Origin of the sequence: Stenotrophomonas sp. MYb57 (genome assembly GCF_002966815.1) — a bacterium.
Lineage (GTDB): Bacteria > Pseudomonadota > Gammaproteobacteria > Xanthomonadales > Xanthomonadaceae > Stenotrophomonas > Stenotrophomonas indicatrix.
Genome location: NZ_CP023271.1, coordinates 2,581,758 through 2,808,748 on the forward strand (window position 1 = coordinate 2,581,758; position 226,991 = coordinate 2,808,748).

General features: G+C 66.9%; 202 protein-coding genes and 1 pseudogene (1 of these 203 only partly in view). 82 read left to right on the forward strand and 121 right to left on the reverse strand.

The features are described 5' to 3' along the window. The 7 genes from CLM74_RS11860 to CLM74_RS11890 all read right to left on the reverse strand — a co-directional run. On the reverse strand, positions 1 to 147 hold the 5' portion of the coding sequence (locus CLM74_RS11860; RefSeq protein WP_105164153.1) for an MFS transporter. The gene continues 1,386 nt to the left of window position 1, outside the view; only the first 147 of its 1,533 coding nucleotides appear in the window; the start codon lies at positions 145 to 147; its stop codon lies beyond the left edge, outside the window. Between the two features lie 125 nt (positions 148 to 272). Beyond that, entirely contained in the window at positions 273 to 995 is a 723-nt protein-coding gene (locus CLM74_RS11865; protein ID WP_105165006.1) for a hypothetical protein, read from the reverse strand. Between the two features lie 46 nt (positions 996 to 1,041). Further along, entirely contained in the window at positions 1,042 to 1,671 is a 630-nt protein-coding gene (locus CLM74_RS11870) for a DUF3299 domain-containing protein (protein ID WP_105164154.1), read from the reverse strand. Then, positions 1,661 to 2,203, reverse strand: coding sequence for a DUF3299 domain-containing protein (locus CLM74_RS11875; protein ID WP_105165007.1), 543 nt, complete (start codon positions 2,201 to 2,203; stop codon positions 1,661 to 1,663). The genes CLM74_RS11870 and CLM74_RS11875 overlap by 11 nt, the downstream gene beginning before the upstream one ends. An 8-nt stretch (positions 2,204 to 2,211) precedes the next feature. Further along, positions 2,212 to 3,465: an ABC transporter permease gene (locus CLM74_RS11880; RefSeq protein WP_105164155.1), complete on the reverse strand. Its 1,254-nt coding sequence runs from the start codon at positions 3,463 to 3,465 to the stop codon at positions 2,212 to 2,214. After that, positions 3,458 to 4,153 carry an ATP-binding cassette domain-containing protein gene (locus CLM74_RS11885; protein WP_105164156.1) on the reverse strand — a complete coding sequence of 232 codons (696 nt, stop codon included), beginning with the start codon at positions 4,151 to 4,153 and terminating at the stop codon, positions 3,458 to 3,460. The genes CLM74_RS11880 and CLM74_RS11885 overlap by 8 nt, the downstream gene beginning before the upstream one ends. Continuing rightward, positions 4,150 to 4,683 carry a DUF2796 domain-containing protein gene (locus tag CLM74_RS11890; protein WP_105164157.1) on the reverse strand — a complete coding sequence of 178 codons (534 nt, stop codon included), beginning with the start codon at positions 4,681 to 4,683 and terminating at the stop codon, positions 4,150 to 4,152. The genes CLM74_RS11885 and CLM74_RS11890 overlap by 4 nt, the downstream gene beginning before the upstream one ends. 32 nt (positions 4,684 to 4,715) lie before the next feature. On the opposite strand from CLM74_RS11890, the gene CLM74_RS11895 reads away from it, so the two are divergent. Next, the gene (locus tag CLM74_RS11895; protein ID WP_105164158.1) at positions 4,716 to 5,192 is read left to right on the forward strand and encodes a MerC domain-containing protein; all 477 of its coding nucleotides are present in this window, start codon (positions 4,716 to 4,718) and stop codon (positions 5,190 to 5,192) included. Positions 5,193 to 5,199: 7 nt separating this feature from the next. On the opposite strand, the gene CLM74_RS11900 is transcribed toward CLM74_RS11895, so the two are convergent. After that, positions 5,200 to 7,389, reverse strand: coding sequence for a TonB-dependent receptor (locus tag CLM74_RS11900; RefSeq protein WP_105164159.1), 2,190 nt, complete (start codon positions 7,387 to 7,389; stop codon positions 5,200 to 5,202). A gap of 123 nt (positions 7,390 to 7,512) precedes the next feature. Between CLM74_RS11900 and CLM74_RS11905 the strand changes: the two genes are divergently transcribed. After that, positions 7,513 to 8,430 (forward strand): AraC family transcriptional regulator, encoded by a 918-nt coding sequence (locus CLM74_RS11905; protein ID WP_080277612.1) that lies wholly within the window; start codon positions 7,513 to 7,515, stop codon positions 8,428 to 8,430. On the opposite strand, the gene CLM74_RS11910 is transcribed toward CLM74_RS11905, so the two are convergent. Continuing rightward, complete coding sequence (locus CLM74_RS11910) at positions 8,372 to 9,274, reverse strand: LysR substrate-binding domain-containing protein (RefSeq protein ID WP_105164160.1); 903 nt, start codon at positions 9,272 to 9,274, stop codon at positions 8,372 to 8,374. The two genes, CLM74_RS11905 and CLM74_RS11910, sit on opposite strands and share 59 nt — an antisense overlap. Before the next feature lie 112 nt (positions 9,275 to 9,386). On the opposite strand from CLM74_RS11910, the gene dkgB reads away from it, so the two are divergent. Genes dkgB through CLM74_RS11935 form a run of 5 tightly spaced genes read left to right on the forward strand, consistent with a single transcriptional unit; the run spans position 9,387 to position 13,443 of the window. Then, the gene (gene dkgB, locus CLM74_RS11915; protein WP_105164161.1) at positions 9,387 to 10,190 is read left to right on the forward strand and encodes a 2,5-didehydrogluconate reductase DkgB; all 804 of its coding nucleotides are present in this window, start codon (positions 9,387 to 9,389) and stop codon (positions 10,188 to 10,190) included. Between the two features lie 13 nt (positions 10,191 to 10,203). Further along, complete coding sequence (locus CLM74_RS11920; protein WP_105164162.1) at positions 10,204 to 11,133, forward strand: TIGR03571 family LLM class oxidoreductase; 930 nt, start codon at positions 10,204 to 10,206, stop codon at positions 11,131 to 11,133. A gap of 19 nt (positions 11,134 to 11,152) precedes the next feature. Continuing rightward, on the forward strand, positions 11,153 to 12,091 hold the full coding sequence (locus tag CLM74_RS11925; RefSeq protein ID WP_105164163.1) for a cyclase family protein: 939 nt from the start codon (positions 11,153 to 11,155) through the stop codon (positions 12,089 to 12,091). Next, on the forward strand, positions 12,088 to 12,417 hold the full coding sequence (locus tag CLM74_RS11930) for an adenylate cyclase (RefSeq protein ID WP_105164164.1): 330 nt from the start codon (positions 12,088 to 12,090) through the stop codon (positions 12,415 to 12,417). The genes CLM74_RS11925 and CLM74_RS11930 overlap by 4 nt, the downstream gene beginning before the upstream one ends. A gap of 24 nt (positions 12,418 to 12,441) precedes the next feature. Then, complete coding sequence (locus CLM74_RS11935; RefSeq protein ID WP_105164165.1) at positions 12,442 to 13,443, forward strand: aldo/keto reductase; 1,002 nt, start codon at positions 12,442 to 12,444, stop codon at positions 13,441 to 13,443. A 14-nt stretch (positions 13,444 to 13,457) separates the two neighbouring features. Here CLM74_RS11935 and CLM74_RS11940 read toward each other — a convergent pair whose 3' ends face one another. Next, complete coding sequence (locus CLM74_RS11940; RefSeq protein ID WP_105164166.1) at positions 13,458 to 14,351, reverse strand: LysR family transcriptional regulator; 894 nt, start codon at positions 14,349 to 14,351, stop codon at positions 13,458 to 13,460. A 106-nt stretch (positions 14,352 to 14,457) separates the two neighbouring features. Between CLM74_RS11940 and CLM74_RS11945 the strand changes: the two genes are divergently transcribed. Further along, positions 14,458 to 15,201, forward strand: a complete 744-nt coding sequence (locus CLM74_RS11945; protein WP_105164167.1) for an SDR family oxidoreductase — start codon at positions 14,458 to 14,460, stop codon at positions 15,199 to 15,201. Positions 15,202 to 15,467: 266 nt separating this feature from the next. Here the strand turns inward: CLM74_RS11945 and CLM74_RS11950 are convergent, their stop codons facing one another. Beyond that, positions 15,468 to 17,819, reverse strand: a complete 2,352-nt coding sequence (locus CLM74_RS11950) for a GH92 family glycosyl hydrolase (protein WP_105164168.1) — start codon at positions 17,817 to 17,819, stop codon at positions 15,468 to 15,470. Between the two features lie 125 nt (positions 17,820 to 17,944). Next, positions 17,945 to 19,156: a hypothetical protein gene (locus CLM74_RS11955; protein ID WP_152543193.1), complete on the reverse strand. Its 1,212-nt coding sequence runs from the start codon at positions 19,154 to 19,156 to the stop codon at positions 17,945 to 17,947. Positions 19,157 to 19,763: 607 nt separating this feature from the next. Here CLM74_RS11955 and CLM74_RS11960 point away from each other — a divergent pair. Further along, positions 19,764 to 20,012, forward strand: coding sequence for a hypothetical protein (locus CLM74_RS11960; protein ID WP_025874402.1), 249 nt, complete (start codon positions 19,764 to 19,766; stop codon positions 20,010 to 20,012). Positions 20,013 to 20,078: 66 nt separating this feature from the next. Here CLM74_RS11960 and CLM74_RS11965 read toward each other — a convergent pair whose 3' ends face one another. Together CLM74_RS11965 and CLM74_RS11970 are read right to left on the reverse strand one after the other, a co-directional pair. Beyond that, on the reverse strand, positions 20,079 to 20,402 hold the full coding sequence (locus CLM74_RS11965) for a thioredoxin family protein (protein ID WP_105164169.1): 324 nt from the start codon (positions 20,400 to 20,402) through the stop codon (positions 20,079 to 20,081). Positions 20,403 to 20,407: 5 nt separating this feature from the next. Further along, entirely contained in the window at positions 20,408 to 20,824 is a 417-nt protein-coding gene (locus CLM74_RS11970; protein WP_025874400.1) for a host attachment family protein, read from the reverse strand. A 587-nt stretch (positions 20,825 to 21,411) separates the two neighbouring features. On the opposite strand from CLM74_RS11970, the gene proP reads away from it, so the two are divergent. Beyond that, positions 21,412 to 22,899 (forward strand): glycine betaine/L-proline transporter ProP, encoded by a 1,488-nt coding sequence (gene proP / locus CLM74_RS11975; protein ID WP_025874399.1) that lies wholly within the window; start codon positions 21,412 to 21,414, stop codon positions 22,897 to 22,899. Positions 22,900 to 22,948: 49 nt separating this feature from the next. On the opposite strand, the gene CLM74_RS11980 is transcribed toward proP, so the two are convergent. The 9 genes from CLM74_RS11980 to CLM74_RS12020 all read right to left on the reverse strand — a co-directional run bounded on the left by CLM74_RS11980 (position 22,949) and on the right by CLM74_RS12020 (position 33,006). Then, positions 22,949 to 23,569 (reverse strand): hypothetical protein, encoded by a 621-nt coding sequence (locus CLM74_RS11980; protein WP_105164170.1) that lies wholly within the window; start codon positions 23,567 to 23,569, stop codon positions 22,949 to 22,951. A 35-nt stretch (positions 23,570 to 23,604) separates the two neighbouring features. Beyond that, positions 23,605 to 24,258: a hypothetical protein gene (locus CLM74_RS11985; protein WP_025874397.1), complete on the reverse strand. Its 654-nt coding sequence runs from the start codon at positions 24,256 to 24,258 to the stop codon at positions 23,605 to 23,607. A 3-nt stretch (positions 24,259 to 24,261) separates the two neighbouring features. After that, positions 24,262 to 24,603: a type II toxin-antitoxin system prevent-host-death family antitoxin gene (locus CLM74_RS11990; RefSeq protein WP_105164171.1), complete on the reverse strand. Its 342-nt coding sequence runs from the start codon at positions 24,601 to 24,603 to the stop codon at positions 24,262 to 24,264. Positions 24,604 to 24,701: 98 nt separating this feature from the next. Next, positions 24,702 to 26,162 carry a porin family protein gene (locus CLM74_RS11995; protein ID WP_059064308.1) on the reverse strand — a complete coding sequence of 487 codons (1,461 nt, stop codon included), beginning with the start codon at positions 26,160 to 26,162 and terminating at the stop codon, positions 24,702 to 24,704. 90 nt (positions 26,163 to 26,252) lie between these two features. Beyond that, positions 26,253 to 27,017 carry a Slam-dependent surface lipoprotein gene (locus CLM74_RS12000; protein WP_025874394.1) on the reverse strand — a complete coding sequence of 255 codons (765 nt, stop codon included), beginning with the start codon at positions 27,015 to 27,017 and terminating at the stop codon, positions 26,253 to 26,255. Positions 27,018 to 27,073: 56 nt separating this feature from the next. Then, positions 27,074 to 30,184: a TonB-dependent receptor gene (locus CLM74_RS12005; protein ID WP_105164172.1), complete on the reverse strand. Its 3,111-nt coding sequence runs from the start codon at positions 30,182 to 30,184 to the stop codon at positions 27,074 to 27,076. A gap of 233 nt (positions 30,185 to 30,417) precedes the next feature. Next, positions 30,418 to 31,371, reverse strand: a complete 954-nt coding sequence (locus CLM74_RS12010) for a FecR domain-containing protein (RefSeq protein WP_105165008.1) — start codon at positions 31,369 to 31,371, stop codon at positions 30,418 to 30,420. 82 nt (positions 31,372 to 31,453) lie between these two features. Further along, the gene (locus tag CLM74_RS12015; protein ID WP_025874391.1) at positions 31,454 to 31,957 is read right to left on the reverse strand and encodes an RNA polymerase sigma factor; all 504 of its coding nucleotides are present in this window, start codon (positions 31,955 to 31,957) and stop codon (positions 31,454 to 31,456) included. 122 nt (positions 31,958 to 32,079) lie between these two features. Continuing rightward, positions 32,080 to 33,006 (reverse strand): LysR family transcriptional regulator, encoded by a 927-nt coding sequence (locus tag CLM74_RS12020; protein ID WP_025874390.1) that lies wholly within the window; start codon positions 33,004 to 33,006, stop codon positions 32,080 to 32,082. 150 nt (positions 33,007 to 33,156) lie between these two features. Between CLM74_RS12020 and CLM74_RS12025 the strand changes: the two genes are divergently transcribed. The 4 genes from CLM74_RS12025 (at position 33,157) to CLM74_RS12040 (ending at position 35,974) form a co-directional block, all read left to right on the forward strand. After that, on the forward strand, positions 33,157 to 34,023 hold the full coding sequence (locus tag CLM74_RS12025) for a pirin family protein (protein ID WP_105164173.1): 867 nt from the start codon (positions 33,157 to 33,159) through the stop codon (positions 34,021 to 34,023). Positions 34,024 to 34,093: 70 nt separating this feature from the next. Further along, on the forward strand, positions 34,094 to 34,774 hold the full coding sequence (locus tag CLM74_RS12030) for a hydrolase (RefSeq protein ID WP_025874388.1): 681 nt from the start codon (positions 34,094 to 34,096) through the stop codon (positions 34,772 to 34,774). A 79-nt stretch (positions 34,775 to 34,853) separates the two neighbouring features. Beyond that, on the forward strand, positions 34,854 to 35,495 hold the full coding sequence (locus tag CLM74_RS12035) for a hydrolase (RefSeq protein WP_099784337.1): 642 nt from the start codon (positions 34,854 to 34,856) through the stop codon (positions 35,493 to 35,495). Between the two features lie 80 nt (positions 35,496 to 35,575). Further along, positions 35,576 to 35,974, forward strand: a complete 399-nt coding sequence (locus tag CLM74_RS12040) for an OsmC family protein (protein WP_025874386.1) — start codon at positions 35,576 to 35,578, stop codon at positions 35,972 to 35,974. 78 nt (positions 35,975 to 36,052) lie between these two features. Here the strand turns inward: CLM74_RS12040 and CLM74_RS12045 are convergent, their stop codons facing one another. The 6 genes from CLM74_RS12045 to CLM74_RS12070 all read right to left on the reverse strand — a co-directional run bounded on the left by CLM74_RS12045 (position 36,053) and on the right by CLM74_RS12070 (position 42,834). Further along, entirely contained in the window at positions 36,053 to 36,382 is a 330-nt protein-coding gene (locus tag CLM74_RS12045) for a hypothetical protein (RefSeq protein WP_025874385.1), read from the reverse strand. 96 nt (positions 36,383 to 36,478) lie between these two features. Then, entirely contained in the window at positions 36,479 to 38,218 is a 1,740-nt protein-coding gene (locus CLM74_RS12050; RefSeq protein ID WP_105164174.1) for a putative porin, read from the reverse strand. Positions 38,219 to 38,260: 42 nt separating this feature from the next. Next, positions 38,261 to 38,962, reverse strand: coding sequence for a cell envelope integrity protein TolA (locus CLM74_RS12055; RefSeq protein ID WP_051501606.1), 702 nt, complete (start codon positions 38,960 to 38,962; stop codon positions 38,261 to 38,263). Positions 38,963 to 38,965: 3 nt separating this feature from the next. Next, on the reverse strand, positions 38,966 to 39,379 hold the full coding sequence (locus CLM74_RS12060; RefSeq protein WP_025874382.1) for a biopolymer transporter ExbD: 414 nt from the start codon (positions 39,377 to 39,379) through the stop codon (positions 38,966 to 38,968). A gap of 10 nt (positions 39,380 to 39,389) precedes the next feature. After that, on the reverse strand, positions 39,390 to 41,174 hold the full coding sequence (locus CLM74_RS12065; protein WP_105164175.1) for a MotA/TolQ/ExbB proton channel family protein: 1,785 nt from the start codon (positions 41,172 to 41,174) through the stop codon (positions 39,390 to 39,392). 37 nt (positions 41,175 to 41,211) lie between these two features. Further along, positions 41,212 to 42,834, reverse strand: coding sequence for a ShlB/FhaC/HecB family hemolysin secretion/activation protein (locus CLM74_RS12070; RefSeq protein WP_105164176.1), 1,623 nt, complete (start codon positions 42,832 to 42,834; stop codon positions 41,212 to 41,214). Between the two features lie 201 nt (positions 42,835 to 43,035). Here CLM74_RS12070 and CLM74_RS12075 point away from each other — a divergent pair, with 201 nt between their 5' ends. Next, positions 43,036 to 43,377, forward strand: a complete 342-nt coding sequence (locus CLM74_RS12075) for a hypothetical protein (protein WP_105164177.1) — start codon at positions 43,036 to 43,038, stop codon at positions 43,375 to 43,377. A 7-nt stretch (positions 43,378 to 43,384) separates the two neighbouring features. On the opposite strand, the gene CLM74_RS12080 is transcribed toward CLM74_RS12075, so the two are convergent. Then, on the reverse strand, positions 43,385 to 43,843 hold the full coding sequence (locus CLM74_RS12080; RefSeq protein ID WP_105164178.1) for a general secretion pathway protein: 459 nt from the start codon (positions 43,841 to 43,843) through the stop codon (positions 43,385 to 43,387). 116 nt (positions 43,844 to 43,959) lie between these two features. Between CLM74_RS12080 and gspH the strand changes: the two genes are divergently transcribed. Genes gspH through CLM74_RS12095 form a run of 3 tightly spaced genes read left to right on the forward strand, consistent with a single transcriptional unit; the run spans position 43,960 to position 45,376 of the window. After that, positions 43,960 to 44,406 carry a type II secretion system minor pseudopilin GspH gene (gene gspH / locus CLM74_RS12085; protein WP_105164179.1) on the forward strand — a complete coding sequence of 149 codons (447 nt, stop codon included), beginning with the start codon at positions 43,960 to 43,962 and terminating at the stop codon, positions 44,404 to 44,406. Further along, complete coding sequence (gene gspI, locus CLM74_RS12090; RefSeq protein WP_032974570.1) at positions 44,403 to 44,765, forward strand: type II secretion system minor pseudopilin GspI; 363 nt, start codon at positions 44,403 to 44,405, stop codon at positions 44,763 to 44,765. Before gspH ends, gspI begins: the two co-directional genes overlap by 4 nt. Continuing rightward, on the forward strand, positions 44,762 to 45,376 hold the full coding sequence (locus CLM74_RS12095) for a prepilin-type N-terminal cleavage/methylation domain-containing protein (protein WP_105165009.1): 615 nt from the start codon (positions 44,762 to 44,764) through the stop codon (positions 45,374 to 45,376). The genes gspI and CLM74_RS12095 overlap by 4 nt, the downstream gene beginning before the upstream one ends. Positions 45,377 to 45,895: 519 nt before the next feature. Here the strand turns inward: CLM74_RS12095 and CLM74_RS12100 are convergent. From CLM74_RS12100 to CLM74_RS12170, 15 genes are all read right to left on the reverse strand, one after another. Next, positions 45,896 to 58,303, reverse strand: a complete 12,408-nt coding sequence (locus tag CLM74_RS12100; RefSeq protein WP_105164180.1) for a filamentous haemagglutinin family protein — start codon at positions 58,301 to 58,303, stop codon at positions 45,896 to 45,898. 197 nt (positions 58,304 to 58,500) lie between these two features. After that, positions 58,501 to 59,694 carry a substrate-binding domain-containing protein gene (locus CLM74_RS12105; protein WP_025874374.1) on the reverse strand — a complete coding sequence of 398 codons (1,194 nt, stop codon included), beginning with the start codon at positions 59,692 to 59,694 and terminating at the stop codon, positions 58,501 to 58,503. A gap of 255 nt (positions 59,695 to 59,949) precedes the next feature. Continuing rightward, complete coding sequence (gene gspF, locus CLM74_RS12110; protein WP_105164181.1) at positions 59,950 to 61,149, reverse strand: type II secretion system inner membrane protein GspF; 1,200 nt, start codon at positions 61,147 to 61,149, stop codon at positions 59,950 to 59,952. Between the two features lie 7 nt (positions 61,150 to 61,156). Beyond that, on the reverse strand, positions 61,157 to 62,599 hold the full coding sequence (gene gspE, locus CLM74_RS12115) for a type II secretion system ATPase GspE (RefSeq protein ID WP_105164182.1): 1,443 nt from the start codon (positions 62,597 to 62,599) through the stop codon (positions 61,157 to 61,159). Further along, on the reverse strand, positions 62,596 to 64,971 hold the full coding sequence (gene gspD / locus CLM74_RS12120) for a type II secretion system secretin GspD (protein WP_105164183.1): 2,376 nt from the start codon (positions 64,969 to 64,971) through the stop codon (positions 62,596 to 62,598). The genes gspE and gspD overlap by 4 nt, the downstream gene beginning before the upstream one ends. Then, positions 64,968 to 65,492 carry a type II secretion system protein GspM gene (gene gspM / locus CLM74_RS12125; protein ID WP_234003340.1) on the reverse strand — a complete coding sequence of 175 codons (525 nt, stop codon included), beginning with the start codon at positions 65,490 to 65,492 and terminating at the stop codon, positions 64,968 to 64,970. Before gspM ends, gspD begins: the two co-directional genes overlap by 4 nt. Beyond that, positions 65,489 to 66,655: a type II secretion system protein GspL gene (gene gspL, locus CLM74_RS12130; RefSeq protein WP_105164184.1), complete on the reverse strand. Its 1,167-nt coding sequence runs from the start codon at positions 66,653 to 66,655 to the stop codon at positions 65,489 to 65,491. The genes gspM and gspL overlap by 4 nt, the downstream gene beginning before the upstream one ends. After that, complete coding sequence (gene gspK, locus CLM74_RS12135; RefSeq protein WP_105165011.1) at positions 66,652 to 67,512, reverse strand: type II secretion system minor pseudopilin GspK; 861 nt, start codon at positions 67,510 to 67,512, stop codon at positions 66,652 to 66,654. Before gspK ends, gspL begins: the two co-directional genes overlap by 4 nt. 54 nt (positions 67,513 to 67,566) lie before the next feature. Then, positions 67,567 to 68,004 carry a type II secretion system major pseudopilin GspG gene (gspG, locus tag CLM74_RS12140; protein ID WP_033831258.1) on the reverse strand — a complete coding sequence of 146 codons (438 nt, stop codon included), beginning with the start codon at positions 68,002 to 68,004 and terminating at the stop codon, positions 67,567 to 67,569. A gap of 57 nt (positions 68,005 to 68,061) precedes the next feature. Further along, a complete protein-coding gene (locus CLM74_RS12145) occupies positions 68,062 to 68,646 on the reverse strand; it encodes a hypothetical protein (protein WP_105164185.1) in 585 nt (194 codons plus the stop codon). A 119-nt stretch (positions 68,647 to 68,765) separates the two neighbouring features. Then, the gene (locus tag CLM74_RS12150; protein ID WP_059064332.1) at positions 68,766 to 69,317 is read right to left on the reverse strand and encodes a hypothetical protein; all 552 of its coding nucleotides are present in this window, start codon (positions 69,315 to 69,317) and stop codon (positions 68,766 to 68,768) included. Between the two features lie 53 nt (positions 69,318 to 69,370). Continuing rightward, positions 69,371 to 70,351, reverse strand: a complete 981-nt coding sequence (locus CLM74_RS12155) for a DUF4880 domain-containing protein (RefSeq protein ID WP_105164186.1) — start codon at positions 70,349 to 70,351, stop codon at positions 69,371 to 69,373. Positions 70,352 to 70,420: 69 nt separating this feature from the next. Next, positions 70,421 to 70,951 carry a sigma-70 family RNA polymerase sigma factor gene (locus CLM74_RS12160; protein ID WP_105165012.1) on the reverse strand — a complete coding sequence of 177 codons (531 nt, stop codon included), beginning with the start codon at positions 70,949 to 70,951 and terminating at the stop codon, positions 70,421 to 70,423. Between the two features lie 16 nt (positions 70,952 to 70,967). Next, positions 70,968 to 71,648 (reverse strand): STN domain-containing protein, encoded by a 681-nt coding sequence (locus CLM74_RS12165; protein ID WP_032974850.1) that lies wholly within the window; start codon positions 71,646 to 71,648, stop codon positions 70,968 to 70,970. A 148-nt stretch (positions 71,649 to 71,796) separates the two neighbouring features. Beyond that, a complete protein-coding gene (locus tag CLM74_RS12170) occupies positions 71,797 to 72,261 on the reverse strand; it encodes an Lrp/AsnC family transcriptional regulator (protein WP_025874361.1) in 465 nt (154 codons plus the stop codon). A 124-nt stretch (positions 72,262 to 72,385) separates the two neighbouring features. On the opposite strand from CLM74_RS12170, the gene CLM74_RS12175 reads away from it, so the two are divergent. The 5 genes from CLM74_RS12175 to CLM74_RS12195 all read left to right on the forward strand — a co-directional run bounded on the left by CLM74_RS12175 (position 72,386) and on the right by CLM74_RS12195 (position 76,477). Further along, a complete protein-coding gene (locus CLM74_RS12175; protein WP_033831262.1) occupies positions 72,386 to 73,120 on the forward strand; it encodes an AzlC family ABC transporter permease in 735 nt (244 codons plus the stop codon). After that, complete coding sequence (locus tag CLM74_RS12180) at positions 73,117 to 73,431, forward strand: AzlD family protein (RefSeq protein ID WP_033831264.1); 315 nt, start codon at positions 73,117 to 73,119, stop codon at positions 73,429 to 73,431. The genes CLM74_RS12175 and CLM74_RS12180 overlap by 4 nt, the downstream gene beginning before the upstream one ends. Before the next feature lie 81 nt (positions 73,432 to 73,512). Further along, the gene (locus CLM74_RS12185; RefSeq protein WP_158684145.1) at positions 73,513 to 74,376 is read left to right on the forward strand and encodes a hypothetical protein; all 864 of its coding nucleotides are present in this window, start codon (positions 73,513 to 73,515) and stop codon (positions 74,374 to 74,376) included. Between the two features lie 140 nt (positions 74,377 to 74,516). Then, positions 74,517 to 74,945, forward strand: a complete 429-nt coding sequence (locus CLM74_RS12190; RefSeq protein ID WP_005409905.1) for a PAS sensor domain-containing protein — start codon at positions 74,517 to 74,519, stop codon at positions 74,943 to 74,945. Further along, a complete protein-coding gene (locus CLM74_RS12195) occupies positions 74,942 to 76,477 on the forward strand; it encodes a sulfite reductase flavoprotein subunit alpha (RefSeq protein ID WP_105164188.1) in 1,536 nt (511 codons plus the stop codon). Before CLM74_RS12190 ends, CLM74_RS12195 begins: the two co-directional genes overlap by 4 nt. Positions 76,478 to 77,612: 1,135 nt before the next feature. Here CLM74_RS12195 and CLM74_RS12200 read toward each other — a convergent pair. The 19 genes from CLM74_RS12200 to moaA form a co-directional block, all read right to left on the reverse strand. Further along, positions 77,613 to 78,281, reverse strand: a complete 669-nt coding sequence (locus CLM74_RS12200) for an ATP-binding cassette domain-containing protein (protein WP_105164189.1) — start codon at positions 78,279 to 78,281, stop codon at positions 77,613 to 77,615. Further along, complete coding sequence (gene modB / locus CLM74_RS12205) at positions 78,271 to 78,954, reverse strand: molybdate ABC transporter permease subunit (protein ID WP_025874355.1); 684 nt, start codon at positions 78,952 to 78,954, stop codon at positions 78,271 to 78,273. The genes CLM74_RS12200 and modB overlap by 11 nt, the downstream gene beginning before the upstream one ends. 3 nt (positions 78,955 to 78,957) lie before the next feature. Then, positions 78,958 to 79,701: a molybdate ABC transporter substrate-binding protein gene (modA, locus tag CLM74_RS12210; RefSeq protein WP_105164190.1), complete on the reverse strand. Its 744-nt coding sequence runs from the start codon at positions 79,699 to 79,701 to the stop codon at positions 78,958 to 78,960. Between the two features lie 20 nt (positions 79,702 to 79,721). After that, the gene (locus tag CLM74_RS12215) at positions 79,722 to 80,498 is read right to left on the reverse strand and encodes a helix-turn-helix domain-containing protein (protein WP_105164191.1); all 777 of its coding nucleotides are present in this window, start codon (positions 80,496 to 80,498) and stop codon (positions 79,722 to 79,724) included. A gap of 11 nt (positions 80,499 to 80,509) precedes the next feature. Then, positions 80,510 to 81,724, reverse strand: a complete 1,215-nt coding sequence (locus tag CLM74_RS12220; protein WP_105164192.1) for a coproporphyrinogen III oxidase — start codon at positions 81,722 to 81,724, stop codon at positions 80,510 to 80,512. Positions 81,725 to 81,820: 96 nt separating this feature from the next. Further along, positions 81,821 to 83,152, reverse strand: a complete 1,332-nt coding sequence (locus CLM74_RS12225; protein ID WP_025874351.1) for a nitrate/nitrite transporter — start codon at positions 83,150 to 83,152, stop codon at positions 81,821 to 81,823. A 24-nt stretch (positions 83,153 to 83,176) separates the two neighbouring features. Further along, a complete protein-coding gene (locus CLM74_RS12230) occupies positions 83,177 to 84,076 on the reverse strand; it encodes a peptidylprolyl isomerase (protein ID WP_105164193.1) in 900 nt (299 codons plus the stop codon). 3 nt (positions 84,077 to 84,079) lie between these two features. Then, complete coding sequence (narI, locus tag CLM74_RS12235; RefSeq protein WP_105164194.1) at positions 84,080 to 84,787, reverse strand: respiratory nitrate reductase subunit gamma; 708 nt, start codon at positions 84,785 to 84,787, stop codon at positions 84,080 to 84,082. After that, entirely contained in the window at positions 84,784 to 85,464 is a 681-nt protein-coding gene (gene narJ, locus CLM74_RS12240; protein ID WP_105164195.1) for a nitrate reductase molybdenum cofactor assembly chaperone, read from the reverse strand. Before narJ ends, narI begins: the two co-directional genes overlap by 4 nt. Continuing rightward, positions 85,464 to 87,008 carry a nitrate reductase subunit beta gene (narH, locus tag CLM74_RS12245; protein ID WP_105164196.1) on the reverse strand — a complete coding sequence of 515 codons (1,545 nt, stop codon included), beginning with the start codon at positions 87,006 to 87,008 and terminating at the stop codon, positions 85,464 to 85,466. The genes narJ and narH overlap by 1 nt, the downstream gene beginning before the upstream one ends. Continuing rightward, the gene (locus CLM74_RS12250) at positions 87,008 to 90,802 is read right to left on the reverse strand and encodes a nitrate reductase subunit alpha (RefSeq protein ID WP_105164197.1); all 3,795 of its coding nucleotides are present in this window, start codon (positions 90,800 to 90,802) and stop codon (positions 87,008 to 87,010) included. The genes narH and CLM74_RS12250 overlap by 1 nt, the downstream gene beginning before the upstream one ends. A 69-nt stretch (positions 90,803 to 90,871) precedes the next feature. Next, complete coding sequence (locus CLM74_RS12255; RefSeq protein ID WP_033831277.1) at positions 90,872 to 92,290, reverse strand: NarK family nitrate/nitrite MFS transporter; 1,419 nt, start codon at positions 92,288 to 92,290, stop codon at positions 90,872 to 90,874. A gap of 144 nt (positions 92,291 to 92,434) precedes the next feature. Continuing rightward, entirely contained in the window at positions 92,435 to 92,800 is a 366-nt protein-coding gene (locus tag CLM74_RS12260) for a hypothetical protein (RefSeq protein ID WP_059064361.1), read from the reverse strand. Beyond that, a complete protein-coding gene (locus tag CLM74_RS12265) occupies positions 92,797 to 93,294 on the reverse strand; it encodes a molybdenum cofactor guanylyltransferase (RefSeq protein WP_234003478.1) in 498 nt (165 codons plus the stop codon). Before CLM74_RS12265 ends, CLM74_RS12260 begins: the two co-directional genes overlap by 4 nt. 225 nt (positions 93,295 to 93,519) lie before the next feature. After that, positions 93,520 to 93,999, reverse strand: a complete 480-nt coding sequence (locus tag CLM74_RS12270) for a molybdenum cofactor biosynthesis protein MoaE (RefSeq protein WP_032974540.1) — start codon at positions 93,997 to 93,999, stop codon at positions 93,520 to 93,522. A gap of 3 nt (positions 94,000 to 94,002) precedes the next feature. After that, positions 94,003 to 94,263 carry a MoaD/ThiS family protein gene (locus tag CLM74_RS12275; RefSeq protein WP_025874341.1) on the reverse strand — a complete coding sequence of 87 codons (261 nt, stop codon included), beginning with the start codon at positions 94,261 to 94,263 and terminating at the stop codon, positions 94,003 to 94,005. Beyond that, on the reverse strand, positions 94,263 to 95,516 hold the full coding sequence (gene glp, locus CLM74_RS12280) for a gephyrin-like molybdotransferase Glp (protein ID WP_105164199.1): 1,254 nt from the start codon (positions 95,514 to 95,516) through the stop codon (positions 94,263 to 94,265). Before glp ends, CLM74_RS12275 begins: the two co-directional genes overlap by 1 nt. Next, positions 95,513 to 96,511 (reverse strand): bifunctional molybdenum cofactor biosynthesis protein MoaC/MoaB, encoded by a 999-nt coding sequence (gene moaCB / locus CLM74_RS12285; protein WP_105164200.1) that lies wholly within the window; start codon positions 96,509 to 96,511, stop codon positions 95,513 to 95,515. Before moaCB ends, glp begins: the two co-directional genes overlap by 4 nt. 8 nt (positions 96,512 to 96,519) lie before the next feature. Further along, positions 96,520 to 97,500 (reverse strand): GTP 3',8-cyclase MoaA, encoded by a 981-nt coding sequence (gene moaA, locus CLM74_RS12290; protein ID WP_105164201.1) that lies wholly within the window; start codon positions 97,498 to 97,500, stop codon positions 96,520 to 96,522. A 194-nt stretch (positions 97,501 to 97,694) separates the two neighbouring features. On the opposite strand from moaA, the gene CLM74_RS12295 reads away from it, so the two are divergent. Beyond that, positions 97,695 to 98,099 carry a hypothetical protein gene (locus tag CLM74_RS12295; RefSeq protein WP_025874337.1) on the forward strand — a complete coding sequence of 135 codons (405 nt, stop codon included), beginning with the start codon at positions 97,695 to 97,697 and terminating at the stop codon, positions 98,097 to 98,099. Here CLM74_RS12295 and CLM74_RS12300 read toward each other — a convergent pair. Next, entirely contained in the window at positions 98,093 to 98,422 is a 330-nt protein-coding gene (locus tag CLM74_RS12300) for a hypothetical protein (RefSeq protein ID WP_025874336.1), read from the reverse strand. The genes CLM74_RS12295 and CLM74_RS12300 overlap by 7 nt on opposite strands. A 596-nt stretch (positions 98,423 to 99,018) precedes the next feature. On the opposite strand from CLM74_RS12300, the gene CLM74_RS12305 reads away from it, so the two are divergent. Beyond that, entirely contained in the window at positions 99,019 to 99,393 is a 375-nt protein-coding gene (locus CLM74_RS12305; RefSeq protein ID WP_105164202.1) for a hypothetical protein, read from the forward strand. 130 nt (positions 99,394 to 99,523) lie between these two features. Here CLM74_RS12305 and CLM74_RS12310 read toward each other — a convergent pair whose 3' ends face one another. From CLM74_RS12310 to CLM74_RS12325, 4 genes and pseudogenes are all read right to left on the reverse strand, one after another. After that, positions 99,524 to 99,835: a hypothetical protein gene (locus CLM74_RS12310; RefSeq protein WP_105164203.1), complete on the reverse strand. Its 312-nt coding sequence runs from the start codon at positions 99,833 to 99,835 to the stop codon at positions 99,524 to 99,526. 415 nt (positions 99,836 to 100,250) lie between these two features. Continuing rightward, positions 100,251 to 100,896 (reverse strand): annotated as a pseudogene (locus tag CLM74_RS12315) (RHS repeat-associated core domain-containing protein); the annotation flags it as partial. Between the two features lie 14 nt (positions 100,897 to 100,910). Further along, entirely contained in the window at positions 100,911 to 101,483 is a 573-nt protein-coding gene (locus CLM74_RS12320) for a hypothetical protein (protein ID WP_105164204.1), read from the reverse strand. A 43-nt stretch (positions 101,484 to 101,526) separates the two neighbouring features. Next, positions 101,527 to 101,772 carry a hypothetical protein gene (locus tag CLM74_RS12325; protein WP_105164205.1) on the reverse strand — a complete coding sequence of 82 codons (246 nt, stop codon included), beginning with the start codon at positions 101,770 to 101,772 and terminating at the stop codon, positions 101,527 to 101,529. Between the two features lie 336 nt (positions 101,773 to 102,108). On the opposite strand from CLM74_RS12325, the gene CLM74_RS12330 reads away from it, so the two are divergent. Both CLM74_RS12330 and CLM74_RS12335 read left to right on the forward strand, forming a co-directional pair. Beyond that, positions 102,109 to 102,534 (forward strand): hypothetical protein, encoded by a 426-nt coding sequence (locus CLM74_RS12330; protein WP_033831290.1) that lies wholly within the window; start codon positions 102,109 to 102,111, stop codon positions 102,532 to 102,534. A 5-nt stretch (positions 102,535 to 102,539) separates the two neighbouring features. Further along, complete coding sequence (locus CLM74_RS12335) at positions 102,540 to 103,103, forward strand: nuclear transport factor 2 family protein (RefSeq protein WP_234003479.1); 564 nt, start codon at positions 102,540 to 102,542, stop codon at positions 103,101 to 103,103. A gap of 37 nt (positions 103,104 to 103,140) precedes the next feature. On the opposite strand, the gene CLM74_RS12340 is transcribed toward CLM74_RS12335, so the two are convergent. Beyond that, positions 103,141 to 103,956, reverse strand: coding sequence for a helix-turn-helix transcriptional regulator (locus CLM74_RS12340; protein WP_059064369.1), 816 nt, complete (start codon positions 103,954 to 103,956; stop codon positions 103,141 to 103,143). Between the two features lie 77 nt (positions 103,957 to 104,033). Between CLM74_RS12340 and CLM74_RS12345 the strand changes: the two genes are divergently transcribed. The 5 genes from CLM74_RS12345 (at position 104,034) to CLM74_RS12365 (ending at position 109,234) form a co-directional block, all read left to right on the forward strand. After that, on the forward strand, positions 104,034 to 105,992 hold the full coding sequence (locus CLM74_RS12345; protein WP_105164206.1) for an FUSC family protein: 1,959 nt from the start codon (positions 104,034 to 104,036) through the stop codon (positions 105,990 to 105,992). Between the two features lie 4 nt (positions 105,993 to 105,996). Beyond that, positions 105,997 to 106,212 carry a DUF1656 domain-containing protein gene (locus tag CLM74_RS12350; RefSeq protein WP_032975345.1) on the forward strand — a complete coding sequence of 72 codons (216 nt, stop codon included), beginning with the start codon at positions 105,997 to 105,999 and terminating at the stop codon, positions 106,210 to 106,212. Beyond that, the gene (locus CLM74_RS12355; RefSeq protein WP_105164207.1) at positions 106,209 to 107,093 is read left to right on the forward strand and encodes a biotin/lipoyl-binding protein; all 885 of its coding nucleotides are present in this window, start codon (positions 106,209 to 106,211) and stop codon (positions 107,091 to 107,093) included. The genes CLM74_RS12350 and CLM74_RS12355 overlap by 4 nt, the downstream gene beginning before the upstream one ends. Next, a complete protein-coding gene (locus CLM74_RS12360) occupies positions 107,090 to 108,538 on the forward strand; it encodes an efflux transporter outer membrane subunit (RefSeq protein WP_234003342.1) in 1,449 nt (482 codons plus the stop codon). Before CLM74_RS12355 ends, CLM74_RS12360 begins: the two co-directional genes overlap by 4 nt. 81 nt (positions 108,539 to 108,619) lie before the next feature. Further along, positions 108,620 to 109,234, forward strand: coding sequence for a hypothetical protein (locus CLM74_RS12365; RefSeq protein ID WP_105164208.1), 615 nt, complete (start codon positions 108,620 to 108,622; stop codon positions 109,232 to 109,234). Positions 109,235 to 109,512: 278 nt separating this feature from the next. Here the strand turns inward: CLM74_RS12365 and CLM74_RS12370 are convergent, their stop codons facing one another. Beyond that, on the reverse strand, positions 109,513 to 110,076 hold the full coding sequence (locus CLM74_RS12370) for a fasciclin domain-containing protein (protein WP_025874323.1): 564 nt from the start codon (positions 110,074 to 110,076) through the stop codon (positions 109,513 to 109,515). 369 nt (positions 110,077 to 110,445) lie between these two features. On the opposite strand from CLM74_RS12370, the gene CLM74_RS12375 reads away from it, so the two are divergent. Continuing rightward, complete coding sequence (locus CLM74_RS12375) at positions 110,446 to 110,742, forward strand: hypothetical protein (RefSeq protein WP_088100127.1); 297 nt, start codon at positions 110,446 to 110,448, stop codon at positions 110,740 to 110,742. A 44-nt stretch (positions 110,743 to 110,786) separates the two neighbouring features. Here CLM74_RS12375 and CLM74_RS12380 read toward each other — a convergent pair whose 3' ends face one another. From CLM74_RS12380 to CLM74_RS12395, 4 genes are read right to left on the reverse strand one after another with little or no spacing between them, the layout of a single operon-like run. Beyond that, positions 110,787 to 111,335 carry a GNAT family N-acetyltransferase gene (locus CLM74_RS12380; protein WP_105164209.1) on the reverse strand — a complete coding sequence of 183 codons (549 nt, stop codon included), beginning with the start codon at positions 111,333 to 111,335 and terminating at the stop codon, positions 110,787 to 110,789. A gap of 4 nt (positions 111,336 to 111,339) precedes the next feature. Next, positions 111,340 to 111,873, reverse strand: coding sequence for a tail fiber protein (locus CLM74_RS12385; protein WP_059064375.1), 534 nt, complete (start codon positions 111,871 to 111,873; stop codon positions 111,340 to 111,342). 37 nt (positions 111,874 to 111,910) lie between these two features. Further along, positions 111,911 to 112,441: a tail fiber protein gene (locus CLM74_RS12390; RefSeq protein WP_025874319.1), complete on the reverse strand. Its 531-nt coding sequence runs from the start codon at positions 112,439 to 112,441 to the stop codon at positions 111,911 to 111,913. 30 nt (positions 112,442 to 112,471) lie between these two features. Continuing rightward, a complete protein-coding gene (locus CLM74_RS12395) occupies positions 112,472 to 112,996 on the reverse strand; it encodes a tail fiber protein (RefSeq protein ID WP_025874318.1) in 525 nt (174 codons plus the stop codon). Between the two features lie 382 nt (positions 112,997 to 113,378). Between CLM74_RS12395 and CLM74_RS12400 the strand changes: the two genes are divergently transcribed. Together CLM74_RS12400 and CLM74_RS12405 are read left to right on the forward strand one after the other, a co-directional pair. Then, positions 113,379 to 118,361: a putative Ig domain-containing protein gene (locus CLM74_RS12400; protein ID WP_158684146.1), complete on the forward strand. Its 4,983-nt coding sequence runs from the start codon at positions 113,379 to 113,381 to the stop codon at positions 118,359 to 118,361. A 109-nt stretch (positions 118,362 to 118,470) separates the two neighbouring features. Continuing rightward, positions 118,471 to 118,821 carry a hypothetical protein gene (locus tag CLM74_RS12405; RefSeq protein WP_059064377.1) on the forward strand — a complete coding sequence of 117 codons (351 nt, stop codon included), beginning with the start codon at positions 118,471 to 118,473 and terminating at the stop codon, positions 118,819 to 118,821. A gap of 53 nt (positions 118,822 to 118,874) precedes the next feature. On the opposite strand, the gene CLM74_RS12410 is transcribed toward CLM74_RS12405, so the two are convergent. Further along, positions 118,875 to 119,792: a M14 family metallocarboxypeptidase gene (locus tag CLM74_RS12410; RefSeq protein ID WP_105164211.1), complete on the reverse strand. Its 918-nt coding sequence runs from the start codon at positions 119,790 to 119,792 to the stop codon at positions 118,875 to 118,877. A 143-nt stretch (positions 119,793 to 119,935) separates the two neighbouring features. On the opposite strand from CLM74_RS12410, the gene CLM74_RS12415 reads away from it, so the two are divergent. From CLM74_RS12415 to CLM74_RS12430, 4 genes are read left to right on the forward strand one after another with little or no spacing between them, the layout of a single operon-like run. Further along, entirely contained in the window at positions 119,936 to 120,589 is a 654-nt protein-coding gene (locus CLM74_RS12415; protein ID WP_105164212.1) for a DUF3348 family protein, read from the forward strand. A 10-nt stretch (positions 120,590 to 120,599) separates the two neighbouring features. After that, a complete protein-coding gene (locus CLM74_RS12420; protein ID WP_105164213.1) occupies positions 120,600 to 122,864 on the forward strand; it encodes a DUF802 domain-containing protein in 2,265 nt (754 codons plus the stop codon). Continuing rightward, on the forward strand, positions 122,861 to 123,520 hold the full coding sequence (locus CLM74_RS12425; RefSeq protein WP_025874313.1) for an OmpA family protein: 660 nt from the start codon (positions 122,861 to 122,863) through the stop codon (positions 123,518 to 123,520). The genes CLM74_RS12420 and CLM74_RS12425 overlap by 4 nt, the downstream gene beginning before the upstream one ends. Then, on the forward strand, positions 123,510 to 123,887 hold the full coding sequence (locus CLM74_RS12430; protein ID WP_105164214.1) for a DUF2894 domain-containing protein: 378 nt from the start codon (positions 123,510 to 123,512) through the stop codon (positions 123,885 to 123,887). The genes CLM74_RS12425 and CLM74_RS12430 overlap by 11 nt, the downstream gene beginning before the upstream one ends. 235 nt (positions 123,888 to 124,122) lie before the next feature. Here CLM74_RS12430 and CLM74_RS12435 read toward each other — a convergent pair whose 3' ends face one another. Next, on the reverse strand, positions 124,123 to 124,386 hold the full coding sequence (locus tag CLM74_RS12435; RefSeq protein WP_158684147.1) for a hypothetical protein: 264 nt from the start codon (positions 124,384 to 124,386) through the stop codon (positions 124,123 to 124,125). Positions 124,387 to 124,873: 487 nt separating this feature from the next. Between CLM74_RS12435 and CLM74_RS12440 the strand changes: the two genes are divergently transcribed. From CLM74_RS12440 to CLM74_RS12450, 3 genes are all read left to right on the forward strand, one after another. Continuing rightward, the gene (locus CLM74_RS12440; protein WP_234003344.1) at positions 124,874 to 125,338 is read left to right on the forward strand and encodes a YrhA family protein; all 465 of its coding nucleotides are present in this window, start codon (positions 124,874 to 124,876) and stop codon (positions 125,336 to 125,338) included. Positions 125,339 to 125,641: 303 nt separating this feature from the next. Continuing rightward, the gene (locus tag CLM74_RS12445) at positions 125,642 to 127,960 is read left to right on the forward strand and encodes a TonB-dependent receptor (protein ID WP_105164216.1); all 2,319 of its coding nucleotides are present in this window, start codon (positions 125,642 to 125,644) and stop codon (positions 127,958 to 127,960) included. A 22-nt stretch (positions 127,961 to 127,982) separates the two neighbouring features. Further along, on the forward strand, positions 127,983 to 129,443 hold the full coding sequence (locus CLM74_RS12450) for an esterase-like activity of phytase family protein (RefSeq protein WP_105164217.1): 1,461 nt from the start codon (positions 127,983 to 127,985) through the stop codon (positions 129,441 to 129,443). A 223-nt stretch (positions 129,444 to 129,666) separates the two neighbouring features. Here CLM74_RS12450 and CLM74_RS12455 read toward each other — a convergent pair whose 3' ends face one another. The 10 genes from CLM74_RS12455 to CLM74_RS12500 form a co-directional block, all read right to left on the reverse strand. Then, complete coding sequence (locus CLM74_RS12455) at positions 129,667 to 130,110, reverse strand: transposase (protein WP_025878591.1); 444 nt, start codon at positions 130,108 to 130,110, stop codon at positions 129,667 to 129,669. A gap of 260 nt (positions 130,111 to 130,370) precedes the next feature. Next, positions 130,371 to 131,135: a 2,3-dihydro-2,3-dihydroxybenzoate dehydrogenase gene (locus CLM74_RS12460; protein WP_105164218.1), complete on the reverse strand. Its 765-nt coding sequence runs from the start codon at positions 131,133 to 131,135 to the stop codon at positions 130,371 to 130,373. Continuing rightward, a complete protein-coding gene (locus CLM74_RS12465; RefSeq protein ID WP_105164219.1) occupies positions 131,126 to 135,004 on the reverse strand; it encodes a non-ribosomal peptide synthetase in 3,879 nt (1,292 codons plus the stop codon). Before CLM74_RS12465 ends, CLM74_RS12460 begins: the two co-directional genes overlap by 10 nt. Beyond that, on the reverse strand, positions 135,001 to 135,258 hold the full coding sequence (locus tag CLM74_RS12470) for a phosphopantetheine-binding protein (RefSeq protein ID WP_105164220.1): 258 nt from the start codon (positions 135,256 to 135,258) through the stop codon (positions 135,001 to 135,003). Before CLM74_RS12470 ends, CLM74_RS12465 begins: the two co-directional genes overlap by 4 nt. Then, complete coding sequence (locus tag CLM74_RS12475) at positions 135,258 to 135,890, reverse strand: isochorismatase family protein (RefSeq protein WP_100436433.1); 633 nt, start codon at positions 135,888 to 135,890, stop codon at positions 135,258 to 135,260. Before CLM74_RS12475 ends, CLM74_RS12470 begins: the two co-directional genes overlap by 1 nt. Then, a complete protein-coding gene (locus tag CLM74_RS12480; RefSeq protein ID WP_105164221.1) occupies positions 135,890 to 137,542 on the reverse strand; it encodes an AMP-binding protein in 1,653 nt (550 codons plus the stop codon). The genes CLM74_RS12475 and CLM74_RS12480 overlap by 1 nt, the downstream gene beginning before the upstream one ends. Next, positions 137,539 to 138,732: an isochorismate synthase gene (locus tag CLM74_RS12485; RefSeq protein ID WP_025878585.1), complete on the reverse strand. Its 1,194-nt coding sequence runs from the start codon at positions 138,730 to 138,732 to the stop codon at positions 137,539 to 137,541. The genes CLM74_RS12480 and CLM74_RS12485 overlap by 4 nt, the downstream gene beginning before the upstream one ends. Then, positions 138,729 to 139,925 carry an MFS transporter gene (locus tag CLM74_RS12490; protein ID WP_105164222.1) on the reverse strand — a complete coding sequence of 399 codons (1,197 nt, stop codon included), beginning with the start codon at positions 139,923 to 139,925 and terminating at the stop codon, positions 138,729 to 138,731. The genes CLM74_RS12485 and CLM74_RS12490 overlap by 4 nt, the downstream gene beginning before the upstream one ends. A gap of 152 nt (positions 139,926 to 140,077) precedes the next feature. Further along, a complete protein-coding gene (locus CLM74_RS12495) occupies positions 140,078 to 140,407 on the reverse strand; it encodes a DUF3817 domain-containing protein (RefSeq protein ID WP_234003346.1) in 330 nt (109 codons plus the stop codon). Positions 140,408 to 140,495: 88 nt separating this feature from the next. Continuing rightward, positions 140,496 to 141,431 carry a TIGR03571 family LLM class oxidoreductase gene (locus tag CLM74_RS12500; protein WP_105164223.1) on the reverse strand — a complete coding sequence of 312 codons (936 nt, stop codon included), beginning with the start codon at positions 141,429 to 141,431 and terminating at the stop codon, positions 140,496 to 140,498. A 54-nt stretch (positions 141,432 to 141,485) separates the two neighbouring features. On the opposite strand from CLM74_RS12500, the gene CLM74_RS12505 reads away from it, so the two are divergent. The 5 genes from CLM74_RS12505 to CLM74_RS12525 all read left to right on the forward strand — a co-directional run bounded on the left by CLM74_RS12505 (position 141,486) and on the right by CLM74_RS12525 (position 145,515). Then, positions 141,486 to 141,965 carry a GNAT family N-acetyltransferase gene (locus tag CLM74_RS12505; protein WP_105164224.1) on the forward strand — a complete coding sequence of 160 codons (480 nt, stop codon included), beginning with the start codon at positions 141,486 to 141,488 and terminating at the stop codon, positions 141,963 to 141,965. A 99-nt stretch (positions 141,966 to 142,064) separates the two neighbouring features. Next, positions 142,065 to 143,588 carry a thioredoxin family protein gene (locus CLM74_RS12510; protein ID WP_105164225.1) on the forward strand — a complete coding sequence of 508 codons (1,524 nt, stop codon included), beginning with the start codon at positions 142,065 to 142,067 and terminating at the stop codon, positions 143,586 to 143,588. Between the two features lie 387 nt (positions 143,589 to 143,975). Next, positions 143,976 to 144,605, forward strand: a complete 630-nt coding sequence (locus CLM74_RS12515; protein ID WP_105164226.1) for a Fe-Mn family superoxide dismutase — start codon at positions 143,976 to 143,978, stop codon at positions 144,603 to 144,605. After that, a complete protein-coding gene (locus CLM74_RS12520) occupies positions 144,602 to 145,177 on the forward strand; it encodes a flavin reductase family protein (RefSeq protein ID WP_025878578.1) in 576 nt (191 codons plus the stop codon). The genes CLM74_RS12515 and CLM74_RS12520 overlap by 4 nt, the downstream gene beginning before the upstream one ends. Continuing rightward, entirely contained in the window at positions 145,177 to 145,515 is a 339-nt protein-coding gene (locus tag CLM74_RS12525; RefSeq protein WP_033831318.1) for a tetratricopeptide repeat protein, read from the forward strand. The genes CLM74_RS12520 and CLM74_RS12525 overlap by 1 nt, the downstream gene beginning before the upstream one ends. A 4-nt stretch (positions 145,516 to 145,519) precedes the next feature. Here the strand turns inward: CLM74_RS12525 and CLM74_RS12530 are convergent, their stop codons facing one another. Both CLM74_RS12530 and CLM74_RS12535 read right to left on the reverse strand, forming a co-directional pair. After that, positions 145,520 to 146,668 carry an acyl-CoA desaturase gene (locus CLM74_RS12530; protein WP_025878576.1) on the reverse strand — a complete coding sequence of 383 codons (1,149 nt, stop codon included), beginning with the start codon at positions 146,666 to 146,668 and terminating at the stop codon, positions 145,520 to 145,522. Between the two features lie 13 nt (positions 146,669 to 146,681). Continuing rightward, positions 146,682 to 147,752 (reverse strand): ferredoxin reductase, encoded by a 1,071-nt coding sequence (locus tag CLM74_RS12535; RefSeq protein WP_234003348.1) that lies wholly within the window; start codon positions 147,750 to 147,752, stop codon positions 146,682 to 146,684. Positions 147,753 to 147,844: 92 nt separating this feature from the next. Here CLM74_RS12535 and fabR point away from each other — a divergent pair, with 92 nt between their 5' ends. The 3 genes from fabR (at position 147,845) to CLM74_RS12550 (ending at position 151,395) form a co-directional block, all read left to right on the forward strand. Continuing rightward, positions 147,845 to 148,501, forward strand: coding sequence for an HTH-type transcriptional repressor FabR (gene fabR / locus CLM74_RS12540; RefSeq protein WP_025878574.1), 657 nt, complete (start codon positions 147,845 to 147,847; stop codon positions 148,499 to 148,501). Positions 148,502 to 148,697: 196 nt separating this feature from the next. Beyond that, positions 148,698 to 150,857, forward strand: a complete 2,160-nt coding sequence (locus tag CLM74_RS12545) for a TonB-dependent receptor (protein ID WP_105164228.1) — start codon at positions 148,698 to 148,700, stop codon at positions 150,855 to 150,857. Next, entirely contained in the window at positions 150,847 to 151,395 is a 549-nt protein-coding gene (locus CLM74_RS12550; RefSeq protein WP_105164229.1) for a thioredoxin-like domain-containing protein, read from the forward strand. Before CLM74_RS12545 ends, CLM74_RS12550 begins: the two co-directional genes overlap by 11 nt. Positions 151,396 to 151,457: 62 nt before the next feature. On the opposite strand, the gene mntR is transcribed toward CLM74_RS12550, so the two are convergent. Then, positions 151,458 to 151,934: a manganese-binding transcriptional regulator MntR gene (mntR, locus tag CLM74_RS12555; protein ID WP_025878571.1), complete on the reverse strand. Its 477-nt coding sequence runs from the start codon at positions 151,932 to 151,934 to the stop codon at positions 151,458 to 151,460. 117 nt (positions 151,935 to 152,051) lie between these two features. On the opposite strand from mntR, the gene CLM74_RS12560 reads away from it, so the two are divergent. Beyond that, positions 152,052 to 153,383 (forward strand): Nramp family divalent metal transporter, encoded by a 1,332-nt coding sequence (locus CLM74_RS12560; protein ID WP_025878570.1) that lies wholly within the window; start codon positions 152,052 to 152,054, stop codon positions 153,381 to 153,383. Between the two features lie 93 nt (positions 153,384 to 153,476). On the opposite strand, the gene CLM74_RS12565 is transcribed toward CLM74_RS12560, so the two are convergent. The 4 genes from CLM74_RS12565 to CLM74_RS12580 form a co-directional block, all read right to left on the reverse strand. Then, positions 153,477 to 153,803 carry a thioredoxin family protein gene (locus tag CLM74_RS12565; RefSeq protein WP_032975313.1) on the reverse strand — a complete coding sequence of 109 codons (327 nt, stop codon included), beginning with the start codon at positions 153,801 to 153,803 and terminating at the stop codon, positions 153,477 to 153,479. Beyond that, entirely contained in the window at positions 153,775 to 154,254 is a 480-nt protein-coding gene (locus tag CLM74_RS12570; RefSeq protein ID WP_234003480.1) for a flavodoxin, read from the reverse strand. Before CLM74_RS12570 ends, CLM74_RS12565 begins: the two co-directional genes overlap by 29 nt. Positions 154,255 to 154,267: 13 nt before the next feature. Next, positions 154,268 to 155,308, reverse strand: coding sequence for a ribonucleotide-diphosphate reductase subunit beta (locus tag CLM74_RS12575; protein WP_025878567.1), 1,041 nt, complete (start codon positions 155,306 to 155,308; stop codon positions 154,268 to 154,270). Positions 155,309 to 155,382: 74 nt separating this feature from the next. After that, positions 155,383 to 157,761, reverse strand: coding sequence for a ribonucleoside-diphosphate reductase subunit alpha (locus CLM74_RS12580; RefSeq protein ID WP_105164231.1), 2,379 nt, complete (start codon positions 157,759 to 157,761; stop codon positions 155,383 to 155,385). 431 nt (positions 157,762 to 158,192) lie between these two features. Here CLM74_RS12580 and CLM74_RS12585 point away from each other — a divergent pair, with 431 nt between their 5' ends. Then, a complete protein-coding gene (locus CLM74_RS12585; RefSeq protein WP_105164232.1) occupies positions 158,193 to 159,170 on the forward strand; it encodes a zinc-binding dehydrogenase in 978 nt (325 codons plus the stop codon). A 220-nt stretch (positions 159,171 to 159,390) separates the two neighbouring features. After that, a complete protein-coding gene (locus tag CLM74_RS12590; RefSeq protein WP_105164233.1) occupies positions 159,391 to 162,012 on the forward strand; it encodes a TonB-dependent receptor in 2,622 nt (873 codons plus the stop codon). Between the two features lie 69 nt (positions 162,013 to 162,081). Here CLM74_RS12590 and betT read toward each other — a convergent pair whose 3' ends face one another. Together betT and CLM74_RS12600 are read right to left on the reverse strand one after the other, a co-directional pair. Further along, positions 162,082 to 164,061 (reverse strand): choline BCCT transporter BetT, encoded by a 1,980-nt coding sequence (gene betT, locus CLM74_RS12595; protein WP_025878562.1) that lies wholly within the window; start codon positions 164,059 to 164,061, stop codon positions 162,082 to 162,084. Between the two features lie 201 nt (positions 164,062 to 164,262). After that, positions 164,263 to 164,643, reverse strand: coding sequence for a VOC family protein (locus CLM74_RS12600; protein ID WP_025878561.1), 381 nt, complete (start codon positions 164,641 to 164,643; stop codon positions 164,263 to 164,265). A gap of 138 nt (positions 164,644 to 164,781) precedes the next feature. Between CLM74_RS12600 and CLM74_RS12605 the strand changes: the two genes are divergently transcribed. The 3 genes from CLM74_RS12605 to CLM74_RS12615 all read left to right on the forward strand — a co-directional run bounded on the left by CLM74_RS12605 (position 164,782) and on the right by CLM74_RS12615 (position 169,271). Continuing rightward, positions 164,782 to 165,300, forward strand: a complete 519-nt coding sequence (locus tag CLM74_RS12605) for a sigma-70 family RNA polymerase sigma factor (RefSeq protein WP_105164234.1) — start codon at positions 164,782 to 164,784, stop codon at positions 165,298 to 165,300. After that, entirely contained in the window at positions 165,297 to 166,244 is a 948-nt protein-coding gene (locus tag CLM74_RS12610; RefSeq protein WP_105164235.1) for a FecR domain-containing protein, read from the forward strand. Before CLM74_RS12605 ends, CLM74_RS12610 begins: the two co-directional genes overlap by 4 nt. 66 nt (positions 166,245 to 166,310) lie before the next feature. Next, positions 166,311 to 169,271, forward strand: coding sequence for a TonB-dependent receptor (locus CLM74_RS12615; RefSeq protein WP_105164236.1), 2,961 nt, complete (start codon positions 166,311 to 166,313; stop codon positions 169,269 to 169,271). Positions 169,272 to 169,366: 95 nt separating this feature from the next. Here the strand turns inward: CLM74_RS12615 and CLM74_RS12620 are convergent, their stop codons facing one another. Next, the gene (locus CLM74_RS12620; protein ID WP_105164237.1) at positions 169,367 to 169,690 is read right to left on the reverse strand and encodes a multidrug efflux SMR transporter; all 324 of its coding nucleotides are present in this window, start codon (positions 169,688 to 169,690) and stop codon (positions 169,367 to 169,369) included. Next, on the reverse strand, positions 169,690 to 170,043 hold the full coding sequence (locus CLM74_RS12625) for an SMR family transporter (RefSeq protein WP_099784469.1): 354 nt from the start codon (positions 170,041 to 170,043) through the stop codon (positions 169,690 to 169,692). The genes CLM74_RS12620 and CLM74_RS12625 overlap by 1 nt, the downstream gene beginning before the upstream one ends. A 161-nt stretch (positions 170,044 to 170,204) precedes the next feature. Here CLM74_RS12625 and CLM74_RS12630 point away from each other — a divergent pair, with 161 nt between their 5' ends. Then, positions 170,205 to 171,056 carry a LysR family transcriptional regulator gene (locus CLM74_RS12630; RefSeq protein ID WP_033831329.1) on the forward strand — a complete coding sequence of 284 codons (852 nt, stop codon included), beginning with the start codon at positions 170,205 to 170,207 and terminating at the stop codon, positions 171,054 to 171,056. Positions 171,057 to 171,123: 67 nt separating this feature from the next. Here CLM74_RS12630 and CLM74_RS12635 read toward each other — a convergent pair whose 3' ends face one another. Beyond that, a complete protein-coding gene (locus CLM74_RS12635) occupies positions 171,124 to 172,044 on the reverse strand; it encodes a M14 family metallocarboxypeptidase (RefSeq protein WP_025878557.1) in 921 nt (306 codons plus the stop codon). Between the two features lie 131 nt (positions 172,045 to 172,175). Between CLM74_RS12635 and CLM74_RS12640 the strand changes: the two genes are divergently transcribed. From CLM74_RS12640 to CLM74_RS12650, 3 genes are all read left to right on the forward strand, one after another. Beyond that, positions 172,176 to 174,257 carry a TonB-dependent siderophore receptor gene (locus CLM74_RS12640; protein WP_105164238.1) on the forward strand — a complete coding sequence of 694 codons (2,082 nt, stop codon included), beginning with the start codon at positions 172,176 to 172,178 and terminating at the stop codon, positions 174,255 to 174,257. A gap of 63 nt (positions 174,258 to 174,320) precedes the next feature. Next, entirely contained in the window at positions 174,321 to 176,087 is a 1,767-nt protein-coding gene (locus CLM74_RS12645) for a chloride channel protein (RefSeq protein WP_051562466.1), read from the forward strand. 92 nt (positions 176,088 to 176,179) lie between these two features. Further along, positions 176,180 to 176,896 (forward strand): MgtC/SapB family protein, encoded by a 717-nt coding sequence (locus tag CLM74_RS12650; RefSeq protein WP_105164239.1) that lies wholly within the window; start codon positions 176,180 to 176,182, stop codon positions 176,894 to 176,896. A gap of 15 nt (positions 176,897 to 176,911) precedes the next feature. On the opposite strand, the gene CLM74_RS12655 is transcribed toward CLM74_RS12650, so the two are convergent. Next, a complete protein-coding gene (locus CLM74_RS12655; RefSeq protein WP_025878553.1) occupies positions 176,912 to 177,316 on the reverse strand; it encodes a MerR family transcriptional regulator in 405 nt (134 codons plus the stop codon). A 64-nt stretch (positions 177,317 to 177,380) separates the two neighbouring features. On the opposite strand from CLM74_RS12655, the gene CLM74_RS12660 reads away from it, so the two are divergent. Beyond that, positions 177,381 to 178,208: a class I SAM-dependent methyltransferase gene (locus tag CLM74_RS12660; protein ID WP_105164240.1), complete on the forward strand. Its 828-nt coding sequence runs from the start codon at positions 177,381 to 177,383 to the stop codon at positions 178,206 to 178,208. Between the two features lie 85 nt (positions 178,209 to 178,293). On the opposite strand, the gene CLM74_RS12665 is transcribed toward CLM74_RS12660, so the two are convergent. The 4 genes from CLM74_RS12665 to CLM74_RS12680 all read right to left on the reverse strand — a co-directional run bounded on the left by CLM74_RS12665 (position 178,294) and on the right by CLM74_RS12680 (position 185,882). After that, entirely contained in the window at positions 178,294 to 178,584 is a 291-nt protein-coding gene (locus CLM74_RS12665) for a hypothetical protein (protein ID WP_170929478.1), read from the reverse strand. A gap of 121 nt (positions 178,585 to 178,705) precedes the next feature. Continuing rightward, a complete protein-coding gene (locus CLM74_RS12670; RefSeq protein WP_033831336.1) occupies positions 178,706 to 179,542 on the reverse strand; it encodes an OmpA family protein in 837 nt (278 codons plus the stop codon). 62 nt (positions 179,543 to 179,604) lie between these two features. After that, positions 179,605 to 184,176 (reverse strand): YadA-like family protein, encoded by a 4,572-nt coding sequence (locus CLM74_RS12675; protein ID WP_105164241.1) that lies wholly within the window; start codon positions 184,174 to 184,176, stop codon positions 179,605 to 179,607. Between the two features lie 725 nt (positions 184,177 to 184,901). Then, positions 184,902 to 185,882 (reverse strand): helix-turn-helix domain-containing protein, encoded by a 981-nt coding sequence (locus CLM74_RS12680; protein WP_025878548.1) that lies wholly within the window; start codon positions 185,880 to 185,882, stop codon positions 184,902 to 184,904. A 691-nt stretch (positions 185,883 to 186,573) separates the two neighbouring features. On the opposite strand from CLM74_RS12680, the gene CLM74_RS12685 reads away from it, so the two are divergent. The 13 genes from CLM74_RS12685 to CLM74_RS12745 all read left to right on the forward strand — a co-directional run bounded on the left by CLM74_RS12685 (position 186,574) and on the right by CLM74_RS12745 (position 199,159). Then, positions 186,574 to 186,756 carry a Flp family type IVb pilin gene (locus tag CLM74_RS12685; RefSeq protein WP_025878547.1) on the forward strand — a complete coding sequence of 61 codons (183 nt, stop codon included), beginning with the start codon at positions 186,574 to 186,576 and terminating at the stop codon, positions 186,754 to 186,756. Positions 186,757 to 186,856: 100 nt separating this feature from the next. Beyond that, a complete protein-coding gene (locus CLM74_RS12690; protein ID WP_033831339.1) occupies positions 186,857 to 187,402 on the forward strand; it encodes an A24 family peptidase in 546 nt (181 codons plus the stop codon). Further along, a complete protein-coding gene (locus CLM74_RS12695) occupies positions 187,399 to 187,872 on the forward strand; it encodes a TadE/TadG family type IV pilus assembly protein (RefSeq protein ID WP_025878545.1) in 474 nt (157 codons plus the stop codon). Before CLM74_RS12690 ends, CLM74_RS12695 begins: the two co-directional genes overlap by 4 nt. Positions 187,873 to 187,896: 24 nt before the next feature. Then, positions 187,897 to 188,946, forward strand: a complete 1,050-nt coding sequence (gene cpaB / locus CLM74_RS12700; protein ID WP_025878544.1) for a Flp pilus assembly protein CpaB — start codon at positions 187,897 to 187,899, stop codon at positions 188,944 to 188,946. A gap of 18 nt (positions 188,947 to 188,964) precedes the next feature. Continuing rightward, positions 188,965 to 190,323: a type II and III secretion system protein family protein gene (locus CLM74_RS12705; RefSeq protein WP_025878543.1), complete on the forward strand. Its 1,359-nt coding sequence runs from the start codon at positions 188,965 to 188,967 to the stop codon at positions 190,321 to 190,323. Between the two features lie 28 nt (positions 190,324 to 190,351). Next, positions 190,352 to 191,608, forward strand: a complete 1,257-nt coding sequence (locus CLM74_RS12710; protein WP_033831342.1) for a fimbrial protein — start codon at positions 190,352 to 190,354, stop codon at positions 191,606 to 191,608. Continuing rightward, positions 191,593 to 192,942: a CpaF family protein gene (locus tag CLM74_RS12715; protein WP_025878541.1), complete on the forward strand. Its 1,350-nt coding sequence runs from the start codon at positions 191,593 to 191,595 to the stop codon at positions 192,940 to 192,942. The genes CLM74_RS12710 and CLM74_RS12715 overlap by 16 nt, the downstream gene beginning before the upstream one ends. A 2-nt stretch (positions 192,943 to 192,944) precedes the next feature. Then, positions 192,945 to 193,886, forward strand: coding sequence for a type II secretion system F family protein (locus CLM74_RS12720; protein WP_059064414.1), 942 nt, complete (start codon positions 192,945 to 192,947; stop codon positions 193,884 to 193,886). A 28-nt stretch (positions 193,887 to 193,914) separates the two neighbouring features. Continuing rightward, the gene (locus tag CLM74_RS12725; protein ID WP_033831344.1) at positions 193,915 to 194,844 is read left to right on the forward strand and encodes a type II secretion system F family protein; all 930 of its coding nucleotides are present in this window, start codon (positions 193,915 to 193,917) and stop codon (positions 194,842 to 194,844) included. A 5-nt stretch (positions 194,845 to 194,849) separates the two neighbouring features. Further along, the gene (locus tag CLM74_RS12730) at positions 194,850 to 195,734 is read left to right on the forward strand and encodes a tetratricopeptide repeat protein (protein ID WP_105165017.1); all 885 of its coding nucleotides are present in this window, start codon (positions 194,850 to 194,852) and stop codon (positions 195,732 to 195,734) included. Beyond that, complete coding sequence (locus CLM74_RS12735) at positions 195,731 to 196,195, forward strand: DUF3613 domain-containing protein (protein WP_025878537.1); 465 nt, start codon at positions 195,731 to 195,733, stop codon at positions 196,193 to 196,195. The genes CLM74_RS12730 and CLM74_RS12735 overlap by 4 nt, the downstream gene beginning before the upstream one ends. An 8-nt stretch (positions 196,196 to 196,203) precedes the next feature. Beyond that, positions 196,204 to 198,354, forward strand: a complete 2,151-nt coding sequence (locus tag CLM74_RS12740) for a TadG family pilus assembly protein (RefSeq protein ID WP_025878536.1) — start codon at positions 196,204 to 196,206, stop codon at positions 198,352 to 198,354. Between the two features lie 100 nt (positions 198,355 to 198,454). Continuing rightward, positions 198,455 to 199,159 (forward strand): DUF2968 domain-containing protein, encoded by a 705-nt coding sequence (locus CLM74_RS12745; protein WP_025878535.1) that lies wholly within the window; start codon positions 198,455 to 198,457, stop codon positions 199,157 to 199,159. Positions 199,160 to 199,215: 56 nt separating this feature from the next. Here the strand turns inward: CLM74_RS12745 and CLM74_RS12750 are convergent, their stop codons facing one another. After that, on the reverse strand, positions 199,216 to 199,599 hold the full coding sequence (locus tag CLM74_RS12750) for a hypothetical protein (protein ID WP_105165018.1): 384 nt from the start codon (positions 199,597 to 199,599) through the stop codon (positions 199,216 to 199,218). A 198-nt stretch (positions 199,600 to 199,797) separates the two neighbouring features. Between CLM74_RS12750 and CLM74_RS12755 the strand changes: the two genes are divergently transcribed. Further along, the gene (locus CLM74_RS12755) at positions 199,798 to 200,622 is read left to right on the forward strand and encodes an alpha/beta hydrolase (protein WP_105164242.1); all 825 of its coding nucleotides are present in this window, start codon (positions 199,798 to 199,800) and stop codon (positions 200,620 to 200,622) included. A 74-nt stretch (positions 200,623 to 200,696) separates the two neighbouring features. On the opposite strand, the gene CLM74_RS12760 is transcribed toward CLM74_RS12755, so the two are convergent. The 7 genes from CLM74_RS12760 to CLM74_RS12790 all read right to left on the reverse strand — a co-directional run bounded on the left by CLM74_RS12760 (position 200,697) and on the right by CLM74_RS12790 (position 207,477). Next, the gene (locus CLM74_RS12760) at positions 200,697 to 202,343 is read right to left on the reverse strand and encodes an MFS transporter (protein WP_105164243.1); all 1,647 of its coding nucleotides are present in this window, start codon (positions 202,341 to 202,343) and stop codon (positions 200,697 to 200,699) included. Further along, positions 202,337 to 203,620 carry an alginate export family protein gene (locus CLM74_RS12765; RefSeq protein WP_105164244.1) on the reverse strand — a complete coding sequence of 428 codons (1,284 nt, stop codon included), beginning with the start codon at positions 203,618 to 203,620 and terminating at the stop codon, positions 202,337 to 202,339. Before CLM74_RS12765 ends, CLM74_RS12760 begins: the two co-directional genes overlap by 7 nt. Continuing rightward, on the reverse strand, positions 203,599 to 205,449 hold the full coding sequence (locus CLM74_RS12770) for an amidohydrolase (RefSeq protein ID WP_199776100.1): 1,851 nt from the start codon (positions 205,447 to 205,449) through the stop codon (positions 203,599 to 203,601). The genes CLM74_RS12765 and CLM74_RS12770 overlap by 22 nt, the downstream gene beginning before the upstream one ends. A 119-nt stretch (positions 205,450 to 205,568) precedes the next feature. Then, on the reverse strand, positions 205,569 to 205,994 hold the full coding sequence (locus tag CLM74_RS12775) for a DoxX family membrane protein (protein ID WP_025878529.1): 426 nt from the start codon (positions 205,992 to 205,994) through the stop codon (positions 205,569 to 205,571). Between the two features lie 2 nt (positions 205,995 to 205,996). Then, positions 205,997 to 206,653, reverse strand: a complete 657-nt coding sequence (locus CLM74_RS12780) for a hydrolase (protein WP_032975283.1) — start codon at positions 206,651 to 206,653, stop codon at positions 205,997 to 205,999. Further along, entirely contained in the window at positions 206,650 to 207,066 is a 417-nt protein-coding gene (locus CLM74_RS12785; RefSeq protein ID WP_025878527.1) for an AraC family transcriptional regulator, read from the reverse strand. Before CLM74_RS12785 ends, CLM74_RS12780 begins: the two co-directional genes overlap by 4 nt. 78 nt (positions 207,067 to 207,144) lie before the next feature. Further along, entirely contained in the window at positions 207,145 to 207,477 is a 333-nt protein-coding gene (locus CLM74_RS12790; protein WP_088100172.1) for a hypothetical protein, read from the reverse strand. 104 nt (positions 207,478 to 207,581) lie between these two features. Between CLM74_RS12790 and CLM74_RS12795 the strand changes: the two genes are divergently transcribed. Both CLM74_RS12795 and CLM74_RS12800 read left to right on the forward strand, forming a co-directional pair. Next, positions 207,582 to 210,605 (forward strand): sensor histidine kinase, encoded by a 3,024-nt coding sequence (locus CLM74_RS12795; RefSeq protein WP_105164246.1) that lies wholly within the window; start codon positions 207,582 to 207,584, stop codon positions 210,603 to 210,605. Continuing rightward, positions 210,598 to 211,251: a response regulator transcription factor gene (locus CLM74_RS12800; RefSeq protein WP_025878524.1), complete on the forward strand. Its 654-nt coding sequence runs from the start codon at positions 210,598 to 210,600 to the stop codon at positions 211,249 to 211,251. Before CLM74_RS12795 ends, CLM74_RS12800 begins: the two co-directional genes overlap by 8 nt. A gap of 612 nt (positions 211,252 to 211,863) precedes the next feature. On the opposite strand, the gene CLM74_RS12810 is transcribed toward CLM74_RS12800, so the two are convergent. Continuing rightward, entirely contained in the window at positions 211,864 to 213,060 is a 1,197-nt protein-coding gene (locus tag CLM74_RS12810) for an MFS transporter (RefSeq protein WP_105164248.1), read from the reverse strand. A gap of 94 nt (positions 213,061 to 213,154) precedes the next feature. On the opposite strand from CLM74_RS12810, the gene CLM74_RS12815 reads away from it, so the two are divergent. Then, positions 213,155 to 214,084 carry a LysR family transcriptional regulator gene (locus CLM74_RS12815; protein WP_105164249.1) on the forward strand — a complete coding sequence of 310 codons (930 nt, stop codon included), beginning with the start codon at positions 213,155 to 213,157 and terminating at the stop codon, positions 214,082 to 214,084. Positions 214,085 to 214,117: 33 nt separating this feature from the next. Here CLM74_RS12815 and CLM74_RS12820 read toward each other — a convergent pair whose 3' ends face one another. Together CLM74_RS12820 and CLM74_RS12825 are read right to left on the reverse strand one after the other, a co-directional pair. Then, complete coding sequence (locus CLM74_RS12820; protein WP_105164250.1) at positions 214,118 to 215,566, reverse strand: amidohydrolase family protein; 1,449 nt, start codon at positions 215,564 to 215,566, stop codon at positions 214,118 to 214,120. Between the two features lie 49 nt (positions 215,567 to 215,615). Beyond that, positions 215,616 to 216,317 carry an ankyrin repeat domain-containing protein gene (locus CLM74_RS12825; protein ID WP_032975275.1) on the reverse strand — a complete coding sequence of 234 codons (702 nt, stop codon included), beginning with the start codon at positions 216,315 to 216,317 and terminating at the stop codon, positions 215,616 to 215,618. 94 nt (positions 216,318 to 216,411) lie between these two features. Between CLM74_RS12825 and CLM74_RS12830 the strand changes: the two genes are divergently transcribed. Further along, a complete protein-coding gene (locus CLM74_RS12830) occupies positions 216,412 to 217,293 on the forward strand; it encodes a LysR substrate-binding domain-containing protein (protein WP_032975274.1) in 882 nt (293 codons plus the stop codon). A 456-nt stretch (positions 217,294 to 217,749) separates the two neighbouring features. Here CLM74_RS12830 and CLM74_RS12835 read toward each other — a convergent pair whose 3' ends face one another. Continuing rightward, positions 217,750 to 218,910 carry an amidohydrolase family protein gene (locus CLM74_RS12835; protein ID WP_105164251.1) on the reverse strand — a complete coding sequence of 387 codons (1,161 nt, stop codon included), beginning with the start codon at positions 218,908 to 218,910 and terminating at the stop codon, positions 217,750 to 217,752. A gap of 184 nt (positions 218,911 to 219,094) precedes the next feature. On the opposite strand from CLM74_RS12835, the gene CLM74_RS12840 reads away from it, so the two are divergent. After that, entirely contained in the window at positions 219,095 to 219,736 is a 642-nt protein-coding gene (locus tag CLM74_RS12840; protein WP_025878517.1) for a hypothetical protein, read from the forward strand. 27 nt (positions 219,737 to 219,763) lie between these two features. On the opposite strand, the gene CLM74_RS12845 is transcribed toward CLM74_RS12840, so the two are convergent. Both CLM74_RS12845 and CLM74_RS12850 read right to left on the reverse strand, forming a co-directional pair. Then, on the reverse strand, positions 219,764 to 220,429 hold the full coding sequence (locus CLM74_RS12845; protein WP_234003354.1) for a hypothetical protein: 666 nt from the start codon (positions 220,427 to 220,429) through the stop codon (positions 219,764 to 219,766). Between the two features lie 76 nt (positions 220,430 to 220,505). Next, positions 220,506 to 223,232: a TonB-dependent receptor gene (locus tag CLM74_RS12850; RefSeq protein ID WP_105164252.1), complete on the reverse strand. Its 2,727-nt coding sequence runs from the start codon at positions 223,230 to 223,232 to the stop codon at positions 220,506 to 220,508. Positions 223,233 to 223,547: 315 nt separating this feature from the next. Here CLM74_RS12850 and CLM74_RS12855 point away from each other — a divergent pair, with 315 nt between their 5' ends. After that, positions 223,548 to 224,057 carry a GNAT family protein gene (locus CLM74_RS12855; RefSeq protein ID WP_325051169.1) on the forward strand — a complete coding sequence of 170 codons (510 nt, stop codon included), beginning with the start codon at positions 223,548 to 223,550 and terminating at the stop codon, positions 224,055 to 224,057. Here CLM74_RS12855 and CLM74_RS12860 read toward each other — a convergent pair. Both CLM74_RS12860 and CLM74_RS12865 read right to left on the reverse strand, forming a co-directional pair. Then, a complete protein-coding gene (locus tag CLM74_RS12860) occupies positions 224,054 to 224,818 on the reverse strand; it encodes a CDP-diacylglycerol diphosphatase (protein WP_199776101.1) in 765 nt (254 codons plus the stop codon). The two genes, CLM74_RS12855 and CLM74_RS12860, sit on opposite strands and share 4 nt — an antisense overlap. A gap of 77 nt (positions 224,819 to 224,895) precedes the next feature. Next, positions 224,896 to 225,558 (reverse strand): decarboxylase, encoded by a 663-nt coding sequence (locus tag CLM74_RS12865; protein WP_099784523.1) that lies wholly within the window; start codon positions 225,556 to 225,558, stop codon positions 224,896 to 224,898. A 168-nt stretch (positions 225,559 to 225,726) separates the two neighbouring features. Between CLM74_RS12865 and CLM74_RS12870 the strand changes: the two genes are divergently transcribed. Continuing rightward, positions 225,727 to 226,020, forward strand: coding sequence for a hypothetical protein (locus CLM74_RS12870; RefSeq protein WP_025878511.1), 294 nt, complete (start codon positions 225,727 to 225,729; stop codon positions 226,018 to 226,020). A gap of 49 nt (positions 226,021 to 226,069) precedes the next feature. On the opposite strand, the gene CLM74_RS12875 is transcribed toward CLM74_RS12870, so the two are convergent. Next, the gene (locus CLM74_RS12875) at positions 226,070 to 226,942 is read right to left on the reverse strand and encodes a hypothetical protein (protein ID WP_234003356.1); all 873 of its coding nucleotides are present in this window, start codon (positions 226,940 to 226,942) and stop codon (positions 226,070 to 226,072) included. Positions 226,943 to 226,991 lie beyond the last annotated feature (49 nt).

The following is a 226,991-nucleotide window of genomic DNA, read 5'->3' on the forward strand; positions in this document are numbered from 1 at the left end:
CTCCTCGGTCAGGGTCGGCAGCGCGGTATACAGCACCGAGTTGTCCAGCGTGACCAGCAGCAGGCCGGCGGCAACGGTGAACAGCAGCGACCAGCGTCGGGCGCGCGACAGGGACGGAGCACCGTCCAAGGGCTGGGAGAGAGCCATGGGAACCTGGATGGGGAAGGAGTACATCCATAACTATACAGGACATCCTGTATAGTTATGGGGCTACCAGTCAGATCCATTCAGCTGCCGGGAGGTGCAATGCTCCCTGCCTCATGACCCGGGGCCTACCTGCACTCCGCAGGCAAGGCAGCGACCGCCTGCACGATCGGGTCCTGCATGGCGCGTCCCACTGCGGCATCCAGCTCTCCCCGCAGATGGCCGTGCTGCCGTTGCATCTGGTCTTCGCACAGCGCACGCACCCGCGCGCGGGCGTTGCTGCGCAGCGTGCTGCAGCGCCAATCGCCCCCTCCCAGCGGCAGCACCGAATAGACCACGCTGTTGCAGGCGTTGCCGGCGCGTTCCGCCAGCGGACGCGCGCCGAAGTCACGCGGCACACTGCTGCGCTGCGGATCGAAGTAGCTGTCCGGGAAGGTGCGCGCGTACTGTTCGATGTCCACCTCGATAGTGCCGCCTTCGCCTGCCGGCACGCGCAGTGGCTGACCGCAGCCGGTGGCGTCGGCGCGGTGTTGGATGTACTGGTAGATGGGTCGGTCCAGGCTCGCATCCTGCGCGGTCACGGCGCTGACCGCCGCCAGCACCGGCAGCGACGCACGGTTGGCCATGCGCGCCAGCACTCCCGCCTGCGCGGGTTCGCAGCGGTCGCGCAGCGTCGCCACCAGCAGGAACAGCAGGTCATCACGAAAGGCCTTGTCGGCCGCCAGGTGATGTTCGATGCGTGCCTGCGCTTCCGCCACTGGTGCGGGAAATGCAACGGCCGGTGGCGAGGGCGCGTGCGTTGCGTTCCACAGCAGCGCCACCCCGGTGCCTGCCAGCAGCAACACCGCCATCAGCAGCGCGACGGTGCGTGCGCGGCGCCTCGTCATCGGGTGCTCGTCATCGGTTGATCGCGGAAAGCGTCGCTGCAGCAGCGTCATAGGACGCGCTGGCGATATCCGCCTCGAAGTGCTTCACCTGCAGGCGCCCTGACAGCCGGTAGGGATCCCACAGCGCGCCCATCGTGATGGGGCTGGCCAGGGTGACATGGATGATCTGGTTCGGCGGTGGCGGCGGCACGTGGATGCACGCGCCATAGAACGGCACGAACAGCAGTTCGTCCACCTGCCCGGCGTCGTTCATCGCCAGCGGCACCACATAGCCATCCAGGTCCAGCGCCCGTCCATCCACGCCATCGACCACCGCCGACGAGCCGAACTGCTGCGCGCGTAGCGGGCTGGAGTGATCGATGGCCTGCCCAGGCAGCGAGCCCGAACCCGTATCGTCGATCAAGCCCCCCACCCCGTCCATGCCATTGCCACGCGACAACCCGATCTGCGGCGGTGGACGCTGGAAGCTGTCCTCTTCGGGCATCAGCGCGTCCCAGCGGTCGATCACTGCAGACGCCGCCACCGGCGACGCAGCAGCATTGTTGGCCTGTGGCGGTGGGGCGTCCACGGCGGGCCGGCCACAACTGCCCAGCAGTACAGCGGCAAGCACACCGCCAAGCAGCTTCGCGCTACGGTTCATAAGGCCTCAGTTCGGCGTCGGCCATGCTGTAGGCGGAGCCGGCAAGATCATCGTCCACCCGCTCGGCGCGCAGCACGCCTGCCAGGAAGAACGGCGAGTACATGTCGGGCATGGCGATCGGCCGCGGCAGCAGCACATGCACGATCTGGTTCGGTGGCGGCGGTGGCACGTGGATGCACGCGCCGTAGTACGGCACGAACAGGAATTCGACCAGTCGGCCATCTGCCGCGTTGGCCAAAGGCACCACGTAGCCCGGCAACCGCACTGCGCGATCCAGTACCGCGTCCACCGTACGGAACGTACCGAACTGGGCCATGCGCCGGTTGCCGTTGTGCTGCACCTCCGGCCCCTCACCGCGCTCGAGTGCTGCCAGTTCATCGCTGGGCAGCATCTGCAGCCAGTCCAGTTCCTGCTCGCTTTGCGTGCCAGCATTGCTCTGTACCGGCGACGGCGGCAGTGCCTGCACACCGGTATCGGTCGGCCGCGTGCAGGCAACCAGCAGCATTGCCGCAGCCAGCAGCAGCCAGCGCACGCCCGCGCTCACGACGCAGGCGCCAGGCCATCGGCCAGGGTGCGCCGGTAGGCCAGCAGCGCAGGCAGCAGGCCGGCAACCGCGCTGATCAGCAGCACACCGCCCACCCAGGCCAGTTCGCGCGCGTCCGGCCAGACGTGGGTGATCGACAGACCGAAATTGGCCAGCGCCCAGCTGCGCCCGGCCGCGCTGGCACAGGTCAGCACCGCCAGCGCCAACGCGCAGGCCATTGCTGCAGTGGCCACGGCCTCAACGACCAGCAGGCAGGCCACATAGGCCGGACGCGCACCGGTGGCGCGCAGCACCGCCATCTCACGGCGGCGTTCCTGCAGCGTCGATACCAGCAGCGCCATCAGTGACACCATGCCCAGCAGCACCACCATCGCACTGATCAGCTGCAGCGCGCGCTCGGCAGTGCCCAGCGACTGCCACAGCTGTTGCAACGTCACGCCGGGCAGGATCGCCTGCAGTGCTTCGTCTGGATACTCGTTGATGCTGCGCTGCACGCCGAAGGTGGCGATCCGCGAGTTCAGCCCGAGCATGAAGGCGGTGATGCTGGTCGGGGTCAGGTCAAGCTGCCGTGCCTGTTCTGCGCTGACATGCTGGCTGCGCAACTGCGCGCCGGAGCGCCAATCGACATGGATCGCTTCGATCGCCGGCAATGACACCAGCACGGACGAATCCACCGGCGTGCCGGTACGCTGCAGGATGCCGACCACGCGGAACGGCTTGTCGGCATGCGTGGCCAGCGTTACCGCACCAGTGCCATGGGCCAGCACGATCTCAGAGCCCAGGCCGATGTGCGCGGCCTGCGCGACTTCAGCGCCGACCACCGCGTCATACAGGTCGTCGAACGGCTGGCCCTGCGCGAATGCCAGCGCATGCCCTGCGCCATGCCGGTAATGTTCGAAATAGCCGGCGGTGGTGCCGATCACCCGATAGCCACGCCAGGAATCGCCCAGCGACAGCGGCACCGCCCATTTCACCTGCGGCAGCGTGGACAGTTCCTGGTAGGACTGCCAGGACACGTTGTTGGTCGGGTCGCCGATGTGGAAGACCGAGTACAGCAGCAGGTTCACCGGCCCCGAGCGTGCGCCCACGATCAGGTCCGTACCCGAGACGGTGCTGGCAAAGCCTTCGTGGGCCTGCGTGCGGATGCGCTCCACGCCCAGCAGCAGGACCACGCTCAGGGTGATGACCAGCACGGTCAGGCTCACGCTCAAGGCGCGGCTGCGCAGGCTGGCCCAGGCCAACTCAAACATGTGCACCCCCTGCCCGGTTCAGATCACCCAGCGACAACACCTGGTCGAACAACGGCTGCAGGCGGTCATCGTGGCTGACCACCAGCGCGGTGGTGCCAGCGGCGCGGCACTGCGCGGACATCAGCTGCACGAACGCCGTGGCCGCTTCGGGGTCCAGCGCCGAGGTCGGTTCGTCGGCCAGCAGTATCGCCGGGCGACCGATCAGGGCACGGGCAGCGGCAACGCGCTGCTGCTGGCCGACGCTGAGCGTGCCTGCCGCGCGCGGCATCAGTGCCGGATCGAGCTGCAGCGCGCGCAGCAGGCGCGCGATTTCCGCGTCCAGCCCACCTTCGATGCGCGCGTTGCGCAATGGCGAAAAGCGCACGCCCAGGGCGATGTTGTTGCGCACGCTCAGGAATGGCAGCAGGTTGAACTGCTGGAAGATCACGCCCAGCTGGTCGGCACGGAAACGATCGCGCGCGGCGGCACCGAGCGTGTTCACCCGATGGCCGGCAACCCGGATGCTGCCGCTGGCCGGCAGCAGAATGCCCGCCAGCAGGCCCAGCAGCGTGCTCTTGCCCGAGCCGCTGGTCCCGCGCAGCAGCACGCTGCTGCCTGCGCGCACCTGCAGCTGTGCGATGTCCAGCACCGCACGGCCCGCGTAGCCGAACTGCACGCCCTGCAGGTCGATGATGGCATCGTCGTTCATGGCGCCAGCGGCACCCGCAGGCTGTCAGCAGTAACTACGCTGCGGCCTTGCCCGGTCGACGTTGCGGTGTTGACGATCACCTCGTGCAGCGCCGGAAACAGCGTAGGCAGCGGCAATGCCAGCCCGCGCAGTGCTGCCGGGTTGGCGCAGTGGTAGCGCAGTGCGGCGGTGAATCCAGCGTGCGTGTGCTGGCCTGGCTGTGCTCCCACAGCCACTGGCGCAAAGCCCTCCGCCGTCGCTTCGGCATGGTCCAACCGGCACTGCGCAGCGGTCGGCAACGTGACCCAGCTGCCGCTCTGCAGGATCGATCGCGCCCGCGCCAATGCGGCCTGTTCGCGGCTGTCGGCCGGCGGTCGCTCGAAATCGAGGATGCCGATGCCGGGCGCACGCAGTGCCAGTTCCAGCGTTCCCTGGTCCACGGCCAGATCGACATCGGCCTGGCCATGGACATGAGCACCGTGATGGCGCACGTCGTGGGCGTTCGCAGAATGGGCAGCAAGCAGCAGCAGAAGGGCGGCAGAACGTTTCATCGGGCGGCTCCGTATTGTTACTATGTAACATTATGGACCACATCCCGATCTCGCCCGCAAGGGCCCGCACCCAACCGCCAGCTTCGGCACGCTGGCATCCCCGTTTCGATCTGGCAGGCGCATGGCTGTCGCTGGCCTGTGCCGCGCATTGCGTGGCCCTGCCCCTGCTGCTGGCCTTCACGCCGGCGGCGATGATGGCGCTGCGCTCGTTCCAGCACCCTGGCCATGGCGCGATGACCGCACTGCTGGTGATGTCGCGCTGGGAATGGCTGTTCGCGCTGCTGGCCTCGTCGATCGCCCTGCTCAGCACCGCCGCCGGCCAGCGCCGCCATCGACGCGCCCTGCCGCTGTGCGTGGCCCTGGCAGGCGCGATCCTGTTGCTGTCCGCCTCGCTGTACCTGCCGTTGAAGGAATCGCTGCTCTGGCACGGCGCTGCCACCGCCTGCGGCGGGGTGATGCTGGCCACCGCACATCTGCGCAACCGGCGGGCCCTGCGGCCCGCCGGCTGATGCCCGCTCAGAACCGGTAGCCGACCTCGGCGCCGACAATGCGCGGGCTGTCCACCGGCCCGTAGTAGTTGCCGTCGCGGCCGAAGGCCAGGTTGTCGAAGATCAGGCCATTGATGCGGCGCTTGTCGGTCAGGTTCTGCACGAACACGCGCGTGCTCCACGGCCCGCGCTCATAGCCCAGTTGCACGCCGAGCACAGCCACGGCCGGCTGGAACGCGCGGTTGCGCTCGTCCAGCGCGCTGGAGCCGGTGAACTGCGATTCCACCCGGGCATAGATGCCGGAGTCGAATTGATACCGCGCTGCCAGGTAGCCTGTGTAGTGCGGCGTCAGCTTGACCCGCTTGCCGTGGAGGTTCTCCTGCGGGCTTACCCAGAGCTTGGTGTACGTCGCATCGACATAGCCGACGTTGGCCATCACCGTAAACCCCGGCGCGACTTCAAACACACCTTCCAGTTCTGCACCGCGCGACCGTATCGAGGCATCCGAGCCCACGTAGTCGGACGAGATCGGCCGGCCGTTGGCATCGGTGGCCACCTGGATTTCCTGCCAGTTGTCCGAGCTGATGTGGAACAGGGCACCACCGATATGGCCACGACCGCCAGCCAGGTTCATCTTGAAACCCACCTCATGGCTCCACATGCGTTCGGATTCGTAACGCAGCACCTTGTCGTTGATCACATCGCTCTGCGCGGCGGCCAGGTTGAAGCCGCCGGGGATGTAGCCCTTGGCCGAGGCCGCATAGAACGACAGATCATCGCTGGCGTCATAGCGCAGCGAGACGCGGGGCAACGTGGCCGAGAACGTATGCGCCAGGGCTGCGTCGCGGTAGCGCACCAGGCCTCCCGCGCCCAGGTCGAGGAATCCGGCACGCTGCTCGGTGGAACGGCGGGCCTGTTCATGGCGAATGCCGAGGCCGGCGGTCAATTTCGGCAATGCCGGCAGCGTGTAGCTGGCGGTCGCGAAAACACTGTAGTCCTCACCCTTGGAGGTCTGCCGCGGCGCCAGGTTGTAACTGTCCAGGCCCCGCAGCGCCGGGCCGACGAAGGTGCCCTGGATCGAATCCTTGTCGATGCGGTACGTCGATACACCGGCCATCCAGGTCAACGCCTGGTCGCTGGGCGAGCTGAAGCGCGCCTCGGCATTCCAGGCATTCTTCTTGTCATGTATGTACCCGGCCAGCGCGGAGCTGGCGGTCATGTCGAAGTCGTAGCCGGCCGAGCTGGCTTCCTCGCTGCGGTACGAGGCGGCCACATCCAGGGTGCCGGCCTGCAGTTGCCACTGCGCGCTCAGGCCTGCAACGGTCTCGTCCTTTTCGGTGCGCTTTGGCGCATCGTTGATGTAGGTGAAGTCACCTGCATGGCGGCCACCATTGAGGCGGTCGCCATAGGTGCGGTTGTACAGGCCGGTATCCAGCGGCAGGTACTCGTACTCGAACATGCCCGGTGCGCGCGTGCGCAGGTGATAGGCCAAGGCGTTGGCGGTCACGTAATCGCTGGGACGCCAGCGCAGCTTGCCCTGCAGGTAGCCCTCTTTCACTTCGCCGCGCGCACCGTACGGGGTCAGGTTCTTCAAATAGGCATCCTCGTCGGAGCCCATGAATGCCACCGAGCCCGACAGCGTGCCGCCCTTGCCCAGCGGGCCAGCCAGGAAACCATCCACGGCCGTACCGTTGCCGTTGCCGAACCAGGTGTTGCGCACGTTCACCTCACCCTCGCGGGTATCGGCCGGGCCGCGCGTGCGCACCAGCACCAGCCCGGATTCGCTGTTGGCGCCGTACAGGGTTCCCTGCGGCCCCCGCAGCACCTCAACCGATTCAACCTGGTTGAGTACTGCGTTGCTCAGCTCACGGAACGGAATGCCATCTATGTACACCGACGCGCGGTTGACCAGGAAGGGATTGGATTCGATGCCACGGATGGAAATGAACATGTTGCTCAGCTGGCCCATCACGTTGAACTTCACGTTGGGCGCCAGCTTGTCCAGGTCGCGGAACTCGGTGACACCGGCTTCCTTCAGTGCCTGCCGATCAAGCACGGTCACCGACAGGTCACTCTTCAGGTAGGGCGTGTCGCGCTTGGAGCCTGTGACCACCACCCCATCAAGGGTGGTGGCATCGGCGGACTGCGCGTGGGCAGGAACAACAGGAACCAGCAACGACGCTGCGACAAGGGCAACGGAGGAAACGGGGGATTTCAAGGTAGACCTCATGAGGAACGGAAACGCGCTTGGCGGGCCAGCTGGCGCAAACTGTTATCCTGTAACATTCCGTGCTCGCCGCCACTCCATTGCAGTCAGCGCTGCTCCATTCCTGGACCTGCCATGCCCGCCCTCGCCGACCAGTTGCACCGGGAAGCCACCCTGCCCAGTGATGGCACCGTGACCAGCGAGGACGGCGCGATCGTTCTGCTGCGCCATGGCTTCCAGGCCAGCGAAGGCCCCATGGGGAACCCGCACCAGCTGCGGCTGGGCCTGGCGCTGGCCGGTGGCGGCAACCTGTATCAACGCACCACTGCCGGGGTACTGCAGGCGCCTTGGCATCCGGGCCAGTTCAACGTGGTACTGCCCGGCGATCGTGGACACTACGCCAGCCCAGCCGTGGAGCTGCTGGGAATGGCCATCGATACCGCGCAGTGGCGTGATGCGCCTGGCGGCTTCCCGGACATCCATGCCCTTTCCCTGCGGCTGCATCGCGACCCGGTCATCGCTGCCGTACTGCACGCGCTGTGGTCCAGCGCGCAGGCTGACGCCAGCGTGCCCGGCTTCCTGCAGTACGGCGCAGAAGTCGTGGTGCGGCGGTTGGCGCAGCTTGCCGGCCAACCGCCCGCCCGGCCGCGGATGGCTGCACCGCTGTCATCGCGGCAACTGCGCCAGCTGCAGGACTTCATCGATGAACACCGTTCCCAGTCGCTGGATGTCGCAGCGCTGGCAGACGTACTCGGCATGGAACCGACCACGTTTAGCCGCGCCCTGCGCGCCGCTACCGGCATGCCACCGTATGCCTACCTGACCCAGCGCCGGATGCACTGGGCGCAGTACGCACTGTCCAAGGGGCAGCGCGTCACCGAGGTCGCGCTGGCCTGCGGCTACGCCAATCCCAGCAAGTTCGCGGCGGCCTTCCAGCGCGTGGCCGGTTGCACGCCCAGCATCTGGGCCGCGCAAGGCACCGGCCGCCAGGACGCTATTCGTCGAACGGACGTTGACCCAGCGTCTGCGTCACGTGGTCGACGAAACAGGTGATGCGCGCGGCCAGCGCGGTGTTGCGGTAGTACACCGCGTTGATCGGCTGGCGGACCTCCTGGGTCTGCTTGGCGAACAGCTGTACCAGGCGCCCTTCGCGCCGGTCCTGGCGGGTCAGGAAATCGGACAGGCAGGCGATGCCCAGCCCGTTCACCGCCATCTGCCGCAGCGTTTCTCCGCTGGAAGATGCAATGGCCGGCTGGATCACCAATGGACCGCCATCGGCATCGGTCAGCGGCCACTCGTTGAGTGAACCCGGATGGGTGAAACCCAGCAGCGTGTGCGCGCGCAGCTGCGCGATGCGGGTGGGCGTACCGTACTGCCGCAGGTACTCCGGGCTGGCGACCACGCGGATGCGGCTGTGGCCGATCGGCCGCGCATGCAGGGTGGAATCGCGCAGCACGCCGATGCGGAACGCCACGTCGGTGCGCTTCTCGATCAGGTCGGTGATGCCCTCGTTGGAGTTCAGCTCCAACTGCACCTGTGGATAGCGCTCGCGGAAGCCGGCCAGCAGCGGCACGATCACGTGCAGCATGAACGGCGTGGCTGCATCCACCCGCAACCGCCCTACCGGTTGCTGCCGGCGCGCCGCCATCTGTTCCTCGGCTTCGTCCACCGTGGACAAGATCGTACGCGCGTATTCCAGGAACGCCGCGCCCTCTTCGGTCAGCTCCAGCCGTCGCGTGGTCCGCCGCAGCAGCGTGGTCTGCAGCTTGTCCTCCAAGCGCGCCAGGGTGCGGCTGGTGGCCGAGATGGTCAGTCCCAGCACCTCGGCGGCGGCGGTGATCGAGCCGCTGTCGACCACGGCGACAAACGCCTTCAGCTCATCCAGGGTGGTTTTCATTCTTTACCTCGGCGCAAAAGCATTTCCCGTATACACGGCTTAATCTGCAAATGTAAAGCGACCAGACTGGCCCCCATCGGAGCACACCGCTCCCTACCCAGCTGGAGTTCCCATGAGCCTTCCTTCCTTTGGCGTCGGCACGTTCCGCCTGACCGGCCAGACCGTCATCGATTCAGTGCGCAACGCCCTCGAGCTCGGCTATCGCGCCATCGACACCGCGCAGATCTACGGCAATGAAGCCGAGGTCGGCCAGGCAATCGCCGAATCCGATGTACCGCGCGACGGACTGTTCATCACCACCAAGATCTGGGTCGACAACCATGCCGCCGACAGACTGCTGCCGAGCCTGCGCGAGAGCCTGGCCAAGCTGCGCACCGACCATGTCGACCTGCTGCTGATCCACTGGCCGGCACCGGGCAGCGCGGTCGCGCTGCGCGAGTACATGACCGCACTGGCCGAAGCAAAGACGCTGGGCCTGACCCGGCAGATCGGCGTATCCAACTTCAACATCGAACTGACCCGCCAGGCCATCGCCGTAGTTGGCCAGGGCCAGATCGCCACCAACCAGATCGAGCTCAGCCCCTATCTGCAGAACCCGGCATTGACCGCTTTCCTGCAGGAACAGGGCATCGCGGTGACCTCCTACATGACCCTGGCCTACGGCAAGGTACTGAAGGACCCGGTGCTGGCCGCCATCGCCGACAAGCACCAGGCCACGGTGGCCCAGGTCGCACTGGCCTGGGCGCTGCAGCTGGGTTACGCCGTCATTCCTTCCTCGACCAAGCGCGAAAACCTGGCCAGCAACCTGCTTGCCCGCGAGCTGCAGCTGGATGCCGAAGACATGGCTGCGATCGCCGCACTTGAACGCAACGGCCGCGAAGTCGACCCGCCGGGCCTGGCGCCTGCCTGGGACTGAGGAGCACGCGCTGATGGCTACTGCGTTGACACGACTGCAGGCGGGCGGCTTCAGCATTGGCATTGAAGCGCCGCTGGACAACGACTGGACGCCGCTGGGCGAACAGGCACGACGCATTGCGCGCCGCCTGCCGGGCGAACCGGACCTGCAGCAGCACGCCGACCTTGCCAGGCTGGCCGACCGCCTCGGCTTCCGTGCGCTGTGGGTGCGCGACGTGCCGGTGTACGACCCGGCATTCGGCGATGCCGCGCAGGTGTTCGAAGTGTTCACCTATCTCGGCTACCTGGCCGGCATCACCGAAGAGATCCTGCTGGGGACCGGCGCGGTGGTGCTGCCGATCCGCGAACCTCTGCTGACGTTGAAGTCGGCACGCAGCGTACAGCAGCTCAGTGGCGATCGCCTGCTGCTGGGCGTTGCCAGCGGCGACCGGCCGGTGGAGTACCCGCTGTTCGGCCGCGACTTCGACACCCGTGGCACGCGCTTCCGCGAGCAGATCGGGCTGCTGCGCGAAGGCACCGCTGCACGGCTGCCGCAGGGGTTGGAAGTACTGCCTGCCGATGGTCGGGCGCTGCCGCTGCTGGTGGCCGGCCTGGCGCAGCAGCAGCCGGCCTGGATCGGCGCACATATGGACGGCTGCCTGGCTTACCCCGGCACGCCCCAGGAACATGCCCACCGCGTGGCGGCGTGGCGCGCGGTAGCCGGCAACAAACCCTATGCAAGCTTCATCCACCTGGATCTGCTGGAACGGGCCGAGGCACCGCTGCAGCGTTGGCGCTTCGGCCTGCGCGGCGGCCGCAATGCGCTGCTGGCCGAACTGCAGGCGATGCAGGCCGCCGGCGTCGACCACATCGGCCTGCAGTTCCGCCGCAACGAACGGCCTTTGGCCGACACCTTCCACGAAATCGCCGAGTACGTGCTGCCGCAGTTCGCGGCGCATGCGTGACCGGCACTGGAGCCCCGCAATGAACATCACCTCCCTGGCCCTGCTTGCACTGGCCTCGCTCCCGCTGCCCTCCGCCGCTCTCGCTGCGGACTGGTATCCCTCGGTATACGGCGCCAACGATGAGATCGGCGCGGCCAACCTGCTCACCGCCGATGTGGTCAAGCAGGCGGTGTCGCTGGTGAAGACAGGAAAGACCTATCCGCTGGCGGTACCGGTGGACAAGAACCTGCCCGCCTTTCGCCATCGCAGCTTCCGCCTGTACAACGTGCAGGTCGGGCAACAGGCCGGCAAGTCATTGGGCCCGAACAGATTCACCTTCAACGATGAACTGGTGAACGCCTGGACCGGTGTCGGCACCCAGCTCAACGGCATTGGCCACATCGGCATCGACAACGTCTACTACAACGGCAACAAGGCCGCCGACTTCGTCAGCGTCGATGGCGTGCGCAGGCTGGGCGTGGAGAAGGTGCCGCCGCTGGTCACACGCGGCGTGGTGCTGGACATGACCGCGTACTACGGCAAGGCCATCGTGCCCGGCGGCACCGAGTTCAGCGTCGCCGACATCCAGGCCGTGCTGAAGCAGCAGCACCTGACCCTGCGCAAGGGCGATGTGGTGCTGTTCAACACCGGCTGGCTGGAGCTGATCGGCAAGGACAACACGCAGTTCCTGGAGGTCGAGCCGGGCATCGGCATGGACGCGGCGAAGTGGCTGGCCGACCAGGGCATCGTCGCCTTCGGCGGTGACACCTGGGCCTCGGAGGTCTACCCCAATCCGTACGGCTCCGACGAGTTCCCAGTGAACCAGTACATGCTGGCCAAACGCGGCATCTACAACCTGGAACTGATCGACAGCCGCGCGCTGGTGCGCGACAAGGCCTGGGAATTCCTGTTCGTGCTCGGCCAGCCGCTGTACGTCGGTTCCACCCAGGTCAACATCAACCCGGTGGCGATCCGATGAGCGACGCCCCGCCGATGTTTGCCGGTCGCCGGTTCCGGGTCAGCTATGACGGCCTGGCTGCCGACAACCGCTACAGCGCTGATGGCCATCGCGTGCACTACGCCATCGTCTCCGGTGCCTATGCCGGTGCCTACGGCGAAGCCAGCTGCGAGTGGCGGCAGGTTGCCGAGGGCATCTATGCCATTTCCTGGCAGGAAGCCGACGGTGCCACCGTGGTGCACGTCGATGACTTCCTGCACGGCCATTCGCTGGCGTGGTTCACCGCCACCGACGGCCGCTTCCACCGCATCCAGGGCACGCTGCAGGCACTGCCCCCGCACGACTGAATGTCCCTTCCCCACGAGATTCCCATGCGACTTTCCATTCCCTCGCCCATCGGCTTCGGCACCGCACCGTTGGGCAACATGTACCGCAACATCCCCCAGCAGGAGGCGCTGGATACCGTCGAGGCAGCCTGGCAGCAGGGCATCCGCTACTTCGACGCCGCACCGCTGTACGGCGCTGGCCTGGCCGAACTGCGCCTGGGCGAGGCCCTGCAGCATCACGACCGTGATGCCTATGTACTGAGCAGCAAGGTCGGCCGCCGTGTGCTGGACGAGGTGGAAGACACCACCCGGCGTGACCTTGGTGAGAAAGGCGGCCTGTTCGAGCATGGCCTGCCCAACCGCATCGTCTACGACTACAGCGCTGACGGCACCCTGCGCGCGATCGAGGAGAGCCTGCAGCGCCTGCGTACCGATCGCCTGGACATCGTCTGGATCCACGATCCGGCGCGTGACTTCCATGGCGATGTCTGGAAGGAGGTCTTCCAGCAGGCGATGGACGGCGCCGCCGTGGCGCTCACCCGCCTGCGCGAGGAAGGTGTCATCAGGGCCTGGGGCTTGGGCGTCAACCGCGTGCAGCCCTGCGAGATGGCGCTGCAGCAGGCCGACCCGGATGGCTTCCTGATTGCCGGGCGCTACACCCTGCTCGACCACGAAGAGGCCCTGCAGCGGTTGATGCCGGACAGCGTTGCACGTGGCGTCGGCATCGTGGTCGGCGGGCCGTACAACTCCGGCATCCTTGCCGGCGGCGCGCATTACGAATACCAGACCGCCACGCCAGAGGTGCTGGCCCGCGTGCAGGCATTGCGCGACGTTGCGGCAGAACACCAGGTGGACCTGCGCGCCGCCGCGCTGCAGTTCTCGCTGGCGCACCCGGCAGTGGCAGCGGCGATTCCCGGTGCAAGCCGTCCCGAGCGCATCGCCGAGAACCTGGCGTTGGCCGGGGCGACGATTCCCACCGCGTTCTGGCAGGCATTGCGCGACCGCCAGCTGGTGTCATCGCACGCGCCGCTGCCCGGCCTGGGTTGAGCGGCAGGTCGGCGTCAGCCTGCGTGCTCGAACACAGCCGCCACCCAGTCGATGAACACCCGCAGCCGCGGCGATGGCGTACGGTTGCGCAGATAGACCAGGCTGACCGGGCTCGGTGTGGGTGGCATCCCGGGCAACAGCTCCAGCAACTGCCCGCGCGCGATGTAAGGGTCCATCCGGTAACGCGGTGCCTGGATGATGCCCAACCCGGCCAGCGCGGCACCGAGGAAGGCGTCCGCACCGGACACCCGCACGCGTGCCGGCAGCGGCACGTGGCGAACCTGCCCACCCTGCTGGAACTCCAGCGGAATCAGCTGGCCGGTGGCGCTGGAACGGTAGCCGACCATCTGGTGTCCCGCCGCCAGCGACGCGATGCTCTCCGGCCGCCCGTGTGCCTGTACGTAAGCGGGCGACGCCACCGTGACCTCGCGCAGCAACGCCAGGCGCCGCGCGGCCAGATCGCTGTCGGCCAGGGTGCCCACGCGGATGGCCCCGTCCACCCCCTCGCGCAGCAGGTCGACATAGCGGTCGCCCTCGCTGACCTCCAGTTCGATGTCCGGGTACCGCTGCAGGAAATCCGGCAGATGCGGAAACAACAGGTGGCGCCCCAGCGTACCGTGCACCTCGATGCGCAGCGGCCCGCGTGGCGGCACGTCACGGAACGCGGCTTCGGCATCGTCCATGTCCGCGATCAGGCGCAGACAGCGGCCGTAGAAGGCCTCGCCTTCCAGCGTCGGCACCACCACGCGCGTGGTCCGGTGCAGCAGGCGCACACCCAGATGCTGCTCCAGTGCTTTGATCGCGTCGGTCACCGTGGCCCGCGGCAGCCCCAGGTCTTCGGCGGCACGGCTGAAGCTGCGGCGCTCGACGATCCGCACGAACGCACGCAGGGCGGTGAATCTGTCCATTGTTCGGGCGGCCGGATGATGTTTCCGGATTATCCATGATTATCCGCGACGGCGGAGAGACCAAGATGGCCGTGCGCCATGCCGGCGCGCACTTCTGGAATCTGCCATGACCTCCTCTGCTTCCCGCTCTGTCGCCCTGGTCACCGGGGGCTCCCGTGGCATCGGCGCGGCCATCTCGCGCCGTCTGGCCGCCGACGGCCATGCCGTGGTGATCAACTATGCCGGGCGCCGTGATGAGGCCGAAACACTGGCTGCCGAATTGACCGCCAGCGGAGGGCACGCCATCGCCCTGCAGGCCGATGTCGCCGACCCGCAGGCCGTGCACGCGCTGTTCGACGCCATCGAGGCACGCTTCGGTGGCATCGATGTGGTGGTCAACAGTGCCGGCGTGCTGCAGCTGGCCGCACTGGCCGACAGCGATGATGCCCTGTTCGACCGTGTGATCGGCATCAACCTCAAGGGTGCATTCAATGTGCTGCGCGAGGCCGCGCGGCGCGTGCGCGATGGTGGCCGCATCGTCACCCTGTCCACCAGCGTGGTTGGCATCAAGCTGGAAAACTACAGCGTGTATGCCGCCAGCAAGGCCGCGGTGGAGACCATGGGCGCGATTCTCAGCAAGGAACTGCGTGGGCGCGGCATCACCGTGAACGCGGTGGCGCCCGGGCCGACCGCCACCGATCTGTTCCTGGACGGGAAGTCGCCGGAACTGATTGATCGGCTGGCGAAGATGAATCCGTTGGAGCGGCTGGGTACGCCGGAAGACATCGCCGGCGCGGTGGCGTTCCTGGCCGGTGCCGATGGCGGCTGGATCAATGGCCAGGTGCTGCGGGCCAATGGTGGGATGGTGTAGCAGCGTGCCAACCAAGGTTGGCACCTACCAGATCACGCCGCATCGGTAGTCGCCCACCTTGGGGCGCGCGCGGCGTGCCAACCAAGGTTGGCATCTACCAGATCACGCCACATCGGTAGTCGCCCACCTTGGTGGGCGCGCGGCAGCCAACCAAGGTTGGCATCTACCAAGGGCGCCTCAATGCGGTGTGCGCGGTTCCGGTAGACGCCAACCTTGGTTGGCGCCGCCCCTCAACCGCCGGGCATGGCCCGGCGCTACCGTGGGTGTTACCGGCTCATCGAATACGGTGCCTGCGCGCCCTGCCCCGGCCAGTCCTTGTTCGGTTCGGCCTGCATGATGAAGTGCAGCTCGCCACCGGCCAGTATCTCATCGTGGCGCAGGAAGGTGCGCTGCAACGGCTTGCCGTTGAGGGTCACGCTGCCGACATAGGTGTGCTTGTCGTCCAGCCCTTCGGCCACGATGGTGAAGGTCTTGCCGTTGGGCAGCCGCATTGCGGTCTTCGGCAGGAACGGGCGGCCGAGGATGTACTCGCCCGAGCCCGGCGCTACCGGGTAGAAACCCAGCGCGGTGAACACGTACCACGCCGACATCTGGCCCACGTCATCGTTGCCGGCCAGGCCATCGGGACGATCGGCATACTGCGTGTCCATGATCTGCTTCAGGCGTGCCTGCGTGCGCCACGGCTGGCCGGCATGCGAGTACAGGTAGGCCACGTGGTGGCTGGGCTCGTTGCCATGCGCATACCAGCCGATCAGGCCGGTGATGTCTTCCATGTGCTCGAAGATGGCCGGATCGACCTTCGCGTTGAACACTTCATCCAGGCGCGCCAGCAGTTTGTCACTACCACCATGCGCTGCGGCAAGGCCGGCCACATCCTGCGGCACGTACCATGAGTACTGCCAGGCATTGCCTTCGGTGTAGTCGGTGCCGTAGCCACTGGCGCTGGGGTCGAACGGCGTACGGAAGCTGCCATCGCGCTTGCGCGCACGCATGAAGCCGGTGTCCTTGTCGAAGGCGTTGCGCCAGTTGCCCGCGCGCTTGTCGAAGGTTGCGGCCACATCGGCCTTGCCCATCGCCTGCGCCATGCGCGCGATGGTCCAGTCATCGAACGCGTATTCCAGCGTCTTGCTGGCTGCTTCCCCTTCCTCGTCGATCGGCACGTAGCCCAGCTCACGGTACTGGGCGATGCCATCGTAAGGGCCGTAGTTGGCAGTCTGCACCATCGCCTTCAGGGCCTTGTCCGCGTCGAAGCCGCGAATACCCTTCACGTAGGCATCGGCGATCACCGGCACCGCGTGGTAGCCGATCATGCACCAGTCTTCCAGGCCATGGAACGACCACACCGGCAGCATGCCGTAGGGACTGTGCTCATGATGGGCCAGCATGGAATTGACGAAATCGCTGTTGCGCTTCTCCGGCTGCACCAGGGTCAGCAGCGGGTGCAGCGCCCGGTAGGTATCCCACAGCGAGAACGTCGAATAGTTCGTGTAGCCCTTGGCCTGGTGCACGGCGTTGTCCGCGCCGCGGTACTGGCCGTCGGCATCCATGAACAGCGTCGGCCCCAGCAGCGTGTGGTACAGCGCGGTGTACGCGCTGCGACGCGCGTGTTCGGGTGCATCGATATCCAGCACCGACAACGCCTGCGTCCATTCCTGCCGCGCCTGCGCGCGCACACGGTCGAAATCGAAGTCGGCCACTTCGGCATCGAGGTTGGCGATGGCGCCCGCCTCGCTGACCGGCGAAATGGCCACCTTCACCACCAGCGGTGCATCCAGCTTGCCGAAGTCGAAGGTGCCCACCAGCTGCCGCCCCTCGATCTGCGCGCGCTGCGCCGGGTCCTTCTCGCCCGGGGGCGCGAAGCCCTTGTAGACGATGTCCTGTTCGGTGTTGTGCAGCGCGTGGCTGGCCAGCGGCCGCGAGAAGCGCATCGCGAAATACAGCTGGCGGCCGGCGGCCCAGCCACGCGTCTCGCGGAAGCCGGTGATGGTGCCATCGCCACGCACGCGTACCCGCGACCACAGGATCTTGCCCGGGTAGTCATACATGCTGGTACGCATGTCCAGCAGCACCTTGGCTTCGCTGCCCTTCGGGAACGCATAGCGATGCACGCCCACGCGGGCGCTGGTGGTCAGCTCGGCGCGCACCTTGTAGTCGTCCAGGGTGACCGCGTAATAGCCCGGTTCGGCCTTCTCGTCATCGTGGCGGAAACGCGAGGCGTAACCGCTGCGTGGCTTTTCGGGGTCGCCGCGCTCCAGGCCAGGGTTGCCGGTGAACGGCATCAGCAGGATGTCGCCCAAATCGGAATGACCGGTGCCGGAAAAGTGCGTGTGCGAGAAACCGACGATGCTGCTGTCGTCGTAACGGTAGCCCGCCGCCCAGCCGTAAGCCTTCTCGCGCGGCTGGATGCGCGTGTCCGGGCTGAGCTGGACCATGCCGAACGGCACCGTCGCGCCGGGGTAGGTATGCCCCTCACCGCCGGTGCCAATGAAGGGATCGACCGAGGCATAGGCCTTGTCGGCGGCGGTCTTGGCCGGGGCGGCCGCAGCCAGGCCGGAGGCGAACATCGCCGTGGCGGCGACAGCGATCAGGAGACGACGGTCCAGCGTGGGCATCGGCATTTGGATCGATTCAGATGGTGGTCAGATCCTAGCACCGGGGTGACGGTGTCGCATGTTGCGCTGCGGTCATGCATGACGACCCGCCCTGCCGGGCCAAGGATGCGGCGACAGGGCGGGCCGAATCATCAGCGGGCTGCCAGCTCCTTTCCATCGCTGGCCTGGCACCAGGTCTTGCCGCTCGCCGGGCATCCACTGGCATCGCCCAACAACTGGCCGAGCAGTGCCTGCCATTGCTCCCGGTCCTCCATGTACCACTCCACGCCGTGCTCATGGTGGCCTGTCGCCGGCGCCGGGAAGCCGATCACCATCAGTTGCCCGGCCTGCGGTGCGAGCGCCTTGCGTGACCATTGGAATGCTTCGGCGGTGCGCACGGCCATGCAGGTGTTCCCGCCGATCGCGCATGACACACCCAGTTTGGTGGCCGCTTTGTCACGTGGGCTGGTGCCGAGGATCAAGCGCGTCGGCACTACGCCTTTCGTGCCCTGGGCGAAGCCATCGAAGGCGCTCAGTGGCTGCGCCGGAATCAACATGGCCACTCGCAGGTCCGTGATGTTCCTCGGCACGGCGTAGGCTCCATCAAGCGCCCCGGCACGCTCCTTCAGCTGTACCGACCCCTCGAAGCCGCGATAGCTGTGACTGCCATCGCCCAACGCGTTGGTCACCACGTAGGCCCCGGAGCTGTGGGTGAATATCCTCACCCGCAGGTCTGCATCCAGCTGATTCAGCACACGGCGCAATTGCTGTCCCACGCGCGGGCCGTTGTACTGGGCCTCGCCCCAGATGCCGATGCCGGCGTCGTTTCCCAGCAGCCCATCCCAATATACGCGAGTGCTGCGCACTTGCGGATAAGCCTCCAACACCGCCTTTTCGAAGGGCACGAGCCACTTGTTGGCACCGCGGAAATCGTTGTTGAACCCGTGCACCACCAGCAGCACGTCCGTGCCCTTCTGTGCATTCAACTGCTTCACAACCATCCTTCGCAGCGCGTCCTGCACCGCCTCCCAATCACGGTCGAAATCGCTGCTGCCTTCAACCTGCGCATGCGCGAGCAGCTTCTTCCATCCGGGCTCGCCGGTACTGGCCTGCCATCGGTACATGCCACGCAGCGTCACCACTTCCAGTGGCGCTACGGCACCCACGTCCGGGTCGAGGGTCAGCATCGCCGCGGTATCAACCGGCACACCGAACGGCGGATACAGATCGCCGGCGCGGTCGAGGAAGATGGCATCGGGCGCCTGCTGCCTCTCTCCGTCCGGGTACACCACGTTGGCGGCGTGTGCCGTGCTGACCACGAGCGTCGCGGCGAGCATCACCATGGTGCTCAGAAACCTGTTCATCGTTACCCCCTGTTCGTCCAATGATCGACAAATGGGCGCGGCAAGCCGCCCATCGATGCAGTTGCAACGGCAGACAACGGTCCTGCGGGTTCGGTACCGACGCCTTCCCCGGCGCCGGCCCCGCCGTTATACCGCATCACGCCACGGCCTGCCCGTGCCCGGGAGGACGTCGTCCAGGGCATGCCTCTGACGCATATGGCCTTGCAGAAGTACAAGCCGTTGCAGGGAAACCACGCGGCTCGCCTGAGATCCTTTTCGAACCATTGGCGACAACGGGAAGGTCTTTGATGACGCTGCATATCGCGATTGAAGCCACACAGATGAAATCAGGCCAGGGCCGACGCTACCGGTGGCGAGCACGCGAATGCGGCAAGGGTTCTACAGGTTGGCAATCCGGCCCGCGACCTGCGCACGATGGCACCGCAGCGCACACACGCTGCCGGGTGTGGAACCCCGAAACGGGCTTTGGGAGCTGCTTGCCGTGACTACGGCGGGCGGTGCGCGGCGGCCGCATGGCCCTCCGGCTTTTCCCAGAGCTCAGCCGAAGTTCCAACCCCGCACCGCCCGCCACCCTTGCGGTGGCCACGTCCCCTCAAGGAGCCATCGCATGTCGCATGAACCGCCCATCCTTACCCCGGAAATGGAATCCCTGTTCTTCCGCATCGAGCACGCTCTGAACACCGCCGAGGGCATGGCGATGATGATCGGCGAGAACGAACCGGCCGACCCGCAGGCGCATCTGCGCCCGGGCTACAGCCTGCAGAAGATCACTGTTGCGATGATGGCGTTGAGCCAGCATGGCCGGCGATTGCTGCATGAACTGCGCGAGCAGCATGTGCGGGTGACGCTGCATTGAAGCGGACACCGCCAGGAAAATGAGCCGAGCGTGGCTCGGCTCCATGGAGGCCACTCAAGAGGCCACTCAATCGGGCAGCGCGCTCTGCAGTGCGGCAAGATCCGCCGCATCCACCGGCCGCACCACGCGCGCAACTTCCGTGCCATCACGCAGCAGGATCACGGTCGGCCACAGTTTCACCTGGAACGAGCGGCCCAGCGGCTTGCCCTTACCGTCTTCGATCTTCCAGTGAGGCAGATCATGTGCCTCGACGAAGGCCTGCAGTGCCGGTTGTGCAGCCTGGCAATGGCCGCACCACGGCGCACCGAATTCCAGCAACAGCCAACCGGCCTGCGCATCCACCTCCGCGCGGGCCGGCTCGGCTGCCACATGGTCACGCATGAAGGGCATGCCGGCTACGCCTGCAGCGTGCGCTGGATGTCTTCCAGCGGCGCGTTGGTAAGATCCTTGGCGATGTCGGCCAGCAAGCGCGCCTGCGTCTCCTTGTGCAGCAACGGACGGATGCGGCCCAGCGTGGTGGGATCGGCAATCAGCACCAGATGCGCATAACGGTTGTTGAGCGCGTCTTCATTGAGCTGCTCGGCCACCTGCTTGGCGAAGGTCGCCTCGTTGAGCTGCGAGATCGACATGTCCTTGGGCACCGCACCGGATGGCCCCTGACCGGACACACCCTGTTCGCTGATGTCCTGCAGGCGCAGCTCGCCTTCCTGTTTCAGGGTGAGCTTGTGCTCGTTGCCGACGTTGGTGAACACGCGGGCCGAGCCACCATCGGCGACGATAACCAGGGTGCCTTCGGGAATGCGACGGGTCATGCGTTACTCCTTGCGTTGGTTCGTGACCACCGTAAAAGCCGTGGCGTGAGCGAGGCGAGCACAACATGTTCATTCGATGTGCGTGGGTCATGTGCATGAACAGGCATCATGGAACGCTGCGTTCGTACTGGCGCGATTCTCGGCACGCTCACACTGTAACCGTTATCATGAACGCATGATCGACACGACCCACTGCACGCCAGCACCTGTTGCTGGCCTGCGGGAAGCACTGCCGACCGGCGCTTCGCTTTCCATCATTGCCTCTCCCTCGCCTTTCCATCGCCTCGCGCTGGATCCCGGCGGATGACGCCTGCGGGCCCTGCCCCGCCTGTTCCCTGCGCCTGCCCCACCCGCGCGTGCACTGACACGTAATCGGACCCATCCGTTCGTCCCGCATGTCGCTCTGCGTTCTGGCAGCGGGCAATGCGTGTTGCGTGCGCGGCGTTTCATCGCACACGCCTTTCGCCCCCTTCCGGGTCTTTCATCCGATGCCCCTGCGCCTGCTGCGCCAGCATCGCCGTTTCCGAATTCCGGGACATTCGTACCGCCCATTCCAACGCCATTTCCATTCTTCCAAGGGAGTCCCCATGCAGGACAACTCCGATGCCCATGCCCATTTCGGCTGGTTCAAACGCCGCCGCCATCTGAAGGTCGACGAGATCACCGTTGTCGACAAACCCATGCTCAAGCGCGCCGTCGGCGCCGCTGCACTGGGCAATGCGATGGAATGGTTCGACTTCGGTGTCTATGGCTATCTTGCCGTCACCATCGGCCAGGTGTTCTTCCCGTCCAGCAACCCCACCGCGCAGGTGATCGCCGCGTTCGCTACGTTCACGGTGGCCTTCCTGGTACGCCCGCTGGGCGGCATGGTCTTCGGGCCCCTGGGCGACCGCTACGGGCGCCAGAAGGTACTGGCCTTCACCATGATCATGATGGCACTGGGTACGTTCGCCATCGGCCTGATTCCCTCCTATGAACGCATCGGCATCTGGGCGCCGGTGCTGTTGCTGCTCGCCCGCGTGGTGCAGGGCTTTTCCACCGGCGGCGAGTACGGCGGCGCGGCGACCTTCATCGCCGAGTACTCCACCGACCGCAACCGCGGCCTGATGGGCAGCTGGCTGGAGTTTGGCACGCTGGGCGGCTATATCGCCGGTGCCGGTACGGTGACTGCACTGCACATGCTGTTGAGCAGCGAGCAGATGCTGGACTGGGGCTGGCGCATTCCGTTCCTGGTGGCCGGCCCACTCGGCCTGCTGGGCCTGTACATGCGCATGCGGCTGGAGGAAACGCCAGCGTTCCGCGCGTTCGCCGAAGAGGCCGAGAAGCGCGACCATGAGCGCCCCGGCCTGGTCGACCTGTTCCGCGTGCACGGCCGCCAGCTGATCGTCTGCATGGGCCTGGTGCTGGTGTTCAACGTGACCGACTACATGCTGCTGACCTACATGCCCAGCTACCTGAGCGTCACCATGGGATATGCGGAGAGCAAGGGCCTGCTGCTGATCATCATCGTGATGCTGGTGATGATGCCGTTGAACATCGTCGGCGGCCTTTTCAGCGACAAGCTGGGCCGGCGGCCGATGATCATCGGCGCCTGCATCGCGCTGCTGGTGCTGGCGGTACCGAGCCTGCTGCTGGTGGGCAGCGGCAACGACGGGCTGATCTTCCTTGGCCTGATGCTGCTGGGCCTGGCGCTGGTGTGCTTCACCAGTTCGATGCCGTCCACGCTGCCGGCGCTGTTCTATACGCCGGTGCGCTACAGCGCGCTGTCCATTGCGTTCAACGTGTCGGTGTCGCTGTTTGGTGGCACCACGCCGCTGGTCACCGCCTGGCTGGTGGAACGCACGGGCGATCCGCTGGTACCGGCCTACTACCTGATGGGCGCGGCGGTGATCGGCCTGATCACGATGATCTTCGTGAAGGAAACCGCCGGCCTGCCGCTGCGTGGTTCGCCGCCGGCCGTGGGCTGCGACAAGGAGGCGGCTGCGCTGTTGAAGAGCGACGCACCGGTCACGGTGGACCGCGCCCTCCCGCCGTTGCCGGACGTGGCCGAGCCGGAACAGGTGACCCCGGCCTGAGTGGCTGCGGTGGCGCCAGGCGTTGCCTGGCGCTGCCGTCAGCACAGGGCTAGTCGGCGCGGGTCAGCTTGCCCGGGGTCCAGCGGTACACCCAGGCATGCTGACCTTCCGGCGGGCAGGCCACCTTGCCTCGCACGCACAGCTTCGAACTGCGGGTGCTGTTGAAAGTCACGCGGATGCGGTCACCGTCCATGGTGATCGTTTCCATTTCGCCGGGGATATGCACGCTGGCGTCATCGGCGTAGCCGGAAGCGCGGATCAACGCGTAGGTTTCATCGTCATAGGCGGATTTGCCGGGTGACGTGGCCTGGCCTCGTGCATCGCGTTCGGCCAGCGGGGTCATCACCACCAGCTCGTTGAGCTGCATCGCGCTGCCGGTCTGGGTCGCGGTGTAGAGATAGATGATCTCCGGGCGGCCGTCGCCATCGAGGTCGGCATTGCCGGCCCACAGCGGGCGGTAGTCGTACTGGCTGTCGGTGCCCGGGTGCAGGCGCAGCGATGCCTCGGCGGTGCGGCGTGCCTTGTCGTAGCTCATCGGCTCGTTCGGCGCCTCGACCTTTGCATCGGCCGGCGTTGCATCCTGGGCCAGCAGCGGCGCCGCCACCGTCAATGCCATGGCCGCCACCAGCGCGCGCAGGCCAGTGGCCTGCCAGTGCTTCCGCTCGTACATCCGTGTTCCTCGATCAATGAATCTGCGGGCTCGGATCATCGCACAGGCGGGCCGGCAAGCGGCGTACTGTCGGCATGCAGTTCCATCGCGCGCATGACGATGGGCTTGGCCCAGTCCGGGGTGTGCAGCAGCTCCACCACCGACACCGGATACTGCAGGCCCTGGCGATCCAGCGCCAGCACCGGCAAGGGGGCAACACGTCCGTAGCGATCGGCCGGCGCGCTGTTGTCATACACATGCAGTTCGGCCAGGTGCGGCATCAACGCCAACAGGTTCTCGCGTGCGGAATCGAAGCGTGCGCGGATCTTGTCCTGCGGGATGTCGTGGCCACCGCCAGCAACGCGGGCCGCCACGCGGGCAACATGCAGTTCGACGGTGGCCAACCCGCAGAACCAGATCGCCACGTCATGCTGGCTGCAGGCCTCGCGCAACAGGCGCGGAATGGTGTTGCCGCCCAGGGTGGTTTCAAAGGCGAAGTCACTGCCGTCGGCGATCGCCTGGCGCAGTCGTCGTGCGCCCTCCTGCCACGCTTCGGCGTTGGCGTCGGCCAACGGCCAGCCCGCCTCCACCAGGCGCCGGGTGAAGCTGTCCGGGTTGTACCAGCCCAGGCCGTCGGCCTCCAGCCAGGTGCCGAGCAGCGAACTCTTGCCGGCGCCATTGACGCCGGCCAACGCCAGGATCCGCCCCATGATTCAGAGCGGACGGCCGAGCGCGACCTTGTGGCCGCGGCGGATCGGCTTGCCCATCACCTTGCCCAGCCCCTCACCCTGCTGCAGCCCGGCCAGCGCCTTGTCGAACTCGCTGCGCAGGCGCGAGAGCACGTCGCTGCGCTCCTCGCTGTCGCTGCCGCTGGCCCTGGCCAACAGCTCCTGGTAGGTCTTGATGTCCACGATCACCGCCTCGGGGTGATTGTGGTTGGTGATGACCAGCGCCTGCTTCTCGCGCACGGTACGCATCAGGCTGGGCCAGCCACGGGTCTTGACCGAGGATGCCGGGGCCTTGTCCAGGCCGGGCAGGTCGAGCGGGAGGGTCATGGCACGGCTCCAGCGGAAGGATATGTGGCCACTATACCCAATTTGGCCAAATTGGGGATTAATGGACTGCCCCCCCCCTTTGCGCCGCGCCCGACGGCTCAGAACGCCCGTTCCCATTTCAGGCTCAGCAGACTGCGGTCGTGGCTGTACAGCCAGTCCACGTTGCTGTCGATGCGTGCGTAACGCAGGCTCAGGCTGGGGACCAGCCCAGCCACGGCCAGGCGCTCGCTGCGCACGATGGCGATCAGGTTCTGCTCGCTGTCCTGCCGACGCGCCTCCAGCAACGGGCTCCAGGCATCGTAGTCACGCTCACGCAGCGACACGAACACCGTGGCCGTGGTGCCGCTCCACTGGCGCGCTGCGCCCAGGCGCAGGCCGCGTTGCCGATAGCCATTGGCGGGATCGGCGGCGCTGCTGTCACTCAGGTCGACCCCGGCAAACACCGTCCAGCGCGGGTTGAGCGCGCGGAACCAGGTGGCATAGATCGCCGCCAGTTCACCGTCGTAGTTGCTGGCCACGCCCTGCTGTCGATAGCGCTGGCGTTTCCAGTCGGCTTCCAGCTTCAGCAGGCTGCGCGGATCTGCGGCGAACTGCCATTCGCCATGCATGCCGGCACCGCCCTGCAGCGCGTGGTTGCCGAGTCCCTGGTAATCGTAGCTGGGCGCCAGCAGCAAGGTATGCCGTGCGCTGCGCCAGCTGTAGCCGGCCTGCACGCTGGCATTGAGCTCGTTGTAGTCGCTGTGCCCACGCCACGCCTGGCCGAACGCCAGCCCGCGCAGGTACAGCCCATGGTGGCCGGCCAACGGCAGGCGCCGTTCCAGGCTGGCGTCGTAGTCCAGGCCGAACGCTGCCTGTGCATCGGGCAACCGGCGTTCGATGAAGCAGGTGGTGCCGTCACCAAACAGGCAGGTGCGGCTGGCCGAACTGCGGTTGACGTTGTCGCTCCAGGCGGGGCCGGCGGCGATGCCACCCTTCCAGCGCTGGCGTGCATGCAGGGCCTGCAGGTAGCCGTCCACCCGCGTACGCACGCCCGCCGTTGCAGGGTCGCCGCCATCGATGCCGGCTGCGATCGCCTCGAACAGGGCGATGGCATCGCGGTCGCGCTGGTCTTCGGCATACACACGCGCCAGTTCCAGCCGCGCCGGCAGGAAGTCCGGCTGCGCGGCGAGCACGGCCTCGTATTCGGCCGCGGCCTTGCCGTGCTGGCCACCCACGCGCGCCAGCGCACCCTGCGCGTAGTGGCGCAGCAGCGGATCGTGGCCAGGCAGTTCGATGTACTCGGCAAGGAAGGCGGCCGCGGCCTGCCATTGCTGGTGCTGCAGCGCGAGATAGAGCGCCTGGCCGAGGTCGTCGACAGTGCGCTCCACGCGGTACTGCTGGCCGTCGAGGGTGATGGTCGGTCGCTCGTGCTCGGCCTGGCGCAGGCGCTGCTGGTCCTGCTGCTGATGACGCAGCTCGCTGCCCTGTTCGAGCACACGGCGCAGGTCATCCTGCTGCGCGTGGGCATTGTTGAGCGGCCAGGCCAGCAGCAGGACGACAAGAAAGAGAAGGTGGCGCATGTTCGATCCGGTTGAAGCACTATCGCGGGCCGAAGCAGGGACTGGCGGATCGCGGCTTGTCCCTGCCCTGCCCCGTCAGGGGCGTGGCGATCAGTTCTTGCTGCCGCCGAAGGCGGTGTCGTACTGGCTGTTGCCGGCGAAGGTGGCGATGCCGGCCAGGGTGGCGGCGTTGGCACCGAAGAACTGGCCCTGGGTGCTGCCCGACACCGAGCCGTTGGCCACGGCCGTGCCTGCGAAGGACGCATTGGCGCTGTTGATGGCAGCGTTGACGCCCACGGTCAGGCCGCCACCGGCGATCTGGCCACGCAGGGTACCGGCACCGAAGTCGGCGCGGAACGCACCGGTCAGCAGGTTGCTGCCGTTGAACTTGTTCAGGCCCGCCACGCTGTAGGTGGCCACGCCTGCCGGCAACGTGGTGCCTGCACGGTCACCAGCGAAATAGACCTGGCGGTTGTTGAAGCCACCGGCGGCGCCATCCTTGGACCATTCACCAAACCAGACATCGCCGCTGCCCACCTTGACGAAGTTGAAGTGGCCCATGCCGGCGTGGTTGCCCGGGGTGCCGGTGATCGGCATGGCCAGGGTGCGCACGGTGGTGCCGTTGACGGTGGTGGGTGCCGAATAGGCGCTCAGGCCCTGGAAGTCCACGCGGGTGCCACCGGACACGGTGCCGACGCCGATGCCGGCCTTGCCAGCGACGTGCGGGCCACCATTGACCTGCGATTCGCCGACATTGACGTTCAACTGCGGATCGGTGACGGCGCTGGCGGCGCCGACGATATCGGCAGCGTGGGCGGCACCGGCCAGGGCCAGGCTGGCGGCCACGGTGAGCAGGGAGCGGGAGAACATTTTCATGGAAAAACTCCTTGGATTGAGGGAACTACAGGTACAACGCTTGAATCGGTGAGGCGTCAGAAGCGCGCGGTGACTGCGAGCTTGAGGGTGCGACCGGGCGCCGGCAGCGTGGAGCGCGTGGCCGGGTCGACGTAGTAGCGGTTGCCGAGATTGCTGCCGACCAGTTCCACGCTGGCGTGGTCGTTGAAGCGCCAGCGCGCATAGGCATCCACCGTGGTGATGTTTCCCCAGGTGAACGGCACGTTCTGCCACAGCAGGCTGCTGCCGCCGGCCAGCAAGCGGTCGCGGTAGGCCTGCAGGTCCGGGTTGTGGTGACGCCGGTAGTGCACGATGCGGCTGCCCAGTTCCAGCCGCTCGTCGAACAGGCGGGTGCCCAGCGACAGGTTCACCGACAGCTTCGGCACGGCCTGGGTCAGCAGATAGCCACCGACGAAACCGTCCTGCACGCAGTTGGGCACCAGGCCACGGTTGGCATCCAGCTGTACTGCGGTGCTTTCGTCGCACACTTCGTTTTCAAGGGTGCGAGCGATGCCCAGGTCGCTGAAGAAGCGGCGGTTGTCGAAGCGCGCCTGCAGCTCAATGCCGCGCAGGGTCTGCTTGTCGATGTTGTCGAACAGGAAGTACGCATCGCGCTCGATCACATCGCGGGTTTTCTGTACGTAGTAGCTGAGCTTTACGTCCGCATCGGCGGTGCCGTCGAACAGCGCAGAGAGGTTGTGCACATAACCCAGCTCGTAGTTGTAAGCGTGTTCGGGCTTGAGCGGATACAGCGGATTGAGGCTGCTGGAAAACGCGATGGTGCTTTCGAACATGCTGGGGAAGCGCTTGGCCTCGGTGTAGCGGACATACAGGCGCGCAGCAGGCGAGAAATGCACGGTGGCCGAGAACGTGGGCAGCCAGGCATGGTCGCGGCGGCGGCTGTTGTGCGCCTGCACCGCCTGCCCCTGCACGGCGTTCTGCACCCGGCAGGTCTGGTCGGTACCGAGCACCATCGGCAGCAGCCCGGGGATGGCGGCCACCTGGCCGTTGAGGCAGGGGTTGCTGGCTCGCGTGTAATTGCCATCGGCATCCGCTGCCCAGGCGATGCTGTGCTCCACCGGCACCGGCGTTTCGTACTTGCCCAGCAGGTTCTTCAGCAGGTCGTCGACCAGCGAGCCCATGCCGATGCTTTCCCAGAACTCACGCTCAGATTCGATCGCATCGATCTCTCCCTGCAGGCTGGCGGGGCGTGGTGGCAGCTCGTTGACCCGGTAGCGCGCCTCCTTGCTGCCGACACTGCGGGTCAGCAGCTCCGGATGCGCCTGCAGGAAATCGTCGAACGCCCAGTAGCGGCTGTAGCGCACACCGGCGTTGAGGGTAAGGAACTCGACCGGCCGCCATTCCAGGCTCAGGTAGCCCTCGCCTTCCTGGCGCCGACCGGCGCGTGGGTACATGCGCCAGCCGTCGGTTACGCCGAAGTACGGATCGCCCGAGCGCAGTGTTTCGTACTGCCAGTTGCCACCCACGGTCAGGTCAAGCGTGGAATGCAGGCCGAAGCGGTTGCTCAGGGTCAGCCCGGTACGGTCGTTGCGGGCATTGGCCAGCGCGGTGTTGCGCAGGATCGGGCTGCGGCTGGGATCCCAATCGGGGTTGCCCGAGGCGAAGTTGGGGAAGCCACCAGCGGTGTAGGTATCGCTGTTGGTTTCAGTTCGCCACAGGTTGGCGCGCAGGTCGAGCCAACGACTGCCGGCCGGCTGCCAGCGGTATTCCAGGTTCCAGGCATCGGAATCGACCCGGCTGAGCGGCCACTGGATGCGCCCGTAATCCGGTGCGGACAGGATGCGCGAGGGCATGATCTCGCCATAGTGCGAAAGCGTGTGCCGCCAGGTGGCCTTGAGCTGCTGGTCGTCGGTGATCTGCCAGGTGGCCTTCAGCAGCCACGACTCCTGTTCGCTGGACGTGTTGGGCACTTCATCACCCGGCTTGAAGTAGCGCGCCAGCGTGGTGATGTAGTCGATGCCCTGGTATTCGTACTGCTCGCGCGGGTCCTGGTCGTAGTACGCACTGCCCTTGCTGCCGGAGAAATAGTTGCCGCGCTTGCGCCACGCGTAGGCGGCCATCACGTCCACCCGCTCACCGCGCCAGCCCAGCGCCAGGCGCCAGGCCTGGTCATCGCCATCGAACGGGTTGTCACCACTGCGCGATTTCACTGGCACCACCAGGGTGCGGTCAGCATAGGGCGAGGCCGGCGACGACTGCGGGAACCCCTCCACCGTGCGGTAGTCCTCGCCGGTGTGCAGCCGTGGCAGGCGCGGCGAGACCGCATTGCTGCTGCCTTCGATCTTCAGCTCCCCGCCGAAGCGCTCGCCGGCCGGCACGATGTCGTCGACGTCGAGGGTCTTGATGACCATCGCTCCGCCGATACCGCTGTGTACATCGCGCACCAACGCTGGCCCCTTGATGACCTGGATGCCACCAATCAGGTTGGGATCGATGTAGTTGCGGTTGCTGACGCCGTTGTAGCCCCGCCATACGGTCAGTGCCTGCTCGCCGCCGTCGATGCTGACCGGCACCCGCCCCGGCCCCTGGATGCCGCGGATGTTGAGGTCCAGTGCGCCGCTGTTGCGGGCGTCGCCGCTGAACACACCGACCAGGTCCTTGACCACGTCGGCCGGGTTGGCGCCGCGATAGCGCTCCACCCGGTCGCGACCGGAATAGGCCGTGCTCAGGTCGAGCGCGAACACGTCGTCGTATCCCCAACGATCACGTGTTTCGCCGCCGTCGGCCTGCAGGCGTCCGCCCACCTTCAGCGTGTCGGTGACCACCACCCCGCCGTCATCGGCGGCGGCCTGCAGGGTCCAGGTACCGCCCGGCTCCTGCTGCGCGCGCAGGCCACTGCCCTGCAGCAACTGGTCCAGTGCCTCGGCGGGGCTGTACTGGCCCTGCACTGCGCGCGAGCGCCGCCCTTCCACCAGATCGCTGCGGAACACCACCTGCACCTGCGACTGGCGACCGAAGCTGCGCACTGCGTCGGCCAGGGCTTGTTCGGGGATGGCATACGCGCGCACGGAGGCGGTAGCGGCCTGGGCGCGGGCGGTCGGCGCCCAAGCGAAGGGAACCAGTGCCGTGGCGATGGCCAGGGCGAGGATGGTGGCGCGGCGATGACGGGCGGATGCCGGGAACGGCATGAACGGTGACTCCTCAAGGTGGCGGGACCGTGCGCACGTCGGGTGCACGCGGTTCGGTTGGCTTGAGAAGAAACGCGGTTTCGCTCTGGCTATACCATTAGAGACAACGTGGGGCCGGAACTGCCCACGGTTTTTTGTTGATCGTCAGATCATCCACGCATGGCGTGGATCTACCATGCGCCCCAGTAGATCCACGCCATGCGTGGATGAACCCACCCGCTACCCCCGTGGCATCACCACAGCAACAACGCGCCGCCCGGCAGGCGCTGGCTGCGCAGACCGGCCTGCTGGGCCACCGCGGCGATGGCTGCATCCGGCTGCTGCAGGTGGAACAACCCACTCACCGCCACCTGCGCGCCCTGACCGTGCAGAACCCAGACCGGCGCACGCCGATAGCGGGCAAGGCGCTCGATCGCCTGTTGCGCAGGCAGATCATCAATGACGACCTCGCCGCGTCGCCACGGTGCGATGGCCTCCACATCGGCCAGCTGCAACGGCTGCAGCCAGCGGCCATCACGGAACGCGCGTGCCTGCCCCGCCTGCAGCCGCTGCGCGGCGACATGACCCGGCCTGATCTCCACTTCGCCCTGGCTGACCTCGGTGGTCACCACGGCATCCTGCAGTGCAACGCTGAACGCCGTGCCGATGTCACGGATCTCGCCACCGCCGGCCTCCACCCGGAACGGTCGTGCTTCGTGCGCCACCTGGAACCAGACCCTGCCACGCAGCAACTGCAGGCGGCGCTGGCCGGCGCTGAAATCAAGCGCCAGCGCGCTGCCTGCATCCAATATGGCAGTGCTGCCATCCTGCAGCTGCACCGTGCGCGGCGCGTTGTCGCTGCGCACGTCGCTGCGGACCAGCAGCCACGCGTGCGGCGCCGCTGTTACCGAAAGCAGCAGCACCGCCGCACTGGCCAGCAGCCAAGGCAGTCGACGACGCGGCTGCAGCGGCCGCAGCGCGGGTTCGGCTGTCAGCTCCGGAAGCGCAGCCAGGACATCCGGGCCGGCGGCATCCAGGCCTTGCCAGAAGGCCTGCTGCTGGCGCCAGGCATCGGCATGCCGGGGATCGGCCTGCAGCCAGCGTTGCAGGGCGCGTTGCTGGCGCTCCGGCAACCGGCCCGCATTGCACCGTATCACCCAGCGCAACGCCTGCCTGGCCTGACGCGGCGAGGGTATGGACGTAGTCATGATTGTGGCCTGCGGCACCACCAACGGGTGCGCCTTACAGTTGAGACAACGGCGAGCGGCATCTGCCCACGGCACATGCCGGTCATGCGCGGCTTCCCCGCTGGTGCTGCTGGATGAGCAGGGCCGCGCGCATCACGTACTTGCCCACCACGCTCTTGGAAATACCCAGGCGCTCGGCGATCTCGCGTTCGCTCAGCCCCAGGTAGCGGTTGAGCACGAAGCACTCGCGCACCTGCGGCGGCAGCGCCAGGATGGTCTGGCTGATCTCGCGCAGCTGGGCCTGGTCCAGCGCCTGCGCCTGGCCATCAGTGCTGGCATCGGCCAGGTCGCTGGCGTACTCCGCCATCGCCCGCCGTTCGCGTGCGTCGGCCTGGCTGCGGTTGAGCGCGTGGTGGTAGGCCATGCGGTACAGGTACCCGCGCGGTTCCAGGATCGGCGGATCGCCGGGCACGCTGCTGGCCTTCAGATAAAGGTTCTGCAGGGTGTCCTCGGTACTGGCCGGGTCGAGGTAGCGGGCAATGAAGCGGGACAACGCACGGCGCTCGCGGATCAACAGCTCGATCAGCGCCAGGGCATTGGGAGACATAAGTGCCAAGGCCGGACCGGGGAATGATGGGCGTGATGGCGACGGTCCGGACCGGGAGTGTAGGCGGCAACCGCCGATCCTGCACCCCCGGTCATCCGCCACGCTGCACGCACGGCCTGGATCTACGGCTCTTCCAGCGCCTCGAAACGCTCGGCCAGATAGTCGATCAACGCGCGTACCGCCGGCAGCAGGCCGCGCCGCGACGGGAACACCGCATGCACGATGCCGTGCCTGGGCTGCCACTGCGGCAGGATCGGCACCAGCGCGCCGCTGGCCAGTTCGTCGGTGATCATCATCCGCGGCAGCATCAGCACGCCGACACCCGCCACCGCCGCACTGCGCAGGGCGATCATGTCATCGCTGACCAGCCGCGGGCGGTGGTGCACGCTGGCCTGCACCTGCTCAGGCCCGGCGTATTCCCAGGCATGCACCTGGGCAGGCGATGCCAGGTCCACGGTCGGCATCATCGCCAGATCAGCCGGCACTTTCGGCGTACCCATGCGCTTGAGCAAGGCCGGGCTGGCAGCGGTGCACCAGATGCGGCGGGCCAGCACGCGCACCACCAGATCGCTGTCCTCCAGCGGTGGCGGGCGCACGCGGATGGCCACATCCACGCCCTCGCCCACCACGTCCACGCGCCGGTTGGTGGCATCCAGCTGCAGGGTCACCTGCGGATGCAGGGCCAGGAAGTCAGCCAGCATGGCGCCAACGCGCGCGTGCAGCAGTGCGATCGGACAGGCCAGCCGCAGGGTGCCCCGTGGCTCGGCACGCGACAGCGCGATGGCCTCCTCGGCCGCTTCTGCCTCCACCAGCATCGCCTTGCAGTGCCGGTAGTAGTCCTGGCCGATCTCGGTGACCGAGAAGCGGCGGGTGGAACGTTGGATCAGGCGGACACCCAGCCGTTCCTCCAGCAGGGCGATGCGGCGGCTGAGCTTGGACTTGGGCATCGCCAGCGCGCGCCCGGCCTGCGAGAAGCCGCCATGCTCGACCACCATGGCGAAGTAGAACAGGTCGTTCAGATCGCAGCGGCGGATGTCGGCGATGAACACGGGACGATCTCCTGCGGCCCTTGCTGGGCCTCCATCGTTCACGAAGTAGGACTATGACGGCAAATTCTGCCGACTACCGGGGCCATTGTCACGTCGATATCGTCTCCGCAACGAAAAACAGCGACCGGTTGCCCCGGTCAGGAGATCGCCATGAAGCGTGTCACCGGTACCTACAGCGCCCCCCGCCCGCACTGGGTGGGCGACGGCTTCCCCGCCCGTTCGATGTTCTCCTACAACACCCACGGCCAACACCTGAGCCCGTTCCTGCTGCTGGACTACGCCGGGCCGTACAGTTTCCCGCCCAGCGAGACCCCGCGCGGGGTCGGCCAGCATCCGCATCGCGGCTTCGAGACGGTCACCATCGTCTACGAAGGCGAAGTGGCCCATCGCGACTCGACTGGTGCCGGCGGCACCATCGGCCCGGGTGACGTGCAGTGGATGACCGCTGCCTCCGGCATCCTCCACGAGGAATTCCACACGCCGGAATTCAGCAAGCGCGGCGGCACCCTGGACATGGTGCAGCTGTGGGTGAACCTGCCGGCCAAGGACAAGATGGGCGCACCGGGCTACCAGACCCTGCTCGATGCGCAGATTCCTTCAGTGGCCTTGCCCGACGGTGCCGGCCGCGTACGCGTCATCGCCGGGACATTCGATGGCCATGCCGGTCCGGCCCGCACGCATACCCCGATGGACGTGTGGGACATCCGCCTGATGCAGGGCCAGCACGCCGAGCTGCCGGTGGCCGACGGCCGCACCCTGGCGCTGGTGGTGTTGAAGGGCACGGTGCGGATCAACGGTGGGCAGGCAGTCGGCGAAGCACAGCTGGTGACCTTCGACCGCAGCGGCGAAGACGTGTTCATCGACGCCGACAGCGACGCCACCGTGCTGCTGCTCAGCGGCGAACCCATCGACGAGCCGGTGGTGGGCTATGGCCCGTTCGTGATGAACACCCAGGCCGAGATCAGCCAGGCCGTCAACGATTTCAACGGCGGCCGCTTCGGCCAGATCGCGCACTGATCCACTGCATTGCGGCGGGCAACCGCCCGCCGCATTCCGGGCCTTCGCCCCCCTCCCCAGGAGACTGACAATGAGTACCCCCGCCAACTTCAACGGCGCCCGCCCGGTGATCGACCCGGACAACGCCGCGATGCTGCTGATCGACCACCAGAGTGGCCTGTTCCAGACCATCGGTGACATGCCGTTCACTTCGGTGCGCGCGCACGCCACCGCCCTGGCGAAAATGGCCACGCTGGCGAAGATGCCGGTGATCACCACCGCGTCGGTACCGCAGGGGCCGAACGGCCCGCTGATCCCGGAGATCCATGACGCCGCACCGCATGCGCAATACGTAGCGCGACGCGGCGAGATCAACGCCTGGGACAACCCCGAATTCGTCGCCGCGGTGAAGGCCACCGGCCGCAGCCAGCTGATCATTGCCGGCACCATCACCAGCGTCTGCATGGCCTTCCCCTCGATTGCCGCCGTCGCCGACGGCTACCAGGTGTTCGCGGTGGTCGATGCCTCCGGCACCTATTCGAAGATGGCCGAGGAAATCACCCTGGCGCGCGTGGTGCAGGCCGGTGTGGTGCCGATGGATACCGCTGCGGTCGCCTCGGAAATCCAGCGCACCTGGAACCGCGAGGACGCCCAGCAGTGGGCCGCGATCTACACGCAGATCTTCCCCAACTACCAGCTGCTGATCGAGAGCTACCAGAAAGCGCAGGACGTGCAGAAGAACCACGAGCAGCTGGATTCGCAGCGTAGCTGAGCCGCTGCATCCACGGCGATTTCCGCCTGCCGGCACGCCGCCGGCACTACCGCAAGCCAACCCCGACCAGGACACCCCCATGGCCAGTGAACCGATCCGTGACCCCGTCAGCGACCACCTGCTGACCCCGCAGAATTCCGCCTTCATCATCATCGACTACCAGCCGGTACAGGTGAACTCCATCGCCTCGATGGACCGCCAGCTGCTGGTCAACAACATCGTCGGCACTGCCAAGGCGGCGGTCGCCTACGGCCTGCCGATCGTGCATTCGACCGTGAACGTGCAGACCGGCCTGAACAAGCCGCCGATCGCGCAGCTGCGCAAGGTGCTGGGCGACTACCCGACCTACGACCGCACCACCATCAACTCCTGGGAAGATGTCGAGTTCCGCAAGGCGGTGGAGGCCACCGGCCGCAGGAAACTGATCATGACCGCGCTGTGGACCGAAGCCTGCCTGACCTTCCCCGCGCTGGATGCGCTGAAGGAAGGCTATGAGGTCTACGTGGTGGTCGACGCGGTGGGCGGCACGTCGCTGGCCGCGCATGATGCCGCGCTGCGCCGCATCGAACAGGCCGGCGGCCAGTTGATCAGCGTGACGCAGCTGTTCTGCGAACTGCAGCGCGACTGGGTACGGGCGGAGACCGTGCCGGCCTTCATGAATCTCTTCATCGAAACCGGTGGCACGGCCGGCATCCAGTTCTCGTACGATCGTACCGAGTGATTCCTTGGCGGCTCCGGCTCCGGCTGGCGCCGCCTTTTCCTGCAACCGAGCATGGCTCGGCCCTACCACCGGGGATTCCCATGGCCTACGCACGCATTGTTTCGACCGCCGACAACTACCTGCACCACATCAGCAACGGCCACTTCGATGTCGCGGCCGATGAACCCGCTTCGCTCGGCGGCCAGGGCAAGGGCTTCGCCCCGTTCGACCTGTACCTGGCCTCGCTGGCCGCGTGTACCGCCATCACCCTGCGCATGTACGCGCAGCGCAAGGGCTGGGAGCTGGGCGAGTTCCACGCCGAGCTGCGTTCCGAACGTGATGCGGATGGACGCTTCCATGTGCACCGCGTGCTGCATGCCACCGCCGAGCTGAGCGATGCGCAGTGGCAGCGCTTGCTGGAGGTGGTGGAAAAGACCCCGGTGACGCTGGTGATGCGCGAAGGTGCACGGATCACCAGCGAGCGCGGGGCTGCTGCCTGATCGCCGGGCATGGCCCGGCGCTACCGGAGGAGCCTGGCGCCATCAGGTAGCGCCGGGCCATGCCCGGCGGCCCTGGTTTCAACGCCGCGAATGCAGCACGGTGCGCTGGCGCATGGCGTTGAATTCCTGTTCGACCTGCTGGATGTCTTCGACCTGGAAGCCGGCGGCATCGAGCAGCTGATCGGCCGCGGCGGCAGCCAGCGGATCATCCTCGCGCTGGCGCCAGCAGCGTGCCGGCAGGAAATAGCCGACCTCGCTGCGCCCGCGCATGATGACGACCGGCCGTCCTGCATACAGCAGGAATTCGGCCAGATGCTGGCGCAATCCCTCCACCGAGACATAGGCCGGCCCGATGCCCAGTGCCTGCGCGGCGGGCTCGGAACTCTCGAACAGTTTGCGACGGCTCATCCACTCCTCCTTTGTGCAACGCGTGGTCTCCTTTCCTAGACGGGCGCATTGCCGCACCCCCGCCACGCGTGTCGTGACTGTGGTCACGCTGTCCGATCAGAAACCGGTATTGAGCTCCAGCTGGAACACGTCGATCGACAACGGCGGGCCCGACACCTCCTTGGCCGCCATCCACTTGCCGCTGATCCAGCTGCGCGCGTCCAGCGCATAGGCGCCGCCCACGTAGTAGCCGCGCGCATTGGTGCCGCCCAGGTGGAAGTTCGGATCGTTGTAGGCATCGGGCAGTGCATCGGCCTCGATCCGCTTGTAGCCCAGCAGGGCCTGCCACTGGCCCTTCTCCTTCAGCTCGGTGGCGCCGAAGGTGGCTTGCAGCATCCAGGCGGTGTCGCCACTGCGGAAGGTGTCGATGCTGGCACTGCCACCGGCACCGTAGTTGTTGACGATGCCGTTGTTGGCCCGCGCGAACATGGCCTGCTTGTCATAGGCCAGGTTGCGGATGTAGTCCGCCTCCAGGCGCATGCCGATGTCCTGCGCAAGCTGTGTATCCCAGCGCAGGTTGAAGGTCGCAAGGCGGAAGGCAGAAGCCAGGCCCACGTACTGCGGCGTGGGCGTGTTGGCCGGATCCAACGGGTTGCGGGCGATGTCGCGGATCAGCATCAGGGTGTTGCCCTTCTGCATGAACGCCGGCCGCGACCAGTCGGTATCGCAACCGACCGCACCGGCGTACAGCGCGCAGGGAGACGACAGGCGACCACTGATGTTCTTGAAATCGTAGTAGCCCAGCGCCGCACGCAGGCTGTTGTCATCGTTGAAGCGCCAGTTCACCCCCACCTGCGCACCGGACAGCCACTTGTTCTCGTTGGGCGTCTTCACCCGGCTCTGGCTGGGCGTGCTGTCGGAGGTGTACTCCAACGGCACCACCGCCAGGTTGCCGAACAGGCCGACGTCCTCGGCGAGGTCGTAGCTGAGATTGGCCGCCAGGCCGTCGAAGTTCAGATCGTTGGAGAACAGCGTGTCACTGGTCCAGAACGGATTGCCGAAGCGTCCGCCGCGCACCGTCACCCAGTCGGCCGGGCTGTACGCCAGCCATGCCTGGTCCAGCCACACGTCCTTCTTGCCCAGGCCACCGCCAAGCTGTTCGGTGGTGGACACCGGCCCGTTGCTGCTGCCGCTGGCCAGGCGCACGCCTGCGGTGGTGTGCTGGCCGATCGTCGCTTCGATGCCCAGCCGTGCGCGGATGCGCCACAGATTGCGGCGGTCCTGGCGGGTGTTGAGCAGCGGCGGCAGCTGCAGGTTGGTGTTGTTGTTGGTATCGAAGCCGTTGCCGGCGTTCACCGAGGCCCAGTTGGTCTCGATGTCACTGTTGCGCTCGGAGTAGAAGCGCGATTCGCTGCGCACACGCATGTCACCGCTGACCTTGATGCGCTTGGTCCACTCGGCCACCTCGTTCGGCGCGGCCCAGCCCTCGGCTTTGGCCTGCGCCATCACGTCCTGGCGTACCTCATCACGGATGCCATCGCGCACGCTCTGCGGCACGTACGGCACACGCACATCACCGGCTTCCAGCGCCACCCCACCGCTGCTGGCTGTGCTGACCGCGGTGCCGCGTTGCGCAGCCGCCGCTTCTGCTTCGGCCTGCACCAACAGGGCCTGGCCGTCTTCGGGCTTGAGCGCGCCGCTGGCGATCAGCCCCTTGATCAACTTGACCATGGTGGTTTCGGCAGCCATCGCACTGGCCGGCACGGCCAGGCTGAGCAGTACGGCGCAGCACAGCAACGCCCGTCGGGCCGGCCGTGGGCGGCGGGATGCGGTTCGAGCGCGGTCGTGGTCGTTCATCACGGTTCTCATCGAAAGAAGGGAAATCACGGAAGTCATCGGTCACGCGCCGGGACGGCGCCCCTGGATCAGCACGCGCGCGGGGAAATCCAGCGACGCTGGTGGCATCTGGTCGACCTTGCCGATCTGTCGCAGTGCTTCAAGCACGGCCACGTCGGCCTCTTCGTTGCCGCTGCCACGCACCAGCTCCACCTTCTCCAGCCGGCCATCGGGCGCCAGCCAGACATTCACCTGCAGCTGGAACGCCAGGCGCTTGACCCGCGCATCGCGCGAAATCGCCTGCTGCATCAGATAGCCCAGGTAGCGGCCATAGCTGGCGTTGCCGGCACCGCCGCGGCCAACGCCGGACGAGCCACCGCCGCTGCCCGACTGGATGCCGAAGTTGTCTCCACCGGCCTGTGCATCAGCGTCCATGGTCACCGGGTCGGCGTTGTCCGGCGTCGGCGTCGGTTCTTCGGCCGGCGTTGGCTGTTCCAGCGGCTCCGGCTCGGGCACGGTCTCTTCCGGCGGCGTCTCCGGCTCAGGCGGCTTTTCCGGTGGTGGTGGTGGAGGCGGCGGCGGTGGTGGCAACGCCAGCATCGGCGGCTGCACCACCGGCCGGCGGGTGCTGGCGGTGTCCTTGAACAGCAGCCACCACACGGCAACACCCAGTACCAGCAGCGCCGCCAGCACCAGCGCGATCGTCACCAGCAACTGGCGTCCGCGCGTACCGGGCTCCTGCAGGGGTGGTCGATGACCGGCCATGCCTCAGCCCTGCGCCTTGCCGGTGACCAGGCCGACCTGGGCCAGCTCCAGCCGGCGCAGCAGATCCAGCACCTCGACCACACGCGCGTACTGCACCTGCGCATCGCCGCGCACGATCACCGGGAAATCCGGCGAGGTTGCCCGTTCGGTACGCAGGCGGTCCTCCAGCTCGGTCATCGTCACCGGGTAGGCATCCAGGAACACCTGGCCGCTGGGGTCGATGGTGATCGCCTTGGTCTTGGGCTTCTCCAGTGCGGTGCTGTTGCTGGCCTTCGGCAGGTTGACCTCGATGCCGGGAATGGAGGCGTTGCTGGTCAGGATGAAGATCACCAACACCACCAGCAGCACGTCGACGAAGGGCGTCACGTTGATGCCCTTCTCGCGCTTCTTGATGCCGAACTTCGCCTTGTAGCCCATGGCCGGCCCCTCAGCCCTGGACCACGGCCGGGCCGCGCCCGTCCTGCTCTTCGGCCAGGCGTGCGGCGAACTCGTCGATGAACACCGCCATGTCGGCGCCGATCGCTTCGGCGCGTGCCCCCAGCCAGTTGTAGCCGAACAGCGCAGGAATCGCGACGCCCAGGCCGGCGGCGGTACACAGCAGCGCTGCCGCCATGCCCGGGGCCACCGAGTTGATGTCCACCGCACCGGCCATCGCCGCCACAACGAACACCAGCATGATGCCGATCACGGTGCCGAACAGACCGACATACGGTGCGCCCTCGATGGTGGTCGACAGCCAGTTCATGCGCCTCGCCATCGCTTCCTGTTCGCGCACCATCACCGCATCCATCGACGCGCGGATGGCGGCGATGGTGGCCGCACTCAGGTAGCCGGAGTTGCCATCGCGCTGATGACGCTGCTGCATCTCATCGATGGCCACCTGGTAGATGCGCCACAGCGAGCCGTCGTGCATCGCCGTCGGCACCTTGCCCTGCCGGTCCATCTCGGACAACGTGCGCAGCGGCACGCCGGAGAGCTTGCTGAAGCTCTCGGTGAACACCGCATTGGCCTTGCTGGTGCGGCCGAAATGACGGCTCTTGGCGATCATGATCGCCCAGGACAACAGCATCATCAGGCCGAGGATGGCGACCACCACCCAGGCATCGAACGGCATCGCCTTGAGGATGAAGGCGAAGTGGCTCTGCCCGGCCGACTGCTCGTCGGCGCCGTAGCTGATCAGGCGCGAATCGGCGCCCTGCGCGGTGGCATCGGCCAGCAGCAGCGCCGCCGGGCGTGCTACGCGTGAGATGCGCAGTTCATCCAGCGCGCCATCGAAGTTGGCCAGCGGTTGCGCCGCGCCCGGCGCATCGGCACCCACCACCGCTGCGGTGGTCAGTGCCGGCAGCTCACCACTGAGCTGGGCCACCACGCGACCGTTCAGATACAGCTGCAGCGCCCCCTTCTCGGCGGTAAGCGCAACATGCGCCCACTGCCCTTCCGGAATCGGCTGCGCCGGCGTGCTGCGTTGACCGTTGAGCTGCACGAACGGCACCCGGTTGTCGATGCCCACCACCAGCTCGGCGCTGCCATCGCGGCGCGCATAGATCGCCTGCGCGGTGGTCAACGCGCCCGGTTTGATCCAGGCAGAAACGGTAAGCGGCGCACCCGCTTCCTGTGCCAGCGAAGCACTGGCCGGCAGCGACAGTGGACCAGCGCCCAGCTGCACGCCACGCCCGATCACCGTGCTTTCCGCCGCAGGCACTACCGCACTGGCCGTGTTGCCGTAGGCCGTGGTATCACGCGCCGGCGCATTGGCTTCGGCAAAGTGGTAGACCAGCGTGTAGTCCGGATCGAACACCTGCTGGCCATTGCCGCTGGCCGGTGCCTTCGCGTTGCCGTAGTACATCCAGATCGTCTGCGGTGCGCTGGCGGTCAGTGCCGGAACGTCCACCCAGACCAGGGCCAGGCCCAGGTTCGGGTCGAACTGCTCGATCTGATGGGCCAGCACCGTACGCCCGTCGGCAGAAACGAAACGCAGGTCGTTGCCACCCTCCTGGGTGCCATCAAAACCGAAGTTGCCGGTATGCAGGCGCAGCAGCAGCGGCGTACGCCCGGGGTTGCCGGCCAACCCCGCGCCCTGTGGGCCTGCGTCGACGGTGATCGGCTTGCGGTACTTCCATTCGGCCTGCCACCAGTTGGCATCGGCCGCGGCCGCGGGCAGCGCGATCAGCGCAGCCAACAGCAGCAACATTCGGGAAAGCAGACGGTCCATGCAAAAGGTCTCCGGAGAACGCATCTCAAGGGAAGGGTCAGTAGCTGGTGCTGATGTTGAAATGCAGCCGCGGGTCGTCCTTGCGCGTAACCGGGCCATCGGCGTAGGGCCAGGCGTAGTCCAGGCGCAGCTGCAGGTGTTCGCCCAGGCGCAGCTGCGCGCCCAGCCCGACCGACGCCAGGTTGTACTTGTCGCGCTGTTCCGGCAGCGGCTGACGCAGGCGCAGGTAGGCCGCGTCGGCGAAGCTGTACAGCCGCAGGTCGGTACCGCTCCACAGCGACCACGCCGGGGTGCGCCATTCCAGGTTGGCCAGGCCACCGTAGTCGCCGATCGCTTCGGCCGACAGGTAGCCGCGCACGGTGTACATGCCGCCGGCGGCGAACTGTTCGGCCGAGACCAGCGGTGCATCGGTCGCCTGCAGCGAGCCACGCGCAGACCACTGCCAGTCGTTGCCGAAGGTGTGCGTGTTGGAGACATCGGCCTTGAACGCCACGAAACTCGGATCGGCCCAGTAGCGCTTCTGACCGAAATCGGTGGCGTTGCTGCCGTAACCGAACAGACGCCGGGTTCCCGCCACCAGCTGCGTGTTGATGCTCAGCTGATCGTGCTCGCCCTGGCGCACGCCGACGAAGGCCAGCGTGACCGGTGCGTACTTCAAGGGCGTCTTCAGGCTGTCCTTGCCCATCTGCGTGTCTTCTTCGGTGTCCTTGAAGTCCACGCCGAGGCTGAGCTGGCGCCACCAAGCGCCGCTGCCCGGCAGGCGGTAGTTGAGCTTGAGACCAATGGAATGACCGTTGCCGATCACGTTGGTGCCGGTGCCCGTGCCTGCGCCGCCTTGTCCGCCGGCATTGAGTACGCGGCTGTCGGACGTGTAGCCCGATGCCTCAAGACTCCACGGCGTGCCCTCGAAGGGAACGGTGTAGGAGGCGGAGAACACCTTTGCCTGGTGGGTGTCTTCCGGCGCGATGAACACGCCGATGCTCGCACTGTGGCCGCGCCGCCACAGGTTGTCGTGGGCCAGCGATGCACTCAGGCGCAGCTTCTCGGTATCGGCGCTGTGGTCGTTGTTGAGCGCCGCACTGGCACGCCAGGGTGACTTTTCTTCCACCTGCAGGTCCACATCCATGGTGCCCGGCACCTGACCTTCGCGCACCAATGGCATCACCTGACGGCGGCCCCCTTCGTTCAGCGCCGTCAGTTCCTTCTGTGCCTGGTCGAAATCGGGCACGCGCCCTTCAGCCAACGACGGCACCCGCTCACGGATGCGCTCGGGTGAGTCATGGTGGGCACCAACCACGCGCAGCTGGCCAATGGGCGTCTGCTGCACCTTCAGCAGCACCACGCCCGCGTTGACCTGCTGCTCGGGCAGCTCCACATAGACCGATTGGTAGCCGGCCTGCTGGTACAGCGCGTTGACTGCATCGCGCGCCTTCTCGACATCGGCGAGCGTTTTGCCGGGGCCGAGGAACGGTTCGACCGCGCGTTCGATCTGGCGCGCATCGAGCACGGTGTTGCCGCGCACGATGTACTCGTTGATGTTCACCGTGGGCGCTGGCGCGGCGTCCTGCGCGAACGCTGGAGACGGCAGCGACGCCAGGGCCAGCAGCAAGGGATGCAGGCGCAGCGGAAGGCGAACGGCACGGCACGGAACGGGAGTCATCGAAGGCATCGCGTCGTATCGAAGGGAATCGCCAGGGAGCGGCGCGTGGGTCTATCAACAGGACGTGCAGGCCGCGTCAAAACCGCCAACAGTTTTGTGACAGCACTGTCATCTGTTGACGATGCTGAAACAGGCGCAGGCGGACACTTCGCCTGGCACACGTCTTCATTGCAAAGCGCTTGCTGCCTCGGGAGATTCAGGATGCACGCCACTCTGCTTACGCCAAACCGCCCTGCCCTCTGCCTGACGTTGGTTCTGGCTCTGGCTTCGCCCTGGGCGCGGGCCGAGCAGGCTGCCAAACAGGCAGATGCAGCGCCATGCATCGAAGTACAGGTCAATGGCGAGCGCATCCCCGCCTGGGACTGCCTGCAACGCAAGCTGGCGCCGGCAGCAGGCACGGCCGCCCGCCCCGACCTTCCCGAAGCCGAACGCCTGATGCGCAAGCCCGGCAACCAGTTGCTGCAGTACAACCTGGAGGGCACGCGGCAGCGCATGGGCGATGCGTTCGGGCGTTCGGTGGTGCCGCAGCGTCCAGCGCGCTGAGCCGTGTTCAGTGCCGCCCCAGCGCGGCGGGAACGATGCCATCGGTGGGCAGCGGCGGCAGTTCGGGCACGGGCAGCGAGCGCGGTTGTCCTGCCTGCTGCAGTTCAACCGCGTTCGCGCTGATTGCTGCCAGTACCGTGGATGGGCCGAGACGCTGGCCCGGTGCATAGGCCTGTGCAGGCGCCCCATCCACCGACAGCAGCGCCAGCGGCGCCTGCTGCCCGGCCATTACGCCCAGCACGGTCACGTCGGTCTGCACCGCGCCGGGCGAGAGCAGCCGCACCAGCGGTGCGCTCGCAGCGTCGTCGAAGCCCGGGGCAGCGGGTACGGCGACCTGCACCGTGGCGGCGCCAATGCGAACCGGCGCCATGAACAGGGTCATGCCCCAGTATCCCGCCACGGTCAGCAGCAGCATGGCCGCCAGCAGGGTCAACGTGCGATTGCGATCCCAACGCCTGCCGTCCATGTTCCGCACCTTCGCCAGGTTCCTGTGCGGCCACGCTAGCAGCTGACGCTGACGCTTTTGTTTCATCATCCGCGCCTACGCTGGCAGGTATCGGCAAGGACGGGAAGCGATGTGCGATGCAACGCAGGCCACGCGGTTTCACGCTGATCGAACTGATGGTGGTGCTGGTCATCATCGGCATCTGCACGGCGGGTATCGGCCTCGGCCTGGGCAGCCTGCTCGACCCTGCGCGGCAGCTGCGCCAGGAATCGGAACGGCTGGCGCAGCGCCTGCAGGTCGCTCGCGATGAAGCACGCATCGATGGTCGGCCCATCCGCTGGCAGGCCAGCGCAGAAGGCTATCGCTTCAGCCGCCGCGACAGCCAGGGCTGGGTCGAGCTGCGGCGCGACGACCTGCTGCGGCCCCAGCAGTGGCAGACCCGTGGCATCACCGTGCAACCCACGGCTGCCATCGAGCTGAGCCCCGAATGGATTGGTGTGCCGTGGGAGCTGGCGTTGTCGCTGGACGGGCGTCGACTGCGTCTTCGTGATGATGGCAGCGGACAATTGCAGGTCCTGCAGTGAAACGGCAGCAACACGGATTCACGTTGATCGAGGTGCTGATCGCGTTGGCCATCGTGGCCATCGCATTGGCGGCGGTGATGCGCTCGGTGGCGGTGGCGACCGATGACCAGTCGCGTCTGCGTGACCGTCGGCTGGCCCTGTTGTGCGCGCAGGACCGCTGGCAGGAGCTGCGTCTGTCCGCACAGCCTCCCGGCGATGCGCGCCTGCTGTGCCTGCAGGGGCGCACCCGCTTCCTGGTGCAGCAGCACCTGGGCAGTGGCGCCGACGGGCAACCGCAACTGGAGCTGAGCGTGGTGGCCGAAGATGCACCGGAACAATCGCTGACGCGCCTGCAGTTGCCTTGGACGCCGGCGCCATGAAACGCGCGGCGGGCGGCTTCACCCTGATCGAAGTGATGATCGCCATCACCATCATGGGCGTGCTGGCGGTGATCTGCTGGCGCGCACTGGACAGCGTGGCCAACAGTGACCAGCGCCTGCGCCAGGCCGATGCCGAGACCAGCACGGCGATGCGGGTGCTGCAGCAGTTCCAACGTGATATCGAGATGCGCGCTGACGATGCGCTGATGAACGGCGCGGTGCGACCGGCCGATCAGCCTGCGCGGCTGTTGCCGCCGTCGTTGACCAGTGAGCGCCACCCCGATGGTGGCTTCACGCTGGAGATCACCCGCAGCGTCGGCAGTGATGGGCTGCAGTGGCAGCGCGTTCGCTGGTGGCGGCAAGGCAGCACGTTGTGGCGTGCCAGCGGTGCGCCTTCCGATCACTATCCGCTGCCGGCGCCCGAGCCGACACGCGGGCTGCTGGTGGCACGTGATGTGCAGCGTTTCGAGGTGCGGGCGTGGCAGCCAGGGGTGGGTTGGGCGATGCTGCCGAGCCAGGGGGAGGTTTTGCCGGCTACCGGCCTGGAGTTGCGGTTGGGGTTGCGTGATGGGCGCGGGCCGTTGAATTACCGGCGGGTGTTGGCGCTCTGAGGCGCATCCACGCATGGCGTGGATCTACTGCCAGGCCGGCATCTGCTGCCAAGCCTGTTCTGGTGGGTGCCGACCGTTGGTCGGCACTGAAGCTGACCCAGCCATCCACCTATGGCGTGGATCTACTGGACGACATCCACGCATGGCGTGGATCTACTGGACTGCATCCACGCATGGCGTGGATCTACTGCCGGGCCTGCTTCTGCTGCCAAGCCTGCTCTGGTGGGTGCCGACCGTTGGTCGGCACTGAAAGCTGACCCAGCCATCCACGCGTGGCGTGGATCTACTGAGAGGCGTCCACGCATGGCGCGGATCTACCGCCCTCCTGCCGCCGGGCGCTGTCCCGCGCCCGGCGGCGCCGTGTCGGTGGTCCTCACCGCTGATGGCTGCTCCCTGCCCTCGGTGCCGTCCTGGCTGGGGCCGCCACCGTTCCCTGGCAGCTGGCCCGATCCTGTGTTCTGCGCGTGGTGGGTGCGGTCCTTGGCCCGCACCGTTCCTCCATCCACGCATGGCGTGGATCTACTGCACCTGCTGCTTGCCCGCGTCTGCCCGGGCCTGCGGGAACTGGAAGGCGCTGTTGACGTCGTAGCCCGTGGCGGCGGCCGTGTTTCCGCGCGTTGGCGGATCGATACTGCTGCTGGCATTGCCGAAGCCCAGGATCTGCACGCTGATCACCGACGGCTGGTTGCGCCGCGCATCGTCCTGGCTCTTGCGCATCACGTCCTGTGCGGCCTGGCTGGCGCTGTTGGCCGCAGCGCTTGCCGACGCGAGCGCGTTGACGTTCACCGAGGCCAGTACCGGCAGGCCCTTGCTGTCGCCCTGCACCTGGATATTGGCGGCGTTGAGCACCTGCAGTGCCGCCAGGTTGATGTTGCCCGACACGCGGATACCTGCCTCGCCTGCATCAATGGTGCCCAGCGGCGCGATCAGGTCGACATCGCCTGGCGCCACTTCGGCGATCGGGTTCAGCGTTGCAATGCCGGCGCCGCTGGCCGGTGCCTGCGGCGACAGGATCACGTTGCCCCAGGTGTCGTAGACCCGACGCGGCGGGGTGTACAGCAGCGTGGTCTGCGAGCCACGGCCGGCGTTGATGTCGCCCTGCTCGGACCACGCCAGGATGTCACCACCAAAGGTGGTCATCACCCGCGACAGGCCCAGCAGCACGCTGTCCTGGCTGAACAGACGGATGTCACCGTGCCCCTGGGTGACCAGGCCCGCACTTGCGGGAGGCACCACGCCCTGCACGCCCACCACGATCTGCCCGCCTGGCGCCATCAGCTCGATGTTGCCACCCGCTTCGGTGCGAACACCGGAGCCGCCATACATCACGATATCGCCAGTACGGTTGATCGTTGCGCCATTGGCATCCTTGTCCGGCATCAGCGTGGCGATCGCTTCGCGCCCGCGCAGGTAGGAACCGAAGCGCGGCCCTTCTGCATTGGTGTACTCACGACCACCTTCGCGCAGTTCAGCGTAGTAGACCTGGCGCAGGAAGATGCGCTGCTGCTCCTTCGGCAATGCGTCGAACACGGCCAGCGCATCCAAGCCTTCGCTGGATGTACCGAAGCGCTGCTGCAGCCACTGCTTCAGTTCCTTGTCATAGATCTTCACCGCCTTGCCGGGCTGCGAAGCCAGCGATTGCGCCGGGTCGGCGAGCGCGGCCGGATCCAGATAGCGTGCGCGCAGTGCATCGAAATCAAGATGCTGGTTGCCTGCGGTCACCGCAATGCTCGCACCCGGCCGGGTGTCACCCTGCACGATACCGCCGAGGCTGACGATGCTTCCCGCCTCTTCCTGGCGCAGCTGGCGGCCGGCGCTGACCTCGACATTGCCGGGGCCGGCCACCGTCAGATTGCTGCGGATGATGTCGCGGCCCGCGTCGATCCCGCTGATATCGGTACTGCTGGTGTTGAGCGCGGTAACGTTTGCATTGATGACATCGCGACCGGCGCGCAGCTGTACTGCCGAGCCCGCTTCGTACCAGTCGAACACGGTGCGCCCGTTGTTCCCCGTATCGCGCGACAACTGCCGCCTGCTGCCGCTGCCCAGCCCGATGATGTCGCCGGCCACGGCATAGAATCTGCTGGCTAAAGTTGGGGTAGTTGGTAGCAGCGCGCCGAGCGCTGTATTGGGACCGAACGCGAAATACGGCAGCACGGCCTCAGGGTCGGCCCTGCCCCCGTCCACAGATACGTTGCTGCGCACGGTTCCGGCATTTCCCGGCCCCCGCGCGATGAAGCCCGGATCGAACGGGCCCGGAACGCGGGCATCACTGCTGGAGCGCACAATCTGGGTGGCCTGTTCGGCAGCCAGGATGGATCCTCCTGCCAGCACCTCCAGTCGACCCGACGCCGAGGGCGCCAGCAGGATGACATCCTGGGCACCGAGGGTGGCGCCGCTCGCCCGCAGACTGGCGAGATTGATGTTGCCGGAGGCCGCCAAGGCGCTGAACCGGGACGGATACAACCAGTAGTTGAGGATGACGTCACCATCGCTGGGGCTGATGTCTATCACCTCCCTGCCCTGGTTGCTTCCGCTGGCATGCTGCGTGCCGACCAGGCCCGGCGAAAGGTTCCCGCCTGCCGAGAACAGGTCCAGTGCGGTGCGTTGTGTCCACAGCGAGAACCAGCTCGAGCCCGACGCGTGGCTGCCATCGTCCAGCAGGATATCGTTGAAATTGGCCACCGGCACCCGCCCGGGGTCGGCCGCACTGCCCAGCACCACATCGCCGCGCGCCTGCACCAGTGAGGTGGAATCACCCAGGATGAGCACCGGCCCCGCCATCGCCACCAGGGCGTCGGCCACGAACGGATTCTTCAGCCCCAACGTTCCGTAGCTGCTCTGTATCGCACTGACACCACCAATGTGCGCCGCCTGCAGCAGTGTGCTGCCGCGTAGATTGGTCACGGCGCCATTGAGATCCAGATCCTGCAGGAAACCTTCGGGCTGCTGCGCGCTCGCGCGCAGGCCGGGGTTGAGCGCTCCGCCGCTTCGCAGCGTCAGGTCGCCGCCCCCCGTCAGATGCAGCTCACCGTCGCTGACGCGTCCGGTCGACCCGACCGCAGCGACGATCGCGCTGGAATGGGGCGCCGTCAACAAGCCCAGGGCATTGCCCATCGGCGAGATCACGCCCGAGTGGCGGCCGGCTTCCAGGGACAGATTGCCCCCACCCAACGTGCCGAAGCCGGTGAAGCCGACCATGCGGGGCGTCGCGTCCAGTTCGGCGCCGACGGTGCTGTAGGTGCCGAAGTTGATCCACCAGCTGGTTGCTGTGGTCTGCACACCTTCCGTCGTGCCCGAACCCTGCCGCCACAGCCAGCTTCCCACCGCGGCACTGGAATGCCCGGCCTGGTCACGTTGCGCCGTGCCCGATTCGGAGCGGCCGGTCCAGACATCGCCGATGATGTCGCGCCCCGCTTCAACACGCAGATTGCCGCCCTGGTCCGGGTACCACGCCTGGTAGCCGGCGATGGCCGCGTCATAGGATCCGGAGGCCTGCGTCGCGCCGAGCAGCGCGGTGTTCATCGGTTTCGGCGCACGTGCCGCGTTGAAGCGCGCGTCGTTGCCATCGCCCAACAACGTCGGCGCACCTGCGGTGTACACGCCGAAGCCGGACTTCATGCGAACGTCCTGCGCGGCCAGCAGTGCCAGATCACCCTTGCCGGTACGCAGCACGCTCCAGGCCGGTGCCCCCAGCCGCTTGCCATAGGTCGTGACTTCCGTCAGCGTGCCGCCGCCATAGCAGTAGCCCATTGCCGCGCAGATCTCTTCCTCCGACATGCCCATCTCGGCACCCAGTTCCGAAGCCGGGCGGCCGACCCAGGATTCATCGCCCCACCATGCCAGCGAGCCTTCCTTGTCCACCAGGCGCGGCGCGGGGCCGCAGAAGGAGCCTGCACCACAGATCTCCGCCTCGGTGGTCCCGATGATCTCGGCCACCTCGGCAGGTGACTTTCCGGCCAGACTCTCATCGCCCCACCAGTACAGAGAACCCTCCAGATTGACGATGCGATCACCCTTCCATTCTGTCGTCGTGGTTACTGTCCCGATGGTGCTGTAGTGGCTGTCGGCCAGCACGATGCTGCCGTCACTTCCCCAGCGGCGAGTACGCGGATCGGCGGCGGTCGTATCGGCACCGGCCACTGCGGTCAGATCCCACGACGTGGTGCCGTCGGGCAGCATCGCCGCCAGCGCCCAGTTGCGCCCCTGGCGCCCGCTGGCATCGGCCGTTCGCAGCTTCACCGGCGCATCGCCGGCCAGCTCCACCTTGGTCATCGACGGGATGATCGCACCGGCATGCAGGTCCAGTGCGCCGGAGAGCTTCATTGCCATGGGCAGGGCGACACCGGCCGGCCACACCTGTGCGGCCACCGGCGCCGGCGTGCGCAGGCGGAAGCCGGCACCCAGGCGGGCACCGGACTGCAAAGCCAGCGCCTGGGCCAGCACGGTTCCAGCCGCAACCACCTCGCCACCCGCCGTCGTCACTGCTGCGCCCAGCACGGTACCGGCCGGCAGCAGCAACGGTCCCGACAGCCGCATCTCCGTAGGCAGCACGGTTCCGGCCGGCAGGGTCACGGCCTCGAAGGGCAGTGCATAGTTCAGCGTGGCGCCGGCACGGAATTCGGTGCCGCGCTGCAACTGGACACCCTCACCGGGCACGATCAGGTCGCCGCCGAACGCAGTGTTGGGCGTACCGCTACTGCGCCCTTCCAGCAACACCCAGCCGTCCTCATCGGGATTGGCGGGCGGCGGCGCGAAGCCGTCGTTGATGCTGCCATAGACATTGATATCGCCCTCGGCACGCAGCACCAGCGCGGCCGATTCACCGAAGCCGCGGCGCGCAGGATCGAGCCGGTTCGACTGCGGGCCGTAGCGGTAGCCGGACAGATCGATATCGCCGGCCACGACCAGATCGCCACGCGGATTGTCGCTGCTGGTCCGCGCCACGATCTGCACGCCGGGGCGAAGGCGGTAGCTGCCCAGGGCAGCAGTGCGCTGCTGCAATCCTGCATTGGCCAGCGCAGCGTTCATCCATTGGCTGTTGTCCGGGTCCACCACCGTATCCAGCCATTGCTGGTTGATCACCTGCGGACGATGGCCGTGCACGTCCGGAGCGCTGGCCAGCGGCGCCGAATCATAGCTGCGGAAGGCGTTGACCTGGAGGTCGCCGGCACCGGCGATGCGGAGTCCGCTGGTCACGTCGATCGCGGCGTCGTTGCTGCCCACGCGTGGCACGTTGAGCTTGATGCTGCCGCGTGCGCGGCCATCGTTCTGGCCCGGGCCGCTACCCGCGGCCACCGAGGTGCCGGCGCGCAGGTCCATCGAGGCGGTCGCGCCCAGCTGCAGGCCGCCACTGGCCGAGGTCAGTTCGATCATCGCCCGGTTCGGGCTGTCGATGATCTTGCCGTAACTATCGACGCGCAAGGCGCTGCCATGCGCGTCCAATGTTCCGTCGATACGCAGCACATCGCGGGCGGACAGGCGGATGCTGCCAACCTGTTCACCGCTGGCATCGATGCGACCATTGACCTGCAGGCTGCCGCCATCGACGCTGACATCAACGTTGCGGGCCTTCACTTCATCGCCGATCAGCAGGTCGCCTTCACTCAACTGAAAAGTCCGGCCACCGGTAATGCCACCGGCGGTAAGCCGGGTGTTCAGGCCGGAGAAGTCCTGCAACTGGCGGGCACGCACTACCATCTCGCCGCCGTCGTAGGGCACTTCAGTGCCACCGGCGTCGTAGCGGCCGCTGGCTCCGCCAAGCAACGTGCCTGCCAGATCCACACGGCCGCCCTGCGCGCCCAGCGCAGCGACCGTCAAGCGGCCGCCGCGGTTGTTGCGGGCGGAAAGATCGATGCGCGACGCCGCGTCGGCAACGATGTCACCGTCACGGCTCGACAGCGCTACGTCGCCGCCCCAACTGTACTTGTCCACGTCGAACAGGCTGACCTTCCGCCCCGCCATGTCCAGCACTGCATTGCTGCCAAGCGCCACGCCCTGGCGGGCATTGGCTTCGAACCGGCCGGACGCCAGCGCCACCCGGCTGTCGATCACAACGCGTTCGGTCGTGATGGACAACTCCGCACCCAACGCATCGCTGCCCGCGGTTGCCGCAGCACCGCGCAACTGCACCGTACCGCCATTGCGGATTGCCAGCTGCGCGCCCGCACTGCCGGTCAGCAGCGGGGTAACGATATCCAGCGCGCCGCCGCTGAACTGCCATCCGCTGCCTGCCACGTAATCGCCCTGCCGCTGGAAGACATCCAGACTGCCCTTGCCGGAGAACAACATGCGATCCGATGCTGCCAGGGTAACGCCGGCGAAGCCGAGCACCTGGCGATCCGCGGCCACCGACGAGCTGGGCCGGGTGAGGGGCGCACGTCCCAACTCCAGCACCCGTGTATTGATTTCCAGCTGTCCTTGGCCAAGCCGGCCCAGCATCGCCTCGCCGGCCGGCTGGGTCTGCTCTCCGCCGGGCAATGTGGTGCCGGCCAGCGTACCGTCCCAGACCAGCGTATCGGCGAAGATGCGCGCGCGATCGGTCGCGGTGCCGTAACCGTGAATGGCCGGTGCGCCCAGCACCAGGCTGCGCAGGCTGCTGCGTCCGGTTGCGCCCTCACGGGTATCCAGGTCCACGCTGCCGAACACGTTGATGGCATCGCGCGCGGTCAGGTTGAGGGCTTCCAGCGCCGGCGCGCCGGTAGCGGTGTTTCCGCGCAGCAATCGCTGCAACACCTCCTGGTTCATGGTCATGCCGACCGGCAGGCCGCCGGCCGCCGATGCCGCCGCAATGGCCTCGGCGCTGCCGAGATTGAGCGCCGACATGCCCAGGCCGAGCTGGCGCGTGCCGTAGCTCACCGAATCACCAATGTTCAGGGCGCCGTCGGTGACCACATTGATGCTGCCTGCCGACAGCAACCGGGTCTGGCCATTGCAGTCCACCACGCATCCGCCGATGTCGATCGCCACCGGACCTGCGGCGCCTCCGCCCTGTGCACTGAGCGCCGTCAGGCGCTGGTTGGACACGGCAAGCAGGCCGCCCGACACCAGGTAGGGCGCCGTGGGCTGCGCAACTCGCAACGGATCGGCCCCGGTCAAGGTGTCGATCGCAGCGCCCTGCTCGATCAGGATCCCCTTGCCTCCGAAGGCGGCCGACAGCAGCACCTCCTGCGCCGTCAGGGTGACGCCGTTGCGCACCACGATGTGCTGCGCGCTGCCTTCCAGCGAATAGGTCGTCGCGTCACGTCGCAGCACGCCGCCAATCAACATCGTTTCCGGGCGGAACGCATTGAGCGCGGAGTCGAAGATGGTTGCACCGCTGCCGCTGCCGCTGCCGGCGCTGTCGCCTTCGGTGGCAATCTCCAGCACCGCGCCATCGGAGGTGCGCAGGTTGACCGAAAGCGTGCCGCCGCGCCCGTCATTGCTGCCGGCGTTGAAATGGGACAGGCCCTGGAAGATCGCGGCCGGCACGGCCGAACGTCCTGCGCCGTCGCCAAACACCAGGTTGAGGTTGCCGGCGTCGGTCGGCCGCCAGCGCAGCGCTTCGCCACGCCGCTCGGCCACGCCCTGCACGAACGCGCTGTAGGAGGTCTCGTTGTAGCTGGCATGGCGGCGCACCACCTCCGCCGGCGTCAGCACCAGATCGGTGAGCAGCGGTGAGACACCACCGCCCAGGCTCTGCGCCTGGTGTCCACTGACGCGCCAGGAGCCAGTGCCGGTCGCCACTGGCTGGCGGCTGCCGACGGCGCTTTCGGCGCCAACTTCGACGCGGAATGCGCCCTTCTGCAGGGCGTAGCTGGCCGGCAGCAATGTGTAGGTTCCCGCCGGAAGGCCGGGAACGCCGGCGGTTATGACGATCTGTTGGCCAACGCGCGGATCGGCACTGCCGTCAGCGGTGCCCAGCGGCGCCTGCGTGCCCGAGCGTCCCGGCATGATCGCGTAGACCGCATTGTCACTGCCGCTGAAGCGGTAGCGCGGGTTCGCATCCGCCAGCGCATGCCGCAGGATGTCCACCGAGCCACCGCGCCCTGCCACGAACGCGGCACCGGACAGCTCGCCTCCGCCGGACACATCCAGCACGCTGCCCGCCGCGCCACTGAAGGCATTGGCCACGATGTCGATACCGATCGGGATGCTGATCGAGCCGGGGCCCAGTACATCGAAGTCGGCACCGTTGCGGCGCCAGCTCACACCGTCCACGGTGCCGCCAAAGGGCAGCGCCAGCCCGGCGCCACTGATGGAGGTCACGCTGCCGGCAAGCAGATCGACACGGCTGGCACGATTCGAGTTGAACTCGTTGCCGCCCAGCTGCACGCGGCCCCACGGCGCCTGCACCGTGCCGCCCTGCATCACCGTTGCCGCCACCAGCTCCAGGCTGCCGAACGCAGAATCCGGTGCCGGCTGCGCGCCGCCCGCAATGCCATGGATGCGCAGCACGGCGTCGGGGTTCTGCCAGGACGGCACGCCCGAGGGACCGATGTCGGGAACGCCGGCCACGATGCGTCCCTGGGCCCTGGCCGCAGGGTACAGGCGTGCGGCGCTGATATCGATCGAACCCGGGCTTGCCAGCGTGGAGATTCGTGAAGTGCTGGCGACTGGCGCCAGCATGCGGATGTCGCCGCTGCTGCGCAGCCCGACCTGATCAAAGCCGGCCAGCCAGGTGACGTCGCGCAGGTCGATCAGATCGGCGTCCACCTCCAGGCGATGCTGCCGACCGGTATCGAACGGTGCCTCCAGCGGGCGCAGCGTGCCTTCCCCGGCCGGCTGCCACCAGCGCCCCTGCGCAAGGCGGACATACGGCGCGGCCAGTTGCAGGCGGCTGCCCGCGCTGTTGCCCGGGACGAAGCCTAGGTAACGCTCGTTCACGCCCTGCAGGCGCAGGCTCTGGTCCATGCGCAGATTGACATCTCCCTGGGCGCGGATATCGCCAAACAGGGCCAGATGATCGAAACCACCGGCCTCGACCTGCTCCACCGACAGTGCCGCATGGCCGTATTCAAGGCGTGCAGGCAGGCTCGCCGTCTGCGCGGCGTGCTGGGTCAGCGAGATCACCCGCGGCGCCAGCACCTCCTTACCGTCTGCCGTTCTGCCGTAGGTGCCGCCACCGAAGGCAACACCAAGGGTGCCACCGCGCGCACCGTCGCCGCCCGCCGCTGCATCCAGTTCGCCGTGCAGGTACAGGGCATTGCCCGCACGCAGCACGATGCTGCCGCCATCGCTGTCGACCCGGGTACGCCCGCTGCCATCGATATCGAGCAGCGCCGAAGCACCGGACGCATCCAGCCGTGCACCGCGCTCCACCACCACGAAGGTATCGGGCGGCAGGTGGCGCACGTTGTCCTGGTCTTCCCAGTCCAGCGCCCCCCCGATCTCGATGGTTCCGCCCTTGCGCACCTGCCCGCGCAACGCCCTGCGCGCGTCGGGCAGGGAAGCGGTATCGCCACTCACGTCAAGCAGTGCGCCATCGGCGATCGTCCACTGGCGCTCGCGGCGTGCATCGCCGCGTACGCCCGACGGATCGAATGCCTCGTCCAGACGGATGCGCCCGCCGGCCGCCTTCAGACTACCGGCCACAGTCAGGTTGCCGGCGCTGAACAGTTCGATCGACTGGCCCGGGTCGACCTCGATCCTGGCCCCCTTGCCAACGCGCAGGTCGGCCGTGGACAACAGATGCCCGGCGCGCAGCGTCAGGCTGGCGCCGCCACGCTGCGACACGCGTCCGCTGGCTGGATCGGCCTCATACAACGATGGCGTCCAGGCCTGCACACCCTGCTCGCGGGCCAGTGCCTGCTGTGCGCCCTCGGCCAGCCGCAGCGCCGGTCGTTCCACCTGCAGCTGGGTACCCTCTTCAACCGTCAAGCCGTTGTGGCCGGCGATGTCATAGCCGGCAAAGCCACTCTTGAACAGCGCTTCCTGCAAGTGCAGCGACGCCGCCGATGCATCCGTGCCACGCGCGCCGATGGCCACCGCACCGCCTGTTGCCAAAGTGAAGTTGCCGCTGCCATTGCCGAGCGCGCTGAAGCGTGCGTCCTTGCCGATACGCAGCCGGCCACTGCCGTCGGTGGCGACCTCGGTGCTGGCCGCGAGCAGGCTGACACTGCCCCCCTTGCCCACGCGCCCCTTGCCATTGGCATCGATGACACCACCGGCATCCACCGAAATCCGTGCACCCTCGCCCACGTTGATGTCGTGGCTGCCGTTGAAGCGCAGCTGTCCACCGTCGATCCACGCCTGTGCGGCACCGCCTTCCGGCGCGGCAAGCGCGTTGCTCCAGCCGCCGCCAAGATCGATCCGCGCGCCCGCCGCAACATCGAGCGCGCCGCGCCCGGAGGACAGCAGGGCCGTCGGCCTGCCGAGCACCAGAAGCAGGTTGCCGGCCTCCACCTGGCCGCCGGCAATCTGCACCGTTCCGCCGAGGCTGACGCGACTTGCGGCAAGGCCAAGCCGGCCGCCCTCCTGCAACCTGAGCGTGCCGTTCAGATCGATGCGGCCGGCCGAAGCGAGGTCCACCTGCCCCCAACGCTGGGCGCTCAGGACCTCACTGTCCAACCACACGGTATTGCGCTGTGCCTCCCCGATCGGCGCCTGCAGCGTCCACGGCCGGGTGTCGGCCTGGAGCTCTCCGATGCGGACCTGCGAATCGAACACTGCACTGCGCCCGGTGTTGTCGAAACGCCCAAGCCAAAGCTGGCCGTTGCGGGCCGCCGCCGTCTGCGCCTGCGCGTACCCGTCCTGCCCCTGGTCTGGGCGGCGCGCCTGCTGCACGCCCTGGAAGGCCACCGTATCCACCTGGCCCTGCAGGACGGCCGTGGGCGCCGAGATCAACAGGCGGCCGGCGTCGCGTCCCACGGTGTAGCCATTGTCGAAGCGCTGGCCAGGGGCAACCAGTGGATTGCGGAAGGATTCGGTGACCCCCCAACGCTCCTGCTTCAGTTCGTAGCCCTGGTACAGACCGTCGTACAGCATCTCCGCCGGCGCATCGTCAAGCCGGTACAACTGGCCATCGCGCCCACGCAGCCAGCTCTGCTGGACCACGCCGGACTGCACATCCAGGCTGCCACCGGCCAGATTGATGCGCGAACCGGCGTGGCTGACCACTTCCCTGCCTGCCAGCTGGACGGTGCCGCCCTGCGCCGCCCATTCGCTGATCGAATGCCCCTGATTGTCCAGGTAGCCACCCACTTCCAGCAGGCCGCCGCCGGCATACCAGCGCGTACCTTCATAGCCACCGGTACCGGCGGCAACTTCGATCAACTGGCGGCGGTCGATCCACACCTCGCTGCTGATCAGCTTGCCGCTGTCACGGTTGTCCGGCGAATCGCGCAGCTCGTTGCCCTGCACCTTCACCTTGACGTTGTTGCTCTCCATCGCCACCTGCACGCCCACCGCACCGGAGACGTCCACGCGCGCGCCATCATCCAGGTAGCTGCGCCGGCTGGCCTCGGCGATCACCTGGCCGCCGGTGGCCACCGCCAGCGAGCCGGCCTGGAAGTTCACATCGCCGCCGGAGACGACTTCGATGCGTGATTGCTCCCGGCGGTCCTGCAGCCGCGAGAGATTGTCGAAGGTGCCACTGTTGCTGGCGGCACGAAGCTTGTCCTGCTCGGCCGATTCCCTGATGAGGGCGTCGCGCTGGCTGTCAAGCGCGGTGCTCTTGCCATCATCTTCGATCAGCACTGCCGTCGTCGAACCCGTGGCCAGGGTCACGCTGCCCTTGCTGTCGGAGGACGAACTCAGCAGATGCACGGTGCCGCGCTGGTTCAACGTCGTTGTGGCCACCGCCACGCCGGCCTGTTCGACCGTGCGGCCGGCAAGAGTGACGTCGCCCTCGCGCGCCTGGATCAGACCGCTGTTGCGAACGCTGCCGGCCGTGCTGTCGGTGGCGAAGCGCGGCGCGATCTCATTGCCCCGCGTGGTCGAAGCCGTGTTCTGCGCCGTGCCCACGCCGCGGCGGATCACGAAGCTGTCGCCGGCCGCCAGCTGGGTCTGGCCCCTCCGGGTTTCGATCTGGCCCGCATTCTCCACGCTGTGGCCGGCCAGCAGCACATAGCCTCCGCCGCGCGTTGCGCTGGTGGGCTCATGCGTGGTGATGCGCGCACCACGTTCAACCATGATCTTGCCCACCGCATCGGTCAGGGCGGACGTGTTCGCATCAACGCTGTACAGACCGTTGTCACGGAACTGCGCGTCGCTGATACGTGCTGCAGCAGCCACCAGGTTGCGGACGTTGACCTGGCTGTTGTTGCCGAACACCACGCCATTGCGGTTGGCAACGAACACCGTGCCATTGGCCTTCAGCTGGCCGAGAATCTGACTGGGCCTTGCGGCCGGATCATTGACCCGGTTCAACACGGCCCAGTCAGCGTTCTGCAGGAAGTTCAGCGTGGTGTTGCCACCGATGTTGAAGGTTTCCCAGTTCAGGATCGCGTGGTCGGCGGTCTGCTCGATGCTGACCTGCACCCGGCCGTCGGCGCCCAGCGACTGGGTCGCTTCGCGGGCATTGATCCAGCCACGGGTCAGCGGATTCTCGTCCACCTTCAGGCCATCCTTGCCCAGCCCATCGGCCACCACGAAGCCCGCCTCCCGTCGCGCCTGCCGGGCCTGCTCCTGCATGCGCTGCTGCAATGCGATGGCCTGCGCGGCCGTGCCGAGGTTGTCGATCGACTGCTGCAGCTTCTGTCGCGCCGCATCCTGCTGTTGTGCAGGCAGCTGGAACTGGATCGGCGCGCCATTGGGCATACGGCCACTCTGCGCTGCCGCACCTTGGGCGGCGCCGCGGTCGGCGAACCAGCCGGGGCTGAAGGCCTGCTGCGCCTGGCTGGCAGGAGCGACCACGCTGCCCAGCGCCACGGCCACGGCCCAGGCCATCGGGTGGCTGCGCCAGAGGGAGGCGGAGAAACGGGCGGCGGGCGAATGCGGGTGCGACATCGGGGACCTCGTCAACCTGATGGGCCGCGTCGGCCGCGGCGAGTACGAAGGGGGGCCTGCGTAACGCATGCCCTGCACCTGATAGACGGTGGCCGCGGCGTGAAGACGACAGCTCAGCGCGGATGCGGTGCCACCACGAAGGAAAGCGCCGGCATTTCGGCCGGCGCTTCGATCAGCAGGTGTCGCCTTGCAGACAGTTACAGCGGACGGCCGATGCTGGCGCAGGTGCTCGGGTTGTTCACGGCGCCAGCATTGCTGGCAGTCGCGAAGCGGGCACGGACCGCATCACGCCAGGCCTTGGTCAGCGGGATGAACTTGTGCGCGCGGATGGCCGCATCGTTCGGGCCCTGCTCGACGCCGGCGACCACGACACTGCCGTAATGGCGGGTCAGGAAGCCACGGACGTTGGCGCCGACAGTGGCGTTCTTGTAGCACTGGCCGAACACGAAGTTGGTGTAGCCAGCGATCGGGTAGCCCGCGCTCGGGTTGCCGAACACCGGCACCCAGTTGGCGGGATTTTCAGCAGCGGCGCCGGTCGGCGGAGCGGCGGTTTCCAGGGTCGCCTGCACGCTCACTTCATCCGGCGAGAAGGACTTGACCTTGGCCACCTTGGTGGCATCGGTCAGGCTCGGGATGACGTCCGGGCCAACGTAGCCGATGCGGCCGTCAACGGCGTACACCGCGTTGTACAGCGAGGTGCCACCGGTGGCCGGCGCGGCGATGAAGTTCGACGGCACGGTGGTGAACAGGTTGGCGAAGGTCGACTGCACCGAGAACGCCGGCACGCCGTTGGTCAGCTTCAGGGTGGTGCCGGAGACGTCCGCCGGCTGGCAGGCGCTGGTCAGGAAGCGGGCCAGCAGCTCGCTGGTACCGCTGCTCTCGCCACGGTAGACAACCTGCAGGGCACCGGTACGGCCCGAACCAGCCAGCTGGCTCCAGTCATTGATCTTGCCGGAGAAGATGCCGCAGATCTGGGTAACCGACAGATCAACCGCCGAACCGGCCTTGTTGAACGGGATGGTGACCGAGGTGGCGACCGACGGGATCTGCACCAGCGCGCCGAAGCGGTTGGCATCGCCAGCCACGTTGTAGGTGCTGTTGTAGGTGCTCAGCTCGGTGCTGCTCAGCACCGAGTCGCTGCCGGCGAAATGCACGGTACCGGTGGTCGAGAACAGCGCCGAGTTGTTTTCCAGGAAGGCCTTCTTGCCGGTGCCCGAACCGGTCACGGCGTAGCTGAAGTTGGCCGGCAGGATGCTGTCGGCCTGGCCCTTGTAGAGGTCGGCCGGCAGCGAAGCGCCGCCGCCGGTGACAGCGGTCTGGGCCGACGCGGCACCAGCAGTGGCGAGCAGCGCGGTAGCAACCAGCGCGGCCAGGGTCTTGTACTTGGTCATGATCTTCTCCTGAAGGGTTTACTGCGAAGGTGAAACACCAAGGGAGGAACGGTCACTACACGCCTGCTGCCGCCGAGGGCCTCCCAGCCCACTCTGCGGCGACAGGGACATGCTGGTCGCCGCCGATGACAGGCCGCTTAAGAAACCTGTGGAAGATCGAGAAAAGGTGTGGAGGATTGTGTGGAGAATCGAACGCCTGCCGCGCTGCGCGCTCGCCGGGCATGGCCCGTCGCTACCCGTGATGCGCTTCGCGCATCACTGCACCAGCTGGTTCATTTCCATGATCGGCATCAGCACGGCCAGCACGATGGTCAGCACCACGCCCCCCATCACCAGGATCATCGTGGGCTCCAGCAATGCAGTGAGTGCCATCGCGCGGCGTTCGATCTCGCGCGAGATGGTCTGTGCAGCGCGGTCGAGCAACGATGCCAATGAACCGGTCTTCTCGCCACTGGCCACCAGATGCACCAGGATCGGCGGATACACTTTCTGCACCTTCAGCGCAGCGCCAAGCGAAGTACCTTCGCGCACGCGTGCGGCCACATCATCGGCACAGCGCGCCAGCAGCGCGTTGCCCAGTGTCTGTCGTGCGGCGTCCAGTGCACGCAGCAAGGGCACACCGGCATCAAGCAGGATCGCCAGTGTCGATGCGAAGCGTGCGCTGTTCACGCCCAGCACGAAGCGGCCCACCATCGGTACGCGCAGCAGCAGGCTGTCCCAGCGCAGGCGCAGCTCCGGCCGCCGCAGGGCCAGCCGCCAGCCGACCACCAGCGCGCCGATACCGATCCCCGTCCATGCACCCCACGCGCGCACGAACGCACTGGCCGCCAGCATCACCTGGGTCAGCATCGGCAACGTCTGCCGCGCCTGCACGAACGCAGTCACTACCTGGGGTACCACGTAGCTGAGCAGGAAGATCACGATCGCCACCGACACCAGGCTGATCGCCGCCGGGTAGATGAACGCCGTCAGCACCTTCGCCTGCAGCGCGTTGCGCTCTTCGATGTAGTCGGCCAGGCGCTCCATCACCCGCGCCAGATCGCCGGAATCCTCGCCGGCACCCACCAGGGCACGATAGATCGCGGGAAAGTCGCGCGGCCGCGCCGCCAGCGCCACGGTCAAACGTTGGCCGGCGCGCACATCGGCACGCACCGCAGTGAGTGCCTGCGCAACGTGCGGGCGTTCGGCCTGTTCGATCACGGCGCTCAATGCGCTTTCCAGCGGCAGGCTGGCGGCCAGCAGGCTGGCAAGTTGCCGCGTGGCCCAGGCCAGTTCGCTGGCCGATAGTCTGCGCGTGCCCCAGCCACTGCCGGAACTTCGTGCGGCTGATACCTGTACCGGTGTCAGCCCACGCCCGCGCAGTTGCTGGCGCACGCCGCGCGCGTTGTCGGCGTCCAGCTGCCCCTTCTCGATGCGCCCCTGTGCGTTGGCGGCCTGGTAGTCGAACAGTGCCATGCGCGCCTCAGTCGTCGCCGGTCACGCGCAGGATCTCCTCCAGCGTAGTCACCCCGCTGTCGACCCAGCGCTGCCCGTCCTGGCGCAGGGTGCGCATGCCGGCGCGCCGCGCGGCCTCGCGCAGCGCAGGTTCGCCCTGCCCTTCATGGATCAGTGCCCGCACGCGCTCATCCACCACGAACAGTTCGTGGATACCGGTGCGCCCGCGGTAGCCGCTGTTCGCACAGGCGGGGCAGCCTACGGCCCGCCACACGGTGCGGCCCTCGGCATCCACTTCGGCACGCCGGCACTGCAGGCACAGCCTGCGCACCAGCCGCTGCGCCAGCACGCCACGCAACGATGAGGCCAGCAGGAAAGGTTCCACGCCCATGTCCGCCAGTCGGGTCACCGCCGAAATCGCATCGTTGGTATGCAGCGATGCCAGCACGCCGTGACCGGTCAGCGACGACTGCACCGCGATCTGCGCCGTTTCCAGGTCACGGATCTCACCGATCATGATGGTGTCCGGATCCTGGCGCAGGATCGCACGCAACGCGGTACCGAAACTCATGCCGATGCGCGCGTTGACCTGGATCTGGCCGATACCGGCAAAGTCGTACTCCACCGGGTCTTCCACCGTGAGGATGTTGCTGGTGCTGCTGTCGAGCTGCCCCAGTGCCGCATACAGCGATGTGGTCTTGCCACTGCCGGTCGGCCCGGTCACCAGCACGATGCCATGCGGCTGGCGGATCAATCCGGTGAAGGTGGCCAGCGTATCGTCGGCCATGCCGAGGCGTTGCAGCTGCAACCGCCCGGCATCCTTTTCCAGCAGGCGCAGCACCGCCCGTTCGCCGTGCCCGGTGGGCACGGTGGAGACGCGGATATCCAGCGGCCGGCCCCCCACGCGGATCGCAATGCGCCCATCCTGCGGCAGGCGCTTCTCGGCGATATCCAGGTGGGCCATGATCTTGATGCGCGAGACCAGCGCCGCGTGCAACGCACGTCGTGGCTGCACCATGTCACGCAGGGTGCCATCGACGCGGTAGCGCACCACCGAATGGGTTTCGAAAGGTTCGATGTGCAGATCGCTTGCACCGTCACGCGCGGCCTGTGCCAGCAGGGCGTTGATCATGCGGATCACCGGCGCGTCGTCCTGTGCATCCAGCAGATCGGTCACCTCGGGCATGTCCTGCATCAGCCGGTCGAGATCGACTTCACTTTCGGCCGCGCCGACCAGTGCAGCGGCATCGCCACCGTCACGATACTGCTCGCCCAACCGCTGCTGCCAGGCCGCCGCATCCAGCACCTGGAACGGCAGCGGCCCGTGCCGGCGGCGCAGTTCGGCCACCGCCCAGGCGGCGGTCTCGGCAGTTCCCAGCAGGACCGGCGCGCCGCCTGCTTCGGCCAGCATCACGCCGTGGTTGCGCACCCAGGCATACGGCAGCGCTGGCGGCGGCGTGGCCATGCTCATGGGCCGATGACCAGTTCCGGGGTGTAGCCCAGCCCGCGCAGCTGCTGCAGCGCCGGGTCGAGCGTGGCCGGGTCGCGTGCTACCCGCACCCGCAGTCGCTGTCCGGTTTCGCCCGGCGTGGTTTCGGCATAGGCCTGCAGGCCAAGCGCGCGCACCTGTGCCACGGCCTGCGTGGCACGCGCTGCATCCAGCCCCTGCGCGAACTGCACCACCTGCACAGTGCCCTCGCTGGCCGGATACAACGCCGCAAGGCTGCCGTTCTGCGGCGGCTGGCCCTGGCCATCGCGTGCATTGCCCTGGCCCAGCACCGACAGGTCCTGCGGCGGCAGCTGCGGTGCCGACAGTGCCGGCAACGCCCAGCTCTGTACCGGCTGTGCAGCGGCCTGGGCGTTGCGCATGTAGTCGTAGCGGTCGCGGGTCAGGCGCTGTCCGGCGGCCGGGTCGCGCACCACGTGCGGGCGCAGGAACACCATCAGGTTGGTCTTGGCCCGCTTGCGCGTATCGCTGCGGAACAGTGCGCCCAGCACTGGAATCTTGCCCAGGCCCGGCACCGCATCACGGCCATGACTGACGCTGTCTTCCAGCAGCCCACCGAGCACCATGATCTGGCCATCGTCCAGCAGCACGCTGGTATCCAGGGCGCGTTTGTTGGTGATGATGCCGGCGCTGCCCGAGCTCTGCGCATCGATGCTGCTGACTTCCTGGTAGATGTCCAGCTTCACCGTGCCGCCCTCGGAAATCTGCGGGCGCACCCGCAGCTTCAGGCCCACGTCCTCGCGTTCGATGGTCTGGAACGGGTTGTTGCTGCCACCACCGCCATCGGTCACATAGCGGCCACTGACGAAGGGTACGGTCTGCCCGACCATGATGCTGGCCGCCTCGTTGTCCAGCGTCATCAGGTTCGGCGTGGAGAGGATGTTGGCGCCGCCTTTGCTCTGCAGTGCGTTGGCCAGCGCCTTCATGTTGAGGATCTGGCCCACGCCCGGCAGGTTGATCGTGCCGTCGATCACGCCGATGTTCAGCCCGTCCTTCGGCAGCACGTCGAGCGTGGTGCGCGCGGTGGTGTTCAGCCCACTACCACCGGTGGTGCCGCCGAAATGGGTGCCACCGAAGCTGCGGCCGTTGCCCAGCATCCATTGCACGCCCAGCTCGGCGGCGTCGGTCTGGTTGATCTCCACGATCAGGCTCTCCACCAGCACCTGCGCCCGACGCTGGTCCAGCTGGTCGATCACCCGCCGCAGGTTGCGGTACACCGGCTCCGGGGCAGAGATCAGCAAGGTGTTGGTGGCGATGTCGGCCTGCACCGAAATGCCGTTCTGGCTGAAGCCGGTGCTGCCGGCATCGGTCGGTTCGCGACGGCCGGGATCAAGCCGCGGCGATTCCAGCGCATTCCCTTTGTTCTTGCCCTGTGCAGGCTGCGCCGGCGGGCTGGCATTGCGGCTGGTCTCGCCCGGCAATGCAGTGATGCCGTCGCTGCTGCCCATTGCCGGCGCATCGCTCTGCCCTGCCACCACGCCCCGCAGCACCCCGGCCAGCTGGGTGGCCTGGGCGTTGCGCAGGTACACCACATGCAGGTTGCCGGACTCGTCCTGGGCCTTGTCCAGCTTCTCCACCAGCTGCCGCGCCAGGCGCGTGCGGCCCGGGCTGCTGGAACGCAGCAGCACGCTGTTGCTGCGCGGGTCGGCCATCACCACCACCTTCTGCGCCGGCTCCGCGCCCTGCGCATCCAGCAGCGGTGCGACCATCGCCGCCACGTCCACGGCAATGCCCTGCTGCAGCTTCACCACGTCGGTGTCCATGCCGGCCGGTGTATCCACGCTGGCGATGACCCGCGCGATGCGCTCCAGGTTGTCGGCGTAGTCGGTGATGACCAGCGTGTTGTTGCCGGGGTTGGCGGTGATCGGATTGTCCGCGGTGATCATCGGCCGCAGCACCGCCACCAGCGCCGCGGCACTCTCGTAGCGCAGGGAAAACGTGCGCGTGGCTATTTCGCCGCCCGCGCCACCGGCACCAACGCGGCCGCCCAGCAGCTTGGCATCGGCCTGCGGCACCACCCGGCTGACGCCCCCGCTTTCAACCACGGCAAAACCGCGCATGCGCAATGCACCCAGCAGCAGCTGGTAAGCCTGCACGCGGCTGACCGGCCCATCGGAGACCACGGTCATCTTGCCGCTCACCCGGGGGTCGACCAGGAACTGGCGGCCGGTGAAGCGTGCCGCCATGCGCAGCACCCCACCGATATCGGTGTCCACCAGGTTCAGCTGCACCGGTTCGCCATTGGCGTCCTGCGCCTGCACCGGCGCCGGAAGATGGGCTAGGCCCACCACCAGTGCCAATGCCGCGCTGCAGCCCAGGCTGCGCATCGCCTTCATGGATGGCCACCGCCATGGGCGACCATCACGATGTTTCCGGAAATCCGTGCCGCCGGCATGTTCGCGTCCCCTGTTCGTTGCAGTTGCAGTTGCTGCAGTTCGATGGCCGGGTCGGCCAGCAAGGGCAGCAGCCAGTTCCAGAGCGCATCGGCGGGCACACTGCGCACCTGCAGGTGCCAGCGCCCGTCGCGCGTTTCGATATGCAGGCTGCCCGCCAGGCCGGCAGCGGTGATCTGTTGGCGCAGGCCTGCAAGTGTCGGCCGCCGGCCTTGCGCCTGCTGCTGTTCACGGGCGCGCAGCAGCGGTGCAAGTGCAGCCGCCTGCGCCTGCAGCCGTGGAAGCTCAGCCTGCCAATGGCTGCGCTGCTTAAGCAGCGGCTGCAGCCAGCCCAGCCACAGTGCGGCCGCCGCTATCGCCACAGCCATCAACAGCAGCATCGCGCGCTCGCGCGCCGCCAGCCGCTGCCAACGCTGCGACAGTCCGCGCACGAAGCCCGCCGGCCGTAGTTCCGATGCGGTCACGGAGCAGTCCCGCGGCTGATCCGCAAGCGGCCACCGGCTTCGTGCGCAAGCTGCAGCCCTTGTGCCTGCATCGCCTGCTGCCAGCGCTCCAGCCGTTGCGCGTCCTCGGCCAACACCTGCGCGTCAGCGTCCAGTTCCAATTCCATCTGGCCCGGTTGATAGCGCAGGCTGCGGACCTGGCCAGCCAACTCGGGGATGGCCTGCAGCACGCCGGCAACCTGCTGCTGCACGGCAGGAAGTGCCCGTGGCGCTGCCGGCGCCGCCAGTGCCCGCCGTGCCTGCACCACCGGATCGACCACATCGTCGATCTCGGGGAAGTGCGTGCTGAACTGCCGCGCCATGTCATGCTGCAGGGCTTCACCCTCGCTGTGCCAGCGCGACACCTGCAGTTGCAGGCCCAGTGCAGCCAGCACCGCCGCCGCCAGCGCAAGACCGATGGCCACGCGTGGCGCACCCGCACCCGAGGCCGGCAACGGCAGTGACCAGCCAGGCAGCGGACCGCTGCACTGCACCGCCTGCGTCAGCACGCTGGCCGGCAGACGCTCGGCCCAAGCGGGCGGCACGGCATCGATCCACTGCACTGCCTGCACCCCGGCCTGCTGCAGGCGCACGGCCAGCACCTGCATCACCGAGGCCAGGTCACGCCCACCGCACCACTGCACGAAGCCACGATCACGGCCACAGCGGACCAGTACCTGCTCACCACACAGCTGCAGGGTGGCCTGCCCGACCGCCCACGGCAGCAGCAAGGGCGTTGGGTGCAGCGCCTGCAACTGCAGCCCGCACTCGTGCAACTGCTGCTGTACGCGCGCAATCGCCTGCAGGCCAAGCCACGCCACCGCCACCGTGCCATCGGCCGCCTGGGTGCCATGGCCCAGCGCCACCTCCTGCAGATCATCCAGCAGCATCGCTTCCACTTCACCCTGCAGGGCCGCCTGCAGGCGTCGCCCGGGCAGCGGCGGCAGCTGCAGCTCAAGCAGGATCAGGTCCTGCGGGTCAAGGCTCGCATGCACCCTCGCCTGCGGAAAGCGCTGGCCCAGCGTCGACAGAGGGTCGCTGCCCGTGGCCAGCACGCGGTCCTTGTGCAGCTGCGCCCACTCAACCGCGCTGTCCCCATCCAATCGTTCCAGCGCCGGCAGGCGCACTCTCAGCTGCAGGCTCATGCACCGATCCTTGTCCATACCCGTTGCACACGCACGCTGTCGTCGCGGAACTCGCGCCAGATCAACGCGCGGAAATCCACCGATGCGCCGTCTGCCTGTACCTGCCCAACCGCCAGGAACCACTCGCTGTGGATACCCAGCGGCATCAGCGCCATCTGTTCGTTGCTCAGCTGCAGCCGGTTGGCGATGTCACCGCGGTTGAGCAGCCAGTGGCCACGATCGCGCTCGCCCAGCAGCGCCTGCAGGCGCCCGGCATCCACCCCCGGTGCAACCGCCTGCAGTACGGCGATATCACCTGTATTGGCGTTGACCAGGGTCTGCGCTGGCAGCACCACCGTACGCCGCGCCAGTGCCTGTATCGCCACCGGATCGGCGCCTGCCAGCACCTGCTCGATCAGCGACTCACGCGGCAACGGTGCCCGCGCCTGCCGATCGCCATCGCGCAGGCGCGACTGGACCTGCGTTGCGGCGCTGGCACAGGCCGCGCGGGGCAGCCCCTGCCCCACACACAGCGAAGTGAACGCACGCAGTGCCTCTGCGGCAGGCTGGCCGTCAGCCAGCAGCGTGCGCAGGTTGAACCTCGACTGCGCGTCCACCAGCTGCAGGTGCACCGGCAGCGGCGCCTGCAGCTGCACCGGCAGCGCCCAGCGCCCGTTGCCAACGGTAGTCAACTGCTCGCGCGCGTCGTCACGCAACTGCTGCGCCGCGCGTTCCAGCGTGGCGTCCACCGCCATGCGTACCTGCATGCGCAGCTGGTCGCTGCGTACCGCACGCAGCTGTGCCGACTGGCGGGTCAGCAGCGCAGTGGCGATCACCGCCACCAGTGCCACCACCAGCATCGCCACGATCACCGCCATGCCCTGCTGGCGGGCAAACGCACCTGGAATGTTCCGGCGTGCCATTGTCCGGCCTCACAGCTGCCAGGAACCGATGTCCGCGTTGCCGGCCTCACCGCCGGGCTTGCTGTCGGCCCCCAGCGAGAACACGTCGATATCGCCGTGCGTGCCGGGGTTCTGGTACTGGTAGGGGTGCCCCCACGGGTCATCCGGCAGGCGGTCGAGGTACGGCGTGACCGGCATCGCGCCGCTGCCCTGCGGCGGTTTCAGCAGCGCCTGCAGCCCCTGCCCGGCACTGGGGTAACGCCCATTGTCCAGCCGGTACAGCTTCATGGCCTGCATCAGTGCGGCGATGTCCTGGCGTGCCGCCACCACGCGGGCCTGGTCGGGGCGATCCATCAGCCGGGGCACGATCAGTGCAGCCAGAATGCCGATGATGACCACCACCACCATGATCTCGATCAGGCTGAAGCCCTGCTGCCGAGCCCTGCGACCACCCATCTGCATTGCCATTGTTCCGCCCTCATCATCCTGGAAGAGACCGCCGCCCCATGGTCAGCGGCGCATGTGTCAGTACGATAAACATCCTGCGGAAATCGGCCGTTCCTGCAGCCGATCACCCACACGGCGCGCATTCCCCACGCAGGCAGCGTCCAGCAGCGACGACGGAACGCGCGCAAGCGTTTCCTCCACGCAGCGCTGCAGCAGTGGCGCGGCACACGCCTGCAGCAGGCGCATGCACTGCAGGGGCGACCAGGCCATGCCATGATCGAAGCCGATGAATTGCCGGTACACCTGGTGATAGCGAAGATCGTCGTGCAGGCGCTGCACGCTGCCAGGGGCGCACAGCGCGATCAGCAGCACCGCACGCTGCACCATGCGCACCTCCGCGCTCTCCTGCGCAAGCGTGGCCAAGGCCGCTTCAGGCCACGGCTGCAGGCATGCGTCCAGCGCCTGCCGCAGCAGCATCAACGGATGGCCGCTGACATCCAGCGCTGACCACCTTGCCGCATCGGCCCAGGCATCGCTGGACAGCATCCACACCCACGGCTGCCCATAGCGCTGCACATTCACTGGGGCGTGCCGCGCCTGCTCCAGCGACTGGCTCAGGTGGCGGTCCAGCTCCAGCATGCTGATCCTGCGACTGTCGTTCATCGGCGTCGCCTGCGCTCCGCGACGCGGGAGCGTCGTACTCTGCAGAAGACGTCAGCAAGGCAGCCGAAGCGACAGCACGAATGCGATGTTGAGCAGTGCGTGGCAGCATCGCGGGAATGTCACCGCAACGTCATCCGCCTGCAGGCTTGCAGGTCCAGGCGCGGCGCCTCTCCGCCACACCGCCGGGCCAGCACGGCAACGTCGCTGCGCTGCGCGAATGCCGCCAGCGCGTGCATCGCGTCCGCGTCATCCAGCAGCGCCGCCGTCGTCGCCTGCAGCAGTGGCAGCTGCCATCCCTCCATCTGCGCATCGCTGGCGGCCACGAACCAGTGCCACAACCGGTGGTAGCGCACGTGATCGTGAAGTGCCGCCAGACCCTCGATGCCGTGCATGGCCATCAGCAACAAGGCACGTGCCAATGCAGCAGCAGGCAGCATTCCCGATTCCGAAAGTGGCAGCGCCTGCCGCTGCAACCGCAGCAGCATCGCCAACGGATGGTCCTGTGGCTCGAACTCCAGCAGCACCGCCTGCTGCCGCCACTGCGGGTCGGACACCACGCATACCCACGGCGCGCCATAGCGGTGCACCATCAACGGCCGCCGCTGGGTGGTTTCCAGCAGCGCCGACAGATTGCGGCGCAGATCCAACACACCGATGGTCTCGTTGCGCATCCTTGGCCTCTCCATGCATGCAGCGGGCGTGCGCGTCGCGCGCAGCCAGGGTCTTACCCCAAGACGGCAATTCCACCGGGAAAGCGACGCAGGCCGAGTGACAGCGTCTGCCCGAGCTGCTCCAGTGCGGCATCCGGATCATCAATGCGGAAGCGACCGCTGACCGGCGCCCGCGCCAATGCGGATTCGCCCAGCAGCACCTTGCCGCGCCGGTAGCGGTTGATCTCGGCCACCACCTCACGCAGTGGCGCGCGGCGGAACACCAGCATGCCTTCTGTCCAGGCGCTGACTTCGGCCGCCACGGCTTCGGCCACCACGCCACTGAGGCGCTCGTCATACACCGTCTGCTGGCCGGCCTGCAGCTGCAGGCGACCTTGCGGATGCTCGATGCGCACGCTGCCGCGCAGGCAGGTCACGCGCACCTGGCCATCGGTATTGCGCACATCCAGGCGTGCTGCGCCCTCGTCGGCCACCAGGCAACCCGGCCCGGCGAACAGCGCCAGGCGCGCTCCCGCCGCGGCCTCGATCGCCGCCTGTCCCTGCACCAGTTCGAAGCCTTCCCCCTGGGCATCACTGCGCCGGCGCAGGCTGCTCTGCGTATCCAGTTCGATCTTCAGGTGCGGCGTCGGCGCAATCTGCAGCCGCTCGCCGGTACCGGTATGGAAATCGGCGGTCATCGCCGTCACCGAAGGCCACAGGCCCAGCGGTGGGTGCAGCGCGGCCACCACGGCCAGGCTCGCCGGCGCTGCCACAGCCGCACCCAGGAATGCACGCCGGCTCCAGCGTTGTGCCGGGGTTGCAGGCTGCGGCTGGCGCGCAGCGGCAGGCAGCTGCTCACCGGCCAGGCGTACCTGCTCCCATTGCCGCTTCGCGCGCGCAAAGGCGTGCCGATGGCCGGGATCGGCCTCGCACCATTGGCGGAATTTCCTGGCATCGGCCGCAGTGGCTTCGCCCGAGGTCAACCGTACCACCCACGCGTGGGCCTGGTGCTCCACGGCGTCGAGCGGGCGGTGCGGTTGGTCGTCAGCGTCCATGAGGGCTCTTGCCGTCCCCGCACGCTGCGGGGTTCTGCTCGGCGTCAAAGTGTAGACGGATGCCGTGCCTCAGAACCGCACCTGCCGTCCCTGCCCGCTGCGTTCGGCCAGGTAATCCTGTGCGGCTTTCAGCTCACGCTGCACCAGCCGCAACGACACGCCCAGGTGCTCGGCCACATCGCGCTGCTGCAGGCCGTCCACGCGGATCGCCAGCAGTATCCGGCGGCGGCGCTCGGGCATCCGCTGCAGCAGGCCGGCCATGTCTTCCAGCGCCATCTCCTGCTCGGCCGCCTGTGCCGGCCCCGGGCCGGGATCGGCCATGTCCATCAACGTATCCACTTCTTCCAGGCTCAGCAGGCGATGGTCGGCGCGCTGGCGGTCGATCACGGTGTTCATCGCCATGCGCAGCAGGTACGCCGCTGGGTTCTGTACCGGGTCCAGGCGATCGCGACGCGTGCTCAGGCGCATCCAGGTGTCCTGCAGCGCGTCGCCGGCCAGCTCTTCCGAGCCCAGCTTGCGCACCAGGCGGCGCTTCAGTTCGTCGTACGCGCCCAGCAGATGGTCCATCAGGTCTACCGCCCCAGCCGTGCTGTTGCTCATGTTCGATTCCTTGACGTCATGGTTGGGGCGGGCGCCGGCCACAGTCGTGGCCCGCGCTGGAAGGACGGATCTGCAGGGTCACCGGCTGCGGCAGCGCGGCAGCATCGGCGTCCAGCCGCAGCGCCTGCATCGCCTGCAGAAGACGCGCATCGCGGCGGGTGCTGCCGCTGCCGGCAAGCAGTTCGGGTTCCTGCACCTGGCCGTCGTTGGCAATGCGGAAGCGCAGCGTCGCCGCATAGGCGCCCGGTGCAAGGTCAGGGTCGCCACAGAACGCAGTGCGCAGCCGCTGCTGCAGGTCACCGAAGCGGCGACGCTGCCCGAGGTCGTTGGCCACACCGGTCGCAGAGGCCTCGGCAGCGGCGCGTGCGGCGCGGCGCAGGACCACGCGCTGCGCGCCGATCAGCTCGGCCTCGACACCGGTATCCTGCAGCACCACCTGCAGCGCCTGCAGTGGCGGCAGGCTGGCCTGCAGCGGATGGCTGCTGCGGCCCGTGCCGAGGTCGCCGGGATACATCACCGACCAGCCGCTGACGACGCTGAAGCGCTCGACCGCCTGTTCCAGCGGCTGCGCGGGAATGTCATAGGCGCGGATGTCGTCCTGTGCGGCGGCAGCGAAGGCGAACAGCAACCCGGCGGCGGCCGCCACCCTCCAACGTCTGATCGCATGCTGTCCATTCAGCCCCCTGACGTAGAACACATGACCCTCGGCAGCGACATCAGCTGCAGCGGCAAAGCGCGGTGCGACCAGGCGGGTCGACCTGCGCACGGCCGGCAAGCGGGTCAAACCGTAGCGGCGTCACGTGTCATTGCGATGACGGCGGCGCGCAGGGGACGCGCCGGGCCGTTCAGACCGGCAGTTCAGTGGTCTGCTTGATCCGCTGCATGGGGATTTCGGTCTTGGTGTTCTGCACCCCGGCGATCCGGTTGAGGTGCTGTATCTGGAACTGCCGGTACGCATCAAGGTCGGCCACCGCCACCCGCAGCAGGAAGTCGCAGTCGCCCGCCATCAGATGGCATTCAAGCACTTCCGGGAAGGACTTGATGCTGTTGATGAAGTGGTTGGTGGTGTCTTCGTCCTGGCCGCGCAGCCATACGCGGACGAACACCGTGAACCCACGCCCGATCCTCGCCGCGTTGAGCAGGGCCACGTAGCGATCGATGTAGCCGCCCTCTTCCAGCAGGCGGACCCGGCGCAGGCAGGCGGACGGCGACAGCCCCACCTGTCGCGAAAGCTCCAGGTTCTGCAGGCGACCATCGCGCTGCAGGGCGTCGAGGATGCGGCGATCCAGGTTGTCGAGCTGGTACTGCATGAAATTTCACCCATCAGGCTGATGACCGCATGATATTCCACATTCCGTCGACTCAATGGCATCAACGCAACCCGATTTCGTGATCGGACCGTTAGCATGGGCCACCCCCACCCGTTGTTGATCCATGGACGCCCGAACCACCCTGCCCCTGCCTGATCCCGCGTGCGACACCGCACCGCGCGCCGAATTCCTGCGCGGCCTGCGCGCCGCCGTGCCGGTGATGATCGGCTTCATTCCTTTCGCCCTGGTGCTCGGTGCCCAGGCCGCCCAGAAGGGCCTGTCGGCGCTGGAAGTGCCGCTGATGACCGGCCTCAACTTTGCCGGTGGCTCTGAATTCGCCGCGGTCGAACTGTGGACTTCGCCGCCACACATCGCGCTGATCGTAGCGATCACCGCGCTGGTCAACAGCCGCCACCTGTTGATGGGTGCCAGCCTGGCGCCGTTGCTGCAGCACCTGCCGCGCCGTCGCGTGCTGCCGGCGCTGTTCTTCATGTGCGATGAAAGCTGGGCACTGGGCGTGGCCGATGCGCGCCGGCGCGCACTGGGCTTCAGCCTGTCCTACTACCTCGGCGTGTCGGCCGGCCTGTACACCGTGTGGGTGCTGTGCACCGCGCTGGGCGCGATCGTCGGCCCACTGCTCGGTGACATCCACGCCTACGGCTTCGACATGGCCTTCCCCGCCGTGTTCCTGGTGTTGCTGCGCGGCATGTGGCAAGGCATGCGCGCCGCCCGGCCATGGCTGGTCAGCCTGGTGGTGGCAGCGGGCACCTACCTGCTGGTGCCCGGCGCCTGGTACGTCGCCAGCGGCGCGCTGGCCGGTCTGGCCGCTGCGTGGCTGCTGGCCGAGGACGCCGCATGATCTTCAACGGACTGATCCACTGGACCTCGGTGCTGACCATCATCCTGATGGCCGCCGCCACCTATCTCACCCGCATCATCGGTTTCCTCGCGCTGCGCAACCGCACCCTGAGCAAGCGCGCGGTGACGGTGATGGAAGCCGCCCCGGGCTGCGTGCTGATCTCGGTGATCGCCCCGGATTTCGTGGCCGACAAGCCGGCCGATCTGGCCGCACTGGCGATCACGTTGCTTGCGGCCACGCGGCTGTCGATGCTGCCAACGGTGCTGATCGGCGTGGTATCGGCGGGTGTACTGCGGTATGTGATGGGGTGAGCGCCAGAGGACAACCGGCGCCGACCGTCGGCTTCCCTATGCAACACGTCTGATTGTGCGTGCGCCGGAGCGTCTGCAAGGATGCATCCACCGCTTTGGAAGGGTGATCTCCTGCAGATGGAATCCTGGTTGCGGCACGCCACGGGCGCAGCAGCGCTGCTGCTCTGCGCCAATGCGTGCAATACCCTCGATATTCCCCCGCGCGATAGTGTCGGCGCGGACGGAGCGTTTGCCACGCGCCTGCGCGGAGCGCCCTCGCAGCTGAGCGTTGGCACCGCATCGGTACTGCGCGGCCAGGAGAGTTCCGAGCAGACGACGCACTCGCACACTTGCCAACGGGAAACAATCGACGTGATGGTGCGCTGGGTCGAACCCAGCCTATCCACTGACCAGGCAGTGATTCTATGCACTGCCGCCGCGCACGCCGCGAGGCAACCGCTCCATGCCGCAGGCCTGAACGATACACCGGTCCGCTACCAGGTCACGATCGTCAGCGACGGCGGCGGCATCTGGCAACAACCTGCCAGGCCAGTCCGACCAGAACTGGTGGTGGCGTTCTGGTTTCCCGCCGGCGACGACGCTGCTGCACTGCGTGCGCGCGTAATCTCCACCACCGCACACGAGTTCCACCATATCGCCACGGCGATGACAGGCCAGCGTCGATGGGGCGCGCACCGGGAACCGGAGGCCTACCTCGCCGGAGCATGTGCGCTGCTGGCGATTGAAGGTCAGCTTCGGCGCGAGCAGCTACCCGGCCGCCATGATCCCCGCGCTGACAGCCTGCTGCCGGCGGCTGCACGGCGCTCTGGAAATGCCGGCAACGCGATGGGCCAGTCGTTGCAGGCATTCTTCCGCGGGGATCGTATCCAACGCGATGGCGAAGAAGGGCGCGCACTGCTACGGCACTGCCACCACACCATCGGGTTCCCCGCCATCGCCCACTAGCGCCGCCCCTCCCTGCGACAGCCGGTCGCAGCCCCCTCCGGGCACACGCTTGACCTATATCAATCCGCCCCACGCCACGGGCGCGTATCTCTATGCAGGAACCCAATACGCCGGCGTCACCGGCATCCAAAGGACCTGCGATGAGCTACACCCCTGACAACGCCCAGCTGCTCAACGCCATGCAGAACGTGATGGTGATTTCCACCACCGACCTGCAGGGCAACATCACCTATGCCAACGACCTGTTCTGCACGCTCACCGGGTTCGCGCGCGAGGAACTGATCGGCCAGCCGCACAGCATCGTCCGCCATCCGGACGTACCCAAGGCCGTCTACAAGGACATGTGGGACACCATCAAGGCCGGCAAGACCTGGACCGGCATCGTCCCCAACCTTGGCAAGGGCGGCGTGCTCTACGTGGTCGACACCACCGTGCAGCCACTGTTCGACGCCGATGGCAACATCACCTCGTACATCAGCATCCGCCGCGTGGTGAACGACCTGATGCAGAACTATGACCTTGTCGAGTTCAGCAAGGAAAAGTTCGACGACTTCTACGAGGCTGCGTGAACGCCATCCCCACACGCAGGCCCATCAGCCGGCTGCTGGTGGGTTTCGCCTCCGAGTCGGGCAACGCCCGCGCCCTGGCCCAACGCCTGGGTGCGGACCCGGAACTGCAGCCGCATGGACCGCAGGTCCTGCCGTTCAATGACATCGATGTGGCCGGCCTCGGCCACGGCGATGTGCTGCTGGCCATCTCCAGCTCGTTCGGCGACGGCGAGCCGCCTGCCAATGGCGAGCGCTTCTTCGAGTCGCTGCGACAGGCGCCCGCCCTGCCCGGACTGCGCTACGCGGTGTTCGGCCTGGGGGATACCGGCTACCCCAGCTTCTGCGGTTTCACCAAGGCGCTGGATGCAGCGTTGAGTGATCGTCAGGCGCAGCCATTACTGCACCGTGTCGACGCCGACCTCGGCTACGAACAGTTCTTCCAGCAGTGGCGGCCGGTGCTGGGCCAGGTACTGGACGGTGATGCGACCGCCGGCCAGGATCTGCGCCTGCAAGTGACGGCCTACGGCGAAGACAACGCGTTCGCCGCCGGCATTGTCGAACGGCGCCGACTGAATCACAGCACCCCCGCTGCCTGGCACCTGCAGCTGGACATCGCGGGCAGCGGCATGGCCTACCGGGCCGGCGACACCCTGCATCTGGTTGCAGAAAACGATCCTGCGCTGCTGCAGGCCCTGACCAGCTGGTATGGCGATTCCAGCGCCGTCGACGCGCTGCGCGACCGCGAACTGCGCCTGCTCAGCAAGGGCGTACTGCGCGAACTGGCCAGGCTGGGGGGTAGCGACGTACTGAAAAGCCTGCTGAAGATCAGCCAGAAACGCGAACTGGACGCCTACCTGCATGGCCTGGACCTGCTGGACGTGCTGCAGGACCACGCCACCCCGCAGTCGGTTCCGCTGGCGCGATTGCGCGAGCTGCTATCACCCTGCCTGCCGCGCGCCTACTCGATTGCCTCGCATCCGCGCGATGACCAGCTGAGCCTGTGTGTACGCGAAGTGCGCTACACCCTGCGTGGCCGCGAACGCTTCGGCACCGCCACCGGCAGCCTGCTGCACGGCGGCGACACGGCGCGCGTGTACTGCCGCTCCAATCCGGGCTTCCACCTGCCCGAAGGCGGCAACGCACCTCTGCTGCTGGTGGGCACCGGTACCGGCATCGCGCCGCTGATGGGCCTGATGCAGGAACTGCAGGCCACCGGCGATGCACGGGAGGTCCATCTGGTGTTCGGCGAGAAGCACCGCGAGCATGACTTCCTGTACCGCGAGCAGCTGCAGGACTGGCAGGCGCGTGGCGTACTGGCCAGCCTGCACACAGCGTTCTCGCGCGATGCGGCGCAGAAGGTCTATGTGCAGCATGTGTTGCAGCAGCAGGCCACGCAGATGCGGGATGTGCTGGCCCGTGGCGGCCACATCTACCTGTGTGGCAACAAGAGCCATCTGGAAGGTGCGATGCGCGAAGCCATCGACGCGATCGGCGGCGAAGGCCATTGGGATGCCCTGCGCGGTGAGGGCCGCACCCACTGCGAGCTGTATTGAACTGTCCTTCGGGTAGAGCCGGCCGCTGGCCGGCTGCTGTTGGCGCTACGACGCTGCCGGCCAGCGGCCGGCACTACCCGCGTGGATACACAGCGTGCCAGTGTCCGCCGGGCATGGCTCGGCACAGACGCCGCGCGTCATCCGCCGACGATGCGCCCGTCCACCACGCGCGCCACCTGCTGGCCGAACACTGCCACATCCTGATTTGAACCGTCCCTCGGGTAGAGCCGGCCGCTGGCCGGCTGCTGTTGGCGCTACGACGCTGCCAGCCAGCGGCCGGCACTACCCGCGTGGATACACGGCGCGCCAGAATATGGCCCGGCACAAACGCCGCGTGTCATCCGCCGACGATGCGCCCGTCCACCACCCGCGCCACCTGCTGGCCGAACACCGTCACATCCTGATTGAACTGTCCTTCGGGTAGAGCCGGCCGCTGGCCGGCTGCTCTTCGCACTACGACGCTGCCGGCCAGCGGCCGGCACTACCTGCGTGGATACACGGCGCGCCAGGATATGGCCCGGTACGACCGCCGCGCGTCATCCGCCGACGATGCGCCCGTCCACCACGCGCGCCACCTGCTGGCCGAACACTGCCACATCCTGATTTGAACCGTCCCTCGGGTAGAGCCGGCCGCTGGCCGGCTGCTGTTGGCGCTACGACGCTGCCAGCCAGCGGCCGGCACTACCCGCGTGGATACACGGCGCGCCAGAATATGGCCCGGCACAAACGCCGCGTGTCATCCGCCGACGATGCGCCCGTCCACCACCCGCGCCACCTGCTGGCCGAACACCGTCACATCCTGATTGAACTGTCCTTCGGGTAGAGCCGGCCGCTGGCCGGCTGCTCTTCGCACTACGACGCTGCCGGCCAGCGGCCGGCACTACCTGCGTGGATACACGGCGCGCCAGGATATGGCCCGGTACGACCGCCGCGCGTCATCCACCGACGATGCGCCCGTCCACCACACGCGCCACCTGCTGGCCGAACACCGCCACATCCTGATTTGAACCGTCCTTCGGGTAGAGCCGGCCGCTGGCCGGCTGCTGTTGGCGCTACGACGCTGCCGGCCAGCGGCCGGCACTACCCGCGTCGATACACGGCGCGCCAGGATATGGCCCTGCACAAACGCCCCGCGTCATCCATCGACGACGCGCCCGTCCACCACACGCGCCACCTGCTGGCCGAACACCGCCACATCCTGCGGGTCGTGGCTGATCAGCAGCAGCGGAATACCGGTTTCATCCAGCACGGTTTCCAGCTCCTGGCGCAGGTGCTGGCGCAGATCGTGGTCGAGCGCTGCGAACGGTTCGTCCAGCAGCAACGCCTGTGGCCGCGTCACCAGTGCACGCGCCAACGCCGTGCGCTGGCGCTGTCCGCCCGATACCTGCGACGGCAGCAGATCCGCCACGTGCTCGATCCGGAATGCCTGCAGCCACTGCTCCACTGCCTCGATACGGGTGCCGCGCGGTGGATTCAACCAGCCCCGCTGCAGCCCGAACGCCACGTTCTGGCGCACGCTCAGGTGCGGAAACAGCGCGTAGTCCTGGAACACGTAACCGAGTCGACGACGCTGCGGCGGCAGATCAACCCCCGCTCCCGCATCGAACAGTGCCTGCCCGTGCAGGCGCACATGCCCTTGCTCCGGGCGCAGCAGGCCGGCCACCGCTTTCAGCGTCAGGCTCTTGCCGGCGCCCGAGGGCCCGAACAGCACCACCTGCCGCTGCGTGCACTGCAGTGCAACGTCCAGCTCGAACGTCTGGCCGGACGCCTGCAATCGCCGCTGCACCTGCAGGTCAAGCCACATCGCGCAGCTCCCGGCGGCGCCCACCCACCAGCCGCGCGGCCAGCAGCAGGATCACGATGCACACCACCGACGTCAGGATCACCAGCGCATTGGCCTTGCCATCCTGCCCCGCCTGCACCGCTTCATAGATGGCGATCGACAAGGTCTGCGTGCGGCCCGGAATGCTGCCGGCCACCATCAGCGTGGCGCCGAACTCGCCCATCGCCCGTGCGAACGCCAGCAGCAGGCCCGCCAGAATCCCGCGCCATGCCAGCGGCAGGGTGATGCGGAAGAACACCGCCGCTTCGGACACGCCCAGCGTGCGCGCGGCCTGCTCCAACTGGCCGTCCACTTCCTCGAATGCAGCGCGTGCCGGTTTGAACACCAGCGGAAACGACGCCACCGCAGCAGCGATCACCGCCGCCTGCCAGGTAAACACCAGGTTGATGCCGAACCACGACTGCAACCAGGCGCCGATCGGGCCATTGCGCCCGATCAGCACCAGCAGGTAATAGCCTAGCACCGTCGGCGGCAGCACCATCGGCAGGGTCAGTATCGAATCCAGCAGTTCCCGACCGGGAAAGCGCCGTCGCGCCAGCAGCGCGCCAAGCGCCACGCCGGCAACAAGATTGATCGCCGTGGCCCAGCCGGCCACCTTCAACGACAATCCCAGTGCGCTCCAGTCCAGGTCCATCCGTCAGGGCTTGCCGAACCCGTGCTTGTGCAGGATCGCTTGGCCCTGCGCCGAGCGCACGAACGCCGCGAAGCGCCTGGCTTCCACCGGCTGCGTGCTGGCCTGCACCACCGCCAGCGGATAGGCGATGCGTCCGGCAACCGGAACCTGGAACGCGCGCCGCACCCGATCAGGCATTGCCTGCGCGTCGGTGGCGTAGACAAACCCCGCATCCACCTCGCCCCGCGCCACGTAATCCAGCGACTGCCGCACGTTCTGCGTACTGATCACCTTGGCCTGCACGGCCGGCCACAGCTTGGCGGCCCGCAGCGCGCCCTGCGCGTAGCGGCCCACCGGCACGCTGTCCGGGTTGCCCACTGCGATGCGCTGCACGCCGGCACCCGCCAGATCGGCCAGTGCGCGCGGCGGCGCCTTCGCCTGCGGCGGCACGACCACCCACAACGCGTTCACCGCGAAGACCTCACGCGTACCGGCCGCCAGCAGCTTCTGCTGCGCAGCCTGGTCCATCGTTGCTTCATCGGCCGAAGCGAACACATCCACCGGTGCGCCGCGCGCGATCTGCTGCAGCAGTACGCCGGAAGCGGCAAAGTTGAAGTCGACCCTGCTGCCCGGGTTCGCCTTCTCATAGGCTGCGCCCAGCTCGCGGAAGCTTTCGGTAAGGCTGGATGCCGCCGACACGGTGAGGTTGCCAGCCCACGCAGGCAACGTGGCCAGCAGACCCAGAAACACCATTGCCCATCGCTTCATCGTCGGCTCCCTGGCCAGGTTCAATCGGGCTCGTTTTCATCGGCCACGGCCAGTGCCGCCAGCCGGTCGGGTTGCAGCAGCAGGATTTCGCGCTGCTTCACCGCAATCACACCATCATCGCTCAACCGCCGCAGCACGCGACTGGCCGTCTCCGGCGCCATCCGCAGATAATTGGCGATCTCGGTGCGGGCCATGGTCAGGTTGAAGCGGGTCGCGGAAAAACCACGCCGCGCGTAACGCGCCGACATATCCAGCAGGAACGCTGCCATCCGCTCCTCGGTGCGGTGATTGGCCGCCAGCGTGGCGACCTTGCCGATCTCCGCGCTGAGCAGGCTGAACAGCTTGGCCTGCAGCCCTGGCATGCGGGTGGCCAGCAGGCTCAGCTTGGGGAACGAAATGCGGCACAGGTGCACCGTATCCAGTGCCACCGCATTGCAGGGGAAGCGCGAACCGTGAATCGCATTGAGCCCGATCACCTCGCCCGGCAGAGCAAAGCCCAGCACCTGCTCGTTGCCCTGGCTGTCGTCGACGAAGGTCTTGACCATGCCTGCGCGCACAGCGGCGATGGAATCGAAGGCCTCACCCGCACGGAAGATGTAATCACCCGCATGGAACGGCCCCACGTGGTCGACCAGGACATGCAGTTCGCCCAGCGCCGTCTTGTCATAGCCCTGCGACATGCATGCATCGGAGAAGGCACAGGTGCTGCAGAAATGCAGCGAGTCGCCATCATCGGCGGCGGCAGGATTCGGCGTGGTCCGGCCGGGCCGGGCCTGTGAGGGCGGAGTTGAAGACATCGGGACAGCACTCAAGCGATGGCGGCCGCCGGCCGGAAACATGCGGCCATCATACGCCACAGCAACCGCCCTTCCTCGGCCAGGCGAAGCACGCGGCCGTCCCAGCGCGCCCAGCCCCGCGCGAGCAGCGGTGCGAGTGCAGGCAGGGTCTCGGCAAAGCATTCATCGAACGGAACATCATTGCGCCATTCGAAGGCAGCAGCATCCAGCGCATGATCGCAGGCGATGCTCTGCGCGACCTCCGCAGCCAGCCGCTCCTCCTCCGACAGGATCAGGCCAGCGGCCACGCCCACATGCCCTGCCCGCAGGCGAGCCTGCCAGCGCTCCAGGTCATCCTCCGTCCGGCAGAACACCTCGCCAATCTGGCTGCACGCCGCCAGGCCGATGCCGATGAAATCGCTGCGATCGCGGCGGGGCACGCCTGCCAGATCGCAATGACGCTGGCCGTCACCCGGGCCGTTCGGGTCCGGCAGGTCCCCGCGTTGGTAATGGTCGCCGCCGATACCCACATAGCCTGCCTCGCGCAGCAATCGCCATGCCTGCAGCCAGCGTTCCGATGAGGGATGCTCTGGCAGCGCACACGGCGCCGGCAACAGCACGCGTTCGGGCGCATCTGCCAGCACGGTCTGCAGGCGCCCGATGAATCCGGCGTCCTCCGCAGCGGGCACACGCAGCTGGTAGTAGCGGGCAGTGAAGCCGGCGTCGCGCGCCTGCGCCAGCACTGCCGGGCCAGGCGCATCGGCGCGGTCGATCACGTTCAGTCGCGTGCAACCCACTGCACGCAGTTGTGCAGGCGACAAGCCGCAGCCGGCATCCAGCCGTGCCTCCACCTGCGGCCGGGCCACGGTGCGCAGGTACTGCGGCACCGCATCCAGCAGCTGCCCCAGCAGAACTGGCGGCAGTGCCTCGGCCACACCCAGCTGCAGCACCATCGCCACCACCTCGCGGTCCTCGGCCAAGGCATCTGCCTGCAGGCGCAACGCGGCCAGCAATGTGTCGAGATAGCGTTCGGCCGGCACATCGCGCCCCATGCGCCCGGTCTGGAAGCCCAGCGTCAGGCCACGTGGAATCAGGTGCTCGTTGCTGGCCTGCACGGCAGTACGCCAGCCGCTTTCACCGAAGCCGGCACTGAAATGGCCGGCCGGTGGAAACAGCACATGGCGCGGCTGCCGCAGCAATGCGGCCTGCAGCGCTGTGTCCTCGCTCGCATCAACGTGGAAGCTCATGGCTGTCATCCTCGCGCGTTCCTCTTCGCGTAGTCCTGATTGAAATCAAGCGTGACGTATTGCGCTGAGGTGCCGGCCAGCGGCCGGCACTGCCATTCACGTGCCGCGTGCCCGTTCCGCGGCAGCCGCATCGATGGCCTCCGGCAGATCGGTCTCCCGATCGATCTGCGGGAAGTGTCGACGCTCCATCCGGCGGATCGCGAAGTGCATCCACGCCAGGGCAGCGGACACCACCACGAACAGCAACATGAAGCAGCTGCTCCAGATGCCTAGGACATCGTTCAGCGCACCGAACACGATCGGCAGGATGAAGCCACCCAGGCCGCCAATCATGCCCACCACACCACCCACCGCACCCACGTGCCTGGGGTAATACACTGGGATGTGCTTGTAGACCGCAGCCTTGCCCAGCGACATGAAGAAGCCCAGTACGAACACCAGCACGGTGAACATCACCACGCCGATGGCCAGGTGGAAGTGGATCGGGCCATGGATGCCCTTCACCACGTACTCGGTATCGGGGTAGGCCAGCAGGAATGTGCAGATGGCCGACACACTGAATGTCCAGTACATCACGCGGCGCGCCCCCATCCTGTCGGACATCCAACCGCCCACCACGCGGAACAGGCTGGCCGGAATCGAATAGCAGGCTGCCAGCATGCCGGCGGTGCCGACGTCCATGCCGTACGCCCCCACCAGGTAATGCGGCAGCCACAACGCCAGTGCCACAAAACCACCAAACACGAAGAAGTAGTACAACGAGAACCGCCACACCTGCAGGTTCCTCAGCGGAGCCATCTGCTCGGAGAACGGCACCGGCTTCACCCCGTCACGGCGGCGCTGTTCCAGCGACGGGTCTTCCTTGCTGAACAGGAAGAACAGCACGGCGGTGACCGCCAGCGCGACCGCCCACACCTTGGCCACCATGGTCCAGCCCGCGGCCACCATCACCAAAGGCGCCAGCAGCTTGGTCACCGCCGAGCCGATGTTGCCGGCGCCGAAGATGCCCAGGGCGGTGCCCTGCCTGCTGGCCGGGAAGAACCTGGACACATAGGCCACGCCCACCGAAAAGTTGCCACCGGCAATACCCACGCACAGCGCGGCGAACAGGAACTGGGGGTAGGTGTGGGCATAGGTCAGCATCCAGGTAGCCACTGCGCCGCACAGCATCACCAGCACCATCACCTTGCGGCCGCCGAACTGGTCGGACCATATGCCGAGGAACACGCGGCTGACCGAGCCGGTCAGCACCGGGGTGGCGATCAGCAGGCCGAACTGGGTGTCGGTCAATCCCAGCTGCTCGCTGATCTGGATACCGATGATGGAAAAGATCATCCACACCGCAAAGCACACGGTGAAGGCGAATGTGCTCAGCCACAGCGCACGCTGCTGCTGCCCGGCACTGGCGGGGGCAAGGGCCTGGTTCATGCAATCTCCTTCCTCAAGAGTGGGTCAGCCGACCTCGGCTTCGGCTTCGATCTCATCCAGTCCGCGCACCGGGTAGCGCTCCTGCAACTGCAGCAGGTACACCTGCACCTCGCGTTGGCGCACCTGCAGCTCCAGGTAGTCCCGGATCTGTGGCAGCACTGCGTCGAACGGCAGTGGTTGCCCCTCCTCGCGCCCATCGATGCTGACCACGTGGTAGCCCCAGCGTGATTCCACCGGGAAGCCAGCCAGGCCCTCGCGCAGGCGGAACACCTGGCGATCGAACTCCGGCGTGGTCTGCCCACGCTGCAACCAGCCCAGGTCACCGCCGTCACTGCTGGACGGGCAGCGCGAATGGCGCAGGGCGAAGTCGGCGAACAGGTGCGGCGCTGCTTTCAGTTCATTGGCCAGACGCTCGCCCTCGGTGCGTGCGGCCAGCCGCCCGGCCACATCATCGGCCGGCGCGGCCAGCAGGATATGGCGCAGCCGTACCCGATCCGGTGAGCGGAATCGCTCCGGGTTCTGCTCGAAGTAGCGTTGGCAGTCCTCGTCGGTCGGCACGCGGTCTTCGATCGCGTCTTCCAGCAGTTGCTGGATCAGCACTTCCTCATCGCTGACCCGGCCGCCTGCCGGCGCCAGCAGGCCCAGGCGCTGCGCTTCCAACCGCAGCAGTTCACGCACCACCAGTGCGCGCGCCGCCTCGGCACGCGACTGTTCCGGGCGCAGTGCCCGATGGTGCTGCATCTCGCGGGCGATGTCGGCCTCGCTTATCGCCGTGTCCTCCACGAACAACCGGCACGGTGCCGGTTGCCCGAGCGAGCGCGGCCCCTCCCCTGCCCCGTCATGCTGGTGCTGGTGGGCCTCGGCCGGAACCGCCTGGGCGGAATCGATCACGGTGATCGGCAGGAACTTCGGCAGGTTGCCCATGGCTTACTCCCGCGGCCCGTAGCGCAGCGCCGCCTGGCGACGGCGCACCACCTGGTACGGCCGCCACAGATAGCTGACCGGAATGCTCCAAACATGCACGAGCCGGGTGAAGGGCGCGATCAGGAACAGAGTCAGGCCCAGGAAGATATGCATCTTGTAGACCCAGCTGACGCCCTCGATGTAGTCAGCAGCACCGGCACGGAAGGTCACGATGTGCTGCGCCCATTCGGCCAGCTGCACCATCACCCCACCGTCCAGATGCCCGGACGATACGCGGATGCTGTACAGGCCAAGACAGAGCTGGGCGAACAGCAGCACCAGCACCAGGGTGTCACCGAAGCTGCCGGTGGCGCGCACGCGGGCGTTGGTCAGGCGGCGCACCAGCAGGATGCTGATGCCGATGAAGCACAGCGCACCGAACACGCCGCCCACCACCATCGCCAGCATCTGCTTCTGCGGGGAGGTGATGAAGTGCTCATACACCGCGTGCGGGGTCAGCAGGCCGACCAGATGGCCGCCAAGGATGGCCAGGATACCGATGTGGAAGCAGTTGCTGCCGATCCGCATGCCCTTGTCCGACAGCATCTGGCTGGAACCGGTGCGCCAGGTGTACATGGCCTTGTCATAGCGCGCCCAGCTGCCGATCAGCAGCACTGCCACGGCAATGTACGGGTAGTACTGGAAGGCGAATTGATGCAGGTAGTAGTTCATGGCTGGACCTCACGATGCACAGGACGGGCCGGCGAGCGCGTCGGTGGCTTGCAGTCTTCAGCGGGCGCTTCGGCACCGAAACGCACCGCTTCCTCTTCCCACAACCGGTCCATCGCCTCGGCCGTATCGTCGCGGGGTTCCTCACTGGCGCGTTGCCGCAGCGCCTCCAGGTTGACCTTGCCGTCACCAGCTTCCACCAGGATCTCCAGCAGCGGCACGTGCGGCAGCTCACGCTCGGCGGCGCGCGCGGCCAGCATCCCGGCGATGTGTCCGATATGGTGCAGCCACTCGCGCGCTTCGGTCTCCGGCTGGTGGGCCAGGAACTCCAGCAGCAGCGGCAGGTAGTCCGGCAGCTCACGGGCATCCAGTTCGAAGCCGTTGCGGCGGTATGTCTCCACCAGGTCCACCATGGCCTGGCCACGGTCACGCGATTCGCCGTGGATGTGTTCAAACAGCAGCAGGCTCATCGAGCGGCCGCGGTCGAAGGTCGCCAGCCAGGCGGCCTGCGCATCCAACGGATCGCTGTCCAGCAACTGCTGTACGAAAGCACGCAACTGCCTTCGCCGCGCGGGTGTCAGTGCCACCTCATCGCACGCCGCCAGCAGTTCCTCGCCGTGCTGCCACAGTTCGTCGCGGGGGTAGTCCAGCAGCACCCCCACCAGCTTCAGTACGCTCATCACACCACCTCCTTGCGGCGGTGGTTCGGGCCGTTGTTCACCACGAAGCTGGTGCTCTTGCGCTGCCCGAACAGGTCGGCCGGGCTGTCGCCGTTGCAGCCGTTGCCGAATGTGAAACCGCAGCCGCCGCGCTCGCCGAAGGCATCGTTGGCGTACTCGCGGTGTGCGGTCGGAATCACGAAACGGTCCTCGTAGTTGGCAATGGCCAGGTAGCGGTACATCTCTTCAACCTGGGCCACGCTCAACCCGGTCTGGTCCAGCACCGCCGTGTCTTCCACGCCGTCCACGTTCTTGGCCCGGCGCCAGGCACGCATCGCCATCAGGCGTTCCAGCGCACGCACCACCGGCGCCTCGTCACCGGCTGTCAGCATGTTGGCCAGGTAGCGCACCGGAATGCGCAACGAGGCCACGTCCGGCAGCTCGCCACTCATGCCGATGCGGCCCCGCTCGGCCGCCGACTGGATCGGCGACAGCGGCGGTACGTACCAGACCATCGGCAGCGTGCGGTACTCCGGGTGCAGCGGCAGCGCCAGCTTCCAGTCGATCGCCAGCTTGTACACCGGCGACTGCTTGGCCGATTCCAGCCAGCTGTCCGGAATGCCTTCCGCGCGTGCAGCAGCAACCACCGCCGGATCATGCGGGTCCAGGAAAATATCCAGGTGGGCCTGGTACAGATCCTTTTCGGCAGCTACCGACGCGGCGTCGGCAATGCGGTCGGCGTCGTACAGCATCACGCCCAGGTAGCGGATGCGGCCGACACAGGTTTCCGAACATACCGTCGGCTCGCCCATCTCGATGCGCGGGTAGCAGAAGATGCACTTCTCCGACTTGCCGCTCTTCCAGTTGTAATAGATCTTCTTGTATGGGCACGCCGACACGCACATGCGCCAGCCGCGGCACTTGTCCTGGTCGATCAGCACGATGCCATCTTCCTCGCGCTTGTAGATCGCGCCCGACGGGCACGCCGACACGCACGCCGGGTTCAGGCAGTGCTCGCACAGGCGCGGCAGGTACATCATGAAGGTCTTTTCGAAGGCGCCGTAGATCTCCTTCTGCACTTCATTGAAGTTGTAGTCGCGCGAGCGCTTGCTGAATTCCGAGCCCAGGATCTCCTCCCAGTTCGGGCCCCATTCGATCTTCTGCATGCGCTCGCCACTGATCAGCGAGCGCGGCCTTGCGGTCGGCTGGTGCTGGCTGTCCTTGGCGGTGTGCAGGTTCTGGTAGTCGAAATCGAACGGCTCGTAGTAGTCGTCGATCTGCGGCAGGTCCGGGTTGGCGAAGATCTTGGCCAGCATCCGCCAGCGACCACCGGCGCGCGGCACCAGCTTGCCGCTGCCGGTGCGCACCCAGCCACCATTCCACTTCTCCTGGTTTTCCCATTCCTTCGGGTAGCCGATGCCCGGCTTGGTTTCCACGTTGTTGAACCAGGCGTACTCGACGCCCTCGCGCGAGGTCCACACGTTCTTGCAGGTGATCGAGCAGGTGTGGCAGCCGATGCACTTGTCCAGGTTCAATACCATCGCGATCTGTGCACGGACCTTCATCACACTACCTCCTTGGCGGCGGCCGGGACGACCTCGCCGGTCGCTCCTGCGCGTCCTGCGCTGGCGACACTCGAACTTCCTTGTTCATCGTCCAGCCAATCCACCTTGTCCATCTTGCGCACGATCACGAACTCGTCGCGATTGGTACCGCAGGTGCCGTAGTAGTTGAAACCGTAGGCAAGCTGCGCGTAGCCACCGATCATGTGGGTCGGCTTGAGCACGATGCGGGTCACCGAGTTGTGGATGCCGCCGCGGGTGCCGGAGATCTCCGAACCCGGCACGTTGATGATGCGTTCCTGGGCGTGGTACATCATCGCCATGCCCGGCATCACCCGCTGGCTGACCACCGCTCGCGCGGCGATCGCACCGTTGACGTTGAACAGCTCGATCCAGTCGTTGTCGACGATGCCGGCACTGCGCGCATCGTCCTCGCTGAGCCACACGATCGGGCCACCGCGCGACAGCGTCTGCATGATCAGGTTGTCGCTGTAGGTGCTGTGGATGCCCCACTTCTGGTGCGGGGTGATCCAGTTCAGCACGATCTCCTTGTTGCCGTTCGAACGCTGGTTGATCAGCGGCTCGATGGTGCGGGTATTGACCGGTGGCCGGTAGCTCATGAAGGCCTCGCCGAAGTCGATCATCCACTCGTGGTCCTGGTAGAACTGCTGGCGGCCGGTCACTGTGCGCCACGGAATCAACTCGTGCACATTGGTGTAGCCCGCGTTGTAGCTGACGTTGTCGTCTTCCAGCCCGGACCAGATCGGCGAAGAGATGATCTTGCGCGGCTGCGCCTGGATGTCACGGAAGCGGATCGCCTCGTGCTCCTTGCCCTCCGCCAGATGGGTGTGCTCGCGGCCGGTGAAGCCGCCCAGCGACTCCCACGCCTTCACTGCCACATGGCCGTTGGTTTCCGGGGCCAGGTGCAGGATCACTTCGGCCGCGTCGATCGCCGTCGAGATGGCCGGCCGGCCCTGGCTGACCCCCTCCTCGCGCACGGTATGGTTCAACTTGCCGAGGAATTCCACCTCATGCTTCGTATCCCAGTTCATGCCCTTGCCGCCATTGCCGTGCTTGTCCAGCAACGGGCCCAGCGAGGTGAACTTGCGATACAGGTTCGGGTAATCGCGCTCCACCACCGTCATCGACGGCATGGTCTGGCCGGGGATGGCCTCGCACTCGCCCTTCTTCCAGTCGGCCACGCCGAACGGCATGCCCAGCTCATTGGGGGTGTCGTGCAGGGTCGGCACCAGCACCAGGTCCTTCTCCACGCCCAGCACGCCGGGCGCCATCTCGCTCACGGTGCGCGCCACCTCCTTGAAGATGTCCCAGTCACTGCGCGATTCCCACGCCGGGTCCACCGCCTTCGACAGCGGGTGGATGAACGGGTGCATGTCCGAGGTATTGAGATCGTCCTTCTCGTACCAGGTGGCGGTGGGCAGCACGATGTCCGAGTACAGCGCGGTGGTGCACATGCGGAAGTCCAGCGTCACCAGCAGATCCAGCTTGCCTTCCGGCGCCTCGTCGCGCCACTTCACCTCCTCCGGCTTCACTGCGCCCATCTCGCCCAGGTCCTTGCCCTGCAGGCCGTGGCGGGTGCCCAGCAGGTGCCGCAGCATGTACTCGTGGCCCTTGCCCGAAGAGCCCAGCAGGTTCGAGCGCCAGATGAACATCATCCGCGGGTGGTTCTGGCTGGCATCCGGGTCGGCGAAGGCGAAGTCCAGCGAACCGTCCTTGAACTTGCCCAGTGCGTAGTCGGCAGGTGCCACGCCCGCCGCTTCGGCTTCGCGCACCAGCTGAAGTGGGTTGCGGTCCAGCTGCGGCGCACTTGGCAGCCAGCCCATGCGCACCGCGCGCAGGTTTAGGTCGGCCAGGCTCCCGCTGTACTTGCTGGCGTCGGCCAGCGGTGACAGCAGTTCGTCCACCTGCAGCTTCTCGTAACGCCACTGCCCGGTGTTGAAGTAGAAGAACGACGTACCGTTCATATGGCGCGGCGGCTTGCTCCAGTCCAGGCCGAACGCCAGCGGCTGCCAGCCGGTCTGCGGGCGCAGCTTTTCCTGGCCCACGTAGTGCGCCCAGCCGCCGCCGGTCTGGCCCACGCAACCGCACATGATCAGCATGTTGATCAGGCCGCGGTAGTTCATGTCGTTGTGGAACCAGTGGTTCATGCCGGCACCGACGATGATCATCGAGCGGCCATGGGTCTTGTCGGCGGTACGCGCGAACTCGCGGGCGATCTCGATCACTTCCCCGCGCGACACGCCGGTGATGCGTTCCTGCCAGGCGGGCGTGCCCGGCACGTTCTCATCGAAGCTCCTGGCGACATTGGCGCCGCCGAAACCGCGGTCCACGCCGTACTGCGCAAGCAGCAGGTCATACACCGTCGCCACCAGCGTCTGGCTGCCATCATCCAGCGCCAGGCGGCGTACCGGAATGTTGCGATCCAGTACTTCCTCGGCCGGGGCGGCGGTCCAGCCGTCACTCTCGATGCCACCGAAATACGGGAAGCTGACCGCCTCGATGCCATCGTTGGCCTCGGACAGGCTCAGGCGCAGGCGCGTCTCCGCACCGTTGCTGGCCTTCTCCTCGATGTTCCAGCGCCCCTTCTCACCCCAGCGGAAGCCGATCGAACCGTTCGGCACCACGATCTGGCCACTGGTCTCGTCGTAAGCGAGGGTCTTCCAGTCCGGGTTGTTGGCTTCGCCCAACCCTCCCAGCTCACTGGCACGCAGGAAACGGCCGGCCACCAGGCGGCCATCGGCGCGGCGCTCCAAGCGCACCAGCATCGGCATGTCCGAGTACTGGCGGCAGTAGTCCTGGAAGTACTGCGACGGCGAATCCACATGGAACTCGCGCAGGATCACGTGGCCGAAGGCGAACGCCAACGCGGCGTCGGTGCCCTGCTTGGGGTGCAGCCAATGATCGGTCAGCTTGGCCAGCTCGGAATAGTCCGGGCAGATCGAGACCGTCTTGGTACCGTTGTAGCGGGCCTCGGTGAAGAAGTGCGCATCCGGCGTGCGCGTCTGCGGTACGTTCGAGCCCCAGGCGATGATGTAGCGGCTGTTGTACCAGTCGGCCGATTCGGGAACGTCGGTCTGCTCGCCCCAGATCTGCGGCGAGGCCGGCGGCAGATCGCAGTACCAGTCGTAGAAGGACAGACAGGCGCCGCCCAGCAGCGACAGATAACGCGCGCCGGCGGCGTAGGACACCATCGACATCGCCGGAATCGGCGAGAAACCGACCACGCGGTCCGGCCCATACTGCTTCACGGTGTACAGATTGGAAGCCGCGATGATCTCGTTGGCTTCTTCCCAGTTCAGCCGCACGAAACCGCCCATGCCGCGCCGGGTCTTGTACGAGCGCGCCTTTTCCTTGTCCTCCACGATGCTGGCCCAGGCATCCACCGGCCCCTGGGTCCTGCGTGCTTCGCGCCACAGGCGCAGCAGCGTGCCGCGGATCAGCGGATACTTCAGGCGGTTGGCGCTGTACAGGTACCAGGAATAGCTGGCGCCACGCGGGCAGCCACGCGGCTCGTGGTTGGGCAGGTCCGGGCGCGTGCGCGGGTAGTCGGTCTGCTGGGTTTCCCAGGTGACCAGTCCGTTCTTGACGTAGATCTTCCAGCTGCACGAACCGGTGCAGTTCACCCCGTGGGTGGAGCGCACGATCTTGTCGTATTGCCAGCGCTGCCGGTAGCTGTTCTCCCAGTCACGGCCTTCGCTCTTGGCAAACCCATGGCCATCGGCAAAGGGCTGGGGGTCACGCTTGAAGAACTGCAAGCGATCAAGAAAATAACTCATCGGGGGTCTCCCTTTGCGGACATCTGCATCGTGGCTGTGTGTGTCATCTGGCTGCGGTGCGTTTTCATGTCAGCAGGGCGTCTCAGCGCCGCGCCGGTAGTACCACCACCAGGTCACGGCCAGGCAGGTGACATAGAAAACGACGAACCCGTACAGCGCCATATCGGGGCTGCCGGTCAACGTGATCGAAGAGCCATAGCTCTTGGGAATGAAGAAGCCGCCGTAGGCACCGATCGCACCAGAGAAGCCCACCACCGCAGCCGACTCGATGCTGGCCTGGTGCGCCGACGCGGCCTTGCCTTCAGCGTTGGCCCCTGCCGACAGGCGCTCATGCAGCGTGCGGAAGATCACCGGGATCATGCGGAAGGTGGTGCCGTTGCCGATGCCACTGAGCACGAACAGCGCCATGAAGCTGAAGAGGAAGCCGTAGAAGTTGCCGCCCTGGCCATCGCTGGGCAGGAAATGCAGCACGCCGAACACCGCTGCGATCATCAGCGCGAACACCCAGAACGTCAGCCGCGCACCACCCCAGCGGTCGGCCATGCTGCCGCCCACCGAGCGCATCAGCGCACCCAGCAACGGGCCGATGAAGGCGTAGGCCAGGGGGTTCACGGCGGGGAACTGGCTCTTCACCAGCATCGGGAAGCCAGCAGAGAAGCCGATGTAGGAACCGAAGGTGCCGATGTACAACCAGCACATCAGCCAGTTGTGCTTGCGGCGGAAGATCACCGCCTGCTCGGCGAACGAGGAACGCGCGCTGGTCAGGTCATTCATGCCGAACCAGGCCGCCACGGCGCAGATCGCAATGGCCGGCACCCAGATGAAGCCGGCATTCTGCAGGTACAGCGGTGCACCGCCCTCCACCACCGGCTGCGGCGCACCACCGAGGGCACCGAATACGCCCACCGTGATCACCAGCGGAATCACCGCCTGGGCCACCGACACCCCGACATTGCCCAGGCCGGCATTCAGGCCCAGCGCCAGGCCCTGCTTCTGCTTGGGATAGAAGAAGGAGATGTTGGACATCGACGAGGAGAAGTTCGCCCCGCCAAAGCCGCACAGGATCGCGATCACCACGAACACCCAGTACGGCGTGGCCGGGTTCTGCACCGCAAAGCCCAGCCAGATCGTCGGTGCCAGCAGCGACGCAGTGGACAGCGCCGTCCAGCGGCGTCCGCCAAAGATCGGAATCACGAACGAATAGAAGATGCGCAGCGTCGCGCCGGACAGGCTGGGCAGTGCCACCAGCCAGAACAACTGATCGGTGCTGAAGCCGAAGCCGATCTTCGGCAGGCTGATGGTCACCGCCGAGAACAGTACCCAGACCGAGAACGCCAGCAGCAGCGAGGGAATGGAGATGACCAGGTTGCGGGTGGCGACCCGCTTGCCGGTGCGCTCCCAATAGCCGGGATCTTCCGGCGTCCAGTCGCTGATGACGCGACCGGGACTGGCAGTGCTGCGGACAACAGGATCGCTACCGACGGTCATACATGGCTCCAAGGCTGTGGAATGACGTGGGTACTGCTTTCAAGTTGTAACCCGTCGTCATGCAGCCATTAGGCCGTGCAGCAGCAACGACGGGGTTGATCTGGATCAATCAGGGGCGGGTTTTCACCCTGCCCCTGACAAATGTCAAACCGGTGACGCGGAACCGCGACGGGTTACGCCACGCTGGCGCACGCTGTCGCGCACATCCACATCGAACTGCAGTTGCAGCGTGGTGCCGTCGTCCAGATACAGCGCAAAGGCCAGGCCATCGCGGCATGGCAGGCGCCCAGCCAGGTCCTCCACGGAAGACCGGGGCAATACCAGGCGGCAATCGGTGCCGCTGTCGAGCAGCACGGCCGATTCGCCACCATGCAGCGAAACGGCGGTACCCCAACCACCACTGCCGCCGAACCGGGTCAGGTTCTCCACCGTTTCACCGGCCAGCAGCCGGGCCAGTTCGGCCTCGTCCAGGCGCAGACGCATTGTCTGTTCTTGCAACTGCACCTTCATGAGGCAACGTCCTCCCATTGGGTGGGGGTATTGCAGTTGATCAGGGCGCTTTCATCAGCGTGGGCCAGGCGCAGGGTCTGCGCGTCCAGCCGGTGTTGCAAGGCCTGCAGGGAACGCGGGCCGAGGGGATCGTGGATCATGTTTTCGAGGATCGTGCGACTTTCATTGTCCACATTAAACAGCATCGGAAGCGGATGCCCGTCAAAGATCGTGCAAGCGCTGCGATGCCCGTCACGCAATTGCTGCAGCAGATCCGGGGTCAAGCGGGGCGTATCCACCGGTACTACCCAGGCCGGGCCATCGGGCATCTGCATCGCCACGCTGAACAGGCCTCCCAGCGGCCCGCAACGCGTGATCTGGTCGGGTATGCCGCCGAAGGCAGGGTAGCGCCCGCTCACCCAGACCCGGTCTGCCCCGGCCAGCCGCAAGGTGCCGCGCATGTGCTCCAGCAGGGTGCACCCCTGCCAGGGCAGCAATGCCTTGTCGCGGCCCATCCGGCTGGACAGGCCGCCGGCCAGAACGATGCCGGCAATGGGCGTTGTCACGCGGGAAACCCGACCACGCCATACGTGGCCGCTCCTGTCGGGCGCGAGGGGAAGGCGCCATCCACGCATGGAGCAACCGTGCAGGTACGCCTCAGTAGAGCCACGCCATGCGTGGCTGCGTCTGCCAAGCGTGAGGGGAAGGCGCCATCCACGCATGGCGTGGATCTACTGGCGTCAGTGGTGATCATGCGCCGGTTCACCGTCGGCGTGGCACAGCGTGCAGCCTTCGCTCCACTCGCTGTCGCCGTCCTCGTAATGTTCCTGCTTCCAGATCGGGCACTGGTGTTTCACCGCCTCGATCAACTGCCGGCACGCGCGGAACGCTTCATCACGGTGCGGGCTGCCCGCAGCCACCACCACCGCAACATCGCCAATGCCCAAGCGGCCCTTGGCATGCGCCACATACAGCTTCAGCTTCGGCCCGAACGTCGCTTCGATCTCCGCCGCAAAGCGCTGGATCTCGTTCAGCACCAGCGGTTCGAACAGGTCATAGGTGATGCCGGTCACCGGCCGCCCCACATTGAAGTCGCGCACCTTGCCGATGAACACATCGATGCCGCCGAATGCCGGGTCGGACACCGCCGCGATGCCTTCGGCCGGGTCGATGGCGTGCTGCGCACGGTCCACCACCTTTGCGGTCACGTTGCTGCTCATGGCTCAGCCCCCGCTCACCGGCGGCAGGATCGCCACCTTGCCATCGGCAGGCAGCGCCTCGTGGTCACGCAGCACGCGCTGCTGGTCGGCAAAGGCCGAATAGTCCAGCAACCCGGCGCGGAAACCGGGAAAGCGCACCGGCAGCAGCTCTCGCAGCGCCTGGCGCAGGTCGGCCACGGTGCCACCGGCCACCTCCAGCGCAATCTCGCGGCTGTCATCCAGATCAGAAAACGCACCGAACAACTGCAGATTCACCTGCTTCATCATGACTCCTGGGTTGCCAGCTGCAGCGGGTCCTGGTGGCCCCAGCCCTGCACGCGCACCGGTGTGCCGGCCGCGACGAGGTCACCCTCGCCCTCCAGCACCACCCAGGCGTTGGCCTGCAGCATGGATTTCAAACGGAACGATTCCTGCCCGGACAGCACGCGCGCGCTCAAGCGCCCCTGCGCGTCCACGTCCACCCGCGCACGCGCGTGGAAGCGCAGGCCCGGCGGTTTGCGCACATCGGCCTGCAACGGCAGCTGCAGCAGCGGCTCTGCGGCCAGGCCCAGCAGGCGGCGCAGCACCGGTTCAACGAAGAAACGCTGCCCCACCGCCGCCGACACCGGGTTGCCCGGCAGGCCGAAATACAGCGCGCCATCGGGCAGCACTGCGAACAACAGTGGCTTGCCCGGGCGGATCGCCACCTTGTGGAACACGATGCGGGCGCCGCGGGCGCGCAGCGCATCGGGAATGAAGTCGTAGCGGCCGGCCGACACTGCGCCGGTGCTGATCAGCACCTTCGCACCCGCAGCCAGCGCGTCGTCCAGCACCGCATCGAAGGCAGCCACGTCATCGCCTACCGTGCCCTGCCACACCACCTCGGCACCGGCGGCCTGCAGGCGGCCGATCAGGTAGGGCCGGTTGCTGTCACGGATCTGTCCGGACTCCAGCGCCTGCGCCGCTTCGGTCACCAGCTCCTTGCCAGTGGCAATGACCGCGACCTTCGGCCGTGCCACCACCGCCACCTCGGCCACGCCGATGGCGTGCAGCAGAGTGCGTGCATTGATGTCCAAGGCCTGCCCGGCCTGCAGCACGCGCTCGCCTTCTTCCACGTCCTGTCCGCGCAGGCGCACGTTCTGGCCAGGTTTCACCCCGCTCTTCAACGCAATGCGGGTCGGGCGACCCTGCTCGCTGGCAAGGATCTCCACGTTCTCGATCGGCACCACCGTATCCAGCCCAACCGGCATGCGCGCGCCAGTCATGATTTCCCAGGCGCCGTCGCCGCCCTCGGCACCGGCGTCGCCCGCCGCCTGCCAGCCCTGCACCACAAATTCGGTATCGCTTTCGAACGGCGTGCCATTGGCGCGCAGCGCGAAGCCGTCCATCGCCGAGTTGTCGAACGGCGGCAACGATTGCCCGCTGATGATGTCCGTGGCCAGGATGCGACCCGCAGCCTCATGCAATGCCAGCCGCTCGGCCGGCAGCGGTGCAGCCGCTTCCATCAGGTGCTGCAGCGCTTCGCTGTAGGCAATCATGCGTGGCCACCGCCATCGACCATCGCCAATGCGTGGCCCAGCACCGGCGCCAGGATGTCCAGGCACTGCGCGGCCGCACGCGGGCTGCCCGGCAGCGCAAACACCAGCATGTCATCCAGCTGCACCACCTCGGCCCGGCTCAGCCAGGCCATCGGCGTGTGCTGCGCACTCAACGCGCGCACCATCTGCGCCAAGCCGTGCACCGGTCGCGCATTCAACGAACGCAGCGCCTCCGGGGTCAGGTCACGCGGGCCAAGCCCGGTCCCGCCGGTACACAGGCACAGGCGCACGCCCTCGCCCGCCAGCGCACGCAGCCGGCCCGCCAGCGGCTCGATGCCATCGGGCAATACCTCGGCAGCCACCACCTCGCCACCGAGCGCCTGCAGCCCGCTCACCAGCTTCGGGCCGGACTCATCGGCATAGCTACCCTCGCTGGCGCGATCACTCAGGGTGATCACCGCGCAGGCCGCGCCGTTCAGACCCTTCGGCGGGCGCGGCCTGAAGCGCGCGCGCTCGCCCTCGTCCATGCCGTCGGGATGCAGCCACAGGCCACGCTTGCCGCCCTCCTTGAACAACAGGCGGATGCCCTCGATGCGCAGCGCCGGCTCCACCGGCTTGCTCAGGTCGTACAGGGTCAGCAGTGCGGCGTTGACGCCGGCCAGTGCTTCCATCTCCACACCGGTGCGGGCCTCGCTGGCGCACTCGCACCACACGCGTATCGCCTGCCGCTCCGGCACCGGTGCGCAATACACCTGCACCAGTTCCAGCGGCAACGGGTGGCACAGCGGCATCAGCATCGAGGCCATCTTGGCGCCCTGCAGCCCGGCAATCTCGGCCATCACCAGTGCATCGCCCTTTGGCAACCGGCGCTCGACAATCAGCGGGTAGGCCACTGGCCCGGCATGCAGCTCGCCCACCGCTACCGCGCGGCGGCGGGTAACGCGCTTGTCACGCACATCGGCCATGTGGAAGGCCGCAGTCAATTCACCACTCATCGTGTTCCTCATCCTCCAATCGAAGCCAGATGCGGGGTCAACCCGGTCTGGCCCTGATGCAATCCGTGCCCGGCCGCTTTCAGGCCAAGCTGTGTGGTGATGCGTGCCAGCAGCGCGTCCTGGTCGTCGTCGCTCTGCAACAGCGGGCGCAGCGGCACGCCGAATTCGCCGAACAGGCACAGCCGCAGGTCACCCTTGGCGGTCACCCGCAGGCGGTTGCATCCCTTGCAGAAGTCACGCGAGTACGGGGCGATGATGCCCACCGTGCCGCGATGCTGCGGGTGGCTGAACTCGCGTGCCGGGCCGGCATCGGCCGCGCGCGGGCGCTCGTGCCAGCCAGCGGCCAGCAGCTGCTCGATCACCACGTCGGCGCGCAGATGGTGGCGCTGGAAATAAGCTTCGTTGTCGCCGGTGCGCATCAGTTCAATGAAGCGCACGCTGAAGGGGCGGTCGCGCAGGAAGTCCATCCACTGCGGCAGCTCGTCGTCGTTCAGGCCGCGCAGCAGCACCGCGTTAAGCTTGATGGCCGGCAGGCCAAGCGCCTGCGCCATCTCCAGCCCCTGCTGGATTTCCGGCAGGCGGTCGTGGCCGGTGATGGTCCTGAAGCGCTCGCGCTGCAGGCTGTCCATGCTTACGTTCAGCGCGGTCAGGCCGGCGCGGTGCCAGCCCGGCAGGCGACGCGGCAGCAGCGTGCCGTTGGTAGTGATGGCCACCTTGCGGATGCCCGGCACGGCCGCCACCGTGGCGATGATCTCGTCCAGGTCCTTGCGCAGGCTGGGCTCGCCACCGGTCAGGCGGATCTTGGTCATCCCCAGCATGGCAAAGGCGCGCACCAGGCGCGCGATCTCGTCCACCGCCAGGAAGCGCGGGCGGCCGTCGGCCTGGTAGCCATCGGGCAGGCAGTAGCTGCAACGGAAGTTGCAGGCCTCGGTCAACGACAGGCGCAGGTAAGGAAAGCTGCGCCCGAATCCGTCGGTGAGTTGGCTCATGGCTGGTCCACCTTGTTGTTCCACCGTCTTGCCTGTGCCCGGAACGGCCCGGATACCCTCGCCTGCTGAGACTGACGCCAGCCTACGCGGCAGGCATTGGCAGCGGGATGACTTAAATCAATCGCCGCCGGCCACGCCGCCCGGACGTTATGGCAGCATGCGGCTTTCCGTGCAGCGTGCGTGTGACAGCCATCATGATGATGAATGATTTCCAGCAATTGCTGCAGGCCGCCAGCGAACAGGCCGAACCGCAACGCCTGCTGTTCGTATTCGCCCGCGCCGACCTGCCCGAATCGCCCACCGACGACCAGCGCGACCGGCATGACCGGCGTGAGGGCGGCACCCTGTCGCCTGTGCTGTGCGTGGACAAGCTGCCGGCCGAGGTGCCGAGCTTCCAGGCACTGGCCAGCGAGTCCACCACCACCGGCGTGGAGTGGGACATGGTGTTCGTGGCGGCAATGGATGGGCGTGCAGGCTTCGCCCCCAGCACCGACGAGGCCACCCGCCCGCTGCGGCTGATGGTCAACGCCATCAACGACGGCCAGATCGGCCGCTTCGCCGCCTTCGACCGCAGCGGTGAGCCGATCCAGTTCTATTGAGTCACCAGCTGCAGGGTCAGGAAGAAGATCACCAGCACCGTATTCAGGCCCCAGGCTACGGTCAGCCCGCGCGCGGCAACACCCAGGTTCGGGGTCCGCGCGGTGGGTGCCGCGCGCCAGACTGCGGGGATGATCCAACCGGTATAGAGCAGCAGCACGGCGAACATCGCCAGCACCAGTGTGGTGCGCTGGTTGGCGAGGGCCCAGAGGGCAACGGCCCAGAGCATGTTGCTGGGGATGACCCCTTGCAGCCAGAAGACGTTCCAGAGGCGTGAACGGCCTTGGGTGTCGGGCGTGGGATGCAGAGACGCGGTAGCTGTCATAAGTCTCCTTCTGGTTAGGAAACGTGCTGGGCAAGCCTGCGCTTGGTGGCTGGGAACGTCAAGGCGCGACGGAATCGGTAGCGCCGGGCCGTGCCCGGCGGAGTGCATCCGTGCGCCACACCACGTTGCTCGCCGGGCATAGTCCAGCGCTACCCATGGCTTGTCGCCATCAACCCGCTCACACATCCCGCGCATCCCCTACAACCACGACCCCTGTCGCAGATTGCCTGGTCGCGGTGGACCAACGCGGCAGCCAGCGCTGCCAGTACTTAACAGCGTGGTTCAATGCCGAAAGCGTCTCCAATCGTGAGTTATTTGCAACTTCTCTGATTGGCATTGCACAGCGACGCGGGCTCAGATGGCGTGCCACCGAAAACGGGTGGCCGGGTTTCGAATCCCGTGTTGGCGTTGAGTGATTACGCTTGCCAGCCGGCGTCCACATTCCGTGGCGCCGGCTGGCAATCCGTCTGCCGGCTATGGCGGGCGGTGCGTGGGGGCGTTCGCGCCCACCGGCTTGACGTCAACCCGGATTCGAACCACGTACCGCCCGCCACCTCTGTGTGGCGGCTACCGATTGCCTTGCACGGAGCCTCGCCATGAACGGATCTGATCTTCCCCACCTGCACGCCTACCGTGACCCGGCCAATGCCGATGACCTGGCAGAGGCTGTGCCCTGCGCGGATGCGCATACCCTGATTGCCAACCTGAAGCGCATCGGCAAAGGCGCCGCCGCCGACGGGCAGCCCTGGCCAGAGCGACACCAGTTGCCCGGGCGCTGCATGGCGCTGGCCGATTCGGATTGCGCGTTGGCCGGGTTGCGGGTGGTACAGGAAGTGCTGCTGGCGGCCGAGCGGACCCGGCAGAACGGCGAGCCCGAGGACTATGTGGGCGACCGGGTGATGGAGGGGCTGATGCTGGCGTGCCTGGCGTTGAGTGCGCAGGCTGTGGGGCGGTTGCAGGTGGAGGGGTGAACGGGACTCGCTTGGAATGCACCTTGCGCCTCCAGGCTCACCAGCGAACGGGAAAAAGCCCACCGGTACTGCAGCCCCCCCCCCTTTGTCTCGCGTGTTACTCCGTCTCAACAACAGCATTGCCCCTCGCTCACTCGCCTGCCGCCCTCTTTCCGGATAGAGAAACCAGAAAGATCAGAACAAGCGCGATGCACACTGCCACGTTGAACAAGAGGATGGGCCGTATGGCGAGGTAGAGCTCACCGACTCCCAGAGAAAAAGACCCATGATTTGCCTGCGAACCCAGCGCTCTGGCAATGATCTGAATCCACACAAGTGCAGCTATCTGAACAACAACGATTCCGATCGAGGAGAACAGCCGTCTGGTAGGAGTTCTGCAGACCATTGCGAAATACGTAAGTACCGAGAGAACTGCGTAGAAAGTAACCAGCGTCCAGATCATTGTCCTATCCCCCGCAGCCGCAGCCCGTAGGCCGGTTCCCCAACATCTCATGCATCGCTCTGATTGCACCGGCGTCGATATCGGCTCTGCTATCCATATCCCAGTTGTATGGTCGCCCCTGGAACACGTCTTCGATGTCATACACCATACCCGCGAGACTCGTCACCCCCCAGCCAACTGGGCCCCAAAGGTAGGCGGCACCATATCCCGCAACGCAGTTTCCGAAGCTCTCTGCACTCAACCTATTTCCGTCCACCAAAAAGGTATCTCGATCCTTTCCGATTCGACCATCATTCTTTGCCCTATAGTCAAGAATGGTGGTGCTATTCAAAAAAACCATCGTGACTCCAAGTGGATTGAGGGCGCTGCGCCTTGCGTACGTCAGTTCCTCGTTTGTCTCACATGCTGAATAGTCTTTCAGTCCAAGCGGATCCGTCCGGCCTGCAGGCATAGCAGATGAATAGAGATAGCTGTTGATCCCGCCACTCAGACCAATCGGATCACTCTGCGAATACCGCCCCACTGCGGGGTCATACTCGCGCTGGTAGTTATAGAACAGCCCACTCGCATCCGTCGACTGCTGCCCGGGGAAGCGCAGCGCCAAGTCGAACGCCACGCCATCGCCATCCGGATCAGCACTAGGAATCTGATCACCGAACACTTCGCTCTTGTTGCTCCACTCCCAGATCGCAACATCGTGCACGGGGTCGATCACCACGCGCGGCGTGCCTAAATGGTCCGGTTGGACGTAGGCCAGTTCCGGTACGCCCGCGCTCGGCACATTGATCAGTGCCATCGGATAGTTGTCCAGCCAGATCGCCTGTTGCTGCGCCTGCCCCGTGGCCGAATAGTTGCCCAGCCACTGCCCTGCTTCGTCGTACAACGTGATCTGAGCCGCACCACCGGCCGGCTTGCGCAGCACGCGTTCGCCGCGATGGTTGTAGGCGTAGCTTTCCTGCACGGCATTACCCTGCTTCACCGCGTTCATGCGGTTGGTATCACTGCAGGTAAACGATCTGCTGCCAGAGCGTGGTATTCCCTGCTGCGTTAGGGCTGCGCGCAGCGAGGCGATTCGCTACCGTCCGCTGCCCCAGGAGCTGCCGCCGACCAATCGAGCCGTCTGAACAGACCACGTCTCCAGAAGATGCTGCGCGCCCGATTCACCACCATTCTTCAGGACGGAGATAATCGCACCCAATCTACGTTGGACCGCACTGGACATTGGCAAAGCCAGGAGATTCTTCAGCGTGGCATCCGCCGCCAAGAAATCGCCAAGCCGAATGGCGGATATGTACTTTATCCATTCGGAGTAGTCGTTCCTGAAGTCAAGGCCGTCAACATAGATCAAAAGGTCTGCCGCCGTTCTCACCCTCTCAAGATTTTCGACGTACTCAGCATGCATGCCACAGAAGAAACGTTCATCTCCTTTCGCAACTGCAACCCTCTGGCCTAGAGACATGTGCAGGAACGGCAAATCATCATAGGTCGGAAGTACGAAGGTCCATAAGTAGATAGCAGACGGTGCAGGGTCTATCGCAAACCCAGAGATCACATCTCGCGTATACGAGGCAATCAAGAAATTTCCAACGACCCGCATGCCGCTTTTCTTCGCGTCCTTTTTCAATCTCCGCAGATCAAACGCTCTCATGCTATGCCTTCCTGGAGGGCTGAGGAGCTCCCTGTTTCATGTCTCACACATTAAGAATCCGCCGGATCACCGGAGAGTCGATCAGCAGGTTCTCGCCGAGCGCTTTCGCAAGATCCTGCAACTCGGCAGACCATCCCTCAACCTGCGGAAGCGCCACCCTCTTCTCCCTCCTCGGGAGATGCGCCAGGTTGTCTTGCTCTCCTGCGCCTGCGCGGCAAAGGGGGGCTGCGCAGCCAAGCGCGGCCATCGTCAGCGCCACACACGCCAGCTTCATTTTCCGTCCGAACATCCGTGCTCTCCTTCCTGGGCGAATACCGCGCCGGGAGGGACGAAGGCGCACAGGCGGTTCACCGCCCTGTCGCGCCCTGCTTCGGATCGTCCCTGTTCCGGAATGCGGCAATGCCGCACGGGGCAGTTATCGCGCAAGCCCATTACATAATCAATTCAAGCCGTGGGATGTCGGTCACGATTATCGATATCGGCAACGCCCCTGCCCTGGTGATCAGGTACTCCCCCAAACTGCTTCCAGTCTTCATTAGTGCTAGCGTGCACCGTCAAGCCAGTGATGCAAGGATGCGCTGCAGGATCGTCTATGACCCCGACATTACCTCCATTTCCAGACCGCATGAGGCTGTTCCTCCTCTTCGCACTCTGCTTAATACTCACCTCCTGCGATCTGGTGATGGACAGCTCCTACGCCACGAAGCAGGAAGCCGTCGACGCCGAGATGATTGCCAAGGGCTGGATTCCCGCGTGGGTGCCCGAGGAGGCGACCGACCTGCGAGAGGTGCACGACCTCGATTCAAACGTGAGCGCGCTTGCCTTCAGCAAACCACGCAGCAAGCAGTTGTTGTTGCCATCCGGTTGCCGGCCCGTCAACCACAGCGCTACCCAGCCGGTGCTGTTCAATCGAAGCTGGTGGCCGAGTGAGACCGCTCTGAAGCGCTCCTATACCTTCTTTCGTTGCGAGCCCGAATTCGGCAAGTCGATCTTCGTCGCAACAAGCAGCACAGGCAATCGCGTGCTCTTCTGGCGCACGTACGCTCGCTGATGCGCATGCCCACCCTCCCCTTCAACCCGACACTACAGATGCACACTCCAGGAACGGTCCTCACCTCGCTCGCCCTTTGCCTGTTGCCCTGCCTTCCAGCTTGCGCAGAACAAAACACGCCTGCCGATGTGGAAGCGATCGAACAGGTGATCGAGTCCTTCCGCACCTCGCTGATCAACAAGGACAAACCGACCTACATGAGCTTGTTCTTCTCGGATAGACCGGGCGACATCGGCTGGCAGTTCGTGTCCGAGGATCGGCGATTGGCGGACATCCGCAGGGCCAAGCCCGATGCGATCAAGGCGCGAAAGATCCCATCGAACAACTTCATCTCGCTCATCGATGAGGCAGTGGCCACGGCAGAGCCACGGGAGGAGAAGTTCTTCAACGCCAAAATCGATACAGATGGCGATGTGGCATCGGTGTCGTTCGACTACAGCTTCCATGCCAACGGCGTGAAGGCAAACTGGGGCAGGGAAATGTGGCAGCTGGTCCGCACCGAGCGGGGCTGGAAGATCTTTTCAGTGATCTATTCGATACGTGACAAACGCAGTTCCGCGGAGAGCTGATACTTCCTTTCAGCCAATCAACGTCAGCCAGTCACCATCAACCACCACGCGCAGCAGAATCCTGATTCCGCAACCGCGCCGCAAAATACCGCGTAGGCGATTGCCCCAGCGCTTTCTTGAACATCGTGATGAACGCCGTCACCGATTCATAGCCCAGGGTTTCAGAAACCCGCTGCACCGCCGCGCCGCCGGCAAGCTCGCGAATCGCAACCAGCAGATGCAGCTGCTGCCGCCAGCGCCCGAACGACAGTCCGGTTTCCCGATCAATCAGCCGCGTCAACGTGCGCTCACCCAACGCCAGGCGTTTGGCCCACTCGCTGATGGTGCTGCGATCGGCCGGATTGGCTGACAGCGCCGCAGCCAGCGCACGGATCTTGGGGTGGTCACTCACTGGCAGGTACAACCGCTCGGCCGGCATCTGCACCAGTTCGTCCAGCAGCACTCGCGCCAGTCGATCGGTGTGCCCGCCGCGCGGGTAGTCCTGCGGCGCATCGGCCAGGTGCAGGATCATCTCGCGCACCATCGGCGAGATCGACAGCGTCACGCAGTGCAGTGGCAGGTCGACAACGCCCGGCTCGACGAACAGATAGCACAGGCGGGCGTTGGCGGTGGCCCGGTTGCTGTGCGGCATGCTGCCGGGAATCCACACGCCGCACTGCGGCGGCACGATCCACAACGCATTGGCCACCTCGCAGGTCACCGCGCCATGAAGTGCCAGGATCAGCTGTCCCTTGCGGTGGTCATGCACTGGAATCTCGGCATCGTGGTCGGCCACCTGCAGGCGGCTGGCCACTGCCGGCCGATCCGTCGCGTCCGGGTCCAGATCAAAGCCAGGCAGTGAAATGCGAGTCATTCTCGATGACCGGATTCAGCGATAGAGTGACATTCTAGCGAAATTCGGCGGCGGGGCTCGCTGAATACGATGGCGCCATGCACATCCCCGCCCCTACCCGCCCTTGGCTTTCGCGCCCCATCGCGCTGTTGACGTCGCCCGCATTGAAGGGCGACGGCGAAGCGGTGCTGTTCTCGCTCAAATGCCTGTTCGCTGCGATCCTCGGGCTGTATGTCTCGCTGCGCATCGGCCTGACCCGCCCGTTCTGGGTGATCGGCACTGTCTACCTGGTGTCGCAGCCGATGTCCGGCGCGACACTCAGCCGTGGCCTATTCCGGCTGCTGGGAACGGTCGGCGGTGCGGTTGCTACGGTGCTGCTGGTGCCGCGGTTCGCCAACGCGCCGCTGGTGTTGAGCGTGGTACTGGCCGCCTGGATGGGCCTGTGCCTGTATTTGGCCATGCTCGACCGCACACCGCGTGCGTACGCCTTCCTGCTGGCCGGGTACACCACCAGCCTGATTGGTTTCCCGGCGGTGATGGTGCCCGATGACGTCTTCACCATCGCCGTCACCCGCGTGCAGGAAATCTCCATCGGCATTCTTGCGGCGACGCTGGTCCATGGCCTGCTGTTGCCACGCCCGGTCTCACCGCGTGTGCTCGCGCGCGTGGCATCGATCCTCGCCGATGCGGAGCGCTGGACGCGGGACATGCGCGTTGGCGCAAACGAAACGGTACTGGCTGCGGATCGCTCCAAGGTAGCCGCAGATCTCCTCGACCTGCACACGCTGTCCATCCACCTGCCGTTCGACAGTGTGCACGGCGTCGCCCAGGTGCAGATCCTGCGCGCACTGCATGACCGGATGCTCGATGTGCTGATGCTGTCCAGCGCCGTGGACGAATCACTGGCCCAGTTGCGCGCGCAGCCCGCTGGCACGGCGCACACCACATGGCAGGAATTGATGCGTGCAGATCTCTGCGCACGTCAGGCCGAACTCGATGCTGCGCATCACGATTGCCGGCTGCTGGAAGAGCAGCTGCACGCTGCCCGCCCGGACTGGCGCCGGCATGTGCCCGCGCACCTTGCCAGGAAGGCGAACGGTCATGTGCTGCATCGTGACCACCGGATCGCCCTGCGCAGCGCCTTGGGCGCCTTCGTTGGCATCGTACTGGCCTGCGCGCTGTGGATCATTACCGCGTGGTCCGATGGTGCAACCGCCGTCTCCATCATCGGCACCGCCTGCGTGTTGTTCGGGACCACCGAGGCACCTGCCGGGCATGTCATGCGCTATCTGATCGGGTCGACCATCGGCGTGGGCATCGGGCTGTTCTACGCGCTGGTTATCTTTCCGGGTCTGTCCGATTTCGTCGGCCTTGCCATGGAACTGGCGCCGGCACTGCTGGTGTGTGGCTCGTTCCTCGCCCGCCCGCCGTTCATCATGGGCGCATTGGGGGTAGTGCTCACCTTCCCCCTCATCGCCGGGTTGGGCGCCACCAATGCCACCCATATCGCGGGCGCGCTCAACAGCAGCTTGGCGCTGTTCGTGGGCACGGCGGCGGCACTGTGCAGCATGTCGCTGCTGCAGACGCTGGACAGCAATCGCAGCCGCGCGCGCCTGCAGGATGTCATCCGGCGGGACATCGCACGCCGCGCCGCCGGGCAGGTACGAAATGCCAGCGACTGGACAAGCCGCATGGTGGATCGGCTTGCGCTGCTTGCCCCTCGCCTGCGCGGCCATCCGGATGCAGCCCCCACGTTGCGGACGCTGTTTGCGGACATGCGCGCGGCCAGTGCCGTGGCCGAACTTCGCGTAATTGGCGGGGCGTTAAATGATCGCCGCAGCCACGACTGCCTGGCCCAGTTGCTGCACAGCGCGTCCGCCCACTTCCGTATCCGTACCTCCACATGCCCCACAGTGGATACGCCGCTGCTGGAATCACTCGAGCGCACACGCGAGGTGATCATCGCTGGCAACAACGGCGCATCCGAACGTGTTCTTCCGCTGCTCTGCGGCCTGCGCCGCGACCTGATCGCTCCGTTGATCGTACATGGGTACTGAGTCGATGTTCTCCGATATCTCCATTGACGGCGTCTTCGTTCCCGGCCTGTTGGCGGTGGCGCTCATCGCGTTGGCCCTGTCGATGATGGCCTCGCGGCTGCTGGCAAGCCTCGGGCTGTACCGGCTGTTCGCCTATCGCCCGCTGGTGGGCCTTTCGCTGTTCGTGATCCTGGCGGAGCTGCTGATCCAGCTCGCGCCCCTGCTTGAGAACCTGAAATGAAGCACCTGTTGAGTGTCATTGGCCGCTGGAGCGCAACGCTCTGCCTGTTCGCCGTTGCCGTCATCGCGGCCCTGTCCCTGTGGAACCGCTACGAAGCGCAGCCGTGGACGCGCGACGGCCGCGTACGGGCGGACGTGATCCGCGTGGCGTCGGACATGGGCGGGCTGGTCACCCAGGTGCTGGTGCAGGACAACCAGCGGGTGAAAGCCGGGCAGCTGCTGCTGGTGCTGGACCAGCCGCGCTACGCCGCCGCTCTGGACAAGGCCGATGCCGCAGTGAACAGCGCGCAGGCCACGCTTGCCCTTGCCCGCCGTGAATCGAAGCGGGACATCGCGCTGGGCAACCTGGTGGCTTCGGAAACGCGGGAACGCAATGCCGCCAAGGTCGATACCGAAGTGGCCGGTCTTGCACAGGCCCGAGCGGAGCGGCGGGTGGCGCTGCTGAACGTGCAGCGCACCGAAGTGCGCGCCAGCGCCGATGGCATCGTCACCAACCTGGACCTGCACCCGGGCGATTTCCTGCAACCGGGTGCCCAGGCGCTGGCGCTTATCGACAGCGCCAGCCTCAGGGTCGAAGGCTATTTCGAAGAAACCAAGCTCAACTGCATCAACGAAGGCGATGCCGCTGTCGCCCGCCTGATGGGCGATGGCCGCGACGTGCATGGGCATGTGGAGAGCATCGCCGCCGGCATTGCCGACGATCAGCGCGCGAGCACCCACAACCTGCTGCCATCGGTTGCGTCAACGTATACCTGGGTGCGGCTGGCGCAGCGGATACCGGTGCGCATCCACTTGGACGACGTAGCACCGGATACGCGCCTGATCGTCGGCAGGACCGCCAGCGTGACCATCACTCCGCGCGCGCAGGGAGCCTGCAAGTGATCGGCACCGCATCACGCGTGGGCGTGCTCGCCTGTGCGCTGTCGCTGGCCGGCTGCGTGTCCGGCCCGGACTACACGCTGCCGGCCAATGCGGTTGCCGCCGCCCCGGCAGCCCGCCGCGCATTCGTATCGAGCCACCAGCCGGCCTACGCACAGGCCGAGCTGCCGGACCGCTGGTGGCAGCTGTACGACGATCCACGACTCGATGCCTACGTCAGCGAAGCACTGCGAGCCAACACCGATCTGCGCGCGGCTGATGCCAACCTGCGCCGCGCCACGGCGATGGTGCTGCAGTACCGGGCCGAGGGCTCGGCAAGCACCGACGCAGATGCATCGGCCACGCTGGCCCATGCCGGGGGATATACCTCACCCACCTCGCCACCGCAGGTGTATGCGCTCGGCATCCACCTGGCCTACCCACTGGATCTGGCAGGTGGCATCCGCCGCGGTATCGAAGCTGCCAGCGCCGATGCAGAGGCTGTCGCTGCAGCACGTGACCAGGTGCGGGTGGTGGTCGCCGCCGCTGTCACCCGCGCTTATGTCGGCATCTGTTCAACCAACCTCACCCTGGCGGCGACGCAGCGTGTGCTCGATACGCAGCGCGCCACGCTGGACGCCACCACGCGCTTGGCGGCCGGCGGGCGCGGAACCGAATTCGACGTCAGCCGGGCGCGCGCGGCGGTCAACCGCAGTGCGGCGGCGGTGCCGCATCTGGTTGCCGAACGGCAGGCGGCCCTGTTCGCGCTGGCGGCGCTGATGGGACGCGTACCAGCCGACTATCCGCAGGACGTCGCCAACTGCCAGCAACCGCCGCGCCTGCAGCAACCGGTTCCGGTCGGCGATGGTGGCCAGCTGATCCAGCGCCGCCCGGATGTCCGCGCGGCCGAGCGCAGCCTGGCGGCCGCCACCGCGATGATCGGCGTGGAAACGGCAGCCCTGTACCCACAGGTGAGCATCGGCGCGTCCGCCGGCACGGCAGGTTCATTCAAGCAGTTGCTGAGCAGCGACAGCGTCGGCGCGTCCCTCGGACCGCTGCTGTCGTGGCGCTGGCCGAACCGCCGCGCAACCCGGGCGCGGATCGATGCGGCCGGCGCCAACGCCGATGCCACGTTGGCCTCGTTCGATGGCGTGGTGCTGGACGCGCTGCGGCAGACCGAAACCGCGCTGTCGGCCTACGCGCAGGAGATCGATCGCGAGCACAGCCTTGCCCTCGCCCGCGCCGACGCGGCACGTGCCAGCGATCAGGCCGGGCAGTTGTACCGGTTCGGCAGGATCGACTTCATCGACGTGCTGTCTGCCGAGGCCGCGCTGGCCGATGCAGAGTCTGCCCTGGCAGCATCGCGCGCGCAGCTGGGGGATCGTCAGGTGGATCTGTTCCTGGCGCTGGGTGGGGGCTGGGCGGGACCGGCTGCCGCCCCGGAATCGACCACGCTGGTCGCGCCATAGAACACTGCCGCATTTCCATTGCCTGCGGTAGAGTGGCGCGGACCTGGCGGGGAGCGCTGGGCACAACCAGGGATCATTTGAATGATGTACGCCAAGCAAGGCCGTACCGTTCCTCTGTGCGTGGTCGCAGCCATCATGGTCTTCGGTGCCACCGGCTGCACGTTGAAGAATCCGGCAATGTTGGGGAGCGCGCGGCTTCCGGCCGAACAACAGGTGGTCATCTCTGGGCAGGGAATCTACCCCGAACGCGAGTTGTCGCTGAATGTCTTCACCATCGATGGTACGTCGATGAATGGACTGCGCACGCCCAGCTACCACCTGCCGCCGGGGCAGCATACCTTCAGCGTGCAGGCGACCTCCGAACTGCGCGCGGGTTCGGAGATGGGAATGCTGACATCCAGCATGAAGGTCGCCAGGTTGGAGGTCACGATAGAGACCGTGGCTGGCCACACCTATGTGCCGAATGCACGCACGCGCGACGGCCGCATTGCGATCTGGTTCGATGACATGGGACCGGCCTACCCACAGGAATGCCTGCCGTTCTATCGCATCGCTGCGATACGGCCGATCCTGGCGATGTATCGGCACAAGAAGACCTGCAACCTTACCCAGCCAGGCGCCCCACCTGCGTCGAAGCCGGCCACGCCGAAGGACATTTCGCCATCACCGTCCCTGATGCACTATATGAAATGGTAGTCAGCCATCACCGGTACCCAAGCGCGCAGAACTGCAACGGACGCGCGTTGCTGTGCCACGAAACATCCACCAAGCAGGTTCATTCAAGCAGCTGTTGAGCAACGACCGTGTCAGCGCATCCCCGGACCGCTGCTCACACGTATCGCGGCCGAATCGTCGCGCAACCCAGGCGCGGGTGGATTCTGGCGGGCACAACGCCGATGCCGCGCCGGCATCGTGAGCGGCTGGCCTGTGAAACCAGCCGCTCCCGCACTGCCATCGATGTTGCGGCCCTGGGCTTACTTCGGCATCAGCACCGAATCGACCACATGCACCACGCCGTTGGACTGCCTCACGTCGGCGGTGGTTACTGCAGACTTGCCGCCTTTGGCGTCGACCACCCAGACCTTGCCATCCTGCAGCTTCACCGTCAGCGCTTCACCCTGCACCGTTTTCAGCGTGCTGCTGCCACCGTGGCTGCGCGCTGCTGCGGTCAGCTGGGTGGAGGTGTAGGTGCCCGGTACCACGTGATAGGTCAGGACCTGGGTCAGCTTGGCCTTGTTTTCAGGCTTCAGCAGTGTTTCCACGGTGCCTGCGGGCAGCTTGGCGAACGCCTGGTTGTCGGGAGCAAATACGGTGAAAGGACCCTTGCCGCTGAGCGTGTCAACGAGCCCGGCCGCCTTCACCGCAGTCACCAGGGTGCTCAGGTTCTGGGCGGTGGAGGCGTTTTCGACAATGGTCTTGTTCGCGTACATCGGCACGCCACCCACCATCGGGTTGTCGGCGGCAAAGGCGGCCGGGGCAGTTGCGCAGGCAACCGCGACGGTGGCGGCAAGGGTCAGGCGCTGGATCTGGGTACGCATGTTCGTGTCCTCGTTGATAGCCCAACCGGGCTGGGAAATGCGCAGCGTTCGCTGCCATCACTGCACCGCCTAGCAGCCATGCGGGAATGCAGGGCATCCGTAGCAGCAGGGCAACAGCGTTGCGTGCATGAGGGCATACGCCGCAAGCCGATGACCGGATGCATCGTCTGGCGCTGGGGCAGTGAACGGTTCAACAACGTGCACAGCGCGTCGCGAGCGCCATTTCCCGGCCGCAGGCTACCAGTCACCGGCTGCGGGCGTGTGTTGATGGTCCGCATTCAACCCTGGCGAACAGGAACATGGCCGCCCGCACACTTGCATCGGGCGTGCAGCGCGGCGACGATGCGGTTCGGTTTAGGGGAACCCTGCATGGAATTGCTGACACTCGATCATTTCGCCCGCCACGTTGATCAGACCTTCTCGGCAGTCATCAACGACGGCGAGATTCCATTCGTGCTTGTGGAGGCACGGGCGCTGAATCCATCGCAGCTGCCGCCAGGTCCGGCGCGGGCGCCGTTTTCGCTGCTGTTCCGCAACAGCTCGGCCTTCCTGTTTCCGCAGCAGATCTATCTGATGCGCCATGCCGACATCGGTGAAGTGGGGATTTTCCTGGTGCCGGTAGCGCGTGAGCAGGCCGGATTCCTGTATCAGGCGATCTTCAACTGAGAAATGTGAGCCCGCGGCCAGGCTTGCGGCGGCGTGTCGCCGGCTCAGCCCGGTGCCCAACGCAGCAGCAGATGCGAGCCCTGGTCGTGGATTACGGTAAAGCCTGCGCGCCGGTACAGGCGCTGCGCAGCAATGTTGTCGGCCTGCACGTGCAGGGTCATGCCGCAGCCCAGCGCGGCGGCCTCGCCTTGGCTGTGGCTGATCAGCGCCGCAGCCAGGCCTCGTCCGCGCTCACCGGGAAACAGGCAGACATCGACAATCAGGTGATCTGATGTTCCGCGCTGCAGGTAATAGCGGCCAACCGGCACACCGCCACGCTCTATGGCAAGAAAATCCGAATCGCCGTAGTGCGCCTGGTAGTGCTGGTGCTGCAGTGCGAACTGGCTATGCAGAAACGCGCGCTTGCTCGCTTCGGGCCAAGGCACTGGCGCCAGTTCCTCCGCGCGGGTGCTGGCATACAGTTCGCGCAGCCACGGCACGTCATCATCGTGTAGCGGGCGCAGCGCATACCCGCGCTCGCACAGCCACGCGGGGGTACGCAGGCGGTCGTCGCGGCCCGCCGGAAATGAAGTGAGCTGCGACGACGCCTGCATGTCTTCAGCTGAAGCTGGGAAACACACCCTGCAACGCAATGCAGAAATTCGTCGCGAGGTAGGGCTGGCGGTTCTCGTGGGGCTGGCCGCCACCGGACGGACCGATCATGTTGGGACTGAACTGTGCGTTGGCGGTGGCGTTTGGCACGAACGGCGCCCCTGAGGTCGGCAGTCCCAGGTAGTTGCCCGCTACCGGGGTGCTGGTGCGCTTGGACTGGTCGGGCTGGTTGTAGATCGTCAGGGAGTGGCTGTGCGTCGGCATTTCCGTCTGGGTCAACGCCACCGAATTGCTGCCATAGGTTTCACCGATTCTGCGCGGGGACAACCCCGCACCCTGGCCCTGTTCGGTGGCCACGCGGTTGACGAAGTTGGGCAGCTGGAACGTCGTTTGTCCGTCGCCACCGTACTGGGTGCCCAGCAGCGAAAACAGGGCCGTGTTCTGCCGGATGGCCAAGGTGGCGCCGTTGCAACTGGCCCAGCCATAGGGCGCGAAGTTGAAGCCGAACAACTGGATTTCGCCGATGAAAGGTTCGGTCATGGTCGTATCCTGGAATCGAGTATGCGCAGGTGGCCGCTCAGCCTTGCGAAGGGAAGACGCCAGCCCAGGCGATGCAGAACTGCACCGTGAGCGTGGGCATCTCGTTGTCGTGCGGCTGGTTGCCACCCATGCTGACAACTGCGTTGGCGGCCAGGGTCGCGCCGTTGGCGCCAGTGATGTCGGTGACGTACATGGTCTCGCCTGACAACGCTGCCGGCACTACGGTAGCGCCAACCGCACCGGTGGTTGCCAGGACGGTGCTGGCCATCAGCGAGGGGGTATGTTGCGGCAACTGCGTCTGCAGCAGGGTGACGCTTTCGCTGCCGGACATCTGCCCCATCACGTAGGAACTCAATCCCGTTCCACGGCCTTGGTGGATCGGCACGCGGCCGCGCAGGTCAGGCACACCGAAGGTGCTGGCGCCGTCACCGCCATAGGTGGTGCCGATCACAGCGTACAGCACCTGGTACTCGGCAATCGATTGAAGCGAACCGTCGCACGCGAACCAGCCGTTGGGCACGCGCGAAAAGCCGAACATGCGGATTTCTCCGACGTAAGGGGTGCTCATGGGGAACTCCTGTAATGGGCGTCGGAAGAATCAGTTGCGCGACGGGAAAATGCCGTTCAACGCGATCACGAAATTGATCACGGTGTAGGGCTGCAGGTTCGGATGCGACTGGCTGCCGCCGCCCGGCCCCACGCCCTGCAGCGGAACCAGGGTGCCGTTGGCCGGTCCGAAGATGGCGCTGCCGCTGGTGCCGTACAGGCCCCCGGTAGGGTTGCGGGCCGTACCTGCAGTGGTGGTTCCGTTGACCACCGGAATGTGGGCCGGAACCTGAGTGGCCAGCAGGGTAACGTTCTCCACACCGCCCACTTCGCCCTGGCTGTAAGGCGCAGGATTCCAGTTGCCATCCACCGAATTGCCGGCGCCCACCGGGGTACGCGATTGCAGGTTGGGCAAGGCGAACGTGGTTCTGCCGTCACCGCCGTACATGGTTCCCAGCAGAGAAAACAGCGCCTGGTTCTGCGCGATGGAAAGCAGCTGTCCGTTGCAAAGGGCGAATCCCCTGGGCGCGAACGCGAACCCCGTGAGCATTATCTGCCCGAGGAAGACTTCGGTCATACCTTTTCCCCCGAAAGGTTGGTGGCACGGACGTCATGTCCGCTGCCGGCGCTACTCTCGCTCACACTCCGCACGCCGTACAAGCGAAATTTTTGTGCGAATGCAACATTAATCCTTCATGAATATATAGGCACTTCCTTTTATACCCTGAATCCTGCTTGAATAATCGCCAGCAGTTCGCAAGGGGTGCGGTACCGGGTCCAGCCCGGTGTCCGCGGACAGGGGTAAGGTCTCGCCGTTTTGGCTCGATGTCCTTGGGACGATCGAGCCCGTGCGGTGCCAACAGGGGCAGAACATGCATCAGTCATCAGCGCAACGCGTGCAGACGCCGCGTGCGCGTTCACACGTCTTCTTTTCTTCGTTCTGCTCCTGGCTCGCCCTCGTGCTGTTGTGCGCAGGCAGCCTGTGGCCGCAGCTGGCGGCAGCAGCACCATCGACGTTCTGCCCGACGCTGAGCATGTCGGTCGCCAACAGTGGCTCGCAGACCATCAACATCAACGGTTGCCACGGCGGCTTCGGCATCTCTGCGGGCACCGCGGCGACCCCGCACGGCAGCCGCACCGTCGGCGTGCAGTCGGGTGCCAACCTGCCGCTGACGTACACCCACAACGGCGACAGCGCGACCAGCGATACCTTCGTCATCCAGGACGACTCGAACGGTGACATCACCGTCACCGTCACCATCGCTCCGGCATCAGCCATCACCCTCGCCGCCTCGCCTGCGGTCAACCTGACGGTTGGCGTGCCTTTCAGCACCAGCCTCAGTGCCAGCGGCGGCACCGGACCGTACACCTACAGCCTGGACACCGGCTCCATTCCGCCGGGGCTGAGCCTGAGCGGAAACACCATCAGCGGTACACCCACCCAGCGCGGCGCCTACGCCTTCACCATCCGCGCCACCGACAGCGCCTCTGCCAGCGGCGTGCGCGCCTTCAGCGGTTCGGCCACGAACCCGACCCTTACCATCGCGCCGTCGTCTCCGTCTGCCGCGCAGAATCTTCCGTACTCGGTGACCTTTACTGCCAGCGGTGGCGTGCCCGGCTACACGTTCGCGTTTGAAAACGGCGCGCTGCCGCCTGGCTTGACCCTGAGCGGCGCGACCCTGAGCGGCACGCCCACCACCCAGGGCAGCTACACCTTCGGCATCCGCGTCACCGACAGCAGCAGCGGCACCGGCAGCTACGCCGAGGTCGAGACGGTGACCCTGCAGGTGATTCCGCCGCCGACCATCCTGGTCAACCCGTTCACCGTCCCGGGTGCAACCGTTGGCGCGGGCTACAGCCAGACCCTCAGCGGCAGCGGTGGTACCGCGCCCTACACCTTCGCCATCACCGCAGGCTCGCTGCCCGCCGGGTTGAGCCTCAACACCAGTACTGGCGCACTGGCCGGCACGCCGACCGCAGCCGGCACCTTCAACTTCACCGTGACTGCGACGGACGCCAATACGTTCACCGGTTCACGCGCCTATTCCCTGGTGGTGGCACTGCCGGTGATCGTGATCGCGCCGACGACACTTCCCGACGGCACGGTCGCGGCGGCATACAGCCAGTCTGTCAGTGCCAGCGGCGGCATTGCGCCGTACACCTATGCGATCACGGCAGGCGCGCTGCCCACCGGCCTGACCCTCGGCGGCACCGGCGGCATCACCGGCACACCGACGGCCGGCGGCACCTTCAACTTCACCGTGACCGCCACCAGCAACAGTACTGGCACCGGCGCACCGCACACCGGCTCCCGGGCCTATGCGCTGGTGATCGCTCCGCCGACCATCACTCTGCCGGCAAGCACGCTGGCCAACGGCACCCAGGGTGGGGCCTATAGCGCCATGCTGAATCCGGCAAGCGGCGGCACGGGAGCGTACAGCTATGCAGTGACCGCCGGAGCGCTGCCACCGGGCATCGTGCTGAACGCTTCCTCGGGCGCGCTGACAGGCACGCCCACGTCAGTGGGCACCTCCAACTTCGCCGTGACCGCGACCGACAGCAGCACCGGCAGCGGGCCCTACAGTTCCGCGCCGCGCGGCTATACGCTGCAGATCATCAACACCCCGCCTGTCGCCAATCCGCTGTCGGCGAGCGTGGCCTACAACAGCAGCGCCAATCCGATCACGCTGAACATCTCTGGCGGCGTGCCGTCCTCGGTGGCCGTCGGTACCGCGCCGCTTCATGGCAGTGCGAACGCCAGCGGCACCTCCATTACCTACCAGCCCACCGCGGGTTACGCGGGCCCGGACAGCTTTACCTACACCGCAACAAACACCGCCGGCACCTCGTCGCCCGCCACGGTCAGTGTCACTGTCGGCAACCCGACCATCACCGTGACTGCGGGTGGCCCGATGAGCGCGCAGGTCGGCGCCAGCTACAGCCAGACGTTCACCTGGAATGGCGGCACTGCACCCTATAGCGGCTTCACTGTCACCGGCCTGCCAGCAGGCCTCAGCGTTGGTGGCACTACCGCCACCAGCGTGACCGTAAGCGGCACGGTGAGCGCGGCGGGCAGCTTCAGCCTCTTCGCCACTGCCACCGACAGCAGCACCGGCACCGGTCCGTTCACCACCGGCCAGGGCTTCACGCTGACCGTTGGCGCGCCGACCCTGAGCATGACCCCGGCGCCGGGCAACCTGCCGATGAACTACGGCACGGCCACCACCATCAACTTTGCCAGCAGCGGCGGCACCGCGCCGTACAGCTACGCACTGGCGGCCGGCTCGTTGCCGGTGGGTGTGAGCTTCAACTCGGCCGGTGTGCTCAGCGGTACGCCGACCGTGCCGGGCAACTACAACATCGCCGTGCGTGCCGCAGATTCCAGCACCGGCGCGGGTGCGCCGTTCGCGCTGCAGCAGAACTACACCATCGTCGTTGCCACGCCTGCAATCGCCATCGATCCACCCAGCCTGCCCAACGGCAGCGCAGGCGTGGCCTACAACGCACAGTTGAGCTCCAGCGGCGGCCTTGCGCCGTACAGCTACTCTCTGCTCAGTGGTGCGCTGCCGGTCGGCATGTCCTTCAATTCCGCTGGCGCGCTGACCGGCGTCCCGCGCTCGGATGGCAACTTCAGCATCACGGTGGGCTCCACCGATTCCAACAGCCAGACCGCCAACCGCGCGTACACCTTCACTATTACTCCGGCGACTGTGGTGCTCGCACCGGCCCCCCTCGCAGGCGGCGCAGTCGGCACCGCCTACTCACAAAGCCTGAGCAGCAGCGGCGGTATTGCGCCCTATACCTACGCGATCGTCTCCGGCGCCCTGCCCCCCGGCATTGCCTTCAGCTCAGCGGGCGTGTTCAGTGGCACGCCGGTCACGGCCGGCAGCTACACCGTGGTGGTGCGCTCCACCGACGACGCCGGCTACAACGCTACCCAGAGCTACACCATCGTCATCGCCAATGCGGTGCCGGTGGCTGTGGACGACAGCGCCACCACGCCGTCGCAGCAGGCGGTGACCATTCCGGTCGCCGCCAACGACAGCAGCGTGATCACCTCGGTCGCTGTGGCCAGCGCGCCAGCGCACGGCACTGCCACGGTCAGCGGCATGAGCGTTGTCTATACGCCATCCGGCACCTACTTCGGCGCCGACAGCTTCACTTACACCGCGACCGGTCCGGGCGGCACTTCGGCGCCGGCGACCGTGTCGATCACGATCACCGCTCTGCCCGTGCCTGCGGGCCAGCCGCGCGCGGCCGTCACCACCGTGGCGGGGCAGCCGGTGACCATCGACACCACGGTCGGAGCCACCGGCGGTCCGTTCACCGGTGTGACCCTGGTGACGCAGCCGGCCACCGGCACCACGACCGTGACCGGTACCACCATCACTTACACCCCGCTGGCCACCGCATCGGGCACGGCAAGCATCGTCTACACCTTGAACAACGCCTACGGTGCTTCGGCTCCGATCACCGCCACGATCACCATCAACCAGGTGCCGGTGGCGATCTCGCGCCGGGTCAGTGCAAATGCGGGTGTTGCGGCGGTAGTCGAGCTGACGACGGATGCAACGGGCGGCCCGTTCACTGCAGCCACCCTGGTGTCACTGTCGCCGTCCACTGCCGGCACTGCCACCATCGCACCGTCCGGCAGTGGTGCCAGCGCGGGCTATCGCCTCACGTTCACCCCGGCGGCCACCTTCGCCGGTACCGCCACGGCCACCTTCACCCTGAGCAACGCGTTCGCGACCTCGGTGCCGGCGATGATCGACTTTGATGTGATCGGCCGACCGGACCCGACCCTGGACGCGGAGGTGATGGGCCTGCTGGGCGCGCAGACCGCCTCCACCCGGCGCTTCGCCACTGCGCAGATCGGCAATTTCCAGCGCCGCATGGAAGGCCTGCATGGTGCCGGCAGAGGCACACGCTTCGAGAATGGCCTGAGCTTCGGCGTCGACCGCGATCGTCGCTGCCAGGATGAGGTACGACGCATGCCCGGTGGCGATTGCCGCCAGGTGACCGCGCTGGACGAATCTGTTCTGAGGGACGACGTTGCTGTCGCGCCCGCCGCTGGGGATCGCGGCACACGTAGGGGTGATGGAGATAACGGTGCCCTTACCCTGTGGACCGGCGGCTCGATCAACAGCGGTGATCGCGATGGTCGCTCGGGCAGCGCGGGCTTCGACTTCCAGACCAGCGGCATCAGCGCCGGTGCCGATACCCGGGTGAACCAGGCATTCGCCTTCGGCGGTGGTATCGGCTACGGCCGCGACACGACCGACGTCGGTCACAACGACACCCGCAGCCACGGCGAAAGCTACACCCTGGCCGCGTACGGCAGCTACCACCCGGGGCAGTACTTCTTCGTTGATGGCCTGCTGGGTTACCAGTTGCTGTCATTCGACTCACGTCGCTACGTGACCGCCAATGGCGCGATGGTGCAAGGCGACCGCGATGGCAAGCAGTGGTTCGCCTCGCTGTCGGTCGGCGGCGACTACCAGCGCGACCGCTTGTCGGTGAGTCCGTATGCGCGGCTGGACCTGGCCCGCGCAACATTGAACGGCTATACCGAACGCGGCGACGCGATCCACGCCCTGCGCTACGAGGACCAGGATGTGGACACCACCACCGCCAGCCTGGGCGTGCACATGGACTATCGCTACCCGGTCCGCTTCGGCACGCTCTCGCCACAGCTGCGGCTCGAATACCAGCACGATTTCCAGGACGCCAGCCCGGTGACGATGGGCTACGCCGATCTGCCGGGCGGCCCGTTCTACCGCAGCGAAATCGATGGACTCAAGCGCAACCGGTTCGTTTTCGGTCTGGGGGCGGTGCTGCAGACTGAACGCGACCTCAGCCTGCGGATCGAGTACCGCGGCCTGTTCGGCAGCAGCGAAGACACCGACCATGGTCTGCAGCTGAACCTGGAAAAGAAGTACTGATGGCGTGGGGCGCGGCGACGCGCCCCACCCTCCCGGCAGCGCCAAGCCTGCACGTCGCAGATACGGGCAATGGACTGCAGCAGGTTGCCCATTGGTGCATCCTTGCAGCATGCAGCCCACACCCGAAACCATCGCACGCGTCAAGGAAGTCATCGACGCATGGAGCAACCCCGCCGAGGTCGCCGCCTTCGCGCTGAAGCGACGAGGATTTGGCGATTCGAACGGAGGCTTCGGCGTCGTGTATCCCCATAGCCTGGACGAGTACCAGCGTGAGGTGGAAGGGATGTTCATCCCCGACGGTCACGTCGAGCTCTACGGCTTCTGGGGACCGGCGCACGGCGGGTACGAGTTTCTAGTAGCCGAGAAACTGTACCTCGCCATTCTTGCCGATTACCTGCAGTCGCTTGGACGGGTCGACGAAGCCGACAGCCTGCGCCTGCAGGCCGAAGGCATCGGCTGATCCTGCAGCCGTTGGAAGTCGCCGGGCATGGGCCCGGCGCTACGACGCAGCCGTCAATTGGCCAGGGCGAAATCCAACCCCGCGCACACCGCCGCCACCTGGGCGTCGTTGCATTCCTGCGGGTTGGTGCGCGGGCTGTCCGGGTACACCTCGGTGGTGGTGGCATACAGCGCATCGGTGAAGCCGGCACATGCACCAATCGAGCGCGACTCACCCCACACCACGCCCGGCGACTGCAGCGGCATGCCCACCAGATTGCCTTCGGCATCGGCCGGGGCAATGTGGGTGATCGGGGCCACGGCGGCGATCAGCGCCTTCTGGAATTCGTGCTGCGGGTCTTCGCTGTTGCCGATCACATAGAAGCCATCGGGAATGGTGTCGCGCTCGAACGGCTTGCCGTCGCGGGCGCAGCGGGCCGGGTCGAACTCGTGCAGATCGCTGTCGGTGGTCTCGTGCAGGTCCAGGTGGACCCGGATGTTGGCCTTGCGTTCGGCCACCCAGCGCATCAGCGAGGCGGCTTCTTCGATCAGGCCGCCGTCACGGAAGCTGCGGTTGGGATCGATGGCATTGGGATTCCAGCGCTGGATGCGCTCATAGCCCCACGGGCTCACGCACGGGGCCACGATCAGGTTGAAGCGGCCCAGGTATCGCTCGGCGTGCTGCTCCAGGAACTGCAGGGCGCCATGCACGCCGCTGGTTTCGTAGCCATGCACGCCGCCGGTGACCAGCGCGGTCGGCAGGGCCGGGTTCCAGTCGTGGTTCACCACCGCAAACAGCGGGTAGTGGTCCGGGGCGTAGTCCAACTGGCCGTACTGCACCACGTCGAAGCGCTCGTCCAGCCGTTCCAGCGCGGTCACCACGTCTTCGTGGTAGCTGCGCTGCCGCTTCTGGCGGGCCCGCCACTGCGCGCGTTCGGCGTCGCCCCAGGGCTGTCCGGGGGTGCCGATCGGGTAGAACTGCGCAACGGTCATCTCAAGCTCCAGAAGTCGGGGTGCGGTGATACAGCCGACCATTTTAAGCCTTGTGGCCCGATCGGTGCTGCCCCTCGCCCCCGCCTTCATACGGCCGGCCTCATCTGGTTGTAAAATCAACGGTTTTTGGCCCCCACCCCTTGATGGCGAACGCAGCGCAGCCGGTCGTGGATGGACCGGACTTCCTCCGTCTGCTCGCCCGTCTCAGCGACGGCGCGATGCCGGCCTCCAGTCCCGCCCTGACCGATCGCCTCGGCCAGTGGGTGGACTGGAGCCGTGCCGTGGCCCTTGCCGGGGCGCTGGATGGCCGCCTGGCTGAACCGGCCGAGGCCGCCGAAGCGCTGGATGACCTGCTGGCCGATTGCGCCCAGGCCGAAGCGAGCCTGTTGGCCTCGCTGAGCGAGGATGCCGAGGCCGAGCGCCTGCTGGACCTGGCCGAGGCCGCCGCCGCGCCGAACTTCGCTTCGTTGCGGCAGCGCTACCGGGTGCTGCAGCAGGCCATCCAGACCGCTACCGGCCGCCTGCGCGGCCGCCTGCGCGACCAGCTGGTGCAGGCGTCACCGGAGCTGGCGCGGCTGGCCGAGGTCGATGCGGTGATGGAACAGACCTTGAGCCCGCGCGAGCACAGCCTGCTTGCCACCGCCCCGGCGGTGCTGGGTGCCCGATTCGAACGCGTGCACGGCCAGCCCGGCTGGCGCGCGTCCTTCCGCCACGACATGCGCACGCTGCTGCTCGCCGAGCTGCAACTGCGCTTCCACCCGATCCAGGGGCTGCTTTCCGCCCTGCGCTCACACTGACCGGAACACCATGTCCAGAACTGTTTTCCACGTCCTTGTCTTCCTTGCTGGCCTGCTGGCCGTGTGCTGGATCGGCGTCGGCTATGTCTCGGTGCACCCGCTGGGTGCAGCCGTGGCAGCGATCATCGCAGCCTGCTACATCGCCGGTGGCGTGGAGCTGTACCGCTACCGGCAGGCCAGCAATGGCCTGCGCGCCGCACTGGCTGACCTTTCGCTGGCCAAGGAAAGCCTGGCACCGTGGCTGGAGCGTGTGCCGCTGGGCCTGCGCAATGCCGTGCGCCTGCGCGTGGAAGGCGAACGCACCGCCCTGCCCTCGCCGGTGCTGACGCCCTATCTGGTAGGCCTGCTGGTGCTGCTGGGCATGCTCGGCACGCTGCTGGGCATGATGGACACCCTGCGCGGCACCGGCCTGGCGCTGCAGAGCGCCACCGACATGGCGGCCATCCGCGGCTCGCTGGCCTCGCCGGTGCAGGGTCTGGCGGTGGCCTTCGGCACGTCCATCGCCGGCGTGGCCAGCTCGGCCATGCTGGGCCTGCTGTCGGCACTGCTGCGCCGTGACCGCCTGCAGGTGGTGCAGCAGCTGGACCGCGCCATCGCCACTGACCTGCATCCGTATTCGCAAGCCTGGCAGCGTGCCGAGTCGCTGCGCCTGCTGCAGTCGCAGTCTGCGGCGCTGCCTACGCTGATCGATCGCCTGCAGGCGATGACCAGCACCTTCGAACAGCACAGCGCGGCCGCCAATGAGCGCCTGCTGGCCGGTCAGGCCGAGTTCCTGACGCAGAGCCAGGCGTTGCAGGAACGCCTGGCAACCTCGCTGCAGCAGTCGCTGCGCGAGGGGGCCGAAGCCAGTGCTGCGGCCATTGGTGGCGCGCTGCAACCGATGGCCCAAACCACCTTGGCCGGTCTGGCCAGCCACGGCCAGGCGCTGCATTCGCGTGTCGAACAGGCCGTGCAGCAGCAGTTGAATGGTCTGGCCGAGGGCTTCGAGCGCAGCCGCGTGGCGACCGAAGCGAGCTGGGCCAAGGTAGTGGCCGAGCAGACCGGCGCGCAGCAGGCGCTGGTTGCCGAACTGCGCCAGCATCTGCAGTCCTTCAGCGAAGGCCAGAGCACGCAGGGTGAAGCCCTGGTGGCACGCATCGGCGAGCGCCTGCAGGCCGATGCCAGCAGCAACGCCGAGGCCTGGCGCGCTGCTGCCGAACAGCAGCAGGCATTGAACAGTGAACTGGTCGAGCGCCAGCAGCAGGCGCTGCAGCATGCCAGCAGCCACCTGGATGACCGTGCGCAGGCGCTGCTGCAGGCACTGGATGAGCGCCACGCCGCCGGCCAGTCGCTGCTGCAGGAACACGAGCAACAGCGCTTGCAGGATTGGCAGGCCGCACAGGCCGCCACCGCCACGGCGCATGCCGAACTGCAGGCGGGCCTGGATGCACGCGAACAGCAGCGCCAGCTGCGTTGGGACGCGGTAAGTACCGAGCTGCAGCAGGCGCACGCGGCGTTGCAGGCCCAGCTGCTGGCAGGCGACGAGCAGCGCCTGCAGCGCTGGAGCGACGCTTTGCAGAGCGTTTCCACCGATCTGGCCGAGCGCCTGCAGGCCAATGGCCAGCGCCTTGCCGAACAGCAGCAGCAGGTCTGCGACACGTTGGCGCAGACCGCGCAGCAGATCGGCGAGAACGGCCGTGCCCAGGCCAGCGCCACGCTGGCCGAAGTGTCCACCCTGCTGCAGACTGCGGCCGCAGCACCGAAGGCCGCCGCCGAGGTCATCAACGAACTGCGCAGCACCCTGTCCGAAAGCCTGGTGCGCGACAACAAGATGCTGGAAGAACGCGGCCACCTGCTGGCCACCGTGCAGACCCTGCTGGACGCGATCAACCACGCCTCGCACGAGCAGCGCACCGCTGTGGATGCACTGGTCGGAGGCTCGGCCGAACTGCTGGAACGCGTCGGCAACCGTTTCAGCGACCATATCGCGGCCGAGACCGGCAAGCTCGATGGCATCGCCACGTTGCTCAATGGCAGTGCCGGTGAAGTGGGCCAGCTGGCCGGCACCTTCGGGGCTGCCGTCGAGCAGTTCGGCACCGCTTCGGCGGAGCTCACCGGACGCCTGGAGCAGATTGGCGGTGCGCTGGATGCCTCGCTGGCGCGCAGCGATGAGCAGCTGGCGTACTACGTGGCACAGGCGCGCGAGGTGGTCGACCTCAGCCTGCTGTCGCAGAAGCAGGTGATGGAAGAACTGCAGCAGCTGGCCGCGCGCCGCGGCAAGGCCGGCAGCGCATGAGCGACGAGCTGGAGGTCGACGGCGGCTCACACGCCCCGATCTGGGCGGCATTCGGCGATCTGATGTCGGTGCTGCTGGGCGCGTTCGTGCTGATCCTGGTCGGCGTGGTCGCCGTGCAGCTGGAGTTGTCGCAGCGCCTGGACCAGGAGGTCAAGCAGCGCCAGGCCGAAGCCAAGCGCCTGCAGACGCTGGAACAGGCGCTGGCCGGCCCGCTCGCCGCCGGCCGGGTGACGCTGGTGAATGGCCGCATCGGCATCAGCGGCAGCGTGCTGTTCGCGCTGAACTCGGACCAGCTGCAGCCGGAAGGCCAGGAACTGCTGCGCAGCCTGGCCGCGCCGCTGGCGGCCTATCTCGGCACGCGCGAAGAGATCCTGATGGTCAGCGGTTTCACCGATGACGCACCGGTGCGGGAAGGCAACCGCCGTTTCGCCGACAACTGGGAGCTGTCCGCACAGCGCTCGCTGACGGTGACCCGCACCCTGATCGCCGACGGCGTACCGGCCGATGCGGTGTTCGCCGCGGCGTTCGGCAGCGAGCAGCCGGTCAGCTCCAATGCCAACGAAGATGGCCGGGCGCGCAACCGCCGTGTGGAGATCGCGCCGATTCCCAAGCCCAAGGCTGCTGCGCCGGGCGAGAAGAACGGCAATGGCAGCTGAGTCCTCGCCTTTGGAGGGATTGCGTGCCCTGGTGCGCGACCTCGACACCGGGTCGCGATCGCTGCTGCACTACCCGCAGGTGCCGATGCTGGACGACGTGCGCCGTGAGTGGTCCGAGCTGCGCAGCGAACTGCAGGTGCGCCGCTCGCTGCGCACCGAAGCCCCGGCTGATGGTGGCCCGCTGAACTCGGCGGTGCTGGTGCAGCGCATGCTGGACACGATGCAGGCAACCAGCCCCGGGTATCTGCGCCATTTCATCGACTATGTCGACACGCTGTCGTGGCTGCAGGCGTTGCACGATGGTGCCGCCAGCAGCGGTGATGCAGCCAAACCCAAACGCACACGCAAGCCGCGCAACGCGGGTTGACCGAACATTGACGCCGGACTTGTTCCGCGCTGCTGGATCCGAAAACCCTGATCCGCGCTCCTGGTAGACGCCAACCCTGGTTGCCCCCCCATCCATCGCTTTGCGTGTCATCGCATGTGTGCCGATGTAGAGCCGAGTCATGCTCGTCTTGATGCGGGGACGCCACAGAACTGCGCACTTGGGCACCTCTATCGAATCTTCACGATGCAGCCGGATATCGCCCCCGTGAACAAACTCAACCCAATTTGCACCCGGCGACAATATCGGACTCATTCATACCCAACTCGCCGAGCACGAAGTCCATCGCTTCATACAGGGTATCGAATGACGCTCGAACGTACCGCCTGTAGAGATCTATGGCGTCCTCATAACCATCAAGGTACTCATCAAGACCGACGTGCAAGACCCCGCCGTGACGTTTTATGAAGAATTCTCTTCGATAGATCGCATCACCTTCAGCATACTCGCAATCCAGCCAAAGGCACTTGCGCTGCGCCAAGTGCCTTTCCACCGTCTCCAATTGATTTCGCATATTCATCCTCCGAGCCGCCTGCAATCAAAAATCCTTTCGCCCACCACGTCCAGAAAATTGACCTTTGGCAAGACTGCGCCGACGCGAGGACATTGGTGGGCTGGACTGCAGGTACTGCATCCTTCCATCCGCAGAATTCCCGACCAAGCGTGATGTTGAAGGCTGCATGAGAAGCTGAGAACTACGGATTGAAACGTCGCAAATAGCAACCAAGGGCGACATCGTCTGTTTCGTAGTGAGCGGACCGTTGTACGAGCCTCGGGCGGGTTCGAACCATGCACTTCTGGACACCGGATATACGCCGGTGCTTCGGCGGCGGCGGCCTCCGCCACCGAGTCAATTACGTCATTCCCCCCATCTGCCGGCCGTCTACTGTATCTCCGGCGTTGACCTCATTTGATGGAAGACAGTAGTGTCTAACTGCTTTCGACACTCGCGCACCACAAGATCAAGAATGCAGCTCTCAGTAGAAGCCAGATTGCTCGCGGTCCGCACCAATCTCAGCGAAGCTGAAATGTATATTGGCCCTCAGCTTGAGCGAGCAGACATCCAGGCTCTCCAGGCCGCGACGCTCTCCACGCTGGGGACCGCCTTCCCGGAGTCTTATCTGGACTTCCTTTCAAACCACGACGGTCTGGTAGCGGAGGGAGTCTTCCTTTACTCAGGCATTTCACGCCCCTATTCCGATGGCGGCTCGTCCCTTGCTTTGATCGAAATGAAACTCCTTGCACGCGATCGTGGATTCATGGCCGGCTATGTAGAGCATGGAGAAAGCGATATGGATTGCTATGTCTTTGAATCTGGCACGGGCCGGCACCAGGTCCGCGACAAAGTGGCGTTTGATAACGTATGCGAGGAATTCGTCTCCTTCGACGGACTTCTCTCCCACATTTTCGATTTGATCGAACAACACTGTTGACGGCAACGTTGGTTGGCGCTTATCAGCCATAGTCCTGCTATATCCGACCGCCAGAGCATGCCAACCAAAGTTGGCATCTACCACAACGGTACGCCGGTCGTTTGACGTGCACAGGAACCCCGCCACACGGGCAGTCAACGGCCCAGATAGACATGTCACCAGACAGTCATCTGTCTAGCGCACCATTTTCACGCTGACCCACGGCATCCGCAGCGTCCGCCGGTCGCATCGGCTGTCTCCCCTTTCGAAATCCATGAGCTCCGCGTCCATGCGGCGGCTCGTACCTGCCTGAGTGTCCGTAACATGACGAAGACTTTGTTGGCCGCTGCGCTGTCGATCGCGCTTGCTCCCGCGGCCTGGGCGCAGGATGCTGTCCCGACCTCCACTGGCACGTCCGCCACTGAACTCGATGCGGTTTCAGTCATCGGCAGTGGCGAGGCGCGCCAGGTGCAGCGCATCACCCGCGAGAACCTGGACATCCTGCCGCCGGGTACCAGCCTGCAGAAGACGCTCAACCTGCTGCCCGGCGTCAACGCGCAGTCGGCCGACGCGCTGGGCACCAATGAACAGTCGATGACCCTGAGCCTGCGCGGTTTCAACTCCACCCGCCTGGGCTACACGCTGGACGGCGTGCCGCTGGGCGATGGTGCGTACAACAACTACAACGGCCTGACCATCAACCGTGCGCTGATCAGCGAGAACATGGCGGGCGCCGAACTGGCGGTGGGCATCGGCAGCCTCGGCACGCCGTCCACCAGCAACCTCGGCGGCACCATTTCCTATACCTCCGACCGCCCGGCGCAGGAACTGGGCGGCCGCGTGGTGCAGACCTTCGGCAGCGATGCCAACCGTCGCACCTTCGTGCGCGTGGACAGCGGCGAGTACAACGGATTCTCCGGCTACGTATCGGGCATGAACGCAGTCTCGGACCTGTGGAACGACCAGACCGCGTACAACAAATCCACTACCCAGCAGTTCAACGCGAAGGGCGTATGGAACTTCGGCAGCGGCCAGATCACAGGTTTCGTCGACACTTCGCGGACCAGCCAGGCGGACTACTTCTACCTGTCCAAGGACGAGATGTCCCGCGGCCTGGGCTGGGACTGGGGCGGCTACGCACCGGACTGGAACAAGGCCGTGGCCAAGGCCTACTGCAACACCGCCAGCCTCAACGCGAAGAAGTGCGACAACAGCGGTCCGGACAGGGACGCCGACGGCGCATTCACCGCCGGGCAGATCCTGCGCGATGACAACCTGTACTACCTGGCCGGTGATTTCTTCCTGGCAGATGGCTTCAGCCTGCGGGCACTGGCCTACCACCACGATGACCGCGGCGAAGGCCACAACTGGAACAGCGGTGCGTGGTCGAACAAAGGCACCGCGCAGGAAATCCCGATCATCTTCCGCAACACCATCTACACCATCGACCGCGATGGCGGCACGCTGTCCTTCGATTGGGAGCTGGGCGCACACCGCCTCGAAGGTGGCCTCTGGTACGAACGCAACACCAGCAGCGCCGAACGCTACCAGACGGCGGTGGACGGTCCACGCGACCTCAGCGGCATGAACACCCTGCCCTCGGATGTGGGCGTGTTCGCCCAGCGTACGCGCTGGAAGACCCACCAGTTCTTCCTGAAGGACACCTGGCGCCTGCTCGATGACCGCCTGACCCTGGAGTTCGGCGCCAAGAGCCCGCACGCCACCTCCGATGCGCAGGCGCTGCCGGGCGATGCGAAGACACCGATCCTGCCGAGCTCGAACAACCAGTTCGCCACCGGTTCGCTGAAGGCCAGCAGGAATTTCCTGCCCAGCGTGGGTGCCAACTTCCGCCTCAGCGAGCATCACGAAGTGTTCGCCAGCTACGCCGAGAACATCGCCATGTTCCAGGGCGGCTTCAAACTTGGCCCACAAGCGGTCAGCCAAGCCACCTGGAACGCGCAGGGCAACCTGAAGCCGGAAGAATCACGCTCGCTGGAGGCGGGCTATCGCTTCGTCACAGATACGTTGCAGGCATCGGTCGCTGCCTACAGCGTGCGCTTTGACAATCGCCTGCTGCAGTACAACCCCTGCGATTCGCGGCAGCCGGTCGGCCCCACCTGCGGCAACCGTTTCTACAATGTCGGCGGCGTCGACAGCCGCGGTGCTGAACTGACCGTGCTGTGGACACCGAACGAGCACTTCAGCTGGTACACCTCGGCGTCGCTGAACCGCTCGACGTATGCCTCCAACTACACCCAGGCCGGCGTCGAGCAGCAGATCAAGGGCAAGATCCAGACCGACACGCCCAAGCAGCTGCTGGCCACCGAAATCACCTGGCGCGACAACGGCTGGTTCGCCAGCCTACGCGGCAAGTACACCGGCGAACGCTTCTACACCTATACCAACGACCAGGGCTTTGGTGGCTTCACCGTGTTCGACCTGGCCGGTGGCTACGATTTCGGTCAGGTTGGCTTCGCCAAGGGCATGCGCCTGTCGCTGAACGTGACCAATGTGGGTGACAAGCGCTACGCCAGCAACCTGGACTCGAGCGTGTTCGCCCCCAGCGACCCGGCCGGCAAGCTGTATGTGTTCCATGCGTCGGCACCGCGCCAGGTGTTCGGTACCATCGACATCCGTTTCTGATCGCCGGCCGAGGAGTCCATTGATGTCCGTTACTGCCCTGCTGTTGGCCGCGCTCTCGGTCAGCGGCTACAACGCACCGCATGAAGCCCGCGGCATGCCACCACGCGCGGTGGACGTGGCCAGCTTCACTTACGTGGACAAGGGATTGGTCGCCGCCGGACGATTGCCGGCCGGCACCGTGGACTTCCTCGGCGATACGCTGGGCTCGTTCTCGTCGTTGGCGGTACAGCCGGGCACGTGGCGGCGTACCGCGCGTGGCTATGAAGGGGTGCTGTGGACCCTGCCCGACCGCGGTCGCAACGATCCGGAAGCCGGCCTGTTCTACGACTACGCCGGTCGCCTGGAGCGCATGCAGCTGCGTATCGACTGGCCGGCGGGCAAGCCAGAGAGCTTCGGCACGCTGACGATGAAGCCGGAAAAGGGGCTGGTGCTGAAGGACTACAACGGCCAGCCATTCACCGGTGCCGACCCGGGTGATCACACCATCATCCAGCGTGGCGTTGTGCTGCCCTCGCCGGCCGTGGGCGCGGGGGCCGGCAAGGTCGCGCTTGATGCCGAATCGCTGCAGTTCACTGCCGACGGCCACTTCTACATCGGCGACGAGTACACCGCCAACGTCTATTACTTCAACGCACAGGGTCAGCTGCAGGGCGTGATCGTGCCGCCGCAGGCGATCCAGCCACAACGTGATGGCAAGCCTGCCTTTGGATCATTGGCCCCGCCGCAGACCGGGCGCCGCAACAACCAGGGCGTGGAAGGCATGGGCCTGTCGCCCGACGGCACACGGCTGTTCGTTGCCCTGCAGAGCGCGCTGATGCAGGACAGCGCGGCGGGCAATGCCGCCGGCCGCATCAACACCCGCGTACTGGTCTACGACGTGTCTGCCAACCCGACGCCGACGCAACCGGTGGGCCACCATGTGATGATCCTGCCCGCCTACGCCCACGACGGCAAAGGCAAGCTCGACCGTACCGCTGCACAGAGCGAGCTGCGTGCGCTGGACAACGAGCGTTTCCTGATGCTGGCACGCGATGGCAATGGACTGGGCAAGGAGAGCGACGACCCGATCGTCTACAAATCGGTGCTGCTGGTGAACGTGGCGCAGGCCTCCAATCTGGTGGACACGGCCTATGAGACCGGCACGGCATCGGTGCTGGCCGATCCCGCTGACGCCATGTTGAAGACCGGCATCGTGCCCGCCAACGTCAAAGAGGTGCTGAACCTGCTCGACCGGCCGCAGCTGGCCCGGGCCGGGCTGGACCTGGATACAGGGCGCGGCCCTCACCCGGGATTGCTGTCGGAGAAGTGGGAGGCAATGGACGTGTTGCCGGCGCTTGATCCAGAGCACCCGAACGACGTACTGCTGCTGATCGGCAACGACAACGACTTCACCGCCCGCAACTGCCGCATGCAGGGCGAGCACTGCGACAGTGCGTACGACAACGACAACCGGGTGCTGGTGTATCGGCTCACCCTGCCGTAGTGCCGGCCGCTGGCCGGCAACCTCACAAACCCCGACCGGTGGTAGTGCCGGCCGCTGGCCGGCAGCCTCATGAACCTCCGGACGCACCGCTTGGTTGCCGGCCAGCGGCCGGCACTACCCGACAGGAAAAACCCGCGCGCCTGCCCCATGGTAGTGCCGGCCGCTGGCCGGCAGCCTCATGAATCTCCGGAAACACCGCCTGGTTGCCGGCCAGCGGCCGGCACTACCAGATCGACCACGCATAGGGATACTGGCCAATCTCCCTGGCCAGGCCCGCCCGAATGGGATTGCCCAGGATATACAGAGCCTGGCGATGCAACGATTCCTCTGCCCTGACCGCATGATCGAAGTACCCGGACTGCCAGACCACGCCGCGACGACCGACCAGCCGATTCAAGGCCAACGCGCTGGATGATTTGAACCGACGGGCGATACCCGACAGCTCCGACGCACGTAGTTGCAACATCCAATGCACATGATCCGGCATCACCACCCATGCCAGTGACTGGACCAGGCCTTGTCGCTCCAGTTCCTCAAACTGGCTGGAGACGCAGCCTGCGGTAGCGCCGCATTCAAAGCGTCGGCGGCGCTGGCATGTTGTCGTGGTCAGCACATATACCTGACCGATGATGGAGCGCCGCCCGTGGCGCAGGAGATCGCTGCTCATGGCCCATCGTGGATCAGGCAGACCTCGCTGGCTGTCGGGGAACAGCGCGAGATTCCATGAGGATGTTGCTGACAGTCTGCTGGGGTTGCCGGCCAGCGGCCGGCACTACCCAACGCAAAAGCCCGTCACGTCCGACCGGTGGTAGTGCCGGCCGCTGGCCGGCAACCCACGCCAACGCACAAGCCCATCGCGCCTGCCCCATGGTAGTGCCGGCCGCTGGCCGGCAACCCATGAACCTCACCCGGCGGCGCCCGGCCCCGTCACCCGCGCAGCGTGGCGCCACCGTCCACATACAGGTCACTCATCGCCACGTGCCCGGCCTGCTCGGACAGCAGGAACATCACTGCCTGCGCGATGTCCTCCGGCGTGGCCAGCTTGCGCAAGGGGATACCCGCCTTGTAGGTGGCCGGATTGCCGGCGATCACCCGTGCCGCGCCCTGCTCGTCTTCCCACATGCCGGTCTGCATCGGGGTCAGCGTGGATCCCGGCGCAACGATGTTGCAGCGGATGCCCAACGGTGCCAGCTCCAGGCCCAGGCAGCGGGTGAACATCGTCGCCGCCGCCTTCGAGGCGGCATAGGAGGCCATGCCATGCCGTGGCACGCCCGCCGCGTTGGAACTGACGGTCACGATGGCACCTTGCCGGCGCGGCGACATCACCCGTGCCAGTGCGCGGCCCACATGGAACACACCATCGGCATTGACCGCGAACACCCTGCGCCAATCCGCGTCACGGGTGTCCACGACCTCACCGACATGCAGCACGCCCGCCACGCTGGCCGCCAACATGATCGGTCCCACCGTGGCTTCCACCTGGTTTACCAGCGCGTCCACGGCCGCGCCGTCGGTGACGTCCAGTGCAAAAGCCTGCACGCGACCATCGTCGGCTGCCAGCGCAGGTCGCTCGCGATCGGTTGCCACGACCCGGCACCCTGCGTCCAGCAGTTGCCCGACCAGCGCCGCACCGATACCGCCCGCTGCGCCGGTCACCAGCGCCACATTCCCTTCAAAACCCGTCAGCTGCATGTTGCGCTCTCCTGTTGCCTGTCCCACTGCTGCAGCCGCGCCGACAACCACGGTGCCAGCTGCGCCACCGCATCACGCCCGGTCAGTTCGGCGTGCAGGAACGGCAGCTCGATGGCATCCACCTGCAGCGCATGTGCCTTCCACAGCGCGGACTGCAACTGCGGCCGTGCCTGATGATCGCGTCCGGCCCGCACATGCGCCAGCGTTCCGACGAAGGGTCGGTGCTGGTGTTCGCGGATCAGTCGATTGGTTCCGGTCACCGCCCGTACCACGCCGTCGAGCACCACCTCGGGCAGGCTGCCCAGCGCGCTGCCGCCGCGCCGCAGGAAAGCGAGGATGCGCTCGCGATCGTCCAGTTCCGGATGCGCGTCCGGGTCATGCCCGGCGATGGCCAACAGCGCCCGCAGCGCCGCGATCGGGTCGGGCTCCGGTTCGGCACGCCAGCATTCGCTGGGATAGGCATCGAGCAGCACCAGTTCGCCGACCTCGCGGCCGATGTCGTGCAGGCGCACGGCCATCGCCTGCGCGAGGATGCCCCCCACCGACCAGCCGAGCAGATGGATCGGCCCCTGTGGCTGCAGCGTGATCACCCGCTGCACATAGTCATTGGCCATGGCCTCGATGCTGCCTGGCAGCGGTTGCGTGGGGTTGAGCGCGGGTGACTGAAGCCCGTACACCGCGCGCGTTGGCTGCAGCGCCCGGGCCAGTGCGCGATAGTTCCAGGCAATGCCGCCTGCCGGGTGCAGCACGAACAGGGGGGCTGCGGTTGCCTCGTCGGATGCAGACAGCGCAATCACCGGCCCCAGCGCGTGATCGGCGCGTGCGGGCGGCTCGGCAATGCGAGCCGCCAGCGCGGCTACGGTCGGTTGCGCGAACAGCGCGCCCAGCCCCAGCTCGCAACGCCAGCGCTGCTCGATGGCCAGCAGCAGGTGCACGGCCGACAGAGAGTCGCCTCCGATGCTGAAGAAATCCACATCAACCGCCACCGGCAGTTCACGCCCCAGCGCCTGTGCGAACAGCCCGGCCAGTTCCTGCTCCAGCGGCGTACGCGGCGCCTGCCCCGCAACGTCCTGCTGCGGCGGTTTCGGCAGCGCAGACCGGTCCAGCTTGCCATTGGCGGTCACCGGCCACTGATCCACGCCCACGAATGCAGACGGCACCATGTAGTCCGGCACCCGCGCCAGCAGATGGCTGCGCAGCGCCGCTGCATCGAACAGCGCCGTCGGCACATAGGCGACCAACCGCGCCTCGCCGGGTAGATCATCGCGCAACAGCACTTCCACCCGGTCCATTCCAGGCAGCTCGCGCAACGCTGCTTCAATCTCGCCAAGTTCGATGCGCAGGCCGCGCAGCTTTACCTGATGGTCGCTGCGCCCCAGGTACTCGACAGCACCGTCGCCCCGCCAGCGTGCCACGTCGCCGGTGCGGTAGATGCGCTCACCCGGCAGGAACGGATCCGCCAGGAAGCGCTCGGCCGTCAGGTCGTCGCGGCCGAGATAGCCGCGCGCCAACTGCACACCGCCGAGGTACAGGTCACCGGCCACGCCCACCGGCACGGGCTGCATCCGTGCGTCCAGCACATACAGGCGGGTGTTCCAGACCGGGAAACCGATCGGCACCGGGCGCGAGCGGTCATCGGCCGACGCCGGCCACCAGCTCACATCCACTGCCGCTTCGGTCGGCCCGTAGAGGTTGTGCAGTTCGGATTGCATTCTCGCGTGGAAGCGGTCACGCAGTGCGGCATCCAGCGCCTCGCCACTGGTGAACACGCGCCGCAGCCGCAGGTCCTGTGAGGCCGGTGCCGCCAGGAACGCATCCAGCATCGACGGTACGAAATGTGCGGTGGTGACACCATGGACGCGGATCAATCGCGCCAGCTCGGTCGGGTCGCGGTGTGCGTCCGGCCCCGCCAACACCAGCGTCGCGCCGCACAGCAGTGGCAGGAAGAATTCCCAGACCGATACGTCGAACGTTGCCGGGGTCTTCTGCAGAATCCGGTCGTCGGCACCAATGCCATAGTGCTCGCGCATCCACAGCAGGCGATTGACGATGGCGCGGTGTTCGATCACCACGCCCTTGGGCTCGCCGGTCGAACCGGAGGTATAGATCACATAGGCCGCATCGTCGCCCATCGGGCCCGGCCAGGGTGCGGCAAAGCTCAGGTCGGTCCACTGCTCCGGCGGCAGCACCGGCACATCTGAAAGAGGGGATTGCACGCCGGCCTCTGCCAATACGCAGACCGGTTGCGCCGACGCCAGAATCCGCGCCAGGCGCTCCGCGGGATGGGCAAGGTCCAGTGGCAGGTATGCGCCGCCTGCACGCAGCACCGCCAGCAACGCAACCACCAGTTCCAGCGAACGCGGCAGCGCTACGGCAACGACCGTGCCCGGGCCCACGCCCAGCGAGCGCAGCTGCGCGGCCAGGGCGAAGCTGCGGGCCTCCAGCGCAGCATGGTCCAGCGTCGTATCGCCGAACACCAGCGCCGCTGCCGACGGATCGCGGTCCATGCCCTGCTGCAGCAGTTCGACCAGGGTGGTGTCAGGCAGCGCATGCGTGGTGGCATTGAAGCCATGCACGACCTGCTTCGATTCTTCCGGCGTGGCCAGTGGCACCGTCGCGATGTCTTCGGCCAGCAGCGCGGCCGACACGAAATGCAGCAGCCGCCGGGCATGCGCCTTCATGTCATCCAGCCCATACAGGGCCGGGTTTGCTTCAATCTCCAGATCCAGCAGGGTCTGTCCATCGCCACGGAAGCCCAGTGTCAGGTCGTCAACCGGGCCGGTGCTCAGCACTTCCAGTGAGGCCTGCACACCCGGCAGCGCCAGCGGCTTGTAGAACGGCTGTACGTTGATCAACGGCCCATGCAGACGGTGCTGTGCACCGACCAGGCCGAGGTCACGACGCAGCTGTTCGCCACGGTAGCGCCCATGCTTGCGGCTCTGGCTGAGCTGGCGCCCGATGCACCGGCAGAATTCCTCGACGCCGCCCTCGCCGCCCGCTACCCGCAGCGGCAGCACGTTCATCACCATCGCCGGCACCCGCGCCGCCGCGTTGCCAAGCCGCGCCATGTACGGCACCCCGAGCACGACTTCCTCGGACGCGCTCATGCGACGCACATACTCGGCGGCCAACGCGGCAAGCACATCCGGCCACGGCTGCAACCACGATGCCGAGACCTGCAGCAGGCGCTCGCGCAAGGCGGGGGCCACCGGCTGCACCCAGCGCAGTGCATCGTCACTGGCCGCGGCGGTGCCGGCCAGGCCGGTGGAGGCCGGGGCGCCCTGCAGCGCCTGCAACCACCACTGCCGGTCGACGTCGCGGCGCGCATCACTGCGGTAGCTGGCATCATCGGCCAGCACGCCCGCCAACCCTGGCAGCGCACTACCGGTGCGCCCCGCATACAGGGCGCAGACGCGGTCAGTGAACAGCGCCATGCCATAGCCATCGGTGGCCAGGTGATGCACGCGCAGGTACCAGGCCCAGCGCTGGCCACCCAGGTCGAACAGCACCTGCTGGCTCAGCCGGTCGCGGGTCGGGTCGACCGCGCTGCAGCGGTCAGCCAGCATCGCCGCGCGCGCCATCTGCTGCGGATCATCGGCCGCGGCGACATCGCGCAGCTGCAGCAATGGCACCCGCGCGGGCTCGTGCCACTGCACGGGCTGGCCGTCCTCGGCCTCGGCGAAACGCAACGCCAGCGCCTCGGCCTCGACGGCGGCCTGGTTGGCGGCAGCGGTGAACGCCGGCACATCCAGCGAACCCTCGATCCACACCGCGTGCGCGGTATTGAATGCAGGATTCTGCGGTGCCAGCCGCTGGGCAAACCACAGCCCTGCCTGCGCCTCGGTCAGCGGCAGCGGCGATCCGTTCATGCCGTCTGCGCGGCCTGCAGCTGCTGCACTACCGTCCACCACTGGCGCAGCGTGGTGTGCTCAGCCAGCTGCGCGAACTCCAGTGGCAGCCCGGTGTTGCCCCAGGCCAGCACCAGCCCCAGCATGCGCATCGAATCCAGATCCAGATCGATCAGGTTGTCATCATCGCCGATGTCAGCCGCGTGGCAGTCCAGCACGCGGGCGACGTCGGCGCGCATGCGCTCCAGGGTCAGGGCTTCGGTCGTCGCGTTCATCACATTGCCTCCAGCAGCTGGTCGGTGGTCATCGGTACGCCGCACGTGCGGGCGATCCAGTGCAGCGCCTGGTCATGGTCGGCACGCGAGAAATCGGCCACGGCATCGGCAGCGATGAACGTCTCGATGTCACGCTGGAACGCCTCCACCGCCGTCGCGGTGCATCCGATATGCGCGTAGACGCCGGTGATCAGCAGCTGGTCGCGGCCGCGCACGCGCATCAGCGTTTCCAGATTGCTGCGCTGGAACGCGCTGTAGCGGTGCTTGACCAGCACATGCTCGCCCGGCTGCGGCGCGAGTGCGTCGATGATCGGCTCGTGGTCGGCACGCCGGCCCATGCCCGGGCCCCACAGGTCTGCCTGCAGGCCGCGGTCGCGGCGATCCTGGTCGCCGTGCTGGGCGGTGTAGAACACCGGAATGCCATGCGCACGGCAATGACCCAGCAGGCGCGCGATGTTGTCCACCGCCGGCTGCAGCGGCGCATTACCGGCGTCGAATGCGGCGAGGAAATAGCGCTGCATGTCGTGTACCAGCAAGGCAACGCGATCACGCTGGGGGCGCCAGGCGCCTCGCGCCTGCGGCAGTTCCGCAGCGGTCGGCAGGGAATACGGGGTAATGCGGGGCAGCGCCATCAGCGCGTTCCTCCTGTCTGTTGCAGATGACGCGCGCGCAGCTGCGCGCGCAGTTCGCGGCGGCTGATCTTGCCAACCGCCGTGGTGTCGAAACTGTCCACGAAAACAATCTGATCGGGCACCTTGAACGCGGCCAGGCCACGCCCGCGCATCCACGCCTTCAGCGCCGGCGCCTTGATGGCCTCGCCCTGTTGGATCACGAAGGCACAGCTGCGCTCGCCCAGGTAGTCGTCAGGAATGGAGACCACGGCGGCGTCGAACACGCTGGGATGGGCCAGCAGATGGTCTTCGATCTCCTCGGCGGAGATCTTCTCGCCCGCCCGGTTGATGTGGTCGCCGGCACGGCCCTGCACCACCAGATAGCCGCCGGGCAGCTGCTGCACGCGGTCGCCGGTGCGGTAGAAGCCGTCGTCGGTGAACGAGCGCGCGTTGGCCGCCGCGTCATTGTGGTAACTGCGGATGGTGTACGGACCGCGCGTGAGCAGATGACCGACCTCGCCTTCGGCAACGGGCTGGTCGTGGTCGTCGACCACGCGCACTTCATCATCCTCGCTGATCGGCCTGCCCTGGCAGGCGACGACCAGGTCCTGCGGGTCATCCAGGCGGGTGTAGTTGACCAGGCCTTCGGCCATGCCGAACACCTGCTGCAACGTGCAACCGAGACCATCGATGACCCGCCGCGCGGCTTCCGGCACCAGCTTCGCTCCCCCGACCTGCAGCACCCGCAGGCTGGACAGATCGTGCCGGCTGGTCGCCGCCGCCTGCGCCCACAGCAGCGCCAGGGGCGGCACCAGACCACAGCAGGTCACCTTCTCGCGCGCGATCAACGGAAACGCCACATCCGGGCCGGGGCCTGGGCTGAGTACCACGCGGGCGCCGGCGTACAGCGCACCGAAGAAACCCGGCGAGCTCATCGGGAAGTTGTGTGCTGCCGGCAGCGCAACCAGGTACACGCTGTCGCGGTCGATGCCACAGATTTCGTTGCTGGCTCGGAACGAGTAGATGTAATCGTCGTGCGTGCGCGGAATGAGCTTTGACAGCCCGGTGCTGCCGCCGGAGATCTGCAGGAACGCCACCGACTGCGGATCAGGATCGGCCGGCAGCTGGCTGCGATCGCCCTGCAGCGATTCCAGCGCGACGAACTCGGCCGCATCGCCGTCGATCAGCACGTGGCGTACCGCCGGCACTTCCGCCTGCAGCGCGCGCGCCAGGCCACGATGGTCGAAGCCTTCATGGACATCGGTACTGATGTAGGCACTGGCCTCGGCCTTGCGCGCAAAGTGGGCCAGCTCGGTGCTGCGATGTGCCGGCAGCGCGTACACCGGCACCAGCCCGGCGCGGAACAGGCCACAGACCGTTGCGATGAAACCGGCCGTATTGCCCAGCTGCACCAGCACGCGCTCGCCGGGTTGCAGGCCCAGCGCCAGCAGCCCGGCGCCGATGCGCCCGGCCTCATGCCAGAGCTGCGCATAGCTCAGGCGCACATCGCCAGCCACCACCGCGATGTCATCGGCATGGCGCTCGGCGCGTTCGCGCAGGAAACCCGGGAAGGTTTCGCCACGCCAATGGCCTGCGGCCCGATAGCGCGCGACCAGCGCTTCAGGCCATTGCTGTTGCAGCGGCAGGCGCGAATCAACGGTGGACGGCGTCATGCGGATACCTCGATCAGGGACAGCGGGTCCTGCACGCCCAATGCGTTCAGCAGGGCAGCAAACTTGGCGGCGGTTTCGGCCACTTCGGCCTCGGGCTGCGAGTCGGCGACGATGCCGGCGCCGGCATACAGGCGCAGCTGGGTGCCCTGCAGGCGCGCGCAGCGGATCGCCACATACCAGTCGCCGTCCCCCTGCGCATCGAGCCAGCCCACCGCACCGGCATAGAAGCCGCGCGGCACCGGTTCCAGCGCACGGATGCGCTGCAGTGCCTGCAGCCGCGGGGTACCGCAGACGGCCGGGGTGGGATGCAGCTCGGCCAGCAGGGTGGCCGCCGACGTAGCAGCGTCCTTCAGCGTGGCGTGGATGCGCGTACCCAGATGCCACATGCTGGCGGTGGCGTGCAGCACCGGGCGTGGCTGCGCTTCGATATGGCTGCACCAGGGCGAGAGGCCATCGACAATGGCGTCGACCACATGCCGGTGTTCGTCATGATCCTTCGCCGATGCCAGCAACGCCTGCGCAGCGCGCTCGTCCGCAACCGGATCGGCACTGCGCCTGGCCGAACCGGCCAGCGGATGCGACAGCACCTGCGCCCCGCGTTTGCGCAGCAGCAGCTCCGGTGTCGCCCCCACCAGCCATGCCGGCGCCTGGCCAACGTCCACCGGCAGCGGCACGGCGTAGGTCGCCACCGAAGGATCGGTGCCGAGGCGGGCCAGCAGCATTTCCGGTGACAGCGCCTGCTGCGTGTGCGCCAACAGGCTGCGCGCCAGTACCACCTTGTGCAGCTCCGGGTCCGGCACGCGCATCGCGCTGACCGCGTCGGCCACGGCCGCTGCATACGCCTGCGCCGAGGGCTCGGCAGTCAGCGCTCCGGACAGCGCCGGCGCCGCCTGCGACTGCACGGGCAACGCCGGCAGCAGGCGCTCGGGTTGATACAACGCATCATCGGCGCGCGGCTCGAACGGCACCGCGCCGACCAGCAGGCCCGGCCCACCGCGCTGCTGCGCGAAGAACGTCGCCACGCGCTCGGCCAGCGTGGCCAGCACACCGGTCGGCAAGGGTGCGCGGCAGCCGCGCGCGTGCATCTGCCGATCGGCCTGCCGCAGCAGGAACAGCGACGCTTCGGCGGTGGGCTCGGGCAGCATCGACGCAGCCTCCGGCCACGCGCCCTGCATCAGGGAATCGTTCATGGGGTCTCCTTCATCCGATACGATGCGGCCAGCACGCACAGCACCAGCAGCAGCACGCCGACCAGCAGGTAAGGCAGGCTGGCGCCGCCGCGATACAACAGGGTGCCGAGCATCGGCCCGGCCACCATGCCCAGCCCCTGCGCCGCCGCGACGGTGCCGGCCGCCGCCCCCTGTTCGTGCGCCTGCACGGCGTCGGCGGCCAACGCCTGGAACGAGGGGAACACGAAGCCCATGCCGAACGCTGCAAGCGCGTAGGCCGCCGGCAACTGCCAGGTCTGCTGCACCGCCGCCACCGACGCAAAGCCGATGCCTGCGATCAGTGCGCCGAGGATGATCCAGCGCCGGGGATGCACGTCCAGTTTCATCACCAGCCCCTGCGCGAGGATCAGGCCCACGCCGACTGCAGTCAGTGCGATGCCGGCCATGCGTGCACCTTCGGCTGCATCCAGGCCGAAACGATCAATGGCGAAGAAGCCGACCGTGACCTGGGCGATGGTCACCGACACCATCGCCACGAACGCGGCCATCTGCGGCAGGCGCAGCCGCGGGTCGAGGCGCGACAGCGGTACGCGGTTGCGGCTGTGTGCGGCTGCCACCGGCGGCGTGGCCGGCAGGCGCCAGGCCAGCAGGCCCAGCGCGAGCAGCGGCAACAGCGCAGCCACGTACAGCGCCAGCGGCAGGTTCTTGTAGGCAAGCCATCCGGCAGCAGCCGGACCCAGCACCATCCCCAGCGCGTTGGCGCTGCCAAGGCGGGCGAGGAATTTCGCACGTTGGCCGGCGGGTGCCTTGTCGGCGATCAGCGCGGCAGCGGTCGGCGGCACAGCCGCGTAGAACAGGCCGATCAGGCCACGTGCACCGACCAGCACCAGCACCGAGACCAGCACCGGCGGTATTGTCAGCAGCGCGACATCGATGAACACCGCCAGCGCGATGTAGACCACGGTGTAGGCACTCATCGCCAGCATCAGCACGCGCTTGCGGCCGATGCGGTCGCTGAGCTGGCCCCAGGGGCGCGCGGCCAGCATCCACAACACGCCCGCGGCCGTGACCGATAGACCGGCATGCCATTCGGACAGGCCCAGCAGGCGGACCACCGGGCCGATGACGGCGACGAAGGACATCATCGCCATGGTGCCGATCAGGGCAGCCAACACCAGCGCCGGCAAGCCGGGAACCACGGGACGTGCATGCATGGAACACCAACCGTAACCAGGGAAGGAACGCCGGGCGCATCCGCACCCCGCGCGACGTCGCCCTGTCAGGCGGCGACGCCATCCTTAAATGATAACGGCTCGCATTTGCATTTGATACCCATTCGCTTAACGGGCACGCACCTGCGGGTGCATCACTGCCCTGCGCGTACCGACAGCAGGCCGCGACGCTTGAACCACCACTCCAGCGGCAGGGTCACCAGCGGCGGAATCGCAGCCAGCATCGCCAGCCCCGTTGCCCACCATGGCCAGCGCAGGCGCAGCGCCGCAAACAGAGTCACCGCCACGTAAACCAGGAACGCTACGCCATGCAGCGGCCCGAACAGCTTCACCAGCGCGACGTTGGCCTGCGGGCCGTACTTGAGCCACATGCCGGCCAGCAGACCGGCCCAGGTGATGGCCTCGATGAAGGCGACGACGGCGAAAAGGCGCCCGGTCGGGTGCAGCGGGTTACGGTGGGTCACGCAGGGCTCCAGCGCTGGATATCAAATGCGAATGATACGCAGATGCGAACATGCCGGATACCTGCGGCGTGTCCACCAAGGTGGACACCTACCGACGCGTATCGGGCAGGACGTGCTCGCCGATCTCGCCCAGTACGTCGTCCACCGGCCGGCCGTTGTCCACCAGGTTGAACATCACATGCGCCACACCCTGCGCGTGTACGCGTTGCAGGTACGCGCGCAGGCCATCGCGGCCCACCTTCAGGCCCAGCGGCAGCGGCTCCGCCGGCGCAGTTGGATCGGCCTGCAGGTCCAGCAGCATCGACTGCACGAATGGCTTGGGCGCGCCGCCGCTCTGGGCCAGCGCCTGCTGCCACAGACCGATGCGCCCTTCCTGCGCGGTCTCTTCGCGATGATAGGTCGCCCAGCCTTCGGCCTCGCGTGCGATCCACTGCAGGCTCTGCCGCGCAGTACCGACCACCAGCATCGGAATGCGCCTTGCCGGCGCGGGAAGTACGTCGTATCCACCGGTTGCCTGCAACACCGGCGCGCGCTCGGAGGGTTCGGGGGACAGCGCCGCACGCAGCAGCGACCAGCGCTCGCGGAAGGTGCCCGCCCTGCCCTGTAGGTCCTCGCCGAAGGCCGCGAACTCTTCTGGTCGATCACCCGAGCCAAGCCCCAGCACGAAGCGTCCACCGCTGATCCGGTCCAGCGTCAGCGCCGATTTCGCTACCTGCAGCGGTTGCCGCAACGGCAGCACGATGGCCGCAGTGCCGATCACGATGCGCTCGGTCGCCGCGGCCAGCATCCCCAACCACAGGAACGGATCATCCAGCGCACTGGCGGTCGCATCCGGCCCCTGCGGCACCATCAGCGGCACATCGCGGGTCCACAGCGCAGCAAAGCCCAGATCGTCGGCCAGCCGCGCGACGCGGCGCGCCTCCAGTAGATCGGCCAGGCCGTGTGCGGCCACCGGCGTCATCAGGCCAAGGCTCAAGCCCTGCTTTGGAAACAGACGTGCATGGGCAGGATTGAAATCAGTCATGCCGCCAGCTTAGCGTGGGGCATTGATGGCGTCCCACAACAGGAAGTACAGCGCATGCCCAGGATCCGTCCCGCCCACGTCGATGACCTGCCCGCGATCAGCGCGGTGTGCGTGGCGGCCTTCACTGCAGCCGTTGCGCCCATGCTTACCGCCGAGGGCATCGCCACCTTCGGCAACGTGGCCGCAGCCAGCGCGTTCGCCGAGCGCCTGCAGGGTGACAACCACATCCTGGTGGCCGAACAGGAGGGCCGTGTGGTCGGCGTGGTGGAACTGAAGGCGGGCCAGCACCTGGCGATGCTGTTCGTCGCGCCGGAGCTGCAGGGGCAAGGCATCGGTCGTGCCCTGCTGCAGGCGGTGCTGCCGCAGGTACGCGGCCCGCAGATGACCGTGCGCGCCTCGCTCAACGCGGTGCCGGCCTACGAACACTATGGGTTCGTGCTGGATGGCGACGTCGGCGAGTACCACGGCCTGATCTACCAGCCGTTGGTGTTGGCGGTGCCCGCTCCGGTGGCTGCGCCCCCTGGTCCGCACTGATACCCAGCCCACATGCCGTGCTGCGCGTGCGACATAAGCAAACTGCATCAGCCAGCACCGCGACCGTTCCTACAATGGCCCACCACCCTGTCCTTCGAGATGCTGCCGATGCGCGTCGCGCTTTCCCTGTTGCTGTTGGCCTCGGCCCTGAGCGCCTGCTCCCCCGCGTCCGCGCCGGTACCGACGGCGAAGGCGGCATCGACCGCCCCGGCCTCCGCCATCGCCTGGCGCCAGGGCGACGTGGATGATGCGTTCAACGAAGCCGCCGAGAGTGGCAAGCCGGTGCTGCTGTACTGGGGCACGGTGTGGTGCCCGCCGTGCAACCAGCTCAAGGCAGGGCTGTTCAAGGATCCGGCCTTCATCGCACTGACCGGCAAATTCGTACCGGTCTACCTGGACGGCGACGAAGAAGGCGCGCAGGCATGGGGCGAACGCTTCGGCGTGCGCGGCTATCCGACCCTGATCGTGCTCGACCCGCAGCGCAACGAAATCACCCGCGTGGCCGGCGGCAACGACGCGGCCGAACTGACCCGGGCCCTGATCGTCGCCGCCAGCCGCCGCAGCGCTGTCGCCGAAACACTTGCGACCGCGCTGGCGACGCCGGCCACGCTTGGCGCCGAAGACTGGCAGGTACTGGGCGATTACGGCTGGGAGGTGGATGCCAACCGCCTGGCTGGCAAGCGCAGCGCCCGGGACGTGCTGCAGCAGCTGGCCAAGGCCGCACCCGAGCCTGCGCTGCAGCGTCGCTTCGCGCTGCTCGCCTTGGCTACCGCCGAGAAACCGACGGCAGCGCCCACCCAGGTACGCGAACTGTTGCAGGCGGTGCTGGCACAACCGGCGGAGGTACGTCGCAACCGCGAGCTGCTGGGGTATGCCGGCGCCGGGCTGGTCAAGCAGGCCAGCGCCGGTCCGGCCAGCAGCAATGCCCTCGGCCAGCAGTTGCTGGTCGCGCTGGAACGTGCCGATGCCGCGCGTGGTGATCGCGCAGACGATGCCTTGTCACGTGCGTTGACCGAGTTGGCGCTGGCACGCCAGCAGCAGCCTGAAGGCGCGCTGCCGGCAGCATTGGTGCAGCGCGTAAAGCAGCGCGTGGCCGCCGCCGATGCCGCAGCCACCGATGCACACGCGCGCCAGGCCACCATCAGCAGTGCCGTCTACGCGCTGCGTCAGGTCGATGATGATGCAGGCGCCGAGGCCTTGCTGCTGGCAGAGCTGAAGCGCAGCGAGCAGCCTTATTACTACATGCCGGAACTGGCCGAGCTGGCCGAGCAGCGTGGTGATACCGCCGGCGCCCTGGAATGGCTGAAGCGTGCCTATGAAGGCGCGCAGGGCCCTGCCACGCGCGTGCAGTGGGGCGTGCTGTACGTGGAAGGCCTGCTGCGGCTGGCACCCGATGATGCACCGCGTATCGAGCATGCCACCGAGGCCTTGATCGCCGAGCTGGACAAGCAGCCGTCCGGCTACCACCAGCGCACGCGCCAGCGCTTCGAACGGCTGGCCGGACAGCTGCAGTCGTGGAGCGCCAAGCACAAGGGTGCGGACACGCTGGCGCGGCTGCAGCAGCGGATGCAGGCGGCCTGTGGTGATCAGGTTGATAGCGGCTGCAAGGAATGGCTGAGCTGACGCCAGACGCAGGATTCGACGGATACAGGTAGTGCCGGCCGCTGGCCGGCAGCCCCGACCATCACCAGCTGCCGGCCAGCGGCCGGCACTACCCTGCTGCTTCTGCTCTCGCCTTTGACGTCGCCTCCGCGCCGGCGCGTGGACCTGTCCTGCGTGGGCGGATGGGCCCATGCAGGACCGTTGGCGCCATGGATGGCGCCATCGAGCCCCCATGGATGGGTTTACGGCGTGTCCTGCATGGGCCCATCCGCCCACGCGACCCCGGGGCAGTCAACGCGCCGACAGCGCCCTCTTTTCAACCACCCCGCTTGACCTCAACCAATGTTGAGGTGCGATAACAGTCTCCCCACGGCCATACCCCTGGCCTACCCCACGGAGACAGTCTCGATGCCGTACTCGCTTCCCGCCCTCCCCTATGCCTACGACGCCCTCGAGCCGCACTTCGATGCGCGCACGATGGAGATCCATCACAGCAAGCATCACCAGGCCTACGTCAACAACCTCAATGCCGCGCTGGAACAGGCGAGCCTGCCGGCACAACCGGTGGAAACCCTGATCGCCGACCTCGACGCCCTGCCCGAATCGATCCGCCGTGCAGTGCGCAACAACGGCGGCGGCCACGCCAACCACAGCCTGTTCTGGACCGTGCTCAGCGCCAATGGCGGCACCGCCGATGACGCGCTTGCCGCGGCCATCGATCGCGACCTCGGTGGCTACGACGCCTTCAAGGAAACCTTCAGCAAGGCCGCGCAGACCCGTTTCGGCAGCGGCTGGGCGTGGCTCACCGTCGATCACCAGGGCCGCCTGCAGGTCGAGAGCAGCGCCAACCAGGACAGCCCGCTGATGGGCGCGGCGGTGGGCGCCTCCGGCAACACCCCGATCCTTGCCCTGGATGTCTGGGAGCACGCCTACTACCTGCATTACCAGAACCGTCGCCCGGACTACATCGGCGCGTTCTTCAACCTCATCAACTGGGCCGAGGTCGGCCGGCGCTACCGCCAGGCCAGGGCCGCATGAACGCGGACTCCGGTGCATACGCCGGGCCGTGGGCGGGGGTGTTCCCCGCTCCGGCACCGGTGCCATCGGTCAGTCTGCCGCCGCGTGCGCTGCGGCGGTTGCTCGGCCATTTCCCTACCGGCGTGGCGATCGTCTGCGCCCGCGACGCACAGGGAAAACCGCAGGGGCTGACCATCAACTCGTTCGTGCCGATCTCGCTGCAGCCGCCACTGGTGCTGTGGAACCTCGCCCTGCATGCGCAGAGCCTGTCCACGTTCCAGCGCGCCACCCGCTTTGCGATCAGCGTGCTCGGCGCTGGCCAGGAAGCCCTGGCGCGCCGGTTCGCCGATCCGCAGGTGCGCCATCGATTCACAGATGTGCCCTTGCTGGACGACGGCGAAGATGCGCCACCGCGTATCGCCGGTGCCGTGATCCATCTCACCTGCACCCGCCACGCGCAGTGGCCGGTCGGCGATCACCTGTTGCTGGCCGGGCGCATTGTCGATGTGCAGGAAGCAGGCGGTGCACCGCTGCTGTTCCATCGCGGCCGCTTCCAGGCGGGACCGGTGGAAACCCTGCTGGAGGTGCGCTGATGGACATCGAAACGCTGGAGAGGATGCTTGCCGCCGGCAAGGACAGCGCACTGCTGCGCTTCGGCCTGGGCAAGAGCTGGCTGGATGCCGGCGACCCGGTGCGCGCAGCCACCCATCTGGGCCGCTGCGTGGTGCTGGACCCGGACTATTCGGCGGCGTGGAAGCTGCTGGGCAAGGCCTGGCTGGCCGGTGGCCAGCCGCAGGCGGCGCGCGAAGCGTGGCAGCGCGGGCTCAGCGTGGCCGGCAGCAAGGGCGACCAGCAGGCCCGCAAGGAAATGCAGGTGTTCCTGCGCAGGCTCGATCGCGATTCACCTGCGCTGTTGGCGAAGGCCGGCTGAAGACTCAGCCGGCGTTGGCCGACGCCGGTGCCGGCATGATGTCCGGCATCGGCAGGCGGCGCGGCTTGCTCGGGAACGCGTGGCGCAGGATGCGCCAGACCACCTGGGTGAACTGCCGCGGCAGCGAGCCGTTGTTGTAGTGCTGGCCGTAGCGCCGGCAGATTTCCTTCACTTCCTTGGCGATGGCCGCATAGCGGTTGGCCGGCAGGTCCGGGTAGAAGTGGTGCTCGATCTGGTGGCTGAGGTTGCCCGACAGCACGTTGATCACGAAACCACCGCTGATGTTGGACGAACCGCGCAGCTGGCGCAGGTACCAGTGGCCACGCGATTCATTGCGCAGGCATTCCTTCGGGAAGGTTTCCGATTCGGCGGTGAAGTGGCCGCAGAAGATGATCACGTAGGTCCAGATGTTGCGCAGGCCGTTGGCCACCATGTTGCCCAGCATCACCGGCAGGAAGAACGGACCGGCCAGCAGCGGGAAGAACACGTAGTCCTTCAGCACCTGGCGGATCATCTTGCGGGCCACCGGACGGGTCTGCAGCCACATCGCACGGCTGCTGATGCGGCCCTTGAACCAGCGCCCCAGGCGCAGGTCCTGCGCCGCCACGCCCCACTGGAACAGCAGCGCGAAGATCGGTGCGATGATCGGCTGCAGCAGGTAGAACGGCTTCCAGCGCTGTTCCGGGAAGATGCGCAGCAGGCCATAGCCGATGTCATCGTCCATGCCACGCACGTTGGTGTAGGTGTGGTGGCGGAAATTATGGGTCTTGCGCCAGTTGTCGGCGGTGGCAACGATGTCCCATTCGTAGGTGTTGCCGTTGAGCTTGGGATCGCCGGTCCAGTCGTACTGGCCGTGCATCACGTTGTGGCCCAGTTCCATGTTTTCCAGGATCTTGGCCAGCGCCAGCAGCAGCGTGCCGGCGATGCAGGCCGGCCACAGCAGCGGCGCCCAGAACAACGGAGAGAACGCGCCCAGGAACAGCAGGCTGCGGCCGAGCACGCCGGACCAGCGCACAGCCGCTGCGACGCGGCGGATGTAACGGGTGTCGGAGGCGCCGAGGCTGCCGATCACACGGTCGCGGATCGCATCGAGTTCCTCACCAAACGTCTGCATCTCGGCAGGGCTCAGGGCACGGTCGGTAGCGCGGGTCATGGCAGCGGAGTCCTCAGAGATCCAGGGTCAGGTCGGTGGTCGGCGCGCTCACGCAGATCCGCACCGGCACGGCCGTTTCGGACTGGGTATCGCCGGTGCGCAGGTGGCGGGTGGTGCCACTGACGCGTTCACAGGTACAGCTGTTGCAGATGCCCATGCGGCAGCCGTGCTTGGGCGCGATGCCCTGCGCCTCCAGGCTTTGCAGCAGCGAGCGGCCACGCGGCACGATCAGCCGCCGGCCGCTGCGGGCCAGGGTCAATGCAACCTCACCCAGGCTGTCGGCATCACTGAGTGCCGCAGGCGGCGTAAAGGCTTCAGCCTGGAAGCCGGCCACCTGCTGCGCCAGCCGCGTGCGCGCAGCGGCAACGAAGCCATCCGGGCCACAGGCCAGCACATGGCGCTGCGCCAGCGGGGTGTCGTCACCGGCAACGGCCAACGTGTGGCTGTCGATGCGCGCGGCCGGCACCTCGCCTTCGCGGGTGGTCAGCAGATGCACGCGCAGGTTCGGGTTCGCTGCGGCCAGCGCCTGCAGTTCATCACGGAACTGGAACGCCGCGGCGCTGCGCTCCCAGTAGAACAGGTCGACCGGCGCCGCCAGCGGGCGCTGGCAGGCGTCGCGCAGCAGGCTGCGCATGGGCGTGATGCCGCTGCCGGCCGCCAGCAGCAGTACCGGCGCTGCGGCGGGCATGTGGAAATCACCGAAGGCCGCATCCAGCCGGAACAGGTCGCCCGGCTTGGCATGCGCTACCAGATGCTGGCTGACCTTGCCGCCTTCCACCGCCTTGACGGTAATGGCCAGCTCACGACGGCCCAGGCGGGTCGGGCTGTAGCTGCGGCGCAATACACGCCCCTCAAGCTCGACGCCCAGGGTGACGTGCTGGCCGGCGCGCATCCCGGCCCAGTGCCGGTTGCAGCGCAGGACCAGGGTGGCGGCGCCCTCGCCGGCCGGCTCGCGCCGTACCAGGCGGGCCATCGGCTCACGCAGGGTCCACAACGGATTCAGCTGGCCCGCCCAGAAGTCGAACAGCGACGGCGACAGCCAGCGGTACGGGGAAAACAGGGAAGGACGGACGACAGCGCTCATGGATGCACTATACGGCCGCACACACAGCTGTGTATACATGTGTATATTGCACCGGATTGGGTATGATTCAGCCTTGCCCCTCCGGAAGTACCATGGCCGCCGCCACCGTTCTGTCTCCGCCTGAAGATGCCAGCAGCCCGGCCCGCCGTACGGTGAGCCGCGAAGATCTGCTGGCCGCCGCGTTGAAACTGATCGGCCCGCATCGCAGCCTCTCCACCCTCAGCCTGCGCGAAGTCGCGCGCGAGGCGGGCATCGCACCCAACAGCTTCTACCGCCAGTTCCGCGACATGGACGAACTGGCCGTCGCCTTGATCGACGTGGCTGGGCGCTCGCTGCGCACCATCATCGGTGAAGCCCGCCAGCGCGCTACGTCCAGCGCCACCAGCGTGGTACGCGTGTCGGTGGAAACCTTCATGGAACAGCTGCGTGCCGACGACAAGCTGCTGCACGTACTGTTACGCGAAGGCGCGGTCGGCTCGGACGATTTCAAGCACGCGGTCGAACGCGAACTGCACTACTTCGAAGAAGAACTGCAGCATGACCTGGTGCGCCTGGCCGCACTGGATGGCGCGGTGCTGTACAAGCCGGAACTGGTGTCGATGGCGATCACCCGGCTGGTGTTTGCGATGGGCGCTTCGGCCATGGACCAGCCCCCTGAGAACGATCCGGAACTGGTCGAACAGATCTCCACGATGATCCGCATGATCATCGTCGGCGCGCGCACTCCCGCCGCCTTCCGCCGCGGCTGACCGCTTCCGGTGCATGACCACCGGCACACGCGTGTGCGTAGTGTGTAATGTTATAACACTTACGTTCGAGTAAAGGCCACGGTTTACGCACGCGCCCAGACCCCAATATAGCCATTGCTATGTTGATGACCATCTGCTTTCATGTGCGCCAGCCAGGTCGCCCTCGCCGCCCTCCCTCCCCAAGGACGACGCCCTCATGCGCATTGCCGCCTCCCTTCTCCGCCGGCTGCCGCTGGCTGCCGGTATTGCCGCCGCCCTGCCGGTGACCGCATTCGCCGCACCGCCTTCGCCTACCGAGCTGGACCGCGTGCAGGTGAAAGTCAGCACAGCCACCCGCAGCGAACGCCTGCTGTCAGACGTGCCGATCCGCACCGAGGTACTGCGCAAGGAGGACATCGCGCTGCGCGCGGCCACCGACTTCTCCCGCGCGGTCGAGCTGATCAACGGCCTGCGGGTGGAGAGCAACTGCCAGAACTGCAACACCAGCGAAGTGCAGCTGCTGGGCCTTCCCGGTGCCTACAACCAGCTGCTGTTCGATGGCATTCCACTGTTGTCCACGCTGGGCAGTGTGTATGGACTGGAACAGATTCCCGCCGGCTTCGTCGACCGCATCGAAGTGGTCAAGGGCGGTGGTTCGTCGCTGTACGGGCCGGGCGCCGTAGCCGGTGTCATCAATCTGGTTCCGCCGCTGCCGGCACGCAGCGGCGGCCATGTGCAGGCGGGCGTGGATGTTCTGAAGGGCACGCCGCAGAAGAACGCCGACGTGCGCCTGGATCTGGTCGCCAGCGAAGCCGACGCGGGACTGTCGGTGATCGCCCAGCGCAACTGGAACAGCGGCATCGACTACAACGGCGACGGCTATACCGAGATCACCCGCAAGAACCTCAAGGTCGGTGGCCTGCAGGCCTGGTATGCGCCCACTCCGGGCACGCGCCTGCGGTTGGACCTGCAGGTGACCGATGAGAGCCGTCGCGGTGGCAACCGCCTGGACCAGCCCGAACACCTGGCCAACATCGCCGAATCGCTGGACACGAACTACCGCCGCGGCAGCCTGTCATGGGACCAGGAGGTGAGCGGCGACGTCGACTTCCGCCTGGCCTATGCCTTCGCCGACATCGACCGCGACAGCTTCTATGGCGGACTCGGCGACGTGGTCACCGATCCGTCCGCACCCGGCTACGATCCTTCGCAACTGGACCCGAACGTACCGGGCAGCGCTGCATCACGCTCATGGCGCCAGTACGGGCGCACCCACAACCCGCTGCACTACATCGACAGCCAGTTGAACTGGCAGCTGGGTGCACACACGCTGGCGTTCGGCGTTCAGTACAAGCATGAGGGCCTGCGTGACGACAATCGCGATGGTGCCGGCCAGCGCCTGGCCGTGCTCGAGGATGCAACCTTCCACAACCTCGGCGCGTTCGTGCAGGACGAATGGAGCGTACGCGAGGACGTCGACCTGGTGCTGGGCGCGCGCGTGGACAAGAGTTCGGAACTGGACAGCGCCGTGTTCTCACCGCGTATCGCCCTGGCCTGGCAGGCCACGCCACGGCTGAAATGGCGAGCCGGCATCGCCACCGGCTTCCGTGCGCCGGAAATCTTCGTCGAGGATGTCCACGTCGATACCCTCGGCGGCGAGCAGGTGCGCGTGCGCAACACCCGTGGCCTGAAGGAGGAGCGCGCGCTGACCACCCTGTTCGGGTTCGACTGGCGCTCCGATCCGGCCGACCCGGTATGGACCTGGGATGCCACCGCGTCCTACGCACGCATCCGCGATACCTTCGCGCTGGGCGAGATCCAGCGCGGCGATGATGGCCAGCTGACGCAGCTGCGCTACAACGCCTCCGGCTCGAACGTGCTGGGCGTGGAAACCAACCTCGGCTGGCAGCCCTCCCCGCAGTGGCGGCTGACTGCCGGCGCATCGTGGTACCGCTCGCAGTTCCGCGAGCCGCAGCGCATCTTCGACGACACCGCCGACGGCGGCGACACCGTCATCGACAGCCGCGACTATCTGAAAACCCCGCGCTGGACCGGCCTGGCCCAACTCAGCTGGATGCCGGCCGAGCCCTGGGAGACGTTCCTGGCGCTGCGCCACACCGGATCGATGCCGGTGCTCAACAACCGGCTGGGCGAGCTGCATCGCACCCGCGCCTTCCTGGTCACCGACCTCGGCGCGCGCTGGCATCGCCATCTGGGTGCGCAGGCACAGCAGGAAGTGTCGGTGGCGGCGGGGGTCAAGAACGTGTTCGACCAGCGGCAGAAGGATCTGGAAAGCGGCGCGCTGCGCGACAGCGATTACGTGTACGGTCCTCGCTTCGCCCGCTCGTGGTACGTCAACCTGCGCTATGCGTTCTAGCTGGCTGCCCGCGCTGTTGCTGGCACTGGCATGGCCGGCAGTGGCTGCCGACCTGCATGCGCAGGTCTCCTCCTCGCTGATGCGGCCCGAGCCACGTGCCCTGCGCCCGATGCAGTGGTCGCCACCGCCAACGCTGATCGCGCTGTACTTCGGCGCCGACTGGTGCGCGCCCTGCCACGCTTTCGTGCCGACCCTGCGCGTCGTGCGCGACGCGCTGCGCGAGGCCGGCGCCGATACCGAAGTGGTGTATGTCAGCCTGGATGAAAGCGAGGCGGCGTTGCGGCGCTACATGCACCTGCAGCAGATGCCGTGGCCGGTGCTTGACCCGCGTCGTGCGCAGCGCATGCCAGCGCTGCAGGCATTGGCGGGCCCGGCCCCGCCCAACCTGGTGCTGATCGATGCGCAGGGCACGGTGCTGGCCAATGGTTGGCAGGGGCGCCATTACCGCGGGCTGCAACCGGTACTGCAGGAATGGTGGAAGCGGGCATGTGCGCAACAGCAGGCGCACTGCCCCTATGACGGCGTTCAACCCCGGTAGCGCCGGGCCATGCCCGGCGAAATGCGTGAAGCGGCAACGCGCCCGCCGGGCATGGCCCGGCGCTACCGTTCGGCGGAACCGCCCTCGGCCTTGCGCACGAATGCGTCGAACAGCGCCAGTGTCTGTTCGCTGACGTGGTGCTCGATGCCCTCGGCATCACGTCGCGCGGTATCCGGGTCCACGCCCAGCGCCAGCAGGAAGCGCTCCACGGTCTGGTGGCGTTGGCGGCTGGCATGGGCCAGCGCCTCGCCCTCCGGGGTCAGGAACACGCCGCGGTACGGGCGCTGCACCACCCAGCCATCGCGGGCCAGCCGGCGCAGCATCTTCGCCACGGTCGGCTGGGCCACACCGAGGCGGGTGGCGATGTCGACCTGGCGGGCCTCGCCGCCGTCGGCCAGCAGGTCGGAGATCAGCTCGACATAATCCTCCACCAGCTCCATCCGGTGTGCTTCGCGCACTTGCCGGAAGCTCTCGACCTGGCGCTCGGCCTCGATCAAGGGGGTGCTTTTCAGCGATGTCGAATCGTCCGTCTTGCCCACGCGTGTGCCTGTCCTGCAGTTGTCATCCGGGTGCGAACCTGAATTCTGGACCAGTGACGCAGTAAAGACGATTGTTTCACATTGCTATGCGATATAGCAGTGGCTATATTGGCAGCCATGAACACTGTCGCGCCCACCGACTCTCCGGCCTCCACCGCGGCCAGCCTGGGTGCGCTCAACGCGTCGATCGCCGTACCCGAAAAGGGCCATTGGTGGTTCCGGCTGCTGGCCTTCCTGGGCCCCGGCTACATGGTGTCGGTGGGTTACATGGATCCGGGCAACTGGGCGACCGATCTCGCAGGTGGCTCACGCTTCGGCTATCTGCTGCTGTCGGTCATCCTGATCTCCAACCTGATGGCGGTGATCCTGCAGGCGCTGTCGGCACGGCTGGGCATCGCCACCGGCATGGACCTGGCGCAGGCCTGCCGTGCGCGCTACCCCAAGCCGGTGAACCTGGCGCTGTGGGCGTTGTGCGAAGCGGCGATCATCGCCTGCGACCTGGCCGAAGTGATCGGCACGGCCATCGCGCTGAAACTGTTGTTCGATCTGCCGCTGCTGTGGGGCGCGGTGATCACCGCGCTGGACACGCTGCTGGTGCTGCTGTTGATGAACCGCGGTTTCCGCGCGCTGGAAGCCTTCGTGATCGCACTGCTGCTGGTGATCTTCGGCTGCTTCATGGTGCAGATCGCGCTGGCCGCGCCGCCGGTGATGCAGGTGCTGGGCGGTTTCATTCCGCGCGCGCAGGTGGTCACCGATCCGCATGCGCTGTACATCGCCATCGGCATCATCGGTGCCACGGTGATGCCGCACAACCTGTACCTGCATTCTTCCATCGTGCAGACCCGTGCCTATCCACGCACCGATGAAGGCCGTCGCAGCGCGCTGCGCTGGGCGGTGACCGACAGCACCTTTGCCTTGACCCTGGCGCTGTTCATCAACGCCAGCATCCTGATCCTGGCAGCGGCGGTATTCCATGCCAACGGCCGCTTCGACGTGGAAGACATCGAGCAGGCGCACCAGTTGCTGGCACCGATGCTGGGCGTCGGCCTGGCCTCGACATTGTTCGCGGTGGCACTGCTCGCCTCCGGCCTGAACTCCACGGTGACCGCGACACTGGCCGGGCAGATCGTGATGGAAGGATTCCTGCGCCTGCGCCTGCCACCGTGGCTGCGGCGGCTGATCACCCGCGCGCTGGCGATCATTCCGGTGGTGGTGGTCATCATGCTGTTCGGCGACCAGGGCGCGGTGAAGCTGCTGGTGCTGAGCCAGGTGGTGCTGTCCATGCAGCTGCCCTTCGCGATCATCCCGCTGGTACGCATCGTGACCGACAAGGTGACGATGGGCGCGCTGGTGGCACCGCGCTGGCTGGGCGGCATTGCCTGGGTGATCGCGCTGGTGATCGTGGTGCTGAACGTGAAGCTGCTGGTGGATACGTTCGCAGCCGGTTGATCCGCGCGTTGGGAATCCGCCGGGCATGGCCCGGCGCTACCGCTGGCGACCTGCAGTAGATCCACGCCATGCGTGGATGTGGCATGACCGGCGCTACAGGAACTCCGCGATCGCCGCTTCGATCTGCTGCGGCGACTGGAAACCCGGCATGCGCATGCGCTCGTCACCGTCCAGGAACAGCGACAACGTAGGGGTCTGCCGCAGGCCCAGCTCGCGGAAGAACGCCTCGCCCACCACCTCCAGCTGCACCCGCAGCAGGGTCGTGCCCTGCCCTGCAGTGCCGCTGGCCACCCGCTGCAGCGACATGTCCAGCATCCGGCAGCCCGGGCACTGGTCCTTGTGGAAGTCCACCAGCACGCGTGGATGGTCGGCCAGCAACTGCTGGAACTGCTCAGGCGTGGTGGCGTCGATGATCTGCATCGGTGGTACTCCAGTAGTGATCCAGGACCGCATCGGTCCAGGTATCGATGGCCGCGGCATGCCGCCGGCCATGTGGCATCTGTTCGATCTCCAGCGGCGGGTAGCCACTGTGGAAATAGCGGATCAGCCGGTGCACTGCACCGCAGTAATACTGCTGCCCCCACTGCGTTTCACCGGTGCCGAACACCGCCACCTGCCGCGGCCGCTGGCCGCGCTCGGCGATGCCTGCCACCCAGGCCTTCATCTCCGATGGCGTGCGCCCGGCGTTGTCGGTCCAGCAGCCCAGCAGCACCAGGTCGGCCTCATCCACCGGCAACGGCGGGCCCTGGCGCAGGTCGTCGGCCTCCTGCCAGTGCACGGCGTGGCCGGCGGCCCGGCAACGCGCGGCGATGTGGCGGCCGAGCTCACGGGTGTTGCCGCTGAGCGACGCCACCACGATCAGGATGCGCAGCGCCGGGCCGCGCTCAGAGGTCGTCGAAGCCGTTGTCGACGTTGGTCTTCTTGTAGCTTGCATTGCGCATCTCGAAGAAGTCGGTCTTGGTCTCGGTGAAGTTGTCGGCGTAGGCCTTGATCCACGGCATCACGTTGTCGGTGGTGTCGCTGTACAGGCGCTCGATGCCGAGCATGCCGGCCATCTTGTTGGCGCGGTACTTCACGTAGCGCACCATCTCGTCCACGTCGATGCCATCGATGCCATCGAGCACCTCCGCCGACCACTGGGTTTCCAGTTCGATGGCGTGTTCGAACGACTGGTGCACGTAGGCGGTCAGCTCGTTGGTCTGCAGTTCCGGGTTCTCGCCGATGATGGCGCGGATCAGCTCGCTGATGAACTTGGTGTGGGCCAGCTCATCACGGTTGATGAAGCTGATGATCTTGCCGGTGCCGTTCATGCGGTTCTGCCGCACCATGTTGTAGAAGTACGCGAAGCCGGAATAGAAGTTGATGCCTTCCAGGATCGAGGACTGGATCAACGACTTCAGCAGGGTTTCGGCAGTCTTCTCGCGCATGAAATCGTCATAGGCGCCCATGATCGGCGCGTTGCGCTTGATGATGGTGGGATGGGTGCGGGCGATCTCGAAGATGCGGTTCTGGTTGGGCAGGTCGGTGATCGAGGCCAGCACGTAGCTGTAGCTCTCGTTGTGGATCACCTCCTGCTGGCCGATGATCGCCGCGTTGGCGTGCGCGGCCGGATCGGTGATGTACTCGGCGACGTTGTAGATGAAGCGCGTCTGCGGCGAATCCAGCGTGGCCAGCAGGCCGATGATGGAATCGTAGGCGTTCTTCTCGCGCGCGTTGAGCTCGCCGTACTGGCGTGCATCCACCTTCATGTCCACTTCGTCGGGGATCCAGAAGTTGGTCGACAGCTCCTTGTAGGCGCGATAGAACGACGGGTACGGAATGTCGTTCCAGTTCAGGATGCCGCTGGTGCGGCCGTTGATGATGCCGGTGCTGCGGTTGGGGTGGCGCGGTTCGAGGATCTTGATGCGGTCCAGGGGTGTTGCCATGGTCTTCTGCCTTCGTTCTGTTGCTGACGGGTTGCCGGCCAGCGGCCGGCACTACCACCGAGGGGTCGGGCTGGTCAGCTCGAGCACCACTCGCATTCGCTGATGTCGATGTCGTTGGAGCGCACGTAGTAGGTGGTCTTCAACCCTTCCCGCCAGGCACTCAGGTGCAGCTCCAGCAGGGTGCTGGCGCGGATCGTGCTGGGCACGTACAGGTTGAAGCTGATCGACTGGTCCACATGGCGCTGGCGGCGTGCGTTCTGCCGCACGCTGGCGAACTGGTCGACCTTGTAGGCACCCTTCTCGTAGTACGGCCAGGTTTCCAGCGACAGGCCAGGCGCGGCCACCGGCCGCCGGAAGTCCTTCTTTTCCTCGTAGTAGAACGCGCTGTAGATCGGATCGATCGACGCGGTGGACCCGGCGATCTGCGCGGTGCTCATGTTCGGCGCCACCGCCAGCAGCCAGCCATTGCGCAGGCCGTTGGTCGCTACCTCGCGCGCAAGACTGTCCCAAGCCGCGCCACTGTAATCGCGGTCACGGAAATAGTTGCCGTTGTGCCAGTCGCTGCCAGCGAACATCGGATAGCTGCCCTTCTCCTTGGCCAGCTGCGCGCTGGCCTGGATGGTCAGGAAGTTGATGCGCTCGAACAGGCGATCGGACAGTTCCTCGGCCTCGGGCGATTCCCAATGGATCGCCTGCTGTGCCAGCAGGTGGTGCCAGCCGAACGTGCCCAGGCCGATGGCGCGGTACTTGCGGTTGGTGATGGTGGCCTGCGGCACCGGCAGCGCATTGAGATCGATCACGTTGTCGAGCATGCGCACCTGGATCGGAATCAACCGTTCCAGCACATCCTTGGCCAGCAGATCCTCGGGGGCGGTGATGGCACTGCCGAGGTTGATCGACGACAGGTTGCAGACCACGAAGTCGCCCGCGCGGCGGGTGGTGACGATCTGGTCGCCGCTGACGATCTCCTGGATCATCCGCGTCGGGCTCATGTTCTGCAGGATCTCGGTGCACAGGTTGCTGGAATAGACCATGCCCGCATGCTTGTTCGGGTTCTTCCGGTTCACTTCGTCGCGGTAGAACAGGAACGGGTTGCCGGTTTCCAGCTGGCTGAGCATGATCCGCTTGAACAGGTCGATCGCCTTCACCGTGCGACGGCTGATGCGTTCGTCGGCCACCAGTTCGGCGTAGCGGTCGCGGAAGCTGCCCTGCCCTCGCTTCTCGTCGTAGAAATCCTGCAGGTACCAGCCCTTGGCCTGCTTCACCTCGTGCGGATCGAACAGGTACCAGTCGGCACGGCGCTCGACGGCCTCCATGAACAGGTCCGGCACGCAGATGGCGGTGAACACATCATGCGCACGCAGGCGCTGGTCGCCGTTGTTAAGGCGCAGGTCCATGAACGCCTCGATGTCGCGGTGCCAGATGTCCAGGTACACCGCCACTGCACCCTTGCGCTGGCCGAGCTGGTCGACCGACACCGCCGTGTTGTTGAGCTGCTTGATCCACGGCACCACGCCGCCGGACGAGTTGGGCACGCCGCGGATCGGCGCGCCACTGCTGCGCACGTATCCCAGGTACGCACCCACACCACCACCGTGCTTGGATACGCGGGCGATATCGGTGTTGGAGTCATAGATGCCCTGCAGGCTGTCGTCCACCGTGTCGATGAAGCAGCTCGACAGCTGGCCGCCGACCTTGCCGGCATTGGCCAGGGTCGGCGTGGCCACGGTCATGTACAGGTTGGACAACGCCCAGTACGCCTCGCCCACCAGCTGCATGCGGCGCACGCGGCCGCTCTCACCAGCCCCGCCCTCGTTCTGCATCAGGTACAGGGCAATGGTCAGCCAACGTTCCTGCGGCAGCTCATACACCTCGCGGCTGCGATCGGTAGCCAGATAGCGCGTGGCCAGCAGGTACAGCCCGTTGTAGGCGAACAGACGATCGCGCTCGGGGTCGATCATCTCGCCGGCCTGCTGCAGCTCTTCCTTCGAATAGCAGCGCAGGATGTCATTGCTGTAGATGCCGCGGTCGGCCAGGCTTTCCTGCAGGCCCACGTAGGAACCGTACTTCAGGCTGACATCGTAGAAGCGGTTGCGGCTGGCGCGCTTGTACAGCCGGCGCAGGTACAGGCGTGCAGCGAACTGTTCCCACTGCGGCGCGACAAGGTCGACGCGCGATTCCGCTTCGCGGATCAGCAGATCCACCAGATCATCGGCACTGATGCTGGGCTTGCGCTCGACCATCGCCAGCACCACGCGGCGATAGTCGGCCACATCCAGCTGCGGCAGCTCGGCGTGGATGGTATCGATGCTGCGCAGCAGGCGCGCCGCATCGAACGGCAGGCGACGATTGCCGGCTTCCTTGGTGATCCAGGTCGGCACGCGCTCGCCGCTGGCGCGCAGGGCGTCGCCGGCGCCGGCCAGGTCGGCCACGCGGAAGGTACTGTCGGTCATGGTAGTGGAACTCCAGGCTCGTGCGCGCGTCGGCGCCCGATGCCATGGCGGCCCTGCACGCGATACCGGCGCACGGGGCGAACGGGTGAAGTGCCAAGGGGCGGGAACACAGGTCGTCGGCATCTGCCTGCGCCTGCGGCCGGTATCCGGGCCGTGGGGGCGACCTGCGTCCGCACGGTGGCGGCCGCGTCGACACGGCAAGCCTTCAGGGGCGGGCCGCGGGACGTTTGCTGCATGTCCGGCGGCGGCGGCTGACCGGGAGTGACAGCCACAACATAGTGGGGATATTCCGAGCCGTCAACACAAGATGCGGTGATCGCGCGCCAACGCGACCATCGGTCGCAGGATGCCGTGTTGCACGTGCGCGGCCTTGTCGACGCCGAGCGCATCCCCAGTTCGGTACAACGTCAACTTTCATTGGAACACCGCCCATGCGCGCTGCCCTGTACTCCTCCTTCGGCGATCCAGCCCAGGTCCTCGCCGTTGCCGATGCCCCCCTGCCCGAACCCGGTCCCGGCGAAGTACGCATCCGCACCGTGCTGGCCTCGATCCACAACCACGATCTGCTGACCGTGCGTGGCCTGTATGGCTACAAGCCGACGCTGCCGGCGATCGGCGGCAGCGAAGCACTGGGCGTGGTCGATGCGCTCGGCGAAGGCGTCGACGGCCTGCAGATTGGCCAGCGGGTTGCCGCCGCCTCGGTGCACGGCACATGGGCCGAGGCGTTCATCGCACCGGCGCGGATGGTGATCCCGATGCCGGACGCGATCGCCGATGAAATGGCCGCACAGCTGATCGCCATGCCGCTGAGCGCGTTGATGCTGCTGGAATTCCTGCACGTCGAGCAGGGCCAGTGGATCGTGCAGAACACCGCCAACGGTGCCGTCGGCAAATCGCTGGCGATGCTCGCAAGGGCGCGCGGGGTGCACGTGGCCAACCTGGTGCGCAATGCCGAGGCCGTGGCGCAACTGCAGGCACTGGGCATCGATCACGTGTTCGATACCTCGGTGGACGGCTGGAAGGACCGCGTGCGCGAAGCCTCCGGCGAAGCGCAGGCCGCTGCTGCAGTCGACTCCATCGGTGGCGATGCCAGCGGCGACCTGGTCGACCTGCTCGGCCACCACGGCACCCTGGTCTCTTTCGGTGTGATGAGCGGCGAACCGATGCGCATTCCCGCCGGCGGCCTGATCTACAAGGAAGCCACGGTGAAGGGCTTCTGGGGCAGCAAGGTCAGCCAGGCAATGGCGGTGGAAGACAAGCGGCGGTTGGTGGGTGAACTGCTGAAGCGTGCGGCCGGGGGTGAACTGACCCTGCCGGTGGAGCAGATCTTCGCATTGGACGACATCGCCCAGGCGGCGAAAGCCGGCGCCGGTTCGGGCCGCAATGGCAAGGTGCTGCTGCGCGCGTGATGCCCACGGGGTCGGATCCCTTTCCGAAAGGGAGGGGCTCTGACCCTGCAGGAGCGTGCGGACCAACGGTCCGCACCCACCGGGATGGTCTGCCCCACCGAGGCCGCCGACTTTCGTTAAGAACCTGTGATGTATAACTGAATGCGCTTTCGTCATTGGAAGGCGCACTCACCCGCGTGCGGTACTGACGGCTCCTCCACCGTTTGGCGTAGTCGCTTCCATGTATCGCACCACCCTGCTTTCCAGCGCGGTCGCGCTGGCTCTCGTCGCTGGCACCGCCAGCGCCGCTGAAACCGCCGACACCGGCAAGGACAGCACCACCCTCGGCACCGTGCTGGTGACCGGCTCGAACATCAAGCGCAGCGACACCGCCGGCCCCAATCCGGTGCAGATCGTCACCCGCGAGCAGATCCTGCAGACCGGCCGCTCCACCCTCACCGACGTGCTGCGCAACCTGTCGGCCAACGCCGGCAACAGTTTCGACGAGCAGTACACCGGCAGCTTCGCTGCGGGATCGGCCTCGATCGGCCTGCGCGGGCTGTCACCGAAGAACACGCTGGTACTGGTCAACGGCTACCGCGTGGCCAACTTCGGTTTCGCGCTCAACACCCAGGACACCTTCGTCGACCTCAATGCGCTGCCGATCAGCGCGGTCGAGCGCATCGAAGTGCTGAAGGATGGCGCCTCGGCGGTGTACGGCTCGGACGCCATCGCCGGCGTCATCAACATCATCCTGCGTCGTGACTTCCAGGGCGTGGAAGTCGGCGGTGGTTTCGGCACCGCCACCCAGGGCGGCCTGAACGAGCGCAAGGCCAACCTGCTGGCCGGCTTCGGTGACCTCGAGCAGCAAGGCTGGAACGTGCTGTTCGGGCTGGACCTGCTCAAGCGCGACCGCCTCGACGCCGACCAGCGCGCGTACACCCGCGACGGCGATTTCCGCGACAAGCCCGGTGGCCGCCTGGCCGGCTGGTCCACCGCCGGTGGCAACTGGCTGTCCAATCCGCGCGCACCGCAGCCGTTCTCGCCCTGCCCCGAGGGCAGCGAACTACGTCCCTACAGCGACTTCGGCAGTACCCTGCCCGGCCAGGCCTGCGCCTTCAACGCGCAGCCGTTCAAGACCCTGCAGCCCGGCGCCGAGCGCCTGCAGGCATCGTTGAGCGCGACCTATCGCTTCAGTGACAGCGTCGAAGCCTTCGCCGACGTGCTGTACAGCCACAACAAGGCCGACCAGATCTTCAGCGCCCCGCTGACGGTCGGCCCGGGCCTGCGTGCCTACAATCCCGCCACCGGTACGCTGACCGATATCGCCGCTGTCCTGCCGGTCGGCCATCCGAACAATCCGGGCAGCACGCCACTGCCGTTCGAGTACACCTTCTTCGATCTCGGCCCGCGCCTGAAGGACAATACCCAGGTGTTCTACCGCGCCCTGGCCGGCGTGCGTGGCACCGGTGAACGCTGGGACTGGGAAGTGGCCGCACTGACTTCGCAGAGTGCGCAGCGCGAGTACGTGGACAACTTCGTTGACCGCTACGCCTTCCAGCAGATCCTGCGCGACGGCAGCTACAACTTCCTCGATCCGTCCAGCACGCCGGGCGCACTGGACGATCTGCGCCTGCAGACCAAGCGCCCGGGCTGGTACAAGCTGCACTCGCTCAACGTCAAGGCATCGACCTCGTTGTGGGAACTGCCGGCGGGTGCGATCGGCTTCGCCTGGGGCGCGGAATTCCGCAAGGAATCGCTGGACGCGCGCACCAGCGCGCAGGTGCTGTCCGGTACCGAACTGCGCCCGGCGATCAACATCGTCGACGGCGAGCGCCAGGTCAGTGCCGCCTATGCCGAGTTCAGCGTGCCGCTGCATCGCACCCTGGAGCTGCAGGTGGCGGGCCGCGGTGACCACTACGATGACTTCGGCAAGGCATTCTCGCCGAAGTTCGCGCTGCGCTGGCAACCGCTGGACAGCCTGCTGCTGCGTGGCTCGTTCTCGCGTGGTTTCCGTGCACCGTCGCTGCCGGAGATCGCACCGGGGCAGACCATCAGCTACGGCTCGGTGGTCGACCCGTTCGATCCGCTGCAGCCCGGCGGCAGCCGCGGCGTGACCAACCTGCGCACCGGCAATCCGGACCTGAAGGCCGAGCGCTCGCGCAACCTCAACGTCGGCGCCGTGTGGTCACCCGATGCCGATTCCAGCATCGGCCTGGACTGGTACCGCATCGAACAGGACAACCTGGTCAAGCCGGACAGCGCGCAGTTCATCGTCGACAACCCGGGCCTGTTCCCCGGTCGCGTGCAGCGCGATGCGCAGGGCCGCATCCAGATCATCACCAACCAGTACGCCAACCAGGGCGAGCTGACCACCTCGGGCATCGACCTGGAAGCCAACCGTACCTTCCGCACCGACGGCTGGGGCAACTTCACCGTGGCCGGCAGCTGGACCCACCTGCTCAGCTTCAAGCAGCCGCTGGTGGCCGGCCAGGCGCCCTATGACGGCGCCGGCAACAACCGCCATGGCGCGCTGCCACGCACCCGCGGCACCACTTCGTTGAACTGGGCGGTGGGCGACTGGAGCAGCACGCTGAGCCTGCAGTACGTGAGCGGCTATGACCAGCGCGTAGCCACGGCCACCAGCAATCCGGGCCTGCGCGATCGGGTCAAGCCGTACCACCAGCTGGACCTGTACGTGGCCTATGAAGGCATTCCGAAGACCACGCTGTCGCTGTCGGTGCTGAACCTGACCGACAAGGACCCGCCGTTCGATCCGGCCGGCGGTTCCAACGGCTTCGACATCAGCCAGTACAACCTGCGCGGGCAGTTCGTTTCGCTGGGCGCGCGCTACCGGTTCTGATTGAACAGGAGGGTGCGGACCAAAGGTCCGCACCCTCCAAAGGCAAGGGCCATGCTCGGCGTGGCTGCATCAACGGCTCAGGTGCAGGAACTGCAGGTGCCGTTCGTACTGGCTGATGATGTCGTTGATGATCTGCTTGCGGCTGTAGCCGACCAGGTCATAGTCCTGGCTACCCTCGTACAGATGCACTTCGGCGCGGTAGTAGCGCTGGTTGCGCAGCTGCTGCGCGGCGAAGGACGGGGTCAGGTAGCCACTGAGGATCACCCGGTACTGGAAGTCCTGCTGCTCGCCGTGGTTGACCGACAGCTCCATGTCGCCCGCTTCGAACCGCGTCTGCACGTCCCAGCCCTGCTCGCGCAGCTGCTCGGCCACCGCCTCCATCGCCGGCTTCACCGTGTCATCCATGAAGCGGTACACCTGGTCGCGTACCGGGAAGTGCATGGCCTGGGTCAGGCGCTGGCGCCAGCCCTGGTGGTGGCGGTCATCACCGATCAGCGGCGATGGCCTGAACTGCTGCGCGCGCTTGCGGTGCGACTCGTCACTGAAGGCGCGGGTCAGGCCCCACATCATCAACAGCAGCACCGCCGAGAACGGCAACGAGGCCAGCACCACCGCAGATTTCAGGGCATCGATGCTGCCGGCCAGCAGCAGGCCGGCGGTCAGCACCGCGATCACCGTGCCCCAGAACACGCGCAGCCAGCGCGGGCCATCGTCCTCCGGCGCACCGCCATGCGAGGACAGCGTAGACAGCACCACCGCCCCGGAATCGGCCGACGTCACGAAGAAGATGAAACTGACCAGCACGGTCACCCCGATCACCGCCTTGCTCCACGGGTAGCCATCCAGCAACGCATACAGCACCGTCGGTGGGTCATCCACCGCCAGCTGCGCCAACTGCTGCTGGCCATGGTGCAGCACCTGGTCCAGCGCGCTGTTGCCGAAGATCGACAGCCACGCCAGGGTGAAACCGAGCGGGATCAGCAATACGCCGAACACGAACTCGCGGATGGTGCGGCCGCGCGAGATGCGCGCGATGAACAGGCCGACGAACGGCGCCCAGCCGATCCACCAGGCCCAGTAGAACACCGTCCAGCCGCCCAGCCATTCCGGCCGGCCGCCATAGGCGTATACGTCGAAACTCTTGCCCACCACGCTGCCCAGGTAGTCGCCCAGGTTCTGCATCAGCGTGCTGAGCAGGTACTGGGTGGGACCGGCGCACAGCATGAACAGCACCAGCGCAATCGCCAGCAGCATGTTGATGTTGGCCATCCAGCGCACGCCCTTCTCCACGCCGGACACGGCCACTGCGACCGCCGCGCCCATCATCGCCACCACCAGCAGGATCTGCACCATGTTCGAGTGCGGCACGTTGAACAGGTGCGACAGCCCAGCGTTGAGATGCAGCACGCCGAAGCCCATGTCCGCGCCGATGCCGAACACGGTGGCGACGATGCCCAGGGCGTCGACGGTATAGCCGATGGGGCCGTTGATGCGCTTGCCGATCAGCGGATACAGCGCCGAGCGCAATGCCAAAGGCAGGTTGTGCCGGTAGGCGAAATAGGCCATCGCCATCGCCGCCAGCGCGAACACGCCCCAGCCATGCAGGCCCCAGTGCAGGAACAGCAGCTGCATGGCCTGGCGCGCACCGGCCTCGCCCGCGGCCGGATCACCCTGCGGCGGCTGCAGGTAGTGGGTCAGCGGCTCGGAAACGCAGAAGAAGAACAGGGTGATGCTGATGCCTGCTGCGAACAGCATGCCGGCCCAGGAGAGGTAGCTGAACTCCGGTTCGTCATGGTCGGCACCGAGCTTGATGCCGCCGTACTTGGACAGCGCCACGCCGACCACGAACACCAGGTACAGGGTCATCGCCAGCAGGTAATACCAGCCGACATTGAGCGCGGCCCAGTCCTGCGCCTTGACCAGCAGGCGACCGGCGCCGATCGGATACAGGCTGACGAACAGTGCGAAGGCAACGACAACGATCGCCGCGAAGGCGAAGACGGGCCGCAGGGTTCGCACCGGCTGATGTTGAGGCTCCAGTGCTTCCATGGGCAGCCATCTCCGGATCGATCAAAGAGTAAGCCGACCGATTCTGGCTGAATCGCAGTGGACACAGGATGAAGTCGTGGCATCGCGCAGGCACGATCGGCTGAATTTCCGTGCTACGCGCGCGCCTGCAGACCGGCGTGCGTGTCGGGCGGCGTTGTCACTTTGGTCCGATTACGACACGCCGCGCCCGGCACCGACGATTCACCCCATCACATGCACGGCGCACAGCTTGTTGCCGTCGGGATCACGCAGGTAGGCCAGGTACAACTGGCGCCCGGCCTTGTGCCGCACGCCGGCCGGGTCTTCCACCGCGGTACCGCCGTGGGCGACCCCCGCTTCCTGCCAGGCATGCACCGCCTGCGGGTCTGCCAGCGCAAAGCCGATGGTGCCGCCGTTGGCATGGCACGCCGCCTCGCCATCGATGGGCGGGATGACCATGAACATCCGTCCGTCCTTGATATAGACCAGCTTGCCCTCGTCATCGAACACGCCTGCGCGACCGCCGATGGCAGTGAACAAGGCATCGTAGAAGCGGCGGGAAGCCGCCATGTCGTTGGTTCCGACGGTGACGTGACTGAACATGCGGGCACTCCGTTGCGGGAAAGCCCAAGTGTCGGCCACCGCATCGACGACGGCAACGGCGCACCCTCCACAGCAGGTTTGTAGCGGGCGCCTTCACACGACTATAATGGGAATCATTCTCATTTATGGCCGACCCAGATGTCCGTGCCCGCCACCTCCAGCTCCGCGCTGGCGGGGTTCTACCGCGAACACCACGGCTGGCTCCTGGGCTGGCTGCGGCAGCGCACCCACAACGCCGAGTGTGCTGCCGACCTGACCCAGGACACCTTCGTACGCCTGCTCAGCCGCCAGGTGGACCCTGCCGAATTGCGCCTGCCACGCGCCTACCTGGCCACCATCGCCCACGCGCTGCTGGTCAACCACTGGCAGCGTGCCGATCTGGAACGGGCCTACCTGGCGGCGCTGGCGGCACAACCGGAGCCGGTGCATCCCTCCGCCGAAGAACACACCCAGGCGCTGCAGCTGCTGCATGCCATCGCCGACATGTTGCAGGGCTTGGCCGAGCGGCCGCGGCGCGCGTTCCTCATGGCACGCCTCTCCGGCATGGGCTATGCGCAGATCGGCCAGCACCTGGGCGTTTCCGAAAGGATGGTCAAGAAGTACATGGCGCAGGCCATGCTGCATTGCCTGCAGCTCAGCGGCGACCTCCCGGCATGAGCCACGGCATCGCCTCACCGGCGCTTGAACAGGCCGCCGAGTGGTTCGCATTGCGCCAGCAGGGCGCCTGGAGTGGCGACGATCAGTGCCGCTGGGAAGCATGGCTGCGCGAGCATGCCGAACACGCCCGTGCGTGGCAGCGGGTCGAATCCATCTGGAGCTCGTTTGCTCCGCTTGCACCGCATGCTGCCGCGCAGGCCCTGGATGCAGCGGGCCGTCGTCGTCGTCGCGCCCTGCGCGGCATCGGCGGCGTGCTGGGGCTGGGAGCAGTCTCGCTGCTCGGTCTACAGGGCCTGCAATCGCAGCGGCAACGACTCCCGCTGCGCACCGCGGCAGGACATACCGGCGCGTGGACCCTGCGCGATGGCAGCCAGCTGTGGCTCAACGCCGACAGCGAAGTCGTTGTCGATTTCGCCGAAGGCCGTCGCGCGCTGTACCTGCTGCAGGGCGAGCTGCTGCTGCAGACCGGGCATGTACCGGCCTACGCCCATCTACCATTGACCGTTCACACCGCAGGCGCCCGACTGCAGCCGATGGGTACGCGCTTTGCGGTCGGCCGCTGCGGACAGGACAGTCGGCTGGATGTGTTCGAAGGTGCTGTCCGTTGCCTGCCCTTGCTGGGCACGACGCTGGACGTGGTTGCCGGCAGCGGTGCGCGCATTGGCGCGCTGGGTGCACTGCAACCGGTGGCTGTCGATCCGTTGCGCGGTGATTGGACCGACGGCCGTCTGCAGGTTGCCGACACGCCATTGCTACGGGTGGTCGATGAACTGGCACGTCATCACCGCGGTTACCTGGGCTGTGATCCGCGTGTGGCGGCGCTGAAGGTGACCGCGGTGCTGCCGCGACTGGACAGCCAACAGGCACTGCCGTTGCTGGCGCGCGCCCTGCCGATCCGCATCGAGCAACGGTGGCCCTGGTGGACCGTGCTGCGCCCGGCCTGATCGCGCGGTTCCCTTTTCTGCCGCTCGCCGGGCAGTACAGGAGAACCCATTGCGGAACACCGCCCCATGACGCCCCCCCGCCCCCTTCCCTCCCCTCGCCCACTCACACTGGCACTGTGCCTTGCCATTACCCTGCCTGCCGTCCTGCCAGCCAGTGCGCATGCACAGAACGCCGCCTCAACAGCCAATCAGTGGCGTATCGCTGCCGGTCCGCTCGATCAGGCCCTCACCGCCTTCGGCCAGCAGTCTGGACTCAACGTGGCCGTTGATGCGCGCCTGACCCGTGGCCTGCGCAGTCCCGGCGTGCAGGGATCGGAATCGGTGGACGCTGCACTGTCGCAGCTCCTGGCCGGCACCGGGCTGACCTTCCAGCGCGATGCCGATGGTGTCGTGCTGCGCCACGCGCCTGCACGCGACAACGACGGCGCGCGCCAGATAGGCACCCTGCGTGTTGGCGGTGAGGCCAGCGAAGGCGCTTCACCGTGGGGCCTGGCCGATGCCGATGCTGTCTACCGTGACAGCGGCTCACGCGTGCATCTGGATCGACAGCAGCTGGAGCGTTTCCGCGGCCAGTCGATCGGCGATGTCCTGGCCGGCGCGGTCGGTGTGCATACCGGCGATGTTCGCAATGGCGGCGCGCTGGACGTCAACATCCGCGGCCTGCAGGGCCAGAACCGGGTACCGGTGATCATCGATGGTGGCCAGCAGGCCATCGATGTCTATCGTGGCTATGCCGGCGTGCAGCAGCGCAGCTACCTGGACCCGGACCTGGTGAGTGCCGTCAGCATCGAGAAGGGCCCGAGCCTGGCGGCGAACGCGGCCAGTGCCATCGGCGGCGTGGTGTACATGGAATCCCTCACGGCCGACGACATCCTGGACGAGGACCAGCCCTGGGGCCTGCGCGTGCGGGCCGGCGTGGCCGACAACAGCGTCGACCGCACCCACGTGTTCAAGCAGGTCGCGCGCGGCAACGACAACCGCAACAGCCTGCGCGATCCGCGCGACTGGAACGGCAGCGTAGCCTTCGCCCAGCGTGGCGAGGACTGGCAGTTCGTGGCTGCCTATGCGCGGCGACGCCAGGGCAATTACTTCGCTGGCCGCAACGGTGCAGAACGCTACGACGACCAGCACCTCTCCAGCGGCGGCACCGGCATGACCAGCCAGCCGGTGTCATCGATCTACCACCCCGGCGATGAAGTGCTGAACACCCACACCGACAACGAATCGGTATTGCTCAAATTCGTCTGGACGCCCAACCCCGACCAGCGGCTGGAACTAAGCCACCGTTTCTTCGATTCCCGCTTCGGTGAAATCATGCCCTCGGCCATCGGCCGCGTCGGCGAGTCCAACGAATGGGTGACCTACGTGGACAAGGCCAACACCATGTTCCAGTTCGAACCCGGGCGCATGCGCATCAACGCCACCTCACTGCGCCACCGCTACCGGCCAGAGGCGCATCCGTGGCTGGACCTGAGCAGCACGCTGTGGTTCACCACCGCCACCAGCCGCATGTTCAACAGCAACGTCGCCAACACGCCGCTGTTCAAGGACTACCCCGGCGACAGCATGCCCGACACACTGGGCGAGACCTATGGCCCTGGCCTGCAATCGGACGTGAAGACCCAGCGCTGGGGCGTGGACAGCAGCAACACCACCCGCTTCAGCAACGGCCTGGGCGAATGGACGCTGCGCTATGGCGCCGCCTTGCAGCATGAAGACACCGCACCGAACTCGCCGGTGCTGCCGGTGGACGTCAACAACAACCGCTACCTTCGCTCGGGCACACGGCGCGAGGCCAGCGCCGTCGCCTCGCTGCAATGGCAGCCGTGGGACTGGCTGTCGTTGACCGCAGGCGGGCGCTTCACCGATTACCGCACGCAGGACCGCAACCGCGTGGCCTACGTCAGCCAGTCGCGCGACCTGCGCTACACGTTCGCCAGGCTGAGCAAGGACGGGCAACTGCTGCCGGGCTGGTACAAGGAGTGGTACCCGGATGCACAGGGCGCCTATACCCTCGAGTCGCTGCGTGCCACACCGTACGGTGACAGCACCCTGGGGCAGACCTACGACTTCGACGGCTTCCAGCGCGATCCGCGCGGTGCCAACGGCTTCTACACCAAGAAGATTCCCACCGCCTGGGGTTACCAGCCGGCGATCCGTCGTTCCGGCCATGGCTTTGCGCCCTACGCCGAAGCCCGCTTCAATCTCGATGCAGACGCGTTCTTCTACGTGAAGTACGCACAGGGCTGGAAGATGCCCAGCCTGTTCGAATCAACCCTGGGCAACAGCACGTCGGCACCGATCAACGGCCTGAAGCCGGAGAAGAACCGTTCCTGGGACATCGGCTTCAGCCTGCTCAAGCGTGACCTGTGGCGTGACGGTGACCGCCTGGCCTTCAAGGTGGCCTGGTTCAAGAACGATATCGACAACGCGATCACCCGCCGCTTCGATTCCAGCAACTGGGCGTTCTATGTCGACAACGTCGACAACTACACGATCTCCGGCTACGAGCTGCAGTCCGGCTATGACGCCGGCATTGCCTACCTGGACCTGTCGGCCAGCTACTACCAGCGCGCACGCACCTGTGATGCAGCCACGGCCAAGCGCCTGCGCGAAGATCCCTATGCGAAGTGGAGCAAGCTGGACACCACGCCGGACTGCGTGGACGGCGGCTTCGGTACGTCCTTCGTCAATGCGCAGAACCCGCCGAAGTACTCGATCCACAGCACGCTCGGGTTACGCCTTTTCGACCGGCGACTGGATACCGGCATCCGCCGCACGTACAACAGCGGCCCCACCCACGAGCTGGACAAGCCGTGGAACACCACCGGCTCGACCGGCCTGCAGAACATCTATCTGCCGACCGCGATCTACGACTTCTATGCGCGCTGGCAGCTCACCCCGCGCACGGAAGTGGAACTGGTGGTCAACAACCTGCGCAACACCTACTACATGGACACGCTGGCGATGAGCCTGATGCCCGGCCCGGGCCGGACCACCCGGCTGAGTTTCACTGCACGTTTCTGATGCATGACGGCCCCGGGGACATCTGTTCCCCGGGGCGTTGGCTTGCGGCGGCTCAGGCTCTGGTAGGTGCCAACCTTGGTTGGCACAGCGACGCATTACTTCGCGGTACTGAGCAGCAGCACGGCCGCAGTGACCAGGCCGATGCCGATCCAACCAATCGGGCGCAAGCGGTTGCCGAACAACAGGCGACCACACGTGGCCGTGCCGATCACGCCGATCGCGCCCCACATCGCATAGGCGGTCGCCAGGTCCATGTAGCGCACGGCCTGGCCCAGCAGGGCGAAGGCGATCCAGACCAGCACGATGGCGCCGACACCCCAGCGCCAGCGACGGAAGCCATCGGACCTGGCCACCATCATGTTGGCGGCCACATCGATCAGCGCCGAGCAGATCACGAAAAACAAGGCCATCAAGTTCATCAGTGCGCCTCCCCGAGGGTGACACAGACGATGCCGACCACCGCCAGCACCAGACCGGCCAGCTGCTGCAGCGACAGGCTCTCACCGAACACGCTGATGCCGACCACGGTCAGCAGGGTCAGGCCGAGGCCTTCCCACACCGCATAGGCCACGCCGACGGCGATGCGGCGCACCGACAGCGCCAGGAAGTAATAGGAAAGCGCCAGCGCGGCGGCCATCACCACATAGCCGGTCCAGCCGCCATCGCGGGCGGCATGGGCCATGAAGGACGTGCCGACCACTTCGGCGACGATCGCCACGGTCAGGCAGGCCCAGGCGACGAAGGCGCCACGGGCGGGAACAGTACAGGACATGTGAAGCTCCTTGCGCGACGGGGACCGCGCCACGTCATCAGTAGATCCACGCCGTGCGTGGATGATCCGGAACGCCCCCGCAGACAGGGGCGACGGCGGTCAGTATCATCGTCTTTTACGGTGGTATCAAAATGGATTCCATCGACAGGAGCGATGGATCAATGCCCTATTCTCCCGAATCCCTGCAGGCCTTCGTCGAGGCCGCCGCGCTGGGCTCGTTCTCGGCGGCCGCCCGCCGGCTGCGCAAGACCCAGTCCACGGTCAGCACTGCCATTGCCCATCTGGAAGCGGACCTGGGCATGGTTCTGTTCGACCGCAGCGGCCGCTATCCGCAGTTGACCGACGCCGGCCGGCAGGTGCTGGGCCACGCGCAGGAAATCCTTGCCGCCGACGCGCGCCTGCAGCAACTCAGCGTGCGCCTGGCCGCACCCGTGGAGCCACGCCTGACCGTGGTGTTCTCCGATGTCTACCAGCTCGATCCGGCGCAACGTGTGCTGCAGCGGTTTGCCGAGGCATTTCCCGAGATCGAGCTGGAATGGCTGGATGCCGAGGGGCGCGACGTGCTGGAACTGGTGGATGCTGGCCGAGCCGGGCTGGGCCTGCTGCCGCGCCAGGCGCAGTACCCCGATGCGCTGGTGGCCCAGCCCCTGGCCCACCACAGCGAACTGGCGGTGTACGTGGCCAGCGACCATCCGCTGGCGCAGGCCGGCGTGCGTGCGGCGGCGCAACTGGCCCGGCATCGGCAGGTGCGGCTGAGTGCGCAGGTCGACCACGCACCGCCGATCAGCGGGCCGGCATGGACCGCGTCGGACTACCTGATGGTGATGGAGATGGCCGAGGACGGCATCGGCTGGGCCGAACTGCCGCGTGCGCTGGTGCAGCGCTACGACCGGGGCCGCCTGCTGGAACTGCGCGTGCCGGGCTGGCCGAGGCGCATCCACAGCGACTTGGTGTGGCGCCGCGATACGCCGCCGGGGCCGGCAGCGTTGTGGTGGGCCGAGGCGTTGGGGTGAGCTAGTGCCGGCCGCTGGCCGGCATCCCCTTGCCCCGTGGTTGCCGGCCAGCGGCCGGCGCTACCGATCAACGATGGGCGAGCGCGTAATCGAGCGCCGAGCACACCGCCGCCACCTGCGCGTCGTTGCACTGCTGCGGCGTCGCGCGCGGGCTGTCCGGATAGACCTCGGTGGTGGTGGTGTACTTCGCCCCGGTGATGCCGGCGCACAGGCCCAGCGGCACCAGCGCGTACTCGATCACACCATGCGCGACCACTGGCGAACCGATGATCTCGCCCTTGTCGTCAGCCGGTGCGATATGGGTCACCTTCTCCACTTCGGCGACCACGGCCTGCTGGAAGGCCGGCTGCGGATTCCCGCTGTCGTCCACCAGGTAGAAGCCATCGGGAATCAGGCCCGGTTCGAACGGCTTGCCATCGCGCGCGGCGAGTGCGGGACGGAACTCGCTCTCGTCGCTGTCGGTGGTTTCGTGCAGGTCGATGTGCAGCACGAACTGGCCCTTCAACGGTGCGATCAGTTCTATCAGCGCCGTCGATTCGCGGGCCGGGCCGTCCGCGCGGAAATTGCGGTTCGGGTCGATCGCATCGAAGTTCCAACGGTTGATGCGCTCGAAGCCCCACGGATTCACGCACGGCGCGACCAGCAGGTTGGCCTTGCCGGCGTAGTGGGCGGCATGTTTTTCGAGGAACTCCAGCGCGCCCATTACGCCACTGGTCTCGTAGCCATGCACGCCGCCGGTCACCAGCGCGGCCGGCAACGCCGGGTTCCAGTCGCGGCTGCGCAGGGCGAACAGCGTGTAGGTCTCGCCTGCATAGTCGAGCTGGCCGTAGGCCACCTTGTCGAAATGCCCGGCCAGTGCATCGATGCGCGGCAGCACCTCCTCGTCGTAACGGCGCAGGCGCTGCTGGCGCGCACGCCACTGCTCCCTTTCCGCAACGCCCCACGGCTGGCCAGGGGTACCGACGGGGTAGAAAGCAGCAGTGGACATGGCAGTTCTCAGCGGGTCAGGAGGCAATCGGCCACTTTACCACCGGGCCAAAGCGCTGAACGGAGGACCGATTCCAATGGCGAATGGAATCAGCAATAATTCTCATTTACGACCTTCCACGCCCCGCACCGATGCCTATCCCTGCCCCGCAACCGGCCCGCCTGCCCCTGGCTGCCGCCCTCGCCCTGTGCGTGTTTCCGGCCGCCAGCGCGCTCGCGCAGGACAGCGCCACCACGCTCGACAGCATCCAGGTGTCGGGCAGTTGGTTGGGCACCGGCCTGCACGACAGCGTCAAGAGCTTCGCTGGCGCGCGTACCGTGGTCGATCGCCAGCGCATCGAGGCCAGCGGCGCCGCCAGCCTGGGCGATGCCATGCGCCGCATTCCCGGCGTGCAGGTCACCGACAACTCCGGCACCGCTGGCAGCTCGGTCTCGCTCAACATCGGCGTGCGCGGCCTGACCGGCCGCTACTCGCCGCGCTCGACCGTCCTGCTGGACGGCGTGCCACTGGCGGTTGCGCCGTACGGCCAGCCACAACTCTCCTTCGCCCCGGCCAGCTTGGCCAACATCGAATCGATCGACGTGGTACGCGGCGGCGGTGCGGTGCGCTACGGGCCGCAGAATGTCGGCGGCATCATCAACTTCAGCACCCGCGCGATTCCGACTGCGCCCGGCCTGCACGGCGAGGCCGGCGTGCGCTACAGCGCCTACGATCACGGCGGCGGCGATAGCACCCAGTACAACGCGTTCCTCGGCGGCACCGCCGACAACGGCCTGGGCATGGCCCTGCTGTATTCGGGGCAGGACGGCCGCGGCTGGCGCCAGGGCAGCGATGACCGCTTCGATGACCTGGCGCTGAAGTTCGCCTATGCCATCGACGCACAGCAGGAGCTGCGTGCCAAGCTGTCGTACTACGACGTGCGTTCTCTGACTCCGGGCGGCCTGACCCGCGCCCAGTACCAGGCCGATCCGTTCCAGAACACCCGCCCGTCCGACTTCTGGAAGGGCCATCGCACCGGCATCGACCTGGGCTACACCAACACGCTGTCGGAGAACAGCGAGTTCGAGGTGCTGGCGTATTACAACGAAAGCAACCGGGTCAGTTCGCTGATCAACGCGGCCAACACACAGATCACGGTGCAGCCGCGCGACTACCGTGTGCTCGGCATCGAGCCACGCTACACCCAGCGCCTGCACTGGGGCAGCAGCGTGCACGACATCACCGCCGGCTACCGCTTCCTGCGCGAGCGCGGCAACGACCGCAGCTACACCGTTACCCGCCGTACCGGTGCGACCGGCGCGACCACCCGCTTCGACAACGCCACAGATGCGCACTCGTTCTACGTTGATGACCGCATCGCCATCGGTCAGTGGCGGATCACGCCCGGCGTGCGCATGGAGTGGATCGACATGGACCGCCGCCAGGCCGGCGGCGGCGCGACCTTCAGCAGCCGCAACGACAAGGCCCTGCCCTCGCTCAACGTCGCCTACCTGTTGACCCCGCAGCTGACCGTGTTCGGCAACTACACCACCTCGTTCGGGCCGGTGCAGAACATCCAGTTGAACTCGCAGAGCGCGACCAATCCGCTGAACCCGGAAATCGCCAGGACCACCGAGCTGGGCGCGCGTTGGCAGGATGGCGGGCTGCGTGCGGAAGTGACCGTGTTCAAGATGCGCTTCGACAACCAGATCCTGCAGGTGCCGGGCATCACCCCGCCCACCTTCCAGAACATCGGCGCCACCGACCACAAGGGCGTGGAAAGCGCGATCGAGTACCGCTTTGCCGAAAGCAGCGCGCTGGCCGGGCTGGAACTGTACGCGAACTACACCTGGACCAAGGCCATCCAGCAGTCCGGCGACAACCGCGGCCTCGATGTGCCGTTCTACGCGCGCGATACCGACAGCGTCGGCGCCCGTTATGCGCTGGCCGGCTGGACCTTCAACGTGTCCAGCACCCACCAGAGCGGCCAGTTCTCCGATGCCGCCAACACCTGGGAAGAAGCCGCCGACGCGCGCGTAGGCCGTGTACCCGGCGTACGCCTGTGGAACGCGCAGGCCGCCTGGCAGCTGCCCTGGCTGGCCGACAGCGAGGTCGCGGTGGGCGTGAACAACCTGGCCGACAAGCGCTGGTACACCCGCAACGTGGATGGCAACGCCGGGCGCATGGTGGCCGCGCCGCGCACGTTCTACGTGCAGGGCCGCTACCGCTTCTGAGCATGGCAACCGCCTGATGCGGTGACGGTAGCGCTCACGGTGGCGGCGTATCATGCCGCCACCATGTCCTCCACTGCTTCGCCATCGCGCCTGCATCTGGCCTTCCAGGGCCTGCGCCTGCGCCTGCGCGGCAGCGACCTGTGGTTCATCGCCCTGGCGCTGGTGGTCGGGCTGATCGCCGGCGGCCTGACCCTGTTGCAGGCTGGGCTGGCACGCACCCTGCAGACGGCGTTGTATGGGCTGGACGAGGGCATGCGCCTGAGCTCGCTGCCCGCTTTGACCTGGACTGCCCTGCTGGTGCTGCCGCTGGGTGGCCTGGTGGTGGGCCTGGTCAGCCTGGCTGCCACGCGCCTGAAACGCCCCCTGCTGGATGCCGTGGAAGCCAATGCACTGCATGGCGGCCGCATGTCGATGCGCGACAACCTGATCGTGTTGACCCAGACCCTGGTCTCCAATGGCTGCGGTGCTTCGGTCGGACTGGAGGCGTCGTATACGCAGATGGGCGCCGGCAGCGGTTCGCAACTGGGGCGGGTGATGCGCCTGCGCCGCAACGACGTGCGCATCCTGGTCGGTGCTGGCGCGGCCGGTGCGATCGCCGCGGCCTTCGGCGCACCGCTGGCCGGGGCGTTCTACGCCTTCGAGATCGTCATCGGTGCCTATACGCCGGCGGCACTGGCGCCGGTTGCAGTGGCCGCGCTGGCCGGTGCCTTCGTTGCCGACCAGGCCGGCGTGGACGCCTATCTGCTGCCGGCGGCATCGACCATCGACGTGCGCGCAGCCGACTATGCGATCTACGGCCTGCTCGGCTGCTGCTGTGCGATGGTCGGCATCGTGGTGATGCGCCTGATCGCCTCCATCGAAGGTACGGTCAAGCGCAGCCCGCTGCCGTTGTGGGGGCGCCCGGTGGTGGGCGGCCTGCTGCTGATTCCGCTGGCACTGGCCAGCCCGCAGGTACTGTCGTCCGGCCACGGAGCGCTGCACCTGGACCTGACCACCCATCTGCCGCTGATCTGGATCGGCGGGCTGCTGACGCTGAAATGCCTGGCCTCCGGCATTTCGCTGGGCTTCGGTTTCCGCGGCGGCCTGTTCTTCGCCTCGCTGTTCATGGGCACCCTGGTCGGCACGCTGTTTGCCGGGCTGCTGGCGATGGCCACCGGCGTTCCGGTGGTCGACGCCACGTCGGCAGCGCTGGCAGGCATGGCTGCACTGGCCGCGGCGGTGGTTGGCGCGCCGATGACCATGGCCATGCTGGTGCTGGAAGGCACCCACGACTTCCTGCTGACCAGCGTGGTGATGAGCGCCGTGCTGGTGTCCAGCACCCTGGTGCGGCAGTGGTTCGGCTATTCCTTCTCGACCTGGCGCATGCACCTGCGCGGGGAAACCATCAAGAGCGCGCGTGACATCGGCTGGGTGCACAACCTCAATGCCGGGCGGATGATGCGCAAGGGTGTGGCCACCGCCCCGGCCGACCTCGATGCCGCCGCCTTCCGCCAGCGCTTCCCGCTGGGCTCGGGCAGCCGGGTGATCCTGATCGACAGTGAAGGCCACTACGCTGGCATCGTGCAGATTCCGCGCCTGTTCGGCGACGGCGTGAAGCCCGAGGACGTCGTAGGTACGTTCGCCGAGAACCGCGACGTGGCACTCGCCGCCAGCGCCGACGTGGTGACCGTGATGCAGCGGTTCGACCAGACCCAGGCCGACGAGCTGGCGGTGGTGGCCGACGATGGCCAGGTGCTGGGCGTGGTGTCTGAAGCATTCGTGCGCAAGCGCTATGCGGAGGAACTGGACAAGCGCCAGCGCGAAATGATGGGCGAGCGCGTCGACGAGTAGATCCACGCCATGCGTGGATGATGCCCCCTGCCCCCTGCCCCCTCCACGCGTGGCGTGGTTCTACTGTCACCTGCGGGAGGTAGACTGCGGCCATGCGCTTCATTGAAACCTTCCAGCCCGGCCCCTTCGCCGACACCGTGGTCAGCCTGCTGGCGGCGTTCGTGCTCGGCACCCTGATCGGCGCCGAACGCCAGTACCGGCAACGCACCGCTGGCCTGCGCACCAACGTGCTGGTGGCTGTCGGCGCTGCCGCCTTCGTTGACCTGGGCATGCGCATCGCCGGCAGCGCCGAGGCCGTGCGGGTCATCTCCTACGTCGTCTCGGGCGTCGGCTTCCTCGGCGCCGGCGTGATCATGAAGGAAGGCATGAACGTGCGCGGCCTGAACACCGCCGCGACACTGTGGTGCTCGGCTGCCGTGGGCAGCTGCACCGGCGCGGACATGCTGGCCGAAGGCGTGCTGCTGACCGTACTGATCATCGCCGGCAATACCCTGCTGCGGCCAGTGGTGAACGCGATCAACCGCATCCCGATCAACGAAGCCGCCAGCGAAGCGACCTACGAAGTGCGCCTGAGCGTGGATGCCGACGCGGTGCCGCGCGTGCGCGAGCGCCTGGTCGATGCGCTGGAAGCCGCGCAGTACCCCGTTGGCGACGTGCAACTGGTGGAGCACGCCGATGCGCCCACTGATGTGATCGCAGTGCTGGTCAGCACAGCGGTCAGCGCCGACGAACTGGACGTGGTGCTGGCGCGGATGGAACAGGTGCCGGGCGTGCTGCATGCCACCTGGGAAGTCAGCACCCGCGATTGAGCGGGTGTCGGCAGTTCATCCGCGCGCTACGCGCTGCTGCGCTCGCAGCAACCTGCGGAACGAGGCGCAGCGCCGAGCATCCTCGGCGTGTGGACAGGCGGCAGCCCGCCGCAGCCGATCCTGCGCCCGCTGCAATCTGCGGATCTGCTGCTGCAGCGCATCGGCCCGGGCCAGCAATGCCGTGCGATCCAGTGCAAGCCCTGCCCCCTGCGGCATCGCTGCGCCGATCTGCTGCAGCGACAGGCCTGCCGATTGCCCCAGGCCGATCAGTGCCAGCCGTTCCAGCACCTGTTCGTGGTACTGCCGGCGCAGGCCGCGACGCCCCAGCACCTGCAACAGGCCGAGCTGCTCGTAGTAGCGCAGCGTCGAGGCCGGCACGCCACTGCGGCGGACCACCTCACCGATATCCAGTTCCTGCATCGTGCTTGACCTCAAGTGGGCTTCAAGCGCCACCATGGTCGCACTCCCCGCGCAAGGCAAGCCCATGGACGATTCACTCCCGCTCGATCAGAACACGCTCTGGAACGGCGCCGCCGGCGAGAACTGGGTCGCGCAGCAGACCCTGCTGGACGGCCTGTTCCAACCGATGGCCGATGCCCTGCGCGACGAGCTGCCGGTTACCGTCACGGAACTGCTGGACGTGGGCTGCGGCACCGGCGCCAGTACGCTGAGCGCCGCCGCAGCACGCGCTGACGCCCATTGCACGGGCGTGGACATCTCCGCACCGATGCTTGGCCTGGCCCGCCAGCGCGCCGCCGCGATCGGGCGCAGGATCGACTTCATCGTTGCCGATGCCCAGCGCCATCCCTTCGCAACGGCGCACTACGATTGGATCCAGTCGCGCTTCGGGGTGATGTTCTTCGAGGACACGCAGGCCGCCTTCGCCAACCTGCACCGTGCCGCCCGAACGGGCGCGGGCCTGCGCTGCATCGCCTGGCGCAGCGCGCAGGAGAATCCGTTCATGACCACCGCCGAGCGCGCCCTTGCAGACCAGCTGGTGCTGCCGGCGCGGGTACCCGGTGCACCGGGGCAGTTCGCTTTCGCCGATGGCGAACGGGTGCGCCGGCTGCTGCAGCGTGCCGGATGGCAGGACGTGGACATCGCGCCGCTGGACCTGACCTGCTTCCTCAGCCGTGATGCGCTGGCCAGCTACGTCGGCCAGCTCGGACCTGTGGGCCTGGCCCTGCGTGCGTTGCCGGCCGCACGCGCCGAAGCGCTGCTGCAGCAGGCGCTGACCGCGTTCGCACCGTTCATCGACGGTGACCGTGTGCGGGTGGAAACCGCCTGCTGGATGATCCGCGCCCGCGCATAGCAACAGAAAAGGGGACGGAGGGGATCAAGTCGTTCATGCCCCGGTTGTGCGGGAAACGACTTGATCCCCTCCGTCCCCTGCTTCTCTACAAGGCCTCGCCGGCATCGGCCAGGCGCGATTCGATGAGCGCGTACCACTGCTCGAGCATGTCGACCAGCATGTCCAGCTCGGCGTCGGCACGCTGCGCGCGGCCGCTGCGCAGGCACGCCTGTGCTTCCTGCAGCTGGGTGAGGAAGCCGGCAACGGTGTCGGCCTGCAGGATGAGGCCCGGCAGCCGGCGCCCGGGAATGCGCACGACCGCATGGTTGCCGAGCTGGCCGTACACGCTGAGAGTGGCTTCCGTCTTCATGGACAAGGGCAGGAATTGGGCATTCATCAGGTGCACCAGGGAAGAAACCTGCCCACCGGCAGGCGTGGAAAACGGGGGAGACGTTTCCACGTCCTGCCGGCAGAACAGGGGGGACTCGGGATGCCGGGGCACGCCCCGGCGCGGGGATTCAGTGCGACCGGGCCACGCCCGCGATCTGCACCCGGCGATTGGGCGCCAGGCAGGCGATCAGCTCGCGCCGGTTGCGCTGGTCGCACTGCACCAGCGGTTCGGCCGCACCCCGCCCTTCAGCGCTGATGCTCGCCGCGGATACGCCGCCCTGTACCAGCGCCGTGCGCACCGCCTCGGCACGTCGCTGCGACAGCGTCTGGTTGTAGGCAGCGCTGCCGATGCGGTCGGTGTAGCCGACCACCTGGATCGACTGCACCTGGCTGGCCTCACGCACCTGCGCCAGTACACCCTGCACGGCCTGCTGGCCGCTGGCACTGAGTACGGCACTGTCAAAGCCGAACAGTGCATCGGCAGCCAGCCGCAGCGGCTGCTCCGGCAAGGGCGCCGGCGCCGGCGGTGGCGGCGGACGCGGCGGGTCGAGGACCGCTGCGCACGATTCAGGCTTCCAGTAGCCGCCCTGGGCGATGCCCTTGTTGTCGAAGCGCACCTGGAACTGGCAGGTGAAGTACTCTGCGCCCTGTGCGGTGCGGAAGTTGAACAGGTAGTTCCACTCGCGCACGCCCCACATGCCTTCGTTGAAGTGCGGGGTGCCGAGCAACGTGTACAGCTGGCGCTTGCTCATGCCCGGTGCGAACCGGCGCAGGTCGGCGATATCCGGATAGATGCCTTCCTTCAGCGATGCCTTGCTGGCCTCCGGGAAGGTGACGGCGGTGCTGTCGGCGGGGCCGTCGGCGGCCGGTGCGTGGCTGCGGCAGGCAACCAGCAACCCCGCGGCCAGGATCAGGCCCAGCGTGGCGGCGACGCGGCCACTGCGAGCGATGCGATGCGGTTTCATGTCATTCCCCCTGTAGACGTTGCCCGCTGCGCCGGGCCGCGAATGCGACCCGGCGCAGGCGATCACCACTGGATGCCGGCACCGACGGCCACACCGGCCTCGCCGCGGCTGTTGGTGGAACCACTGAACTTGTAGATCCAGCGACCGCCCTCGGAGACACCGGAGATGCCCAGGGCCACGCCGGATTCGCCGTTGTAGCTGCCGGCGGCGATCGAGGCCATGTTGCGGCCAGCCTCGCTGGGCTGCGGCAGCGATGCGGTTGCCATCGCCGAGGCGATACCGGCCGAAGCGCGGTTGTCGGTCTTGCGCAGGTCGCGTTCGAAGCCGCCCATGCGCTCATCGGTGTAGGCCTTGGACCAGTCCAGGGTCTGCGCCATGCCCGACTTCAGCTGATCGACGTTGACCGCGTCGGTACCGGCGGTGCCGGCAGCGACGTTGCGCACCGTGGTTGGGCCGCTGCTGGTGCTGCCCAGGGTCACGCTGTTGTAGTTGGTGGTGCCGTTGGTGGTGGTGTCATAGCGGATCGTGCCCTGCTGCGAAGCCTGCAACTGGCGCACGTTGACCGCATCGGTCGCCTGCGAACCATCGGCCACGTTGACCACCTGGCGTTCGGCACCGGCTGCACCCACCGACACCGTATTGGCGCGGTTGGCGACCGAGCCCGCACCCAGCGCCACCGAGTTGTCTGCCTGCGCCTGCGAGCCGTTGCCCAATGCGGTCGAGTTGGCCCCGGCCGCAGTGGAGCCGGCACCGCCCGCGGCGGAGTTGGCGCCGGTGGCGGCCGGATCGGCCAGGTTGTTGCTGTTGTTGGCGCGGAAGCTGCCGGCAACGTTGGTGATGTTCTGGATCTTCTGGTCGGTGTAGGCCTTGGACTGGTCGATGGCGTAGTTCACGCCGTTCTTCAGCTGGCCGACGTTGGTCGCATCGTGGTCGTCGGAGCCATCGGCCACGTGGGTGATCTTGCGCTCGCTGCCACTGCTGCCCACCGCCACCTCACCGGACGAGTTGCTGGCGCCGGCCTGGCCATAGGCACCGGTATAGCCGGTCTGCGCACCGACGCTGGCCACCGAACCGGCACCCAGCGCAACACTGTTGCCCGCGCTGGCATTGGCACCGTTGCCGACCGCTACGCTGCCCGCACCGGCTGCGCTGGCCTGCGGGCCGACCGCCAGTGCTTCGGCACCGGTGGCCGTGGCTGCGGCAGCCGTGGAGTTGACCGCCAGGTACGGGCTGCCGCCGCCGCTGCTGATGCGCTGGTTGAGCACCCGCAGCGAGCCGTCCACTGCAGAGAATGCAGCGGTGACGTTGCTGTAGTCGTTGCCGGTGATGGTGCCATCGGTGGCGATGGTGGAGATGTTGAAGGTCGGCGCGGTCCACAGCCCGGTGCTGCCGTTGTACACGGTGCTGCCACCGAAGTAGCTGGCCACCGTCTGGTGCGTGCTGAACAGCTGGTCGCCGGTGATGGCATCGCTGCTGCCCGCCAGGATGCTGCCGGCGGCCACGTTGGTGACTTTCACCGGTGCACCGCCGGTACCGCTGAGGGTCACGGTATCGACCACGTTGCCACTCCCGTCCACGTCGTACTTCACGGCGCGTGCGTCCAGGTCATCGGTCTGCTCGGCCACATTGGCCAGCGAATTGCTGACCGCATCAAAGGCCGTGCCGACGTCGTTGTAACTGCCCTGGCTGACCGTGCCATTGGCGGCGACGTTGTTGAGCGTGTAGGTCGGCGCGGTGACCACGCCATTGGCATCCACTGCAGCGCCGCCGCCGAGGTGGGTGGCCACCGTCTGGTTGGCCGCGAACAACTGCGCACCGTTGATTGCTTCACTGCTGGCCGCGCTGATCTGGCCCGGGCCGAGGTTGCGCAGCGTGGTGGCGGTGCCGGACTGGCCGAGCGTCGCACTTGCGTAGTTGACGCTGCCGTCGCCGTTGAGGTCGTAGCGCAGCGCGCCCTCTTCTGAAGCCTGCAACTGACCCAGGTTGACCGCATCGGTGCTGGCGGTGCCGGCGGCGACGTTGGTGACCTGGCGTTCGGCGCCCGCGGCACCGATCGACACGCTGTTGGCACGGTCGGCCAGGCTGCCGGCACCGACCGCGATGCTGTTGGCGGCGGTTGCGCTGGCACCGGCACCAACGGCGATTGCTTCGGCGCCGCTGGCCACGGCGTCGGCACCGGTCGAGTTCACCCGCAGGTACCGGGTGCCGGTGTTGCGGATGTCATTGATCTGGGTGTTGAGGTTGACCAGCGAACCATCCACCGCATCGAAGGCGTCGGTGACGTTGTCATACAGCCCCGGGGCCACGGCGCCACCGGTGGAGATGGTGCTGATCTCGAACAGCGGTGCGGTGAAAGTGCTGGTGAGCGGATCGAACGCTGCGCGTCCGCCGAAGAACTTTGCCATCGTGTCGTTGCTGGCGAACAGCTGCGCACCATTGACCGCCTCGCTGCTGGTGGCGTTGACCGCGCCGGCGGCCAGGTTGCCGATGGTGGTGGTGCCGGTGCCATTGCCGAGGGTGACACGGCGATAGTCGGGGTCGCCTGCACCATCCAGGTCATAGGTGACCGCCGCCGCGCCGACCGCGTCGATCTGGCTGATCGCACCCTTCAGCTGGGCCACGTTGACTGCATCGGTGTTGGCGCTGCCGGCCGCCAGGTTGGTGATCTGCCGCTCGCCACCGCCTGCGGTGCCCACCGACACCTCGCCCGCCGACACCTGTGCGGTGGTCAGGCCGTAAGCGCTGTAGCTGGCCTGCGCGCCGCGCAGTGCGGCCGAGCGATAGCCCAGCGCCACCGAGTTGGCCTGGTTGGAGGTGCTCTCTGCGCCGAGCAGGGTCTGCCCGTTGGCAGTGCCGCTGGCACTGTCGCCGACCACCACCGAGTGCCCCATGCGTGCTGCATAGTCGGCGGTGGGAACGCCGGTCGGATCGCTCGGATCATTGGCGCCCGCGCCCGGGAAGGCGACGTTGGCATCGACCTTGGGCAGCTCATGGCGGGCGTTGGCACCGATCACCACTTCCTTGGAGCCGTTGGCATAGGCGCCATCGCCCATCAGCACCTGGTAGTCCTGCGCTGCGTTGACCGCCCAGCAGGAGATGTCCGCCAGCGCGATGTCCAGGCACTTGGCCGCCCAGGCCGGCGAGTCCGTCGGCAGCAGCAGGCCGAGCAGGCCACCGGGATTGCCGTTGTTGATGTTGTAGATGTAGCTGTCGGAGGTGACGCCACCGATCAGGGTCAGGTGCGAGCTGCCACCGGTGACCGCGCCACCCAGTCCGTTGAGCGTGGTGCCGACCGGCGTTGCATTGACCACCGGCAGGCCGAGCACGTTGACCGTGGAATAGGTCTGCATGACGTTGGCGGTGCTGAGCTTGAGGTTGCCGTTGGACAGGTAACCGGTGCCGCCGAACAGGCTGGCGGTGGTCGGGCCGAGCAGTTCGGTGACACCGCCCACCAGGCCACCGGTACCGATCACCAGGCCCGCGTTCGGGTCGGCAGCGGCGGGCGCCTTCGGGCTGGTCGGCGGAATGGCCGACGGCGAGGTCAGGCCGAGGCTGCCCAGGGTATTGCCGACCAGGCCACCGACGGCGCCGGTCAGGTTGCCGACGGTGCCGTTGAGGTCACCATTGAGCAGGCTGCCGACCGCGCTGCCAACGCCGTTGAGCGCAGTGCCGACGCCGTTGAGCAGGCCGCCCAGGCCAAGCGCGCTGTTCTGCGCGGCGACGGTTGCGGTGCCGGCCAGCTTGAGATTGCGATCGGCGACGATTTCCTCGCCGTCCTTGCCCTGCACCCGTACCTTGCCTGCCACGCCGGTATCGAACGCTGCGGTGATCGCGCGGTCATCGGTGTCACCCGGCAGCTCTTCCTTGGCAGGCAGCGTGACCGCTGCGGTGGCACCGATCTGGCCTTGGCCTTCGATGTGATTGCCGGCCACGACCAGCTGCGAATCGACCTTGCCATCCACGGCCGCCTTCAAGCCGGACGGCGTTACACCCGCTGCCGCGGCAACCTGGGTGCCGGCGTCAATGCTGGCAACCGGCTTGCCGGCGATGCCGACATCGGCCTTTGCTGCCGCGTTGGCGGCCAGACCCAACGGCGCCTGTGCGGCCGGTGCGACGTTCGCCGCAAGCGCGGCATCGACACGGGTAGCGGCTGCAGTGCCAACACCGATGTTGGCGCGCACGTCGGCGCCCAGCACCGGTGCAGGCACCTGGCGCGGCGCGGCGACGGCCGCCAGCTTGACCTGCACGGTGGCCGGCAGCACGTCGCGCACGACCGGCAATGACGTTGTGCTCAGCTGCAGGCCGACGCGTGCGTTGGCACTGATCGCCGGGTTCGCCTGGGCCTGTCGTGCAGCCGCGGCCAGCGCCACTTCGGCGTCCACCTTCACCGGCATCGGCTGGGTGTACTTGGCCGCCAGCGCCTGCAGGTCGCGCAGCGATTGATTGGCCTCTGTCGCCGCCGCAGGTCCGCTGGCCAGCACGCACAGCAGTGCCATGGCCAGGGTGCTGGGCACCAGAAGGCTGGCACGACGGTCGCGCGGTGCGGTACCACCGCTATCGCCGGTGGCCAGTTCCGAGGCCACAACCAGAGCATTGAGCTGGCGGTTCCATACACGCCGGTAGATGCGGTTCATGAGCATTTCCCCCGTAGGCGGACAACTTGAATGTCAGTGGACTTGCCGTTAGGCAGGTGACTGACATTTCGCGCCTTTCAGCGAGGGCTGAGCACTTCATTCCGGCAGGGCAATCGCGCATTCCGGCAAATCCACGGCCGGATTCGGCAGCCACATATGCAAATCCGGCAGGGAGGGCTGGCCGGGCTGCCGCCCGGCACCCGCAGAGGCAACGGCAACGGCAACAGCCGAAAGCAAAAGCGGGTTTCCTGCGGGATGGCGGGGTGGGTCCGGTTGCGGGGGACGCCGTAAACCCATCCTTGGGGGCTTGGCCGCGGCATCCATGCCGCGGACACCCCCGCAACCGGACCCACCCCGCCTTCGACAGTTTCCCGCGCGCTTTAGATGTAGCGCCGGGCCAGGCCCGGGCGAGGGAAAGTCGGATCATCAATTTCGATTTAGATCGAAATAATCACTGAAAATCGAAATTTCACTACGCTAAGGGTGAATGCATGACGCCCAATCCCACCGCCCTCGGGAAACTCTCAGGGGTGGGGCGGTGTGGGCTTGCAGGACCGTTGGCGCCATGGATGGCGCCAGCGAGCCCCCATGGACGGGTTTACGGCGTGTCCTGCAAGCCCACACCGCCCCGCCAACCCACGGAAAACCCAGAGCCGGCTGTTGCTTTGGCTTTGGCTTTGGCTTTGGCCTCTGCGGGTGCCGGGCGGCAGCCCGGCCGATACCCCTCAGGCTGGCTGGCCGAGCTGTGCCGGCGCGCGCATCAACGTGTCACGCGGCAGTTCGCCGAACACTTTCCGGTAGTTGTCGGCAAAGCGGGAAAGATCCCACAGCCCGCAACTGAGGGCGATGGCCTTGACCGAGCGCCGGTTGGAATCGGCCATCGACAGGCTGCGGCAGGCCGCGCACAGCCGCAGCATCGACAGGTAGCGATTGGGCGAGGTGCCGAACAGATCCTCAAACGCATAGCGCAGGCCACGCTCGCTGACGCCGGCGGCGTCGCAGATTTCATTCATGTAGATATTGCGGCGAAGATTGAGGCGCATGAAGTTCTCCGCCCGCTGCGCGATCAGGTAATGCGTGCGGCGAGCGCGGCTGCAACTGGGCCGATCGGCTGGGCCGGCACCGAGCAGCGCCTGGACATGCTCGTGCAGCAGGCGCTCGGTTTCTTCCGGCTGCAGCCCACCCCCCTGCCCCAGCTGCGCGTGCAGTTGCTGGTAATGGCGTACCAGCGGCATCGCATCATCGCCAAGGTTGAACAGTGAAAGCGCCTGCCCCGCCGGTGGCGTGCTGCGCAGGCTCAGCTCGGTCAACTTGCGCTGCACGCGCGCGACCGGCACCAGCATCAGCGTCATCTGGGTACCAGGGCTGAGAGTGAATTCACTGATGCCTTCGGGCATCACGGTCAAGGCCATGCCCGGCGTCAGCGGCACGCCATGGCACCAGCTCAATGCATCATCGGTGGTGTGCAGGTAGCCGAGCATTGCCCAGTCCGGCGGCAGCATGAAACGGCCGCGGCAGTGGAAGCCACAGGTGATGCTGCAGAACAGGGCTTCCTCGTGAACGCGCGAAGCAAATGCCGCGCGCGGACCATTGCCATCCAGCAGCAACAGTTCCACATCGCACACGCGGAGCACGCCGCTCAGCGTGGCCAGGTCGATTGACCTGAGATCGCCGTCGTCGTTGTCTTCCACCCCACCATCGACCATGACAGTGTCGTCCCCCGTTTGGCCTGCCGCACGACCCCGCCCCCACTGCCTGACAGGGCGCACGCCGTTTCCAAGAGCATCGTCCGTTGCCGAGATGGACGCTGCGATGCACGCGCGTCCCTCCCTGAAAATGCAAAACCTTGAATGCGAGTATGCCCGATAATCGGCAGTCGTAAACAGGATGTTTCGACGCTGCGGAATTATCAACTGCGTGAAGAAAATGTGCGCGCCGATGGCATGGTTTTCGCATGCGCGCGGATGGGCATCACATTATCTGCACGACCATGAATCGTTTTGCGCAGGAACGGATTTACGTCACAGATCCGCGCCGGAATATTCAGGCATCCAGCGAATCTGCCGAATTTGCATATAGGTTCCGGTTGCAGGGAACCGCCATTCAGGCAAAGTCGAATACACGGTGATCGGGCACGCAGACAGCGGCCACACCCAGGGGGACAGCATGACCATGCACGTACGAGATACCGTTTCGACCACCGGCCTGGAGCTGGGTGGTCGTGGTTGCGCGGCCGCTGCCCTGCCCGGGAATGATCACCCTGCTTGAGCACAGCGGGATTGCCCGCCGTGCCTCCTCCGCCAGGATGGCGGGGGCCTACGGACGGTCCCGGCGGAGCCGGGCCACCGGCCATGCAGGTGTCCTGCAGCAACTGACAGGTAGAGGGAGACAACCGTCATGAACGCATCGATCCGCAAGTTCCTGAAAGAAGAAGATGGCGTGACCGCGCTCGAATACGGGCTGCTGGCCGCCGTGATCGCCGGCATCCTGATCGTGGTGGGCAGAACCCAGATCACCGCGTTCTTCACCACGTTGTTCACCCGCCTGCAGGCCATTGCCACCGACGCCACCACCACCTAGCCAGCGAGCGGGGTGCAGCACCTGCGGTCGCTTCGATGGCGGCCGCGGTGGCCGATGAAGGGTTCTGCAACTGTCCAGTGACGGACAACGAGGGTGTGCGATGACACTGCTGGGATTGCTGGCCATGGGAGTGTGCCTGCGGATTGCGATCAGCGATCTGTACGCCCGCCGCGTGCCCAACACCTGGCTGCTGGCCGCGTGCACGATCGCCGTGCCCCTGATCATCGCCGGCCAGTTCAATGCAACGCGCACGGCCTGGGCGCCACACCTGCTGGGCGCAGTCGTTGGCCTGCTGGCATTGCTGCCGTTCTATGCGGTGCGCTGGATGGGCGCCGGCGATGTGAAGTTCTTCGCCGTGCTCGGCCTGCTGCTGGGCTGGAAGGCATTGCTGCCGGTGTGGGTGCTGGCCAGCCTGGCCGCAGGCGCCCACGCCGTGCTGGTGCTGGCCGGTCGGCAGTTGGCCGGTCACCTGCCGCTGCGCCTGCAGATGCAGGTAAACCGCGCCAGCACGCACTTGAATGGCCACGCTGCCCTGCGCGAACTGCATGCCGCGCGCGAGGGGCGACAGGGCATTCCCTACGCAGCCTACCTGGCCTTCGCGGCGATTGGCTGGGTGTTGGCAACCACCTATGGAGGCGTCGCATGAAAGCGTTCGCGCGCCAACGCCAACGCGGCGTGGCCAGCATCGAATTCGCGTTGATGCTGCTGCTCGGCCTGGTGCCGCTGCTGCTGCTCACCTTTTCCGGCGTGCTGATCATGGCCGCGCAGCAGACGCTGGCGACGGCCTCGGCCGAGGGCGCGCGTGCTTCGCTGCGCTTTGGCAACGCCGGCGAGCGGCGCACCGCCGCCTGCCTGGCGGCCCGCCGCTCCATGCAATGGCTGTTGCAGTTTTCCGGGCAGAACCCGGACTGCAGCGGCGGCGGCACCGGCGCTATCGTGGTCTCGCCGCAGGCGCCCTGCGCCGGCCTGGCGACGGTGCAATGCATGACCGTGACGGTGAGCTACGACTATGCGTCCCATCCCTTCCTGCCCGGCACCGCCACGCTCTATGGCTGGGTGATGCAGGCCCCCATCCGCAGCGTCGCGGTCGCCCAGCTGGACCTCGGCAGCAACTGACGATCGGTACAGGAGACGATTTTCATGCTCAAGTTGACCCGCATCGCCGCCATCGCGCTGATCGCGCTCGCCGTGCTGCTGGCCGTGGTCGCCTTCGTGATCGGGCGGAAGCCTGCGGCCTCGGCGGACAACCCGAGCACGATCGTGAAGGCCGATGCGCAGACCTTCAGTGTCGTTGAAGCCACCGCGCGGCTACCCGCCGGCGAGCCGATCAGCGCCAATGGCGTGCGGCTGACACAACGCACCGCGGAAGTGCCGGGGGCCGTTGCCGACCTGGCAGCGGTGGTCGGCAAGGTGCCGGTGCAGGACATCAGCGAAGGCAGCGCGATTGCTGCCAGCCTGCTGGCACAGGGCTTCTCGCTGCAGCTGCGGCCGGGTGAACGGGCATTGGCGGTGCCGGTCGATGAGCTGGTCGCGGCAGGCAACCGCATCCTGCCCGGTGATTTCGTCGACGTCTTCCTCAACCTGCGCAGCGCCGCTACCAGCTACAACGGCCAGCAGGACATCGCACAGACGCGGTTGCTGCTGTCACGCCTGCGCGTGCTCAGCTACGGACAGCAGGACATCGCGGCAGCCCCGACGAGCAGCCAGGGCCAGGCCCCGGCCACGGCAGGCAACGACTCACGTGCAGCCGATATCACCAGCGGTTCCAGCAGCGCCCCCAGCAACGCAAACGGTAGCGATGCCACGCAGCCGGCGCGCACCGCGGTGCTGGCGGTGCCGGTGGCCGACGCCAACCGCCTGCTGCTCGGCGCGCAGCAGGGCAAGCTGTTCCTCGCCCTGCGCAATCCCGCCGATACCGGCCTGCCGGATGTGGCGCTGTTCCCACAGGCGCGCGGCGTGCTGGACCCGGTGCGCGGCCTGGACAACGAGCAGCAGCAGGCCCTGCAGCGACCGGAGAACAACGCCTACGCCGGCCTGGATGGCGATGCGCTGGCTGGCCGCGGCAGCAGCGTGCAGCGCAGCGTCCACGAAACGCCGGCGCGTGCACCGGTGCAGCGTCGCTCGACGCCGCGACCGGCGGGCATCGAAATCATCCGCGGCGACACTGCTGCCCCCCGTGGCTCCCTTTGACCCTTGCCGAGAGCGCACATGACTGAACGTCGCCACCGCCTACGCCCCACTGTCCGCCAGCGCTGGCTGGCCCTGCTGCTGGTGCTGCTGGCACCGGGTGCGAGCGTGGCTGCCGACGATCTGTTGCTGCAGACCCGCGAACAGCGGCCATGGACGCTGCCGGCCGACCTGGAACGGGTTGCCATCGCCGACCCCGGCGTAGCTGACATCGTGATGCTGCGCGGCGCACGCCAGGCGCTGCTGGTAGGCAAGGCCCCCGGCACCACCACCCTGCTGCTCTGGCATCGCAAGCAGAGCGAACCGCAGCGCGTGCAGGTGCGGGTGCAGAGTGCCGTGCAGGGCGCCGCCGATGCCGGCTCCAGCGGACTGGTGTTCACCCAGCAGGACCAGCAGGGGCTGCTGCAGGGAAGCAGCGACAGCGTGCTGGCGCACATGCAGGAGCAGAAGACCGCGGTGATGGCGCTCGGCAAGGACGGCAGCCTGGCCGATGCCTCCACCATCAGCAGCGGCGGCGTGGTGCAGGTCGAGGTGAAGGTGGTCGAGTTCAACAAGACCGCGCTGAAGCAGATCGGCATCAACTTCCAGAACCGCAACGGTGGTTTCGCCTATGGATTCGCGCGGCCGGGCGGGCAGCTGCCAGGCAACACCGGCATCCTGCCTGGCATGAAGGAAGGTGAGTCGAGCAACGAAAGCGAGTCACCGATCTCCTCGGCGTTCAGGCTGGTGTTCGGTTCGACCAAGGGCCTGTGGAACGCCGATGTCGACCTGCTGCAGGCCAACGGCATGGCGCGCGTGCTGGCCGAGCCCACTCTCGTCGCGCTGTCCGGGCAGAGCGCCAGCTTCCTGGCCGGTGGCGAACTGCCGATCCTGGAGCCGCAGGGGCTCGGCACGACCACGGTTACCTACAAGCCCTTCGGCATCGGCCTCACCGTTACTCCCACCGTGCTCTCACCGAACCGCATTGCGTTGAAGGTTGCCCCGGAAGCCAGCGACCTGGACTACACCAATGCGATCGCGCTCAACGGCGTGCAGATCCCTTCGATCACCACCCGCCGCGCCGACACCACCGTCGAGCTAGGCGATGGTGAGAGTTTCGTCATCGGCGGCCTGGTCAGCTCCACCGTGGCCTCGACGGTCAACAAGATTCCGCTGCTCGGCGACCTGCCGATCATCGGTACGTTCTTCCGCAACTTCGACTACAAGCGCCAGGACAAGGAACTGGTGATCATCGTCACTCCGCGGTTGGTACAGCCGATTGCCCGCAATACCGAACTGCCGCTACCCGGCGATCGCGAAGCCAAGCCGAACATGCCCGAATGGGGTGCGTGGCTGCTTGGCCCGATCAGCCGCGATCCGGTTCCCGGTTTCTCGCGCTGACCTGCATGACGTCTCCGGTACTACGCCCATGCCCTACGCCACTGCCCTGCCGCTGCACCCGCAAGGACCACCGATGAACCTGGTCCTGTACGGGATCGACCGTGAACTGCTGCCACGCCTGGCTGCCAAGCTGCCGCCGGCCACGGCACTGCACTGGCAGGACAGCAGCGAGCCGACCTCGGCCCAGGACCTGCAGCGTGGCCCGCAGAACCTGGTACTGCTGGACTTCCGCCCGGAGCATGCCTCGGCATCGACGGTACTGGCGCAGCAACTGCAGCAGACCCAACCCGAATTGACCCTGGTGGCGGTGGGCGCCACCAGCGCCGGCCAGGTGGAAGGCGTGGTGATGGCGCTGCGCGCCGGCCTGCGCGATGTACTGGACCTGGACAGTGACAACACCGGCATCGAAGCCGCCCTGCGTCGCGCTTTGTCACCGCGCCCCGCCGCAAGCGCACAGCAGGCGCACAAGGCGCGCCTGATCGTGCTGCTGGGCGTGCGCGCCGGCGTCGGCACCAGCACGTTGGCCGCACACCTGTCGGTGCTCGCACAGCAGACCCGCACCCTGGCCCAGGGCGATGCCGCCGTGCAGGACGGGCTGCTGATGGAGCTGGCGCAGCCGGCCGGCGACCTCGCCCTGTACCTCAACCTGGACAGCCGCTTCCACTACGAAGACGCGCTGCGCAATGCCAGCCGCATCGATGCCACCCTGGCCCGCACGGCGATGGCCCGGCACACCAGCGGACTGGTCCTGCTCGACCGTGCCAGCGGCAGCGACGCACTGCCGCCGTCCGATCCTGGTGCGCTGCTGCAACGACTGCGCGGCGTGTTCTCCAGCGTACTGTGCGATGCCGGCGGCTGCCCGCTGCGGCAGCTGCCGCCGCTGCTGCTGGACCAGGCCGATGAAATCTGGCTGGTGGCCGACGCATCGATCGCCACCCTGGTGTCGCTGGACCACGCCCTGAAGCACCTTTCCGGCCAGCGCGACCGCGAGAAGCGACTGCAGCTGGTGATCAACCGCCACGACGACAACAGTGGCATGAGCCCCGAACAGATCGCGCGCCGCTTCGAGCTGCCGCTGCTGGCCACCCTGCCCGAGCGGTCGCGGGTACGCGCCTCCGCCAGCCATGGCCATCTGCTGCTGCAGGATGCGCCGCGCGACCCGTACCTGCGTGCCCTCGCCCCGCTGGTGCAACGCCTGGATCCGGCTGCCTGCCCGGTCCAGGCGCACGGCCTGCGGGAAAGACTTGCCCTTGCCCTGGGTGGATCGCAATGGAAGACAAAGTGACCCCGTTCCCGCACGTTGTCGCCCGCAGCACGGTGCCGGAGCATGCACCGGGCAGCCTGCCGTTCGCACAGACCGAGCAGTACCAGAAGGTGCTGTCGGCCGCGCACGAGCATCTGCTCAACAGCATCGAAGACGAGCGCATCGACATCGATTCCTGGGCCCCCGACACCATCGCCCGCTGGGTGGAAGTGCAGACGGTCAGTTTCATCCAGGAATGGCGCATCCCCATCAACGAAGAAGAAATGCAGGTGGTGGCCGAAGGCCTGGTCAAGGAGCTGACCGGGTTCGGCCCGCTCGATGACCTGCTGCATGACCCCACCATCGAAGACATCCTGATCAATGGCTTCAAGGATGTGCATGTCTCCCAGGGTGGGCAGCTCAAACGCGCACCTCAGCGCTTCACTGATGACACCCATCTGCTGCGCATCCTGCGCCGCATCATCGCCCCGCTCGGCCGCCGCCTGGATGATTCCAATCCGATGGTCGATGCACGCCTGCCCAATGGTGGCCGCCTCAACGCGATCATCTCGCCACTGGCGGTGGACGGGCCGATGGTGTCCATCCGCAAGTTCCGCAAGGATCCGTTCACCCCCGACGAACTGCTGGCCAAGGGCACCTTCGATGCGCCGATGCAGGCGCTGCTGAAGGCGATGGTGCTGGGCCGCTGCAACATCCTGGTGTCAGGTGGCACCAGCTCGGGCAAGACCTCGCTGCTCAATGCGCTGGCCAGCTATGTGCCGGCCAACGAACGCGTCATCACCGTGGAAGACACCGCCGAGCTCTCGCTCAACCACCCGCATGTGGTGCGCCTGGAGAGCCGCATCGGTGGCGCCGAAGGCCAGGGCGCGGTCAGCATCCGCGACCTGGTGCGCAACAGCCTGCGCATGCGCCCGGACCGCATCGTGGTCGGCGAGGTGCGTGGCGCCGAGGTGCTGGAGATGCTGCAGGCGATGAACACCGGCCATGACGGATCGATGGCCACCATCCACGCCAATTCACCGCGCGACTGCCTGTACCGCATCGAGATGCTGGCCGGCTTCGCCGGTTTCCAGGGCAGCGAAGACAGCCTGCGCCGGCAGATCGCCAGTGCCATCGACTTCATCGTGCAGATCTCGCGCCTGGGCAGCGGCCGCCGGGTGCTGGTATCCATCACTGAAATCACCGGCGTCAGCGACAACTTGATCACCACCCAGGAGATGTTCCGCCACGAAGTGCAGATCGATGGCAGCGGCAAGGAAATCGACCGTTGGATCGGCCTCGGCTTCCAGCCACATTCGCACAAGCTGGAGCCGTTCCGGCAGTTGCTGCGCGAATCCCTGTACGGAGACTTCTGAGCATGGGTACCGGCCTGCTGCTGGGTGTGCTGAGCATCGTGTCGGTGCTGCTGGCGCTGGCGGTGTGGCTGTGGGGGACGGCCAGCAGCCGCGAACAGCGCCAGGCCTCGCTGCAGCATGCCGAGCAGCAGCTGGCGCGCGGCACCGGCGCTGCCGCCGCGCCGGCCGATGCAGCACGGCAGGCGCCGCTGCCTGCGCCGGGTCGCCGCGCCCTGCCCTGGAACGGGCTGCTGCAGCGTGCCGGCCTGGCACCGGGCTGGAAGCTGCCGCTGCTGATGCTGCTGCCGGGCATCGCCCTGTCCGCGTTCGCGGTGTTGCGCCTGGGCACCTTCTGGATGTTCCCGTTGACCCTGCTGCTGTACCTGCTGGGCTGCTGGCTGTGGCTGATGCGCCGTATCGGCAAGCTGCAGGCGCAGCTGCTGCACCAGCTGCCGGACTTCCTCGACAACCTGGTGCGCCTCACCGCGCTCGGCAACAGCCTGCAGGCCGCCTTCCAGGTCGCGTCGATGCAGACCAACGCGCCGCTGCGCGGCCTGCTCGACACCACGGTGCGCTATGCACGTGGCGGCATGGACCTTGACCGTGCGCTCAACCTGGCAGCACAGCCCTACCGCATGGACGTGCTGAAGGTGCTGGCGGTGGTGATGGGCGTCAGCGTGCGCATCGGTGGCCGTGCCGACCAGATCCTGCAGCGCATGGGCGACTTCATGCGTGACCTGGAACAGGCGCAGCAGGAACTGGCCGCAACCACTTCTGAAACCCGCATGTCGGCGTGGGTACTGGGCCTTCTGCCACCGGCCAGCGCAGTGCTGATGGCGATCTCCAGCCCCGAGTTCTTCCAGCCGGTGCTGCACGACCCACTGGGCCACAAGATCCTGCTGATCGCGCTGGCGCTGGAGTTGACCGGCGCCTTCCTGCTGTACCGCCTGGCCAAATCACTATGAACATCCCCGACCACGCAGGAGGCATCCAATGAGCGCCAGCATCTGGTTCGTGGCTGCCCTGCTGGTGTTGGCCGCCGGCGTGGCCCTGCTGGGGCTTGGCAGCTGGGTGCGCAGCCATCGCGAGGACCGCAGCGAGGCCACGTTGAAGACAGCGCTGCGTCCGCGCGAAAGCGACGACACAGCGGCCGACGCACGCAAGGATTCACTCGGCTGGCTGGAGCAGTTCGGCCGCGGACTGAGCGGCGGACGCCTGGAAGCGGCGCTGCTGGCCGGTGAGGATCGCCTGCTGCTGGACCTGGCCGGCTGGAACACCCGCCGCGGCACCGCCATCTACCTCGGCCTGCGGCTGCTGCTGGCGGTGCTGGTACTGGGTATTGCGCTGACGCTGAGTGACGCCACGGGGTTGTCGAGGATCATGGTGGTGATCGGCGCGCTGGCTGCTGGCCTGCTGCTGCCGAAGTTCGCGCTCAGTGCGTGGGTCAAGCGGCGGCGACGCGCGGTGAACAATGAGCTGCCGCTGTTGATCGACCTGCTGCGCCTGCTGCAGGGCGTGGGCTACAGCATGGATCAGAGCCTGCAGACACTGGGCGACAAGCTGCGCGACGCACTGCCGGTGCTGGGTGGGGAAATCCAGGAAGCGAATGTGTCCTACACCCATGGGCGCACGCGCGCGCAGTCGCTGCGCCGGCTGAGCGATGTGTACGGCGATGACGATCTGTCCAGCCTTGTGCAGTTGATCCTGCAGGTGCACGCCCACGGCGGTGCCGTGCAGGAACCGCTGCGCCAGTTCAGCGTCCGCCTGCGCGAGCAGCGCCGCAACGCGCTGAAGGAAAAGGTCGGCAAGCTCTCGGTGAAGATGACCGTGGTGATGATGCTGACCCTGCTGCCGGCACTGATGCTGGTGCTGGCCGGACCGGCGCTGGTCGCGCTGGCCACTACCTTGTCGAAAATGGGATGACCTTCATGCCTGTCCTGCGCCCTGCCTGCCTGTTGCTTGCCCTGGTTGCCGCTGCTGCCGGCTGCAGCTCCACCACGCCGAAGTACCTGCGTGCGCCGAGCCTGGCCGAGCCGACGCCGGCCCCGCAGGACAGCCGCAACGCCTACCTGGAACTGATCCAGCGGATGCAGCAGCAGGGCGCCTGGTACGCTTCGCTGGCGCACGTGGATGCGTTCCGCCAGCGCTACGGCGATACCCCGGCACTGCGCCTGCTGCAGGCCGACGCACTGCGCCAGACCGGCCAGATCGATGCGGCGCTGGCGCTGTACCGCGAGCTCGGCAATGGCCCGCAGGCCGCGGCCGCTGCACACGGCATGGGCCTGATCGCTGCCCTCCGCGACGACGACCAGGGTGGCGAACAGGCGCTGGCACGTGCCACCCAGCTGAGCCCGCTGAACACCGATTACCTCGGCGACCTGGGCTATGCACGGCTTCGTGCCGGCCGCTTCGAACAGGCACGCGAGCCACTGGCCAAGGCGCTGGAACTGTCGCCAGGCAATGCCAAGGCCACCGCCAATCTTGCCCTGTGGGCGCTATTGCGTGGCGACACTGCCACCGTCGAACGGCTGGCCCAGCAGGCCAGCTTCAGCGAGGAGACCCGCCGCAGCGTGGAACAGCAGGCGCAGCAGATCCGCGCGCGGCTGCAGCAACGCCAGGCCGCTGCCACTGCTGCAGCGGCGGCAGCGGCACGGCCAGTTGCTTCGGTAGCTGCCACCCCCGCCAACGCAGGCCCACGCCTGGCCGCCGAACCGCGCCGCGATGGCCGCGACGAACGCGACCCACCACGACTGCCGCCCTCGATGCTGGAACGCTTCGGCTCCACCGACCATCCCACAGGGAACACGCCATGACCTCGACGCCGCTGATCCGCTGCCTGCTGCCGGTGCTTGCCGGCTTGTCTTTCGCTGCGGTTGTGCAGGCGCAGACGCCGCAGCAACCGTTGACCGGGCAGATGCTGGGTGGTGCCGCGCCCGCGCCGGCAGCCGCTCCCCTGCACAGCGAGCCGTTGGCTACCGTGGACGTATCGCCGCCACCAGCCGCAGCGCCCATCGCAGCCCCCGCAGCCCCTGAAACCAAGCCTGATTTCGGCGGTACGCAGTTGCAGCCCAACACCTCGCAGATCGGTGACACCACTCGCAGCCTGTTCCGCCTGCAAGCGTCCGGCGAGGTGGCCGGTGCCCGCCTGCCGATCCTCGGCGACCAGGCCACATCCAGCTACGCGCGTTACCTGAAGAGCTTCCAGTACGACATTCCGCAATTCTTCGAAACCGACGTCGCCAAGTCCGCAGGATCCTCCCGATCCGGACGCTGAGGCCCGCCATGAACCGAGCACGCCACATCAGCTTCAGTCGCCCGCGCGGCGGTATGTCGGTCACCATGATGCTGGTGATGATCGCGCTGCTGGCCATGCTCGGCCTGATCGAGATCGGCTTCCTGTTCTGGGCCAAGCGCGATGCGCAGAAGGTGGTCGATCTGGCTGCGCTGGCAGGCGCACAACGGCTGGACCTGTGCCGGCCCGACAACGCCGACAACAGCGCGGCCCGGCAGAATGCGCTCGCACAGAACACCTTCCCTGGGCAGGTGCAGATCCAGTGTGGCAACTGGAATGCCACCCGCGGAACGGCTGACCACTTCAGCCCAAGCGTGGACGCAGGCAATCCACGCAACGCGGTGCGGGTCATTGCCGAACGCGGCGTTCTGCCGTTCTTCGGCCAGAACAGCGGGCTGCCCACGTTGCGCGTGCAGGCGGTGGCCAAGCGTTCGGAACCCACCGCCGTGTTTGCAGTGGGTTCGCAGCTGCTGCGCACCAATGGCAACTCCCCCTTGATGGCGACCCTTCGGCTGGTCGGCCTGGACGTCACCAACGCAACAATTCTGTCCTACGACGGCCTGGCACAGGCCACCGTCACCCCGTCGGGGCTGCTGGCGGCACTGGGCATCCCGGTCACCGCCGACCTCAGCGTGGCCGACTTCAACCGGCTGCTGTCGGTCAACCGCATATCACTGGCACAGCTGGTCAATGCCACTGCCACGGTGGTGGGCCGCGAGACCGCCGTCGGCGTACAGCTGCAGGCGCTGTCCAACCTGGTCGGCACGCGGCTGGACATCAACCAGCTGAACATTCTGCTGGGCAGCCAGAACGGCGGCGGCGGCCTGTTCGCGCAGGTGATCTCACCGGACGGCACCATCGGCAGCGCACTGGAATCGAGGGTCAACGTGCTGGATCTTGTCACCGCCGCGATCTCGATCGCCAACGATGGCAATGGTGTGCAGGTGCAGGGCTTGAACCTGCTGGGCATCGACGTCAAGGCCGGCGTGGTGGAGCCGCCGTCGATCGCCATCGGTGGCGTCGGCGCACGCGCCTACAACGCGCAGGTGCGGCTGATGGTGGACGTCGACAGCGACCGCCTGTTCGCGATTGGTCCGCTGCTGAACCTGCTCGGCACCCGCCTGCATCTGCCACTGCACGTGGATGTGGCCAATGCGATGGGGACACTGACCAGCATCCAGTGCGGTGCGGCGCCGCCGACGGCCACCGTCCAGGTCGATTCCTCGGTACTGCGCGCCTGCGTCGGCAAGGTCAACGCGGCCGATCGCTTCTCCAAGAGCAACGTCTGTGACGCGACCCTGCAGAACGAGCAGCTGTTGAAGCTTCTGGGGCAGCCCCTGATCAACGACAAGGTCACCCTGCCGGCACTGACCAGCACGCAGAGCCTGACCCTGGCCGCAGGCCAGACCGGCTCGACCCGGATCAACCCGTTGGCCGTCGGCACCGCCGTGTCAGACCTGGTCAACGAACTGCTGCGGGTGCTGTCGGGCATGCTCAGTTCACCCAAGCAGGGCATGAGCGCCAATGACACGGCCAAGGCTCTGGCCGACCGTTACCTGCAGGCGGCCTTCCCCAGCGGCGGGCGTTACAACGTGGACCAGGTGATTCCATTGCTGCGCGATGGCGATCCGTCACGCAACCTCGCACCGCTGGGCAACTGGACCGTTACCAAGGGCGTACCCAAGCCCTGCCTGATTGGCCTGAGCACCTGCTGGGAAGATGGATCGGTCTGGGCCGGTTACCGCGCCACCGTGACCGGCCAGGGCCTGGGCCTGCTCGACGGCCTGCTGGGCTCGCTGGTCGGCGGCCTGCTGATCAACCGCTGCGACAGCCTGCTGGGCAACCTGATCGACTACAACGGCTGCGTGCGCACCAACCTGGCGTCCTACATCCAGACCGCCCCGGCCGGATTCCTGGATGGGCAGAACGGCGGCGGCGTGACCACCCCCGGCAACAACGTCACCTGCAGTGGCCTGCTGTGTGCGCTGCTGAACCCGGTGCTGGCGGCGCTCAAGCCCGTACTCAACAGCGTCGGCACCCTGCTGACCAACACCCTGGCCAGCCTGCTCGGGCTGGAACTGGGCCGCACCGATGTCAGCATGCAGTCGATCCAGTGCAGCTCGGCGCAGCTGGTCTTCTGACCCGCGCGGGCACCGGTTGGCGGCGTCCGCGCCCATGCTAGACTCGCGGCGGGGAACCACATTCAACTCAACCCACACTACATCCGTGGATGGTCTAGACATGCGAGAAACTTCAGGGGGCACCGTCTTCGCCCGGTATCGGCGCGGCGCAGCACTGCTGGCCGTGGCCATGATGGTGGTGGCGCCGTCGGCGCTGGCCGCACGTGGCGATCGCACTGCCACGGTGGAGCCGGCCAAGGCCGCACCGGTGGTACGCAACACCGTCGACGAACTCAAGCAGTTGATGGATGCGCAGCAGCTCACCGAGCTGCGTACCACCTACAACGGCAACTACGGCGCCAGCCTGCTGTTCAACGCCAATACCCTGACCTACTACGTGGCCCTGTTCCAGGAGAAGAACTTCTGGCGGGTGATCAAGACCGATGCCGTCGACAACGCCGAGCGTGTCTACCGCACCTTCGCGCAGCAGTCCGAACAGCTGGCGCAGGTCTACATCGACACCACCCGGCTGGAAGCCGGCAAGCGCTACACCGAGCGCCTGGTGGCCTACAACGAAGAACGCCTGCGCACCCTGCAGCAGGAAATGGAACAGCAGCAGGCGCAGTCGGCGCAGGTCAGCGCAGCGCTGCAGCAGGCCCAGCAGCAGGCGGTCAGCCTGAGCACCGACGTGCAGAGCACCAACAGCCAGCTCGATGCGCTGCAGCGACGGATCCAGATCCTGCAGGCCGAACAGGGCAACCCGGAGCTGAGCCTGCCCAAGCCGGATGCGGCGACGGCACCGGCCGCCGCCAGCGACGGCCGCTGAGGTCTTCCGGGCCTGTAGACCAGAACGGCACCTTCGGGTGCCGTTTTTCGTTGTGCTCAACGACAGGCCTCGCGTACCGCGTCATCCAGCTGCCTGCGCTGCAGGTAGTCGAGCCTGCGCGGCCTGGCCAGCGCTGCCACCTGCCGCTGGCGCGCCCGCTCGCAGCCACGCGGGTCAGCCGTGATCGATATCAGCGCGCCCTGTGCGCGCCCGCGCCGTGACGTCCGCCTGCTACCGCTGCGGGCAGGCTGCACGACTGCAGGTGTGGGCCCGCGTGCCTTCGACTCGGCACCGGGCACTTCCCAGCGCCACTCCGCGCGTCCCTGGCAGGGCGTCTGCTGGTAGACCGGATGCTCACCTCCGGTGCACTTGTACACGTTGGTCTGTGCCATCGCGACAGCAGCCAACAGCAATGCAGGCAGCACTCCCCATCCCGGCATCTTCATGACTGGCCCTCACGCGTCCGATGGCCATGGTTGCCATCAGCACCGGCCTGCCGCCAGAGCGAGTCGCGTCAGCGTGACGACCACGCCAATCCGGCACAGCCGTGCAATGCACATCGCCCATCGTGCGCTGTACTGCCGCAGGCGCCGGCCAACCCGCAGGCGTCTTCCCTCCCTTTCGCCAAGGAACCTGCAATGAGCAATTTCGTGACCGTCAATGATGGCGCCCGCATCTTCTACAAGGACTGGGGCACCGGCCAGCCTGTCGTATTCGCCCATGGCTGGCCACTGTCGTCCGATGCCTGGGACCCGCAGATGCTGTTCATGGGCCAGAACGGCTACCGCGTGATCGCCCATGATCGCCGCAGCCATGGCCGCTCCAGCCAGACCTGGGACGGCAACAACATGGACACCTACGCCGATGACCTTGCTGCCGTTCTGGATGCGCTGGACGTGAAGGACGCGATCCTGGTCGGCCATTCCACCGGCGGTGGCGAAGTGGCGCACTACATCGGCCGCCATGGCAGCAAGCGCGTGGCCAAGGTGGTGCTGGTCGGCGCGGTGCCGCCGCTGATGCTGAAGACCGAAGGCAATCCGGCCGGCACCCCGCTGGAAGTGTTCGACGGCATCCGCAAGGGCACCGGTGGCGATCGTTCGCAGTTCTTCAAGGATCTGGCCACGCCGTTCTTCGGCGCCAATCGTGATGGCAACAGCGTCACCGAAGGCATGCGTGATTCGTTCTGGCTGCAGGGCATGCTGGGCGGCGTGAAAGGCCAGTACGACTGCATCCACGAATTCTCGGAGGTGGACTACACCGACGACCTGAAGAAGATCGACGTGCCGGCTCTGGTGTTGCATGGCGATGACGACCAGATCGTGCCCTTCGATGCTTCGGCCAAGCTGTCCTCGCAGATCATCCGCAACGCAGAACTGAAGGTGTACGCCGGTGCACCGCACGGCCTCACCCTGACCCATGCCGATCAGTTCAACGCCGACCTGCTGGCATTCGCACGCAGATGACGTATCGCGGCGGCGCCCGTGCGCCGCCGCTCCTGCCCTGGAGCCGGCCAGCGGCCAGCTCCATCACGGGACCATCAGATATCGCTGTGGTGATGCGGCGCCGCCGCCGGCAATGGATCATGGCCGCCAACGAAGTGACGCACCACCGGCGCGCGCTCGCCGCGATGCAGCGCGCGCAGCGCCTCCTGGATCGCCTTGTCGTCGGCGGTGATGCGTTCATGCTGGCGCAGGTGCTCCAACCACGACGCTGCGACGAAATACTCCAGATGGATGCCCGGGGTTGCCACATCTTCGACCACGCCCCAGACCACGGCGCCATCGCGTCGACGGATCGTTCCCAGCGTGCGCATCTGCGCCTGGAACGCGGCGCGGTCGGCGGCATCGATGCGATATTCGATGGTCACCAGCACCGGTCCGCGATCATTCGACACCGGCACCGACAGTTCCGGTGCGGGCCAGTGCCCGGCCGGACTCAGGTTCAGATCTTCGGCGCCTGCAATGCGTACCCGCCACACCAGCAGGCCGCCGATGACCGCACCTGCAGCAGCCACCAGCAGTGCCAGCTCGGGCGATGTGCGCTGCGCCAGTGCGCCCCAGCTCAGGCCACCGGCCGCCATGCCGGCCGAGAACACCATGATGTACAGGGCAAGCGCACGCGCCCTCACCCAGGCCGGCACCGCCGTCTGCGCTGCGATCTGCAACGAGGACAGTACGGTGATCCAGGCAAAGCCATTGACCAGCATCACCAGCGGCAGCACGTACCAGCTGCGGGTCAGCGCCAGGCCGGCCAGGCTTGCTGCCAGCGACAAGGTGGCCAGCAGCACCAGCAGGTCGCGGTCAAGCCTGGCCCGCAGCTTCGGCAGCAGCAGCGCACCGCCCACCGCACCGATACCGATGCAACCCAGCAGCACGCCGTACTGCCCCGCTCCGCCCTGCATCTGCCCGCGCACCACCACCGGCAGCATCGCGTTCATCGCCGCGGCGAAGAAGAAGAAGCCGGCCGATTTGATCAGTACCGCCTGCAGGCGGCCGGCACGGCTGGCATAGCGCAGGCCCGCCTTGAGGCCAGCGCCGAACCCTTCGGGCGGCAGGCTGGACACCTTCGGATCACGCTTCCAGCCCCACACCACGAACAGCATGGCGGCAAAGGTGATGGCGTTGAACCCGAAGGCCCACACCGCACCCAGCTGGGCCACGATCACCCCGCCGATGGCCGGCCCGATGGAACGGGCAATGTTGATGCCGATGGAGTTGAGTGCCACGGCCGAGGCCAGCATCGGCTGCGGAACCAGCTCGGAGACGATCGCGGCCTGTGCCGGCATGGCCATCGCCGCACCGCAGCCCATGCAGAAGGTCAGCAGCACCAGCAGCTGCGGCGTCAGCAGGTCCAATGCCGTGAGCACGGCGGTCGCTGCCGCCACCAGCAGCATCCAGCCCTGGGTGAACAGCAGGTACTTGCGGCGGTCGACGATGTCGGCCAGGGTCCCGGCCGCCAGCGCCAACAGCACGATCGGCACGGTGGTGGCCGACTGCACCAGCGCGACCATCAGCGCCGAACCGGTGCGTTCGGCCATCACCCAGGCCGCAGCCACGTCGTTGACCCAGGTGCCGATGTTGCTGGCCAGGATCGCCAGCCAGATCGAGCGGAACATGCGGATCTTCAACGGCGACCATGCGCCATCGACCTGCGGGGAGTGTTGTGACGCCGATGCGTTCACCATTGCCAAGCTCCAACGATTGAGGCGAACAGCGTGTCCCGGCCGCCGGCCTGCATCAGTGCAGGACCCGCGTCGACCCAGGCCAGCTGCAGCTGCCATTGCCAGTGGTCATTGACCTGCCAGCGGGTTTCGGATTTGTACTGGGTACCGATGCGGCGTGCGCCTCCGGCACTGCCGGGCAACGCTGCCAACGGTGCCGGCGTGGTATAGACCGCATCGGCGCGCCGATGCTTCCACGCCAGCTGCACCCCCAGCTCGGTGGTCACCGCCTCATGCAGGCGCAGTGCCAGTGTCGGTTGCAGATCCATCAGGTTGGCCGGTGCCAACAGGCTGGCTTCGCTGAAATAGGCGGACTTGGGAAACAACGCATTGAACGTACCCAGCCGACCATCACCCGGGTCTGCGTCGCCGCTGGCAATGTCGGCCTTCAGGCCAAGGCGCGGTTGCAGCGGCAGCGCGCTCCAGCGCCAACCGGTATCGGTGGCGAGGGTCCAGGCGCGGATGTCCAGATCGCCGGTCACCGCCCGCAGTTCACCGCCCTGCGCCACCAGTTCGGTATTCCAGTCCAGCGCACCCGACTGGCCGAACCAGCGCGCGCCCAGGGTCTGCCGCCGCTCGGTGCCGCTGCCCGCGGCGAAGCGCGCGCCCTCGCGACGATAGTCGAGCAGGTAAAGGTCCCACTGGCTGATGCCAGCGCCCTTGGCCGTGGTCGCATACGCACCGAGCAGGTGTGCACCGCCCTCACCGCGGTCATCGAAAGCACCCGGGCGGTTCTCGACCGGGCGCAGCGCCATCAGGTCCAGTGCGCCCAGCCTGCCCTGCCACCCCACCCGCGCACCATCGAAGGCCAGGCGAATGTTCGGCCCGTCGCGCACCGACAACAGGCGCGAGCTGCCATAGCCCGCTTCCTGCCGGCCCAGCTGCACGTGCATGCCAGCGCCGGACCAGCGCCAGTACGCCTGCTGCACGTCCAGCGCGCCGCGATCGGTACGACCCGGGCCACCGGCCTTCCCGCGCTCGGCATGCGTACCCAGCTGCAGCTTCGCCTGCCAACCACCCTGCGCGAAGGAGGCAGAAGCCAGCGCACGCAGCAGGCCGTAGCCATCGTCGCCAGCACCGACGCCAAACCGGGTCGGGGCGTAGTACATGCCACGCAGGCGCAGCGATGCATCCCACTGCAACTGGCCGTCGCCAACCGTGGTACAGGCACCACCGTCGCAGGCCAGCGCCAACGACGGCAACACCAGCGATGCCAGGGTCAGAACGCGAAGCACGAACACCCCATCGCGCCCCAGAACGCGGTCAGGTCGTCGGTTGGCGCCGGATGACGAACCGCGTGGCCATGCGCACCGTGGGTGCTGCAGGCCACACCATGGTGGTGATGACGGTGCGCCGCAGCCAACCCGGTCGCCCCGCCACCGACGTGGTAACCACCGAAGCGGTTCACCGGCGACCAGTCCGGCATCGCCGGAGGCAGCTGCGGCGCCAACCCGGCGTAGTCGCCGTCGCCATGCACGATGCGGCCACCCACCACGGTCAGCAGGCTGGTGATGTCGGCGATCTGCTGCTCATCGACGCGGAAGAAGTCGGACGACAGCAGGATGAAGTCGGCCAGCTGGCCCACCTTCAGCGTGCCCTTCACCGCTTCGTCGCCGGAGAACCAGGCGCTGCCCTGTGTCCATAGGCGCAGGGCCTGCTCGCGCTCCAGCAGGTTCTCATCACCGTACAGGGCCAGGCCGCCGACGGTGCGTCCCGTCACCAGCCACGACAGCGCCACCCACGGGTTGTAGCTGGCCACGCGGGTAGCATCGGTGCCGGCGCCGACCGGCACGCCCTCAGCCAGCATCCGCTTCACCGGTGGCGTGTGCCGCGCCGCCTGCACGCCATAGCGCTGCACGAATGCCTCGCCCTGGTAGGCCATGCGGTGCTGCACGGCGATGCCGCCGTTGAGTGCACGGATACGCTCGATGTTGCGCGGGGTGATGGTCTCGGCATGGTCGATGAACCAGTGCAGGCCATCGAACGGCACCTCACGGTTGACCTGCTCGTAGACGTCCAGGATGCGGCTGATGCTTTCGTCGTAGGTCGCATGGATGCGGAACGGCCAGCGCTTCTCCACCAGCAGCTTCACTACATCGTGCAGCTCCGGCTCAAGTTCCGGTGGCAGTTCCGGTCGCGGCTCGTTGAACAGTTCAAAGTCGGCTGCGGAGAACACCAGCATCTCACCGGCACCATTGTGGCGCAGCAGGTCATCGCCCTGGCGCGGTTGCAGCATCTCGCTCCAGCCGCGGAAATCGCTGACCTCGCTGCCCTTGTTCTGGGTGAACAGGTTGTAGGCGATGCGCACGGTCAGCTGATCATCGCGATGCAGCTGCTCGATGACCTGGTAGTCCTCGGGGTAGTTCTGGAAACCGCCTCCGGCGTCGATCACCGAGGTGATGCCCAGGCGGTTCAGCTCGCGCATGAAATGGCGGGTTGAATTGGCCTGGTACTCGACCGGCAGCTTCGGCCCCTTGGCCAGGGTCGCATACAGGATCAGTGCATTCGGCTTGGCCAGCAGCAGGCCGGTCGGGTTGCCCAGCGAATCGCGCACGATCTGCCCGCCGGGCGGGTCCGGCGTTTCCTTGGTATAGCCACAGGCACGCAGCGCGGCGCGATTGAGCAGCGCGCGGTCGTACAGGTGCAGCAGGAACACCGGCGTATCCGGAGCGATGTCGTTCAGCTCCTGCAGGCTCGGCAGGCGCTTTTCGGTGAACTGGGTCGCGGTGAATCCACCGACCACGCGCACCCACTGCGGCGCGGGCGTGCGGTCAACCTGCGCCTTCAGCATGGCCATCGCATCGGCCAGTGAACGCAGGCCATCCCAGCGCAGTTCCAGGTTGTAGTTCAGGCCACCGCGGATCAGGTGGGTGTGGCTGTCATTGAGTCCGGGCACGATGCGCCGCCCCTGCGCATCGACGATCGTGGCTTCGCTGCCCCAACCGCGCATGATGTCCTCGTCGCTTCCCACGGCAACGATGCGGCCGTTCTGCACGGCCAGTGCCTGCGCATGCGGCTGTTGCGGATCAAGCGTGGTGATGCGTGCATTGCGGATGACCAGTGTGCTCATGCGACGCTCCTTGGAAGGGGATTGGATGGCCGCGGCGGTACCGCCAGCCAGGCCCAGCGCCAGCGCGGCACTGGTGGCCAGCACCACATTGCGGCGGCCAGGATCGAGAGGTTCGTTGTTCACGCGATGTCTCCAGAAAGAAGCAGACCATCCACCGCCCATGCACCGGGCCCGGCCAGGGCGATGGCCAGCAGTGCCAGCGTCCACAACAACGGATACTCGGCCCCGCCGCGCATCCAGAACCACCCGTTGCGCAGCGCCAGCAGGGCGGTGAAGGCGATGAAGGCGGCAGCGACAAGCGCGGCGATCCGGGCCTGCCAGCCCAGCATCACAGCGCTACCGGCCACCACCTGCAGCAGCGCCAGCAGCAGTGGCAGCGGCGCCGACGACGGCAGACCGAAGCCACGCAGTTCGCCGGCAAAACCTGCCAGGCCCGGCCCGTTGAACCAGCCGAACAACTTGCCCAGCGCATGCGGCAGCAGGAATCCTCCCGCCGCCACCCGCAGGATCAACAAGGCCAGGTCGAGGCCATGGCCATCGCGCACGCTCAGTGCCCGCCTTCCTGCGCGCCGAACATGGTCTTGGCGTACTGGATGCCGACGCCATAGCCACCCGCATGGTCACGGGCGATGCCGGTGGTCAGGTCGTAGGTTTCAGCACGCGCCCAGTCGCGCTGCAGTTCCAGCAGGTACTGCACGCTGGTGATCGGCACGGCACCGGCCTGCACCATGCGGGCGATCGCACGTTCGTGCGCCTCTTCGCTCACATCGCCGCAGGCATCGGTGATCACGTAGACCTCAAACCCCTGCTCCAGCGCCGACAGCGCCGGGCCGACGATGCACACACTGGTCCACAAGCCGGCGAGCACCAGCCGACGCTTGCCGATGCGGTTCACCTCATCGATCACCGGCTGGTCTTCCCAGGTGTTCATCGACGTGCGATCGAACACCGCCTGGCCGGGGAAGATCGCCGGCAGCTCCGGGAACATCGGGCCGGAGAACGACTTCTCGGCCACCGTGGTCAGCAGCACCGGCACGTTGAAACCCTTGGCACCCTTGCTGATCAACGACACGTTGTTGCGCAGCGCGGAGATGTCGATGGTGTGGGTGGCAAATGCCATCTGCGACTGGTAGTCGATCAGTATCAGGGCGTGGTCGGCCGGTGACAGCAGTGCTTTGGCGGGGGTGGCGGTGGCGAGGCTCATGGGTGGACTCCGGTGGAGGAAACAACAGGGGGCTGGGAACGTGCCGCGCCATCGGCCAGGTACTGGCCGGGACTGCAGCCGGTCTCGGCGCGGAAGCTGCGGACGAAGTGGCTCTGGTCGAAGAAGCCAAGATGCTGGGCCAGGCAGGTCATCGACTGCGCGGCCGTCGGCAGCAGCTGCGTGGCGCGTTCGATGCGCCGACGGCGCACGTAACGCAGCGGACTGGCGCCGGTACCCATGCGGAACAACCGCACCAGATGGAACCGGCTTACGCAGGCAACGGCAGCCAGCTCGGTCACCCGCAGCGGCTGCGACAGGTGCTCGTCGATGTAGCGCAGCGCACGCTGCAGGGCAGCCGACTGGTGCGGTGCCAACGTGGTTGCGGACAGGGCAGGAGGCTGGACGGTAGCCATGAAGGAGCGCCGCGACGGGAATACCCATGGTGTGCCGCCGGCTGCAATCGCCCTACCCCCGTCGGTCGAGGCCGGCGCTCACCCATTCGGGGGGGGCCGGCGCTGCAGCAGGCGGCGGCCGAACAACCGCGCATCCAGCGAATACGCGCCCGGCCCCAGCATGAGCAGGGCCAACGGCAGCAGCAGCCAGGGCAGCGCCGCGCCCTGCCCGTACAACCCCGGCACCGCCAGCAGCACCGCCAGCGGGGTCAGCAGCCCAGGCAGCAGCAGGCCGATCGCCGCCAGGCACATCAGTCCCGGCGCACCGGCCGGGCTTCCGCCCGCCAACAGCCCTCCTGCCACGCACAGGCGCAGCCACAGCAATCCCAGTCCGGGGCCGCGATCAGGGAACATCACATACAAGCGCTGCATCGCCGGGCTCCGTCATCCATCACGGCGTGATAGCGGACACCGAAGCGGTACGCCTACCCCGAACGGGTCACCCCGGCCTGCCCCGCACCTGCCAGAATGACCGCATGCGTGGCCGCCCCTTCCCCTTCCTGCGTCGCCTGCCGGCGCTGCTGTCGTGCCTGCTGTTGTTGACTGCCCTGCCCGTCTTCGCCGTGCAGCAACCCGCAGTGAGCGATGGCATGCCCGGCTATCAGCACACCGCCTGGCGCGTCGGCCAGGGCGCCCCGGGGGATATCTGGGATATCGTCCAGGACCGCCAGGGCATGTTGTGGCTGGCGACGGGTTCGGGCCTGTACCGCTTCGACGGCCGGCGTTTCGAGCGGCAGGCCGCACCGGCGGGCACCCGTTTTCCCTCCACCAACATGGTTACCCTCGGCCTCGATGGCGGCGATGGTGGCCTGTGGATCGGCTACTTCCAGGCAGGCATCAGCCAGTTCACGCAGGAACGCCTGCGCAGCTTCGGCCGCCCGCAGGGCGTGCCGGTGGGTGTTGTCCCCCGCTTCGCGCATGACCGCAACGGCCGCCTGTGGGCTGCCGTCAATGGCGGCCTGCGCTGGTTCGATGGACATCGCTGGCAGGAGCCGCCGGCTTCCTTCGGCCTGCCGCAGAGACGCGTGCAATGGGTGCTGCAGGACCGCCACGGCACATTCTGGGTGCTGGCGGACCTGCAGATATGGCGTCGCCCTCCTGGCGCGGCCCGCTTCGAAGCCACCGGCATCGCGGTCTCGCAGATGGCCTCGCTGGTCGAGAGCCCGCGCGGCGAAGTCTGGCTGGCCGACCGCGTGCGCGGCACGTCGCCGCTGGCCAACGCGCATGGCCTGTTGCCCGCCGAGGAACGTGAAGCACGGCGGCTGCCCGGGCTGGTCGCCTCGCGTCTGCAGTTCACGGCCGACGGGGCCCTGTGGGCCACGCTCAGCCCGCACGGTGGCGTGGCCCGGGTCACCTTCGACGGCCAACAGGCTGTGCGCATGGAGCGCTTCGATGCCGCGCAGGGACTTACCGCGACGTCGGCAGTGCCGGTCCTTGCCGATCGCGAAGGCAACATCTGGGTAGGCACCAACCTCGGCCTCAACCGCTTCCGTGCGCACAGCGTGCAGACCTTGTCCGTGGGCCCTACCGATCCGTACCGGTCATTGGTACGCGCCAGTGATGGCCGGGTGTATGGCTATGGCGAAGACCTGAAGCTGTTCGACCTGCGTCGTCCGCTGCTGGGCGGCAGCGCTGCGCAGCTGCAGGCCGCGGCACGGCAGGCACCCACTCCGGCATGGCAGTTCGACTGGATCAATCTGGCGCGCACCGTCAGCGGCCACACCACCCTCATACCGCTGCCGGCACCATTCACCGGGCAGCCACTGCACGCCCTGCTGTTTGCCGATGCGGACCAGGCCTGGGCCTGCGCCGGCGAACGCGCGGTGCTGCACTACACGGACAACCGCTGGCGTCGCGAAACCCGGCTTCCCGAGCAGGCCTGTTCGTCGCTGGCGCGTACCGATGACGGTGCGCTGCTGCTGGGCTACGCCGATGGCACCCTGCGCCGCCTGCACGGCGGCACGGTCAACACCTTCGGCGCCACCGAAGGACTGTCGGTAGGCCCGGTAACCGCGTTGCTGCAGCACAAGGATCTGCTGCTGGTCGCCGGCGAGGCCGGCCTGGCCGCGCGTTTCGGCAACGGCCGCTTCCTGCCGGTGCGCACCGACATGGCCGGCATGCTGGAAGGCATCACCGGCATGGTCGCCGATGCGAACGGGCTGCTCTGGCTCAATGGCAGCCGCGGCCTGGTGCGGTTGCAGGTTGCCACCCTGCGCAGCGCGCTGCGCAACGACCAGGCGATAGCTCCCCGCCTGTTCGACGCGGTTGACGGCATGCCGGGCATCGCCCTGCAGAGCGGCCCCATCCCCACTGCGGTACTGGCGGCTGATGGCCTGCTGTGGCTTGCCACCAATCAAGGCCTGGCGTGGCTGGACACGCGGCAGTCGCACATCAACACCATGGCGCCTGGCGTGCGCATCGGTGACGTGCTGTATGGCAGTACCCAGGCCCCGTTGCAGGAGGGACTGCGCCTGCCGGCCGGCACTACCCAGCTGCAGATCGACTATGTCGCGCTGTCGCTGGCGCGGCCCGAGCGCAACCGCTACCGCTACCGACTGTCCGGCGTGGACGACGCTTGGCAGGAGGCCGGCGCGAGCACGCGCGCCTATTACACCAACCTCGCGCCGGGCCATTACCGCTTCGAGGTGGAAGCAGCCAACGAAGATGGCATCTGGAGCAGCACGCCAGCCAGTCGCAGCTTCCACATCGCACCGACGTTCCTGCAGACTGCCTGGTTCAAACTGTTGTGCGTCTGCGTGGTGATGGCTGCGCTGGCGCTGGCCGTGCGGGTCCGCAGCCGGCAGCTGGCGGCATTGTTCCGCGCCCGCCTGCAGGAACGCAACGGCGAGCGCGAGCGCATTGCGCGCGATCTGCACGACACCCTGTTGCAGGGTAGCCAGGGACTCATCCTGCGCCTGCACGCCATCAGCCAGTCGGCACAGACACCAGAGCCGGTACGCACCCAGCTGGAATCGGCGATGCTGCTGGCCGAGCGCAATCTGGCCGAAGGCCGGGAACGGGTCAACGCGCTGCGCGACGCACCGTTTGCCGGCCGCGATCTCGCCTCTGCACTGGCCGACGTGCATGCCGAATATGCAGGCCAAGGCACCAATCCACTGCGTTTGACCATGGAAGGCACCCCGCCGCCGCTGCAGGCCGAAGCCGCCGAGGAAGTGTTCCTGATCGGGCGCGAGGCCATCCGCAACGCGCTGCGGCATGCGCAGGCCAGTGCCATCGAAGTGGAACTGTCCTACGGCACGCGCTGCTTCCTGCTGCATGTGCGCGACGATGGCGTCGGCATCGCCAATGACAATGCCGGCGGCGGACACTGGGGCATGCAGGGCATGCGCGAGCGCGCACAACGGCTGGGTGCGGAGCTGCAGTTGTGGACACGCCCCGGCCTGGGCACCGAAGTCGCGCTGTCCGTGCCGGCCCGTCGCTTGTATCACCGACATCCACCGCGCTGGCGTTGGCCCTGGAGCAGAACCTCCCATGACTGAATCCCTTCCTCCCATCGGCGTGCTGGTGGTTGATGACCATCCGCTGTTGCGCGATGGCCTGGCCGCACTGCTCGGCGCACATGCCGACCTGCGCCTGCTCGGCGAAGCAGCCGACGGCGAGGAGGCTCTTGCCTGCTACCAGCAGTTGCGCCCGGATGTAGTGCTGATGGACCTGCAGATGCCACGCATGGATGGCGTGGAAGCAATCGTGCGGATCCGTGCGATCGATCCCCGCGCACGCATCATCGTGCTGACAACCTACCGCGGCGACGTGCGCGCCGTGCGCGCGCTGCAGGCCGGTGCCAGCGCCTACCTGCTGAAGGACATGCTGCGCCACGAACTGGTGGCCACCATCCGCACCGTGGCCAGTGGCCGTCGCGCACCGATACCGGCGGAAGTGGCGGCCAGCATCGCCGCGCACGTAGTGGAAGACCGGCTGTCGCCACGCGAAACCGAAGTGCTGCGCCACGTGGCCGGCGGCCTGTCGAACAAGCGCATCGGCGAACGCATGCAGATTTCCGAGCAGACGGTGAAGGCACACATGAAGAGCCTGATGGAAAAACTGGGCGTTGGCGACCGGACCCACGCGGTAACCCAGGCACTGCGTCGCGGAATCATCAGCCTGGATGACACCGGTCAGGAGTGAAGGGTCTTCGGCAGGGCTGCGCCCTGCACCCGCAGAGGCCGAAGCAACAGCAACAGCCGAAGCAACAGCAACAGCAACAGCAAAAGCCTGCATTCCTTGGGATGGCGGGGAGGGGACAGATGGCGGGGGACGCTGCAAGTACGTCCATGTAAGCTCGGTCGCGCCATCCATGGCGCTCACGCCCCCGCCATCTGTCCCCTCCCCGCCTCCGACAATTTCCCGCGATCTGTCGGAATGTCATGGCCTGCTCTTGGTGGGTGTCGACCTTGGTCGACACGTAGATCCACGCCATGCGTGGATGCTCTTCGATCAATTGTCGAAATATTCGATTTCGATTGGATTTGATCCAAGCGAAGCACAGATGGACCAACAGACACCGGACAACTGTCGAAGGCGGGGCGGTGTCGGATTGCGGGGTGTCAGCCGCATGGATGCGGCTGCCAAGCCTACAAGGACGTACTTGCGGCGTCCCCGCCATCCGACACCGCCCCGCCCCCACGGAATACCCGCTGTTGCTGTTGCTGTTGCTGTTGCTGTTGAGATTGAGGTTGAGGTTGCCGGCCAGCGGCCGGCACTACAGCAGGTGCAGGGCGCAGCCCTGCCGAGCCACCCTCAACGAAGACGGATCAGCAGGCTGCCACCGGCGCAGATCGTCGCCAGCCACGCCACGCCGTGCCAACCCCACTGCGCCAGCGCCAGGCTGCCCAACGCACCGCCGCCAGCCATGCCGATGAACATGCCGGTGAACAGCAGTGCATTGAGGCGACTGCGCGCCGGCGGCACCAGGCCGTAGACCAGGGTCTGGTGCGCGACCAGCGCCGACTGGAAACCGAAGTCGAACAGCAGCGCGCTGACCACCAGCAACGGCAGCAGCGCCACGGCCGGCAGCCACGAATCAACCAGCAACAGCGCAAAGCCAACCAAGGCGACGGCAATCGCCAACCGCGCGACTGCAGGGCTGCCCAACCGATCTGCAAAACGACCGGCAACCGGTGCCGCCAATGCACCCGCAGCACCGGCAATGCCGAACGCACCCGCGGCGGCACTGCCCAGGCCCAGCCGTGCGTGCAGCATCAGCGCCAGCGTCGACCAGAACGCACTGAAGCCCACCGCCAGCAGCGACTGGCTGGCCACGGCGCGGCGCAGCTGCGGCTGCTCACGCCAGAGCGCCAGCAACGAACCCAGCAGCGCCGGATAACGCAGCGTACTGGTCGCAGCGAAGTGCGGCAGTGCGCGTGCCATCACCGCCCCCATCGCCAGCACCGAAAGCGCAGCGAGGCCGAACTGCACGCGCCAGCCCCAGGCTTCGGCCACCACGCCGCTGACCACGCGCGACAGCAGGATGCCCAGCAGCAGGCCGGTCATCACCCTGCCCACCACCTGCCCGCGCTGCGCATCCGGTGCCAGCACCGCGGCGGCCGGCACGATGTCCTGTGCCAGCGTGGCCATCAGCCCCACCAGCAGGCTGGCAACAAGAAGCCCCGGCAACTGGCCGGCCAAGGCGGCCGCCCCCAGGGCCGCCGCCAGCAGCACCGACTTCAGCAGGATCAGGTTGCGCCGGTCGAAGCGGTCGCCCAACGGAGCCAGCAGCAGGATGCCCAGCGCATAGCCAAGCTGGGTCAGCGTCGGCACCAAGCCTACGGCACGCTCGCCCGCAGCCAGATCCTGCGCGATCAGGCCCAGCATCGGCTGGCTGTAATAGAGCGAGGCCACCGAAAAGCCCGCTCCGGCGGCCATGGCCAGCACCAGTGATGGGGCGGGCGCAGCGCGTGGCGCAGAGACGACAGTTGAGAGCGAGGGAGCGGGCATGGAAGGCACCAGGGAGAGAATTGGAGCCTAGCGTGCCTACATTCGCGAGGCGTCTGTAGTAGGCTCAACAACATACTTTACATACGCCATACGCATGAACGACCTCGCATCGGGCGGCGACCGCCTGGACCTGCTGCGTACCTTCCTGCGCATCGTCGACAGCGGCAGCCTTTCGGCCGCCGCCGTGCAGCTGGGCACCACCCAGCCCACCGTCAGCCGTCGGCTTCAAGCCCTGGAACGGCAGCTGGGCCTGCACCTGCTGCAGCGCTCTACCCACGGCCTGCTGCTGACCGAGGACGGCCAGCGCTGCCAACGCCATGCGCAGCGGGTGGTGGACGAATGGGAAGCGCTGCAGGCCGAGCTGCACGGGCAGACACAGAGGCTCAGCGGCCGCCTGCGGGTGATGGTGCCGCATGCGTTCGGCCAGGCGCAGCTGCTGCCCACCATGCTCGACTTCCTGGCCCAGCATCCACAACTGAGCCTGGAGTGGATCCTCGAGGACCGCCGCCCGGACTTCATCGCCGAAGGCATCGACTGCGCGGTGCGGGTCGGCGCGGTCGATGAACCGCGCGTCGTTGCCCTGCCGCTGGCCGAAGTACCTCGCATTGTCGTGGCCGCACCGTCGCTGGCCGATGCGGAGTCGATCACCACCCCCGAACAGGCGCAGGCATTGCCGTGGATCTCGCTGGTCACCTACTACCGCGAACGTCTGCTGCTGCACGATGCGCAGGGCCGTGCGCACACGCTGTCGATCACACCGCGCCTGCTGAGTGACAACCTGTTCGTGGTGCAGCAGGCCGCACGTGCTGGATTGGGAGCCGCAGTGGTGTCGGCCTGGCTGGTGGCCGAGGATCTGGCCGAAGGTCGGTTGGTGCAGCTTTTAGCGGACTGGCAGGCACCACCGCTGCCGGTGCATCTGGTGTTCCCCGCTGCGCGACAGCAACCGCTGCGCCTGCGCGCCTTCATCGATGCGATGAAAACCACGCTGCCGCAGCTGCATGGCATGCGGCCGGCACCGCGCTAGGCGCTACCGGCCGCATCACTGCGAAGCGTGGTCCTACTTCGCCACGGCATTCCATGCAGCGACCTTTGCCTTGGTGTCGGCCAGCATCTTGTCCAGCGCCGCGCGATCGTACACATCACCGCGCAGGATCACGCTGTCGATCTTTTCGGTGGCAGCGATGTCCTGCAACGGGTTGGCGGTCAGCAGCACCAGATCGGCCGCCTTGCCCGTGGCGACGCCGCCATAGCGCTGCATCTGGCCGAACCAGGCCGGGCCCGAACGGGTGGCGGCCGACAGCGCCTGCGGTGCGCTCAGGCCTTCCTTCACGAACAGCTGCAGTTCCTGGTGCAGGCCGATGCCGGGGTAGTTGAACGAATTGAGGAAGCCAGCATCGGTACCGGCAATGATCGTCACTCCCGCTTCCTGCAGCAGCGGCAGCACCGCAGCCACCTGGTGGTACTGCGCATGGCGCGCCTCGATCTGCGCCGGGGTGGCCTTGGCCGCGCGTTCGATGCGCCAGGTGTAGGTCGCGCGCAGGCCCGGGCCGATATAGGCCAGATACGGGTCGTTGGCGTGGTCATCCTGGTCGAGGAAGTCGAGGATGCGGCCACCGTTGAGGGTCGGCGTCACGAATACGCCACGCTTGGCGAAATCACGGTAGGCATGCAGCGCGGTTTCGCGATCGAAGCTGGCGTCGAGCCGGCGGTTGGCTTCGGCGCGATCGATGCGCCCGGCGCCGAAATCGGCGGCGATCTGCGCCTCGTCCTTGCTGCCAGCCTTGAAGGCATAGTCCAGATGCTCGATCGAGGCCAGGCCCGCATCCACGGCCTGCTCCACCGTCAACGCCATCGGAATGTGGCCCGAGGCCTTGAGACCCGCCTTGCGCGCCGCGCTGGCCGAGTACAGGAACAGCTCTGGCGTCAGCGTGCTGTCGGTGATCTTCACGAAGTCGACCTTGTCGTGCTGCAGGCGCTCGATCGCCTTGTCCGCGTCGGCCTTGCTTCCCACTTCGATGGTGCCCTTCCAGACCGGCTTGATGCCTTCGATTTTCGCACCGGAGGTCAGCAGGCGCGGACCGAACAGCGTGCCGTTGGCGATGTCGCCGCGCCACTGCAGTACCTGCTGCGGAAGATCACCTGAGCAATCGCGGATCGTGGTGATGCCATGAGCGATGTACAGCGGCAGCAGCGCCTTGTTCTCTTCCACCAGCGCCGGACCACCACCGAAGTGCACGTGCATGTCCCACAGGCCTGGAATCAGGTACTTGCCCTTGGCGTCGATCTGCCGGCTGGCGCTCCACTGGCTGCGTAGCTGCGCATCGGGACCGACCGCGACGATGTCCTCGCCACGGATGACCACGCTCTGCCCGGGCACGCTGCGTGCGTGCTCGACATCGACCACCGTGGCGTCGCGGATCAGCAGATCGGCGCGCTCGGCGGCAGACGCCGACAGCGGTGCAACGGCAAGAAGGACGGCAAGGGACAACGGATGGGAACGGAACATGGACGGCATCCTGGTGGGCACGGCAGCGTGCGGGTGGAAGGGGCGGGTGTCAGCGCGTCGCGCCATGCTGGCGCAGCAGGGTTTCGATGTTGGTGTAGCCGCGTTGCTTGGCATGCGCCAGCGGCGTTACGCCGTCGCCATCGGCAAGCTCGGGGTTGGCGCCAGCGTCCAGCAGCAGCTGTACGATCTGCACGTGGCGCGGGCCGCCATCGCCAAGCAGGATCGCCTCCAGCAGTGCAGTCCAGTGCAGGCGGTTGACATGATCCACGGCCACGCCGGCGCGCAGCAGCGTACGCACGGTGGCGACGTGGCCGCGTTCGGCCGCAGGAATCAGCGCGGTACCGCCATAGCGGTTGGTGCTGCGCAGGTCTGCACCGTGGGCGAGCGTCAGCGCCAGGATCTCATCCAGGCCGCGCGCGCCGGCATACAGGTACGCGCTGTCCTGCATCGCGTCCTTGGCATTGACGTCGGCACCGGCCTCGATCAGTTCCCGCGCCGCGTCCACGCTGTTGCCGTGGGTGGCCAGCAGCAGGGCCGTGCGGCCCTGGCCGTCACGCGCCTCCAGATCAGCACCCGCATCCAGTGCCTCGCGCACGGCGCGGGCATCACCGCGGCTGGCGGCATCGCGCAGCTGCGCATCGGCGTCGCTTCGGGAAGTCGCCGTACACGCCGGGATGACCATGGCCAGCAGGCACAGCAGCAGCATGCGGGCCAATGCCGAACGGCGCTGCCGGGAGCGAGGGTGGTGCATCGTGACTCTCCTCATGCGCAATGGCGCCGGCCATTGCCGGCCCCTGCCCTGCATGGTAGAAGTCGGCACGGGTATCCAGAAGTGAAATGTTCAAATGCAAGACAGTGCCAAATCGAATAGAACAGTGTTCGAACTGGACCTGCTGCGGGCCCTGGTGATGGTCGCCGACTGTGGCAGCTTCACCACCGCGGCTACCCGCCTGCATTCAACCCAGTCCACGGTCAGCCAGAAGATCCGCCGCCTGGAGGAGCTTGCCGGCCACCGCCTGCTTGAACGCGGCCACCGCGACGTGCATCCCACCGACGCCGGGCACACCCTGCTGGGCTATGCCCGGCGCATGCTGGATCTGAACGAGGAACTGGCCCAGGCCTTGGCCGGCGCCACCGTGGAGACCGCGGTGCGCATCGGCGTGCCGGAGGACTTCGTGAACCCGCAGACCACGCGCATGCTGGCCGCCTTCAGTCGCCGCCACCCGCAGGTCAAGCTGGAAATCAGCAGCGGCCTCAGCCGTGATCTGGCCCATGGCTTCGACCATGGCGAGCTGGACCTGGTGCTGGTCAAGCAGCGTCGCAACACCCGCCAGGCCGTGCACTGCCGGCGCGAACCGATGCACTGGATCGACAGCCTGCGCAGCAGCAGCCTGCAGCAGGACCCGCTGCCACTGGTCACCTTCCCGCCGCGCGGGCTGTACCGCGACGAGATGATCCAGGCCGTCGAGGCCTTGGGCCTGCGCTGGCGCATCGCGTTCACCAGTTCCTCGCTGAGCGGCATCCAGGGCGCGGTGGCCGACGGCATCGGCATCAGCCTGCTGCCACGGCGCGCGGTCAACCGCGAACACCGCATCATCGATGGGCAGCGCGACCTGCCCCTTGTCGACAACTACGAGATCGGCCTGCTGCATCGCGCCGATGCCGATGATGCGGTGCGTGCGCTGGCCAGCGAGTTGTGGCGCCAGGTGCAGCGCGAGCCGGAATAGTCGGCAGGGCTGCGCCCTGCACCCCATGGGTAGTGCCGGCCGCTGGCCGGCAACCTCAACAGCAAGCTCAACAGCAAGCTCAACAGCAACAGCTGGTTTCCTGTCGGATGGCGGGGTGGCATGGCCTGCTCTTGGCAGGTGTCGACCTTGGTCGACCAGTAGATCCACGCCACGCGTGGATGCTTTTCGAGATATTCGATTTCCAATGGAGATTCATCCACGCATGGCGTGGATCTACTGGTCAGCGGGAACCTGTCGAAGGCGGGGCGGTGTCGGATTGCGGGGCATCCGCGCCATGGATGGCGCGGCTGAGCCTACAGGGACGTACTTGCGGCGTCCCCGCAATCCGACATCGCACCGCCCTCCCACGGCATGCCGCTGTTGCTTCGGCTGTTGCTGTTGAACTTGCCGGCCAGCGGCCGGCACTACCAGGTGCTACCGGGCACCGCCCGGCCGCTACAGCCAACGGCCGCCGACCACCACGCGTCGCTCGGCCGGCACTGCGGCCACCGCCGCCGGGCCATGGTCGGCACGCACCGCCACGAAGGTAGCCGGACGACCTTCTGCAATGCCGTACTGCGGCAACCCGATCACCTCCGCCGCGTGGGTGGTGACCATGTCCAGCGCCAGCATCAGGTCCGCATCGGTGTAGAAGCCCGACCGATAGCCCAGCAGCATCGCCCGCTGCAGCAGGTCGCCATTGCCATAGGGCCACCAGCAGTCACGGATGTTGTCGTTGCCGGCAAACACGCGCACACCGGCGTCGTGCAGAGCACGCAGCGGCGGGAACGGATGGTCGCCCGGCGCATTGCTCATGATCGCTACGCCTGCGGCAGCCAAGGCCTCACCCACCTGCAGCGCCCGCGCCAACGGCACCTCGCCCAGCGCATAGGCGTGACTGACCGCCACCCTGCCCTGCAGGCCCGCCGCGCGTGTGCGCGCGGCGATCCGCAGCAGCTGCGCCAGCCCGGTCTCGCCCGGCTCGTGCAGATGGATGTCCAGACGCACGCCATAGCGCTCGGCCAGCCCGAACAACAGCGCAAGCTGGCCGTCGGCATCCCCGTCCAGCGTGCTCGGGTCGATGCCTCCAAGCACCTCCACCCCGGCAGCAATCGCCTGTTCCAGAATGGCCGCCGTGCCCGGGCACGACATCACGCCCGCCTGTGGGAATGCCACCAACTGGATGCGCATGATGTCGGCACAACGCAGCGCCGCTTCACGCACCGCCTCCAGGTGACGCAGGCCGGTGCTGCCATCGATATCGACGTGGCACCGCATCACCACCGTACCGAATCCGCTGCACTGGCGGATCAGGGCCTCGGCACGATCAGCCATGGGTGCGGCGGTAGCAATCGCGGCTTTTTCCACCGCCAGACGCTCGCGCAGGCTGTTCACCGGCTGATGCGGATGCCAGCGGTCGCCGACGAAACTCTTGTCCAGGTGGATATGGCCGTCGACCAGTCCAGGCAGCACGGTAAAGCCGGTCAGATCGACGCTTTCGGCTCCCTGTGCTGCTGCATCGTCGCCATTGATGCCGACAAACCGGCCATCACGGATGTGGAAATGCAGCGGGGCACCGTCGCGATCGACGCCGCCATGGACGAACTGCAGGGTCATCAGGTTCTCCCGGAAAGCCAACACTGGCGCCATCCTGCCCGCCGCCGCGTCCATCGGCCAACGAAATATCTGCATGCCATGCATTCACCGGCACGATGAATCCCGTCCGCGACCGTGCGCCGCAGGGACGCCGGATACACGCCTGAACGGGTAACATGGGCGCCTGTTTCCGCTGTGATGCCGCATGGGCCCGTCCGACCGCCACGATCGTCTTCGCCGCTGGCAGGCCGCGTCCCTGCTGGCCGCTGCCCCGATCGCCAGCCTGTCCGCCACCGATGCCAGCGCCAGCGCGCCCCTGCAGGCGCCGCCGGGCCAGCAGCGGATTGCCTCCGCCGCGCTGGTGGAGGTACTGCACCAGCGCGTGCTGGCCGGCCAGAGCGCCACCGCCACCCTGGAAAGCTGGTGCGCCGAGCACGGCCTGGCCGAGCAGGCCCGGGTCCGTGCCGTGCGTGTGCACGGCCAGGACAAGACCGCGCCGGCCGACGTGCTGCAGGCCCTGGGCGCCACTGCCTCCACGCCCCTGCGTTACCGGCGCGTGCAGCTGGCCTGCGGCAGCCGCGTGCTGTCCGAGGCCGACAACTGGTACCTGCCCGACCATCTCAGCCCGGCCATGAACCAGGTCCTGGACACGACCGACGAGCCGTTCGGCCGCGTGGTCGGTCCGCTGGGCTTCCAGCGCCAGACCGTGACCGACCAGACGTTCTGGCCGCCGCGCGGCGATGGCGACCATGGTGTGATCCTGGAAGTGCGCGCACTGCTGCGCGACCGCCAGCAGCAGCCTTTCAGCTACGTCATCGAGTCGTACCTGGTGCAGGCGCTGCCGTAACGTTTCATCCGCCCGGCATGTCTCGACCTACTGGGTGGTGATGCCGTTGGCAGCCGGATCGGTGGAGAACACGAAGCGTCCCGAATGCAGGTTCCTGCCCAGGGTGTACTCGGCCGTTGCGAATGCATAGACGGGAGGCGTGTTGCCCTTCCCGAAGGAGCGCGCCCAGGCGCTGAAACCGTCTTCGCTCCGGCTGCGGATCTCGCCGAGGCACAAGCTGTAGCCGCATGCGAACGAGACCACGTCCGTATTCCCGTCCAGCGCCGCAGTCACCGCTGACCTGTACAGCCCGGTCAGATCCTGTGCTTCCGGTTGGCGTGCGGCATCCTGCTCGAATTGGCTGACCGCCTGTGCGAATGCTCTGTTGGAACCGACCACCGCATGGAATCGTTCAACGGACATCGCCCCCTCACTCAACAGGCTGCGCTCGCCGGTGAGGAACGTTCCTTCCGCTGGCTTGGCCGCCGCAGCAATGACTGCAGACCCGGGCGAAGCGGGAGCGGTGTGCAGGGATGTTGCAGCAGCGCGTATCCGTGTTGCTGCCTCAACCCGGTCGGCAGGCGCCATCGTGGCATCCTGGGCAGCGGCTGCCGGTGCTTCTTCTTTGCTGCTGCAGCCCGCGACTGCGAGCACCACGACCATCAGATGACGAACGTCCATGCGTTGTTTCCTCCCTGTTGATTGGGTGAGCATGCCATTGCATGGCGCTGGAAGCGAAGTGCCACACAAAGAAAGGCCCGGCAATGCCGGGCCTTTCGTTTTGCATCGCTTAACGGAACCGGTAATCCAGCTGCACCCAGAACTGACGGCCATACGGGTCGTAGTTGCCGACCGGATAGAACGGCCAACCGCCACCGTTCTTGTCTGCCGGCGGGCGGCTGTCGCGCAGGTTGTTGACGATCACGCCCACCGACAGGTTTTCGCCGAACTGGCGGAACACGCTGGCGTTGTAGGTCATGTACGGTGCGATGCGGCCACTGCCATCGGTCTTGGGCAGCGAGCCGAAACGGTTGCCATACAGCGTCGTGGTCCAGTCGCCCTGGTTCCAGGTGACGCTGCCATTGGCCTTGCTGCGCCACTGGTAGTCATCCAGCGAATTGCGGATGTCGCGCACTTCGTCATCGGCGAACTGCTTGTACTCATGCTCCAGCACCAGGGTGTAGGCCAGGCGCGTGGTGAAGCGGCCATAGCGGCCCGCATCGAAGCGCCAGTTGCCCTTCAGGTCGATGCCGCGCACCGACTCCGATGCCGCATTGATCGGGTTGATCAGTACGCGGGTCACCTGGTCCGGCTGCACGGTGGCAGTGGAGGGGTTGCGGATCACCCGCGAAAGCGCGTCCTGGCACAGCGACGAGCTGATGTCGCGCGTTTCGCCGCCGAGGGTGCGGCCCAGCCGGCAATCGGCCTCATCACGCAGGATGCGGCTGGTGTCGAGGCTGGTCACTTCGTTGTCGATGCGGATGTCGTAGTAGTCGGCGCTGAAATCCAGCCCGGACAGTGGCGACCAGACCACGCCGAAGCCATACGACTTGGCCGACTCGGGCTGCAGCTGCGGGTTGGCGCGGTTGCTGTAGTCGATCGACAGGCCGTTGTAGTCGCAGTTGTCATACGACTGGCCGGCGGTGCGGCAGCGCCAGTAGTCGGTCATGCCGGGGTTGTAGCCACGGGTCTCCGTGGCGAACACATAGTTCATGTCCGGCGCACGGAAGCTGGTGGCCGCGGTGCCGCGGATCAGCAGGCTTTCGATCGGACGGAATTCGACACCGAAGCTCCAGGTCGCCTTGCCGATATGCTCGCCGCCGGCGCGGTACTGGTCGTAGCGACCTGCCAGGGTGGTGGTCAGCGACTGCAGCAACGGCAGCTGCAGTTCAACACCGGCCGCATAGCGGTCACGTTCGCCACCAGCACCGATGCCGGCGCTGGTGTTCCAGAATTCGCCGGTGCCCAAGCGCGGGTCCGGGCGATTGCGGTAGCCCTGGCTGCCCGCTTCGACCACCGCGGCCAATGCGGCATCGCCACCGGGCAACGCGAACAGGCGGCCGTTGACCGTCGCGCTGAAGGTCTGCAGCCACGCGGCATTGCGGCTTTCCTGGTAGTCGGACAGGCGACCGTACTCGTCTGGCGTCAACGGCTGGAACAGGCGCGCAGGGTCTGGTGCATAGACCTCCACGCCGTTGCGCACACCCAGCTGCGGGCCCAGCAGGTACTCGTTGATGCCGGCCAGCAGCACCGGGCGGCGCGTGCGGTTCTCGTAGCGCGAGCGGCTGTAGACGGCCTCGTAGTCCCAGCCGCTGTCGCCGATCTGACCACGCGCACCGACGTTGAACGACCACGAGTTTTCCAGGAAGCGATTGGCATTGCGCGGCAGGCCGCCGATTTCCTCCGGCGCGAAGCGGCGGTACCAGCTCTCCAGGTTGCCCGTGTTCTGGTTGTAGAAGTAGTTGCGTGACGAGGTCCAGGTGGGCGCGCGGGTATTGTTGTTGATCCGTGCGCTGCCCAGCGCGACATCCGCAAACAGGTCGGTGGTGTCGTTGACGTGGAAGGTCAGCAGGCCGTAACCGTTGAGGTTGCGCTTCTCGGTCTGCACGGTCCAGTAACTGGCAGCGGCTTCGTTGCTGCCGCAGTACCAGCCCTGGCGCGGGTTGTTGGCGCGCAGCACGCTGCCACCGTAGATGGACGAAGCCGCATCGCAGCCGGCGGTGCCCGGATCGATGTTGCGACCGGTGGCTGCATTGCGACGATAGGCGACGGCCGTCGGCCGCGGCGCCTTGCCGGTGGGGTCATCGTCCAGCGAATCCATGAAATCGCGCTGGCGCGCATGGATCGCCTTGCGCACGTCCAGTTCGAAGCCGAACAGGCCTTCCCAGCGGTCGCCCGAGCTGCCTCCCACCACCTGCACGCGCTGGTTGTCACCACCGCCCTGCTGGGTGCCGCCGGCACGCACGTTGACGTCCACGCCGTCGAAGCGGTCCTTGAGGATGATGTTGACCACACCGGCGATGGCATCGGAGCCATACACCGCAGATGCCCCTGCGGCCAGCACCTCGATGCGCTCGATCAGCGCACTGGGGATGTTGGCCAGGTTGACCACGTTCACCGAGCCTTCGTAGGCCAGCGGATAGTCGGCCTGGCGGCGGCCGTTGACCAGCACCAGCGTGCGGTTCGGGCCCAGGCCACGCAGGTTGATGGTGTTCGCCGCCGGGGTGAAGGTATTGCCGAAGTCCTCGCCCTGCACGTTGCCGGTGTTCTCGGTGAGCGCGCTCAACGCATCGAATGCATTGCGATAGCCCTGCGCATCGATCTGCTCGCGGCTGATCACCGTGACCGGCGACGGTCCCTCGACACTGGCACGCGGGATGCGCGAGCCGGTGACCTTCACTTCCTGCAATGAGGTGGGTGCGCTTTCCTGCGCGAAGGCGGGCAACGAGGCCAGCATCAGGGACGACAAGGCAAGCACCAGCGGACGCGGGCGCAGCGCCAGGGAAGAGGCGGACATGGGCTTCCTGGGGGAGTTGGGCGGGTGGTCCGGGGCGCTGGCGACGGTGTGCGCATAACGATCCCGTAACGAAAGTGTCCTGAACGGATGGTTGCAACGGAAATGACCAGGCTTGATGGCGTTATGCCTGAACCGAATCAGACCGCAGCCAGCGACCGCGCCGCATTTGCAACTTCTTTCATTGTTCCCCCTCGCCGGCCTGCGGCATCGTCCCACCCCATGAACCGGTATTTCCCTACTTCCCTGCCACCGCTGCGACCGGTGCTGCGCCGCCACCTCCTGCTGCTCCAGCACGGGCCTGTGGTGCTGCGGCCGTTGCAGCGTTCAGACCTTTCCGCCTGGCGTCACCACTATCGACAGGTCGAACGCAGCGGCAACCCGCCTGACCATTTCGATGCCGAAGCCCATTTCCTCTGCGGTGTGCAGCGTTCGCAGCTGCAACACGACAACGATCATCTGCTGCTGGGCAGCTTCGACGCAGCGGGTGAGTTGCTGGACCAGTTGAACCTGCACCTGCATTGCGCGCATGCGCGCAGCGTTGAACTGCGTTGGCTGCATGCCGCAGGCTGTCCCCAGCGGCGGCAGCTGCACGCTTCGTTGCAGGCGCTGTGCACGTTCCTGTTCGAACAGGTGGGGATCCGTCGCCTGTTCGTGCTGCTGCCGCCCGATGCAGGCAGCGCGCTGGTCGCTACCCTGCAGGCGATCGGCTTCGAGCGCGAAGGCCTGCTGCGCGACCACCACCTGGATGTCGAAGGCTGGCAGGACCGCCAGCTCTACGCCCTGACAGCCCCTGCCTGGCTGCAACGGCAGTCAGCAGAGAACTAGCGCACCCGCTCCAGCGAAGCATCCGCGCCGGTCAACACGCTGCAGGCATGGTCCTGCAGCTCCTCTGCGCTGGCATCGTTGTCGCTGCCGGGATCCAACTGCGTGGCCAGCAGGATGAAACCCGGCGCGCCATGCACGCCCTCGTGCCCCGCCACCAGCAGGCTCCATTGGCCAACCCTGTCCACACCGCTCAGGCCATAGGCCAGCAGGTTGAGGGGATTGGCAGTCAACGCCTCGCCCGGCAGCAACCGCGCCTGGTATTGATGGCCGCGCAGCCGTACCGGCAGCGGTGCCCACTGCGTGCCGAGGGCCGCGCGATTGTCTTCCAGCGCCAGCAGCACGTCGGCGCGCAGGCAATCGACGTGGATGTGCAGCTGGTGCTGTGAACGTCCATGCGGCGAGTTCAATGCCAGGCTGGCGACGCTGCGCGGCAACCGCTGGCCAAGTGCCTGCTCGGTACGAGCGCGGGCCTGCCAGGCGGCAGCAAAGTAATTGGGTGCCCCGCGCCGGTACAACGCGGGACTTTCGATGCCACTGACCTTGTCCAGTGGCATCAGCAGGAACTGATAGCGGCCGTGCGCGTCCTTGACCAGCACATCGCGGTGATCAACGGCCGGGCGCACCTGCAGGCAATCGCCGCGTGGCGACTGTGCGCCCTGGCAATCACGTTCGATCAGGCGCCACAGCGCATCCGAATGGGCCGGTGGCGGCGCAGGGGGCACGCTGGCACAACCGGCCAGCAACAGCAGGGGCAGCAACAGAAATCGCACGGCAACAACTCGCAGGATCAGGCGCGCAGGCAGCGCCGCGCGCCATTCTAGCCAGTGGGATGTGGCAATCAGTAGGTGCCGAACGGCACTTCAACCACGACCGGGGCGCCGGCAGGCAGCACCTGCAGGGTGTACCGGTCCAGTGCGCCGTCATCATCGGCCAGCGGCTGGCGGTGGAACTGCAGGCGATAATGGCCCTCGCCCACGCGCACCTCGGTGCCGTCGGCAGCCAGCGCGGCAGCGTCGGGCAGCAGCAGCCCGCCCAGGTCGCTGTAGGCACCGGCAACATCGGCGAAACCATAATCGGCCAGTTCATCCACCCGCTGCATCGCATAGACATGCGGCAGATACGGGCGCGCCGGGCTGCGGCCGTTGCTCAGATCGGTCACCCCGGCCTGCGGCAGGTGGTACTGCTCGCGCAGCGCGGCAACACCCAGCGACTCGCTGGCCACCTGCAGGCAGCACACCGTGCGCTTGCCTTCACGGTCGAGGATGGCGAAGCGATCACCACGGGTTGCGGCCTGCGGCAGCATCGCGAACGCCAGGTTGCGCTGCGCCGGCTGGTAACCGGCTTCGGTCTGCAGGTTGCGCCAGCCACCAAATACCGGCGCTTCGGCCGCCGGCGCTGGCGTCGGTTCGGCAGCCATGGCTGCCACTGCCATGCAGAGCAACGACAGCACTGCCGTCGCCTTCACTGCGTTCTGCCTGCCACGGAAACTGCCTGACCTCATACCGGACCCAACACCTGCACCGGAGTGGCCCGGCCTGCCCGCCGGCACGTTGCCGGCAACGCCGGCCACTATGCAGTGCGGCGGCCGCGCGGGCAATGACCCGAACGCTGCCGGGTTTCGCGCGGTCAGTGCTATCGTGCCGCCAATCCCCTGCGCAGGAGCGCCCGCATGACCATCCGCCTGACTCTGTTGCTGCCCGCCTCGGCCTTGTTGCTGTCGGCCTGTGTCAGCACTCCCGGCCCGGAGGTCAAGGGCAGTGGCCGCTGCGATGCCAGCCAGCTGGGCTGGGCCATCGGCCAGCCGGCCAACGAGCCGAACATCCGCCGCCTGTCCAGCGAAAGCGGCGCCGGCATGGTCAACCCCATCGGCCCGGCCACCATCACCACCAAGGACATCCGCCAGGACCGCCTGCGCGTGTTCGTGGACAAGGACAACATCATCACCGCCACCCGCTGCGAGTAAGCGCGTCACGGCCGTTGCGCAGAGCCGGGCTTGCGCCCGGCTCCATGGTTCAGGGCTCGGTGTAGGCCGAGCACTCCGGCAGCGGCTGGTCCGGCTGGTACGCCCCTGACGTGAAGCGGAAGGTGCGCGTGTAGCTGCATTGCGCATCCTGTTCGGTGCGCAGGTCCTTCTTCGTCAACCGCCCCTTGGCCAGCGAGTCCCGCTGCGGTGATACCCCGGCCGGATAGTTGGTGGCCCCGGTCTGGTAGCGCAGTACGGGCATGTCCTGCGCTTCGGCTGCCAGCGCAAGTTCCGCATCGAAGCTGTACTCGTCATGGCAGGCGCCGGCACGCTGATCAAAATCGCGCTCGCTGAAACAGGCCCGGATCATCTTGTTGGCCGACCACGCAACGGACAGCACGTCGGCGTCCACCTGGATGCCATCGTCGAGATGACGGATGCGCGCCAGGTGCAGGGTCGATGCGCTGGCACCGCCGCCGGAATACATCGCACGGGCCTCCACCAGACCGCCGACGAGCACGTTCTGCAATGCGGCCTGTTGTGGATCGGCCACGGCCTGGACTGCCCCGGCGCCGGGCGCCAGGCGCACGATGAAGGGCCAGACCCGCAGGTCGCCATCGTCAACCACGTCGATGGGCACGTAGCGCATCTGCGGCTCGCCTTCAGCATCCGCGCGCTCGGCAACTTCCAGCGAGGCCGGCTGGTCTTCGCCCGCTGAAGGCAGCGCCTGCACGCACCACTGGCCATCAGCAGTGCAGTAGCGCTCCGGGCTGTCCGGTCCCTGCCCGCCCTGCAGCAGCAGCGTCTCCAGCCGGTTGCCTGCCGCGTCCCGTTGAACGGGCGCAACGTCCGCCGCTGCAGGCAACGACGATGCCAGCAGCAGTACAGACAGCACCGCGTAAGCCATGCGCGTGGAAACCATGATCATCCTGTGCGCACCGGCACGTCCTTGCGAGAGACCGATGGTAACG

What these genes read in the sequence shown, in the direction of transcription:
- CLM74_RS11865 (WP_105165006.1), bottom strand. Translation starts at nt 995, where the DNA reads ATGGCGGTGTTGCTGCTGGCAGGCACCGGGGTGGCGCTGCTGTGGAAC.
- CLM74_RS11870 (WP_105164154.1), bottom strand. Translation starts at nt 1,671, where the DNA reads ATGAACCGTAGCGCGAAGCTGCTTGGCGGTGTGCTTGCCGCTGTACTG.
- CLM74_RS11880 (WP_105164155.1), bottom strand. Translation starts at nt 3,465, where the DNA reads ATGTTTGAGTTGGCCTGGGCCAGCCTGCGCAGCCGCGCCTTGAGCGTG.
- CLM74_RS11885 (WP_105164156.1), bottom strand. Translation starts at nt 4,153, where the DNA reads ATGAACGACGATGCCATCATCGACCTGCAGGGCGTGCAGTTCGGCTAC.
- CLM74_RS11890 (WP_105164157.1), bottom strand. Translation starts at nt 4,683, where the DNA reads ATGAAACGTTCTGCCGCCCTTCTGCTGCTGCTTGCTGCCCATTCTGCG.
- CLM74_RS11895 (WP_105164158.1), top strand. Translation starts at nt 4,716, where the DNA reads ATGGACCACATCCCGATCTCGCCCGCAAGGGCCCGCACCCAACCGCCA.
- CLM74_RS11905 (WP_080277612.1), top strand. Translation starts at nt 7,513, where the DNA reads ATGCCCGCCCTCGCCGACCAGTTGCACCGGGAAGCCACCCTGCCCAGT.
- CLM74_RS11910 (WP_105164160.1), bottom strand. Translation starts at nt 9,274, where the DNA reads ATGAAAACCACCCTGGATGAGCTGAAGGCGTTTGTCGCCGTGGTCGAC.
- dkgB (WP_105164161.1), top strand. Translation starts at nt 9,387, where the DNA reads ATGAGCCTTCCTTCCTTTGGCGTCGGCACGTTCCGCCTGACCGGCCAG.
- CLM74_RS11920 (WP_105164162.1), top strand. Translation starts at nt 10,204, where the DNA reads ATGGCTACTGCGTTGACACGACTGCAGGCGGGCGGCTTCAGCATTGGC.
- CLM74_RS11925 (WP_105164163.1), top strand. Translation starts at nt 11,153, where the DNA reads ATGAACATCACCTCCCTGGCCCTGCTTGCACTGGCCTCGCTCCCGCTG.
- CLM74_RS11930 (WP_105164164.1), top strand. Translation starts at nt 12,088, where the DNA reads ATGAGCGACGCCCCGCCGATGTTTGCCGGTCGCCGGTTCCGGGTCAGC.
- CLM74_RS11935 (WP_105164165.1), top strand. Translation starts at nt 12,442, where the DNA reads ATGCGACTTTCCATTCCCTCGCCCATCGGCTTCGGCACCGCACCGTTG.
- CLM74_RS11940 (WP_105164166.1), bottom strand. Translation starts at nt 14,351, where the DNA reads ATGGACAGATTCACCGCCCTGCGTGCGTTCGTGCGGATCGTCGAGCGC.
- CLM74_RS11945 (WP_105164167.1), top strand. Translation starts at nt 14,458, where the DNA reads ATGACCTCCTCTGCTTCCCGCTCTGTCGCCCTGGTCACCGGGGGCTCC.
- CLM74_RS11950 (WP_105164168.1), bottom strand. Translation starts at nt 17,819, where the DNA reads ATGCCGATGCCCACGCTGGACCGTCGTCTCCTGATCGCTGTCGCCGCC.
- CLM74_RS11955 (WP_152543193.1), bottom strand. Translation starts at nt 19,156, where the DNA reads ATGAACAGGTTTCTGAGCACCATGGTGATGCTCGCCGCGACGCTCGTG.
- CLM74_RS11960 (WP_025874402.1), top strand. Translation starts at nt 19,764, where the DNA reads ATGTCGCATGAACCGCCCATCCTTACCCCGGAAATGGAATCCCTGTTC.
- CLM74_RS11965 (WP_105164169.1), bottom strand. Translation starts at nt 20,402, where the DNA reads ATGCCCTTCATGCGTGACCATGTGGCAGCCGAGCCGGCCCGCGCGGAG.
- CLM74_RS11970 (WP_025874400.1), bottom strand. Translation starts at nt 20,824, where the DNA reads ATGACCCGTCGCATTCCCGAAGGCACCCTGGTTATCGTCGCCGATGGT.
- proP (WP_025874399.1), top strand. Translation starts at nt 21,412, where the DNA reads ATGCAGGACAACTCCGATGCCCATGCCCATTTCGGCTGGTTCAAACGC.
- CLM74_RS11980 (WP_105164170.1), bottom strand. Translation starts at nt 23,569, where the DNA reads ATGTACGAGCGGAAGCACTGGCAGGCCACTGGCCTGCGCGCGCTGGTG.
- CLM74_RS11985 (WP_025874397.1), bottom strand. Translation starts at nt 24,258, where the DNA reads ATGGGGCGGATCCTGGCGTTGGCCGGCGTCAATGGCGCCGGCAAGAGT.
- CLM74_RS11990 (WP_105164171.1), bottom strand. Translation starts at nt 24,603, where the DNA reads ATGACCCTCCCGCTCGACCTGCCCGGCCTGGACAAGGCCCCGGCATCC.
- CLM74_RS11995 (WP_059064308.1), bottom strand. Translation starts at nt 26,162, where the DNA reads ATGCGCCACCTTCTCTTTCTTGTCGTCCTGCTGCTGGCCTGGCCGCTC.
- CLM74_RS12000 (WP_025874394.1), bottom strand. Translation starts at nt 27,017, where the DNA reads ATGAAAATGTTCTCCCGCTCCCTGCTCACCGTGGCCGCCAGCCTGGCC.
- CLM74_RS12005 (WP_105164172.1), bottom strand. Translation starts at nt 30,184, where the DNA reads ATGCCGTTCCCGGCATCCGCCCGTCATCGCCGCGCCACCATCCTCGCC.
- CLM74_RS12010 (WP_105165008.1), bottom strand. Translation starts at nt 31,371, where the DNA reads ATGACTACGTCCATACCCTCGCCGCGTCAGGCCAGGCAGGCGTTGCGC.
- CLM74_RS12015 (WP_025874391.1), bottom strand. Translation starts at nt 31,957, where the DNA reads ATGTCTCCCAATGCCCTGGCGCTGATCGAGCTGTTGATCCGCGAGCGC.
- CLM74_RS12025 (WP_105164173.1), top strand. Translation starts at nt 33,157, where the DNA reads ATGAAGCGTGTCACCGGTACCTACAGCGCCCCCCGCCCGCACTGGGTG.
- CLM74_RS12030 (WP_025874388.1), top strand. Translation starts at nt 34,094, where the DNA reads ATGAGTACCCCCGCCAACTTCAACGGCGCCCGCCCGGTGATCGACCCG.
- CLM74_RS12035 (WP_099784337.1), top strand. Translation starts at nt 34,854, where the DNA reads ATGGCCAGTGAACCGATCCGTGACCCCGTCAGCGACCACCTGCTGACC.
- CLM74_RS12040 (WP_025874386.1), top strand. Translation starts at nt 35,576, where the DNA reads ATGGCCTACGCACGCATTGTTTCGACCGCCGACAACTACCTGCACCAC.
- CLM74_RS12045 (WP_025874385.1), bottom strand. Translation starts at nt 36,382, where the DNA reads ATGAGCCGTCGCAAACTGTTCGAGAGTTCCGAGCCCGCCGCGCAGGCA.
- CLM74_RS12050 (WP_105164174.1), bottom strand. Translation starts at nt 38,218, where the DNA reads ATGAACGACCACGACCGCGCTCGAACCGCATCCCGCCGCCCACGGCCG.
- CLM74_RS12055 (WP_051501606.1), bottom strand. Translation starts at nt 38,962, where the DNA reads ATGGCCGGTCATCGACCACCCCTGCAGGAGCCCGGTACGCGCGGACGC.
- CLM74_RS12060 (WP_025874382.1), bottom strand. Translation starts at nt 39,379, where the DNA reads ATGGGCTACAAGGCGAAGTTCGGCATCAAGAAGCGCGAGAAGGGCATC.
- CLM74_RS12065 (WP_105164175.1), bottom strand. Translation starts at nt 41,174, where the DNA reads ATGGACCGTCTGCTTTCCCGAATGTTGCTGCTGTTGGCTGCGCTGATC.
- CLM74_RS12070 (WP_105164176.1), bottom strand. Translation starts at nt 42,834, where the DNA reads ATGACTCCCGTTCCGTGCCGTGCCGTTCGCCTTCCGCTGCGCCTGCAT.
- CLM74_RS12075 (WP_105164177.1), top strand. Translation starts at nt 43,036, where the DNA reads ATGCACGCCACTCTGCTTACGCCAAACCGCCCTGCCCTCTGCCTGACG.
- CLM74_RS12080 (WP_105164178.1), bottom strand. Translation starts at nt 43,843, where the DNA reads ATGGACGGCAGGCGTTGGGATCGCAATCGCACGTTGACCCTGCTGGCG.
- gspH (WP_105164179.1), top strand. Translation starts at nt 43,960, where the DNA reads ATGCAACGCAGGCCACGCGGTTTCACGCTGATCGAACTGATGGTGGTG.
- CLM74_RS12095 (WP_105165009.1), top strand. Translation starts at nt 44,762, where the DNA reads ATGAAACGCGCGGCGGGCGGCTTCACCCTGATCGAAGTGATGATCGCC.
- CLM74_RS12100 (WP_105164180.1), bottom strand. Translation starts at nt 58,303, where the DNA reads ATGTCGCACCCGCATTCGCCCGCCGCCCGTTTCTCCGCCTCCCTCTGG.
- CLM74_RS12105 (WP_025874374.1), bottom strand. Translation starts at nt 59,694, where the DNA reads ATGACCAAGTACAAGACCCTGGCCGCGCTGGTTGCTACCGCGCTGCTC.
- gspF (WP_105164181.1), bottom strand. Translation starts at nt 61,149, where the DNA reads ATGGCACTGTTCGACTACCAGGCCGCCAACGCACAGGGGCGCATCGAG.
- gspE (WP_105164182.1), bottom strand. Translation starts at nt 62,599, where the DNA reads ATGAGCATGGCCACGCCGCCGCCAGCGCTGCCGTATGCCTGGGTGCGC.
- gspD (WP_105164183.1), bottom strand. Translation starts at nt 64,971, where the DNA reads ATGAAGGCGATGCGCAGCCTGGGCTGCAGCGCGGCATTGGCACTGGTG.
- gspL (WP_105164184.1), bottom strand. Translation starts at nt 66,655, where the DNA reads ATGAGCCTGCAGCTGAGAGTGCGCCTGCCGGCGCTGGAACGATTGGAT.
- gspK (WP_105165011.1), bottom strand. Translation starts at nt 67,512, where the DNA reads ATGGCGGTGATCGTGGCGATGCTGGTGGTGGCACTGGTGGCGGTGATC.
- gspG (WP_033831258.1), bottom strand. Translation starts at nt 68,004, where the DNA reads ATGGCAATGCAGATGGGTGGTCGCAGGGCTCGGCAGCAGGGCTTCAGC.
- CLM74_RS12145 (WP_105164185.1), bottom strand. Translation starts at nt 68,646, where the DNA reads ATGAACGACAGTCGCAGGATCAGCATGCTGGAGCTGGACCGCCACCTG.
- CLM74_RS12150 (WP_059064332.1), bottom strand. Translation starts at nt 69,317, where the DNA reads ATGCGCAACGAGACCATCGGTGTGTTGGATCTGCGCCGCAATCTGTCG.
- CLM74_RS12155 (WP_105164186.1), bottom strand. Translation starts at nt 70,351, where the DNA reads ATGGACGCTGACGACCAACCGCACCGCCCGCTCGACGCCGTGGAGCAC.
- CLM74_RS12160 (WP_105165012.1), bottom strand. Translation starts at nt 70,951, where the DNA reads ATGAGCAACAGCACGGCTGGGGCGGTAGACCTGATGGACCATCTGCTG.
- CLM74_RS12170 (WP_025874361.1), bottom strand. Translation starts at nt 72,261, where the DNA reads ATGCAGTACCAGCTCGACAACCTGGATCGCCGCATCCTCGACGCCCTG.
- CLM74_RS12175 (WP_033831262.1), top strand. Translation starts at nt 72,386, where the DNA reads ATGGACGCCCGAACCACCCTGCCCCTGCCTGATCCCGCGTGCGACACC.
- CLM74_RS12180 (WP_033831264.1), top strand. Translation starts at nt 73,117, where the DNA reads ATGATCTTCAACGGACTGATCCACTGGACCTCGGTGCTGACCATCATC.
- CLM74_RS12185 (WP_158684145.1), top strand. Translation starts at nt 73,513, where the DNA reads ATGCATCCACCGCTTTGGAAGGGTGATCTCCTGCAGATGGAATCCTGG.
- CLM74_RS12190 (WP_005409905.1), top strand. Translation starts at nt 74,517, where the DNA reads ATGAGCTACACCCCTGACAACGCCCAGCTGCTCAACGCCATGCAGAAC.
- CLM74_RS12200 (WP_105164189.1), bottom strand. Translation starts at nt 78,281, where the DNA reads ATGTGGCTTGACCTGCAGGTGCAGCGGCGATTGCAGGCGTCCGGCCAG.
- modB (WP_025874355.1), bottom strand. Translation starts at nt 78,954, where the DNA reads ATGGACCTGGACTGGAGCGCACTGGGATTGTCGTTGAAGGTGGCCGGC.
- modA (WP_105164190.1), bottom strand. Translation starts at nt 79,701, where the DNA reads ATGAAGCGATGGGCAATGGTGTTTCTGGGTCTGCTGGCCACGTTGCCT.
- CLM74_RS12215 (WP_105164191.1), bottom strand. Translation starts at nt 80,498, where the DNA reads ATGTCTTCAACTCCGCCCTCACAGGCCCGGCCCGGCCGGACCACGCCG.
- CLM74_RS12220 (WP_105164192.1), bottom strand. Translation starts at nt 81,724, where the DNA reads ATGAGCTTCCACGTTGATGCGAGCGAGGACACAGCGCTGCAGGCCGCA.
- CLM74_RS12225 (WP_025874351.1), bottom strand. Translation starts at nt 83,152, where the DNA reads ATGAACCAGGCCCTTGCCCCCGCCAGTGCCGGGCAGCAGCAGCGTGCG.
- CLM74_RS12230 (WP_105164193.1), bottom strand. Translation starts at nt 84,076, where the DNA reads ATGGGCAACCTGCCGAAGTTCCTGCCGATCACCGTGATCGATTCCGCC.
- narI (WP_105164194.1), bottom strand. Translation starts at nt 84,787, where the DNA reads ATGAACTACTACCTGCATCAATTCGCCTTCCAGTACTACCCGTACATT.
- narJ (WP_105164195.1), bottom strand. Translation starts at nt 85,464, where the DNA reads ATGAGCGTACTGAAGCTGGTGGGGGTGCTGCTGGACTACCCCCGCGAC.
- narH (WP_105164196.1), bottom strand. Translation starts at nt 87,008, where the DNA reads ATGAAGGTCCGTGCACAGATCGCGATGGTATTGAACCTGGACAAGTGC.
- CLM74_RS12250 (WP_105164197.1), bottom strand. Translation starts at nt 90,802, where the DNA reads ATGAGTTATTTTCTTGATCGCTTGCAGTTCTTCAAGCGTGACCCCCAG.
- CLM74_RS12255 (WP_033831277.1), bottom strand. Translation starts at nt 92,290, where the DNA reads ATGACCGTCGGTAGCGATCCTGTTGTCCGCAGCACTGCCAGTCCCGGT.
- CLM74_RS12260 (WP_059064361.1), bottom strand. Translation starts at nt 92,800, where the DNA reads ATGAAGGTGCAGTTGCAAGAACAGACAATGCGTCTGCGCCTGGACGAG.
- CLM74_RS12265 (WP_234003478.1), bottom strand. Translation starts at nt 93,294, where the DNA reads ATGGGCCGCGACAAGGCATTGCTGCCCTGGCAGGGGTGCACCCTGCTG.
- CLM74_RS12270 (WP_032974540.1), bottom strand. Translation starts at nt 93,999, where the DNA reads ATGAGCAGCAACGTGACCGCAAAGGTGGTGGACCGTGCGCAGCACGCC.
- CLM74_RS12275 (WP_025874341.1), bottom strand. Translation starts at nt 94,263, where the DNA reads ATGAAGCAGGTGAATCTGCAGTTGTTCGGTGCGTTTTCTGATCTGGAT.
- glp (WP_105164199.1), bottom strand. Translation starts at nt 95,516, where the DNA reads ATGATTGCCTACAGCGAAGCGCTGCAGCACCTGATGGAAGCGGCTGCA.
- moaCB (WP_105164200.1), bottom strand. Translation starts at nt 96,511, where the DNA reads ATGAGTGGTGAATTGACTGCGGCCTTCCACATGGCCGATGTGCGTGAC.
- moaA (WP_105164201.1), bottom strand. Translation starts at nt 97,500, where the DNA reads ATGAGCCAACTCACCGACGGATTCGGGCGCAGCTTTCCTTACCTGCGC.
- CLM74_RS12295 (WP_025874337.1), top strand. Translation starts at nt 97,695, where the DNA reads ATGATGATGAATGATTTCCAGCAATTGCTGCAGGCCGCCAGCGAACAG.
- CLM74_RS12300 (WP_025874336.1), bottom strand. Translation starts at nt 98,422, where the DNA reads ATGACAGCTACCGCGTCTCTGCATCCCACGCCCGACACCCAAGGCCGT.
- CLM74_RS12305 (WP_105164202.1), top strand. Translation starts at nt 99,019, where the DNA reads ATGAACGGATCTGATCTTCCCCACCTGCACGCCTACCGTGACCCGGCC.
- CLM74_RS12310 (WP_105164203.1), bottom strand. Translation starts at nt 99,835, where the DNA reads ATGATCTGGACGCTGGTTACTTTCTACGCAGTTCTCTCGGTACTTACG.
- CLM74_RS12320 (WP_105164204.1), bottom strand. Translation starts at nt 101,483, where the DNA reads ATGAGAGCGTTTGATCTGCGGAGATTGAAAAAGGACGCGAAGAAAAGC.
- CLM74_RS12325 (WP_105164205.1), bottom strand. Translation starts at nt 101,772, where the DNA reads ATGTTCGGACGGAAAATGAAGCTGGCGTGTGTGGCGCTGACGATGGCC.
- CLM74_RS12330 (WP_033831290.1), top strand. Translation starts at nt 102,109, where the DNA reads ATGAGGCTGTTCCTCCTCTTCGCACTCTGCTTAATACTCACCTCCTGC.
- CLM74_RS12335 (WP_234003479.1), top strand. Translation starts at nt 102,540, where the DNA reads ATGCCCACCCTCCCCTTCAACCCGACACTACAGATGCACACTCCAGGA.
- CLM74_RS12340 (WP_059064369.1), bottom strand. Translation starts at nt 103,956, where the DNA reads ATGACTCGCATTTCACTGCCTGGCTTTGATCTGGACCCGGACGCGACG.
- CLM74_RS12345 (WP_105164206.1), top strand. Translation starts at nt 104,034, where the DNA reads ATGCACATCCCCGCCCCTACCCGCCCTTGGCTTTCGCGCCCCATCGCG.
- CLM74_RS12350 (WP_032975345.1), top strand. Translation starts at nt 105,997, where the DNA reads ATGTTCTCCGATATCTCCATTGACGGCGTCTTCGTTCCCGGCCTGTTG.
- CLM74_RS12355 (WP_105164207.1), top strand. Translation starts at nt 106,209, where the DNA reads ATGAAGCACCTGTTGAGTGTCATTGGCCGCTGGAGCGCAACGCTCTGC.
- CLM74_RS12365 (WP_105164208.1), top strand. Translation starts at nt 108,620, where the DNA reads ATGATGTACGCCAAGCAAGGCCGTACCGTTCCTCTGTGCGTGGTCGCA.
- CLM74_RS12370 (WP_025874323.1), bottom strand. Translation starts at nt 110,076, where the DNA reads ATGCGTACCCAGATCCAGCGCCTGACCCTTGCCGCCACCGTCGCGGTT.
- CLM74_RS12375 (WP_088100127.1), top strand. Translation starts at nt 110,446, where the DNA reads ATGGAATTGCTGACACTCGATCATTTCGCCCGCCACGTTGATCAGACC.
- CLM74_RS12380 (WP_105164209.1), bottom strand. Translation starts at nt 111,335, where the DNA reads ATGCAGGCGTCGTCGCAGCTCACTTCATTTCCGGCGGGCCGCGACGAC.
- CLM74_RS12385 (WP_059064375.1), bottom strand. Translation starts at nt 111,873, where the DNA reads ATGACCGAACCTTTCATCGGCGAAATCCAGTTGTTCGGCTTCAACTTC.
- CLM74_RS12390 (WP_025874319.1), bottom strand. Translation starts at nt 112,441, where the DNA reads ATGAGCACCCCTTACGTCGGAGAAATCCGCATGTTCGGCTTTTCGCGC.
- CLM74_RS12395 (WP_025874318.1), bottom strand. Translation starts at nt 112,996, where the DNA reads ATGACCGAAGTCTTCCTCGGGCAGATAATGCTCACGGGGTTCGCGTTC.
- CLM74_RS12405 (WP_059064377.1), top strand. Translation starts at nt 118,471, where the DNA reads ATGCAGCCCACACCCGAAACCATCGCACGCGTCAAGGAAGTCATCGAC.
- CLM74_RS12410 (WP_105164211.1), bottom strand. Translation starts at nt 119,792, where the DNA reads ATGACCGTTGCGCAGTTCTACCCGATCGGCACCCCCGGACAGCCCTGG.
- CLM74_RS12415 (WP_105164212.1), top strand. Translation starts at nt 119,936, where the DNA reads ATGGCGAACGCAGCGCAGCCGGTCGTGGATGGACCGGACTTCCTCCGT.
- CLM74_RS12420 (WP_105164213.1), top strand. Translation starts at nt 120,600, where the DNA reads ATGTCCAGAACTGTTTTCCACGTCCTTGTCTTCCTTGCTGGCCTGCTG.
- CLM74_RS12425 (WP_025874313.1), top strand. Translation starts at nt 122,861, where the DNA reads ATGAGCGACGAGCTGGAGGTCGACGGCGGCTCACACGCCCCGATCTGG.
- CLM74_RS12430 (WP_105164214.1), top strand. Translation starts at nt 123,510, where the DNA reads ATGGCAGCTGAGTCCTCGCCTTTGGAGGGATTGCGTGCCCTGGTGCGC.
- CLM74_RS12440 (WP_234003344.1), top strand. Translation starts at nt 124,874, where the DNA reads ATGCAGCTCTCAGTAGAAGCCAGATTGCTCGCGGTCCGCACCAATCTC.
- CLM74_RS12445 (WP_105164216.1), top strand. Translation starts at nt 125,642, where the DNA reads ATGACGAAGACTTTGTTGGCCGCTGCGCTGTCGATCGCGCTTGCTCCC.
- CLM74_RS12450 (WP_105164217.1), top strand. Translation starts at nt 127,983, where the DNA reads ATGTCCGTTACTGCCCTGCTGTTGGCCGCGCTCTCGGTCAGCGGCTAC.
- CLM74_RS12455 (WP_025878591.1), bottom strand. Translation starts at nt 130,110, where the DNA reads ATGAGCAGCGATCTCCTGCGCCACGGGCGGCGCTCCATCATCGGTCAG.
- CLM74_RS12460 (WP_105164218.1), bottom strand. Translation starts at nt 131,135, where the DNA reads ATGCAGCTGACGGGTTTTGAAGGGAATGTGGCGCTGGTGACCGGCGCA.
- CLM74_RS12465 (WP_105164219.1), bottom strand. Translation starts at nt 135,004, where the DNA reads ATGAACGGATCGCCGCTGCCGCTGACCGAGGCGCAGGCAGGGCTGTGG.
- CLM74_RS12470 (WP_105164220.1), bottom strand. Translation starts at nt 135,258, where the DNA reads ATGAACGCGACGACCGAAGCCCTGACCCTGGAGCGCATGCGCGCCGAC.
- CLM74_RS12475 (WP_100436433.1), bottom strand. Translation starts at nt 135,890, where the DNA reads ATGGCGCTGCCCCGCATTACCCCGTATTCCCTGCCGACCGCTGCGGAA.
- CLM74_RS12480 (WP_105164221.1), bottom strand. Translation starts at nt 137,542, where the DNA reads ATGACGCCGTCCACCGTTGATTCGCGCCTGCCGCTGCAACAGCAATGG.
- CLM74_RS12485 (WP_025878585.1), bottom strand. Translation starts at nt 138,732, where the DNA reads ATGAACGATTCCCTGATGCAGGGCGCGTGGCCGGAGGCTGCGTCGATG.
- CLM74_RS12490 (WP_105164222.1), bottom strand. Translation starts at nt 139,925, where the DNA reads ATGCATGCACGTCCCGTGGTTCCCGGCTTGCCGGCGCTGGTGTTGGCT.
- CLM74_RS12500 (WP_105164223.1), bottom strand. Translation starts at nt 141,431, where the DNA reads ATGACTGATTTCAATCCTGCCCATGCACGTCTGTTTCCAAAGCAGGGC.
- CLM74_RS12505 (WP_105164224.1), top strand. Translation starts at nt 141,486, where the DNA reads ATGCCCAGGATCCGTCCCGCCCACGTCGATGACCTGCCCGCGATCAGC.
- CLM74_RS12510 (WP_105164225.1), top strand. Translation starts at nt 142,065, where the DNA reads ATGCTGCCGATGCGCGTCGCGCTTTCCCTGTTGCTGTTGGCCTCGGCC.
- CLM74_RS12515 (WP_105164226.1), top strand. Translation starts at nt 143,976, where the DNA reads ATGCCGTACTCGCTTCCCGCCCTCCCCTATGCCTACGACGCCCTCGAG.
- CLM74_RS12520 (WP_025878578.1), top strand. Translation starts at nt 144,602, where the DNA reads ATGAACGCGGACTCCGGTGCATACGCCGGGCCGTGGGCGGGGGTGTTC.
- CLM74_RS12525 (WP_033831318.1), top strand. Translation starts at nt 145,177, where the DNA reads ATGGACATCGAAACGCTGGAGAGGATGCTTGCCGCCGGCAAGGACAGC.
- CLM74_RS12530 (WP_025878576.1), bottom strand. Translation starts at nt 146,668, where the DNA reads ATGACCCGCGCTACCGACCGTGCCCTGAGCCCTGCCGAGATGCAGACG.
- CLM74_RS12535 (WP_234003348.1), bottom strand. Translation starts at nt 147,752, where the DNA reads ATGAGCGCTGTCGTCCGTCCTTCCCTGTTTTCCCCGTACCGCTGGCTG.
- fabR (WP_025878574.1), top strand. Translation starts at nt 147,845, where the DNA reads ATGGCCGCCGCCACCGTTCTGTCTCCGCCTGAAGATGCCAGCAGCCCG.
- CLM74_RS12545 (WP_105164228.1), top strand. Translation starts at nt 148,698, where the DNA reads ATGCGCATTGCCGCCTCCCTTCTCCGCCGGCTGCCGCTGGCTGCCGGT.
- CLM74_RS12550 (WP_105164229.1), top strand. Translation starts at nt 150,847, where the DNA reads ATGCGTTCTAGCTGGCTGCCCGCGCTGTTGCTGGCACTGGCATGGCCG.
- CLM74_RS12560 (WP_025878570.1), top strand. Translation starts at nt 152,052, where the DNA reads ATGAACACTGTCGCGCCCACCGACTCTCCGGCCTCCACCGCGGCCAGC.
- CLM74_RS12565 (WP_032975313.1), bottom strand. Translation starts at nt 153,803, where the DNA reads ATGCAGATCATCGACGCCACCACGCCTGAGCAGTTCCAGCAGTTGCTG.
- CLM74_RS12575 (WP_025878567.1), bottom strand. Translation starts at nt 155,308, where the DNA reads ATGGCAACACCCCTGGACCGCATCAAGATCCTCGAACCGCGCCACCCC.
- CLM74_RS12580 (WP_105164231.1), bottom strand. Translation starts at nt 157,761, where the DNA reads ATGACCGACAGTACCTTCCGCGTGGCCGACCTGGCCGGCGCCGGCGAC.
- CLM74_RS12585 (WP_105164232.1), top strand. Translation starts at nt 158,193, where the DNA reads ATGCGCGCTGCCCTGTACTCCTCCTTCGGCGATCCAGCCCAGGTCCTC.
- CLM74_RS12590 (WP_105164233.1), top strand. Translation starts at nt 159,391, where the DNA reads ATGTATCGCACCACCCTGCTTTCCAGCGCGGTCGCGCTGGCTCTCGTC.
- betT (WP_025878562.1), bottom strand. Translation starts at nt 164,061, where the DNA reads ATGGAAGCACTGGAGCCTCAACATCAGCCGGTGCGAACCCTGCGGCCC.
- CLM74_RS12600 (WP_025878561.1), bottom strand. Translation starts at nt 164,643, where the DNA reads ATGTTCAGTCACGTCACCGTCGGAACCAACGACATGGCGGCTTCCCGC.
- CLM74_RS12605 (WP_105164234.1), top strand. Translation starts at nt 164,782, where the DNA reads ATGTCCGTGCCCGCCACCTCCAGCTCCGCGCTGGCGGGGTTCTACCGC.
- CLM74_RS12610 (WP_105164235.1), top strand. Translation starts at nt 165,297, where the DNA reads ATGAGCCACGGCATCGCCTCACCGGCGCTTGAACAGGCCGCCGAGTGG.
- CLM74_RS12615 (WP_105164236.1), top strand. Translation starts at nt 166,311, where the DNA reads ATGACGCCCCCCCGCCCCCTTCCCTCCCCTCGCCCACTCACACTGGCA.
- CLM74_RS12620 (WP_105164237.1), bottom strand. Translation starts at nt 169,690, where the DNA reads ATGAACTTGATGGCCTTGTTTTTCGTGATCTGCTCGGCGCTGATCGAT.
- CLM74_RS12625 (WP_099784469.1), bottom strand. Translation starts at nt 170,043, where the DNA reads ATGTCCTGTACTGTTCCCGCCCGTGGCGCCTTCGTCGCCTGGGCCTGC.
- CLM74_RS12630 (WP_033831329.1), top strand. Translation starts at nt 170,205, where the DNA reads ATGCCCTATTCTCCCGAATCCCTGCAGGCCTTCGTCGAGGCCGCCGCG.
- CLM74_RS12635 (WP_025878557.1), bottom strand. Translation starts at nt 172,044, where the DNA reads ATGTCCACTGCTGCTTTCTACCCCGTCGGTACCCCTGGCCAGCCGTGG.
- CLM74_RS12640 (WP_105164238.1), top strand. Translation starts at nt 172,176, where the DNA reads ATGCCTATCCCTGCCCCGCAACCGGCCCGCCTGCCCCTGGCTGCCGCC.
- CLM74_RS12645 (WP_051562466.1), top strand. Translation starts at nt 174,321, where the DNA reads ATGTCCTCCACTGCTTCGCCATCGCGCCTGCATCTGGCCTTCCAGGGC.
- CLM74_RS12650 (WP_105164239.1), top strand. Translation starts at nt 176,180, where the DNA reads ATGCGCTTCATTGAAACCTTCCAGCCCGGCCCCTTCGCCGACACCGTG.
- CLM74_RS12655 (WP_025878553.1), bottom strand. Translation starts at nt 177,316, where the DNA reads ATGCAGGAACTGGATATCGGTGAGGTGGTCCGCCGCAGTGGCGTGCCG.
- CLM74_RS12660 (WP_105164240.1), top strand. Translation starts at nt 177,381, where the DNA reads ATGGACGATTCACTCCCGCTCGATCAGAACACGCTCTGGAACGGCGCC.
- CLM74_RS12665 (WP_170929478.1), bottom strand. Translation starts at nt 178,584, where the DNA reads ATGAATGCCCAATTCCTGCCCTTGTCCATGAAGACGGAAGCCACTCTC.
- CLM74_RS12670 (WP_033831336.1), bottom strand. Translation starts at nt 179,542, where the DNA reads ATGAAACCGCATCGCATCGCTCGCAGTGGCCGCGTCGCCGCCACGCTG.
- CLM74_RS12675 (WP_105164241.1), bottom strand. Translation starts at nt 184,176, where the DNA reads ATGAACCGCATCTACCGGCGTGTATGGAACCGCCAGCTCAATGCTCTG.
- CLM74_RS12680 (WP_025878548.1), bottom strand. Translation starts at nt 185,882, where the DNA reads ATGGTCGATGGTGGGGTGGAAGACAACGACGACGGCGATCTCAGGTCA.
- CLM74_RS12685 (WP_025878547.1), top strand. Translation starts at nt 186,574, where the DNA reads ATGAACGCATCGATCCGCAAGTTCCTGAAAGAAGAAGATGGCGTGACC.
- CLM74_RS12690 (WP_033831339.1), top strand. Translation starts at nt 186,857, where the DNA reads ATGACACTGCTGGGATTGCTGGCCATGGGAGTGTGCCTGCGGATTGCG.
- CLM74_RS12695 (WP_025878545.1), top strand. Translation starts at nt 187,399, where the DNA reads ATGAAAGCGTTCGCGCGCCAACGCCAACGCGGCGTGGCCAGCATCGAA.
- cpaB (WP_025878544.1), top strand. Translation starts at nt 187,897, where the DNA reads ATGCTCAAGTTGACCCGCATCGCCGCCATCGCGCTGATCGCGCTCGCC.
- CLM74_RS12705 (WP_025878543.1), top strand. Translation starts at nt 188,965, where the DNA reads ATGACTGAACGTCGCCACCGCCTACGCCCCACTGTCCGCCAGCGCTGG.
- CLM74_RS12710 (WP_033831342.1), top strand. Translation starts at nt 190,352, where the DNA reads ATGCCCTACGCCACTGCCCTGCCGCTGCACCCGCAAGGACCACCGATG.
- CLM74_RS12715 (WP_025878541.1), top strand. Translation starts at nt 191,593, where the DNA reads ATGGAAGACAAAGTGACCCCGTTCCCGCACGTTGTCGCCCGCAGCACG.
- CLM74_RS12720 (WP_059064414.1), top strand. Translation starts at nt 192,945, where the DNA reads ATGGGTACCGGCCTGCTGCTGGGTGTGCTGAGCATCGTGTCGGTGCTG.
- CLM74_RS12725 (WP_033831344.1), top strand. Translation starts at nt 193,915, where the DNA reads ATGAGCGCCAGCATCTGGTTCGTGGCTGCCCTGCTGGTGTTGGCCGCC.
- CLM74_RS12730 (WP_105165017.1), top strand. Translation starts at nt 194,850, where the DNA reads ATGCCTGTCCTGCGCCCTGCCTGCCTGTTGCTTGCCCTGGTTGCCGCT.
- CLM74_RS12735 (WP_025878537.1), top strand. Translation starts at nt 195,731, where the DNA reads ATGACCTCGACGCCGCTGATCCGCTGCCTGCTGCCGGTGCTTGCCGGC.
- CLM74_RS12740 (WP_025878536.1), top strand. Translation starts at nt 196,204, where the DNA reads ATGAACCGAGCACGCCACATCAGCTTCAGTCGCCCGCGCGGCGGTATG.
- CLM74_RS12745 (WP_025878535.1), top strand. Translation starts at nt 198,455, where the DNA reads ATGCGAGAAACTTCAGGGGGCACCGTCTTCGCCCGGTATCGGCGCGGC.
- CLM74_RS12750 (WP_105165018.1), bottom strand. Translation starts at nt 199,599, where the DNA reads ATGCCGGGATGGGGAGTGCTGCCTGCATTGCTGTTGGCTGCTGTCGCG.
- CLM74_RS12755 (WP_105164242.1), top strand. Translation starts at nt 199,798, where the DNA reads ATGAGCAATTTCGTGACCGTCAATGATGGCGCCCGCATCTTCTACAAG.
- CLM74_RS12760 (WP_105164243.1), bottom strand. Translation starts at nt 202,343, where the DNA reads ATGGTGAACGCATCGGCGTCACAACACTCCCCGCAGGTCGATGGCGCA.
- CLM74_RS12770 (WP_199776100.1), bottom strand. Translation starts at nt 205,449, where the DNA reads ATGAGCACACTGGTCATCCGCAATGCACGCATCACCACGCTTGATCCG.
- CLM74_RS12780 (WP_032975283.1), bottom strand. Translation starts at nt 206,653, where the DNA reads ATGAGCCTCGCCACCGCCACCCCCGCCAAAGCACTGCTGTCACCGGCC.
- CLM74_RS12785 (WP_025878527.1), bottom strand. Translation starts at nt 207,066, where the DNA reads ATGGCTACCGTCCAGCCTCCTGCCCTGTCCGCAACCACGTTGGCACCG.
- CLM74_RS12790 (WP_088100172.1), bottom strand. Translation starts at nt 207,477, where the DNA reads ATGCAGCGCTTGTATGTGATGTTCCCTGATCGCGGCCCCGGACTGGGA.
- CLM74_RS12795 (WP_105164246.1), top strand. Translation starts at nt 207,582, where the DNA reads ATGCGTGGCCGCCCCTTCCCCTTCCTGCGTCGCCTGCCGGCGCTGCTG.
- CLM74_RS12800 (WP_025878524.1), top strand. Translation starts at nt 210,598, where the DNA reads ATGACTGAATCCCTTCCTCCCATCGGCGTGCTGGTGGTTGATGACCAT.
- CLM74_RS12810 (WP_105164248.1), bottom strand. Translation starts at nt 213,060, where the DNA reads ATGCCCGCTCCCTCGCTCTCAACTGTCGTCTCTGCGCCACGCGCTGCG.
- CLM74_RS12815 (WP_105164249.1), top strand. Translation starts at nt 213,155, where the DNA reads ATGAACGACCTCGCATCGGGCGGCGACCGCCTGGACCTGCTGCGTACC.
- CLM74_RS12820 (WP_105164250.1), bottom strand. Translation starts at nt 215,566, where the DNA reads ATGTTCCGTTCCCATCCGTTGTCCCTTGCCGTCCTTCTTGCCGTTGCA.
- CLM74_RS12825 (WP_032975275.1), bottom strand. Translation starts at nt 216,317, where the DNA reads ATGCACCACCCTCGCTCCCGGCAGCGCCGTTCGGCATTGGCCCGCATG.
- CLM74_RS12830 (WP_032975274.1), top strand. Translation starts at nt 216,412, where the DNA reads ATGCAAGACAGTGCCAAATCGAATAGAACAGTGTTCGAACTGGACCTG.
- CLM74_RS12835 (WP_105164251.1), bottom strand. Translation starts at nt 218,910, where the DNA reads ATGACCCTGCAGTTCGTCCATGGCGGCGTCGATCGCGACGGTGCCCCG.
- CLM74_RS12840 (WP_025878517.1), top strand. Translation starts at nt 219,095, where the DNA reads ATGGGCCCGTCCGACCGCCACGATCGTCTTCGCCGCTGGCAGGCCGCG.
- CLM74_RS12845 (WP_234003354.1), bottom strand. Translation starts at nt 220,429, where the DNA reads ATGCTCACCCAATCAACAGGGAGGAAACAACGCATGGACGTTCGTCAT.
- CLM74_RS12850 (WP_105164252.1), bottom strand. Translation starts at nt 223,232, where the DNA reads ATGTCCGCCTCTTCCCTGGCGCTGCGCCCGCGTCCGCTGGTGCTTGCC.
- CLM74_RS12865 (WP_099784523.1), bottom strand. Translation starts at nt 225,558, where the DNA reads ATGAGGTCAGGCAGTTTCCGTGGCAGGCAGAACGCAGTGAAGGCGACG.
- CLM74_RS12870 (WP_025878511.1), top strand. Translation starts at nt 225,727, where the DNA reads ATGACCATCCGCCTGACTCTGTTGCTGCCCGCCTCGGCCTTGTTGCTG.
- CLM74_RS12875 (WP_234003356.1), bottom strand. Translation starts at nt 226,942, where the DNA reads ATGGTTTCCACGCGCATGGCTTACGCGGTGCTGTCTGTACTGCTGCTG.